Annotated in this window: 210 protein-coding genes, 1 other RNA gene and 19 pseudogenes (1 of these 230 only partly in view); 132 read left to right on the plus strand and 98 right to left on the minus strand. The window is 31.3% G+C overall.

From position 1 onward, the window contains the following. Window positions 1-185: 185 nt before the first annotated feature. The 10 genes from AC0L5U_RS02880 (at window position 186) to AC0L5U_RS02925 (ending at window position 9443) form a co-directional block, all read left to right on the plus strand. On the plus strand, window positions 186-815 hold the full coding sequence (locus AC0L5U_RS02880; RefSeq protein ID WP_473414575.1) for a carboxypeptidase-like regulatory domain-containing protein: 630 nt from the start codon (window positions 186-188) through the stop codon (window positions 813-815). 25 nt (window positions 816-840) lie between these two features. Then, window positions 841-1863: a transglutaminase domain-containing protein gene (locus AC0L5U_RS02885; RefSeq protein ID WP_473414576.1), complete on the plus strand. Its 1023-nt coding sequence runs from the start codon at window positions 841-843 to the stop codon at window positions 1861-1863. A 61-nt stretch (window positions 1864-1924) separates the two neighbouring features. After that, the gene (locus AC0L5U_RS02890; RefSeq protein ID WP_473414577.1) at window positions 1925-3460 is read left to right on the plus strand and encodes a YifB family Mg chelatase-like AAA ATPase; all 1536 of its coding nucleotides are present in this window, start codon (window positions 1925-1927) and stop codon (window positions 3458-3460) included. A gap of 19 nt (window positions 3461-3479) precedes the next feature. Then, window positions 3480-3929, plus strand: a complete 450-nt coding sequence (locus AC0L5U_RS02895) for a hypothetical protein (protein ID WP_473414578.1) — start codon at window positions 3480-3482, stop codon at window positions 3927-3929. Window positions 3930-3957: 28 nt separating this feature from the next. After that, a complete protein-coding gene (locus tag AC0L5U_RS02900) occupies window positions 3958-5055 on the plus strand; it encodes a DUF695 domain-containing protein (RefSeq protein WP_473414579.1) in 1098 nt (365 codons plus the stop codon). Between the two features lie 149 nt (window positions 5056-5204). Next, complete coding sequence (locus AC0L5U_RS02905) at window positions 5205-5717, plus strand: transposase (protein WP_473414580.1); 513 nt, start codon at window positions 5205-5207, stop codon at window positions 5715-5717. Next, on the plus strand, window positions 5701-5841 hold the full coding sequence (locus tag AC0L5U_RS02910) for a hypothetical protein (protein ID WP_473416250.1): 141 nt from the start codon (window positions 5701-5703) through the stop codon (window positions 5839-5841). The genes AC0L5U_RS02905 and AC0L5U_RS02910 overlap by 17 nt, the downstream gene beginning before the upstream one ends. A 984-nt stretch (window positions 5842-6825) precedes the next feature. Continuing rightward, window positions 6826-8235, plus strand: a complete 1410-nt coding sequence (locus AC0L5U_RS02915) for a PEGA domain-containing protein (protein ID WP_473414581.1) — start codon at window positions 6826-6828, stop codon at window positions 8233-8235. 427 nt (window positions 8236-8662) lie between these two features. Then, window positions 8663-8803, plus strand: a complete 141-nt coding sequence (locus AC0L5U_RS02920; protein ID WP_473414582.1) for a hypothetical protein — start codon at window positions 8663-8665, stop codon at window positions 8801-8803. Beyond that, a complete protein-coding gene (locus AC0L5U_RS02925) occupies window positions 8772-9443 on the plus strand; it encodes a DUF6503 family protein (RefSeq protein WP_473414583.1) in 672 nt (223 codons plus the stop codon). The genes AC0L5U_RS02920 and AC0L5U_RS02925 overlap by 32 nt, the downstream gene beginning before the upstream one ends. A gap of 4 nt (window positions 9444-9447) precedes the next feature. On the opposite strand, the gene AC0L5U_RS02930 is transcribed toward AC0L5U_RS02925, so the two are convergent. Continuing rightward, on the minus strand, window positions 9448-10638 hold the full coding sequence (locus AC0L5U_RS02930) for a hypothetical protein (protein WP_473414584.1): 1191 nt from the start codon (window positions 10636-10638) through the stop codon (window positions 9448-9450). Between the two features lie 319 nt (window positions 10639-10957). Continuing rightward, a complete protein-coding gene (locus AC0L5U_RS02935; RefSeq protein WP_473414585.1) occupies window positions 10958-12991 on the minus strand; it encodes an adenylate/guanylate cyclase domain-containing protein in 2034 nt (677 codons plus the stop codon). Between the two features lie 226 nt (window positions 12992-13217). On the opposite strand from AC0L5U_RS02935, the gene AC0L5U_RS02940 reads away from it, so the two are divergent. The 5 genes from AC0L5U_RS02940 to AC0L5U_RS02960 all read left to right on the plus strand — a co-directional run bounded on the left by AC0L5U_RS02940 (window position 13218) and on the right by AC0L5U_RS02960 (window position 19243). Next, window positions 13218-14480, plus strand: coding sequence for a sigma 54-interacting transcriptional regulator (locus AC0L5U_RS02940; RefSeq protein ID WP_473416158.1), 1263 nt, complete (start codon window positions 13218-13220; stop codon window positions 14478-14480). Then, window positions 14477-14944 carry an AAA-type ATPase lid domain-containing protein gene (locus AC0L5U_RS02945; RefSeq protein WP_473414586.1) on the plus strand — a complete coding sequence of 156 codons (468 nt, stop codon included), beginning with the start codon at window positions 14477-14479 and terminating at the stop codon, window positions 14942-14944. The genes AC0L5U_RS02940 and AC0L5U_RS02945 overlap by 4 nt, the downstream gene beginning before the upstream one ends. A gap of 178 nt (window positions 14945-15122) precedes the next feature. Then, the gene (locus AC0L5U_RS02950; RefSeq protein ID WP_109353067.1) at window positions 15123-15677 is read left to right on the plus strand and encodes an OsmC family protein; all 555 of its coding nucleotides are present in this window, start codon (window positions 15123-15125) and stop codon (window positions 15675-15677) included. Window positions 15678-15764: 87 nt separating this feature from the next. Next, window positions 15765-18995: a 4Fe-4S binding protein gene (locus AC0L5U_RS02955; protein WP_473414587.1), complete on the plus strand. Its 3231-nt coding sequence runs from the start codon at window positions 15765-15767 to the stop codon at window positions 18993-18995. A gap of 50 nt (window positions 18996-19045) precedes the next feature. Further along, a complete protein-coding gene (locus AC0L5U_RS02960; protein WP_473414588.1) occupies window positions 19046-19243 on the plus strand; it encodes a hypothetical protein in 198 nt (65 codons plus the stop codon). 376 nt (window positions 19244-19619) lie between these two features. Here the strand turns inward: AC0L5U_RS02960 and AC0L5U_RS02965 are convergent, their stop codons facing one another. From AC0L5U_RS02965 to AC0L5U_RS02980, 4 genes are all read right to left on the minus strand, one after another. Continuing rightward, window positions 19620-19952, minus strand: coding sequence for a CCC motif membrane protein (locus AC0L5U_RS02965; protein WP_473414589.1), 333 nt, complete (start codon window positions 19950-19952; stop codon window positions 19620-19622). A 7-nt stretch (window positions 19953-19959) separates the two neighbouring features. Then, entirely contained in the window at window positions 19960-20250 is a 291-nt protein-coding gene (locus AC0L5U_RS02970) for a DUF2752 domain-containing protein (RefSeq protein WP_473414590.1), read from the minus strand. Window positions 20251-20338: 88 nt separating this feature from the next. Further along, on the minus strand, window positions 20339-21082 hold the full coding sequence (locus tag AC0L5U_RS02975; protein ID WP_473414591.1) for a T9SS type A sorting domain-containing protein: 744 nt from the start codon (window positions 21080-21082) through the stop codon (window positions 20339-20341). Window positions 21083-21084: 2 nt separating this feature from the next. Further along, complete coding sequence (locus AC0L5U_RS02980) at window positions 21085-22383, minus strand: hypothetical protein (protein WP_473414592.1); 1299 nt, start codon at window positions 22381-22383, stop codon at window positions 21085-21087. A 112-nt stretch (window positions 22384-22495) separates the two neighbouring features. On the opposite strand from AC0L5U_RS02980, the gene AC0L5U_RS02985 reads away from it, so the two are divergent. After that, the gene (locus AC0L5U_RS02985) at window positions 22496-22681 is read left to right on the plus strand and encodes a hypothetical protein (protein ID WP_473414593.1); all 186 of its coding nucleotides are present in this window, start codon (window positions 22496-22498) and stop codon (window positions 22679-22681) included. Next, window positions 22681-23241 carry a Smr/MutS family protein gene (locus tag AC0L5U_RS02990; protein ID WP_473414594.1) on the plus strand — a complete coding sequence of 187 codons (561 nt, stop codon included), beginning with the start codon at window positions 22681-22683 and terminating at the stop codon, window positions 23239-23241. The genes AC0L5U_RS02985 and AC0L5U_RS02990 overlap by 1 nt, the downstream gene beginning before the upstream one ends. Here the strand turns inward: AC0L5U_RS02990 and AC0L5U_RS02995 are convergent. Continuing rightward, window positions 23238-24188 (minus strand): hypothetical protein, encoded by a 951-nt coding sequence (locus AC0L5U_RS02995; RefSeq protein WP_473414595.1) that lies wholly within the window; start codon window positions 24186-24188, stop codon window positions 23238-23240. The two genes, AC0L5U_RS02990 and AC0L5U_RS02995, sit on opposite strands and share 4 nt — an antisense overlap. A 170-nt stretch (window positions 24189-24358) precedes the next feature. On the opposite strand from AC0L5U_RS02995, the gene AC0L5U_RS03000 reads away from it, so the two are divergent. Together AC0L5U_RS03000 and AC0L5U_RS03005 are read left to right on the plus strand one after the other, a co-directional pair. Continuing rightward, window positions 24359-25504, plus strand: coding sequence for a cysteine desulfurase family protein (locus tag AC0L5U_RS03000; protein ID WP_473414596.1), 1146 nt, complete (start codon window positions 24359-24361; stop codon window positions 25502-25504). Window positions 25505-25652: 148 nt separating this feature from the next. Next, window positions 25653-26915 (plus strand): hypothetical protein, encoded by a 1263-nt coding sequence (locus tag AC0L5U_RS03005; protein ID WP_473414597.1) that lies wholly within the window; start codon window positions 25653-25655, stop codon window positions 26913-26915. Window positions 26916-27123: 208 nt separating this feature from the next. Here AC0L5U_RS03005 and AC0L5U_RS03010 read toward each other — a convergent pair whose 3' ends face one another. The 6 genes and pseudogenes from AC0L5U_RS03010 to AC0L5U_RS03035 form a co-directional block, all read right to left on the minus strand. Continuing rightward, window positions 27124-27303, minus strand: a complete 180-nt coding sequence (locus AC0L5U_RS03010) for a hypothetical protein (protein WP_473414598.1) — start codon at window positions 27301-27303, stop codon at window positions 27124-27126. A 33-nt stretch (window positions 27304-27336) separates the two neighbouring features. Continuing rightward, window positions 27337-27420, minus strand: a pseudogene (locus AC0L5U_RS03015) (hypothetical protein); the annotation flags it as partial. Between the two features lie 13 nt (window positions 27421-27433). Beyond that, window positions 27434-27658 carry a hypothetical protein gene (locus tag AC0L5U_RS03020; RefSeq protein WP_473414599.1) on the minus strand — a complete coding sequence of 75 codons (225 nt, stop codon included), beginning with the start codon at window positions 27656-27658 and terminating at the stop codon, window positions 27434-27436. A gap of 5 nt (window positions 27659-27663) precedes the next feature. After that, window positions 27664-30126 (minus strand): annotated as a pseudogene (locus AC0L5U_RS03025) (TonB-dependent receptor). A 12-nt stretch (window positions 30127-30138) separates the two neighbouring features. After that, window positions 30139-30282, minus strand: coding sequence for a hypothetical protein (locus AC0L5U_RS03030; RefSeq protein WP_473414600.1), 144 nt, complete (start codon window positions 30280-30282; stop codon window positions 30139-30141). Between the two features lie 450 nt (window positions 30283-30732). After that, on the minus strand, window positions 30733-31824 hold the full coding sequence (locus tag AC0L5U_RS03035; protein ID WP_473414601.1) for a M23 family metallopeptidase: 1092 nt from the start codon (window positions 31822-31824) through the stop codon (window positions 30733-30735). A gap of 173 nt (window positions 31825-31997) precedes the next feature. Here AC0L5U_RS03035 and AC0L5U_RS03040 point away from each other — a divergent pair, with 173 nt between their 5' ends. The 4 genes from AC0L5U_RS03040 (at window position 31998) to rny (ending at window position 34412) form a co-directional block, all read left to right on the plus strand. Further along, window positions 31998-32288, plus strand: coding sequence for a hypothetical protein (locus tag AC0L5U_RS03040; RefSeq protein ID WP_473414602.1), 291 nt, complete (start codon window positions 31998-32000; stop codon window positions 32286-32288). A gap of 15 nt (window positions 32289-32303) precedes the next feature. Then, on the plus strand, window positions 32304-32597 hold the full coding sequence (locus AC0L5U_RS03045) for a cell division protein ZapA (protein ID WP_473414603.1): 294 nt from the start codon (window positions 32304-32306) through the stop codon (window positions 32595-32597). A gap of 54 nt (window positions 32598-32651) precedes the next feature. After that, window positions 32652-32780, plus strand: a non-coding RNA gene (gene ssrS / locus AC0L5U_RS03050) — 6S RNA. Window positions 32781-32837: 57 nt separating this feature from the next. After that, window positions 32838-34412: a ribonuclease Y gene (rny, locus tag AC0L5U_RS03055; RefSeq protein ID WP_473414604.1), complete on the plus strand. Its 1575-nt coding sequence runs from the start codon at window positions 32838-32840 to the stop codon at window positions 34410-34412. Between the two features lie 91 nt (window positions 34413-34503). On the opposite strand, the gene xerD is transcribed toward rny, so the two are convergent. Further along, window positions 34504-35400, minus strand: a complete 897-nt coding sequence (xerD, locus tag AC0L5U_RS03060) for a site-specific tyrosine recombinase XerD (RefSeq protein WP_473414605.1) — start codon at window positions 35398-35400, stop codon at window positions 34504-34506. 213 nt (window positions 35401-35613) lie between these two features. On the opposite strand from xerD, the gene AC0L5U_RS03065 reads away from it, so the two are divergent. The 3 genes and pseudogenes from AC0L5U_RS03065 (at window position 35614) to AC0L5U_RS03075 (ending at window position 36855) form a co-directional block, all read left to right on the plus strand. Next, window positions 35614-36009 (plus strand): DUF3575 domain-containing protein, encoded by a 396-nt coding sequence (locus AC0L5U_RS03065; protein WP_473414606.1) that lies wholly within the window; start codon window positions 35614-35616, stop codon window positions 36007-36009. A 172-nt stretch (window positions 36010-36181) separates the two neighbouring features. Then, window positions 36182-36600: pseudogene (gene aroQ, locus AC0L5U_RS03070) on the plus strand (type II 3-dehydroquinate dehydratase). A gap of 9 nt (window positions 36601-36609) precedes the next feature. Continuing rightward, entirely contained in the window at window positions 36610-36855 is a 246-nt protein-coding gene (locus tag AC0L5U_RS03075) for a hypothetical protein (RefSeq protein WP_473414607.1), read from the plus strand. Between the two features lie 798 nt (window positions 36856-37653). On the opposite strand, the pseudogene lpdA reads toward AC0L5U_RS03075, so the two are convergent. Further along, a pseudogene (gene lpdA, locus AC0L5U_RS03080) lies at window positions 37654-39032 on the minus strand (dihydrolipoyl dehydrogenase). A 116-nt stretch (window positions 39033-39148) separates the two neighbouring features. Here lpdA and AC0L5U_RS03085 point away from each other — a divergent pair. From AC0L5U_RS03085 to AC0L5U_RS03095, 3 genes and pseudogenes are all read left to right on the plus strand, one after another. After that, window positions 39149-40424, plus strand: a pseudogene (locus tag AC0L5U_RS03085) (NAD(P)/FAD-dependent oxidoreductase). A gap of 207 nt (window positions 40425-40631) precedes the next feature. Beyond that, window positions 40632-40895 carry a hypothetical protein gene (locus tag AC0L5U_RS03090; RefSeq protein ID WP_473414608.1) on the plus strand — a complete coding sequence of 88 codons (264 nt, stop codon included), beginning with the start codon at window positions 40632-40634 and terminating at the stop codon, window positions 40893-40895. Continuing rightward, complete coding sequence (locus AC0L5U_RS03095) at window positions 40888-41448, plus strand: nuclear transport factor 2 family protein (RefSeq protein WP_473414609.1); 561 nt, start codon at window positions 40888-40890, stop codon at window positions 41446-41448. Before AC0L5U_RS03090 ends, AC0L5U_RS03095 begins: the two co-directional genes overlap by 8 nt. Window positions 41449-41500: 52 nt before the next feature. Here AC0L5U_RS03095 and AC0L5U_RS03100 read toward each other — a convergent pair whose 3' ends face one another. Both AC0L5U_RS03100 and msrB read right to left on the minus strand, forming a co-directional pair. Then, window positions 41501-42055 carry a DUF1572 family protein gene (locus AC0L5U_RS03100; RefSeq protein ID WP_473414610.1) on the minus strand — a complete coding sequence of 185 codons (555 nt, stop codon included), beginning with the start codon at window positions 42053-42055 and terminating at the stop codon, window positions 41501-41503. A 14-nt stretch (window positions 42056-42069) separates the two neighbouring features. Next, window positions 42070-42558, minus strand: coding sequence for a peptide-methionine (R)-S-oxide reductase MsrB (msrB, locus tag AC0L5U_RS03105; protein WP_473414611.1), 489 nt, complete (start codon window positions 42556-42558; stop codon window positions 42070-42072). Between the two features lie 260 nt (window positions 42559-42818). On the opposite strand from msrB, the gene AC0L5U_RS03110 reads away from it, so the two are divergent. Further along, on the plus strand, window positions 42819-43601 hold the full coding sequence (locus tag AC0L5U_RS03110; protein WP_473414612.1) for a M48 family metallopeptidase: 783 nt from the start codon (window positions 42819-42821) through the stop codon (window positions 43599-43601). Window positions 43602-43662: 61 nt separating this feature from the next. Further along, window positions 43663-44960: pseudogene (locus AC0L5U_RS03115) on the plus strand (MFS transporter). A 58-nt stretch (window positions 44961-45018) separates the two neighbouring features. On the opposite strand, the pseudogene AC0L5U_RS03120 reads toward AC0L5U_RS03115, so the two are convergent. Further along, window positions 45019-47569: pseudogene (locus AC0L5U_RS03120) on the minus strand (ATP-dependent Clp protease ATP-binding subunit). A gap of 262 nt (window positions 47570-47831) precedes the next feature. Between AC0L5U_RS03120 and gyrA the strand changes: the two are divergent. Together gyrA and AC0L5U_RS03130 are read left to right on the plus strand one after the other, a co-directional pair. Further along, a pseudogene (gene gyrA, locus AC0L5U_RS03125) lies at window positions 47832-50397 on the plus strand (DNA gyrase subunit A). A gap of 159 nt (window positions 50398-50556) precedes the next feature. Further along, window positions 50557-51654, plus strand: coding sequence for a tetratricopeptide repeat protein (locus AC0L5U_RS03130; protein WP_473414613.1), 1098 nt, complete (start codon window positions 50557-50559; stop codon window positions 51652-51654). Window positions 51655-51745: 91 nt separating this feature from the next. Here the strand turns inward: AC0L5U_RS03130 and rocD are convergent, their stop codons facing one another. The 5 genes from rocD to AC0L5U_RS03155 form a co-directional block, all read right to left on the minus strand. Then, the gene (gene rocD, locus AC0L5U_RS03135) at window positions 51746-53026 is read right to left on the minus strand and encodes an ornithine--oxo-acid transaminase (RefSeq protein ID WP_473414614.1); all 1281 of its coding nucleotides are present in this window, start codon (window positions 53024-53026) and stop codon (window positions 51746-51748) included. Window positions 53027-53188: 162 nt separating this feature from the next. Further along, window positions 53189-53575, minus strand: coding sequence for a DUF6768 family protein (locus tag AC0L5U_RS03140; RefSeq protein WP_473414615.1), 387 nt, complete (start codon window positions 53573-53575; stop codon window positions 53189-53191). Window positions 53576-53579: 4 nt separating this feature from the next. Beyond that, window positions 53580-53957, minus strand: a complete 378-nt coding sequence (locus tag AC0L5U_RS03145) for an RNA polymerase sigma factor (protein ID WP_473414616.1) — start codon at window positions 53955-53957, stop codon at window positions 53580-53582. Then, the gene (locus tag AC0L5U_RS03150; protein WP_473414617.1) at window positions 53924-54118 is read right to left on the minus strand and encodes an RNA polymerase sigma factor; all 195 of its coding nucleotides are present in this window, start codon (window positions 54116-54118) and stop codon (window positions 53924-53926) included. Before AC0L5U_RS03150 ends, AC0L5U_RS03145 begins: the two co-directional genes overlap by 34 nt. 5 nt (window positions 54119-54123) lie before the next feature. Beyond that, complete coding sequence (locus AC0L5U_RS03155; RefSeq protein WP_473414618.1) at window positions 54124-54603, minus strand: hypothetical protein; 480 nt, start codon at window positions 54601-54603, stop codon at window positions 54124-54126. Window positions 54604-54726: 123 nt separating this feature from the next. Here AC0L5U_RS03155 and rlmD point away from each other — a divergent pair, with 123 nt between their 5' ends. Genes rlmD through AC0L5U_RS03170 form a run of 3 tightly spaced genes read left to right on the plus strand, consistent with a single transcriptional unit; the run spans window position 54727 to window position 57419 of the window. Continuing rightward, on the plus strand, window positions 54727-56142 hold the full coding sequence (gene rlmD, locus AC0L5U_RS03160) for a 23S rRNA (uracil(1939)-C(5))-methyltransferase RlmD (RefSeq protein ID WP_473414619.1): 1416 nt from the start codon (window positions 54727-54729) through the stop codon (window positions 56140-56142). Between the two features lie 43 nt (window positions 56143-56185). Further along, the gene (locus AC0L5U_RS03165; protein ID WP_473414620.1) at window positions 56186-56704 is read left to right on the plus strand and encodes a DUF6452 family protein; all 519 of its coding nucleotides are present in this window, start codon (window positions 56186-56188) and stop codon (window positions 56702-56704) included. Then, window positions 56670-57419, plus strand: coding sequence for a DUF6048 family protein (locus AC0L5U_RS03170; protein ID WP_473414621.1), 750 nt, complete (start codon window positions 56670-56672; stop codon window positions 57417-57419). Before AC0L5U_RS03165 ends, AC0L5U_RS03170 begins: the two co-directional genes overlap by 35 nt. 125 nt (window positions 57420-57544) lie before the next feature. Here the strand turns inward: AC0L5U_RS03170 and AC0L5U_RS03175 are convergent, their stop codons facing one another. Next, window positions 57545-58495, minus strand: coding sequence for a glycoside hydrolase family protein (locus AC0L5U_RS03175; protein ID WP_473414622.1), 951 nt, complete (start codon window positions 58493-58495; stop codon window positions 57545-57547). Window positions 58496-59023: 528 nt separating this feature from the next. Between AC0L5U_RS03175 and AC0L5U_RS03180 the strand changes: the two genes are divergently transcribed. Further along, window positions 59024-60364, plus strand: coding sequence for a ComEC/Rec2 family competence protein (locus tag AC0L5U_RS03180; protein WP_473414623.1), 1341 nt, complete (start codon window positions 59024-59026; stop codon window positions 60362-60364). A 10-nt stretch (window positions 60365-60374) separates the two neighbouring features. Beyond that, window positions 60375-60512 (plus strand): hypothetical protein, encoded by a 138-nt coding sequence (locus AC0L5U_RS03185; protein ID WP_473414624.1) that lies wholly within the window; start codon window positions 60375-60377, stop codon window positions 60510-60512. Between the two features lie 77 nt (window positions 60513-60589). Here AC0L5U_RS03185 and AC0L5U_RS03190 read toward each other — a convergent pair whose 3' ends face one another. Together AC0L5U_RS03190 and AC0L5U_RS03195 are read right to left on the minus strand one after the other, a co-directional pair. Beyond that, a complete protein-coding gene (locus tag AC0L5U_RS03190) occupies window positions 60590-61708 on the minus strand; it encodes a GTP cyclohydrolase (RefSeq protein ID WP_473414625.1) in 1119 nt (372 codons plus the stop codon). Window positions 61709-61777: 69 nt separating this feature from the next. Beyond that, the gene (locus AC0L5U_RS03195; RefSeq protein WP_473414626.1) at window positions 61778-62752 is read right to left on the minus strand and encodes a transporter; all 975 of its coding nucleotides are present in this window, start codon (window positions 62750-62752) and stop codon (window positions 61778-61780) included. A gap of 146 nt (window positions 62753-62898) precedes the next feature. On the opposite strand from AC0L5U_RS03195, the gene AC0L5U_RS03200 reads away from it, so the two are divergent. The 5 genes and pseudogenes from AC0L5U_RS03200 to AC0L5U_RS03220 all read left to right on the plus strand — a co-directional run bounded on the left by AC0L5U_RS03200 (window position 62899) and on the right by AC0L5U_RS03220 (window position 68379). Further along, window positions 62899-63171, plus strand: coding sequence for a DUF4834 family protein (locus AC0L5U_RS03200; RefSeq protein ID WP_473414627.1), 273 nt, complete (start codon window positions 62899-62901; stop codon window positions 63169-63171). Between the two features lie 30 nt (window positions 63172-63201). After that, a complete protein-coding gene (locus tag AC0L5U_RS03205; protein WP_473414628.1) occupies window positions 63202-63636 on the plus strand; it encodes a hypothetical protein in 435 nt (144 codons plus the stop codon). Then, window positions 63554-65647: a YfhO family protein gene (locus AC0L5U_RS03210; RefSeq protein WP_473414629.1), complete on the plus strand. Its 2094-nt coding sequence runs from the start codon at window positions 63554-63556 to the stop codon at window positions 65645-65647. The genes AC0L5U_RS03205 and AC0L5U_RS03210 overlap by 83 nt, the downstream gene beginning before the upstream one ends. After that, window positions 65640-66916: pseudogene (locus tag AC0L5U_RS03215) on the plus strand (glycosyltransferase family 4 protein). Before AC0L5U_RS03210 ends, AC0L5U_RS03215 begins: the two are co-directional and overlap by 8 nt. Then, window positions 66916-68379, plus strand: coding sequence for a lipopolysaccharide biosynthesis protein (locus AC0L5U_RS03220; protein ID WP_473414630.1), 1464 nt, complete (start codon window positions 66916-66918; stop codon window positions 68377-68379). The pseudogene AC0L5U_RS03215 and the gene AC0L5U_RS03220 overlap by 1 nt, the downstream one beginning before the upstream one ends. 72 nt (window positions 68380-68451) lie before the next feature. Here the strand turns inward: AC0L5U_RS03220 and AC0L5U_RS03225 are convergent, their stop codons facing one another. After that, the gene (locus tag AC0L5U_RS03225; protein WP_473414631.1) at window positions 68452-69690 is read right to left on the minus strand and encodes a hypothetical protein; all 1239 of its coding nucleotides are present in this window, start codon (window positions 69688-69690) and stop codon (window positions 68452-68454) included. Between the two features lie 292 nt (window positions 69691-69982). Here AC0L5U_RS03225 and AC0L5U_RS03230 point away from each other — a divergent pair, with 292 nt between their 5' ends. The 3 genes from AC0L5U_RS03230 to AC0L5U_RS03240 all read left to right on the plus strand — a co-directional run bounded on the left by AC0L5U_RS03230 (window position 69983) and on the right by AC0L5U_RS03240 (window position 72888). Further along, the gene (locus AC0L5U_RS03230) at window positions 69983-70762 is read left to right on the plus strand and encodes a hypothetical protein (RefSeq protein ID WP_473414632.1); all 780 of its coding nucleotides are present in this window, start codon (window positions 69983-69985) and stop codon (window positions 70760-70762) included. A 358-nt stretch (window positions 70763-71120) separates the two neighbouring features. After that, complete coding sequence (locus tag AC0L5U_RS03235) at window positions 71121-72221, plus strand: DUF3667 domain-containing protein (protein WP_473414633.1); 1101 nt, start codon at window positions 71121-71123, stop codon at window positions 72219-72221. 91 nt (window positions 72222-72312) lie between these two features. Continuing rightward, complete coding sequence (locus AC0L5U_RS03240; RefSeq protein WP_473414634.1) at window positions 72313-72888, plus strand: outer membrane beta-barrel protein; 576 nt, start codon at window positions 72313-72315, stop codon at window positions 72886-72888. A 64-nt stretch (window positions 72889-72952) separates the two neighbouring features. On the opposite strand, the pseudogene uvrA reads toward AC0L5U_RS03240, so the two are convergent. Next, window positions 72953-75735, minus strand: a pseudogene (gene uvrA, locus AC0L5U_RS03245) (excinuclease ABC subunit UvrA). A 237-nt stretch (window positions 75736-75972) separates the two neighbouring features. Between uvrA and AC0L5U_RS03250 the strand changes: the two are divergent. Both AC0L5U_RS03250 and AC0L5U_RS03255 read left to right on the plus strand, forming a co-directional pair. Continuing rightward, window positions 75973-76557 carry an RNA polymerase sigma factor gene (locus AC0L5U_RS03250; protein WP_473414635.1) on the plus strand — a complete coding sequence of 195 codons (585 nt, stop codon included), beginning with the start codon at window positions 75973-75975 and terminating at the stop codon, window positions 76555-76557. A 57-nt stretch (window positions 76558-76614) separates the two neighbouring features. After that, on the plus strand, window positions 76615-76761 hold the full coding sequence (locus tag AC0L5U_RS03255; protein ID WP_473414636.1) for a hypothetical protein: 147 nt from the start codon (window positions 76615-76617) through the stop codon (window positions 76759-76761). A 25-nt stretch (window positions 76762-76786) separates the two neighbouring features. Here the strand turns inward: AC0L5U_RS03255 and AC0L5U_RS03260 are convergent, their stop codons facing one another. Further along, window positions 76787-77446: an endonuclease III domain-containing protein gene (locus tag AC0L5U_RS03260; protein WP_473414637.1), complete on the minus strand. Its 660-nt coding sequence runs from the start codon at window positions 77444-77446 to the stop codon at window positions 76787-76789. 56 nt (window positions 77447-77502) lie between these two features. Here AC0L5U_RS03260 and bcp point away from each other — a divergent pair, with 56 nt between their 5' ends. Then, the gene (gene bcp, locus AC0L5U_RS03265) at window positions 77503-77958 is read left to right on the plus strand and encodes a thioredoxin-dependent thiol peroxidase (protein WP_473414638.1); all 456 of its coding nucleotides are present in this window, start codon (window positions 77503-77505) and stop codon (window positions 77956-77958) included. On the opposite strand, the gene AC0L5U_RS03270 is transcribed toward bcp, so the two are convergent. After that, window positions 77940-79472: a TonB-dependent receptor gene (locus tag AC0L5U_RS03270; protein WP_473414639.1), complete on the minus strand. Its 1533-nt coding sequence runs from the start codon at window positions 79470-79472 to the stop codon at window positions 77940-77942. The genes bcp and AC0L5U_RS03270 overlap by 19 nt on opposite strands. A 93-nt stretch (window positions 79473-79565) precedes the next feature. Between AC0L5U_RS03270 and AC0L5U_RS03275 the strand changes: the two genes are divergently transcribed. Both AC0L5U_RS03275 and AC0L5U_RS03280 read left to right on the plus strand, forming a co-directional pair. Continuing rightward, window positions 79566-80327, plus strand: coding sequence for an MBL fold metallo-hydrolase (locus AC0L5U_RS03275; protein WP_473414640.1), 762 nt, complete (start codon window positions 79566-79568; stop codon window positions 80325-80327). 5 nt (window positions 80328-80332) lie between these two features. Beyond that, window positions 80333-80833, plus strand: a complete 501-nt coding sequence (locus AC0L5U_RS03280; protein ID WP_473414641.1) for a hydrolase — start codon at window positions 80333-80335, stop codon at window positions 80831-80833. 3 nt (window positions 80834-80836) lie between these two features. Here the strand turns inward: AC0L5U_RS03280 and AC0L5U_RS03285 are convergent, their stop codons facing one another. Both AC0L5U_RS03285 and AC0L5U_RS03290 read right to left on the minus strand, forming a co-directional pair. Beyond that, window positions 80837-81211, minus strand: a complete 375-nt coding sequence (locus AC0L5U_RS03285; protein WP_473414642.1) for a DNA topoisomerase IV — start codon at window positions 81209-81211, stop codon at window positions 80837-80839. A 40-nt stretch (window positions 81212-81251) separates the two neighbouring features. Beyond that, complete coding sequence (locus tag AC0L5U_RS03290) at window positions 81252-81623, minus strand: helix-turn-helix domain-containing protein (protein ID WP_473414643.1); 372 nt, start codon at window positions 81621-81623, stop codon at window positions 81252-81254. Between the two features lie 290 nt (window positions 81624-81913). Between AC0L5U_RS03290 and AC0L5U_RS03295 the strand changes: the two genes are divergently transcribed. The 5 genes and pseudogenes from AC0L5U_RS03295 (at window position 81914) to AC0L5U_RS03315 (ending at window position 86172) form a co-directional block, all read left to right on the plus strand. Then, the gene (locus AC0L5U_RS03295; RefSeq protein WP_473414644.1) at window positions 81914-82417 is read left to right on the plus strand and encodes a M14 family zinc carboxypeptidase; all 504 of its coding nucleotides are present in this window, start codon (window positions 81914-81916) and stop codon (window positions 82415-82417) included. A gap of 86 nt (window positions 82418-82503) precedes the next feature. Further along, on the plus strand, window positions 82504-83067 hold the full coding sequence (locus AC0L5U_RS03300) for a hypothetical protein (RefSeq protein ID WP_473414645.1): 564 nt from the start codon (window positions 82504-82506) through the stop codon (window positions 83065-83067). Window positions 83068-83137: 70 nt separating this feature from the next. Then, window positions 83138-83616 (plus strand): annotated as a pseudogene (locus AC0L5U_RS03305) (Lrp/AsnC family transcriptional regulator). A 196-nt stretch (window positions 83617-83812) separates the two neighbouring features. Next, window positions 83813-85245, plus strand: a pseudogene (locus AC0L5U_RS03310) (MBOAT family O-acyltransferase). A gap of 3 nt (window positions 85246-85248) precedes the next feature. Then, window positions 85249-86172, plus strand: a complete 924-nt coding sequence (locus AC0L5U_RS03315; protein WP_473414646.1) for a hypothetical protein — start codon at window positions 85249-85251, stop codon at window positions 86170-86172. Window positions 86173-86185: 13 nt separating this feature from the next. On the opposite strand, the gene AC0L5U_RS03320 is transcribed toward AC0L5U_RS03315, so the two are convergent. From AC0L5U_RS03320 to murJ, 15 genes and pseudogenes are all read right to left on the minus strand, one after another. Beyond that, on the minus strand, window positions 86186-86587 hold the full coding sequence (locus AC0L5U_RS03320; RefSeq protein WP_473414647.1) for a peptidoglycan bridge formation glycyltransferase FemA/FemB family protein: 402 nt from the start codon (window positions 86585-86587) through the stop codon (window positions 86186-86188). Beyond that, on the minus strand, window positions 86550-86930 hold the full coding sequence (locus AC0L5U_RS03325; RefSeq protein ID WP_473414648.1) for a hypothetical protein: 381 nt from the start codon (window positions 86928-86930) through the stop codon (window positions 86550-86552). Before AC0L5U_RS03325 ends, AC0L5U_RS03320 begins: the two co-directional genes overlap by 38 nt. Before the next feature lie 409 nt (window positions 86931-87339). Next, on the minus strand, window positions 87340-88371 hold the full coding sequence (locus AC0L5U_RS03330; protein WP_473414649.1) for a GNAT family N-acetyltransferase: 1032 nt from the start codon (window positions 88369-88371) through the stop codon (window positions 87340-87342). Between the two features lie 149 nt (window positions 88372-88520). Then, window positions 88521-89137 (minus strand): annotated as a pseudogene (locus AC0L5U_RS03335) (sugar transferase). A gap of 12 nt (window positions 89138-89149) precedes the next feature. Beyond that, on the minus strand, window positions 89150-90145 hold the full coding sequence (locus AC0L5U_RS03340; protein ID WP_473414650.1) for a glycosyltransferase family 4 protein: 996 nt from the start codon (window positions 90143-90145) through the stop codon (window positions 89150-89152). A gap of 324 nt (window positions 90146-90469) precedes the next feature. Then, the gene (gene asnB, locus AC0L5U_RS03345; RefSeq protein ID WP_473414651.1) at window positions 90470-92203 is read right to left on the minus strand and encodes an asparagine synthase (glutamine-hydrolyzing); all 1734 of its coding nucleotides are present in this window, start codon (window positions 92201-92203) and stop codon (window positions 90470-90472) included. Beyond that, entirely contained in the window at window positions 92190-92834 is a 645-nt protein-coding gene (locus tag AC0L5U_RS03350) for a glycosyltransferase (protein ID WP_473414652.1), read from the minus strand. The genes asnB (AC0L5U_RS03345) and AC0L5U_RS03350 overlap by 14 nt, the downstream gene beginning before the upstream one ends. After that, window positions 92818-93348, minus strand: coding sequence for a glycosyltransferase family protein (locus tag AC0L5U_RS03355; RefSeq protein WP_473414653.1), 531 nt, complete (start codon window positions 93346-93348; stop codon window positions 92818-92820). The genes AC0L5U_RS03350 and AC0L5U_RS03355 overlap by 17 nt, the downstream gene beginning before the upstream one ends. 8 nt (window positions 93349-93356) lie before the next feature. Beyond that, complete coding sequence (locus AC0L5U_RS03360) at window positions 93357-94430, minus strand: glycosyltransferase (RefSeq protein WP_473414654.1); 1074 nt, start codon at window positions 94428-94430, stop codon at window positions 93357-93359. Continuing rightward, on the minus strand, window positions 94423-96255 hold the full coding sequence (gene asnB, locus AC0L5U_RS03365) for an asparagine synthase (glutamine-hydrolyzing) (RefSeq protein ID WP_473414655.1): 1833 nt from the start codon (window positions 96253-96255) through the stop codon (window positions 94423-94425). The genes AC0L5U_RS03360 and asnB (AC0L5U_RS03365) overlap by 8 nt, the downstream gene beginning before the upstream one ends. A gap of 13 nt (window positions 96256-96268) precedes the next feature. After that, on the minus strand, window positions 96269-97375 hold the full coding sequence (locus AC0L5U_RS03370) for an O-antigen ligase family protein (RefSeq protein ID WP_473414656.1): 1107 nt from the start codon (window positions 97373-97375) through the stop codon (window positions 96269-96271). Between the two features lie 3 nt (window positions 97376-97378). Beyond that, entirely contained in the window at window positions 97379-97627 is a 249-nt protein-coding gene (locus AC0L5U_RS03375; RefSeq protein WP_473416159.1) for a glycosyltransferase, read from the minus strand. Between the two features lie 7 nt (window positions 97628-97634). Next, window positions 97635-98039 (minus strand): glycosyltransferase, encoded by a 405-nt coding sequence (locus tag AC0L5U_RS03380; RefSeq protein WP_473414657.1) that lies wholly within the window; start codon window positions 98037-98039, stop codon window positions 97635-97637. 165 nt (window positions 98040-98204) lie between these two features. Beyond that, window positions 98205-98465 (minus strand): hypothetical protein, encoded by a 261-nt coding sequence (locus AC0L5U_RS03385; protein ID WP_473414658.1) that lies wholly within the window; start codon window positions 98463-98465, stop codon window positions 98205-98207. Further along, on the minus strand, window positions 98458-99756 hold the full coding sequence (gene murJ, locus AC0L5U_RS03390; RefSeq protein WP_473414659.1) for a murein biosynthesis integral membrane protein MurJ: 1299 nt from the start codon (window positions 99754-99756) through the stop codon (window positions 98458-98460). The genes AC0L5U_RS03385 and murJ overlap by 8 nt, the downstream gene beginning before the upstream one ends. Window positions 99757-101619: 1863 nt before the next feature. On the opposite strand from murJ, the gene AC0L5U_RS03395 reads away from it, so the two are divergent. Continuing rightward, entirely contained in the window at window positions 101620-103263 is a 1644-nt protein-coding gene (locus AC0L5U_RS03395) for a hypothetical protein (RefSeq protein WP_473414660.1), read from the plus strand. A 75-nt stretch (window positions 103264-103338) separates the two neighbouring features. On the opposite strand, the gene AC0L5U_RS03400 is transcribed toward AC0L5U_RS03395, so the two are convergent. From AC0L5U_RS03400 to AC0L5U_RS03415, 4 genes are all read right to left on the minus strand, one after another. Continuing rightward, complete coding sequence (locus AC0L5U_RS03400) at window positions 103339-104382, minus strand: hypothetical protein (RefSeq protein WP_473414661.1); 1044 nt, start codon at window positions 104380-104382, stop codon at window positions 103339-103341. Window positions 104383-104455: 73 nt separating this feature from the next. Further along, entirely contained in the window at window positions 104456-105736 is a 1281-nt protein-coding gene (locus AC0L5U_RS03405) for a nucleotide sugar dehydrogenase (RefSeq protein ID WP_473414662.1), read from the minus strand. Between the two features lie 10 nt (window positions 105737-105746). Next, window positions 105747-107126, minus strand: a complete 1380-nt coding sequence (locus AC0L5U_RS03410; RefSeq protein ID WP_473414663.1) for a nucleotide sugar dehydrogenase — start codon at window positions 107124-107126, stop codon at window positions 105747-105749. A 4-nt stretch (window positions 107127-107130) separates the two neighbouring features. Then, complete coding sequence (locus AC0L5U_RS03415; protein WP_473414664.1) at window positions 107131-108114, minus strand: SDR family oxidoreductase; 984 nt, start codon at window positions 108112-108114, stop codon at window positions 107131-107133. A 454-nt stretch (window positions 108115-108568) separates the two neighbouring features. Between AC0L5U_RS03415 and AC0L5U_RS03420 the strand changes: the two genes are divergently transcribed. The 7 genes from AC0L5U_RS03420 (at window position 108569) to AC0L5U_RS03450 (ending at window position 117772) form a co-directional block, all read left to right on the plus strand. Next, window positions 108569-109969: an MBOAT family O-acyltransferase gene (locus AC0L5U_RS03420; protein WP_473414665.1), complete on the plus strand. Its 1401-nt coding sequence runs from the start codon at window positions 108569-108571 to the stop codon at window positions 109967-109969. A gap of 80 nt (window positions 109970-110049) precedes the next feature. After that, window positions 110050-110304, plus strand: coding sequence for a hypothetical protein (locus tag AC0L5U_RS03425; RefSeq protein WP_473414666.1), 255 nt, complete (start codon window positions 110050-110052; stop codon window positions 110302-110304). Beyond that, window positions 110273-110905 carry a hypothetical protein gene (locus AC0L5U_RS03430; protein ID WP_473414667.1) on the plus strand — a complete coding sequence of 211 codons (633 nt, stop codon included), beginning with the start codon at window positions 110273-110275 and terminating at the stop codon, window positions 110903-110905. Before AC0L5U_RS03425 ends, AC0L5U_RS03430 begins: the two co-directional genes overlap by 32 nt. A gap of 478 nt (window positions 110906-111383) precedes the next feature. Then, complete coding sequence (locus AC0L5U_RS03435; protein ID WP_473414668.1) at window positions 111384-112514, plus strand: DegT/DnrJ/EryC1/StrS family aminotransferase; 1131 nt, start codon at window positions 111384-111386, stop codon at window positions 112512-112514. Then, on the plus strand, window positions 112511-114469 hold the full coding sequence (locus tag AC0L5U_RS03440; protein ID WP_473414669.1) for a polysaccharide biosynthesis protein: 1959 nt from the start codon (window positions 112511-112513) through the stop codon (window positions 114467-114469). Before AC0L5U_RS03435 ends, AC0L5U_RS03440 begins: the two co-directional genes overlap by 4 nt. A gap of 317 nt (window positions 114470-114786) precedes the next feature. Continuing rightward, window positions 114787-115362, plus strand: coding sequence for a polysaccharide biosynthesis/export family protein (locus AC0L5U_RS03445; protein ID WP_473414670.1), 576 nt, complete (start codon window positions 114787-114789; stop codon window positions 115360-115362). Window positions 115363-115444: 82 nt separating this feature from the next. Beyond that, a complete protein-coding gene (locus AC0L5U_RS03450) occupies window positions 115445-117772 on the plus strand; it encodes a GumC family protein (protein WP_473414671.1) in 2328 nt (775 codons plus the stop codon). A 51-nt stretch (window positions 117773-117823) separates the two neighbouring features. Here the strand turns inward: AC0L5U_RS03450 and aroB are convergent, their stop codons facing one another. Then, window positions 117824-118894, minus strand: coding sequence for a 3-dehydroquinate synthase (gene aroB / locus AC0L5U_RS03455; protein WP_473414672.1), 1071 nt, complete (start codon window positions 118892-118894; stop codon window positions 117824-117826). 93 nt (window positions 118895-118987) lie between these two features. Here aroB and AC0L5U_RS03460 point away from each other — a divergent pair, with 93 nt between their 5' ends. Next, the gene (locus AC0L5U_RS03460) at window positions 118988-120157 is read left to right on the plus strand and encodes a proline dehydrogenase family protein (protein ID WP_473414673.1); all 1170 of its coding nucleotides are present in this window, start codon (window positions 118988-118990) and stop codon (window positions 120155-120157) included. Between the two features lies 1 nt (window position 120158). Here AC0L5U_RS03460 and AC0L5U_RS03465 read toward each other — a convergent pair whose 3' ends face one another. The 5 genes and pseudogenes from AC0L5U_RS03465 to AC0L5U_RS03485 form a co-directional block, all read right to left on the minus strand. Next, on the minus strand, window positions 120159-121223 hold the full coding sequence (locus AC0L5U_RS03465) for a polysaccharide biosynthesis protein (protein WP_473414674.1): 1065 nt from the start codon (window positions 121221-121223) through the stop codon (window positions 120159-120161). A 91-nt stretch (window positions 121224-121314) separates the two neighbouring features. Further along, window positions 121315-121683, minus strand: coding sequence for a sugar transferase (locus AC0L5U_RS03470; RefSeq protein WP_473414675.1), 369 nt, complete (start codon window positions 121681-121683; stop codon window positions 121315-121317). 17 nt (window positions 121684-121700) lie between these two features. After that, window positions 121701-121907 carry a sugar transferase gene (locus tag AC0L5U_RS03475; protein ID WP_473414676.1) on the minus strand — a complete coding sequence of 69 codons (207 nt, stop codon included), beginning with the start codon at window positions 121905-121907 and terminating at the stop codon, window positions 121701-121703. Beyond that, window positions 121904-122119: a hypothetical protein gene (locus AC0L5U_RS03480; protein ID WP_473414677.1), complete on the minus strand. Its 216-nt coding sequence runs from the start codon at window positions 122117-122119 to the stop codon at window positions 121904-121906. The genes AC0L5U_RS03475 and AC0L5U_RS03480 overlap by 4 nt, the downstream gene beginning before the upstream one ends. Before the next feature lie 197 nt (window positions 122120-122316). Further along, window positions 122317-123515 (minus strand): annotated as a pseudogene (locus AC0L5U_RS03485) (alanine dehydrogenase). Window positions 123516-123768: 253 nt separating this feature from the next. Here AC0L5U_RS03485 and AC0L5U_RS03490 point away from each other — a divergent pair. Next, window positions 123769-126126, plus strand: coding sequence for an outer membrane beta-barrel protein (locus AC0L5U_RS03490; RefSeq protein ID WP_473414678.1), 2358 nt, complete (start codon window positions 123769-123771; stop codon window positions 126124-126126). Between the two features lie 3 nt (window positions 126127-126129). On the opposite strand, the gene AC0L5U_RS03495 is transcribed toward AC0L5U_RS03490, so the two are convergent. The 4 genes from AC0L5U_RS03495 to porX all read right to left on the minus strand — a co-directional run bounded on the left by AC0L5U_RS03495 (window position 126130) and on the right by porX (window position 129039). Continuing rightward, window positions 126130-126546, minus strand: coding sequence for a hypothetical protein (locus tag AC0L5U_RS03495; RefSeq protein ID WP_473414679.1), 417 nt, complete (start codon window positions 126544-126546; stop codon window positions 126130-126132). A gap of 81 nt (window positions 126547-126627) precedes the next feature. Beyond that, window positions 126628-126786 (minus strand): hypothetical protein, encoded by a 159-nt coding sequence (locus tag AC0L5U_RS03500; protein ID WP_473414680.1) that lies wholly within the window; start codon window positions 126784-126786, stop codon window positions 126628-126630. A gap of 195 nt (window positions 126787-126981) precedes the next feature. Then, window positions 126982-127398, minus strand: coding sequence for a tRNA (adenosine(37)-N6)-threonylcarbamoyltransferase complex ATPase subunit type 1 TsaE (gene tsaE / locus AC0L5U_RS03505; protein ID WP_473414681.1), 417 nt, complete (start codon window positions 127396-127398; stop codon window positions 126982-126984). Between the two features lie 93 nt (window positions 127399-127491). Next, window positions 127492-129039 carry a T9SS response regulator signal transducer PorX gene (gene porX, locus AC0L5U_RS03510; protein ID WP_473414682.1) on the minus strand — a complete coding sequence of 516 codons (1548 nt, stop codon included), beginning with the start codon at window positions 129037-129039 and terminating at the stop codon, window positions 127492-127494. Between the two features lie 83 nt (window positions 129040-129122). Here porX and AC0L5U_RS03515 point away from each other — a divergent pair, with 83 nt between their 5' ends. The 20 genes and pseudogenes from AC0L5U_RS03515 (at window position 129123) to hisIE (ending at window position 148195) form a co-directional block, all read left to right on the plus strand. Continuing rightward, a complete protein-coding gene (locus AC0L5U_RS03515) occupies window positions 129123-130334 on the plus strand; it encodes an HD domain-containing protein (protein WP_473414683.1) in 1212 nt (403 codons plus the stop codon). 156 nt (window positions 130335-130490) lie between these two features. After that, window positions 130491-131516 (plus strand): UDP-3-O-(3-hydroxymyristoyl)glucosamine N-acyltransferase, encoded by a 1026-nt coding sequence (lpxD, locus tag AC0L5U_RS03520; protein ID WP_473414684.1) that lies wholly within the window; start codon window positions 130491-130493, stop codon window positions 131514-131516. After that, window positions 131503-132909 (plus strand): bifunctional UDP-3-O-[3-hydroxymyristoyl] N-acetylglucosamine deacetylase/3-hydroxyacyl-ACP dehydratase, encoded by a 1407-nt coding sequence (locus tag AC0L5U_RS03525; RefSeq protein WP_473414685.1) that lies wholly within the window; start codon window positions 131503-131505, stop codon window positions 132907-132909. Before lpxD ends, AC0L5U_RS03525 begins: the two co-directional genes overlap by 14 nt. A 14-nt stretch (window positions 132910-132923) precedes the next feature. Next, on the plus strand, window positions 132924-133709 hold the full coding sequence (lpxA, locus tag AC0L5U_RS03530; RefSeq protein ID WP_473414686.1) for an acyl-ACP--UDP-N-acetylglucosamine O-acyltransferase: 786 nt from the start codon (window positions 132924-132926) through the stop codon (window positions 133707-133709). Window positions 133710-133781: 72 nt separating this feature from the next. Further along, window positions 133782-134348 carry an elongation factor P gene (efp, locus tag AC0L5U_RS03535; protein WP_473414687.1) on the plus strand — a complete coding sequence of 189 codons (567 nt, stop codon included), beginning with the start codon at window positions 133782-133784 and terminating at the stop codon, window positions 134346-134348. A 3-nt stretch (window positions 134349-134351) separates the two neighbouring features. Continuing rightward, a complete protein-coding gene (locus AC0L5U_RS03540; protein WP_473414688.1) occupies window positions 134352-135296 on the plus strand; it encodes a UDP-3-O-(3-hydroxymyristoyl)glucosamine N-acyltransferase in 945 nt (314 codons plus the stop codon). Between the two features lie 66 nt (window positions 135297-135362). Next, window positions 135363-136235, plus strand: coding sequence for a succinate--CoA ligase subunit alpha (gene sucD / locus AC0L5U_RS03545; protein WP_473414689.1), 873 nt, complete (start codon window positions 135363-135365; stop codon window positions 136233-136235). A gap of 195 nt (window positions 136236-136430) precedes the next feature. Next, entirely contained in the window at window positions 136431-136943 is a 513-nt protein-coding gene (locus AC0L5U_RS03550; protein ID WP_473414690.1) for a hypothetical protein, read from the plus strand. A 176-nt stretch (window positions 136944-137119) separates the two neighbouring features. Then, complete coding sequence (fabG, locus tag AC0L5U_RS03555) at window positions 137120-137866, plus strand: 3-oxoacyl-[acyl-carrier-protein] reductase (protein WP_473414691.1); 747 nt, start codon at window positions 137120-137122, stop codon at window positions 137864-137866. Between the two features lie 51 nt (window positions 137867-137917). After that, entirely contained in the window at window positions 137918-139564 is a 1647-nt protein-coding gene (locus AC0L5U_RS03560) for a VWA domain-containing protein (protein WP_473414692.1), read from the plus strand. An 8-nt stretch (window positions 139565-139572) separates the two neighbouring features. Then, window positions 139573-139950, plus strand: coding sequence for a hypothetical protein (locus tag AC0L5U_RS03565; protein WP_473414693.1), 378 nt, complete (start codon window positions 139573-139575; stop codon window positions 139948-139950). Window positions 139951-139960: 10 nt separating this feature from the next. After that, entirely contained in the window at window positions 139961-140776 is an 816-nt protein-coding gene (locus AC0L5U_RS03570; protein ID WP_473414694.1) for a prohibitin family protein, read from the plus strand. A 315-nt stretch (window positions 140777-141091) separates the two neighbouring features. After that, the gene (gene hisG / locus AC0L5U_RS03575; protein WP_473414695.1) at window positions 141092-141949 is read left to right on the plus strand and encodes an ATP phosphoribosyltransferase; all 858 of its coding nucleotides are present in this window, start codon (window positions 141092-141094) and stop codon (window positions 141947-141949) included. A 10-nt stretch (window positions 141950-141959) separates the two neighbouring features. After that, window positions 141960-143244: pseudogene (gene hisD, locus AC0L5U_RS03580) on the plus strand (histidinol dehydrogenase). Then, a complete protein-coding gene (gene hisC, locus AC0L5U_RS03585; RefSeq protein ID WP_473414696.1) occupies window positions 143244-144278 on the plus strand; it encodes a histidinol-phosphate transaminase in 1035 nt (344 codons plus the stop codon). Before hisD ends, hisC begins: the two are co-directional and overlap by 1 nt. Then, complete coding sequence (gene hisB, locus AC0L5U_RS03590) at window positions 144278-145414, plus strand: bifunctional histidinol-phosphatase/imidazoleglycerol-phosphate dehydratase HisB (RefSeq protein WP_473414697.1); 1137 nt, start codon at window positions 144278-144280, stop codon at window positions 145412-145414. Before hisC ends, hisB begins: the two co-directional genes overlap by 1 nt. Before the next feature lie 73 nt (window positions 145415-145487). Next, entirely contained in the window at window positions 145488-146060 is a 573-nt protein-coding gene (hisH, locus tag AC0L5U_RS03595; RefSeq protein ID WP_473414698.1) for an imidazole glycerol phosphate synthase subunit HisH, read from the plus strand. 9 nt (window positions 146061-146069) lie between these two features. Continuing rightward, window positions 146070-146804 (plus strand): 1-(5-phosphoribosyl)-5-[(5-phosphoribosylamino)methylideneamino]imidazole-4-carboxamide isomerase, encoded by a 735-nt coding sequence (hisA, locus tag AC0L5U_RS03600; protein ID WP_473414699.1) that lies wholly within the window; start codon window positions 146070-146072, stop codon window positions 146802-146804. Further along, a complete protein-coding gene (gene hisF, locus AC0L5U_RS03605) occupies window positions 146804-147559 on the plus strand; it encodes an imidazole glycerol phosphate synthase subunit HisF (RefSeq protein ID WP_473414700.1) in 756 nt (251 codons plus the stop codon). Before hisA ends, hisF begins: the two co-directional genes overlap by 1 nt. Before the next feature lie 42 nt (window positions 147560-147601). Beyond that, window positions 147602-148195, plus strand: coding sequence for a bifunctional phosphoribosyl-AMP cyclohydrolase/phosphoribosyl-ATP diphosphatase HisIE (gene hisIE, locus AC0L5U_RS03610; protein ID WP_473414701.1), 594 nt, complete (start codon window positions 147602-147604; stop codon window positions 148193-148195). Between the two features lie 94 nt (window positions 148196-148289). Here the strand turns inward: hisIE and AC0L5U_RS03615 are convergent, their stop codons facing one another. Next, window positions 148290-148706, minus strand: coding sequence for a hypothetical protein (locus tag AC0L5U_RS03615; RefSeq protein ID WP_473414702.1), 417 nt, complete (start codon window positions 148704-148706; stop codon window positions 148290-148292). 96 nt (window positions 148707-148802) lie between these two features. Between AC0L5U_RS03615 and AC0L5U_RS03620 the strand changes: the two genes are divergently transcribed. From AC0L5U_RS03620 to AC0L5U_RS03660, 9 genes are all read left to right on the plus strand, one after another. Then, window positions 148803-149579 carry a tRNA pseudouridine synthase A gene (locus AC0L5U_RS03620; RefSeq protein ID WP_473414703.1) on the plus strand — a complete coding sequence of 259 codons (777 nt, stop codon included), beginning with the start codon at window positions 148803-148805 and terminating at the stop codon, window positions 149577-149579. Between the two features lie 313 nt (window positions 149580-149892). Further along, complete coding sequence (locus AC0L5U_RS03625) at window positions 149893-150399, plus strand: Dps family protein (RefSeq protein WP_473414704.1); 507 nt, start codon at window positions 149893-149895, stop codon at window positions 150397-150399. 54 nt (window positions 150400-150453) lie between these two features. Beyond that, window positions 150454-150906 (plus strand): mechanosensitive ion channel family protein, encoded by a 453-nt coding sequence (locus tag AC0L5U_RS03630; RefSeq protein ID WP_473414705.1) that lies wholly within the window; start codon window positions 150454-150456, stop codon window positions 150904-150906. Beyond that, window positions 150891-151355: a mechanosensitive ion channel family protein gene (locus tag AC0L5U_RS03635; RefSeq protein WP_473414706.1), complete on the plus strand. Its 465-nt coding sequence runs from the start codon at window positions 150891-150893 to the stop codon at window positions 151353-151355. The genes AC0L5U_RS03630 and AC0L5U_RS03635 overlap by 16 nt, the downstream gene beginning before the upstream one ends. A 55-nt stretch (window positions 151356-151410) precedes the next feature. Continuing rightward, window positions 151411-151572, plus strand: a complete 162-nt coding sequence (locus tag AC0L5U_RS03640; RefSeq protein ID WP_298342711.1) for a DUF1328 domain-containing protein — start codon at window positions 151411-151413, stop codon at window positions 151570-151572. 32 nt (window positions 151573-151604) lie between these two features. Beyond that, a complete protein-coding gene (locus tag AC0L5U_RS03645) occupies window positions 151605-151778 on the plus strand; it encodes a hypothetical protein (protein WP_473414708.1) in 174 nt (57 codons plus the stop codon). Between the two features lie 63 nt (window positions 151779-151841). Next, window positions 151842-152402: a hypothetical protein gene (locus AC0L5U_RS03650; protein ID WP_473414709.1), complete on the plus strand. Its 561-nt coding sequence runs from the start codon at window positions 151842-151844 to the stop codon at window positions 152400-152402. Between the two features lie 86 nt (window positions 152403-152488). Next, window positions 152489-153172, plus strand: a complete 684-nt coding sequence (locus AC0L5U_RS03655; RefSeq protein WP_473414710.1) for a DUF2461 domain-containing protein — start codon at window positions 152489-152491, stop codon at window positions 153170-153172. A 15-nt stretch (window positions 153173-153187) separates the two neighbouring features. Further along, window positions 153188-153571 (plus strand): SMI1/KNR4 family protein, encoded by a 384-nt coding sequence (locus tag AC0L5U_RS03660; protein WP_473414711.1) that lies wholly within the window; start codon window positions 153188-153190, stop codon window positions 153569-153571. 10 nt (window positions 153572-153581) lie between these two features. Here AC0L5U_RS03660 and AC0L5U_RS03665 read toward each other — a convergent pair whose 3' ends face one another. Further along, complete coding sequence (locus AC0L5U_RS03665; protein ID WP_473414712.1) at window positions 153582-153998, minus strand: glyoxalase; 417 nt, start codon at window positions 153996-153998, stop codon at window positions 153582-153584. Window positions 153999-154115: 117 nt separating this feature from the next. Here AC0L5U_RS03665 and AC0L5U_RS03670 point away from each other — a divergent pair, with 117 nt between their 5' ends. From AC0L5U_RS03670 to AC0L5U_RS03700, 7 genes are all read left to right on the plus strand, one after another. Next, window positions 154116-155003 (plus strand): DUF72 domain-containing protein, encoded by an 888-nt coding sequence (locus AC0L5U_RS03670; RefSeq protein ID WP_473414713.1) that lies wholly within the window; start codon window positions 154116-154118, stop codon window positions 155001-155003. A 201-nt stretch (window positions 155004-155204) separates the two neighbouring features. After that, entirely contained in the window at window positions 155205-156599 is a 1395-nt protein-coding gene (gene leuC, locus AC0L5U_RS03675; protein WP_473414714.1) for a 3-isopropylmalate dehydratase large subunit, read from the plus strand. Between the two features lie 19 nt (window positions 156600-156618). Continuing rightward, window positions 156619-157215: a 3-isopropylmalate dehydratase small subunit gene (gene leuD, locus AC0L5U_RS03680; protein WP_473414716.1), complete on the plus strand. Its 597-nt coding sequence runs from the start codon at window positions 156619-156621 to the stop codon at window positions 157213-157215. 3 nt (window positions 157216-157218) lie between these two features. Continuing rightward, a complete protein-coding gene (locus AC0L5U_RS03685; protein WP_473414717.1) occupies window positions 157219-158739 on the plus strand; it encodes an alpha-isopropylmalate synthase regulatory domain-containing protein in 1521 nt (506 codons plus the stop codon). A gap of 368 nt (window positions 158740-159107) precedes the next feature. Next, entirely contained in the window at window positions 159108-160166 is a 1059-nt protein-coding gene (gene leuB, locus AC0L5U_RS03690) for a 3-isopropylmalate dehydrogenase (protein WP_473414718.1), read from the plus strand. A 313-nt stretch (window positions 160167-160479) separates the two neighbouring features. After that, window positions 160480-162063: an alkaline phosphatase PhoX gene (locus tag AC0L5U_RS03695; RefSeq protein ID WP_473414719.1), complete on the plus strand. Its 1584-nt coding sequence runs from the start codon at window positions 160480-160482 to the stop codon at window positions 162061-162063. Between the two features lie 259 nt (window positions 162064-162322). Continuing rightward, window positions 162323-163054, plus strand: a complete 732-nt coding sequence (locus AC0L5U_RS03700) for a T9SS type A sorting domain-containing protein (RefSeq protein ID WP_473414720.1) — start codon at window positions 162323-162325, stop codon at window positions 163052-163054. Between the two features lie 66 nt (window positions 163055-163120). On the opposite strand, the gene AC0L5U_RS03705 is transcribed toward AC0L5U_RS03700, so the two are convergent. The 13 genes from AC0L5U_RS03705 to thrA all read right to left on the minus strand — a co-directional run bounded on the left by AC0L5U_RS03705 (window position 163121) and on the right by thrA (window position 174986). Then, window positions 163121-163759, minus strand: a complete 639-nt coding sequence (locus AC0L5U_RS03705) for an alpha/beta fold hydrolase (protein WP_473414721.1) — start codon at window positions 163757-163759, stop codon at window positions 163121-163123. Continuing rightward, window positions 163759-164034 carry a hypothetical protein gene (locus AC0L5U_RS03710; RefSeq protein ID WP_473414722.1) on the minus strand — a complete coding sequence of 92 codons (276 nt, stop codon included), beginning with the start codon at window positions 164032-164034 and terminating at the stop codon, window positions 163759-163761. Before AC0L5U_RS03710 ends, AC0L5U_RS03705 begins: the two co-directional genes overlap by 1 nt. Before the next feature lie 406 nt (window positions 164035-164440). Then, window positions 164441-164812: a hypothetical protein gene (locus tag AC0L5U_RS03715; protein WP_473414723.1), complete on the minus strand. Its 372-nt coding sequence runs from the start codon at window positions 164810-164812 to the stop codon at window positions 164441-164443. A 134-nt stretch (window positions 164813-164946) separates the two neighbouring features. After that, entirely contained in the window at window positions 164947-166233 is a 1287-nt protein-coding gene (locus tag AC0L5U_RS03720) for a mechanosensitive ion channel family protein (RefSeq protein WP_473414724.1), read from the minus strand. Further along, window positions 166230-166520 (minus strand): DUF3817 domain-containing protein, encoded by a 291-nt coding sequence (locus tag AC0L5U_RS03725; protein WP_473414726.1) that lies wholly within the window; start codon window positions 166518-166520, stop codon window positions 166230-166232. The genes AC0L5U_RS03720 and AC0L5U_RS03725 overlap by 4 nt, the downstream gene beginning before the upstream one ends. 61 nt (window positions 166521-166581) lie before the next feature. Further along, window positions 166582-167199, minus strand: coding sequence for a YqaA family protein (locus AC0L5U_RS03730; RefSeq protein ID WP_473414727.1), 618 nt, complete (start codon window positions 167197-167199; stop codon window positions 166582-166584). A 119-nt stretch (window positions 167200-167318) separates the two neighbouring features. After that, window positions 167319-168302, minus strand: a complete 984-nt coding sequence (locus AC0L5U_RS03735; protein WP_473414728.1) for a hypothetical protein — start codon at window positions 168300-168302, stop codon at window positions 167319-167321. A gap of 240 nt (window positions 168303-168542) precedes the next feature. Continuing rightward, a complete protein-coding gene (locus AC0L5U_RS03740; RefSeq protein ID WP_473416160.1) occupies window positions 168543-168656 on the minus strand; it encodes a glycerophosphodiester phosphodiesterase family protein in 114 nt (37 codons plus the stop codon). Then, a complete protein-coding gene (locus AC0L5U_RS03745; protein WP_473414730.1) occupies window positions 168623-169390 on the minus strand; it encodes a glycerophosphodiester phosphodiesterase in 768 nt (255 codons plus the stop codon). Before AC0L5U_RS03745 ends, AC0L5U_RS03740 begins: the two co-directional genes overlap by 34 nt. A 53-nt stretch (window positions 169391-169443) precedes the next feature. Then, entirely contained in the window at window positions 169444-170235 is a 792-nt protein-coding gene (locus tag AC0L5U_RS03750) for a hypothetical protein (protein WP_473414731.1), read from the minus strand. A gap of 16 nt (window positions 170236-170251) precedes the next feature. Next, window positions 170252-171550 (minus strand): threonine synthase, encoded by a 1299-nt coding sequence (thrC, locus tag AC0L5U_RS03755; RefSeq protein WP_473414732.1) that lies wholly within the window; start codon window positions 171548-171550, stop codon window positions 170252-170254. A gap of 6 nt (window positions 171551-171556) precedes the next feature. Continuing rightward, window positions 171557-172483: a homoserine kinase gene (locus tag AC0L5U_RS03760; protein WP_473414734.1), complete on the minus strand. Its 927-nt coding sequence runs from the start codon at window positions 172481-172483 to the stop codon at window positions 171557-171559. A gap of 58 nt (window positions 172484-172541) precedes the next feature. After that, window positions 172542-174986 carry a bifunctional aspartate kinase/homoserine dehydrogenase I gene (gene thrA / locus AC0L5U_RS03765; protein ID WP_473414736.1) on the minus strand — a complete coding sequence of 815 codons (2445 nt, stop codon included), beginning with the start codon at window positions 174984-174986 and terminating at the stop codon, window positions 172542-172544. A 339-nt stretch (window positions 174987-175325) separates the two neighbouring features. Between thrA and AC0L5U_RS03770 the strand changes: the two genes are divergently transcribed. Continuing rightward, a complete protein-coding gene (locus tag AC0L5U_RS03770) occupies window positions 175326-176885 on the plus strand; it encodes an NAD(P)H-hydrate dehydratase (RefSeq protein WP_473414738.1) in 1560 nt (519 codons plus the stop codon). A gap of 69 nt (window positions 176886-176954) precedes the next feature. On the opposite strand, the gene AC0L5U_RS03775 is transcribed toward AC0L5U_RS03770, so the two are convergent. From AC0L5U_RS03775 to AC0L5U_RS03800, 6 genes and pseudogenes are all read right to left on the minus strand, one after another. Next, complete coding sequence (locus AC0L5U_RS03775; protein WP_473414739.1) at window positions 176955-177992, minus strand: TlpA family protein disulfide reductase; 1038 nt, start codon at window positions 177990-177992, stop codon at window positions 176955-176957. A 68-nt stretch (window positions 177993-178060) separates the two neighbouring features. Further along, window positions 178061-178920 (minus strand): annotated as a pseudogene (locus AC0L5U_RS03780) (substrate-binding domain-containing protein). Beyond that, window positions 178921-179784: a nucleoside phosphorylase gene (locus AC0L5U_RS03785; RefSeq protein WP_473414741.1), complete on the minus strand. Its 864-nt coding sequence runs from the start codon at window positions 179782-179784 to the stop codon at window positions 178921-178923. Then, entirely contained in the window at window positions 179774-180715 is a 942-nt protein-coding gene (locus AC0L5U_RS03790) for a DUF1835 domain-containing protein (protein WP_473414743.1), read from the minus strand. Before AC0L5U_RS03790 ends, AC0L5U_RS03785 begins: the two co-directional genes overlap by 11 nt. A gap of 3 nt (window positions 180716-180718) precedes the next feature. Then, window positions 180719-181048: a translation initiation factor gene (locus AC0L5U_RS03795; protein WP_473414744.1), complete on the minus strand. Its 330-nt coding sequence runs from the start codon at window positions 181046-181048 to the stop codon at window positions 180719-180721. A 75-nt stretch (window positions 181049-181123) separates the two neighbouring features. Further along, complete coding sequence (locus AC0L5U_RS03800) at window positions 181124-182074, minus strand: isopenicillin N synthase family dioxygenase (RefSeq protein WP_473414745.1); 951 nt, start codon at window positions 182072-182074, stop codon at window positions 181124-181126. Between the two features lie 108 nt (window positions 182075-182182). Here AC0L5U_RS03800 and AC0L5U_RS03805 point away from each other — a divergent pair, with 108 nt between their 5' ends. Together AC0L5U_RS03805 and AC0L5U_RS03810 are read left to right on the plus strand one after the other, a co-directional pair. Continuing rightward, on the plus strand, window positions 182183-184174 hold the full coding sequence (locus tag AC0L5U_RS03805) for an alpha-ketoacid dehydrogenase subunit alpha/beta (RefSeq protein WP_473414746.1): 1992 nt from the start codon (window positions 182183-182185) through the stop codon (window positions 184172-184174). Window positions 184175-184212: 38 nt separating this feature from the next. Next, window positions 184213-184617: a 3D domain-containing protein gene (locus AC0L5U_RS03810; protein ID WP_473414747.1), complete on the plus strand. Its 405-nt coding sequence runs from the start codon at window positions 184213-184215 to the stop codon at window positions 184615-184617. A 2-nt stretch (window positions 184618-184619) separates the two neighbouring features. On the opposite strand, the gene AC0L5U_RS03815 is transcribed toward AC0L5U_RS03810, so the two are convergent. Next, window positions 184620-185177, minus strand: a complete 558-nt coding sequence (locus tag AC0L5U_RS03815; protein WP_473414748.1) for an ExbD/TolR family protein — start codon at window positions 185175-185177, stop codon at window positions 184620-184622. 734 nt (window positions 185178-185911) lie between these two features. On the opposite strand from AC0L5U_RS03815, the gene AC0L5U_RS03820 reads away from it, so the two are divergent. Further along, a complete protein-coding gene (locus tag AC0L5U_RS03820; protein WP_473414749.1) occupies window positions 185912-186586 on the plus strand; it encodes a hypothetical protein in 675 nt (224 codons plus the stop codon). 298 nt (window positions 186587-186884) lie between these two features. Here AC0L5U_RS03820 and mgrA read toward each other — a convergent pair. The 3 genes and pseudogenes from mgrA to AC0L5U_RS03835 all read right to left on the minus strand — a co-directional run bounded on the left by mgrA (window position 186885) and on the right by AC0L5U_RS03835 (window position 192069). Further along, a pseudogene (mgrA, locus tag AC0L5U_RS03825) lies at window positions 186885-187897 on the minus strand (L-glyceraldehyde 3-phosphate reductase). A 456-nt stretch (window positions 187898-188353) separates the two neighbouring features. Next, a complete protein-coding gene (locus AC0L5U_RS03830) occupies window positions 188354-190660 on the minus strand; it encodes a S9 family peptidase (protein WP_473414750.1) in 2307 nt (768 codons plus the stop codon). 104 nt (window positions 190661-190764) lie between these two features. Next, complete coding sequence (locus AC0L5U_RS03835) at window positions 190765-192069, minus strand: sulfatase-like hydrolase/transferase (protein WP_473414751.1); 1305 nt, start codon at window positions 192067-192069, stop codon at window positions 190765-190767. 170 nt (window positions 192070-192239) lie between these two features. Here AC0L5U_RS03835 and AC0L5U_RS03840 point away from each other — a divergent pair, with 170 nt between their 5' ends. The 16 genes from AC0L5U_RS03840 to AC0L5U_RS03915 all read left to right on the plus strand — a co-directional run bounded on the left by AC0L5U_RS03840 (window position 192240) and on the right by AC0L5U_RS03915 (window position 206329). Then, window positions 192240-193793: a DEAD/DEAH box helicase gene (locus tag AC0L5U_RS03840; protein ID WP_473414753.1), complete on the plus strand. Its 1554-nt coding sequence runs from the start codon at window positions 192240-192242 to the stop codon at window positions 193791-193793. Between the two features lie 205 nt (window positions 193794-193998). Continuing rightward, window positions 193999-194718 carry a DMT family transporter gene (locus AC0L5U_RS03845; protein WP_473414754.1) on the plus strand — a complete coding sequence of 240 codons (720 nt, stop codon included), beginning with the start codon at window positions 193999-194001 and terminating at the stop codon, window positions 194716-194718. Between the two features lie 216 nt (window positions 194719-194934). Then, a complete protein-coding gene (locus AC0L5U_RS03850; RefSeq protein ID WP_473414755.1) occupies window positions 194935-196035 on the plus strand; it encodes a Re/Si-specific NAD(P)(+) transhydrogenase subunit alpha in 1101 nt (366 codons plus the stop codon). 4 nt (window positions 196036-196039) lie between these two features. Then, complete coding sequence (locus tag AC0L5U_RS03855) at window positions 196040-196348, plus strand: NAD(P) transhydrogenase subunit alpha part 2 (protein ID WP_473414756.1); 309 nt, start codon at window positions 196040-196042, stop codon at window positions 196346-196348. Then, on the plus strand, window positions 196348-197736 hold the full coding sequence (locus AC0L5U_RS03860) for an NAD(P)(+) transhydrogenase (Re/Si-specific) subunit beta (RefSeq protein ID WP_473414758.1): 1389 nt from the start codon (window positions 196348-196350) through the stop codon (window positions 197734-197736). The genes AC0L5U_RS03855 and AC0L5U_RS03860 overlap by 1 nt, the downstream gene beginning before the upstream one ends. Continuing rightward, window positions 197726-197869, plus strand: coding sequence for a hypothetical protein (locus tag AC0L5U_RS03865; protein WP_473414759.1), 144 nt, complete (start codon window positions 197726-197728; stop codon window positions 197867-197869). The genes AC0L5U_RS03860 and AC0L5U_RS03865 overlap by 11 nt, the downstream gene beginning before the upstream one ends. Next, complete coding sequence (locus AC0L5U_RS03870) at window positions 197850-198524, plus strand: glycosyltransferase family 9 protein (RefSeq protein ID WP_473414760.1); 675 nt, start codon at window positions 197850-197852, stop codon at window positions 198522-198524. Before AC0L5U_RS03865 ends, AC0L5U_RS03870 begins: the two co-directional genes overlap by 20 nt. Window positions 198525-198564: 40 nt before the next feature. Then, on the plus strand, window positions 198565-198774 hold the full coding sequence (locus tag AC0L5U_RS03875) for a glycosyltransferase family 9 protein (protein WP_473414761.1): 210 nt from the start codon (window positions 198565-198567) through the stop codon (window positions 198772-198774). A 15-nt stretch (window positions 198775-198789) separates the two neighbouring features. After that, window positions 198790-199125 carry a hypothetical protein gene (locus AC0L5U_RS03880; protein WP_473414762.1) on the plus strand — a complete coding sequence of 112 codons (336 nt, stop codon included), beginning with the start codon at window positions 198790-198792 and terminating at the stop codon, window positions 199123-199125. After that, window positions 199055-199531 carry an MFS transporter gene (locus tag AC0L5U_RS03885; protein ID WP_473414763.1) on the plus strand — a complete coding sequence of 159 codons (477 nt, stop codon included), beginning with the start codon at window positions 199055-199057 and terminating at the stop codon, window positions 199529-199531. The genes AC0L5U_RS03880 and AC0L5U_RS03885 overlap by 71 nt, the downstream gene beginning before the upstream one ends. A gap of 29 nt (window positions 199532-199560) precedes the next feature. Next, on the plus strand, window positions 199561-199986 hold the full coding sequence (locus tag AC0L5U_RS03890) for a hypothetical protein (RefSeq protein ID WP_473414764.1): 426 nt from the start codon (window positions 199561-199563) through the stop codon (window positions 199984-199986). Between the two features lie 252 nt (window positions 199987-200238). Beyond that, window positions 200239-201567 carry a leucine-rich repeat domain-containing protein gene (locus AC0L5U_RS03895; RefSeq protein ID WP_473414765.1) on the plus strand — a complete coding sequence of 443 codons (1329 nt, stop codon included), beginning with the start codon at window positions 200239-200241 and terminating at the stop codon, window positions 201565-201567. Beyond that, window positions 201530-203818 carry a hypothetical protein gene (locus AC0L5U_RS03900; RefSeq protein WP_473414767.1) on the plus strand — a complete coding sequence of 763 codons (2289 nt, stop codon included), beginning with the start codon at window positions 201530-201532 and terminating at the stop codon, window positions 203816-203818. Before AC0L5U_RS03895 ends, AC0L5U_RS03900 begins: the two co-directional genes overlap by 38 nt. 40 nt (window positions 203819-203858) lie before the next feature. Beyond that, window positions 203859-204995: a T9SS type B sorting domain-containing protein gene (locus AC0L5U_RS03905; RefSeq protein ID WP_473414768.1), complete on the plus strand. Its 1137-nt coding sequence runs from the start codon at window positions 203859-203861 to the stop codon at window positions 204993-204995. Between the two features lie 81 nt (window positions 204996-205076). Continuing rightward, window positions 205077-205646: a DUF4251 domain-containing protein gene (locus AC0L5U_RS03910; protein ID WP_473414769.1), complete on the plus strand. Its 570-nt coding sequence runs from the start codon at window positions 205077-205079 to the stop codon at window positions 205644-205646. Window positions 205647-205804: 158 nt separating this feature from the next. Further along, window positions 205805-206329, plus strand: a complete 525-nt coding sequence (locus AC0L5U_RS03915) for a dioxygenase family protein (protein ID WP_473414771.1) — start codon at window positions 205805-205807, stop codon at window positions 206327-206329. A 595-nt stretch (window positions 206330-206924) separates the two neighbouring features. Here the strand turns inward: AC0L5U_RS03915 and AC0L5U_RS03920 are convergent. The 4 genes from AC0L5U_RS03920 to AC0L5U_RS03935 all read right to left on the minus strand — a co-directional run bounded on the left by AC0L5U_RS03920 (window position 206925) and on the right by AC0L5U_RS03935 (window position 213504). Further along, on the minus strand, window positions 206925-210698 hold the full coding sequence (locus tag AC0L5U_RS03920) for a T9SS type A sorting domain-containing protein (protein WP_473414772.1): 3774 nt from the start codon (window positions 210696-210698) through the stop codon (window positions 206925-206927). Beyond that, the gene (locus tag AC0L5U_RS03925) at window positions 210634-211341 is read right to left on the minus strand and encodes a hypothetical protein (RefSeq protein WP_473414773.1); all 708 of its coding nucleotides are present in this window, start codon (window positions 211339-211341) and stop codon (window positions 210634-210636) included. Before AC0L5U_RS03925 ends, AC0L5U_RS03920 begins: the two co-directional genes overlap by 65 nt. After that, window positions 211298-211921, minus strand: coding sequence for a hypothetical protein (locus AC0L5U_RS03930; protein WP_473414775.1), 624 nt, complete (start codon window positions 211919-211921; stop codon window positions 211298-211300). The genes AC0L5U_RS03925 and AC0L5U_RS03930 overlap by 44 nt, the downstream gene beginning before the upstream one ends. A gap of 137 nt (window positions 211922-212058) precedes the next feature. Next, on the minus strand, window positions 212059-213504 hold the full coding sequence (locus AC0L5U_RS03935; protein ID WP_473414776.1) for a PQQ-dependent sugar dehydrogenase: 1446 nt from the start codon (window positions 213502-213504) through the stop codon (window positions 212059-212061). A 541-nt stretch (window positions 213505-214045) separates the two neighbouring features. Between AC0L5U_RS03935 and AC0L5U_RS03940 the strand changes: the two are divergent. Next, window positions 214046-214506: pseudogene (locus AC0L5U_RS03940) on the plus strand (cold-shock protein). Window positions 214507-214600: 94 nt separating this feature from the next. Here AC0L5U_RS03940 and rlmF read toward each other — a convergent pair. The 3 genes from rlmF to AC0L5U_RS03955 all read right to left on the minus strand — a co-directional run bounded on the left by rlmF (window position 214601) and on the right by AC0L5U_RS03955 (window position 216867). Then, complete coding sequence (rlmF, locus tag AC0L5U_RS03945) at window positions 214601-215458, minus strand: 23S rRNA (adenine(1618)-N(6))-methyltransferase RlmF (RefSeq protein ID WP_473414777.1); 858 nt, start codon at window positions 215456-215458, stop codon at window positions 214601-214603. 31 nt (window positions 215459-215489) lie between these two features. Further along, the gene (locus tag AC0L5U_RS03950) at window positions 215490-216230 is read right to left on the minus strand and encodes an acyl-CoA desaturase (RefSeq protein WP_473414778.1); all 741 of its coding nucleotides are present in this window, start codon (window positions 216228-216230) and stop codon (window positions 215490-215492) included. Between the two features lie 67 nt (window positions 216231-216297). Then, the gene (locus tag AC0L5U_RS03955) at window positions 216298-216867 is read right to left on the minus strand and encodes a Crp/Fnr family transcriptional regulator (protein WP_473414779.1); all 570 of its coding nucleotides are present in this window, start codon (window positions 216865-216867) and stop codon (window positions 216298-216300) included. Between the two features lie 242 nt (window positions 216868-217109). Here AC0L5U_RS03955 and AC0L5U_RS03960 point away from each other — a divergent pair, with 242 nt between their 5' ends. The 7 genes and pseudogenes from AC0L5U_RS03960 to AC0L5U_RS03990 all read left to right on the plus strand — a co-directional run bounded on the left by AC0L5U_RS03960 (window position 217110) and on the right by AC0L5U_RS03990 (window position 222490). Beyond that, on the plus strand, window positions 217110-219386 hold the full coding sequence (locus AC0L5U_RS03960; RefSeq protein WP_473414780.1) for a leucine-rich repeat protein: 2277 nt from the start codon (window positions 217110-217112) through the stop codon (window positions 219384-219386). 190 nt (window positions 219387-219576) lie between these two features. After that, window positions 219577-220773: a tetratricopeptide repeat protein gene (locus tag AC0L5U_RS03965; protein WP_473414781.1), complete on the plus strand. Its 1197-nt coding sequence runs from the start codon at window positions 219577-219579 to the stop codon at window positions 220771-220773. 387 nt (window positions 220774-221160) lie between these two features. Continuing rightward, window positions 221161-221297: pseudogene (locus AC0L5U_RS03970) on the plus strand (histidine kinase); the annotation flags it as partial. A 114-nt stretch (window positions 221298-221411) separates the two neighbouring features. Then, entirely contained in the window at window positions 221412-221588 is a 177-nt protein-coding gene (locus AC0L5U_RS03975; protein ID WP_473416251.1) for a hypothetical protein, read from the plus strand. A 159-nt stretch (window positions 221589-221747) separates the two neighbouring features. Further along, on the plus strand, window positions 221748-222131 hold the full coding sequence (locus AC0L5U_RS03980) for a LytR/AlgR family response regulator transcription factor (RefSeq protein WP_473414782.1): 384 nt from the start codon (window positions 221748-221750) through the stop codon (window positions 222129-222131). A 37-nt stretch (window positions 222132-222168) separates the two neighbouring features. Then, the gene (locus tag AC0L5U_RS03985; protein WP_473414783.1) at window positions 222169-222363 is read left to right on the plus strand and encodes a LytTR family transcriptional regulator DNA-binding domain-containing protein; all 195 of its coding nucleotides are present in this window, start codon (window positions 222169-222171) and stop codon (window positions 222361-222363) included. Beyond that, window positions 222356-222490, plus strand: coding sequence for a hypothetical protein (locus tag AC0L5U_RS03990; protein ID WP_473414784.1), 135 nt, complete (start codon window positions 222356-222358; stop codon window positions 222488-222490). The genes AC0L5U_RS03985 and AC0L5U_RS03990 overlap by 8 nt, the downstream gene beginning before the upstream one ends. Window positions 222491-222564: 74 nt before the next feature. Here AC0L5U_RS03990 and AC0L5U_RS03995 read toward each other — a convergent pair whose 3' ends face one another. The 5 genes from AC0L5U_RS03995 to AC0L5U_RS04015 all read right to left on the minus strand — a co-directional run bounded on the left by AC0L5U_RS03995 (window position 222565) and on the right by AC0L5U_RS04015 (window position 228126). Beyond that, window positions 222565-222840: a T9SS type A sorting domain-containing protein gene (locus AC0L5U_RS03995; RefSeq protein ID WP_473414785.1), complete on the minus strand. Its 276-nt coding sequence runs from the start codon at window positions 222838-222840 to the stop codon at window positions 222565-222567. Between the two features lie 23 nt (window positions 222841-222863). Then, a complete protein-coding gene (locus AC0L5U_RS04000) occupies window positions 222864-223070 on the minus strand; it encodes a hypothetical protein (RefSeq protein ID WP_473414787.1) in 207 nt (68 codons plus the stop codon). Continuing rightward, window positions 223054-223320, minus strand: coding sequence for a proprotein convertase P-domain-containing protein (locus AC0L5U_RS04005; protein WP_473414788.1), 267 nt, complete (start codon window positions 223318-223320; stop codon window positions 223054-223056). The genes AC0L5U_RS04000 and AC0L5U_RS04005 overlap by 17 nt, the downstream gene beginning before the upstream one ends. Next, window positions 223262-225919, minus strand: coding sequence for a reprolysin-like metallopeptidase (locus AC0L5U_RS04010; RefSeq protein ID WP_473414789.1), 2658 nt, complete (start codon window positions 225917-225919; stop codon window positions 223262-223264). Before AC0L5U_RS04010 ends, AC0L5U_RS04005 begins: the two co-directional genes overlap by 59 nt. Before the next feature lie 281 nt (window positions 225920-226200). Further along, entirely contained in the window at window positions 226201-228126 is a 1926-nt protein-coding gene (locus AC0L5U_RS04015; protein ID WP_473414790.1) for a DUF3857 domain-containing transglutaminase family protein, read from the minus strand. 475 nt (window positions 228127-228601) lie between these two features. Between AC0L5U_RS04015 and AC0L5U_RS04020 the strand changes: the two genes are divergently transcribed. Both AC0L5U_RS04020 and AC0L5U_RS04025 read left to right on the plus strand, forming a co-directional pair. After that, entirely contained in the window at window positions 228602-229762 is a 1161-nt protein-coding gene (locus AC0L5U_RS04020) for a DUF7486 family protein (protein ID WP_473414791.1), read from the plus strand. Between the two features lie 464 nt (window positions 229763-230226). After that, window positions 230227-230686: the beginning of a beta-galactosidase gene (locus tag AC0L5U_RS04025; RefSeq protein WP_473414792.1), read on the plus strand. Its footprint extends 572 nt past the window's final position; the window shows 460 of its 1032 coding nt (coding positions 1-460); the start codon lies at window positions 230227-230229; its stop codon lies beyond the right edge, outside the window.

A 230686-nucleotide genomic window follows, 5' to 3' on the forward strand; every position in this document is an offset into this window, starting at 1 on the left:
TATAAAAGTGTTAATTAGTTTGATATTCCAGTTTACGAATCCCGCTTTGGCGGGATTCTTTTTTTACTTAAATTATATCACTATTGTAAAACGGTTGTTTACTCATTCAAAAGTGTAGTTAACTAAATGTAAGTAGTTTGTTCTTGATGTTCTATTTAGTTTCGAGATATCTAAAAACAAAAATCATGGAACAAAAATTCAATCTTACAATTAGTAAACCGTGCTCAGAAAAATTCAGTCAGTTTAATAAAACTAAAGCTGGCGGATTCTGTAACTCATGTCAAAAAGAAGTCGTTGACTTTAGGCAAAAGAGTGATGAACAAGTGATCAATTATTTAAATAAAAAAGAAAAAAACATTTGTGGGTATTTTAAAGCTCCTCAATTAAACAGAACTATGAAACATTCAAACTTTAAAAATCAGCATAAATTAAGATTTTTACGAATTGCAGCGGTAGCTATTTTGTCCTTAACGTATTTACATGGTATTCAAGCACAAGATAAAGCTACAAAGTCAGAAATTGTTCAAGATAATTCTTTAACAGGGTTGGTTATGGATGAAACTGGGCCACTTCCTGGAGCTAACATTACATTAAAAGGTTCTAAAATAGGAACGACTACAGATTTTAATGGTAAGTTTAAATTCCCAAAAATTCTAAAAGAAGGCGATGTAATCCTGATAAGTTTTATAGGTTACGAAACTCAAAAAATCGTTATTAAAAAAGGTCAAAAGTATTTAAAGGTTGAATTGGGGAGCGATGATATTGCACTTATGGGAGAAGTTGAAGTGAATCAAGTATATAAGTCTAAGCACTAATAAGATATTTTCAATCTTTATGAAGTTGTTATTTATAATAGTATTTCTAGTATTAAGTTTTGAAATTAATGCTCAAAAATCTGATTTTAAGCATATCGATTTTGAAAAAGCAGATAGCATTGCAAACTCCTATAGTAGTGCTTCATTAAGAAATATGCCACTCTTAGTACATCAACTTACAAACAACTTAAACACCCAAGTAGAACAGTTTAGAGCTATTCATACTTGGGTGTGCTTAAATATAGAAAGTGATCATTATTTTAGTGAAACCACACTTAAAAAGCGCAGAAAACTACATCAAGATACAATTGCGCTAAACAATTGGAATTCTAAAGTGCAAAAGCGGGTATTTCGTAGATTGGTAAATGATAAAAAAACACTTTGCTCTGGTTATGCATATGTTGTTAAAGCCTTAGCTAGTATTGCAGACATAGAATGTGAAACAGTAGATGGTTATGCACGAACTGTGAGAACTAACTCAGATAAAGTAGACTTCCCAAACCACTCTTGGAATGTTGTAAAACTAAATGGCAAATGGTATTTTGTTGACACTACACAAGCTAGTGTTTTTTATAATTTAGATGACCATGAGTTTGTCAAGAATTATAATGATGGTTATTTTTTAGCTGAACCCGAATTGTTTGCCAAAAACCATTTTCCGTTAGATAAAAAATGGTTGTTTTTAAAACATGAAACCTCTTTAGATGAATTTGTAAGTGCTCCAATTATTTATGGAAGTACTTATAAATATGGTGTTAGTCCTCAAACTCCAAATAAATTAGTAACTAGGATTATTACTGGTAATGAAGTAGTTTTTCAATTTAAGTTACTGGATGAAAAAATTTTGAATGACATAAGCCTTGTGCTAACTAGTGGTTTAAAATATAAAAAGATAAAGCCAACGTTAACCAATTTTAAAAATGGCATTCTAGAATTAAAATATTGTTTTGAGAAAAAAGGGCAGTACGATGTGCATGCTAAAGTTGAAAAAGATATTTTAGTCTCGTATACTGTAATTGTTGAAAAAGATGATAAAGATAACTTGTAGGTTATCAAAATCATTTTCAATTCCAAATACATTTCTTACATTTAAGCATTAAACAGAATATATGCTTAAAAAAGTTTTTGCAAGTGCCGTGTTTGGTGTGGAAGCTTCAACGGTTACTGTTGAAGTAAATGTTGACAAAGGTGTTGGTTACCATCTTGTAGGTTTACCAGACAATGCCATTAAGGAAAGTAATTTTAGAATCGCTGCTGCACTTCAGAATAACGGTTATAAAATCCCAGGAAAGAAGATTATTATAAATATGTCGCCCGCAGATTTGCGCAAAGAAGGTTCTGCATACGATTTAACTTTAGCTATCGGAATTTTGGCCTCCACAAGTCAAATTAAAGCCGAAGATTTAGATCAATATTTAATCATGGGAGAGCTTTCATTAGATGGAAGTTTACAACCCATAAAAGGTGCATTACCAATTGCGGTTAAGGCTAGGGAAGAAGGTTTTAAAGGATTTATCCTGCCTGCAGAAAATGCTAAAGAAGCTGCTATAGTTGATAACCTAGAGGTTTACGGTGTAGAAAATATCGAACAGGTTATCAATTATTTTGATAGAGGAGAACCTCTAGAGCAAACCATCATAAACACTAGAGAAGAATTTGAAAAGAGTTTGGATTTCCCAGAGTTTGATTTTTCTGATGTAAAAGGACAAGAAGGTATAAAACGTTGTATGGAAATTGCAGCGGCTGGCGGGCATAACATTATTTTAATAGGCCCACCAGGAGCTGGAAAAACCATGTTAGCGAAACGCTTACCAAGTATTCTACCACCAATGACACTTCATGAAGCCCTAGAAACCACTAAAATACATTCCGTTGTTGGTCGAGTTAAAGATTCGGGGTTGATGGCACAACGTCCGTTTAGGAGCCCTCACCATACAATTTCGAATGTGGCTTTAGTAGGAGGCGGTAGTTATCCGCAACCTGGAGAAATTTCTATGTCGCATAATGGCGTTTTGTTTTTAGATGAATTACCCGAATTTAAGCGAGAAGTTTTAGAAGTAATGCGTCAGCCATTAGAAGATAGAGAAGTCACGATTTCCAGAGCAAAGTTCACGGTAACCTATCCATCATCGTTTATGTTAGTGGCGAGTATGAATCCGAGTCCGAGTGGTTATTTTAATGATCCAGATGCGCCTGTAACCTCAAGTCCTGCAGAAATGCAACGCTATTTAAGTAAAGTTTCTGGGCCGCTGTTGGATCGCATTGATATTCATATTGAAGTGACGCCTGTACCTTTTGAAAAGTTATCTGATGATAGAAAAGGAGAGACCTCTGTTGAAATTAGAAAACGTGTGACTAAGGCTAGAGCAATTCAAACCAAACGTTTTGAAGGTTCTGATGCGGTGCATTATAATGCCCAAATGAATGTGAAACAAATTCGGAAACATTGTATTTTGGATGATGCTTCTAAACAACTTTTAAAAACCGCCATGGAACGTTTGAATTTATCGGCTCGTGCTTATGATCGAATTTTGAAAGTTTCAAGAACTATTGCCGATTTGGAAGGTGTTGCAGAGGTAAATGGTTCTCATATTAGTGAGGCTATTCAATACAGAAGTTTAGATCGTGAGGGGTGGTTGGGATAGGATAAAATTAAGATGAATTATGAAAATAAAGGATGAACAAAAGATTGATGTAGTAAAGTATAGACATCAAGATCAGTCTCTCTTGTCTCAAAAATTGATTGATATTGATTTGAAAATATTTTTTGGATTTATTACAATTCAGCTTTTATTAGGTGGGTTTTTAATTAAAGAAAAAGAATCTATTGAGCTAATCGAAAGTATTGGAATTGCTATTGTTGATATTGTTTTTGCTATAGTTTGCCTTATTTTTTTATTGTACAATACCAAACGAAGAGTAGAAGTTATTGAAACAATAAAAAACTGTAATGAAGTTTTGCATTTTAACGATAGTAATTATTTTAAAGAAGGAATCATTTTAAATGGTCAGTCAAAAATTAAGAAGCATAGTTATATTTATGGTTATTATATTGGGGTAATAGGAACAACAATTGGAATTTTAATTATGATTACTTCTAATTTGATAAAATAAGTATACAGTAATAAAAAAATAGACCATAATGAGCATATTAAAAAGGTTGTTTTCTAAAGAAAAGGTTAAGCCTATAAGTAGTTATAAAGATTTTTGGGAATGGTTTACTGAAAATGAAAGCAAGTTTTATAAAGTCATTAAAAACCAAGGTAATGTCCAAAAGGTGTTTTTTGAGAAGTTATCGTTCAGTTTAGATCAAATTAGAGAAGGCTATTGGTTTCTGGTAGGAATGTATGATGAAAATACAGCTGAATTGATTTTAACTGCTGATGGAAATCTAAAAAATATTGTTTTTGTTGAAGAATTGGTTGCTGCAGCTCCAAAAATTGATAGATGGAAATTTACAGCATTAAAACCAGAGTCTAGTTCTGGAGTATCATGTATAGAAATGGCTGGGTACAAGTTTGATGAAAATACCATGAGTTTTTATGAAAATACTCTTAAAGATTATCCTGATGAAGTAGATATCACTATTACTCATAAAGACTTAACAGATGAAAACAAACAAGATATTATAAATGGTGCCTTTCTTTTATTAGATAATACGATAGGAGAACTTAGGTCTGTAACCGCTATTGATAACGTAGATTTTGTAAATTCTGAAAACACTAAAAATGAACTAGTATCTCTAGATAAATTGAAAGATTTTTTAATTTGGAGAGAGAAAGAATTTATTGAAAAGTATGAAGGCGTAAGATATAATACAGAAAATGATGCTTACTCTAGCATGGAAGCAACCCTAAATAATGGATTGCCATTACTAGCCATAATAAATACTGATTTATTGGAGTGGGATAGTAAGGCTTCCCATCCATGGATAGCAGAATTAATTGTAAAGTATGATGGATCAAATTCTAATGGAATGCCCAATTCCGAGGATTATGAACTATTAAATGTTATTGAAGATGAAATAATGCTAGATTTGAAAGATTCAGAAGGCTATCTAAATATAGGAAGACAAACTGCCGATTCCGTCAGGACTATTTATTTTGCTTGCAAAGATTTTAGAAAACCAGCTAAGGTTTTCGATACTTTGAAGTCAAAGTATAAAAATAAAATTGACATACATTTTGATATTTATAAAGATAAATATTGGAGATCTCTTGAGAGGTTTAGACCACGTTAATCTTGCGATGTTTGTCCATTTAGCTAGCGCTCGTTTGTAACGAGTGCCGTCAAAGATTTTGATTATAAAAACTAGCTTAATATTCTGTTTTAAAATACTTAAGTATGTGTAGAAAGTATAAATTCCATAACAAATAAGGGTTATATTTTGTGAGTTTTGCTACTGTATATTGGATAGACGTTTTTACAAGGCAAATTTATTTTGATGTATTAGCTGAAAGTATAGCATATTGTAGAGCAGAAAAAGGATTGGAGCTATATTGTAATTGTATCATGCCAAATCATATGCATTTTATTTTTAGGTCTAGTAAAGAACAGCCAATGGAATTATTGAGAGATTTTAAAAAACATACTGCTAAAAAAGTTATTGAAGCCATAGAAAATAATCCACAAGAAAGTAGAAAAGAATGGTTGTTATGGATGTTAAAACGAGCTGGTAAAAAAACAGAAAATGTTAGTAAATATCAATTTTGGCAACATCACAACAATCCAATAGAGTTATGGAGTACAGATGTTATAAAGCAAAAAATAGAATATATTCATAATAACCCTGTTGATAGTGGTTTTGTTACAAATGCTGTAGATTGGAAATACTCAAGTGCTAGAAACTTTCAAGATGATGATAGCGTTTTAGAGATTGATGATATTGGGTTTATTGGTTGACGGCACTCGTTACAAACGAGTGCTAGCTGGGGAGGCTTTAGAGCAAACCATAATCAATACCAGAGAAGAGTTTGAAAAGAATTTAGACTTTCCAGAGTTTGATTTTTCTGATGTAAAAGGGTAGTAAGTTATATTTTTAAACCTTTGTTTTTGAGAAGCTTGTAGTTATTTGATGTTAAAACGTACAACAATTACTTTAAAACTTCTTGGATTATTACGTGATAAGAGTTAATTGTTCTGCTAATTCTATCTACGCATCTATGAAAATTTTGCATAACCATATATCCACCAACTCTAATTTCTATACTAATTCTAGTCGCTAGGTTTTCAGATACGTTAGGACTGCACATTTTTACGACATGTTCCATTACATATCATCTATATCTGTTTATATTAGTTTAAATCTGTGCATCTTCATCTATATCTGTATATATTAGTTTATATCTGTTTATATTAGTATATATTTGTATATATTTGTATATAATTTGTATTTACATTGTATGTATTTAGTATGTATATAGTCTATACAAAAATACCCCACCTAATTAATAAGTGGGGAATGATTGAAACATTTGATGTTTCGGTCTTGTATTACTTTTAATTGCTGGTATTATCTTAGCCTGTAAACTAAAGCGATAGTACTAACAACGTAAAAAATAATAGCTGCAATCCAAAAAACGGTTTGCAGTTTTTTTTGTTCTCGACTTTCATCTTATAACAAATCTATTTTAAATTAAACATTCATTTTATGTTGTAACCTAATTAGTTACAAATTAAGACCTCAAAGCCTGTTTTCAAAGTTAGGTATTAATAATACTTGTTTAAAACGTAGTTATTAACAGTTGTAAACATAAAAACTGTTAATATTTATGCATATTTGTTAGTAAATATGCATCCCTAAATTTTATGATATTGCAAAGAACGGAACTTAATTCCGTTTTAAAAATTATGTTAATTTATTTATTATGCTAAATTTAGGCTATACTTCTAATTTAGTACATCAACCGAACATTTATAGATGATTGTATAAAACGAAGTGGAACTTTGACTTATGAATTCTTGTGTGTATATTTGGATAAAGCGTTTTAATATTAGTATTCTTTCAAATATGAAATTTAGAAATATTATATTTTTTATTATTCTATTTAGTTTATGTTTTAGAATAAATAGCCAAGAGTTTATTACAAAATGGACATTACCAATTATACCAATCAGTATATCTTATGGTACTGATAGCGGATGGAGAATAGGATTTGAACCGCGGGTCGTAACACCAATAGGTACTTTTTCGGCAGGATACTCACATGGCTTAGATAATAGTCGAGAATTTCGTGAAGAATTTTATCGAAAATATAATATCAAAAGAAACGACTTAATTGTTGTAATTAGAAATTCACGTATAGAGAAAGATTATTATTATCTAGTAAAAGACGGACAAAGTATTGCCGTAAAGACATTTGGAGAAGCAGAATTCAAAATTACCAATAATAAGATAACAATCGATTTAGACAAAGCATCAAATTATGAAATAGTTTTCAATAAATTAAACAGTAATGAACGAATAAAGTTTTCCTCAATTAAAGAGGTGGAGTTCAGTTCTACTCCAATTGGAGCTTTAGTTTATGTTGACAATAAACTGGCAGGAGTGACACCAGTAAAATTAGAAGTAGCGGGAGAGCATAATATTAGGTTACAGAGTAACCCTAATTATCGTGATTATGTTACAACAATAAATTCTCTAGACAAACAAAATAAGTATGATTTTAAAATGGAATCAATATTACCAAAATTGACCATTGAATCCGACCTTTTAAATGTTAATTTACGCTTAAATTCTAAGCCAATTGGACATACTCCACAGTCATTGTTTTTAAGCCCTTCAAAATATAGAATTAAAGCTTTTAAGAAAGGTTATAGGAAAACTAAAGAGTATGTTATCCTTAGGAAAGACGAAAAGATAAATTTAGATTTAAAGAAGAAGAATATTTTCGCTGGTGGAATAAATTATAGCAATAATCAATTAATTGGTTATGAGGTTGGTCTTAAAGGGATAAAAGGTTTTGATAAAATTTATTTTAGTTTATCTGGTTCTTCTGGTAAATTTGATGTTAATAATAAACTTAAAGAAGTCTTTATAAATTCTTCGGAGCGAACTGAATACGTAGACACTCGTAAATTATTTTTAAAAGAATCAAAAAACTATATGATAAAAATTGGTATTCCAATTATTAATCAAACTCTATTTACTTCTTTTGGATTTGGTAATGGAAAAGACAGATATAGGAAGATATTTGAGGTTCAGGAAACAAATACATCAGAATTAGACATTGGAGATCAATTTATTATTGATTACCAAATTAACCTGCCAAATGAAGTGGATGACAATGATGAAGTATTGTATTCGGTTGGATTATTATATGATGCACGTATTTTAATCTTTACTGCTGATTATCAGCTTAACTCAAATTCTAGCTTAAAATATAATTTTGGGGTTTTAATAAACCTATTAGGGTTTTAATCTATTATTTGTGGTGTCAAAAGATTTCCTGAAATAACCTATAGTATTTGATGGGGACGTTCAAAAAAAACGGCTTGTAGGGGGCTTCTATTTTGAATGATGGATATAGATTCAATACCTCTCATAATTTTTAGAACTGTAGACCCATAAAAAAACCTATATTTTCATTTTATAAAAACAGGCAATTATAAATCTTATAATTTTTCGAAAACCCTTTTAATTACTGGTGCTTACGAAGCATTGAGCTGTAGTAATATCTTGTATAATTTAAATAAAAGTTATTAATCGAATTTGCCATTATTTAGCCCCCGCTACCGCTAGTTTGTAACTAGTGGAGGTAAGAGTGTCTAAACAAGAGAAATTATATATAATACATTAGCAGCGTTAAGTCCACGTCCGTTTTACGACTCACTTTCAAAACCTATTTATGATAAAGAAACTCATTTTAATATCTGTATTTGCCTCACTTTTGGTTAACTGCAAAAAGGAACTTCAAGATGCAGATATAGTTGTTCAAAAATCTATTGCGATATCTGGTGGTAATAAAACTAAAAAGTGCCACAATTAGTTTTGATTTTAGAAACAAACATTATAAAGCAACTCGTGATAACGGGCAATTTCAGCTAGCAAGAACGTTTAAAGATTCTGTAAATAGTATTAGGGATGTTTTGTTTAATGATGGATTTCAGAGGTTTATAAATAATAAACCTATTGACGTTTCTAAAGAAAAAAAAGAAAGTTATTCAGCTTCTGTTAATTCAGTACATTACTTTTCTGTATTGCCTTATGGATTAGATAGTAAAGCTGTTAAGAAAAGCTATTTAGGAAAAACGAAGATAAATGGAACCGATTATCATAAAATTAAAATCACTTTTACTGAAGATGGAGGTGGCGAAGATTTTGAAGATGTGTTTATTTACTGGATAGAAACCGAAACTTTTAAAGTTGATTATTTAGCCTATTCTTATGCTGAAGTTCATGGTGTTGGTTTACGCTTTCGCGAAGCCTATAACGAACGTTTTATAGAAGGGATCAGGTTTGTGGATTATAATAATTACAAACCCAAAGATAATAATGAAGTTTTAGAGCATTTAGATTCTAAGTTTGAAAATGATGAATTAGAATTACTTTCGAAAATTGAATTAAATAATGTATTGGTTTCTATAAATAAAGACCAATCCCTATTCCAGATAACACCAAAAAAATAATAAGCTAGGGAATTCCCTTGATAACATAAGTTCTTTTTACAGAGTTATACCCATAAACAGCTTTGTAATATATAGTTTCTTCTACAATAGTATCTGCAAAAATATTGCCTTGAGTTATTATGTTTTCTTCGGTTTGCACAAACTTTCCTATGGCACCATCAATCCAAACTTTATCGTAGATAATATTTAGTCCGTTTTTAACAATTATAACTTGTTTAATGGATTTAATACCTCCTTTTAAAGCTTTGAAGGTTGCTTTAATTTCATTGGTTAAGTTAGGGGTTTTAGTTTTTTCTTTTTGTGGTTCTGTATGTCCTATTGAACTAAGGTTAATAAACGTAGTAGTTTTTTTTCGAGATTTAGGAGGTTTTTTAGGAGCAGGAGGTTTAATATTTGGATTATTAGTGGTTAGAATATTAATTTTAAAAACTTCTGAAGCAGAATTACATAAAGAGTTTAATAAGTTGGTAACACCCTCTGCAATTAACACCCGATAATACGCTTTGCTATTTATATTTGATATGGAAAGGCTATTTTTGTTTTCACCTTCAATATTAAACCAATCTATACTGTTTTCACTTTTTTGCCATTGGTAATAGTGCTCTGAAAATACCGAAAAATCTGGAGTAGCTTTGAGTGTTGTAGTATAAGGTAGTTCATTTTTGTACAATGAAATGTTTCTTGCTTTTTTTTCTGAATCTTCTATAGTTACAGCATCCCCACAGGTTTTAAAAACAATATCGTCTATTGCTAAATCGTTACCACAACCGCCTTTACCGTTATTTCGCATTTTAAGAATTACAGATGTTTGTCGGGGTTTTGTTTGAAACACCAGACCGTATTCTTGCCAATTTGGAGTATTTGAGCCAAAAATATTACCCGTACTTCCACTTTTTAACAAGGTGGTGCCTGTATTATCCCAAATTTCGAAAGTAACGTTTATAGGAATTCCAGTTTTATTCTTAGCACAAGGTTTATTGTAAGCAGGGAATAGGTTTACTAACCAAGCCGAAAATTCATAAGTTGTGTTTTCACATAATCCTGAAACTGGCATCCTAAAAAACTCACCAGGTTTTTTACTTGCGTTTACAATTAAAGATCTTCCGTTAATGTCTCCAGGTGTATGGTCGCTCTCTGAAAACCATCCAAACCAATTTGAATTGCAGGATACTTTATAAGAGCCATCTACTGGCATACCTTTGGTAAACCTGTAGGTAGTAGTTCCTGAAGGTATAGGAACATCTTTTTTTCCAGACCCAAAATTTTCGATAAAAATTGGGTCGCCAGAATTGCCGGTACAAAAGCCTAATTGTGCCTGTGATTTTAAGCTAATTAAAAAAATAAGATTAAAAATATTATGTAGAGATTCTTTTTAACAGCCTGTATATTTAAAAAATAGGAATGTTCTATATTAATAAAAATAATTTCATTAAATGTTAATTTTACTACAATGTTTAAACAAATTTAAAGACTGTAAATAAGTTAAAATGTTACATCTTTTTATATTAGAAATATTAATTTTCGATGCCGTGAGTTTTTAGAACATTGATAAATCTAGAATCGTCTTTTAAATAATCAAAAAAGTCCATGCGTTCACGTTTTATGACACTAGTGCGTTTGTTTCGTATAGTATCTAAATGAAATATTACGCTGTCTGTATTTTTTAAACCTGCATAAACAATAGCTAATTGATGGCTTTTGTTTCTTGGATGAGCCTTTTGCCTAATGGTGTCTATAATTCTATATGCACTTAAAGTATCGCCTGTTTTGGCATAACAATACCCTAAAAAACGATAATAAACGTTTTCTTTGTTTGCTAACTTTTTAAGCGGATTTATAGCCTTCTCATATTTTTTTTGATCTGTATATAATCTAAAATAAGAACGGTTAATTACAAATTCATTGTTGCCTTGTTTATTGATTTTAATGTCATTTAATAGCCTTTCAGCTTCATCATATTTTTTATTAGAGTTTAAAGCGTTAAAATAGCTGATTCTTATAGGAAAAGATAAAGGGTCTAACCTGTAAGCAATTTTAGCTTGCTCTAATTGTTTTTCGTACTGTTGCGAATAATAAAAAAATGTGGAATATTGATGCCTTGCTGTTAAATCATTTGGAGATAATTTAATGGCTTTTTGAAAAGCAGCTTCGGCAGCTTCATGATTACCTTGTATATTATTTATGAGGCCTTTTACTGAATATATTCTTGAGACCTTATTGTTAATTTTTTCAGCTTTTTCTAGGTATTCGTTTGCAAGTTTTGATGCTTCTTTGGAGCTTCTACCAGAATAATAGGTTTCTAAATAAATAGAATTTGCAATTTCCGCATAAGCCTCTGCATAATTAGGGTCTAATAAAATGGCTTCTTTATAAAGTAAAATACTCTCTGCTAGACTTCCTGCGTTTCTTTTATCTGCCTCGTCTCTACCTTTTAAAAATAACTTATAGGCATCAATATTTTGAGTGGGGATTTTAGTTAAACTTTGCAATTCTTCAAAAGACAGATTAATTTGTAATGCGTTTACAATTTCTTTAGAAATTTCGGTTTGAATACTAAATATATTTGTTAAAGTTTTATCATATTTCTCTCCCCAAATATGTTTATCGTTTTTGGTATCTATCAATTGAGCTGTTACTCTAACTTCATCTCCATATTTCCGAATACTACCTTCTAAAATATAGGTTACACCAAGCTCTTTAGCAATTTCTTCAATTGTTTTTTTAGTGTTTTTATATTGCATAACCGATGTTCTGGAAATAACATGCAACTCTTTTAATTTTGCCAATTGTGATAAAATATCTTCGGTAATACCATCTCTAAAAATTTCTGAATCGTCGTCAGTACTTAAATTATCAAAAGGAATTACAGCTATTGATTTATCTGTAAAAGTTACCTTCATTGTAAATAAGCCTGCGTAATAAGCAACAAATAAAACGGCCAATGTTAACGCTAATCCTACCATAACATTTTTAAGACTTAATTTGGCTTTTTTGGTAGAAACACTAGTTTTTAATTTCCCTTTTACATCTTCTGGTTTTGGAACTACTAAGCCATCATTTGAGATAGCAAATATAGGCATGGCATCCTCAACATTTTTTAACTCATAAGCGTCTAAAAATGTTGTTTTTATATGTCTGTGGCTTCGAATTTGATCGTGAACTTTATCTGAAATTAAAATGCTCCCTGAGACCGCACAAGATTCTATTCTTGAAGCCACATTTACGGCGTCTCCAATAATATCATCTTTAGAATGAATAATATCGCCCACATGAATCCCAATCCGAACAGGGACTTTTGGGTCTTCAAGAAATGCTTTTTGTAATTCTATGGCGCAATCTACCGCCTCTACGGTGCTTTTAAAAGTACTTAGTGTGCCATCGCCAAAATATTGAATGATTTTACCATTGTATGCCTCGGTAGTCATTTCGAACGTATTTCTATGACGCTCGCGCATTTGTACAGCCTCTTTTTCATTGCTCTGCATTAAAGAGGTGTAGCCCTCAATATCAGTAAACATGATGGCTGCTAGTTGGCGGTTGGTTGACATTTTGATAATAGCATTAGGTGCCACTAAATTAATTAAATATCTTTAATTGATAAATTTAAAAATTATTCTACTCAAAATAATTAATATCTTTAGCTTTAAATAACCAACTTATTATTGACGTAGTGACCGAAGATCATATTCAATTTTTATCTGAAATTCCTTTTTTTCTGAAGTTTCCAGAGCGTCACTTCAACATTTATCTGAGAATATTACAGAAGAAACCTTTATTAAAAACGAAGTGATTTTTGAAAAGAATACCATTGGCAATTCTATGTATGCGGTTTTGGAAGGTTCAGTAAAAGTTCATGATAAAAAACATATTTATGACACCTTAGCTGAAGGGGATTGTTTTGGTGAATATGCGCTAATTGATAACGAAACACGCTCCGCAACGGTTACTGCCATTGAAAAAACAAAGGTTTTAAAAATTGAACGCGACCACTTTTTAGATTTACTACAAAACGATAGCGGTTTTGCCCAAGGGATTTTATCGGTGATGATAAAACGTCATCGTGATCTTGATACTATTCAGGAGCGCTTAGCATCTTCAAAAATTGAAATTGAAAATGCTAACGGGAAATTAAGCGGTCTTATTAATGGTGCTATGGACGCTATAATAATGTTTGGTAGCGATTTTAAAATTATTCTTACCAATCCTTCCGCCAATAAGTTATTAGAAAATGATGATGTGTTACAACGTAACGTTTTATTCTTTTTTGATGACGAAAGTGCTGATATTATTGAAGGTATTGTAAAATCTGAGGATGACAATAAAGCCGTTAATACATACCTTCCAGATGTTGTTAAAGTGATAGGTTCTGGAGATACTGAAACTTTAAACGAAGGTACAATTAGCAAATATGGTTCGGATACTAATCCATTTTACACCCTTATTTTAAGAAATATTGAAGAGCGATTAATTGCTGAGGATAAAATAAGTTTACTCACAAAACAAACTCAATATTTAGAAGAAGAAATTCAAGAGCTTACCAGCAGTTATGGCATTATAGCTGAAAACAAAAAGATGAAAGAGGCTCTAAATCTTATTCATCAAGTTGCTAAAACGGATGCTACCGTTTTAATACATGGCGAAACTGGTACCGGAAAAGAGTTGGTTGCTCGTGCTATTCATAAAGAAAGTAATAGAAATGATAAACCTTTAATCAGGATTAACTGCGGCGCAATTCCTTCGAATCTTATTGAAAGTGAATTGTTCGGTCATAAAAAAGGGGCATTTACAGGAGCAACTGTAGATAGAAAAGGACGTTTTTTATTGGCAGACAAAGGCACAATATTTTTAGATGAAATTGGTGAGATGCCATTAGAGTTGCAACCTAAACTATTACGAATTATACAAGAAGGCGAGTTTGACCCTGTTGGAAGTTCTGAAACTATTAAAGTGGATGTTCGTATTATTGCGGCATCGCACCGAAATCTTTTGAATTTTCTAAAGAAGGTAAATTCAGAGAAGATTTGTATTATCGATTGAATGTATTTCCTATTAACGTGCCTGCTTTACGTGAAAGAGGAAACGATATTTGTTTGATTGCTGAGGAAATGATACAGCAGTTTTCTAAAAAACTTAATAAACAAATTCTAGCTTTATCTGATAACGACAAGGCTTTGTTAAGTAACTATGAATGGCCAGGAAATGTTCGAGAACTTCAAAATTTAATTGAACGCGCGGTGATTGTATCACAAAACGGATCTATTAATTGGCAAGCTATTATACCTAATAATACAGATATTACTGAAATTCAAAAAGAAGCATCTCAAGAAAAAATACTAACCTCAAACGAGTTAGTGGCTTTGGAAAAAGAAAATATCCTGAAAGCACTAAGGCAAACCAAATGGAAAATATCTGGTGCTAATGGTGCCGCTTCTTTATTAGACTTACCTCCAACTACTTTAGCTTCTAGGATTAAGGCGCTGAAAATAGAACGTCCGATTTAAAACTTACGACATTTCATAAATTTAATCACGATATTTCGTTAATATTCGAATTATCGTAACATTTAATTATGCCTAAAAATCATGTAATTATCTGATTTTCAATTTATTAAAATGTTTGGCATGCCATTAGCATAATACCAACCAAATAATAATGTTTAACAATTTAAAAATTAGAAAAATGATTACAACAGCAAATGTAAAAAACGGAGTAAACGTAGATCAATTAGTTGAAACTATCAACCACATTCAAGAACAGCCAGAATTAGCAAAATTCGAATTCAGAGCTAAAAACAACTGGATTGATGGCGGACATTGTGTATCTAGTATCAAAAGTTTTTATGGTGCAGGACAAGAAGATTCTACTCGTGAAGAAACATTCACAATGGAATGTAGCCACCCACAAGTATTATTAGGAGCAGATGAGGCTGCTACACCTCCAGAAGTATTATTGCACGCATTAAGCTCATGCTTAACTGGAGCTATGGTTTATCATGCAGCAGCTAACGGCGTTGATATTGAAGGTGCAGAATCTAGCATCCAAGGTAATGCTGATTTACACGGGTTCTTAGGATTAGATCCTGAAGTACGTATGGGATTTGACGGTATCAAATTCAGATTAAATGTAAAATCTGATGCAACTGCAGAACAATTAGAAAACTTCGCAAAGTTCTCTCCTGTTTTTGACATGATTAGCAACCCTACTCCAATTTCAATTGAAATTGTAAAGCAGTAGTAAAAACCTTTAAAAAATGGCTACTCGAAAACTATTAGGAGTAGCCATTTTTTATTTCAAAACTTCATTTCACACACCACCACAAAAATGAAAACTTCAACTCACAGCATCTTAAACGCAAATCAAGCCGTTGCACAAATTGCTTATAAAACTAATGAGGTATTCCCCATTTACCCCATTACACCAGCCTCAGAAATGAGTGAACTGGTTGAGCAATGGCAAGCAGAAAACAAACCAAATGCTTTTGGGAATCACACTTCTGTATTTCAAATGCAAAGTGAAGCCGGTGTTGCTGGTGCAATGCATGGTGCATTACAAACAGGAAGTTTATCATCAACATTTACAGCATCTCAGGGCTTACTTTTAATGCTACCAAACATGTATAAAATTGCTGGAGAACTTACTCCAAATGTTATACATGTTGCCACAAGAAGTATTGCTACTCATGCGTTATCCATTTTTGGAGACCATAGTGATATTATGGCGGTTCGTCAATCTGGTTATGCGATGTTAGGAAGTGCGTCGGTTCAAGAAGCACATGATTTTGCTTTAATTTCTCAAGCGGCTTCATTGGAATCTTCAATTCCTTTTGCACACTTTTTTGATGGCTTTAGAACCTCACACGAAATCAATACAATTGAATTAATTCCAGATGGTGTTATTCAATCTTTAATAGACCAAAATAGAATAAAGAGCCATAAAGACAGAACTTTAAATCCAAATAATCCTGTTTTACGAGGCACATCACAAGGTGCTGATGTATTTTTCCAAAGTAGAGAAGCTATCAATCCTTTTTATGATATCTGTCCAGAAATCGTTCAAAATACCATGAACAATTTTGCTTCATTGACAGGAAGACACTATAAACTTTTTGATTATGTTGGACACCCTGAAGTAGAACACCTCATTATTTCAATGGCATCTTCAACAGAAACTATTGAAACTACCATCAATCAACTTAACGAAGAAGGTGAAAAATACGGACTTATAAAAGTTAGATTATTTAGACCTTTTAGTACAAAACATTTAGTTCAGGCTTTACCTAAATCGGTTAAATCAATAGCTGTATTAGATAGAACTAAAGAACCTGGTTCTAGCGGAGAACCTTTGTATTTAGATGTGCTTCAATCTATTTCTGAAGCTTTTCAAAATAACAAACTATCCACTTTTCCAAAAATAGTTGGTGGACGTTATGGCTTGTCTTCAAAAGAATTTACACCATCTATGGTTAATCCTATTTTCAATAATCTAAAAGAAGATCAACCTAAAAACAATTTCACTATTGGCATTAATGATGATGTAAAAAATTTAAGCTTAGATTTTTCAGAAGCCATCAAAATAAAAAATAACTTGTACGAAGCTATTTTCTATCAAGAAAAAACGGAACATGATAGTTTTTCAAATACTTTGAAACTTATTGCCAAAAAAGAAAACACCTTCGTTCAAGGCTACACACAATGTGATTATAAAAAATCAAACTCATATAATACGGCTCATTTAAGAATTGGAAGCACACCAATTAAAGCGCCATACTTAATAGAAGAAGCTGATTTTATTGGCTGTCAAAATGTAAACTTCACTTTAAACGACAACACATTACACAAATTAAAATTTAAGGGAACACTTTTAATTAACACTTCGCAAACGTCTAAAGCATTTTGGCAGTCGCTATCGGTTAAGAATCAAAAGTTAATCAATGAAAAACAAATCAACGTATTTGTTGTAAACATTGAAGAATTAAAAGCAAATCAGATTTTAAAAGACATAAAAATTTCTGAATTTCACGCTTGCTTTTTAGCTATCAAAAAGGATTTGTTTTATGATGAAAACAGCATCGATTTAAATGAGTTTATTTATAAAGTAGACACTTCTGCTGAAAGCATAAAAACAAAAGAGTCAACAACATTTGACAATACGTTTAACGACAGTTTTTTAGGTAAATTATTAGCAAATAAAGGGAATGATATACCTGTTAGCATGTTACCAGTTGATGGTACATATCCAACAAACACATCGCAATTTAACCCAATTCAAAAGAGCACATATTTACCAAATTGGAATACAGATTTATGTACACAATGTGGTGCTTGTAGTATGGCTTGCCCTCAAGCTGCACTTAGAATTAAAGTGTATGACGATGCTTATCTAAACGATGCTCCAAAAACTTTTAAACATATCATTTCTGAAGATTTTGATTTGATGAATTACACGATTCAGATTAACCCAGAACAATGTAATGGATGTAATAATTGTGTTGATGCTTGTTCTGTAAAAGCTTTAAACTTGGTTGACAAAAATGATAAAAAGGATGAAAATAAAAACTGGAACCACTTTGAAACTATTCCAGAATTTGACAGAACAAAAATTGATGTTTCAAAAGTAAGTCAGCAACAATTACAAGAACCCTTATTTAAATATTCAAGTGGTGTTGAAGGTTGTGGAGAAGCGCCTTATCTAAAATTGATGTCTCAATTATTCGGAGACAGGCTATTAATAGCTAATGCAACTGGAGCCAGTTCAATTTTCGGAGGCGCTTTACCCACAACACCTTGGGCTAAAAATGAAGACGGACAAGGTCCAGCATGGTCAAATTCATTATTTGAAGATAACGCAGAGTTTGGTTTAGGATTCAGAATGTCTATCAATCAACAAGAAAAACAATCACGTTTTCTTTTAGAAAAACTAAAGTCAGAATTAAACCCAGATTTAGTCGAAGCTATTTTGAATACCGAACAAACTACAGAATTAGAAATAGCAAAACAGCGAAAAAATATTGAATTACTAAATAAAGAATTATTAAAATTGAATTCAAACGAAGCGAAACAACTTTTAAATATCTCGGATAATTTAGTTAAAAAAAGTGTTTGGATTGTTGGTGGCGATGGTTGGGCATATGATATTGGATATGGAGGATTAGACCACGTTATCGCTTCAGGAGAAAATGTAAATATCTTGGTTTTAGACAACGAAGTTTATGATAACACGGGTGCTCAAACCTCAAAAGCAACACCTTTTGGAGCTGAAGCGAAATTTGCTTTCAACGGTAAACAAAAGCAGAAGAAAGACTTAGGATGTTTAGCCATGACTTATGGTAATACATATGTAGCTTCCGTAGCTATTGGCGCAAATCAAGAACAAACTTTACGCGCCTTTAATGAAGCTGAAAGTTTTGATGGACCTTCAATAATTATCGCCTATACTCATAGTGAATCTCACGGTATTGACATGAAGCAACCTAGAAAATATCATAAAGCTGCAGTTGATTCAGGGCAATGGTTATTGTACAGAAATGACCCCAGAAGAGCTAAAAAAACTTAAATATTTTACTATTAGATTCAAATGCGCCTTCAATAAAAATTCAAGAGTATTTGAAATTAGAAAAGCGTTTTTCAAAACTTATGAATTCTAATTCTGAAGGGTTCAATTCTGTTATGAGAGCTATTCAAAAGCAAGTTGATAATAGATTTGATAGATATCTAGCAATGAGTTCATTTAATTTTAAAATCAATAGAAACAAATTACTTCAAGAAAATAGAATCAAACAACAATTAAAATATATAAAATGAAAATAATAAGTAAAACAAGACAAATAAACCTCTTAACGATTTGTGTGATAATAAATATAATCATGCTTTTAACCATGATATTAACTTTATAATATCCAACTAGAAAATAATATAATTACTACACAGTAATTAGATATAATTCATTCTTCAAATATAATTTAGAGATAATCATTATTTTGAAATTTGCATAACCAAAAGCGGAATATCCATTTTAAAAGCAAACAATTTACTCCATTAGCTTCAAAAAAAATGACAAACATTATAAGTACCATTCAGTATTAGTTTATAAATAAAAAAACCAGAACAATAAATGCTCTGGTTTGATTAAATATATTTACGTTGTCCGTCTAATTTATGACGACTCAATTTAATTTTACTACTGTCCCATCATTTCTTGAATTTTTTCCTGCATTAATTCTTGGTCTTGTAATCCTTCTAATCCAACTACAGATATTAACCAAACAATGTATATTATTGTTAATGCGCTTAATATAATACCAATTATTGCTAAAATTTTACCAGTCTTCACATTTTGAAATCCAGAATATTCGTCAGGATTAGCAATATAAATTTGAGTAGCCTTATTTGCTAATACAATAGCAACTATACCCAAAATTAACCCTACAATACCATAACAGCAGCAGGTAACAATTGATAAAATCCCGAAAACGAGAATGAGTGTTGAATTTGGCAGTTTTTGTTGTTCCATTTTGTTTTTATTTAATTAAGAAAGTTTTAAAAATAAAGCTTGTTATAATAATTACCGCATTTAATAATGCTAGAAATAAAATTGTTTTATATCCATGTTTTATGGGCTTAAAAGCATTAATACCAACAACTAAAAACATTAAAACAAGCGTGTAAATAGCGGGATACATTTTAAAAGCTTCAATAAATTCGCCATGTATTAATAGAGAAAAACTACGTTGCATACCACAGCCCATACAGTCTACACCAAAAAGTTTTTTGTTCAAACAGGGGAGCATGTATTGTTCAAGGTCACTCATAATTACTACCTAACAGGTGCTATTAATAAGTGATAAATATAATAAAAATGAAAATACCTTTACAGACTAATTATAGAAATACAATTTTTTAATGTCCAGAAATAATTACTTTTTTGTTAAGTATTTGGCTATTTTTTAATTTAATTTCAACAATATACATGCCTGAATTGAGTCTTTTTGAATCAATTACATATTTGCGTTTATTTAAAGATTGTATTCGTTTTGTAATTAGTTTTCCTGAAACATCATACAGAGTAATTGCTGCTATGTCTAATAATTGTGAGTTATGAATTTCAAGTTGTGAAGCCCTTGTGTTTTCAAATACTTTAAAATCTTCGGTTGATATAGTTTCTATACTTAAACTACTCTGGTTATTGAAGGTAATTTCAAAACGGTCATTGTAGGTACCTTTTGGTAAGGTAATTTGAAATTCTCCATTTTTAATATCTGTGTAACTATCCTCGTTTTTGTCGAAAAGATATACATTAACATCGCTTGGTATATCATTAAATTTAAAAACCTTCACACTAAAAGCTGTTTCAATTTCATTTGCCTTAAATCCAATAGGAATTCGAGTAGTGCTATCATACTTAATCGATTTTATAACCAAATTATTGTCTTCAGAAATTAAATAAGCATCGTTAGACAGCCCTTGAGCAGGGTTTAGGGCATCAAAATTCCTATTATAAGTGTTATTGTTAGGAGTGCCTTCTCGAAAAGCGATAAGATTTTCTTTATAGAATGTATTATTTATATGTGTATGAATCTTTATTTCAGGAATTATAATGGGGTTGTTTAATATACTTTTATAGTCAATACCGTTATGAGACATAGCTAAAACTTCCTTTTTTTAGAATCATCGGTTTTTTTAGTATTATTATTCTTTGCAAAAATAGAACCTGAACCAGTAGGAGTGGAGTCTTCTGCTAAATATAAACGCATTGCATTTGTGAAAAAAGCTTTATTTCCGGCTGGTGAGGCTGCATTCCCAGGGTTTAATTTACTACTAATTATAAAACCTTGACCTACACCTGCAAAGCGCCTGCTGTTATTTGTACTGTAATCTGCTCCTGTTCCAACATTGTCTCCATTGCTATTTCCGTAATTATTATACGTTGAAAATGTAGCTGGTACATAACTACCATTATCCATATCATCTGTTAAATCCCCTGCTGTGTATGTACCGTAACCTCCTTGATATTCATGTAAAAAATGAGAACCCACAGATGATTGTTCCCAAAAATATATTTCTCCGTTGATGTAAGATATTGTTGGGTGGCCAGTTCCGTCATCAACAACACTTGTGTTTGCCTTAACAAATTCTTTTAAATCTAAAGCTGATGGATAAGGATTACCAGTTAGGGTTTCTACTTGATAATCTGTCCCAGAATTAGGATCGAGGTCTGTTCCTGTGAATTCACAATCAACTGAAATAGTACCATTGTTCGGTCGTCCTCTAAAATCTAGCACATTATTAGTGTTTGGACTGCCTTTCATTGAAAATCCGTATCCTGGTTCTATATCTCCTGTATCCAATTCTTGAACCCAGCCGTTATAGCCGCCAGCAGAAATTAAAGTAAATATCCAATAATTTGCAATTTCTGTAGCTGTGCCTTCATAAGCGGTTGTAAATCCATAAGGAGTTGTCGTTACATCAGATAAGTCTGAGGCATCATTTGGATCATGAATATTACTCCCATTAAAATCAACATTTGCATCTAGTGAAGTATCACTTACGCCAACAGGAGAACACCAAAAATTATATTCATAAACTCCAGTAGTTTGATTTTGGTAAATTGAAAGTTCACCTTCATCAGAATTTTGTGTTGTATCAGTATTTTGAATTAACTGAGCGTCTCCTCTCATATATAGCATAGAGGTAGCCGTCTCTAATCGTATATCATCATTTACAAAAAGTACTACATCTTTAGCATATAAATAGGTGTCATCATCAATATATAAATCTTGTGAATAGGATGTTAATGTACATGCTGCTAATACGGCAAATGCAATGATGTTTTTTAAAAAGTATTTTATGCTTTTAGAACAATCAATGCTAATAATTTTGAAATTTGAGATTTGGGGAATCATTTTTTCAACAATTTTACCAGCAAATATAAGTAAAAATATCATTACAGCGTATTTTTGTGTATTTAATCGATTATAGTGTGCTTTATATTTAAAAAAGATAATTTCTTTTGGTTAGTTTATTTCATGTAAATTTGCCTAATTCTATCTCTTATTTATGAAATATTTTAATTACATCTTAGTTATAATTGGGGCTATTGTAGCGTTATATGCCAAAGCAGGAGCAAACCAAGATCAGTTTGTTTTAATTAGTGGTATAGTGATATTAATGGTAGGTATTTACAGAATCTCGAAAACAATACCAAGTAGAAAAGACCATGAGAATGAAAGTGATATACAATAGTGATAGACTTTAAAATAGGACATAAGGTTTCGGTTTTAGACGAAGAATTAACAGGTGTAGTTCTACAGATAAATAATAACACAGTTACTATAGAAACTGAAGATGGTTTTATGTTAGATTTTGAAGCGAATGAGTTAGTGTTTTTAGATGTTAATAATGATTTGACTGATGCACTATTTTCAAATTCAAATGTAAATGAAGTAATTTCTGAAAAAGAGGGCTCTAAACGAAAAATAAGCAAAAGAGTAAAGCCAAAGGAACGTTCTCAACCTGCAATGGAAGTAGATTTACATATTAATCAACTGGTACGGTCTCCAAGAGGAATGACGAATTTTGACATGCTAAATTTACAATTACAAACCGCAAAACGTCAATTAGAATTTGCTGTCAAAAAACGTATACAACGTATTGTTTTTATCCACGGTGTAGGAGAAGGGGTTTTAAAAGCAGAGTTAGAATCTTTGTTTAGACGCTATGATAATTTAAAATACTATGATGCCAATTATCAGAAATATGGTTTAGGTGCTACGGAGGTTTATTTTTATCAAAACCAATCTTAGTTAAAATCAGGGGTTAATTCTCTGGTGTTTGTTAATTCACTTGATCCTTCTAAAAAACCAAAACTCAATTCTTCTTGTAGAAGAAAATCTAGGGATATGTCTTCCACAGTCATATTAACCGTGTAGGTTTGATTAATAGTATGTTTTCTGTACGCTGTTGCAGGAAATACATCATCAACATTAGCATTTAAGTAATCTGCACCTATATCAGGATTTCTAATATCATTTAATGGATTTTGATCTTGAGTATTACTTTCTTCATCTCTTGTTAAAGTACCATCATTGTCATCATCAGGATCTAAATAATCTGGCATATCCTCACCATCAGTATTTTGCGCATCGGAAGGATTTCCATCACCATCAATATCAGGGTTTTCATTTATTGTGAGTACATTGTCGCCATCATCATCTGCATCAATAAAATTTGCTAAACCATCTCCATCGGTATCAAAACCTGCTTCAATTTTACCATCATCATTCTTGATGTTTTTATCATTAGAGTTATCATCAAGGTAATTATAAACACCATCATTATCATCATCTCCTAATGGATCAATACCGTTTGGGCCTTCAAATTCACTAGGAATACCATCATTATCATCTTCAATAAGAATTCTGATAATTTTTGCGGTACAAGAACTACTTTCATCAATACCAATATTTAAATTGGCTGGTGGTACTATGGTGCAAAACAAATCATTTGGTAAATCTGGCCTGTTGTAGGTTCTATAGAAAAAAGTCGCGCTTTCTTCAAACCTTAACGTATCTACTTCTGTTTCAAAAAGCTTTGCAAGTGTTAAAGATGTGAAAAGTACAGAAAGGGTTTCAGTAGGATCTTCTTTTGTCTTGTAAAATAGTAAATCACTTTCTTCACAAGCTTGAAATGTATCTTCAAAATCGAATTCAACGGTAAAAACATCACCATCATTACATGAAAAAATGAACAAAAAACTTATGAAACTAAGTAGAAAAAATAGATTACGCATTGGGTTTTTATTTTACACAAAAATAATAGAATTGTATTTATAACGTGACATATTGATAATAATTTTATTTCAAGTATTTTTGAGCTTTAAAAGTTATTTGTTTGTCAAATATTTCACTAAAATTTATGCTTATGAGATCAGTTTACTTGGATAATGCAGCGACAACTAAAATGCGTGACGAAGTTATTACCATAATGACTGAAACGATGCGAAATAACTATGGAAATGCCTCATCTTCATATAGTATAGGTAGATTATCTAAAACATTAATTGAAACATCTAGAAAAACAATTGCTAAGATTTTAAATGTTTCTGCTGGAGAAATTGTGTTTACTTCTGGAGGAACTGAAGCAGATAATTTAGTGTTAAGAAGCGCAGTAAAAGATTTAGGTGTCACCCATGTTATTACAACCAAGATTGAACATCATGCCGTATTACATACCGTTGAACAATTAAAAAAAGAACATAATATCAATGTAAGTTATTTAAAGTTAGATGAGTTTGGTACGATAGATTTTAACGAACTTGAAAGTTTATTGAAGGCCAATCAAAATGTTTTGGTAAGCTTAATGCATGTGAATAATGAAATAGGGAATATTTTGGATTTAAAGCGTGTTGCAGATTTATGTGAAGAACATAATGCCTTGTTTCATTCAGATGCTGTACAATCTATTGGGCATTACAATTTAGATTTGCAAGATGTGCAAATTGATTTTTTGGCTGCAAGTGCCCATAAATTTCATGGCCCAAAAGGTGTCGGGTTTACTTTTATTAGAAAAAATAGAGTTTTAAAACCGATGATTAGTGGAGGTGAACAGGAACGTGGATTGAGAGCAGGTACTGAAAGTGTGCATAATATTGTAGGATTGGAAAAGGCTATTTCTCTAACATATGCTAATATTGAAAAAGAGACTAATTACGTTAAAGAACTAAAAACATATTTTGTTTCTAAACTTAAAGCTGAAATCCCCAATGTTGTATTTAATGGCTTATCTGGAGATTTAGAAAAAAGTACATACACGCTTTTAAATGTACGCTTACCTATTGAAGCAAGTAAATCTGCTATGTTTTTATTTCAATTAGATTTAAAAGGTATTGCTTGCTCTAAAGGAAGTGCATGCCAAAGTGGTAGTAATCAAAAATCTCATGTGCTTTCTGAAATTTTAACCGAAGATGAGCTGGATAAGCCATCTGTTAGGTTTTCTTTGAGTATATATAATTCCAAAGATGAAATTGATTATGTAGTTAATTGTTTAAAAGATTACATAACTGTATGATCTATGCATTTTTTTAAATAAATTCTTTCTTACACAAAACAATACAACATTTAATCCTTTAAAAATTGTTTTTTATCGATTTTTTTTAATAATTTCGTTAGGCTATTATATTAAAGAAAAGTCTCTCAACATAACCCAAATCATTATTATGATGAGAAGATTTAGAGTTTTAATAATTAGTTTTTTCTTTTTGTTTTGTTTTTTACAAAGCGTTTATTCTCAAATAGGAATTGGTAATACTGATCCAGATCCTACATCTATTTTGGACATAACATCAACTACTCAAGGCGTGTTGGCTCCAAGAATGACAACTACGCAGAGAAATGATATAGGTTTACCAGGAACACCTGCAAATGGTTTATTGGTTTATGATATCGATGAAGAAGCTTTTTATTATTATGGAAATGGTACATGGAATCAACTACAGAGTGAAACAAGAGATAATTATAAATTGATAAAAAGTGCTGCTGATTTGGCTGATGAATTAACTGCAGGCGGAGGTACTAACTATCAACTAACATCTAATACGTATTATGAAGTAAATGGGGCTATTACGTTAGCTTTTCCGATAGATTTAAATGAAGCTTATATATCTGGTTTGGATGCTAATGAAGATAGGTTAATTATTGCTGGTAGTACTATATTTTCGGGTACTACAGGAGGTAGTATCAGGAATTTAACTTTAGTTGGAGTAGGGAGTTCAATCTTTAATATTACTGGAACTGGTACAGAAACTCTCGTTTTTCAAAACTGTATTGTTGGTGGTTTTGGAGCAACTACTGATACATTTGGAACCATATCAAATTTTGATATTGTATTTATGAATATAATCAATATTGGTAATCTAGATGTTGGAGTTACTTACAATAATATAAATAGTTTGTTATTAAGTAATGTGGCTTGGTTTGGAACAAATAGTGGTACTTATGAAACGTATACTGGTACTTTTGATTTAATTGAAAAGATAAGTGGTTTTTGTAATGTTTCAGCTAGTGCTACAGGAATAGATGTAAGTTCAAATCCTACGGTTGCAAAGGGAGTAATTAATAGCACAACTTTTTCAGGTGCTGGAACTTATATTAGCCGCTATACAACAGGTTCTTATACAGGCTATAATTTTAATAACTCTTGGGATGTGAATTGTCCTGGTATTCCTGTAGAGTCTGATGCATCTGCAACTGGATATTATTATATGACTGGTAATACCACAAATACAAATTTTGTGACTAATAATGTTGCTGTTAAAGTTGGAGGTGCAACAACTTCTGATGGTTTATTCAGAATGTCAGCAATAGATAATAGATTGGTTTATGAAGGAAGAGAGGCGAGAGAGTTTCAAGTTATTTGTACTGGTGCATTAGATCATGGAACTACAGCCACTCCCAATGGAAGAATATATGAGTTTTTTTAAGTAAAATACCTAATGGTGGTTCTGCCACCCTTGTTCCAGCTATATCTTCTGAAAGACGTTTTTCTAATAATGATGTTGGTAATTTTTCAATGGTAGGTTTGATAAATCTTGAGCCAGGCGATGCTATAGAAATATGGGTGTCAATTAACAGAGCTGATAATGTTGATACTGATTTTACTAGATTAAGCGTGGTGTTAAAGTAGAAAAGCTATTTTTGATTTTTTCTAATATCTACCAAAATCTCTTTAATATCTTCTAATAGTTTAGTTGTTTTATCATCATTAGAAGATATAGTAGTTTTGGTATTTGATTTTGATTGCAACTTTTCTCGTTGTTCTAATACTTCAGTTTTAAAATCAGAAGCATCAATAATACCAGTAAGTTTCATATCACTACCTTTTGGATTACTATTACCAGCAGTTTCAATCTTTAAAACTCTTAAATCTAAATATTTTAATAGAGGGTTTTCAATAAAAGTTAAATCTTGAATATTTTCTAGTGGAATTGTTTTTTCAACTCTAAAAACACCCCTTTTTAAACTCTAAATGTTTGGTAGTTAATTTACATTCTAAACTATTATAATAACGTTTACCAATGTGTTGACCTAAACCTAAAAGCCAGATGATTAAAATTGGAATTCCTAGGATTGAAATCAATAAAAAGAACGCAACAACAATTAAAATATAAGTTTTTATACTTTGATTGAATTGAGCTTCTCTAATAGTTTTGGGTGCGTTGGTCATGTATTTTAAAACTTCATTGTAGTTCTTACATTAAATACGCGAGGTGTTAAATAATTAGGAATAGCATATTGCCTTTTACTATAAACATCTCTTACCCAAGTATTGGTAATTGAATTTTGAACATCAAAAATGTTAAAGATTTCAAACCCAAAAGCCAATTCTTTAAATGGTTTTTTCCATCCGCTTTTAAACTGTTTCTTTTCATCTACTAAAACAAATTGAAATCCAACATCAGCACGTTTATAATCTGGTAATCTTGTTTGATATTGGTAAGGGTCTGCATAACTTGGGGAGCCCCTGGTAATCCTGTATTGTAAACTAAGTTTAAATACATTTTCATACTCGGGATATTTGGAACATAATCTTGAAACAAAGCAGCAAATTTTAAGCGCTGATCTGTTGGTCTGGAAATATAACCTCTACCTTCAATATTTTCTTCAGTTTTTAAATAGCCAAAACTAAACCAGGATTCAGTCCCAGGAACAAATTCGCCATTCAATCTCATATCTAAACCATATGCATATGCCTTTGCATTGTTTTTTGCTCTGTACCTTATACGTACATTTTCCAAAGTGTATGGGTTAACATCACTTAAATTTTTATAATACACTTCTGAAGTTAGTTTAAAAGGTCTGTCCCACATTTTAAAACTATAATCGTTACCTAAAACTAAATGAAATGATTTTTGAGCTTTTACATTAGGTTGAACCGTTCCAGTAGAATCTCGCAATTCACGATAAAAAGGCGGTTGATAGTACAATCCTGCAGCTGCTCTAAATAGCATATCTTTTTCCCAATTAGGTTTTATAGCGAATTGTGCACGCGGACTAAAAACAGTTTGATTTGATGATGCAATACCATCTCCTTTTACACTCCAATTATGTACACGCATCCCAGCATTGTACCAAACATCACTATCTCCAAATGTAGAGCGTTTGCTCCATTGTAGGTAAGCTTGTAACCTATTTATTTGTGTGTTGTTTTTAGCTCTAACATTTGTAAATGGTGTTAGAGGGCCTTCATAGGGTTCATAAGGTTGTTGGTTATTGGGTAGTGTTTTTGGAGGTCTAATTGAAAATCCTGCAGAATCAATAACTTCCCATTCTACAAGTCTGTCACGAATATCTTCGTTTGTATATTTTACAGACCATTCAATTCTATTACCCTCAATTTTTAAATCGCCCTTTTGTTGAATAGTAGTTATCAAAGCATCTAAATCATTTCTACCATGATTTAATTGACTCCCAATACCTTCACTAAACTCTACTTCTCCTAAATCTTCGTCTCCAATATTCGTATTTACCTCGCCTAAATTATACTGTGCTAAAATATCAAAATATTCCTCTTCGAGTGGTATGATAGGTTGATGCAGTTAAGTTTAAAGTTAAATCATCATTTGCAAAATAAGTACCTTGAAATGCACCAAAAGCAGTTCTGTACTCATCTTTTTCTTGTCCTTGATAAAATACCAAAAGCGCAACAGGATCTGCTAGAGTTCCAAAATTAGTTTGTCGTGTTAAAGGTTCGTAATCATATTTATTTAAAGAAGCATTTCCTAAGAAACTTAAATGAAATTTATTAGTGAATTTATAAGTGAAAAAACCTTGAATATCTGCAAATATTGGTCTAAAGTTAGTTTCTGTTTCTTTAGCGTTTACTAGTAAATTGTTGTTTCTATAACGTGCTCCAACAATACTTGTAAACTTAGAATCTTTACTTACGTTTTCAACTGAAACTGCTGCTCCTAATAAACTTAAATCTGCATTTACTTCAAATTGATAAGGTGTTTTGTATGTAATATCTAAAACCGAAGATAATTTATCGCCATATTTAGCTTGAAATCCACCTGCTGAAAAATCTACATTTTGTACTAAATCGGTATTTACAAAACTTAAACCTTCTTGTTGTCCAGAGCGAACTAAAAAAGGGCGATACACTTCAATACCATTAATATATACTAAGTTTTCATCGTAATTTCCACCTCTTACAGAGTACTGCGTACTTAATTCGTTATTATTGTTAACACCAGGTAGCGATAATAATAAATTTTCAACTCCAGGGTTTGCTCCTGGAATTTTTCTAATGGTTTCTGGTTCTAGAGTTACTATGCCTTCAACATCTTTTCGTCTTGAACCTTTTACAATTACAGTTGCAATTTGCTCACTAGATTCATTTAAAACAGGATTAAATTCTTCAATTACTCCATTTTTTAAATTAAAAGTAACCACTACTTTTTTATATGAAATATGTGTGAATTCTATGGTTACATCTTGGTTTGCAGGAATTTCAATTGTGTAAAAACCATTTTCATTAGTTTCTGTTCCTAAATTTCCTGCTTTAATTGAAACTTTTGGTATGGGTTTGTTATTTTCGTTAAGTATAACACCTTTAATAGTAGCTTCTTGTGCAAAACCAATGGCAAATGAGAGCAATATTATAAGTAGGGTTAGTTGATGTGTTGTTTTCAAGAGCAATACAATTTATTTTCGGTAAAATAGTGTTTCAAAAGTAGAACTATTTCCAACATTATCGGTAACAATTACTTTTAAATTGTTTTTTGTTTCGGTAATTATACTATCATTAAAATCGTGAGTTAATGTTTTGGTTTTATAGTCGTACTCCATTAAAATCCATTTCCCATTAACTGTTGCCCTATAATTTGAAATACCAGATGCATCATCATCAATCTTAACTTTTAAAAAACGAAACTTGCTTAACCATTGTCCGTTTTTAAAGTTAACAGGCTTAATGGTTGGTTTGGTGTCATCAAAAGCAAGCGTAAACTCTCCTAAATTTTTGGTGTAGGTGGTTAACGTATCTCCATTTCTTTTAGTAAACGAATAATAAGGTGTTTTCTTGTATCCAGAGAGTTTTGCTATGTAAAGTTTTCTTTTTTCGGCATTGGCATATTTGCTAATGTTGTATGAAATACTAATGCTTTTTTAAGTGGAATAACATCTTTGTGCAACTTTAAGGTATCATTATTCACGTTATAATCTAAATAAAAATCGTTGTAAAATGTATCTGGATAAATAGTAACATTAATATCTTTTTCTTTTAATTCTGTGCTTTTATCAGCATAGATGTAGTAAGGGGTTTTCTTTAAGTTTTTTGGGGTTATATTTTTTGCCCATTGAGCCTTTGATAGAAACCGTTATCCAAGACGTATTATTTTTAAAATCACTAACTTTTATTTTATATACCGAATACGTGCTGTCTTCAACCGACAGCATACCATCGTTTTCAACTTCTTTATAAAGACTTAACGGATTGTTGTCTACATAGAGTTTTTGCACCCTTTGTCTATTTGTTCTATAATGTTCATAATCTATTAATTGATTGATGTGTTTGGTTTCATCAAATGAAAATCGTCTAAAATCTAATTCAAAATTTTTACTCCCATTTACAAAAGTTTGAATGTTTGAAACGCCATTTTTATTTGTGGCCATATCTTGTCTATCCCAAGTAGAAATACCAAAGCCAATTTTCCCGAAAGCATTTATGTTTTTGACAACATAATCTCCATTTTTTAAAGGAATTAATTTTAGTTTTTGTTTTTTGTTAGAATTATTAATGTGCGAACTTTTATTAATAGGATAAGCGTATATTGAAGTTACAGTTGGTAATGATGTGTCTTTAATATCAATGCCGAATAGCATTGGGTTTATAGGACGTTCCGCATTGTCACGAATTTCAAAATGAAGATGTGGACCGCCAGAACCTCCCGAATTACCACTATATGCTACCAAGTTTCCTTTTTTTACTGAAAGTTCATCTGGTTTTGGAAACAGTTCAATTTCATAAGATTCCTTTTCGTACTGTTTCTTTTTAATATAGCTTTCAATTTCAGGGCTAAACTTTTTTAAGTGTGCATAAACAGACGTATAGCCATTGGGATGGGTAATGTATAATGCTTTACCATAACCGTAATGCGCAATTTTTATTCTGCTTACATAGCCATTGGCAGCGGCATTCACTTTTAAACCTGTACGCTGTTGTGTTTTTATATCCATTCCAGAGTGAAAATGGTTAGAACGCAATTCGGCAAATGTTCCAGATAAAACCAAGGGAATTTCTAACGGACTAGAAAAATAGTCTTGCGGATATTGGGTTTGGGCACTAGTAAATAATGAAAAAAGTAGTAAAAGGGCAAAGATTAATCGCATAATAGTGTATTAGGCTAAAATATTAATTTGATAGTAATTACCAAAGAACAAAACAAAAATCAAGCCATTTAGTTGAATTTCAAATGTGAAAATATTTTCAAAATATATAGAAAAACTATTGTAATTTAGAGTGAGGTATGTTAACTTTGTGTATTAAGTATTGAATTTTGTAAATGAGTAACATTGAAGGAATTGTCGATTCTTTAGAGAATAAAATTAGTAAGGTGCTACATAATGTAGACAATTTAAAGCTTACTAATTCAAAGTTAAATGAAGAATTAGCTTCGGCAAGACTAGAAATTCAAACCCAAGAAAAGTTAAATTTAGATTGGGAAGAAAAATATGAAGCTCTAAAAATGGCAAACTCAATGCTAGGTAGTGACGATAATAAAAGAGAAACTAAGCTTAAAATAAACGCATTAATTAGAGATATTGACCATTGTATTGCGCAATTATCGGATTAATGTAACATAAAATCAATGTCAGAGAAGCTTAAAATAAAGCTATCTATAGCTAACAGAGTGTACCCCTTAACTATTGATGCAAAACAAGAGGAAGGGTTGCGTAAAGCCGCTAAGAACATTGATACTATGATTAAACAATTTGAGCAGAGTTATTCCGTTAGAGATAAACAAGATGTTTTAGCCATGTGTGCTTTACAGTTTGCATCTCAAGTGGAACAAAAAACAATAGATAAAGCGATAAGTAGTGAGGTGGTTGAAGAAAAACTTGATGCCATTAACAAAATGTTAGAAACTCACTTAAACGCTTAACGTTCTTTAAAATAAGTAGAAAGTTACTGCCTACATCGGTTATTTTTTTGATAAACTCAACGTTAATTCTTTAAAAAGGGTGAGTTGAAGTTGTAAAAGCATGCTGTTAGTGCCAAATTTATTTGGTATCTCGAACAGACCCTTGATCAGCTTGTTAGCCCTAAACTTGTTTTTAAGGAGTTTATACAAAACACTATACTGATGTAGGCTTTTTTATATACACAAATCAACTAAATTAAAATGGATAACCCAATTATATTAATTGTAGGAGGCGTAATTGTAGGGCTTATAATAGGATTTATTATTGCCAAAGCAATGGAGAAAAACAATGCTTCAAAACTAATTAAGAGTGCTAAAAAGAATGCTGCTTCAATATTGAAAGAAGCAAAAATAGAAGGCGAAGGCTTAAAAAAAGACAAAATACTTCAGGCAAAAGAGAAGTTTATAGAGCTTAAGGCAGAACACGAAAAAGTAATATTTTCTCGTGATAAAAAAATGGCTGAAGCTGAAAAACGTACCAGAGATAAAGAGTCTCAAATATCTAACGAACTTTCAAAAAATAAAAAGTTAAATTCTGAGATTGAAAATAAAATTAAGGACTATAACCATAGGCTAGATGTACTTGATAAAAAACAATCTGAAATAGATAGATTACACAAAAGTCAAGTGCAACAACTTGAAGTTATTTCAAGTTTATCTGCAGAAGAGGCAAAAGAACAGTTAGTGGAATCTTTAAAAGGAGAAGCTAAAAATGATGCGATGGCATACATTCAAGGTGCTTTAGAAGAAGCAAAGTTAACTGCTGAACAAGATGCCAAAAAAGTAATTATAAACACCATACAGCGTATTGGCACAGAAGAAGCGGTTGATAACTGTGTATCTGTATTCAACATAGAATCTGATGATGTAAAGGGGCGGATTATTGGCCGTGAAGGACGAAATATTAGAGCTATAGAAGCAGCAACAGGAGTTGAGATTATTGTTGATGATACCCCTGAGGCAATTATACTTTCTTGTTTTGATTCTGTACGAAGAGAAATTGCAAGACTATCTCTCCATAAGTTAGTGACTGATGGAAGAATCCATCCTGCAAGAATTGAAGAGATTGTAAAGAAAACTCAAAAACAAATTGAGCAAGAAATTATAGAAGTTGGTAAACGTACTGTAATTGATTTAGGGATACATAATTTGCATCCTGAATTGATTAAAACTGTGGGTAGAATGAAATACCGTTCGTCTTACGGACAAAACTTATTGCAACACTCTCGTGAAGTTGCTAAACTTTGTGGAGTGATGGCTGCGGAATTAGGATTGAATCCTAAGCTTGCTAAAAGAGCTGGATTATTACACGATATAGGTAAAGTACCAGATGCTGAAGCCGATATGGAAACACCACACGCTATTTTAGGGATGCAATGGGCTGAGAAATATGGAGAAAAAGATGATGTTTGTAATGCTATTGGAGCTCATCATGATGAAATAGAAATGAAATCTTTATTAGCGCCTATCATTCAAGTTTGTGATGCTATTTCTGGAGCACGTCCAGGAGCGCGTCGTCAAGTATTAGATAGTTATATTCAACGTTTAAAAGATTTAGAAGATATTGCTTTTGGATTTACAGGTGTAAAAAAAGCGTATGCAATTCAAGCAGGTAGAGAATTACGTGTTATTGTTGAAAGTGAAAAAGTAACTGATGACAAGGCAGCAGATTTATCATTTAGTATCTCTCAAAAAATACAAACTGATATGACATACCCAGGTCAAGTAAAAGTAACTGTAATTAGAGAAACTAGAGCAGTTAATATTGCGAAATAAAATTTCTGAGAATTCAGGAAATTAAATTAAATCACAATAAAAAAATTCAGCTTTTGCTGGATTTTTTTAGTTTTACTAACAACTAACATTATTATTTTCTAGGATGATATTTCTCGACAACCTCAGTTAGATGGCTCTTGTCAACATGGACATATATTTCAGTAGTTGTAATACTTTCATGCCCTAACATTAATTGAATAGCCCGTAAATCTGCATCGTTTTGTAACAGATGAGTGGCGAACGAATGTCTAAAAGTGTGTGGAGATACATTCTTTTTTAAACCAATTTTTTCAACTAATTTTTTTATAATTGTAAAAATCATGGCTCGAGTTAATTGTTTACCACGTCTATTTAAAAATAAAGTGTCTTCAAAACCAGACTGAATTTTAATATGGTTTCTAACTTGATTTTTGTATATATTTATATACTTAACAGTTGAATCTACTATAGGTACAAAACGTTGTTTATCTCCTTTACCAGTTACTTTAATAAATCCTTCATCAAAAAATAAATCTGATAATTTTAAGTTAGTCAATTCACTAACGCGTAAACCACAACCATATAAAGTTTCTAACATAGCTCTATTGCGTTCGCCTTCTGGTTTACTCAAATCAACAGCCTCAATGATTTTATCTATTTCATCTTCTGATAAAGTGTCAGGGAGCTTTCTTCCAATTTTTGGAGATTCAATTAATTCCAAAGGATTGTCTGCCCTGTAATCCTCAAAAACTAAATATCCAAAAAAACTTCTTAATCCAGAAATTAACCTCGATTGAGATCTAGCATTTAAATTTTTAGCTGAACTATAAATAAATTGCTGAATGATTTCAGATGAAATAGAAATAGGGGATTTGCTTATGTCGTTTTCTTCGATATAAGAAATTAACCTTTTAATGTCAAGACCATAGTTATCGATGGAGTTTTGAGATAAACCACGCTCTATTTTTAAATATAATTGATAGTCTTTTAGTGAGTTTTTCCACTTCATAATACTCAAAAATAATGAAATATCTATCTAAACTAACATAGTTTGTACTTAATATATTTTTAAAATTGTTTATAAGTTAATTGTTAAATATCTCTTCATCAGTTAATTAAAATTATGTGTTAATAAAAATGTTAATAAGTCGATTTAAAATGTTAATTATTACAGAAAAATTGTATTTATTTGTAGTAATCAAACTATAAATCTTATAACATTATGAAAAAAATTATTTTTATTGTCTTTTGTTTTTCTTTTAGGTTAACAACTATGAATGCTCAAGAGCAAGCCATTGCGGTTAACCCAATTGGTTTAGCATTTGGCATAGCTAATGCTGGTTACGAATTTTCTGTTAATGACACACAGACGCTTACGATTGCTGGATTGTATGTGAACATTTCAGATACTTCTGGTTTTGGAGCTGGTGCAGAGTACCGCTTTTATTTTGCAGATGAGGCTTTGAGAGGCTGGCATGCAGGACCTTCTGTAGGTTATTTTGGTCTAGAAGACGATTTTAATAATTCTGCAAGTTTTTTCTTCGGTTGGAGGAGAAGCTGGGCATCAATGGATTTCTTTTTGGAGAGCATTTTGCGCTTGATGTTTTTGCGGGTTTAGGTTTTGTTTCTGGAAGCTCGGATGACCTTGCTGTATCGGTAAGTTCTACAGCGGTTAACTTAGGTGTTTCTATAGGATACGCTTGGTAATTTAAAATACCTTATAAATATATTTAACCGAAGCTTTTAAGCTTCGGTTTTTTTGTGTCATAACTTTTACGTATTTTTACATTATGAAAAAACTAATCATCATCAACGGTCCAAACCTAAATTTATTAGGTAAGCGTGAACCAAATATTTATGGGAGTTTAACCTTTACTGAGTTTTTAGACGAAGTGAAAAGTAAATATCCAGATGTAGATTTGGACTATTTCCAATCTAATATTGAAGGAGAACTCATAGATAAATTGCAGGAAGTAGGGTTTAATTATGATGGAATTGTACTAAATGCGGCCGCATATACCATACTTCAGTTGGTATTGGAGACGCTATAAAAGCTATTGAAACACCAGTTATTGAAGTTCATATTTCAAATACTTTTGGCAGAGAAGAGTTTAGGCACCAATCTTATATATCTCCCAATGCAAAAGGCGTAATTTTAGGTTTTGGATTACAGAGTTATGAGTTAGCTATTCAAAGTTTTCTAGATTGAAAGATTAAAATGAAAAATATATTTACCCTTTTTGTTGTTCTATATTTTTCAATAGTATTTTCTTCACAAGCCCAGTCTGATTTGGAATTTGGAATAAAAGGAGGATTAAACTTAACGTTTTTTAAAGTTGTTGAAGGTAGTTTTGGAACAAGTCCTGAAACAGCTACAGGGTTTTATGGTGGTGTTTTTGTAGATTTTAAAGCAGAAGATAATTTTTCTATTCTAACCCGAATTACTTTACATTGTTTTAAATGATTTTAAATTTATCAATGCTCCAATATATTTAAAATATGAAGCAACACAGAATTTATATATTCTGGTTGGCCCTAGTATAAACTACTTTTTTGATTTTTTTTCAAATAAATTAAAAATTAGGGCTGATATTTCAACGTTATTTAATATTACTTCTAATTTGAATGCACATATAAAATACACTATTGGATTTCAAGAAATCACGCCTAATGGTTTGTTTGTTGGTTTAGGATATAAGTTTTAATTCTATTTTAATACCAGTTTTTAACATCTTCATGAAATTTCTTTGTGATATTTTTATGGCAATAATTTAGCCATAGCTATATTTTTGTAATTAATGATAATGTTAAAATTTTAAATACACCACATTCTTTTTACAATTATTTTTCTGAATACCGATTAAATAATGTTTCCTTTTAAGAACAGGTTTAAGAGAAACAAATATATATAGTGATAGTTTTTTGGAAGTACCAGTACTTGTTAAATATTTTATTACAGAAAAGTTTAGTTTTATTGCAGGACCTAAACTAGATATAGTTAAATCTAATGGAAATATTCAAGGGACAGTATTATTTTCAACTTTAGGTTTTTCAGTATGATGTAAATAAGCAATTTTCTATTGAAGGGCGTGTAAATTTCATGTTAACAAAACCATCGGCTACTACAGTAGATCTGTTTGAAATGAATACTACTATTATAAACTAGGAACAAGATTTAGGTTTTAGACAAAAAAAGTTCCAGAATTTTCTGGAACTTTTATATAAGATTACCTTAAAAGTATGAAACTTATAATTAGCTTTATTATATATGAATAACCTCGTCATATGCAGCAGCAACAGCTTCCATTACCGCTTCACTCATAGTTGGGTGTGGGTGTATAGCTTTTAATACTTCATGACCTGTAGTTTCTAGCTTTCTGCCTAAAACAGCTTCAGCAATCATATCGGTTACTCCCGCGCCAATCATATGGCAGCCTAACCATTCACCGTATTTAGCATCAAAAATTACTTTTACAAAACCTTCTTTATTTCCGCCAGCGCTAGCTTTACCAGAAGCAGAGAAAGGGAATTTTCCAACCTTTATATCAATACCTTTTTCTTTTGCTTGCTTTTCAGTTAAACCAACAGAAGCAATTTCAGGAGAACAATATGTACATCCAGGGATATTTCCATAATCAATTGGCTCTACATGTTGTCCAGCTAATTTTTCTACACACAAAATACCTTCAGCAGAAGCAACGTGGGCTAAAGCTTGACCGGGAGTAACATCACCAATTGCATAATACCCAGGGATATTTGTTTGATAAAAATCATTAACTAAAATTTTATCTCGGTCTACAACAATACTAACATCTTCTAAACCAATATTTTCTATATTCGTTTTAATGCCAACAGCAGATAAAATAATATCAGCTTCAAGTACTTCTTCTCCTTTTTTAGTTTTAACAGTAGCTTTCACGCCTTTTCCAGATGTGTCAACAGAAGTCACTTCAGCAGAAGTCATAATATTGATACCGCTCTTTTTGAAAGAACGCTCTAATTGTTTAGAAACATCTTCATCTTCAACAGGAACAATTCCAGGTAAATATTCAACAATTGTAACCTCAGTTCCAATAGAATTGTAGAAATATGCAAATTCAACACCAATAGCACCAGAACCTACAACTATCATTTTTTTAGGTTGCTTTTTTAAAGTCATCGCTTCCCTGTAGCCTATAACTTTTTTACCATCTTGCGGTAAACTAGGTAATTCACGAGAACGTGCTCCAGTAGCAATAATTATATTATCAGCGCTATATTCAGTACCGTCAACATCAACCTTTTTTCCTGGTTTTAATGTACCGTATCCTTCTATAACGTCAATTTTATTTTTTTTCATTAAAAACTGAACACCTTTGCTCATACCATCAGCAACACCTCGGCCACGTTTTACAACTGCATCAAAATCATGGTCAGCATCTTTAACTTTTAGTCCGTAATCCTCAGTGCATGTTTAAGATATTCAAACACTTGGGCAGATTTTAAAAGGGCTTTTGTTGGAATACATCCCCAATTTAAACATACTCCGCCTAGGTTTTCCTTTTCAATAACAGCAGTTTTAAAACCTAATTGAGATGCTCTAATTGCTGTAACATATCCACCAGGACCACTTCCAAGAACTATAATATCGTATTTATTCATCTGAAAAATTTTAGGGTACGAATTTACGAAATCGTATTTGAAAAAAGAATAATACCACCTTATAAATTTATATCTTTTATTTGGTATTGCTACCTTTGCGCTGCAATTTTGATGATATGAATATACCAAGGACTAGTTTTCCGAGAGTTGTAATAATAGGTGGTGGTTTTGCTGGAGTAGCCTTGGCAAAAAAATTATCAAAACAAGAGGTTCAAGTTGTTTTATTAGATAAGAATAATTACCACACGTTTCAGCCACTATTATACCAAGTTTCTACAGGAGGTTTAGAGCCCGATTCTATTGCATATCCTATTCGAAAAATATTAAAAGATTTTCCTAATTTTTATTTTAGATTAGCCTCAGTTGAAGAAATTGATACTAATAACAACAAGATTAAAACTAATATAGGAAATTTAAAATTCGATTATTTAGTGGTTGCTTCAGGATCTAAAACCAATTATTTTGGTAATTCGGAAATTGAAAAATACAGTATGGCCATGAAAACCATACCACAATCTTTAAACCTCAGAAGTTTAATTTTAGAAAATTTTGAAGATGCATTATTGACTTCTGATTTAAACGAACGAAATGCGCTAATGAATTTTGTGATAGTAGGAGGAGGGCCAACAGGAGTAGAGTTAGCTGGTGCTTTGGCTGAAATTAAAAAAGGCATACTACCGAAAGATTATCCAGATTTAGACACCCGTTTGGCACAAATACATATTGTGCAATCAGGCGATTGTATTTTGAAAGGTATGAGTGCAAAGGCATCTCAAAAAGCCGAAGATTTTCTAGAAAAATTAGGCGTTAACATTTGGAAAAATGTTCGAGTAACCAGTTATGACGGGAAAAAGGTTACCACAAATACCGATTTAACTTTTGAAACTGCAACAGTAGTTTGGGCAGCAGGTGTAAAAGGTGCTACTATAAAAGGACTAAATTCTGAAGAGTTTGTAACTCATGGTAACCGAATAATAGTCAATAAATTCAATCAAATAAAAGGTTTTCAGAACATACTTCGCCATTGGAGATATAGCGAGTATGACTTCTGAAGAACACCCACATGGTTTTCCAATGATGGCACAACCTGCCATTCAACAAGGCGATCAATTGGGTGATAATCTACTACGAATAATTGAAGAAAAACCACTTCAACCTTTTGAATATAAAGACAAAGGTACTGTGGCAACTATTGGCAGAAATAAAGCCGTTGTAGATTTAAAGAATTTTAAATTTCAAGGTGTTTTTGCTTGGTTTGTCTGGATGTTTGTACATTTATTTTTCTTAATAGGTTTTAGAAATCGTATGGTAGTTTTCGTAAACTGGGTTTACAATTATGTGAGATTTGATAGAGAGGCACGATTAATCATTAGACCGTTTAAGAATAGATAGTCATCTTTATTTTATCATCTTAACATAGTATAAGATTTACTGACAGTTTTTTAGTTAAATTGTAGGATATTAACTAATCCAAAATTTAATTAAAATGAAAAAACTAACTATCATTTCAATGATACTGTTATCTGGTATTATCTATTCTCAAAAGAAAAAAACGGAACTGTTTACAAGGAACATCCTGCAATAAATATTGTAGAAGCCATGGAACAAGCAGATGTGGCTGGAGATATTGAAAAATTAGGACCCCTATTAGCCGATGATTTTAAGTCTTATAGTGGAACTTCCACCAATAAAAACGCTAAGGGTACTAATAAAGAAGACTTCATAAAATGGTCAGAAAACAGAACAAAATGGGTTTCATACCTTTCTATAGCACCTCATGGTGAAGCATATCCAGATGCTATCGAATATAAAGATGGTAAAATTTGGGTGCAAACTTGGAATTATATGGAAAGGAGTGCATGATAAAACTGGTGTGAAAATAGAAATGCCTGTTCATAGTTTGTATCGATTAAATGATGATAATAAAATTGAATTAGCCATTAATTATAATCACCCTATTGGTCAAGATATTAGAAAAGCTTTTTCTACTAGAACAAACGGTACGATTTATAATGAACATGAAACTATAAATAAAGTAAGGAGAATGATGGCTGCTTTTGAAAATATGGATTTAGAAAAGGCGTATAGCTATTTTGATGAAAAAGCACAATTTAGTAGTTTAGAAATGGGAATAGATGAAAGTATGAATCTAGATGAACTTAAAAAGTCGCATAAGGGGTTTTTTGAAAATTTTGAAATTACTAGTATTGATGTTGTTGGTTATCCTGATGCTTTAGAATATGAAATTGGTGGTGGCGGTTTAACAGTACAGTCATGGTGGAACTTTCACCTTGTTAGAAAATCTGACAAGAAGAAATTAACTATGCCTGCAATGTATACACATGACTTTAATGATGATGGTAAAATAGCTAGATCAATTGGATATTTTAGCACTAAAGTTTTGGATTCAAAATAAGATTTTAAACATTTCCATAAAAAAACTCCTTTACAAAAATTAAAGGAGTTTTTTATTTTAAGTCATCAGTAAAATGACGTTTCCCTTTTTCTTGACTAAACTTGTCTTTATTGTATTTAGTAGAATCTCCTTTAGCAATAGAAAGTGATTGCCAATTTTTACCTTTAAGCAACTTCCCAAGAAACACAATTTGTCCAACATGATATGCATAATGTGGCAATTGCCTATTAATTGCTTCGGTAACGGTATGCCCTTGATTTCTAATGTAAATAATTTGTTCTAAATTATCTTCGGATAAAGGTTTAACTGCGCCAAATAAGCATTGCCAACCTTTATTCCAATTAGCAATCAATTCTTCTTTTGAAGTGTAAGTGTCTATAAATTCTTCATCACGATGCCGCCATTCTTTTTCGCCATCTTCAGTCAAAAAATCAGTCCATCTACTTAACATATTGCCAACGATATGTTTCACGATTATGGCAATAGAATTCGAGTCTTGCTCAAACTCTTTTTGTAACTCTTCAAAACTTAAATGCTTGAAAGTTTTATCTCCTAAAGATTTATAGTATTCAAATTGCTTAATAATACTTGTTAAGTAGCTTTCCATGTACTCAATATACACTATTTTTTTGGAATAAATTTTAAAGATACACCATTAATACAATGCCTTTTACCAGTTGTGTTTTTAGGGCCATCATTAAAAATATGCCCTAAATGTCCACCACAAGTAGCACAATGTTCCTCTGTTCGGGCGTAGCCCAAATCACGGTCTGTAGAATACGCAACATTGTTTTTTATTTCTCTATCAAAACTAGGCCATCCAGCGCCAGAATCAAATTTGTCTTCACTTTTAAATAAGGGTGTTTCACAAGCTTTGCATACATAAATACCTTTGCTATAATTTTTATTTAAAGGGCTTGAAAAAGAGCGTTCAGTTCCAGCTTTTCTTAGTACATAATATTCCATATCAGTTAACTGAGATTTCCATTCTGCTTCAGTTTTAGTAATCTTATAGGTTTTCTTAGTTTCATTTTCTTTAGTTTTTTTTTGAGCTGAAGAGTTGCAACTAAAAAGAAGTGTAGTGATGAGTATTACAAATATTTTATTCATGGTACAAAGTTTGGTTTTATTTCTATGTTAAGTCGGTCTTTAATGAAATTCTTAACATGCTATTAGTTAAATATTTCACGATATAAATTAACAAAATGAATATAATTCATTTATTTTTGATAGAGATTTTTAATAATAAGGTGTTTTTAGTGACTATTTTAATTAATTTGTGTCTCATAATTAATTATCGATTTTGTACATTGTAACTTTAATTTATAAATCATGAAAGTAAAAATATACTATTAAGCTTATCTCTTGTATTGCTGATAGTTGCTTGTGCAACTAATCCATTTACAGGAAAAAAAACAATAGCATTAGTACCAAATTCTCAATTATTTCCAACTGCCTTTGCTCAATATAGTCAGTTTTTAAATGAAAATAAAGTAATTACAGGGACTAAGGATGCACAAATGATTACAAGAGTAGGGCAGCGTATTGCTGTAGCTGCAGAACGTTATTTAAATGCTAACGGGCATCAAGGCTATTTAAAAGATTACAAATGGGAATATAATTTAGTAGATGATAAAACAGTTAATGCTTGGTGTATGCCAGGAGGAAAAATTGTGTTTTATACTGGTATTTTACCAATAGCAAAAACTGAAGCTGGAGTTGCCGCTATCATGGGGCACGAAGTAGCTCACGCTTTAGCTAACCACGGGCAACAACGTATGAGTGCTGGTATTCTACAACAAGTTGGAGCAGTAGCAGGAAATGTTGCTATTAAAGATGATCAAACTCGTGCTATATTTAACCAAGCTTATGGAATTGGTTCTCAAGTTGGAATCATGTTACCTTTTAGTAGAAGTCATGAAACGGAATCTGATTTAATAGGTACTTATCTAATGGCTATAGCTGGATATAACCCAGATGAAGCTGCAGAACTGTGGAAGCGTATGAAAGCGAATAGTGGCGGACAAGCACCACCAGAGTTTATGAGTACACATCCTTCAAACGATACAAGAATCGCGAATCTAACTAAATGGGCTCCTAAAGCTAAAGAAGAAGCAAAAAAATATGGTGTAACAACCTTTAGAAATAAATAACATCTAGAATAAAATATTTGTTTATTTTAGAAGCTGCTCAATAAAAGAGCAGCTTTTTTTTATGGATCAACTTAAAAAGGGAAGTAGTAAATTATTAAATGCTTGGGCGTTTTATGATTGGGCTAATTCTGTATATACGTTAACTATTGCTTCTTCAATATTCCCTATTTTTTATTCGGCTTTATTCCTTTCCGAAGTTAAAACAGTTCCTGCATTTGGAACTGAATTTAAAAGTACTGCACTCATAACTTTTGTAACTGCTTTTACATTTTTGGTGGTAGCTATAATATCTCCTATTCTTTCAGGAATTGCTGATTATGTTGGTAACAAAAAGAATTTTTAAAGTTTTTTTGTTACCTAGGAAGCGCAGGTTGTATAGGTTTGTATTGGTTTCGTTTAGAGCAAATCCATTTGAGTTTGCTATTCTATTTTATGGGATTAATAGGTTATTGGGGAAGTTTGGTTTATTATAATTCGTACTTGCCAGATATAGCATTTCCAGAACAACAAGATAAAATTAGTGCAAAAGGGTTTGCACTGGGATATGCAGGTAGTGTATTATTACTCATTATTAATTTAGTAATGGTTATGACTCAAGATTCTAGTGAAGCTAAAATGGATATGATGCGTTATTCGTTTATTACAGTAGGAATATGGTGGGCAGTATTTAGTCAATATTCATTTTATTGGTTGCCAAAAGGAGTGTCATCTGGACATAAAGTTACTAAATCTGTGGTTTTTAATGGCTTTAAAGAATTACGTACAGTTTGGAAAGAACTCAAGCAAAATTTAAGATTAAAACGATATCTCAATGCCTTTTTTGTATTTAGCATGGCAGTTCAAACTATTATGTTGGTTGCTGTTTATTTTGGAGAAGAAGAAATTGCATGGGGAGATGATGATGCAAAAACTCTTGGTTTAATAGGAAGTATTTTAATCATACAAGTAGTTGCTATATTTGGTGCCTATTTTACTTCAATGGCGTCTTCTAAATTTGGAAATATAAAAACGCTTATTTTTATTAATGTTCTATGGATGTTACTTTGTGTTTACGCTTACTTTATGAAAACCCCTGGGCAATTTTATTTTGCTGCTGGTTTTGTGGGCTTAGTAATGGGAGGTGTTCAAGCTTTGGCACGGTCAACCTATTCTAAATTTTTACCCGAAACCGAAGATACAACTTCTTACTTTAGTTTTTATGATGTAGCTGAGAAAATTGGAATTGTTATTGGGATGATGATTTATGGCACAATTGACCAAATAACTGGAAGTATGCGAAATGCTATATTGTTTTTAGTGGTGTTCTTTTTTGCTGGAATTTTATTGTTGTTTAGGGTTCCGAGAGTTTCACATAAATAAAAAAATCCTTCAGTTTTTAATTAACCAAAGGACTTTAATTTACGGTTTATAAATCTATCTAAGATTCAGTAGGCTTTTCAGCCTTTTCAATCTCAATATTTAATTCGTCTGTCTTCTTATCTAAATCGATAATAATTTTATCACCATCAGATATGTTTGATGATACTATCTCTTCAGCTAAAGCATCTTCAATGTACTTTTGAATAGCTCGTTTTAAAGGTCTTGCACCATATTGTTTATCAAAACCTTTGTCCGCAATATAATCTTTAGCAACTTTGGTTAATTTTAATTCGTAACCAAGGTCTTTAATTCTCTTAAATAACTTTTCTAACTCAATATCAATAATTAAGTTGATATCTTCTTTTTCAAGAGGGTTAAACACAACTACATCATCTATTCTATTTAAAAATTCTGGTGCAAATGATTTTTTAAGTGCATTCTCAATGACTTTAACAGCATTGGCATCTTCTTGTGCTTTTTGAGACGCAGTACCAAAGCCAATTCCAGTTCCAAAATCTTTCAATTTTCTTGCTCCGATATTGGATGTCATAATGATAATTGTATTTCTAAAATCAATTTTTCGACCTAAACTATCAGTTAAATGGCCATCATCTAGAACTTGCAATAGCATATTAAATACATCAGGATGTGCCTTTTCAATTTCATCTAAAAGAATAACTGCATAAGGCTTGCGGCGTACTTTTTCAGTTAATTGTCCGCCTTCTTCGTAGCCAACATATCCTGGAGGTGCACCAACTAAACGCGATATGGCGAATTTCTCCATGTACTCACTCATATCAATTCTAATTAAAGAATCTTCACTATCGAATAATTCACGTGATAAAACTTTAGCTAATTGTGTTTTTCCAACACCGGTTTGTCCTAAGAAAATAAATGAGCCAATTGGTTTATTTGGATCTTTTAATCCCGCACGATTACGTTGAATTGCTTTTACAACTTTAGCAACCGCTTGGTCTTGTCCTATAACTTTACCTTTTATAAGGTTTGGTAATTCAGCTAATTTATTAATTTCGGTTTGTGCAATTCTATTAACAGGAATCCCTGTCATCATTGAAACTACATCAGCGACATTATCTTCTGAGACAATTTCACGATGTTGTTTTGTTTCCTCTTCCCATTTTTCTTGAGCAACTGATAAATCTTTTTCAAGACGCTTTTCATCATCTCTTAATTTTGCAGCTTCCTCATATTTCTGCTTCTTAACAACAGAGTTTTTAGTTTCTCTAACTTGTTCTAATTGGTTTTCAAGTTCCAAAATTTGTTTTGGGACTTCAATATTTGTGATATGTACACGAGAGCCAGCTTCATCCAAAGCATCAATGGCTTTGTCTGGAAGAAACCTATCAGTCATATATCGATTAGTTAATTTTACACAAGCCTCAATTGCTTCGTCTGTAAAATCTACGTTATGGTGTTCTTCATATTTACCTTTTATATTGTGAAGAATTTCAATAGTTTCTTCAACAGTTGTAGGTTGTACAATTACTTTTTGAAAACGACGCTCTAATGCACCATCTTTTTCAATATATTGTCTGTATTCATCTAAAGTGGTAGCTCCTATACATTGAATTTCTCCACGCGCTAGGGCAGGCTTAAACATGTTAGAAGCATCTAAACTTCCAGTAGCTCCACCTGCACCAACAATGGTGTGAATTTCATCTATAAATAAAATAACGTCGTCATTTTTTTCAAGCTCGTTCATTACAGCTTTCATGCGTTCTTCAAACTGTCCGCGATATTTTGTACCCGCAACTAAGCTCGCTAAATCTAAAGTAACAACACGTTTATTAAATAAAATGCGAGATACTTTACGTTGCACAATTCTGAGTGCTAAACCTTCTGCAATTGCAGATTTGCCCACTCCTGGTTCTCCAATTAATAAAGGATTGTTTTTCTTTCTTCTACTTAAAATTTGAGAAACACGTTGTATTTCAGCTTCTCTACCTACAACAGGGTCTAACTTGCCTTCGTCGGCAAACGCTGTTAAATCACGTCCAAAATTATCCAAAACAGGGGTTTTAGACTTCTTGTTAGACTTTCCTGCAGGCGAATTAAAAATATTATCTTTTGAAGATTCTTCGCCTAAATTATTATCATCATCTTGAAAAGATTCAGATTTAGGTTCTATAAAATCGTTTTCGTTTGTAATCATTTGTTTAAATTGTTCTTTAACATTATCGTAGTCAACTTTGAGCTTATTCAATAGTTTGGTTGTGGGGTCATTTTCGTTTCTAAGAATGCACAACAGCAAATGCGCCGTGTTGATAGATGTGCTTTGAAATAATTTAGCCTCTAAAAAAGTAGTTTTTAGGGCGCGTTCGGCTTGTCTTGTTAAGTGTAAATTCTTTTTTTCATTTGAAGTCACACTTATATTGGGATTAGCAGGGCTTAAAATTTCAACTTTTCTACGTAGATGGTTTAAATCGATGTCTAAGGCGTTTAATATATCAATCGCCTTACCATTACCATCGCGAAGTAAGCCTAACATTAAGTGCTCAGTACCAATAAAATCGTGACCTAAGCGTAATGCTTCTTCTTTGCTATATGCTATTACATCCTTTACTCTTTGGGGAGAAGTTATCATCCATAATTAAGTTCCTTTCTGCATTAAAAATACTAAAACATTTTTACTAACGGCAAAAACTATACCTGAAAATGTAGTAATGATGCTAATTGACGAAAAAATATTCATAAAATCAAAGTTTATGGGTTTAGAGTTATTAACTAAAAAAGGGGGTAAAATTGTTAATAAAAAGTACCAAAAACGAAACTGAAATCTCTTATTCTCACTAGAGGAATTCGTATATTAGCCTGTTTTGAATTTTTGATAAAAACTAAATTAAATTTTATATGGCAGAAGGAGAAAAACTGATACCTATTAACATTGAAGATGAAATGAAATCTGCGTACATTGATTATTCAATGTCGGTCATTGTGTCACGTGCATTACCAGATGTAAGAGATGGTTTAAAACCCGTTCACAGACGTGTGCTTTATGGTATGCATGAGCTTGGTGTTAGAGCAAATTCGGCTCACAAAAAATCTGCAAGAATTGTAGGAGAAGTTTTAGGTAAGTATCATCCACATGGCGATACTTCTGTTTACGATGCAATGGTACGTATGGCTCAAGAATGGAGTTTACGTTACATGTTGGTTGACGGACAGGGTAACTTTGGTTCGATTGATGGAGATAGTCCAGCAGCAATGCGTTATACTGAAGCTAGAATGCGCAAAATATCTGAGGACATGTTGGCAGATATTGAAAAAGAAACTGTAGATCACAAATTAAATTTTGATGACACCTTACAAGAACCAACAGTTTTGCCAACTCGAATTCCAGGGCTTTTAGTTAATGGTGCATCCGGAATTGCTGTGGGTATGGCAACCAATATGCCACCACATAATTTAACCGAAGTTGTTAATGGAACAATTGCTTATATTGAAAACAATGATATAGAAATTGATGAGCTTATACAGCATGTAAAAGCGCCAGATTTTCCAACTGGAGGAACTATTTATGGGTACGATGGGGTAAAAGAAGCCTTTCATACTGGTCGCGGACGTATTGTAATGCGTGCAAAAGCAAACATTGAAGAGGTTAACGGTCGTGAGTGTATCATTGTAGATGAGATTCCATACCAAGTTAATAAAGCAGATATGATTAAGAAAACTGCTGATTTGGTAAACGATAAAAAACTTGAAGGTATTTCATTGATTCGTGATGAATCTGATAGGAACGGAATGCGTATTGTTTACGTTTTAAAACGTGATGCTATTCCTAATATTGTGTTAAATAAATTATTTAAGTACACTTGCGCTACAGTCTTCATTTAGTGTAAATAACATTGCATTAGTAAATGGCCGTCCGCAATTATTAAACTTAAAAGAATTAATTCATTATTTCGTAGAGCACAGGCATGAAGTTGTTGTAAGAAGAACGACTTATGAATTACGTAAGGCAGAAGAAAGAGCGCATATTTTAGAAGGATTAATAATAGCTTCTGATAATATAGATGAAGTAATTAAAATTATTCGTGCATCATCAAATGCAGATGAAGCTAGAGCTAATTTAATTGAACGTTTTAAACTGTCTGAAATTCAAGCAAAAGCTATTGTCGAGATGCGTTTGCGTCAGTTAACAGGCTTAGAGCAGGATAAATTACGTTCTGAGTACGAAGAAATAATGAAAACCATCATCGACCTTAAAGATATTCTAGATAAGAAAGAGCGTAGAATGGATATCATTAAAGCAGAACTAGAAGTTGTAAGAGATAAATATGGTGATGAGCGTCGTTCGCAAATAGAATATGCTGGCGGAGATTTAAGTATTGAAGATATGATTCCTAACGAGAAAGTGGTAATCACTATTTCTCACGCAGGTTACATTAAACGTACATCTCTAACAGAATATAAAACTCAAAATAGAGGAGGGGTTGGGCAAAAAGCATCAACTACTCGTAATGAAGACTTCTTAGAACATTTATTTGTTGGTACTAACCATCAATATATGTTGTTTTTTACTCAAAAAGGAAAATGTTTCTGGATGCGGGTTTATGAAATCCCAGAAGGAAGTAAAACTTCAAAAGGTAGAGCTATTCAAAACTTGATTAATATTGAACAAGATGATAAAGTGATGGCTTTCATCTGTACTCAAGATTTGAAGGATGAAGATTATATCAATAGTCATTATGTAATTATGGCTACCAAAAAAGGTCAGGTTAAGAAGACCTCTCTTGAGCAGTATTCTCGTCCAAGAACTAATGGTATTAATGCAATTACTATTAAGGATGATGATGTTTTATTAGAAGCTAAGTTAACAACAGGCGAGAGCCAAGTGATGTTAGCATTAAAATCTGGTAAGGCCATTCGTTTTGAAGAAGCTAAAACTCGACCAATGGGACGTGGTGCTTCAGGAGTAAGAGGTATTCGTTTGCAAGATGAGAAAACTGATGAAGTTATAGGAATGATTGCTGTTGATGATATGGAAAGTAATGTGCTTGTAGTATCAGAGAATGGCTATGGAAAACGTTCAAGTTTAGAAGATTACAGAATTACCAATCGTGGTGGTAAAGGTGTGAAAACCATTTCTATTACTGAAAAAACAGGTAATTTAGTATCTATTAAGAATGTAACTGATGATGATGATTTAATGATTATCAATAAATCAGGTATTGCTATAAGAATGGCGGTTAAAGATTTAAGAGTCATGGGACGTGCTACACAAGGTGTCAAATTAATTAACCTAAAAGGAAGTGATTCTATAGCTGCAGTAGCAAAAGTAATGCACGATGAAGATGAAGTTGAATTGGATGAAGATGGGAATGCAATAGTTAATGAAGGTGCTGAAAATACTGATGTTACAGAAGATGGCACAACTCTTGATAATTCTAATACTGAAAACAACGATAACGAATAACACAAATTAATTTAAAATGAAAAAACAGATTATTTTAACATTAGCTTTGGCTATCACTTTATTTTCTTTTGGACAAAAAAAGAATTTAAAACAGCAGAAAAGGCCATAAAAAATCAAAATTATGCTGAGGCATCAGCAGCACTAAAGCTCATTGAGCCAATGCTTGAATCTTTAGAGGGTAAATTGAAAGATAAGTATTATTATTTTAAAGCTGTAACTCTTTTTGCAGATGGTAAAGGGAATTTTGGTGAAATGACTCAAGCTGAAAAGATTCTCGAGAAAATTGAATCTGGTTATGCTAAAGAGGCATCGGATTTGAAATTTAGAATGATTAGCGATTATTTAAATAAGGCTAATAAAAATTATGAAAAAAAGAAATATAAGCCTGCGTCTTTGTTCTTCGAAAAAACATATAACTTAAGTCCAAAAGATACGGTTTATCTCTATTACGCAGCTGCCACTGCTGTAAATATTCCGGATTATGATCGTGCTTTAGGTTTGTATGAAAAACTTAAAGATTTAAATTATGATGGTTCTGAAAAACAACTTTTTGCTGTTAATACAAAAACAGGCCAAAAAGAATCTTTTCCAAATGCTCAACTTCGTACTGCTGCTATAAAAACTAAAACTCATAAAAGTCCAACAGTTGAAAAGTCTGCTTCCAAAAGAGGTGAAATAGTTAAAAATGTTGCGCTAATTTATATTTCCAATGGAGATAATGATAAGGCAATACAAGCCATTAAAGATGCAAGGGCTTTGGATCCAGAAGATGTTAACTTAATACTTTCTGAAGCAAATATTTATTATAAGATGGGCGATACTCAAAAGTTTAAAGAGCTTTTAGAAATTGCAACTCAAAAAGATCCTGAAAATGCAGAATTGCAATACAACTTAGGTGTTATTTCTGCAGAATCTGATCATCCAGAAGAAGCTGTAGCCTATTATAAAAAGGCTATTGAGTTAGATCCTAACTATATTAATGCCTACATTAATAGTGCTGCATTAATTTTAGGAAAGGAATCTGGAATTATTGAAGAAATGAATGGTTTAGGAAGTTCTGCAGCTGATGATAGACGTTATGATGAATTACGAGCAAAACGTCAAGATTTATATAGAGAAGCTATACCATTTTTAGAAAAAGCTTTAGCAATTGATGAGAATAACAATAGTGCAGCTACAACGCTAATGAACATTTATAGTGTTTTAGGTGAAACTGATAAGTATAAAGCTATGAAAGCTAAAGTTGAAGGACAATAAGGTTCTAGAAACTAGTTTTTAGATTGTAGATTAAAAAAATCCAGAGTAAGTTTTACTCTGGATTTTTTTTGACTAAAATTTCGAATATTTTCTATACTTCAAATTGTTTTATAGTGCTTATTATTATCGAAATACAATCCATTAGTTGTTCTTCTGTAATTACTAATGGAGGAGCAAATCGTATAATGTTTCCGTGGGTAGGTTTTGCCAATAATCCATTATCACGAAGTGCTAAACAGATATTCCAAGCGGTGTCACTATCTTCACTATCATTAATAACAATAGCATTTAGCAAGCCTTTACCACGAACTAATTTTACGATAGTACTTTTTTTGATATATATGTTTAATTCACTTCTAAATAATTTACCCAACACATAGGCGTTTTCAGCAAGCTGCTCTTCTTTAATAACCTCTAGAGCTGCAATGGCAACTGCTGCTGCAACAGGATTTCCACCAAAAGTACTGCCATGATTCCCTGGTTTAATAACATTCATAATACTATCATTTGCTAAAACTGCAGAAACAGGATAAACACCGCCGCTAATGGCTTTACCTAGAATTAAAATATCTGGCTTAACATCTGGAGTATTGGTACAACCTTTATTTTCACAAGAACAGTTTCCACAAGTTGCTAATAAACGTCCTGTTCTTGCTACACCAGTTTGTACTTCATCGGCAATAAATAATACATTAAACTGTTCACATATTGCTTTGGCTTTCATTAAGTAATTTTCACTAGGTACATAAACACCAGCTTCCCCTTGAATTGGTTCTACCAAAAACGCCGCAATATTCGAATTGTTTTTTAAAGTGTCTTCTAATTCTTCTAAATTGTCATATTCAATTTTAATAAATCCGTTTGTGTAGGGGCCAAAGTTTTCACGAGCCACAGGGTCATTAGAAAATGAAATAATAGTGGTTGTGCGTCCATGAAAATTATTTTCACAGACCACTATCTCTGCTTCATTCTCAGCGATACCTTTAACTTCGTAAGCCCATTTCCGTGCAACTTTTAAAGCAGTTTCAACAGCTTCAGTACCAGTATTCATGGGGAGTAACTTGTCAAATCCAAAAAGCTCGCAAGCAAATTTTTCATATTTACCTAAAATGTCGTTGTAAAATGCTCTAGAAGTAAGCGTTAATGTTTTTGCTTGTTCAATCATGGCATTTACAATTTTAGGATGGCAATGTCCTTGGTTTACTGCAGAATACGCAGATAAAAAATCGTAATACTTTTTTCCTTCAGCATCCCATACATACACACCTTCTCCGCGACTTAATACAACCGGAAGTGGGTGGTAATTATGAGCACCGTACTTGTTTTCTAATGCAATTGCTTGTTGAGACGTTAGTTGTTCTGAAACAGCCATTTTAAAATAATTTAAATAGTTAGTATCTGTATTTAAAACAGATAATTAAATAACTATTCCTTCTGTACCTTTTTTTCTTCGAAGAATTCGAAAAAGCAGCGTGGGAGAGAAATCATCCCCGGATAGGGCCGCAATTTAATGAATAATAATTGTTTATAAAAATTATTCAGTCACTCTGCTTGATAGAGAAGATACTTGTAGTTCTAGCCTTTTTAATTCTCGCATAATGGCATTTTTATCCATTTGCATCCAAGCAAAAATCTTTAGCATACTTACTCCAATTAAAAAGACGATACTTCCAAGTCCCCATTTTAGCATATCAAAAGTTAGTTCTGCTCTAAAAAACATCACTAAGCAATAAATAAACAATCCAAAGAAAACTAATGTCATAAGATTCATGAGGTACATGATCCATTTATTTTTTCCTTTAAATAAACCCCATACCATTTCTAGTACGTTTTGTTCTTCCAAAGTATCGTAAAATTTTGCTTCTTCTTCAGAAAGAGTTTCCTTAATTAGTTTGTCAATATCTTCAATATTATTTTTCATGACTTTATATTTTTATAAGTTGTTTTAATTTTTCTCTAGCGTGAAACAATCTGGATTTTGTAGTTCCAATTGATATATTTAGAATATCACTAATTTCTTTAAGTGAATAGTTTTCGTTATAGAAAAGTTTTAGCACTATTTGTTGATGCTGTGGCAATATTTTAAAGGTTTCTAATAGTTTCAACTTTAAATCTGAAATTTCGTTCTCATCTTTTTCATCGCTAATAGTTTCTTGTTCATGCTTCACTTGTTCAATATGTTTTTGAAGTCTCTTCTTTTTATTTATCCAGTCGAATGCGTTATTACAAACAATCCGTAATGCCCAACCTCCAAAGCTTTTAGGGTTTTTTAAAGTGTGGATTTTTTTATGATAACATTCCAAGAATCTTGTGCAATATCTTTAGCAACATCAGCATCTTTAACCAACCAATATGCCTTTTCACAAAATCGCTTGTGCCATCTCTTTACAAGCATATTGAGTGCTTTTTTATTTCCAGATTGAAACTCTAGAACCAAATCGCTATCTGATGTCTCGTTATTCACTTTTTTTATTTCAAAATATAGCGCCATATGCGCACCCAAATATTCCATTTAGTAAACACTTTTCGCTTAGAAAAGTTGTTTTCAATGGTATCAAAAGCATTTTCAATTAAAGCATTGTGTAACCATTTAATAAATAAAACCCATTTTAAAGTTGCAAAGCCTTCAGTATGCATATTGATACTGTGCTTTATTTCTGTTACTTCATTACTAACCTTTGTAATTTCAAATTTATGAATCCCTTTAAATCCCTTCGGACTTAAAAATCGAAATACAATATACTCTTCGCATTTATAATCTTTAATATCATAACGAATAATTCCATGGCCTCCTTTAGCTCCAATTAGTAACCCTTCGTTAAATCGTATTGCTGGCCAATGTGCATTTGGCCAAATTTTATCATCTTTGGTAGAGAGTGTTTTTAATAATGCCGAGACCTTATGTTTTGGTTGATTAATGTTTCGTTTATGGATGTTTATAACCTTCATGTCTTATGATAAAGACAGTAAAAAAATAAAAAGGTTCAATTTTATTTCAAATTAATATAAAAATCTCTTAAAGATAATTTAAATAACAAGTATTTTATTTCTGGCTATTGTTATTTTTGCAGCATGGGAAGAAGGAGAAATTCTAGAAAAGTTGTTTTTGAACAATTGGAAGTTATTGATGCGGGTGCAAAGGGAAAAACTATTGCTAAAGCTCCAGACGGTAAAGTGGTTTTTTTACCCAATGCAGTACCCGGCGATATTGTAGATGTACAAACTTTTAAGAAACGAAAAGCGTATTATGAAGGTAAAGCTACTAATTTTCATAAGCTTTCTGATAAGCGAGTAGCGCCTGCTTGTGAATATTTTGGGACTTGTGGTGGCTGTAAATGGCAAGATATGGGTTATGAGCATCAATTGTTTTACAAACAGAAAGAGGTGGTAAATAATTTGACGCGAATTGGACATATTGAACTACCTGAAGTTACGCCAATTCTAGGTGCTGATAATCAATATTTCTACAGAAATAAAATGGAATTTTCGTTTAGTGATAGCCGCTGGCTAACGTTAGAAGAAATCCAATCAGATAAAAATTTAGGAGATAGAAATGCATTAGGATTTCACATTCCTGGTATGTGGGATAAAATTTTAGACATTAATAAATGTCATTTGCAGACAGATCCTTCAAACACCATAAGAAATTCAGTTAAGAAATTTGCTATTGAAAATGGTTTAGAATTCTTTAATACAAGAAATCAAACAGGGTTATTGCGTACCATGATGATTAGGACATCAACTACAGGCGATATTATGGTAATGATTCAGTTTTATAAAGAAGATGTTGAAAAGCGTGAATTATTGTTAGATTTTATTGTTGAAACTTTCACAGAAATCACTTCATTGCAATATGTTATAAACGGAAAAGCAAACGATACTATTTACGATCAAGAAGTGATTTGTTATAAAGGAGAAGACCATATTTTTGAAGAAATGGAAGGTTTGAGGTTCAAAATAAATGCGAAATCGTTTTATCAAACAAATTCTGAGCAGGCTTATGAACTCTATAAAATAACTAGAGATTTTGCAAGATTGAAAGGGGATGAGTTAGTGTATGATTTATATACTGGAACAGGAACCATCGCCCAGTTTGTGGCAAAAAAGGCTAAAAAAGTTGTTGGTGTGGAATCTGTTCCTGATGCGATAATAGCTGCTAAAGAAAATGCACAATTAAACAACATTAATAACGTTGAATTTTTTGTTGGAGATATGAAGCAGGTTTTTAATGACGATTTTATTATTACTAATGGGCAACCAGATATAGTAATTACTGACCCACCACGAGATGGTATGCATAAAGATGTTGTAGCACAATTATTAAATATTGGTGCAGAAAAAATTGTATATGTAAGTTGTAATAGTGCAACACAAGCAAGAGATTTAGCTTTAATGGACACCATGTATAAAGTCACAAAAGTGCAAGCAGTAGATATGTTTCCACAAACATTTCATGTAGAAAATGTAGTGCTTTTAGAAAAGAGATAACAGTTTGTATTTCGTAGTTAATACGGAATTTATTAAAGATAAAATGAAATATATAAAACTATTAATAGTAGTATTGGTTATCGGGCTTATCTATATGAGCTGTGAACGTGACGATTTATGCCCTGATACAACGCAAACTACTGCAAAACTAGTAATGGAAACTTTTGACATTTCAATTCAAGAGGATAGTAAAAATATATTTGGTTTGCGAATTCAAGGCGTTGATAATGATAAGGTTTTGGAAGGTTACAACGTAGTTACCACTAATTCTCTAGTATTGCCTTTGAGGACAGATGTGGATGAAACACAATATAAGTTACATCAAGATTATTCTGAGGATACAGATGGGAATGTAAATGGAGGAAATGAGGATATTATTACAATAACTTATAATAGAGAAGATGTGTTTGTATCTAGAGCATGTGGATACAGAACAATTTTTAATAATGTTATAGTTCGTATTGAAGATGATGGAGATAATTGGATACAACTAATACAAGCTGAAAACGACAACCAAACTGTAGAAAATGAAACAGAAGCACATTTTAAATTATTTCATTAGTATAGGACTATTGGTTTTAGTTAGTGCTGGTTCAGTTCAAGCACAGAATGATAGTATCCCTAAAGTAGAAAACGATTCTACTGTTATCAAGCAGAAGTACGGTTTTCGTTTTGGAATCGATGCTGGAAAATTAATTCGTTCGTTTTTAGATGATGATTATACAGGCTTAGAATTGATTGCTGATTATCGTATTACTAACAAACTTTATGTTGCTGGAGAAATAGGTAATGAAGAACGTATTTTAGTTACTGATTTTTTAAATACTACCACAAAAGGTACTTACTTTAAAGCTGGGATTGATTATAACTTATACCAAAACTGGTTAGATATGGATAACATGGTTTATTTTGGTTCAAGAATAGGAGCAAGTACATTTAGCCATACCATTAATAAGTATAGTGTGTATAGTACCAATCAATATTGGGATCCCCAAAATTTAGTTTCAGAAAGCTTTGATAAAGATGGATTAACTGCTCTTTGGTTAGAACTTATTATTGGTATAAAAGCAGAATTATTTAATAACTTATACATAGGTTTAAATGCTCAGCTAAAGGTGAAATTGACAGAAACTGTGCCGGATAATTTTGAAAACATATACATTCCTGGGTTTAATAAAACTTATGATAGTACACGTATTGGTGTTGGGTATGGTTACACTATTTCTTATAGAATACCACTTTATAAGAAGAATAAGTTAGTTGCGCCAACTGAGTAATTGTTTTTATCTTTTATCTAAAATTTTCTGTCTGTTTTCTGTTTTGCCAGTTAGTAAAATGTCTTTTTCTTCTGGAATATTTAAAGTATAACTTGCATCAATAAATATTGTAGCCACAGAAGGCCCTACAATTGGAGCTTCTCTTTTAGCTCTCCATTATCAAAACCATGGTTTGTATCCTCAGGAATATAAGTAAAATTTGGAGTTTTATAAAGCGGTTTCAAAGCCTCGGGTATAAATCTACTATAATTTTTATAAGATAGTGTTGCGGTATCATCTGTAGCATTTAAGCTTAGATTACTAAATTTAGAGTTCGCTGCAAAATTACCTTTACTTCGCCTAGCTGAATCTGGACCTACAAAACCTTCTTTTAAAAACAAGGTCCATGAACTACCTTCAGATTTAGCAATATCAACCAAAACACGGCCGTTTAATACAGAGTGTGGTTGAAGTAAAACAGCAGCTTTTCCTTTAATACTGGCTACATTTTTTATCACAATATTATCTACTCCTAAATCGTATTGCCTGCCTGTATGTGCTTCTATTCTACATGTCATTCCGCCTTGGCATGACAAGTTTTTTAATAATACATTTTTTCCAACATTAGTTTGTGCTAGGCCATAACCAATAGAAGCTCCTCGCATTTCAACATTAGTAATTGTAATATTTTCAGAAATATTTGCTGTTGTATCATCAACTTTCACAGGATTTAAAGCAATAGCGCTACCTTTAGTTAACTCATCGATAATTGTAATATTTTCTACAAGCACATTTTTTATATAACCTATGGCAACAGCACGATAAAATGTGTTATTAAACTTTTCTAAAATTAATTTTGGTCTATTTTCTACTGAACCCAATCCTATAATTCTAACATTTTCTACTAGTGGCAAATTTTCTCTCATTCCTAAATTAAATAAGAAGTTTTTTCCACCTCTAGTATTGTCCATTCTTATCGTTGTTCCTTCTGCAATAGAAATATGGATGTTAGATTTTATATATACTTCTTTAAACTTATAATCACCTTTTTGAATTAGAATTTTACCGCCACCTAAATTATTTAAAGCATTAATCATTTCATTTAACGCTTCAGAGTCATTTTTCCCATTAACATGAGTAAATATTAGATTTCTATCATTTGATAAATTTACAAAATCAGCACCTTGGTAACCAGCACCATCTTCAAAATATGGATTAGAAGGATATAAGGCTAAATCTGAAACATTACCAGCTGATATTATTGTGTTGGGAGTTTCTTCTTCTTTTTCTTCTTTTTTTCATTAACAGCTGAATCAGAAGAAGAACAATTCATTAAGAGAGTCAGAATAAATATGGATAAGAAATTTTTCATGGTAAGCTATTGTGTATTGATAAAAAAATGATTTTTAAAATTAATTTAAATAAATTATTTTATGATAGCTTGAAAATTCCTTTATTGATACTTAATTACCTTTTTTGTTAAAATCTTAAATTATTAATCAGTTTATATATACGTAGAAGTACTTATATAATAGTTCAATAAAAAGTATTAATTTAAAGATTTATATAATATTATCATTTTTCAAAAGGTAAAATATAGATATATCTACTTTAAATAGTTTATCATGGCAACAACTAAATACATAAAAAAAGACACCGCAAAAGTATACACATCTAGCGATGGAAATAAAGTACTTTTAGAAGCGCTTTGGGGAGATGGAGCAGTATTAGTTTCTAACACCAAAACAAATGGGCGATACAAAGTCAACATTCGTTGGGCAAAAAATGTATATGTAAAAGCTGAAGATTTAGGAGATACACCTTTATTAGAACTTTACTTTATAGATGTTGGTCAGGGCGATGGTGTTCTAATTGTAACTCCAGAGCGAAAACATATTTTAATAGATGGTGGTTACAAACGTTCCAAACAGCCACATGGAAAAAGTGCTGCAGACTTTGTGGATTGGAAGTTTTTCAAGGAATATAAAAAGAAAAATATAGAGTTAGATGCCATGATTTGTTCCCATTGTGATGCAGATCATTACGGTGGTTTATGGGATTTATTAAGTGATGACCCTGAGGACAAAAAGGAACTGGATGCTAAAACAACTAAAGTAGATACTTTTTATCACGCAGGAGTATCTTGGTATAAAACGGATGAAAAAAGACGTTTTTTAGGGAACGAAACTGATGGAGTGCTTCATAATTTATTAACAGGGAAAACATCAATTAAAAAAGGTCTCAATAAAAATTCAGATTTACGCATACAAGGGGAGTGGGCCGATTTTTTAAAAACGGTAATTGCAAGTGATGCATCCATAAAGCGATTGGCCCATAATCCAGTTAAAGGATTTAAATATTTACAAGGCTTTGAAGAAGATAAAGAAACTACTATTAAGATTTTAGGGCCAATTGAAACTACTGTAAAAGGGAAGCCGACCTTAAAAGATTTAGGAGGGTACAGTACTAATACCAATGGTAACTCTATATTATTACGATTAGATTATGGAAGAGCTAGAATATTATTGACAGGTGATTTAAATAAGAAAAGCATGCAACATATTATAGCTTCTTTACAAGGAGATTTAATTGAGTTGGCAGCTGATGTTGCAAAATCTTGCCATCATGGAAGTGACGATTGTTCTTATGAATTTTTGCAATATGTAAATGCTGCAGCAACAGTAATTTCTTCAGGTGATGATGAAACCCATGCACATCCTCGACCAAATATTGTAGCAGCTTCTGGTGCCACAGGGTTTAAAAAGATTGAAAATGATGAAATGGTAACACCATTAATATACAGCACCGAAATTTCTAGAAGTTTACGAATGGGAGATCCGTATGAAGTGAACAGAAAGGGGTATGATACACCAAATGGAGATATTGATGTAGTACTTACCGATGAAATCAAAACTAAAAATACGCTACAAGCACACAACTTCTGGTGCTTTAAATCCAAAAGATAAAATAAAAGCTATGAGCCGACTAAAAGTGGTTGACGGTATTGTTTATGGTTTGGTAAATGTGAGAACCGATGGTAATAAAATACTTTGTGCTACGCTAAATGAGGGAAAGAGCAAATGGGAGGTTAAGACATTTACTTCACGGTTTTAATGTGAAGTAATAGAAAAAGTACGATTATTTAGTAATTATAATTTAAAAAGTAACAACAAAAAAATCATATAAAATACCTATAAATCTTTCCTGTAAGTCTTTCGGCGTCTATAAACTTCTGGATCAAAATGTTTCCAAATTTGGTGTATTGCATAATTATCTTCTAATTCAGGAGTCCGGTAACATGTTTGTATGCCTTTTTCAGTAAATGTGTTATAGTATTCATTAAAAATAACAGCATGTACACCTTTGTTTTGATAATCTGGATGAATACCAATTAGATAGAAAATAACGTCTTTACTGTTTTTCTTAGCTTTTAAAATTTGAGCAAAGCCGAATGGGAAAAGTTTTCCGTTAATTTTTTGTAAAGCCTTTGCAAAAGCGGGCATAACAATAGCAAAACCAATAAGTTTGTCGTCATTATCAACTACGAACTTTATGTATTCTGGGTTTACAAAGCTTATGAATTTTTTCTTAAAGTATTCCTTTTGAATATCGGTTATGGCGACAAAACTTGCTAAAGAGGCGTAACTCTCATTAAATAAATCAAACATTTGGTCTACATAGGGCATTACTTCTTCAGTCTTAGTAAATTTTAATGCTTTTAATTTATAACGACGTTTTATAAGTTCTTGTGCTTTAAAAAAGAATTCAGGTTTTACATTTTTAAAAGGAAACCTACTTTCAGAATACGCTTTTTCAATTTGATAACCAGCAGAGGTGTAGTGTTTTGTATAGTAGGGATGATTGTACCAAGTAATCATAGGCGCAATGGCTTCAAAACCTTCATCTATGACGCCAACTTTATCTAAGTTTGAAAAACCAACTGGGCCTTCAGTAAATGCTAAATTGTTTTCTTTTCCAATGGTTTCAACTTTATGTAATAATGCTTTAGAAACCTCTAAATCGTCAATATAATCAAACCAGCCAAAACGCATTTTTTTCTGATCTTGACTTTTTACTTCTAACCAATTGATAATTGCTGCCACTCGACCAACAACCTCATTGTTTTTGTAAGCTAAAAATAGACGGGCATCAGCATCTTTAAAAACTGGGTTTTCATTTTTATCAAACGTTTTAAGTTCCTGATTAATAATTGGGGGCGTCCAATATTTAGAATTCTTGTAGAGTTTAAAAGGAAACTTTACAAATGTTTTTAAATCTTTTTTGTTGGTTACTTCTTTTATTGAAATCATAAATTATTTCAGCAAAGTATTAGTTGTTAAAATCCTCATCTTCTCGTTTCTGTTTCTTTTCTTTTTCCTTTATAAGATCCTCATCTTTTTTTCGCTTCTTCTTTTTTTAGTTTTCTTGTTTCTTGATTGACGTTTACTTTCTTCTTTAGCAGAGTTTCCATTATCAATTTCTTTGTCTTTATGAAAATCTAATCTATAAGAAGCACCTAAAGTAATATTTAATACTGAAGGTGTGTCTTTTGTGTTAAACGTAATTGCAGTATCTAACTGGAAATTTTTATCCCATAGGTAGGCACCACCAAATCGTAGTAAATTATCTGCATAAAAATCGCTTTTAACGCCTTGGGTTTCTCCGAAAATGACCCATTGTGGGCTAAAAGAGTGGGTAAGTGTTAGTATGTATGAGAAATCAGATTGGTCGGTTCCAATTCTATCTTTTATTAAATTCATTACAAATACCCAGCCTCCATTAAAATTGTTTTGGGTGGCAATCATCACTTTTGGGCTAAAACCTTCAATGCTCGTAGCAGTATAAGGATTGTTTTTAGTATCATAATTTGCACCAACATAAACTGCAACTGCTGGAATTAATGATTTCCATCTAAAACTATGATTTGCTTTCCAGCTGTAAAGGTTTGGTTTTTCATCTGCTGCATTTTTGTAAGGATCGAAAACTAAATATTTAGCTCCTAGAGTCACATATTTAAAGTTAGAACGTTTGTCTTCAGTAGTAAAACCTGAAAAATTTGTTTTAGTATCATTTTGGTAATTACCTTCTATATTAATTTCTAGCTGCTCCCATAGTAAACCATATCTAGCTGCAAAATCTACTCCCAACCCTGACACTTCATATTGTGGTAAAGGCGTTCTCTTCTCTTTTAAGAAATAAGGGCCAACTTCAAACTGAACTACATTAGTACCTACAGAGAATGCACTTCTAGATAGTCCAGGTCTGTTAGAATTTATAACTTCAGTATATTGAGCAAAAACAGTAGTACTACTTGCTACCAGTAAAGTAATAATTATGTATTTAAAGGCTTTCATAAGAATGATTTAGGGTGAAATTTTTATGATAGTAGATGTTTTGATTCATTTCAATGCTACCAAATATAGATATTTTATCTTTTTTTTATGTTTTTTGAACGTTTTTTAAATGATTAGAATTGTATTTTTGTATAAATTTATTTTTTATGCTACAACAAGCATCTTTTGTAGGATTAATAAAAATGGTACTTATCATTTTATTAATTTATTTTGGGGTCAAGATATTGGCTCGTTTGTTTGCACCTTTTTTAGTGAAGTATGTTGCAAAAAAAGCAGAACAAAAATTTGGGCAACAATTTAATCAACAGCGTCAGGAAGCGCCAAAAAAAGAAGGAGAGATTTCAATAGATAAAGTCCCTAAACAACGACAATCAAATAAAGATGTTGGCGATTACGTGGATTACGAAGAAATTGAGTAATTTCATCCCTTGTCGATTTAACCTTTTTTCATGCAGATTTTATTAAAGAAATCACTTTCTCATTTACTTATTTTAGCAGGTTTTGTACTTGTATCATTAGCTTATTTTAATCCAGTTTTACAGGGTAAACAAATATATCAGAGCGATATTGTTCAGTATATTGGCATGTCTAAACAACAAAAGGATTTTAAAGCTGAAACTGGTAAGGAAACCTATTGGACAAATAGTGCTTTTGGTGGTATGCCAACATATCAATTAGGTGCAAGATACCCACATAATTATATAAAAAAACTAGATTTAGCCTTACGGTTTTTACCACGACCTGCCGATTATCTATTCCTTTATTTATTGAGCTTTTATGTGTTGCTTTTAGTGTTGAAAGTTGATTTTAAAACTCGCTGCACTTGGGGCTTTAGCTTTTGGGTTTTCAACATATTTAATAATAATTTTAGGTGTAGGGCATAACAGTAAAGCTCATGCTATTGCTTACATGCCTTTGGTTTTGGCTGGTATTCTTCTGGTATTTCAAAAGCGCTATATAGCGGGATTTTTATTGACAGCTATTGCGATGGGGTTGGAATTGGTGTCTAATCATTTTCAAATGACCTATTATTTGCTGCTCTTAGTGGTAGTTTTAGGAATTGTTTATTTAATTGATGCCTATAAGAAGAAAATGTTACCACATTATTTTAAATCTATTGGTATTTTAATTGGTGCAGTTATTTTAGCAATCAGTTTAAATGCTACAAACGTATTGGCAACACAAGAGTATGTTAAAGAAAGTACTCGTGGTAAAAGTGAATTAACCATAAACCCTGATGGTACTACTAAGGAAGTGACTTCGGGTTTAGATAAAGACTATATTACTCAGTTTAGTTACGGTATTACTGAAACATTTAATTTGTTTATCCCACGATTTATGGGAGGCGGAAGCTATGATAATGTTGGAAAAGATTCTGAAACGTATGAGTTTTTTAGAAAACTAGGAGCTTCTCCGGCTCAAGCTATGGAACAAGCTGAAAACGCACCAACCTATTGGGGAGATCAACCAATAGTGGAAGCGCCAGCTCATATTGGTGCCGTTGTCTTGTTTTTGTTTGTATTCGCTTTGTTTTTAGTGAAAGGTCGCTTAAAATGGTGGTTGGTGGTTGGTGTACTGTTATCTTTATTACTTTCATTTGGAAAAAACCTTAATTTTTTAACCGATTTCTTTATTGATTATGTACCGCTTTACAATAAGTTTAGGGCAGTAAGTTCCATACAGGTTATTTTAGAATTATGCGTTCCTATTTTAGCAATTTTTGGATTGGTTAAATTGTTTAATGAATTTAATAAAGACGAAGAAAAACTTAAAGCGTTAAAATATGCTACTGGAATTACTGGAGGATTAGCATTGTTGTTTTTGCTTTTTGGATCAACTTTATTTGATTTCGTAGGAATGCGAGACGGACAATATATCCAGAACTATGGCCAAGAATTTAGTCGTACCATACAAGAAGATAGAAAATCAATTTTTACTACAGATACTATTAGAACACTTGTTTTAGTATTAATATCGGCGGGATTAATTTTTGGATATCTTAAAAACAAGATTAAAGAGCAATGGGTTGTTGTTGGTTTTGTAGTGCTTATATTATTTGATTTAGTTGGAGTAAACAGGCGTTATGTGAATGAAGATGATTTTGTGTCGTCCATAAAAATGAACAAACCTTTTTCGGCAAACGAAGTCGATAAACAAATTTTGAAAGACACGACACATTTTAGAGTATTCGATTTAGTGTCAGGGCCTTCAAAACCGTCCTATTATCATAATTCATTAAATGGTTATAATGCAGCAGAGTTAAAACGTTACCGAGAAGTATTTGATTGGTATGTGTCTCGAAATAATATTAATGTGATGAATATGCTAAACACAAAGTATATCATTGCTCAAGATGAAAAAGGGAATGTATTTCCTTATGTAAATGATGAAGCTAATGGTAATGCTTGGTTTGTTGAAAAATTACAAAGAGTAGATTCTGCAAATGAAGAAATCAAGTTGTTAGATAGTTTAGATAATAAAAGAAAGGCGGTATACACTTATATTCCTCCAAAAGGCATCCTTAAAAGAATGCCTGAGCCAGTTGTGATGGATTATCAATTAGATTCTTTAGCGTCAATAAATTTAGTTGAAGTAAAACCTAATTATTTAAAATATCAGACTAATAATTCTAATGACGGCTATGCAATTTTTTCAGAAGTTTATTATGGAAATGGTTGGAAAACTTTCATAGACGGAAAAGAAACATATCATAAAAGAGTTAATTATATTTTAAGAGGTATGGCTGTTCCCAAAGGCAAACATATCATCGAATTCAAGTTCGACCCAGATGTTGTTAAAACCGGAAGTGTTATATCTCTTGCAGGCTCTGTTTTTTTAGGGATTCTAGTTATTGTTGGATTATTTTACAAGTTTAAACAAAAAAAGAGTGCGTAAAAAGGTGCTCATAGTCACATATTATTGGCCACCTGCAGGTGGGCCAGGAGTACAGCGTTGGCTAAAATTTGTAAAATATTTACCAGATTTTGATATAGAACCTATTGTTTTTGTACCCAAAAGCGCAAATTACCCTATAGTTGATAATAGCCTTGTAGATGAAGTTTCCAAAGATATTGAAGTTATTAAGTTTTCCATTAGCGAACCTTATAAACTAGCGCAACTCTTTTCGAAACGAAAAGTAAATACTATTAGTAAAGGAATTATCAATGAAAACAAAAAGCAATCATTACTAGAAAAAGTGATGCTTTATATAAGAGGTAATTTTTTTATTCCCGATGCTAGAGTAGGTTGGGTAAAGCCTTCAACTACATTTCTTTTAAATTATATTTCTGAGAATAATATTGAAACTATTATTACTACAGGGCCTCCGCACAGTTTACATTTAATTGGGTTAAACTTAAAACAAAAGCTAGGAGTGAAGTGGTTGGCTGATTTTAGAGATCCATGGACAACCATTGGTTATCATAAACAATTGAAATTAACAACTTCTTCTCAAAAAAAGCATAAATCGTTAGAAACACAAGTTTTATCAACTGCTGATCAAATAATAGTGACTAGTTTTGTTACGAAAAAAGAGTTTCAGAATATAACAACGAAGCCTATTGAAGTTATTACTAATGGCTATGATGATGAAATTTCAGAACCTTTTGAAATGGATTCAAAATTCACATTGTCACATATAGGCTCATTATTATCAAAACGAAATCCTGAAATTTTATGGAAAGTTCTTTCAGAATTAATAGAAGAAAACAAAGATTTTCAGCAAGATTTTCAACTAAATTTAGTAGGTTTTGTTAGCGAAAACATACATCAATCTATTGCCAAATATAGTTTAATTGATTATATGAATGAGGTAGGATATGTTTCACATAAAGAATCAGTTAGATATCAAAAAAATCACAAGTATTGTTATTGATAGAGATTGATTCCGTTGACACTAAATGTATTATACCAGGAAAACTTTTTGAATATATGGTATCTCACAGGCCAATACTTGCTATAGGTCCAAAAGCATCGGATGTAGAACGAATTATTAAAGAAACCAATACAGGTTTCTATTTTAACTATCAAGATTCAGAATCCTTAAAAAATAGTATCTTAGAACTCTATATGAACTATAAGAAAGGAACTTTGAAGTCACACCCCATCGGCTTGCAAAAATACCACAGAAAGTCCCTTACGAAATTATTGTCACAACTTGTATAATGGGAATAGTTGCTTCACAATCATTTAAGAATATTATTTCCACATATCTTGGGTTTGCCATAGGTGCAATAAATACCTTGTTTTTGTATACTAATTTTATGAGTGATGCTTATTACGGAATGGTAGGTTTTATGCTATCTGCAGCATTTGTGATGATGCCGATAATGGCATTTGGTGTTCATAATACACTTGTGAAATTTTATGGATCATTTAAAACTAGAATTGCTCTCAATAGTTTTTTAACATTGATGTTGTTTCTACCTTTATTAATGATTATTCCGTTGAGTATTGTAGGGTATTTTGGTTATGAAATCATTGGGGATTATCTATCTTCTGAAAACGCTATAATTAAAGACTATTTATGGCATACTATAGTAATAGCAATTGCGTTGGCTTATTTCGAGGTGTTTTATGCATGGGTTAAAGTACAATTAAAAACTGTTTTTGGCAATTTCATGAAAGAAGTGTTTCATAGGGTTGGTACAATGGTTTTGTTATTTCTGCTTTACTTAAATTATTTGAGTATAGAACAGTTTATGATTGGGCTTGTAATGGTTTATATTCTGAGAGGATTAGTGATAATGGTATATGCTTTTAGTGTAAAATTACCAGTAATTATTTTTAAGAAAATAAATGGAATTAAAAGTATCTTAAAGTATTCTACTTTAATTATTATAGCGGGCTCCATTGCTACTGTGCTTTTAGATGTAGATAAAGTGATGATTGGCAAGTATATACCAATTAAAAATATTGCATATTATAATGTGGCTATTTTTATAGCTGCAGTTGTTGCTGTACCTCAAAGAGCGATGCATCAACTATTATTGCCACTATCGGCTAAATACTTAAACGAGAAAGATTATAAAAGTTTGGGGGATTTGTATAGACGAAGTTCTTTGAATTTATTTATTGTTGGTGGGTTAATGTTTTTGTTAATTACATTGAATATCAATCAGTTGTATTATCTCATTGCAGAAGAATATAGAATAGGCTTATATGTAGTGCTATTAATTAGTCTCTCTAAACTTTTTGATGCCTTGTTGGGAAGTAATAATGCTATTTTGTTTAATAGTGATTATTATAGAATAGTATTACTTTTTGGAGTATTGTTAGTGATTTTAATGGTATTATTAAATACAGTATTCATTCCTTTATATGGTATTAACGGTGCTGCTTTTGCGACATTTATTGCTGTATTTTTATACAATACAACAAAAGTAATTTTTGTTTACAAAGCTTTCAAGATAATTCCTTTTTCTATAAGTACTATAAAAGTAGGAGTAGTGTTGGGGGTTATGGCATTATTAGGCTATTTCTGGGATTTTAAGTTTCATCCTATTCTAAACATCTTTTTAAAATCCGTTATAATTACTGGAGTTTTTAGTTTAATTGTCTACAAATTCAAATTTTCAGAAGATATTAATGGATTAATAGACAAATTTTTAAGACAGGGTAACGAATAAAAACAGAAAACCCCACAATGTTGCTTTGAGGCAAACATATTGCAGGGCTTCCTTAACTAACCAACCAAAATTTTAAATCCTTCTTCGAGAGGTGGATCTTGTATTGTTGTTTCTTGAGGTACTTCTACTTTGAGTAGCTCTAGAATTTGTGTTTCTTGTTCTTGTTGTAACACGTGAAGCAGGTTTTGATGTGCTTCTAGAAGACCTATTAACTGTTTGTCCAGAACTCCTGTTTGTGCTATTCCTGTTATATATACGAGAGTTAGTTGCTTTTGGTTTTTTTACAACTGTTGTGCTTCTGTTTCTCGTTACTTGAGTAGACGTGCTTCTTTTAGGAGCTTGTCTAACCGCAGTACTAGACTGTTTTCTTGTTGTTCTTTGACTATCAGTATTTACACGTGTTTTAGGTTGTGTGCTTCTAGTGTTTGCAGAGCTTTCTCTTCTTGTATTAGTGCTTCTGTTTTCAACTCTAGAATTAGACCTTTGCATTGTTCTATTAGTCGCAACTCTATTGTTACTATTAGAAACTCTTCTAGAATCACTTTTTCTTAATGTTCTATCATGAGTAGTATTTCTTCTGCTTTTCGCAAGATTGTTGACAGTTGTTCTATTTCTAGAACTTCTATTTACAGTTGCATAATTTCTGTTTCTAGAAATTGTGTTTCCTCTTCTACTAGCTATTGCTGTTCTTGGTCTAGTATTGTTATAAAACGGTCTTCTGTATGTGTAACGCACAGGGTTATAAAACTGTCTGTAAGGTCTGTTGTAAACTACACAGTAATCAAAAGCAGGAACGCTGTAAAAACGGTGCCAAGGTCTGTAAATATAACCTCTATTAAATGTGTTAATAAAGCCCGTGAAGTGCGTATATCTATTAAACCTGTTATAATGTACATACAATCCACCAATACGATTTATACGACCAAAATTGTTGTAAAAAATGTTTACGTTTCCAGCTTGAATAATACGCCCAAAATTATCATAAAATATAGGAATGTTTTCTATTTGAATAATTGCTCCAAACTCATCATATTGTACATATCCGTTATAGTTGTAACCAGAATTAAAACTAATATTTGTATTTCTAGAATTAAAATTTACGTTTAATCTTGAATTACCTCTTAATATATTAAAATCAAATTGTCCGTCTCTAAAAACAGAAAACTCAACACCATTTTCTACAAATATGAATGAATTACTATAGCCTCCATAAAATGTGGCTGTTGAATTTATTTTTAAATTGTTTGTGTCTGCATTAGTAGTAAATCCTACTAGGAATAAACTTGCTAATAAAAATGCTATTTTTTTCATAATTGTAAATTTTAAGGGTTACGATTATGTAATTACAAACAGCGTGCCAGAATTATTTCTTCCTTTTTAAATCATATATAGTTTGTTGATTGTTAATGTTTTAGATATTTTTTTATGGCTATCGAGATTACGGTTAAGATAAAGATTACAAAATCTTAGGTTTGTCAAGTTATAATCAAGTACATTTTAAGCTTTAGACGTGTTTGATTAGTTATTGTTCAGTTTTGATTTTGATAATATTTGCGCCGTATTTTTAATTTTATCACAAACAATTAACTAAATATTTATTATTATGAAAAAAATTACTTTTATGTCTATGTTAATGATCCTTGCATCTTTAACTTTAACAACAAATTTGAATGCTCAATTGGCGGGTGAAACATACTATTCTGTTTCTATTGATGGAGGTACTACTACTTATCTGTCTTCTTCTGCAGGGAATAGATTTGCAGATTATCCTTTTGGAGGGGCTGAAGGAAATCACGTATTTAGTAACGCGAACAAAGATATTACTATTCAAATTACCGATTATGATCAAAACAATCCAGTTGTTGGACCTGAATTGTACATCCGTTTTTCTAGAGTTGGTTTTGGAAATGCTCCTCTTGGTTGGGGTTCTGATAACACCACTTCCCTAATGACTTTAGTGCCAGGAGATTTTACAGCTGGTGCTGCAACTGTAAACGTATCCATACCAGAAGGTACTACTCCTGTAGAAAATACAACGGATTATGTTAATGGTTATAATTGGATTATGCAAATTGTTGGTGCTAATGGAGGGGCTTATAATGATTCGGAGCATGCTTACATGAATTATGTTATTGATGTAACCGAGAACATATTAAGCACAAGCGATTTGAACAAAAGCAAGCTAGGAGCTTTTTATAGTTCTAATATAGATGCTGTTGTAATTAAAGATAAAGCAATTAGCGGGAGCGATTATAAAATCTACGACTTAATGGGTAGAACAATTATGAAAGGTGAAGTTTCCAATGAAATTAGTGTTTCAAATTTAAAAACAGGACTTTATATTTTATCGACAGATAGAGGTTTATTAAAGTTTGCTAAATAATAAATATAAAACTTATATTTAAAAAGGGTTAACTCACTCGTTATCCCTTTTTTGTATTCTTAAAAATAAAAACCTCAAAGTTGTAATTGCTTTGAGGTTTTAGTTTTTAATAATTTAATTTCGAAAGTTTAGCTTATATTCTTTTTGTGTTTCTTCACTTTACCATTTTATTTATAATAATAGTAATCATCATCATAAATATCGTTAACATTATACCTGCTCTTTAGCTTTTTGGCTTTCTCTGTTGGTTACTAATTTTCAATATGCGTGCCAAAGATGTGATTATTTGTATATCAGAGTTCTAATATTCTACATTAGTAAATACTTTTTTATATTTTTATAAAACCAATCATTTTAAATGAAAAAGAAAAAAGAAACTTGTAAAAATTGCGAAAAGCAGTTTAAAGATAGTTTTAAATTCTGTCCGCATTGCGGTCAACAAGCTAAGGATGAATTAACCGTGAAAGTGTTGTTTTATAACACGATTAGCAACTATTTTTCTTTTGATGCTCGGTTTTTCAAGAGTTTTATTCCTTTATTATTTAAACCTGGATATTTAGCAGGTAAATTTATTGAGGGGAAGCGGTTGCTGTATTTGCACCCAGCGCAAATGTATTTGTTTATAGCTGTTGTATTTTTCTTTTTGTTTTCATTTATTCAACGAAATCAAGTACAGACTTTAGATGAAAAATTAGCCCAGACTTTAAAGAAGGAAAATGTAGTTGATAAGATATCAGATGTGCATGTAAGAGATTCGATTAAAGCTGTAGAATTGTTAAACCAAAGAGTAGAAGATTCTATTGCTCGTGAAAAGTTACGCAAGACTTTAGAGGATAATAAATATATCCACAGGTTTTCTGATGCGCAAATGGATTCTATAGTTAATGCAGATGATTTTAGAAAAAACGACATCGCTAATTTTGATTTTGATACCGAATCTTTAGATTCTTTAATTGATGTAAATGCATCTGAATCAATGCTTTATAAAGAAATGGGAATGAAAGACGATGCTGGGTTAGTTAAAAGGCAAATATACAAGCAAGCATTAAAGTTTTATAAATCTAGAAAAGGTGGAAGTATACTCCAAACGTTTTATGATACTATACCTATTGCAATGTTTTTTCTGTTACCGATTTTTGCACTTTTATTAAAGCTATTCTATAGAAAAAGTGGACTGTATGCACATCATTTGGTGTTTAGTTTTTATTATTTTTCGTTTCTGTTTACAGTATTTAGCTTAATTATTGGCATTAACTTTATAGTTGATATTCCAGATTGGATAGATTGGTTAGTTGCTTTTTCGACATTTGTGTATTTGTATTTGGCTTTGAAGCGATTTTATCAACAAGGTAGATTTAAAACATTTATAAAGGCTAGCCTAACCTCCTTCTTGTTTTTACTATTTGTGGCACCGTTAACAGCATTTATTCTGGGAATGTTTGCGTTTTTGTTTTATTAATTAAATTGATTGGTTTTAGATAACTCGTAACTATTTGGTTTTTAGCGTTTTATTTCATAAGTTTATAGGAGCTAATCAATAACTTTTAATCATGAAAAATTTTAACACCTTAATTTCATTTAGTATCGTCGTTTTATTATTTACTTCTTGTGCTACAAGAGCTGGGCTAATTGCAGCATCTGAACATTTTGCTTCCTCGTCAAGCGGTAGTGGAGGAAATGTAGTGGCAGAAGCTCAAAAATCATCTTTGAGTAAATCATCAACTTCAAACACATTAAATTTATCTAATAGGACATCAAAAACTGGTTTTTTTGTTGGAATTTATTTTACAGATATTGAATTGATGGATAAGCTTGAGATACAGCCAGAGATTGATTTCATTATGCTTAAAGATTTTAATCAAATTCAAGTACCAATATTGGCAAAATATGAAGTTGCTGATAAAATTAATGCTCTAGCAGGACCTAACTTCGGTTACCTTTTAGATGCCGGAGATGGTATTAAATCTCTAAACATAGGTCTAGACATTGGTGCTGCTTATGATATTGCAGAGAAATTTAATGTTAACGCTAGGTACGGTTTTGGCTTAACTAATTTATTGGAAAACCCTGGGAATAATTCAATAAAACTAAGTGGTTTTCAAATAGGCGTTGGGTATAAATTCTAAATACTCTGTTTGAAATAAATAAATTAACGGTGGCTATTTAAGCTGCCGTTTTTTTTGTGAGGTGCTAAATTTTCTCTTTTAAATACTTTCCGGTTTCTGAAGCTTTCACTTTTACGATGTCTTCTGGAGTACCTGTTGCAACTAAATTGCCACCATATTCTCCACCGATTGGTCCTAGATCAATAATGTAATCAGCGCATTTTATCAATTCTAAATTGTGTTCTACAACAATTATAGAATGGCCTTTTGCTATTAAAGCATTAAAGGATTTTAATAATTTTTGAATATCATGGAAATGTAGACCAGTAGTAGGTTCGTCGAAAATAAAAAGGGTTTTTTCTTTGGAGTTTCCTTTACCTAAAAATGTTGCTAATTTAATGCGCTGCGCCTCGCCACCAGATAGGGTGGAAGAACTTTGTCCCAAAGTCACATAGCCTAAACCTACATCTTGTAGTGGTTGTAATTTGTTTTTTATTTTGGTTTGCTCTGTAGCTTCAAAAAATGTTATGGCATCATCTATAGTAAGATTTAAAATATCATCGATGGTTTTGTCTGCAAAAGTAACCTCAAGCACTTCTTTTTTAAAGCGTTTGCCTTTACAAGTTTCACATTCTAAATGCACATCGGCCATAAACTGCATTTCAATAGTTACTTCCCCTTCGCCTTTACAGGTTTCACAACGTCCGCCATCTACGTTAAAAGAAAAGTGTTTTGCTTGATAGTTTCTAATCTTGCTTAATTTTTGTTTTGAGTATAAAGCACGAATATCATCATAAGCCTTTATGTATGTAACTGGATTGGAGCGAGAGGAGCGACCAATTGGGTTTTGATCTACAAATTCTATGTGATTGATATTACTAAAATCACCTTCTAAACCTGAAAACTGACCTGGTTTATCGCCAAAATCTGTTAACTTTTTTTGTAACGCAGGAAATAAAATCTTTTTCACCAATGTGCTTTTTCCGCTTCCTGAAACGCCTGTAATAACAGTTAAAACTCCTAAAGGGAATTTTACATCTATATTTTTTAAATTGTTTTCTCTTGCTCCTTTTATATTTACAAAATATTTTGAAGTACGCCTTGTTTTTGGAACTTCAATTTTTAAATCTTCATTTAGATATTTTGCAGTTAGGGATTCAGACCTTAAAATATCCTGATACGTTCCTGATGCTACTACGTTACCTCCAAAAGTCCCAGCTTCTGGGCCAATATCTATGATGCTGTTGGCAGCTTTCATGATGTCTTCATCATGTTCAACTACAATCACAGTATTTCCTAAATCACGCAAAGATTTTAAGACTGAAATTAAACGCTCTGTGTCTTTTGGATGTAGGCCAATACTAGGTTCGTCTAGAATATACATCGAGCCTACTAAACTGCTTCCAAGTGAGGTTGCTAAATTAATACGTTGGCTTTCTCCTCCTGATAATGTATTAGATTTTCGATTTAAAGTCAAATAATCCAATCCAACGTTAGCTAAAAACGATAATCTGTTATTGATTTCTTTCAATAAGCGATTGGCTATTTGTGTGTCATGGTCATTAAGTTCTAATTCATTAAAAAACTGAATGAGCTTTTTAATTGGCATTTCAACTAAATCTGTAATCGTAATGCCATTTATTTTAACGTAATTAGCTTCGGGCCTTAAACGTTTGCCATTACAGGTTTTACATTTAGTTTTTCCACGGTAACGCGATAACATTACTCTGTTTTGAATTTTATAGGCTTTAGATTCTAATTCTGCAAAAAAAGAATTTAATCCTTCAAAATATTGGTTTCCAGTCCAAACAAGTTGTTTTTGGATTTCAGATAATTCAAAATAAGGTTTGTGAATTGGGAAATCGAACTTATGAGAATTATTAACCAATTGGTCTTTATACCAACTCATGCTTTCTCCTCTCCAAGGAAAAACAGCACTTTCGTATATTGAAAGGCCTGTGTTTGGAATGACCAAATCTTCATCTATCCCTATAATATCGCCGTAACCTTCGCATTTTGGGCAAGCACCATATGGGTTGTTGAAACTGAATAAATGTGGACTCGGCTCTAGAAATAGTATATCATCTAACTCAAACTTATTGCTAAATTGATGTTGTTTATTGTCTTTTAAACTTTCTATTATGCATTCTCCTTTACCTTCAAAAAATGCAGTTTGAATAGCATCTGCTAACCTATTTTTAAAATCTTCTTCATTTTTTGTGATAACTCTATCAACAACTAATTGAACGGTATCTTTTTTTAAAGTTGATGTAATGTCGTCTATTCTTAAAACAGAATCGTTTACTTTAACTCTAGCATAACCTTGTTGTTGTAGGGTTTTGAGTTTATCTTCTATTGTGCGGCCTTCTTCTAAATAAATAGGAGCAAGGAGTAAGAGTTTTTCTCCTTCTGGAAATTCAAAAATATATTCTAAAACATCAGAAACTGTATTTTTTTTACTTCATCTCCAGATATAGGTGAGTAGGTTTTGCCAATTCTAGCAAATAATAATTTTAAATAATCATAAATTTCGGTTGTTGTACCAACTGTAGAACGCGGATTAGTGGAATTTACCTTTTGCTCAATAGCAATGGCTGGTGCAATGCCTTTTATATAATCTACTTTTGGTTTGTTTAAGCGTCCTAAAAATTGGCGTGCATAACTGGAAAGACTTTCTACATAGCGTCTTTGACCTTCTGCATATAGTGTGTCAAAGGCTAAACTAGATTTTCCCGAACCTGATAAGCCTGTAATAACTACTAGTTTGTTTCTGGGTATTACAACATCAATATTTTTTAGGTTGTGCAATTTAGCACCTTTTATAATAATGTTTTCTTTTGGGTTTACTTCGGAAATTGCAGTATTCATAGGCTTTAAAAGGAAATAATTTTGCAAAGATACTACAAGTAAATGAGCATAAAAAATGAAGGATTGTTCAATAAATTGTTAAAAAAAGTTATTATTTTTTGCTTTTTAGGAACGATTGTTGTTATATTTGAATTCTGTAATAACCTCAAAAACACTTGTCTATAGTATAATATTACTTTTGAAATTAAATAACCCCAAGCTACGAAGTCTCACTTCGAGCATTAAAAGTAAAATATTATGCAACGAGAACTTATTACCGATGCTACATTGGTTAGCAACTACATCAAAGGACAAGAAAGTGCATTAGAAACCCTAATAGTTAGGCACAAACAGCGTATTTACAGTTTTATTTATTCTAAAGTATATGATAAAGATATCGCAGAAGATATTTTTCAAGATACATTTATTAAAGTGATTCGTACTCTAAAACGTGGTGCTTATAACGAAGAAGGGAAATTTTTGCCTTGGGTAATGCGTATTGCGCATAACTTGGTAATTGACTTTTTTAGAAAAAGTAATAGAATGCCTAAGTTTGACAATGCAGGAGAGTTTAGCATATTTTCTGTGTTAAGCGATAATGCTTTAAATGCAGAAAAAAGCATAATTAAGGAACAGGTTGAAAATGATGTAAGACGTTTGGTTGAAGAGCTTCCTGATGATCAAAAAGAAGTATTGATGATGCGTATTTATCAAGATATGAGTTTTAAGGAAATCTCTGAAAGAACAGGCGTTAGCATCAATACGGCTCTAGGAAGAATGCGCTATGCATTAATTAACTTAAGAAAGATAATTGATAAGCATAATATTGTGTTGACCAACTAATACAATAAAGTAAATTTTGTTGCGTTATTAGTTTGAATTAACCCTTAAATTAATAAAATGGCAAAAATTTACTCTGAGAAATCATTAAAAAACACAAAAAACCTTAAGCCTAAAAAGGAAACCATTGCGTTTCTGTTGAATTACTCAAAAGCATACAAGGTTGTAGAAGGAAAGCATGAAAAGTATGATTTGCTTCTTAATTAATATTAAAAAAAATCCTGATTTTAAATCAGGATTTTTTGTTTTTATAATAATCGTTTAAAATCGATTTTCTCCCAACAGTCTTTGTGATAACATCTTTCTCTAAATCCCAACCACGGGCAGGGGAATATTCACGTCCGTACCAAATAATCTGTAAATGTAAATCGTTCCATAATTCTTTTGGGAATAATCGCTTAGCATCTTTTTCAGTTTGTACTACGTTTTTGCCATTGGTTAAATTCCAACGGTACATTAGCCTATGAATATGTGTGTCTACAGGAAAGGCGGGAATTCCAAAAGCTTGTGATAAAACTACGGCTGCAGTTTTGTGTCCTACTGCTGGTAATTCTTCCAAGGCTTCGTAAGTTTTAGGGACTTCGCCATGATATTTTTCAATTAAAATTTTTGATAAACCATGAATGCCTTTGCTTTTCATAGGAGATAAGCCAACTGGTTTTATGATTTCACGAATTTCTTCAACTGAAAGTTTAATCATATCGTATGGGTTGTTTGCTTTGGCGAAAAGTAATGGTGTGATTTTGTTTACACGAACATCAGTACTTTGAGCAGACATTAAAACAGCAATTAGTAGTGTATATGGGTCTTCATGGTCTAACGGAATTGGTATTTCAGGGTATAAGTCGTCTAATGTTTTAATAATGAAGTCAACACTTTCTTGTTTGGTCATTCAGTTGTATTTTTGCTAAACAAAGTTATGAAAGAATAAAATATAAAAGACTAATTATGATAACATTAAAAGCTGGGGATAAAGCCCCGAATTTTAAAGCTCTTGACGAGCAAGGGAATACGATTCAATTAAGTGATTATAAAGGAAGAAAATTAGTAGTTTTCTTTTACCCAAAAGCAAGCACTCCTGGTTGTACAGTAGAAGCCTGTAATTTGAATGATAATTTTGAACGTTTTCAAGCTCAAGGTTATGAAATTCTTGGTGTAAGTGCTGATAGCGCTAAAAGGCAATCTAATTTTAAAAATAAATATGGATTTAAATACCCGCTTTTAGCTGATGAAGATAAAGCTGTAATTGAAGCTTTTGGGGTTTGGGGGCCAAAAAAGTTTATGGGTAGAGAATATGATGGTATCCATAGAACTACTTTTGTTATTAATGAAAATGGGATTATTGAAGATGTTATATTAAAGGTAAAAACTAAAGCGCATGCCGCTCAGATATTAGATGTATAAAAAAAAGAGCCAAATGGCTCTTTTTTTATTTTATTTCTTCTTTTAATTGTTCTGCGTTTAAGAGTTAATGGTTTCAAAGGTCTTCTGGTGTAGCCAAATAACCTGAAGTCTTTTATTAAATCGGCTGTGCCTTCAGGTAGCATATCTTCCCATCCGTGTTCGCCATTTTCAATCATTTGTAGAGCTTCTCTTGAGAAAATATTCATAATGCTCTCATCGTAATCAGTTATATCAATTACTTTACCGTTGTATTTAAAGAATTTGTACAATTCTTTCATACGCGGATAGACTTTCAAATTTTCACTATTAATAAGTTCTCCTGTTTTAGGATCAAACATTGGATATAAATAGACTTTAAGGTCTTTAAAGAATAATTTCCCAAAGGCTTCTAGAATCCCACCGCTAATATGTCGATAATATTTTTCATCAAAAATATCTACTAAATTACTAACACCCATAGCAAGTCCCATTCTGGCTTTCGTGTAGTTAGAGAAGTACTCTACCACCTTAAAATATTCCTGAAAGTTAGATATCATAACAGATTGTCCTAGAGCACATAATAAATCTGCTCTATCTATAAAATCTTGCTCGTCAATTTTTCCCTCAGCACGCAAATTAGAGAGTGTGATTTCAAAAACTACAACGGTTTTATTTGCATCAACTTTATTTTCTTTGATAAACATTTCATATGATTTCTCATACATAGCCATGTTTACCTTGGTTACGGGTCTAAAACTTCCGCGAAGTGCTAAAATGTTTTTCTTGTAAAAAATTCTTGCTGGTAAAACATTATTTCCGTCAGGTCCAAAAACTACAGCGTCTGTCATCCCGTACTTAACAAGCTGTAAGCTCATTAATCTATTGTCAATATTCTTGAAAACAGGGCCAGAAAAATTTATAGTATCAATTTCGAGTTGATCATTATCTAAATGGTCATAAAGGTAGCGTAGTAATTTTTTTGGTTCGTTGTATTTGTAAAAGGCGCCATAAATTAAATTAGTTCCTAAAACACCCAGAGTTTCTTGTTGTAAACGGGCATCAGTTTCTTTAAATCTAATGTGAAGTATAATTTCGTTGTAATCTGCTCCAGCTTCAACTTGGTATTTTATACCTACCCAACCATGGCCTTTAAATTGTTTTGCAAAATCTATTGTTGCAACTGTATTGGCATAGGTGAAAAATATTTTATTTGGGTTATTGTCTCTTGTAATACGCTCTTCCATAAGCGCCATTTCGTGAGTTAGCATTTTTCGTAATCTAGACTCAGTAACATAGCGCCTATCATCTTCAATGCCATAAATAGCATCACTAAAATCTTTGTCATAGGCAGACATTGCTTTAGCAATTGTTCCAGAAGCCCCACCGGCTCTGAAAAAATGTCTTGCGGTTTCTTGACCTGCCCCAATTTCAGCAAATGTGCCGTAAATATTTTCGTTTAAATTTATTTTAAGTGCTTTTGATTTTAATGAAGGGATATCATCAAACTCCTTGTCGCCATGAATGCTAATTTCCATAAATTATATAGGTTAGAAACAATTTATGGTAAAGATATTAAATAAGGGAGCATACAAAAAAATAACCCTATTTTTGTTATAAAATTAAGCGTTTTGAAGGTTACTTTTCTTGGTACTGGAACATCTCAAGGTATACCCGTAATAGGTAGTGAACATCCTGTGTGTTTAAGTACTAATAGTAAAGATGAGCGTTTGAGATCTTCAGTTTTAATTGAATGGAATACGAATAGTTATGTAATTGATTGTGGTCCAGATTTTAGGCATCAAATGTTGCGCTCTGGATGTAAACGAGTTGATGGTATTTTGTTTACACATGAGCATTCAGATCATGTTTTAGGCTTGGATGATATACGTCCGTTTTATTTTAAACAAGGCGCTATTTCAATTTATGCTCATAAGCGTGTTTTGAAATCTCTAAAAAAGCGATTCGACTATATTTTTGCGACTAAGAACAAATATCCAGGGGCGCCCTCTGTAACGATTCATAGAATTAAAAACAAACCTTTTATAATTGAAGATATTGAAGTTTTGCCAGTAAAAGGTTTGCATATGGATTTGCCTGTTTTTGGATTTAAATTTAATGATTTTGCATATTTAACAGATATGAAAACCATTGAAGATGTCGAAATTGAAAAGATTAAAAATGTAAAAGTGCTTGTGATTAATGCGTTACGAATAGAACCTCATTATTCGCATTTTAATTTGGAGCAAGCTCTTGAGTTTATAGATAAAGTGAATCCAGAACGTGCTTATTTAACACACATAAGTCATATGCTTGGTTTTCACGAAGAAGTTGAGCGACAATTGCCTAAGCATGTGTTTTTGGCTTATGATAATTTAGAAATTACTATATAATAGATATGAAACAGAAAATTTTTATGTATTTATTCGTGTTTTCAATACTGCTGGTGTTGTTTCAATATGTAAATGCGAAACGTATTTTTGAAGATCAAAATATAAAACTAAAAAATGCGAGAGCTAAAGTTGAAAAATTTCAAGATTCAATTGTAAAGTTGAATGATGAAATTTCTACTAAAACACATTTTAACTTAGAAAAAAATGAAGATGCAATAACTTATTTTGAAAAAGATGGTTATGATGTTAGTCAATTAATTCCTTTTATTAAAGATGAAATTTATACGACTAATGAAGTAAAAGAGCAGCACCCAATTGTGCCTTACGCATCATCTGAAGGCAGAAAAATGTTGATAAATACAGTAAAACTATTAAATCATAAATGGATAATTGCTGATTTCTCTGATGGAGAGTACTGGGGAGAGGTTTTTGTGAAATATTACATTAATGAAGATAAAACTATTGACTTTGAGATGGTGGAATCTTTTTTATATCCTTTTGATTAGTTTTTAATTTATTTTAAAAGCTGTTCCTTTTTCTTTTTGAGTTTTGCCTACATATGAATATTCATAGGTGTATGAGGAGTCTGTTGTGGTAAGAATTTTGAAATGAATATCTTTTTGCTCTGCCATGTTTTTAGGGTTAATGGTTTTAAAAACAGCTTCGCAATCATTAATCCATCGTACTTCGGATGAATCTATATGATTATTGTAAGTTTCAATTTGAAGTGTTTTAGTTCTTTTAAATTCAGATTTAAGTATTACGCCGTTTATTTTTGTTTTACTGTAAAACTCGCCTATTTTGTAGTTGTTGCAATTGCGTTCTGCGTTATAGCAAGAAGTTATTAATACAATGTTTAATAAAGTGAATAGTGTTTTCTTCATGTGTGGTAGAAATTTATTGCAAAATTAAGAAACTGGGAGTTTATTTATTAAAACTTTCAAAACTTCCGTCAGAATAAAAAATAACAATGCGATCAATTCTCTTTTCGCTTGATGTTTTTGTGTCTTTTTGTTTTTCAATGCTGCTAAAAGTTGAAAGGTTAGAAGAAGTATTTTCGGTAGTTAGTTTTTTTGGAAAAGAACCTTTGCCATTTAAAAGCCAATACAATTCAACTTCAGGAAAAGTATTTAAAATCTTCAATACAAATTCTAAGCTAGGTTTGTTTCGCCCAGATAAAATGTGAGAAATACTAGAACGTTGCACGCCTATTTTTTCAGCGAAAGAAGATGCGGATTCTCCGTAATATTCAATGACTTTTTGGAGTCTTTTTGTAAAATCTTCGCTGTTTATCATTGTAAATTAGGCATGGGGCTATTTTGTGTTACAAATGTAATAATTTTGCTTTAATTTAAATTGAAAAACAAATTTAAATTAAAAAATAATTATATTATATGTTTAAATAATACATGTTAAATTTATGATATTATGATGATTACGCCTTTGTTTATAATTCAACTGTTTTTGATGCGATTAAACGTGGAAAACTACACCAAGAGCGTTTAGTATTGTATACAAATTAAGCAAAAAGCATGTTTACAATTGTAAAATTGTAAATGTTTACATTTGTGTTTTAATTAAAATATATGTCAGTTAAAACATTACAATCCTTATTTCAAAAACACAAAGAATCAACTTTATTTCACAGGTATATTACCAATGAAAATATAGTGCCACTTCTTCCTAATTTTGAAGAATATGCTGAGGTAAAAGTTGTTGGAAAATCTGTTTTAGAGGATTCTATCTATTCCATAAAAATTGGAAATGGCGATAAAAAGATTTTGATGTGGTCGCAAATGCATGGCAATGAATCTACTACTACAAAAGCTATTTTTGATTTTTTAAATACATGTATTTCAGGTAATGATTTTACAGATGCTATTTTAAAATCATGCACTATTTTAATTATTCCAATATTAAATCCAGATGGCGCAAAGGTGTATACACGTGTAAATGCTAATGAAGTGGACTTAAATAGAGATGCGCAAAATCGTTCTCAACCTGAAAGTAAGGTGTTGAGAAAAGTTTTGAAGCATTTAAACCAGATTTTTGCTACAATTTACATGGACAACGCACTATTTTTAGCGTAGGCAATACTAATAAATCGGCTACCGTATCATTTTTAGCTCCAGCGCAGGATAAAGCCTGTACAGTAACACCAACCAGAAAAGTAGCTATGGAAATTATTGTGGAAATGAATAAGGCATTACAAGTACAGATACCAAACCAAGTTGGGGTTTATGATGATGCGTTTAACTTAAATTGTGTTGGGGATACATTTCAGAGCGAAAATGTACCAACTATTTTATTTGAAGCCGGACATTTTACTAATGACTATGCAAGAGAGAAAACTCGTGAATTGATATATATGTCTTATTTAACCTCTTTATTTTATATAGCTAATAATGAAGTTGATGGTAGTAATTATGAAGCATACTTTGATATTCCTGAAAACGGGAAATTCTTTTTCGATGTTATTATAAGAAATGCAAAACTTAATATAGATGACAAAGAAACTACTGATATTGCTATTCAATTTGAAGAACGTTTAATTAATCATGAAGTAACATTTATGCCTATTGTAAAAAAATTAGAAGATTTATCTAATTATTTTGCTCATAATGAGATTGATGCTAGTAGGGGTGTGGTTTCAACAATTGATGATGAAATATTGAAAATAGATTACGAAAACGTTTTCGTAAAATTGAATAATGAGAAAATCGCATTATTTTCAAAATAAAATGCATCAATTATGCGTAATCTTTAGAGAAAATGTACTATTTTTGCTTTTTATTTAAGAAAAGTTAATTATGGCGAAAATAAAATTAGACGAAATAGATCACCAAATTCTTGACATGTTAATTGATAACACAAGAATTCCCTTTACAGATATAGCAAAAAGCTTTTAATTTCTGCAGGAACAGTACATGTTCGTGTTAAAAAAATGGAAGAATCTGGAATTATTAGAGGTTCTTCTCTAACTCTTGATTATAAAAAATTAGGATATTCTTTTATAGCATATGTAGGGGTGTATTTAAATAATACGTCGCAAACTCAGTTTGTTTTAGAGCGTATTAATGAAATACCTTTTGTAACTGTAGCTCATATTACTACAGGGAAATTTAATATTTTCTGTAAAATTAGAGGTAGAAACACAGAACATGCTAAAGAAGTAATTTTCAAGCTTGATGAAATAGAAGGAGTGTATCGCACAGAAACTATGATTTCTCTTGAGGAAAGTATAAATGACAAAAAACGATTGATGCATTCAATATTTAATGAAATGTAAATGTATGATATTGTTTCTATTATAAAATTAAAGCTCCTTTTTAAGGGGCTTTTTATTTAATAATTTGCCTAATTGTGTTTGTGAAGGTAATTATTATGCAATTCATAGAAAAATTTTGATTTAGTACATTTGTTAAAAGATATTTACCCAGTATTTTTTAATACACCAAATAATAACCTACTTATAATTACTTTATATGTTATTTAATTCTATAGAGTTCTTTGTATTTCTGCCAATAGTTTTTATTTTATATTGGTTTGTAACAGCAAAGTATTTAAAAGCCCAAAATCTATTAATAGGTATTGCTAGTTATGTGTTTTATGGCTGGTGGGATTGGAGATTTCTTTCACTAATTGCTTTTAGTTCTTTAGTAGATTATAGTATTGGTTTGCTTCTAAAAAAGACAGAAGCTAAAACAAAGCGTAAGACTTTACTATGGATAAGTATTTGTGTAAACCTTGGTTTTCTTGGTTTTTTCAAGTATTACAATTTCTTTATTGAAAGTTTAGTAGATTCATTTACCCTTCTAGGACAACCGTTGACTATTAATTCTTTAAATATAATTTTACCAGTTGGGATAAGCTTTTATACGTTTCAGACATTAAGTTATACTATAGATGTTTATAATAAAAAGTTAGAGCCAACGCGAGATTTTATTGCTTTTTCAGCTTTTGTAAGTTTCTTTCCTCAGTTAGTAGCTGGTCCAATAGAAAGGGCGACAAATTTACTTCCTCAATTTTATACTAAAAGGAAGTTTGATTATGCCTTAGCTATTAATGGTATGCGTCAAGTATTATGGGGCTTATTTAAAAAAGTTGTTATTGCCGATAATTGTGCAAAATATGCAAATATAATTTTTAATAATTATGATGATTATTCAGGAAGCACATTGCTTCTAGGGGCATTCTTTTTTGCATTTCAAATTTATGGAGATTTTTCAGGATATTCAGATATAGCAATCGGTGTCTCAAGATTATTTGGCTTTGATTTAAAACGAAATTTTGCGTTTCCTTATTTTTCAAGAGATATTGCAGAGTTTTGGAGAAGGTGGCATATATCATTATCAACATGGTTTAGAGATTACCTTTACATACCACTTGGCGGTAGTAGAGGTGGCACAAAAATGAAAATAAGAAACACATTTATAATTTTTATTGTTAGTGGTTTTTGGCATGGCGCAAATTGGACATTTATTATATGGGGGGCTTTAAACGCCATATATTTCTTGCCATTAATGCTTGCTAATAAAAATAGAGTGAATACTGATATAGTTGCTGAAGGAAAATATCTGCCGAATTTTAAAGAGTTTTATCAAATAGGAATCACATTTTTATTAACACTCATTGCTTGGGTGTTTTTAGGGCAGATTCAGTATCTCACGCATTGTTGTATTTAAAAGGTATGTTTACAAGCTCGTTGTTTTCATCTTTTGAAATATTTCCCACAACTATATTGTTATTAGTGTTATTTTTTATTGCTATTGAATGGCTGGGACGAACTGGAGAATATGCTATTGAAAAAGTCGATTTTATGAATAAACCACTAAGATGGGGTTTTTACATTATGCTCATCGTTTTAATGTTTAGCTTTACTGGAGAGCAGCAAGAATTTATTTATTTCCAATTCTAAGTTATGGTTAAGTTTATACGAAATATAGTTTTGTTTATCATTACAATAATGATTGTAGGTGAAGTAGTTGTTAGGCTAACTCATGCAGTATCTGATTTACCGCAGCGTACAATAGATGAAGATGGTATTCAAAAGTATTATCCCAATCAAACAGGGTCTTGGGTAGATGGGACTCACACTTGGCTAATAAATGAGTTAGGATGGCCTGGTAAATTACCAAAAAGTTATGATAACTTAATTATGGTAATTGGAGACTCTTTCATAGAGAATTTTATGAATGCCAATGAGTGCCACCAATCCACTTTTCTAGAGGAAAGAATGGATAATTTTAATTTTTTAGAAACAGCGCGTTCAGGTGTCTCTTTTATTGAGGCTTTTGAAATAGCTAAACAAATGGATTCTTTGCAGCCTGTGAAAAGTTTGATTTATGTAAATGATAGTGATTTTTATGAGAGTGTTAAGGAAATAAAGATCAAACAGGATATCACTCAATTAGATATAGAAAAGAGTACTATAGTTTACGGCGAAATGAAGGCACCTGGTTTAAAAAAGATTTTATACAATTGGAAATTGTTATATTACTTTTATAATAGATTCCCATTAAATTTTAGTTTTAAAAAATCTCAACAAAAACCTATCAAAAAACATGTTGGTATTAAAAAAGAGTTAAAACATGCTTATGAGATTGAAGCGCTTTTAAGTTATACTAAAAACAACTATAAAATAAACGACAAAGTGTTGGTGTTTCATCCAAATTCTAGTGATGAATTAATCCAAAAATGTGCTGATATAGGTTTTGATGTTATTACTTTAGATTCGAGTAAAGACAGTAATAGTTGGACTTTTGATTACGATCACCATTGGACTTGTTATGGGCACGAGCAAGTTGCAGAACAAGTTGCTAGTTATCTTAAGAACTCAAAATAACATTTTTTATGTGTTATTGATTTTCATTTAATCTGTAAAGAGGGAAATAATTAGAATTTTCATTTAAAACATTATTCTTTTCACAAATAGTATCATATACAGTTTTATTTGTAATCAATTTCCAAACAAAAAAAGGATGATACTCATTAGCAAATGAAGATTTAAACTTAAAAAGAGTGTCATTTTCATTAGCTCCTAAACCACCACCTAAATTAAAATTGGTGTAGCCTTGTTCTACTGCTTTTAAACGCATTTGATCTATAAGAAATTTGGTGCCATTGTATTCTAAAAATTCATCTATAGATCCTGACAAATGATATTGTATAGTGGTTTTTGTTTTAATAAACATTGCACCGGCAATTATTTTTCCACTTTCATTATGTATAGCAAAGTAAGGTTTCAGTTTCAAAATCACTTGAAGACCTTAAACTTTCAAAATAATTATCATTGAAATAGTAAAAGCTTTTTGCTTTTACTCTCCCCATAGTTTTAATATACATTTCTTTGAAAAACTTAAAGTCTTCTTTAGAATTAGCTTCTCTCAAACTAAGATTTCTATTTGCTTTGTTGATATAAGTTTTGAGCCTTCTATGATAATTTTGTCTTTGTTCTTTGAGTGTTAAGCTAAGGTTTATATTAACTACCCTGCCTAAATTAGATAAACTCCCTAAACTTTTGAGAATAGTGTTTTGAAATGGTAAGAAGGGGTGTAATCTAACAAAAACACTAATAATATTTTCTTTATTAAAAAAACTCATTAAACATTCTTGAAAATCGGCTGGATTAAAATTTTCCGGTAAACTGTTTGAAATAGGACCACAATAACCATATACAGATATAGCGTCAAAATATTCGGAATCCTTAATTTTCCTTATTATTAAAGGTAAACCAATAAGAATGTCATTTTTCTTATACTTTATTAGTATAGCAGTATCTGAGCTTTGTTTAGATATTTGATGGTAATCATATGTATGATAAACATCGTGTTCATTAACAGTCTCTAAAAAACTATTCCATTCAGGTTTAGTTTTTATAATTTCAATATTCTTTTGTAGTGTAATTATATTTTTATTTTTCTTAGCGAAACCTAAAATAATATAAATTCAACAAATAAATTTAAAAGTTGCTAATTATTCGTTGTAATAGGTGTTTTTAAAGAAAAATGAATTAAATATTTTCATTTAACCTATATAAAGGGAAGTATGAAGAATCGTTTTGAGTTATTCCATTTTTTTCACATACTTGATTATAGGCTACTTCGTCTATAACGAGTTTCCATATGTAGAATGGATGATGTTCATCGGAGAAAGAGGATTTAAACATAAACAAAGAATCATCACTTGCACCCAAACCTCCTCCTAAATTAAAATATTTAAAACCTTCATCAGAAGCCTGGACACGCATATGGTCTAGTAAAAACTTCATTCCATTAAGGTAAAGGTGTTTTGTAACAGAGCCAGATAAATGGTATTGTACTATATCTTTTGTTTTTACAAACATACTTGCTGCAACAGCTTCTCCTGTTTCATTATCAATTGCAATTAAAACATCTGTTTTAAAATCATCAGACATTAGAAACTCATGAAAATACTCTTCACTAAAGTAATAAAAGTTTTTAGCGTTAAGTCGCTCCATGTTTTCATAATATATATCAATAAAAGTTTTGAAATCCTCGGGAGTAGAGGCTACCTTAAGAGATAACATTCTTTTTGCTTTGTTAACTCTTGTTTTTAAACTTTTCTTATATTTTCTTCGTTGTTCATCTAACTCTAACGTTAAGTTGATATTTACAACTTTACCTAGATAAGACAAATCACCAAAGTCTTTTAACGCCATATTCTGAATCGCAGAAAAAGGATGTAATCTAGCAAAAACACTAATTATTTTGTTGGTAAGAAAGTGAGATTTTAAAGCACTTTGATAATTACCAAAGTTGAAATTTTCTGAGATATCATTACAGATTGGACCAGAGTAACCATAAACGGATGTAGCATCAAGATAATCAGTACCTTTTATCTTTCTAACAATTAAAGGTAAGCCAATTAAAGCTTCATCTTCTTCATAAGTGATTAATACACTTTCTTCATCATCTTTTTTTGATAGTTGATGGTAATCAAAAGTATGATAAAAGTCGTAGAATTCTACACATCCTAAGAATTTATCCCAATCCGACTTTTGTTTTATGACTTTAATTTTCAACTTATTAGATTTTATTATACAAAAATGTTAGTTTCTTGTTTTACTACAAAATTAAATTAAATTAATAAGAAAAGTAATCTTTTTCGTTAAACTGTTAGTTTTAATTTTGAATAACTAATATTAAGGCCTAATAATTAAAATTATGTTTTTTAGATGGTGTTTTTTCGAATTTCATCTAAAAAGGGTTCAACATTGGTTGTGTCCACAGATACTTCTTTAGGCACTAAAACCTTATGTACTGTTTTGAAAATAATCCTAACATCGTTAATAAATGATAAATTCTCAACATACTCAATGTCAAGTCTTAGTTTTTTATCCCAACCAATAAGGTTTCTTCCATTAACCTGAGCTAAACCTGTAATACCAGGTTTTACTGTATGTCTCTTTTTTCTTCTTGACTATAATATGGTAAATATCTTGGTAATAGTGGGCGAGGCCCAACTAAGGACATATCTCCTTTAAATACATTTATTAATTGCAAAAGTTCATCAAGTGAAGCTTTTCTAACAAATTTTCCTGGGCGAGTTAAACGCAAAGTATCTGGTAATAATTCCCCATTTTTATCTGTTTTATCGTTCATTGTTTTGAACTTGATGATGTTGAATAATTTTTCATTCTTACCCGGTCTTTTTTGAAAGAAAAAGGGTTTTCCATCATTTAAGAAAAATAGAGTTACAGTAATTATCAATAATAATGGCGAAAGCATTATTAATCCAAATAAAGACAATACGAAATCTAATAGCCTTTTAAATATATTTTTATACATAATTAATTAATTTTATAATTGGCGGTATTCATCTAAAATCGATTTCCAGACATACTCTTGCTCATAATTATTTACTATAATCTCCCTTGATTTTTTACCCATAGCGTTAAGTAAGTCTTGGTTTGTTATTACTAATTCCATGGCATTGTAGAGTGCTTCTTTGTCCTTTTTTGGAATAATTATACCATTCTCATTATGTTTAATAATCTCGTTACAGCCATTAATATCAGTTACAATACATGCCAATTCTAAGGCACAGGCTTGCATTACAACATTAGGAAAACCTTCGCGATAGCTAGGGAATGTTAAAGCATTAGAAATAGAAAAATAAGGTCTTACATCATCAACCCAGCCAGGAGTAACTATGTTGGTGTTTTTATCAATAATGTTTGTTGTTTCAGGTAATAGTGGATCTAATTCAGCCTCATAACCTCCCAATAGTAATAATTTTACGTTTTTAAATTTTTCGTTTAATTTTGCAAAGGCTTGAATCAGTTCATTAATCCCCTTGTCTTTAACCATTCTTCCAGCAAAAACATATACAAAATCATCTTGATGAATGTTTAAATTTTTTCTAAGGGCTAGATTATTTTCTTCAGAAAAATGATTTTTATTGAAATAAGCTGTATCAATACCGTTTGAACTTCCTTTTCCTAAGATTTTCAACTTGGATGGTTTAGTTATTTTTTCATCTAAAATAATATCCTTTAGTCCATATGAATTAGGATAAATTTTGGTAGCACAGGCATAAGTGATTTTTTCAACAAACACCAATAATTTTTTCTTAAACCCAACAGCTTCAACCAAAGGTAGACCTGCTATGGTGTGTAATCTATTTGGTACACCAGCAAGTTTTGCAGAAATCATCCCTAAAGTACCAGCTTTAGGAGTGTGTGAGTGCACTATAAATGGTTTTTCTTTTCTTAATATTTTGTATAATTTAAAAACAGCTACTAAATCTTTTAAAGGGGTAATTTGCCTAGTCATATTTACGGCAATGGATTTCATTCCCTTTTTTTACCCAAATCTTCTAACCTGTTATATTCATCACTAGAAGATATGATAACCATATCATAATCTTTTGCAACAAAATCTAATTGCCCTTTAAGTAATGTGGTTAAAGATCCGGCTACTGTAGTAATTCTAACTATTTTTTTCTATCAGAATCCATTTATTTATAGGTGTTATAGTACCATTTTTGAAAACAATAGAAGGACCAAACTTTAAATGTATTGTCCTTACTGCCACTTAAATGATTTTGTACTAAACTTATAATGTCGGTAGTTTTAAATATACCTTGTTGCTCTAAGCCTTTTTTATCAATAAAACTTTCTAATTCTTTTTTAGAATAGTTCTTAACCAGTTTCCTACTGGTACACCAAATCCACTTTTAGAAATGTCTAAAAATTTTTCTGGAAATTGATCTCTAAAAGCATCTTTTAGAATTCTTTTTTTATCCCATCTATTTAGAAGGTAATTATCAGGTAGGGTTTTGGTATAATCCCATAATTTTTTATTTAAAAATGGTGCTCTACATTCTAGAGAGTTAAGCATACTAGTTCTATCAACCTTAACAAGTAAATCTCCTTCTAAACTAATATGTCTATCAATTTTTCTGAAATCATTTAAGGTTTTTGGCTTTTCTAATCCAAATGCAGATTGATATTCCTTAAATATATTTGTAATATGCCAATTAGGTTTTATAATTTCAGAAACCTCATTACTAGTATTGGCAAGTGAAATTATATCCCAATAAAATTCACCATCATAATCTATACTATTTATGAGTCTCCTCAATTGATAGCGTCTTCCTCTATTATCATCGCGAGTTTTGAATAAGTTGTCTGAAGTTTTTAAAAGTAGTTTATGTCCAAACTTAGGAATGTAAGAGGTATAAAGCTTATTTAATTTACCAATGTAATGTTTGTTGTAACCGCCAAAAACTTCATCACCACCATCTCCAGTAAGTGCAACTTTTACATGTTCACTTGTTTTCTTTGAAACTAGATATGTAGGTAGGGCAGAGGAGTCAGCAAAAGGCTCATCAAAGTTTAAGATAATTTCAGCAATGTTGTCCTTTAAATCGTTTTCATCAATGATAAATTCATGATGATTACTATTAATAAGTTTGGCAACTACTCTAGACTTTTCGGACTCATCAAAACTTGCCTCTTTAAAACCGATTGAGAATGTATTTATTTTTGATTCTACACCTTGCGAAAGACACAAAGAAACAACTGACGAATCTACGCCACCAGATAAAAATGTACCTAAAGGTACATCAGATATAGACCTGCTCTGAACACTTTCATACACCATATCCTTAACTTTTGCAGTAGCATCTTGATAGGATACATCAATTTTATCTGAAGTTTCAAAATCATTAATACATCTTATTTCATGCGTATTTTTAGAAATATCTAATTCTATATAATGATTGGCTTCAAGCTTATGAATACCTTCATAGATGGTATGAGGTGCAGGTATATAAGTTAATCGGAAGTAAAGATTAAGGCCTTCTTTACTGATTTCAGGTTTGTTTCCTATGGTATTTATTAAAGATTTTAATTCTGAACCCCAAATTAGTTGATTGTCTGTTTTGTAATAATATAAGGGCTTTTCTCCAAAGAAATCTCTTGCTATATAAAGTTTGTTTTTGTTTTTATCGTAAATACTAAATCCAAACATGCCATCTAAATCTTTAAAAGATTCTGGGCCATATTTTTCATAGAGTTTTAAAATTACTTCGGTATCACTAGACGTATGGAATTTAACACCTTCACCAACTAATTTAGATTTTAATTCTCTATAATTATAAATTTCACCATTAAAAACTATGATGATATTTTTGTTGTCTGAATAAATAGGTTGTTTTCCAGAACTAAGATCAATAATGGATAATCGTCTCATACCCATAGCAATAGAATATGTACTGTTAGATTCAGTAAACACACCATCTTCATCAGGACCTCGATGAAAAATGAGGTCATTCATAGCGTTCATGTCAGCTTTAAGCTGAGATTCACTCTCTTTATTGAATTTTATATATCCGTTAATTCCGCACATTTGTACTAGTTTTTAGGTAAAAATTTTGCAAGTTTCTCGCATTGTTTTCAATGTCGTATCCACCGCTTTTGATTTGGTTAATTGTATTGATTCTGTTGTAATTTATTTCTTCTAAAACTGTTTCGGCCCATTTTTTTGGTGAGTCTTTAAGATCTAAAAACGTAATTAAATTAGTAATATCTACTTCTGTAGTTACAGTATTAGAAGTCACAATTTTTAAACCAGCAGCTTGGGCTTCTATTAAAGTTACTGGTAACCCTTCGTAAAGTGATGGAAATAGAAATAAATCAAAAGCTTGTAATAAATCTGGTATGTCTTTTCGTAAGCCTAAGAATAATACATTTTCTTTTATATTTAATCTTTCGGCCTCTTTCTCTATTTGTTCTTTAAGGTTACCATCTCCAATAAGTAATAAAACACAGTTCTTATCTTTTTTAACTATTTCATTAAAAACTTTTATTAGAAAGAAATGGTTTTTCTGTTCGTTAAATCTACCTACATGGCCAATTATTTTTTTATCTACTAGATTTAGTTTTTCTTTAATAGATTTTGCTTTTTCTGGACTGTAAATAAAGCTATGCGAATTTATAGCATTGTTAATTACCGTAACATTTTTAGATTTTTTTGCCAAAAAGCCATTCTCCTGCTTTTACTCCACAGGCAAAGTAATGTGACGCTACTTTAGGTACTTTAGATTTTACCAAAGATTGGATGGAATCTTTAATAGTGGCCTTAATATCTGTATTCTTTTTGAATATTTTAGTTAAAACCAAGGCCTCTACAGCCAAATGACTATGAGCAATTCTTACAGGTATACCTTTGTTTTTTGCAACACTTAAAATAATACTGCTAAGTGCATTTAAATGAGAATGTACAATTTTATATTCTGTGTGCTCATCAAAAAACACCTCTAATTTTTCTTTATATGAAAAATAATTTTTAGGGTTTATTGCTGGCATAATATGTATTTTTCCTCCTAAAGCTTTTATTTCTTCATCAAAAGCACCTTTGAATGGACGATGTAGCATAAAGTCAAACTGAACTTTGGTTCTATCAACATTTCTATAATAATTCATAATCATGGTTTCTGCACCGCCAAGATCCATTATTGTTAAAACCTGTAAAATTCTAATAGGTTGTTCCATATCGATTATTAGTTGAATAATGCTTCGAACTGTTTTAAAATAGTTTCTTTATTGAATTTTTTTTCAACAGATTCTCGTATCAATTCCGGGGCTAAATTAAGCCTATTATTTAAATAATGTAAATACTCTTTCTCTGTGTCTACTAGGTAACCGTTTTTCTCATGATTAATTATCTCTTTGGTTCCACCAGGAACATTAAATGCAAGAACTGGTGTGCCAACTAAACAGCTTTCTAAAACGGTGTTTGGAAACCCCTCTACGTAAGATCCTTGTAAAAACATATCGTGTTTTGATATATGTTTAAGAACTTCTTTGGTATAAGGAATGTATTCTATTTGGTTGGTGAGTTTTAAGCGTTCAATTTCTGAGAATATTTCTTCTTTGTAAGGACCACTTCCTATAATTGTGTACTTAAAATTAAATTCTAGTTGAGATAATAACTTTAGAATTCTACGATGCCCTTTCTCTTTACTCAAACGGCCAACAGTAATAAATTTAATAGCTTTATCAGAATTATCACAACTATTTTTTAAAGGAAAAGTATTGGTAATAGGGTTGTTGATAATGACCATTTTTTCATCTGGTAAATTGAAAATATTTTTAAAGTCGGTTGCCATATCTCTAGATTGACAAATAACTTTATCAATCATTTTATAACTTAGATGGACTAATTTTCCGCCCAATTTATGAATTAAGCTCACATTGTTATCATCAGCACCATGTGCCTCACTCATAGCAGAAATTACACTTGCTTCTCTTATGATGAATTTTGTTTTGAAGAAGAAAGGAGACATCAAACCCATTAAAGTATTTAAGTGCCCAATAGAGCTCACTACTACATGAGGTCTGTGCCTCAATAGAAAGCCAAAAATACTTGGAGCAGCATTTAAAACCCTAGATTTTTCTAGAAATTTAATCTTTATGCCATTAATTATGTAAGCAGCATCGTTTTTATGACCAGTAATTAATAACGTGCTCTCAAATCTGTTTTTATCTATGTTTTGAGCAACAAAAGATATAACACGTTCGGCACCACCAGCGGTTAATGTTGGTAATATGAATAGTACTTTAGTTTTACTCATTTTTATGCTTTGGATAAAAACCAAATTCTTCGTACCATTTACGTAGTACGTATAATTTCCAAATGTTGGTTTTATAGTCCATATGCTTTTGCATATGGCTATCTAATATTTTTTTAAATTTTTTAGTATTTAAATTAGGTACAAAATTTAAAAAGTCATCATCGAGATTATTTAAAATTTCATCTTTAAGTTCGTTTCTCATCCAATTTCCTAGAGGGATACTAAACCCTTTTTTGGGTTGATCAAATACATCTTCAGGAATATATTCACTCAATATATCTCTAAGAATTTTCTTTCTTGTATTGTTTCTGAACCTATAATCAACTGGAAGAGTTCTGGCTTTTTCTACAACCCTATAATCTAAGAAAGGGCTTCTTACTTCAACAGAATATGCCATGCTTGCTCTGTCAACCTTTACGTTGCTATCATTTTCTAACCAAAGTTTAATATTCAAATCTGCTGCTCTTTGAAGGTAATGTTTGGCATGTAATTTAAAACTAGAATAATGCTTAAGCCAACTTGTAAATCTTTTTTCTTGAAAACTATCGTAACCTGTAAAATGACCAATGATATATTGATTAATACCTTTGGTTGCAAATAGCTTTTTAGGTATATTTTTTTTTGTTAATAGTCTTATTAAATCTAGTCCTTTGATTCCAATAATTAGTTTTCTTATACTTAAAGGGAGTGTGAAAATTGCTTTATTCTTTTTAAGAAATGAAAAATAATTGTAGCCTAAAAAGCTTTCGTCACCACCATCACCTGAAAGCGCTACTGTTACATGTTGCTTAGTAACAGAATTTAATAATAATGATGGTAAACCAGAGCTATCAGCAAATGGCTCGTCATAAACATCAATATAATTTGGTATTAAATTTAGAACGTCTTCAATTTTACAAACAATGGATTTATGATTTGTATTTAAAATTTCTGCATATTGTTCGGCAATCTTACTTTCATCATATCTAGGATCTTCAAAACCAATTGAAAATGTATTAATAGGATCTTCTGAAATTTTTGACGCTATTGCCGAAACTAGAGCAGAGTCTATTCCGCCAGATAAAAATGAACCAATAGGAACATCTGATCTTAAACGAATTTTTACGGCATCTTTTAGAAGCTCATGAACCTCTTCCTTGGCATCTTCATAACTTGCTGTCGTTAAATCAACTTTCTTTAAATCCCAATATGGTGTTATTGAAAATTGATTTTTATTTAAATCAATTTCCATATAATTACCTGGAGGTAATTTAAAAATATTTTCTATAGCTGAATATGGACTAGGGATGTATCCGCAATCAAGAAAAATACTTATAGCTTGCTTATTAACTGTGCTTTTTTCGTTTATTAAGGGTCTTAGCTGGCTACAAATTTCAAAAACGCCTTCATTCCAGTAGTAATAAAAAGGCTTAACTCCTAATCTGTCTCTGGCAGAAAAAATAGTGTTTTTCTTAGTGTCGTAAATAGAAAAAGCAAACATTCCGTTTAACTTTTCAAGAAAGTTTTTACCCCACTCATGGTAAGCTTTAAGTAATACTTCAGTATCACTTTCAGTATCAAAACTATAGCCCAATGTAATTAATTCTTCTTTTATGGTTTCATAGTTATATATCTCACCATTAAACGTAATGGAAAGGTTGTTAAAAACCATTGGTTGATGAGATCTGTTATTAAGATCTAAAATTGATAACCTTAGATGACCAAGGGAAATGTTATTTATTTTTTCAACACCAGTATTGTCTGGACCTCTAAACTTGATTTTATCAAGCTTATTAACAATTGTTTCTTTTTTATAATCTATGTTGGTTATGTATATGCCACACATAAAGCTTTTCTTTTTACGTTAATAGTTTTTGTTTCTTTTCTAGTACTATTTGATGATGTATCCATAGGGTTACTAACGGAAATATGTGTATGTAAAAGTAACCATGATCTGCCATTAGTGTTGCTATTAAAGCCAGAGTCATCATAAATAAGTAAGGTGCTTCTTTAAAAAATTTGTAAGACTTTATCAACAAGTAAATAAAATAGAATACAAATATTGAAAACGGTAAAACTCCAGCCTCGCCAAGGATTAATAAAAAAGAATTATGAACTCCTATTTGTACTGATCCGATATGACCGCCTTGGAAATAATGAAAACCATTACCAATGATTGGTTTTTTGTATATATAATCATAGTAGTGGCTCCAAGTATCTGACCGTGAATCTTTAGTTAAACCTTCGGCTCCCTTCTTATCGTTTGAAACCAACGCCGAAAATTCATCAATACGTTTTACATTTAGATCTAATACTTCTTTAAGAGAAAAAACTACTATTACTACTATTACTCCATATCCAAGTATTTTAATATTTTTAATATTATGCTTTATTGAAAGTAAATTCATTAAAACCCACATGGCTACAAATGTTCTCGAAAAGGTCATTAATCCTCCTAAGCTGGATGCTAAAGTTTTTCCTGTTTTTAGTAAGCCTTTTTTATAAGAAAATGTTAAGGCAAATGAAGTCATAGCTATATATCCTGCAACATTAGGGTTAAAGTAAAAACCACTATACCTACCATAAAAATTATCTTCAAATAGCCAAGGATGTAAAATAACACTAATACTACCTATTGTAAAAAAATAGGACATTTCTTTAACGGTTGTATGCTTAACTAATTCATTCAAACCAATTAAAGCTATAAAAAACTTAACAGCATGAATTGTAATCTCTAAAAGTTCATATTGACTTTGAAAACTTGAGATGAGATAATATAAAGTACCAACAATAAATAAAGGTTTGTTTAAACTGCCTCGATCTTTAACGAATAAATAGTAAATTATGATAAATAGAAAAACGGAATAACTAGTTACGGTTCCTAAAGCAGTCCCTAGGTTTCTAACAACAATCTCTGGGATATTAAGAATGATAAGAGCTAGTATTATGTATTTTAATATTTTCATTACTTAAATTAAACTTGCTATAAGTTTTTCCCAAGATTCTGAAACCGAATCAATATGGAACTTTTGTGCTGTTAAATTCGCTTTTTTAGACATTTTAAGCCTAACATCGTTGTTTTTAATTAAATAGTTTAATTTTTTAGTTAATAATTTATAATCATCAACTGGTATTAAAAAACCGTTTTCTCCATCACTTATTAGTTCTGAAGGTCCGGAGGGACAATTTGTTGAAATGCAAGGTAATCCAAAAATAATGCTTCAATCAATGCATTAGGAAATCCTTCTGATTTTGATGTAAATGCAAAAATTTTAGCTTGATTGTAATATTCTTCTGGTTATTAATTCTTCCTGTAAAAATCACTTTGTCTTCAAGACTAAGGGTTTTGGTTAAATTTTCATAATATTCTCTTTTGAATCCATCACCTACTAAAACAAGTTTCCAGTCATTATTGTTTAAATTTGCAAAGGCTTTCAAAAGAATATCTTGGGACTTATTAGCATCTAGTCGAGCAACATATAAAATAATATTTTCTTTTTTAACTAAATTATTTTTCTTTTCTACTAATTTTTTGGATAGAGGATTAGGAAGAATTTTTAATTTATTATCTTTTAAATGAGAATAAAACTCTTTACTTAATTGAGATTGAACAACCAAATAATTGCTCATTGGATAAACTATATATCTAACGGTTCTCCAAAACTTACTTAGTTTAGTCACATACGGATTTGAACGATCACTAATGATAGATGGTAATTTATTTTTTGGAACAAATAACGCTTAAAATGTTACATGTAGTAGTAAAACCAATAAGGATATCTATATTTTCGTTTTTTACAAACTTAGATATAGTCTTGATGTTTTCATTGTGATTTTTAAAGCTTGTATAAAACTATTGCTTTGTTGTAAATATTCTGCACAATAATGAATTGTGATTCTTCTATCAATATCGTAAAGTATATTTTGCTCTTTATATAATAAAATTAAAACAATATTATATTTATTGCATAACATGTTTGCTAGTGAAACCACAACACGTTCAGCCCCACCAGGGCCTAAACTTGGAATTACAAAAGCAATGGTTTTATTATTCATTTGTAATAGAGGTTTGCTTGGTTAATTTATAATTATGATAAGTATATCCAAAATAGATTAATCCACTAATTATCAAAACAAATGTTGTACTTAACGCAATACCATATACTCCATGGGTTTTGATCAAAATATAATTTAATACTAGATTAACAATTAAATTAATCAATGATATTAAAGCCATAAAATTATTTTTATTGATACTAGTTAAAAATTTAACTAAAATTAATGTACAGATAAAGAATGGTACTTGTATAAAAAATATTTGTTGAAGTTTACCGACTATAGCTGTATCTCCACTATCAAATTCACCTCGTTCAAAAGTATAATAAATTATGTCTTGAGAAAAATAGGTAAGCACTAAAATAACCACAGAGGAGGCTAAAAAGACACCTGTTAAAATTTTAAACAGCTCTTTATATGCCTTTTTTATATCGTCAGTTATTGATTTTGAAAAATGAGGAAGTAATACATTGCCAATTGCTATCATTGCAATTGATACTCCAAATTGAGGAATTTTATTACCATAATTAAGAGCCGTAATTGAGCCAATAGCCAATTGAACTGCAAAAATTTGATCAACAAAAGGGTTTATACCTGTTAAAAGCCCTGAAACAGTTTTTGCAGGAATTTGTTTCAGCATCATTCTCATGTTATCATTAATTGAAAATATAATAATTTTTTTAACCTTAATTAGCTTGTAATAGTAGGCACCAATCCATAAGTACAAAAAACTTGAAAAACATCCAATTAAAATACTTACAGCTAGAACTTTATCACCTAAGGCATCTTTAAAAAAAACAACATTAATAATGGTAATAACCGAAACGAAAATTGGAGAAATAGATGTAAATAAAAATTTGTTAGATATTTCTAATAGTGCACTTAAAAAACCGCTATACCCCCAAAAGAAAAGACATGGGAGTAATATATATAACTGAACCTTTATAAGGTCGTAATACGATTCTGTATGATTATCAAATAAAGCCTGTAATAAGAAGTTGTTAAAAATTAAAACAATAATAAGAAAGAAAACAATTATTACAGTAATTATTCCCAAAACTAATAATTGAAATTCTTTAATTTGTTTGGTTGTTTTTTGTTCTGCTATGTAATTTGGAATAAAAATATTTTTTACTGCGCCAACAAAAACATTTTGAATGAATGCAGGAATTAAAATAGCTAAGGCAAAAGTATCTAAAAACTCAGAAAGGCCATAAGTACTTCCTATAAGTAATTCTTTAAAAAAACCTACTAAAGAAGAAATTAATGAGACAGATGCAACAATCATCATATTAATGATCATTGGATTGTTGTAGGCTATTTTTTTAGGTTTAGGTTCAAGATTTTGGGTATTAGTTTACTTAAGTTACAAAACCATCAGAAGTAATTTGTTTGACAAATTAACGTTCATAGATGGCGAGGCTAACCTTAGCAATAAATATTTAATGATTTATAAATTCAACATTCAAAATATTTTTCATGTGCAAATATGATTAAAAGATGGGAGATAGTCTTTGTTTTTATTTCAAAACCACATTGTTTTGATAAATCTTATATTTATTCATAAGATAAATCCTATTTTTATTCATTAAGTTTTACTTTCTAGAGCTTTACCTGACAATATTTTTTGGCTTATTTCTTTTAACTTTTTCTTTATACTTAATGCAAAAGGTTTTTCCAACTTGGTACTTATAAAATATGAACCATATAACATAATTGATATGGTTATAAGTAATAAAACGTATTTATTGATAGTTCCATTAAAGTGATTTAAAATAATATAACCGATAAATTGGTGTAAAAGATATAAAGGATATGTAAGAACACCTAGTTTAAGAAACATTGATTTGTTCAAGAAATTTAATTTTCTACAACTTAAAAGAAAAAAGAATGTATAAAATAAAACAATGAACCATATTATAACATATAATGAAAAACTATCATCGTAAGCCTTGTTTAAATAAACATATTTTTTCTCAGCATACATTATAGACAAAGTTAAACAAAATATTAAGGGAATAATTTTATCTTTTATTTTATGATCTTTCCAAGATAGAAAAAAGCATACCTGCTACAAAATAAGAATTCCACGAAGGAATAAAAAAACGATTGGTAATTGATAGAAATATATTCCAATCATTACTAGAAGCGAAGTAATAATAATAAGAAAGAGTTAACCAAGCAAACATAAAAATTTTTAAATACTTTATTTTTTAAATAAAAGCAGTATTCCAATTAAAATGTAAAACTTTAATTCAACCAGCAAAGACCAGTAAACACCATCTACATAAGGTATTTCAAAAAAACCATTAAACATAGTAAGATTAGTAAAAAACAAATGGAGTGAATTGAAATATTTCACTTCCAAAAAAATAAATAACAATAGCTGTTAAAGCTAAGCATATCCAATATGCTGGATATAATCTACTAATTCTTGAAATTATGAAAGCTAAAATATTCGAGTTCATTGCAGACATGAGTATCACAAAGCCACTTATTATAAAAAATAGGTCGACACCTAAATACCCATATTTTGAAAAAATTCCATATCCTGATATTGGATATCAGAAAAATTGTTTTTGTAATAACCTCTAAAACAGTAATGGTAAAAAACAACATAAAGTGCTGCTAAGAACCTGATTAAATCTAGTTGGTAAAGTCTTTCTCGTTTCATTGGGACATTATTTTCTCAAATATTATTTTTAAATTTTCAATAAAAAAATATTTAGATGAAATATGATATTATTCTGTCTAATGATAGAATAGCTTATAATTTCCAAAATGAATGGTCATTATTATCGATAAAACATATGTATTAATACAAGCTACTGAATTACTAATAATCAGCTTAAAATACTAAGCTTTTAGCTTTAAAATTAATTATTTATACTGCTTATTGTCACAGATTGTCTTTAAGCTTTTAATCATATACTCTTTAATTGTAAAAAAAATATCTTCTAAGAAATCCAAACATATAAACTACTCGTATAAGGAGTAAGTAAAAATTCTTCAAAATTACACTTTAACGATATATTTTGCTTTTAATCGATTAATAATGTTTTGCATGTAGCTTTTTACCGAAAAAAATGTATTTGGGCGATAATAATTCTATTATTGCCCTGTAAAAAAATTGTTTACCCCAAAATCTAAAATCATGATTACTATTTTTGCCCTAAGAATTAATTACAAATTAACCATGCTAGCTGTTTTATTAATTAGTATAACGTTTGCTTTTTCATGTACTAATGATATAATTTATTTAGAACCAGATCAAGTTCAAGTAGAAGAAACTGATAATACTGAGGATGAAGCTACACCAGAAGATGAAGATGAAGTTGAAGATGAAGATGATGAAAGTAATATTGTAAAAGATGAAATTGTTTCAACTGAATTAAGGGCTTTTCCTAGAGCAGAAGGAGCAGGAGCTTATACTACTGGTGGTAGAGGTGGTAAAGTATTACACGTAACTACTTTAGATGGTGGAGAGCAAGAAGGTACGCTTAGATGGGCATTGAAACAAACATATCCTAGAATAATAGTATTTGATGTTTCAGGAACTATTGAATTAGACAACTACCTAACACTTGGTGTTGAAAACAGTAACTTTACATTAGCAGGTCAAACTGCACCAGAGGGAGGTATTACAATAGAGTCTCCAACAGTAGGTTTTTTAAATGTAGAAAACTATATAATGAGGTATATAAGAATTGTTAATACCAACTGGTTTAAGATTTTACGGCAGTACAATGGTGAAACTATTGGTACAGTAGGTGCCGCTTTTACTGGATCTGGAAGTAATAATGCAATTATAGACCATTGCTCGTTTAGATATGTTGTTGGTACTTCTTGTGTTGCCTTTCAAGATAATAACGATCAAGCTAATGGTCAAGGAAATATAACATTTTCACGTTCAATTGTAGGGGATGCAACTACTGGTATGTTAGTTGGAGCAGTTGCAGTAAAGGATGACAGGTCTGTTCTAGCTGGAGATAATAGTGTATTAGATAACCTTTTTATAAATATATCACATCGTTTTCCTAATGTTTCAGGTAATGCTAATGCTGAAGTAATCAATAATGTTGTTTATAATTATTTACATAGGTTGTCTAGTTTATTTAATGATAGTAAAACTAATGTAATTGGTAATTACTATAAGGGAGGAGCTATGTCTTACGCTCCTTATGGTGGAAATATTCAATTAGGAACTTATTTAGGTGCTGTATCAAGTTTTAATTCTCCAAAGGTTCACATGGCAAATAATATTATTACTGATGAATGGCATGATGTTAAAGCTGGTGATGATAACTGGAATAACGTTGTTTTGTGGTATGAAGCTAGGCAAACAACAAGTGATTTTAATAAAAGTTTATATAGGTTAACTGGAAAACTTCCAGATTTAGGACCATTAACTATAACATCACCTGAAGATGGATTTAGATCTGTACTTAGTGACTCAGGAGCCAACAATTATTTAAATGCAGATGGTTCTAAAGGTTTTTATTTAGATGAAGTAGATGCTATGTATATTAGAGATGCTGAAAATGGAGGAAGTGAATCTTTAACACCAGATCAACGTTATAAAAAAACTACTGATAAATCTCAGTTAATATATCCTGAATTACCAACCTCTGTAAGAGATGAAAATTATGATACCGATAGAGATGGTATGCCTGATGTTTGGGAAATTGGTATGAAGCTTGATCCAAATGTAGATGATAGTTCTTTAGATTTGGATGGTGACGGATATACTAATATTGAAGAATATTTAAATTTGGTTGATTTACAACAACAAGCATAAAAACAAATTTAAACTAAAAAAACTCCTGTAATTTTAAAATTACAGGAGTTTTTTTATTAATTAAAAGGCAATTTATTAAAACACCTTTTTTAAAGTATTATGAATAAGCATATCTGGTCTTAAATTAAGATTATAATATTTATAATTAGAAAACATCATAGTGCTTAATTCATTTTTATTTTCTAATAAATAACTAACATTGCTAATTAAATCATCAACAGAATTAAAAACCTTAAAGTTTTGGTTTTGTTTAAAATCTCCAGGAACTTCAAAGTGCAGAGGTTCAGTAATAATTGCTCTAGATGCAGCTACATACTCTGAAAGTTTCCATCCTGTAGAATCATGTAATCCAGTTGTAGCAATACAAATTGCACAATTTTTCATGATGTTTAAATAGTTTTCTCTATTTGTAAATTGAAAAGGCAAGAGGTACTCGTCTTCTAAAATGGAAGATGAGTATTCGTCTTTAGCTATTCCTCCAATAAAACTATTTCCAAAAGTGTTTCTTAACCTTTTAACCGTTTCTATCCTGATTTCATTTATCTGTTCTCGATGAATTCTACTAGCTTCATTTTTAGCAGAACCTGGATTCCATAGTCTTGCAGAGAATAGTATATTAACATTATTTAAATCTATATCTGGATAATGAGATAAAGAGTTGGCTGTTATGTTATAGGAGTTAATCTTGAATAAGTTAATAATAAATTTTCTCTTCTTTAATGAAGTTATAAGTCTTTCTTTTAAGCTTCTACCAAAAGGGCGGATAAAGTTAACGCCAAAGTTTAATCCTAAAGGAAATACTGGGAATTTTGATTTTTCATCTAAAATCCCAGTATAACTTCTCTTAAAGTAATAATCACATTCAAATGTATCCGAAAAAAAAGTTAAATTTTCAGTCAAGCTGCCATTTATCCAGTTTAATCCATCCAAGGTGTCATAATAAATAATTATTTCGTCATTTATAATGACTTTAATCACAGGAATGTTTTTAATTTCTGAAGTAGATAATTCAGTCGTAAATGTTAAATCTATAATATTTGCTTGTTGAAGTTCACTAAATCCAGCATATAGCTGATTTAGATGTGGAATATTTTTATATTCAACTAAACAGGATACCATAATTAATAACTTAAAAAACAATTCAATTCACCAAAAATTCAGAAACTATCTTTGTAATACTGATTATTTTTTGCTAGAGTCTACCATCAACGTCTTTGGTTAAAACGCCTTTTACATCATAGATAATACCTTTAGCGTTTAACAATTCACTTAAATTTAAACCTAAAAACTCATTATGAGAAACAGTTAATACTATCGCATCAAATTTTTCATTAGGAAGCTTTTGAGTAGTGTTTAAGTTGTATTCGTGTTTCACTTCATCAGGGTTCGCCCACGGGTCATATACCGTAACATTGGTTCCATAACCTTTTAGTTGGTCAATAACATCTACAGCCTTAGTATTTCTAACATCTGGACAGTTTTCCTTAAATGTTATACCTAGAGCTAAAATTTTCGCATCTTTAATTCTAATATCTTTTTGTACCATCAGCTTAATGATTTCTGAAGCAACATATTGCCCCATACCATCATTAACACGTCTCCCTGCTAAAATAATCTCAGGGTGGTATCCAACCTCTTGAGCTTTTTGAGCTAAATAATATGGATCAACACCTATACAATGTCCACCAACTAAACCAGGTTTAAATGGAAGAAAGTTCCATTTTGTACCCGCAGCCTCTAAAACAGAATGTGTATCAATATCCATCAGGTTAAAGATTTTGGCTAATTCATTTACAAAGGCAATATTTATATCTCTTTGAGAGTTTTCAATAACTTTTGCTGCCTCAGCAACTTTAATAGTAGGCGCTAGGTGAGTTCCAGCTGTAATTACGCTTGCATATAATGCATCTACTTTTTTACCAACTTCAGGAGTTGACCCTGCAGTAACTTTAAGAATTTTTTCAACAGTATGTAATTTATCTCCTGGATTAATTCTTTCTGGAGAATAGCCTGCAAAAAAGTCTTCATTGAATTTTAAACCACTTACTTTTTCTAATACAGGAATGCATTCATCTTCTGTTACACCGGGATAAACAGTAGATTCGTAAATAACAATATCTCCTTTTTTTAAAACATTACCTACAGTTTCACTTGACTTGTAAAGCGGTGTTAAATCTGGTCTGTTGTTTTTATCAATAGGTGTAGGTACTGTTACAACGTAGTAATTGCAATCTTTAATGTCATCTAAATTTGATGAACAGATCAATCCATTTTCATCATTTTGTTCTTCTTTTAAAACAGATTTTAAAACTTCAGGTTCAACTTCTAAAGTTGCATCATTTCCTTTAGAGAGTTCAGCAACTCTACCTTGATTAATGTCGAAACCAACAACGTTAAATTTTGTTGCAAAAAGTCTAGCCAAAGGCAGACCAACATATCCTAGCCCAATAACGGCAATTTTGTCTTTATTCATTTTTATTAATTTATTGTCCGATTGAATAATATTCAAATCCAATCTTATTCATTTTATGTTTATCTAATATATTTCTGCCATCAAAAATAAAAGCAGGTTTTTTCATTTCCTTGTAAATTCTTTTCCAGTCATAGTCCATAAATTCATCCCATTCTGTTAAAATTGCAACGGCGTGGGCATCTTTGGTGCAATCATAGGGTGAATTACTATAAGTAATTTCTAAGGCGTTTTCTTCTTTAGTTCGAGTACTTAGATTATCAATATCTGCAAGAACTTTTTCTTTTGAAACTCTAGGATCAAAGACAGAAATACTTGCCTGTTCATTCAACAAATAGTCTGTTACATAAATAGAAGGAGATTCTCTAGTATCATTCGTGTCCTTTTTAAAGGCCCAACCCAAAACTGCTATTTTTTTTCCAGAAACAGTATTATATAATGTTTTAATCAATCTGTCTGAAAAACGTCTTTTTTGGTAATTGTTCATTAATACTACTTGTTCCCAATAGTCTGCAACTTCATGCAAATTATAACTTCGAGCAATATACACTAAATTTAAAATATCTTTTTGAAAACAGGACCCTCCAAAACCAACTGAAGCTTTTAAAAATTTAGAACCTATTCTTGAATCCATACCAATTGCTTTTGCAACTTCAGTTACATTAGCTCCTGTTTTTTCACATAATTCTGAAATAGCATTAATAGATGAAACTCTTTGAGCTAAAAAAGCATTTGCTGTTAGTTTCGAAAGTTCAGACGACCAGACATTTGTTCGTAAAATTTTATCTTGTGAAACCCAACTTTCATAAACCTTAGCTAAACTTTCAATTGCTTTATCTGATTCTCCTCCAATTAATACACGGTCAGGATTTAACAAATCGTCTATAGCAGTTCCTTCGGCTAAAAACTCTGGATTTGAAAGAACGTGGAAATTAATATCACTTCCTGTATTATGCAATATATTTTTTATAGCTTCTGCTGTTCTAACAGGTAGTGTAGACTTTTCAACTACTATTTTGTCTTTGGTCGCAACTTTAGCAATATTTCTAGCACAAAGCTCTACATATTTTAAATCAGCTGCCATACCTTTTCCTTTACCATAAGTTTTGGTAGGTGTATTTACTGAAATAAATATCATTTCAGAATTTTCAATAGCATCATCAATATCAGTAGAGAAAAATAAATTTTTATTTCTAGTCTCTTTTACTATATCTGCCAAACCAGGTTCATATATAGGAAGTTTAGATAAATCATCATTATTCCAAGCTTCTATACGCTTAGAATTTATGTCAACTATAGTGACTTTAATATTTGGGTTTTTCTTTGCAATTACGGCCATAGTTGGACCACCAACATATCCTGCTCCAATGCAACAAATATTTTTGACCAACATATATTTATAGGTTTTCCCAATACCATGATACAGCATCTTTCAATCCGCTACTAATATCAAATTTAGGGTCATAATTTAGTAATTGTTTTGCTTTATCAATAGAAGCTAAAGAATGAGGTATATCACCAGCTCGGTTATCTCTATGTTTAATTTCAACATCTTTGATTTTTACATCAAACTCTGTGAGATATTTTTTTAATAAACTGGTTAATTCAAGTAGTGTTGTTCTTTCACCATATGCACAGTTATAAACATTGTTTAAAGCATCTTTGTTTTCAGTTGTAATCGCTCTAAGATTCATTTGCACTACATTATCAATGTAAGTAAAATCACGTGAATACATACCATCACCATTAATCATAGGTGATTCATGATTAATGAACTGTTTTACAAATAAAGGAATTACTGCAGCGTAAGCACCATTAGGATCTTGTCTTTTTCCAAAAACATTGAAATATCTTAAACCTATGGTATCTAAATCATAAGTAGTATGAAAAATATCAGCGTATAGCTCATTAACATATTTAGTTATAGCATATGGGGATAATGGTTTACCAATAACATCTTCTACTTTAGGAAGAGCCTCATGGTCACCATAAGTAGATGAACTTGCTGCATATACAAAACGTTTTACTTTAGCATCTCTTGCTGCTACAAGCATATTTAAGAACCCCGACACATTAACATCGTTAGTAGTAACAGGATCATTTATTGATCTAGGTACTGAACCTAAAGCTGCTTCGTGTAGAATAAAATCTACTCCTTGGCATGCTTTATGGCAATCTTCTAGATTTCTAATATCACCTTCTATTAACGTAAACTCGGTATTTTTTAAGAAAGGTTCAATATTTTTTCTTTTTCCTGTAGAGAAATTATCAAGGCAAACCACTTTAACATAGTTTGCTAATAAAGTTTCACAAAGGTTAGAACCTATAAATCCAGCGCCACCAGTAACAAGTACGGTTTTGTTTTGTAGTTTGTCAATCATTTGATTTGGGTTTATTTTTTTAATCTGGTGCAAATATGTGAAAAAATATTGTAAGAATTAGGATAATTATATAAAGGAGTTGTTTTTAACGATGAAAATCATAATATTATGAATACTTGAGGTTTAAATCGATGAAAAGTGGTTATTATCTATACAACACAAAAATTATAATAAGATATTGATGCTTTAATAGCAACGCACCATTAAAAAGAAAGTTTAATACTACATAAACACAGAAATAGTTAAAAATAATCGATAAAAAGTATAAAAACACAGTTAAATGTATATATTTGCTTTCAAAGCATAAATCATTTAATGATAAATTATAAAAGTAAAATGAAAACCAATTTTTTTATATCATTATTTTAGTTTGAATAAATATGGGTTTTATGTTTTTTAGTTATCAATAATATGTAGTTAATTTGCATCGCAAAAAAATTCTCGTTTCAGATCTATGATTTTTAACTCTCTTGCTTTCTTAATTTTTTTTCCAACGGTTTTTACATTGTATTGGATTATTCCTAAAAAACATTTTAATTTACAAAATGTTTTATTGTTAATAGCAAGTTATGTATTTTATGGGTGGTGGGATTGGAGATTTCTGTCACTCATTGCGTTTTCAACTATTGTAGACTATTGTCTCGGAATTCAAATTTCTAAATCTGAAACAAGAAAAAAGTTTTTCCTTATTTTTAGCTTAATTACTAATTTAGGGTTATTAGCTACTTTCAAATATTTTAATTTCTTTATAGATTCATGGCTGTCTCTATGGTCTGCATTTGGGTATGAAATGTCAATATCTACCTTAAACATTATTCTGCCAGTTGGTATTTCTTTTTACACCTTTCAAACAATGTCTTACTCAATAGATATATATAGAGGAGAAATAAAGCCTACAAGAAATTTTATTGATTTTGCTACGTTTGTTAGTCTGTTTCCGCAGCTAGTGGCAGGACCTATAGAAAGAGCATCAAATTTAATACCTCAGATAGAGAGAAGTAGAGAATGGGATCATAGACGATTTAAAGATGGTTTTTTTCAAATATTGATAGGTTTTTTTAGAAAAGTAGTTGTAGCAGATGCTATAGGTGTTGTTATAGATAATATATATAATGAACCAGATATACATAATGCATCAAGTATATTAATGGCTGTTATCTTGTATTCTTTCCAAATATATTTTGACTTTAGTGGTTATTCTGACATTGCTATTGGTACGGCAAAACTATTAGGGTTTGATTTTAAAAGAAATTTTAATTTGCCTTATTTTTCTGTATCGATAACAGAGTTTTGGAGACGTTGGCATATTTCACTATCAGGTTGGCTAAGAGACTATTTATATATACCTCTAGGAGGTAATAGGAATGGTGTTAAAATGCAATATCGAAATTTGTTTATTACCATGTTATTGGGTGGATTATGGCACGGTAGTTCTTGGAATTTTGTAATATGGGGCGCTATTCATGGTATATTGCTAGGTATTGAAAAAAGATTCAGCTTAATACCAAAAAAGTATAATGTGATTAACAATATAATTATATTTTTTATAGTTAGTTTTATTTGGATATTCTTCAGGGCGCTAAGTTTTGACGATTCTGCCATAATATTTACTAAATTATTTACAGGATCGTATTTAATGCCATATGTTGGCGATTTAAATAGTCTTGTAATTTTGCTTTATGGACTCACATTTGCACTTATTTTTGACATTATATTGTTTAAAAAGGATGTACCCTTAGAAAATCTTGGGTCTTCATTAAAGCCCATAACATATGTTATTCTATCAAATTTTATTTTGATAAACATAATATTGTTCTTTTCTAGTTCTAACAACTTTATTTATTTTCAATTTTAGATGAAAAAATCTTTAAAATTTTTATTACTCATAGGTTTACTTTTTTTGTTGCAGATAGATTAGTTTGTAGTGGGCTTAAGTTGCTAGATCAAAAGGTTTTTACAGGGCAAAGTGTAGGTAAAGTAAATCATTTTTTATTATTAAAAGATTCTGTGAATTTATTAACCTTTGGCAGTTCAAGAGCTAATCATCATGTTGATGTTAAAGTGATGGATTCGCTTTCTTTTAACACAGGGGCAGATGGTACTAAAATTGCTTATAGTGCAGCACTTATTTCAAGTTTAAAAGAAAAACCAAATTATATTGGTGCATATAGATCAAAGCACCTTGTTTAACGAAGATTATGATGGTGGAGATGTTATGGGACTTAAAAATTTAATAGGAAGAAATAAAGATATTGAAAGTTTTATTAAAGATGTGTTTCCAAAAGAAGTTTGGTTATCAAAAATTTTTAATTGTTATAAATATAATGGAAAAGTTTTAGGGGCAGTAAAGAATTATATATCTCCAAATCATGATTATAAAGAGTACTATGGTTATGACCCAATAACCCCAAGTATTGAGCAAGAACAAATTTTTAATAAATTAATTGCAAAGACCGATTTTGCAGAGTTTGTAAATGAATCTTCCTCAGAAACTCCTAATTCCCTTGTAGATAAATGTATTACTTTAATTAGAGACAAATGCAAAAGCAATAACTCTAACCTTGTTTTCTTTACTTCTCCAACACTAAAAAAGAATGATGATAAATTACGTCTAAACACTAATAATTACTTCAAATCTAAAGGTTTAATATATTATGATTATTCTGATTTTATAAATATATATGATACTAGTAATTGGAAGGATTTTACCCATTTATCTAGTAAGGGTGCTACGCATTTTTCTGAAGAGTTGTATCGCAAAATTACACTTCATCTTAGCGGTATTAATTAATTAGTAGTTTTTTTAAGATTATACCTCTTTGATTCTCTAGTTATTTATAATTTACACTATGAAAACACTAATTTAAGCATATTTTAAAGAAACAATTATCGATAATATGTCAAGATTATCCATCAAATTTTTTCGCTATGTAGTTAGCCGATTTTAATTATGCTTTTAGCGAAATATGTAAATTCTACATGTGTTCAATTAAAACAATTACTAAATTTACACCGTAAAACACAAAGTTAAATTGATTAGTAGCAAAATATTGATTTTAACTGTAATGGTGAATTATGTATAGTTATTCTATTCCCTCATTAGTAATAGACTATACAAAGTAACTTTTACAAATAAAGTTTTGAAAGTTTTGAATATTAATTATTGATTTTGACTTCTTTTCTTAATGGGGGAATCATAGCAATACAAATATTAAGCTGGATGAAATTTTTTTAACCAAATTTTGGTTTTTAATATAGTTTAAAAATTTATGCTAACAAAAACAAAAATATATTTATCGTCTCCTCACATGGGAGGAACAGAACGCAGTTTTGTTGAAGAGGCGTTTAATACCAATTGGATTGCACCACTTGGTCCTAACGTTGATGGATTCGAGGATGATATAAACAATTATCTTGGAGGAGATAAATATGTTGCAGCCCTTAGCTCTGGAACGGCTTCAATACATTTGGCATTAGAATTGCTTAATGTTACAAGAGGAGATGAGGTTTTATGCCAAAGCTTTACTTTTTCAGCATCTGCAAATCCAATTATGTATTTAGGAGCAACACCTATATTTATCGATAGTGAAAGAGAAACTTGGAACATGTCTCCAGAACTTCTTGAAATAGCTATTAAAGATAGGATTGAAAAGTATAAAAAGCCAAAAGCAATTATAGCAGTTCACTTATATGGAATGCCTTATAAAGCTAATGAAATTAATAGGATAGCAAAAAAGTATGATATTCCAGTAGTTGAGGATAGTGCCGAAGCATTTGGCAGTCACTACTTTAAGCAACCTTGTAGTACTTTAGGTACTCTAGGAATTTTATCTTTTAATGGAAATAAAATAATTACAACTTCAGGTGGTGGAGCGCTTATTGCAGCTAACGAAGATTATAAAAAGAAAGCCATATTTTTATCTACTCAAGCCAGAGATAATGCACCTCATTACGAGCACTCTTCAATTGGTTACAATTATAGAATGAGTAATGTATTGGCAGGTATAGGAAGGGGGCAAGTTCAAGTTTTAGATGAAAGAGTTGATGCACGACGTAAGAATTTTGAATTTTATAAAGAAAATTTAGGAAAATTAGAACATATAGAATTCCTAGAAGAGCCACATGGCTTTTATAGCAACAGATGGATTACATGTATTTTAACCCCATCTTTTGAAATGCGAGAAAGTATTCGTCTTGAACTATTAAAAGACGATATAGAATCCAGGCCTCTATGGAAACCTATGCATGTTCAACCAGTATTTAAAAATAATTTACATTTTAGTAATGGAACTTCTGAAGATTTGTTTGAAAGAGGGCTGTGTTTACCTAGTGGCTCAAATTTAACATTGAATGAATTAGAAAGAATTTCAAATATAATATCAAAAATCCCAAACTCATGATAAAAAATTACTTTACACACTACTCGCAAAAATATGCCTCAAAATGGCTTGTTTTTGGTATAGATTTATCCCTCATTTTAAGCACTTTTGTTTTAGCTTATTGTGTGAGATTTAATTTTACTTTTAATTTTGATTCAAGTCAACTGGCAATTCAAATTCCTTTAGTTCTTCTTATAGCATCCATTAGCTTCTTAGCTGTTGGTTCTTTTAAAAGTGTCATTCGTCATACAGGATTTACTGATGTTATGAATGTATTTAAGGCAGTTGTATCTATGGCTGTATTGTCTATTTTATTTATTTTAATAAATAGAGTTACAAATTTAATTCCTGAATTTACAATTCCAAAATCAATTATAGTTACACATGCTTTGTTTAGTTTTGTAGCTTTAGCAGGGTCTAGATTGTTATTCAAAATTTTATATAAACAGTTGAAATTCCAGTTGTTATCTACAAAGAATATTGTTATTTATGGCGCTGGAGATTCTGGTTTAATCACTTATAACGCTTTATTGAACAATACTAAAATAAGTTATAATGTTGTTTGTTTTATGGATGACAACAAGAAGAAAGAAGGGAAGTTGATTAATGGAACACCAATTTTTACACTTGATAAGTTAAATCATGAGTTTGTTTCTGCAAATGGTATTGACGAAATTATTATTGCTTCGCAAAGCATAGATTCAAGTAGGTTAATTTCTCTTGTTGATAGCTTAATTAATTATGATATAGCAATTAAAAAAGTACCTCCATTTGAAACATGGATTGATGGAGAATTAAATACAAATCAAATTAAGCAGTTTGAGGTAGAAGACTTACTAGGTCGTGCTCCAATCAGTATTGATAATCCAAACTTGTTAAACGAGTTTAATGGAGAGACTATTGTTATTACTGGTGCTGCTGGTTCTATAGGAAGTGAGTTAGTTAAACAATTGGCAAATTTTGATGCTAAAAAATTGGTTCTTATAGATCAAGCTGAGTCTGCACTTTATGATTTACAACAAGAATTAATAAGAAATAATAAAAGAAATTTTGTAGCTATTGTAGCTGACATTAGAGACGGTTTAAGAATTGATAGTGTTTTTCAAGAACACAGGCCAACAATGGTGTTTCATGCAGCGGCCTACAAACATGTTCCTTTAATGGAAAAATCGCCTTATGAGGCAATTAAAATTAATGTTAATGGAACAAAATTATTAGCTGATACTGCATCACGTTACAATATTAAAAAGTTTGTTTTTGTATCAACTGATAAAGCTGTTAACCCAACAAGTGTAATGGGAGCTACTAAGAGAATGGCTGAAATGTATATTTCTTGCTTGCAGAAAGAGAGTAGAACCAAATTTATTACAACGCGTTTTGGAAATGTTTTAGGCTCTAATGGTTCTGTAATTCCTTTGTTTAAGAAGCAAATAGAAAAGGGCGGTCCATTAACATTAACTGATAGAGAAATTACTAGATATTTTATGACTATTCCTGAAGCTTCACGTCTTGTTTTAGAAGCTGGAACTATGGGTAAAGGAGGAGAGATTTTTATATTCGATATGGGAGAGTCTGTTAAGATTTTTGATCTTGCCAAGAACATGATAAAATTATCAGGACTAAGTTATCCTAAAGATATTGATATTGAAATTACTGGACTTAGACCAGGCGAAAAACTTTATGAAGAGCTTTTAGCTAACGGAGAAAACACGTTATCTACATATCATAAGAAAATAATGATAAGTAAAACTCGTGAGTTAGACCATGATAAGATTAAAGCTGAGATTGAAGAGTTGTGTATTACAAATCGTTTTCAAAACAATAATATTGTAATGAAGATGAAGAGCTTGATTCCTGAGTATAAATCAAATAACTCTGAATATGAGAAGTTTGATTCAAGAGTGAAAATTTATCAAAAAGCTAAAGGAATTAGAGAGAATAATACATCAAATAAAGTAGAATATAAGTCATTATAGTAGAGTCAATATAATGTTAATTGTATGATATTAACATTATATTGATTAAATTTGAAGCTTTGTAGTTACTATAACAGTAATTCTTGGCTTACATTACAGCCCCAAATACATTATTAAATGAATACATTTTTTATTAAGAAAAGATTCGCAGTACTATATCTTATAGTTTTTTCGTTCCTATTTTCTTCATGTGGATCTAGAAAAACGTAGTTTACTTTCAAAATGCTAAAGATTTTGAAACGATAGTAAATACTGATACATTCACACCAAGATTTAAAGTAAATGATATTGTCAGTATTTATGTTTCTACTTTTGACTTGGATGCAGTAAGACCATTTAACTTACTAAAAGGTCAGTCCCAAAATGGTGGTTTGGAGTATATAGACTATTTGGTTGATATAGAAGGTAATATAGATTACCCTGTTTTAGGTAAAGTTAAAATTCTAGGCCTTACAGTTGAAGAATCAAAAAATCTTTTTAAAGAAAAGCTTGCTGACTATTTAAAAGATCCTATTGTCAACATTAGAATCTTAAATTTTCGAGTATCTGTTCATGGAGAAGTACGAAACCCTGGAATATATGAAGTTTCAGGAGAGCGTGTAACCTTACTGCAGGCATTAGCATTAGCAGGTGATTTAAAACCTAAAGCCAAAAGAACTAATGTTATGGTCGTTAGAGATTTTAATGGAAATAAAACGTTCACAAGAATTGATTTGACTAATAAAGAAATCTTTAATTCACCAGTATATTACTTAACTCAAAATGATATCGTATATGTTGAACCTAATAAATCTGGGGTAAGTGAATCATTTTTTGACGGTAGGATTAATGCTGCGATTTCGATAGCTTCTGTTCTTATTACCTCAGCTGTAATTATATTAACAAGGAATTAAGCAAATATTTTATGGCGGCAATACCAAAACTAAAAAAAAGCGAAGCTACTACTAATTCAAGTGAGGATTTTGATATAAAAAAATGATTCGCACCTACACAAAACAATGGAAATGGTTTGTGTTAAGTTGTATTCTAACCCTTACATTAGCTTTTTTTCATTTGAGATACGCAACTCCTGTATATAATGCGTATTCAAAAATTATGTTGATGCAAAATGATGAAATATCAAATCCAGCAGAAACTATTCTCAAAGATTTAGGACAAATATCTGGTACAGGTGAAACGCAAATTGAAGACGAAATTGAAATTTTACAATCAAGAACATTAATGACGGGTGTTGTTGAAAAATTAAATCTTAATATTCAACATTTTGCTAAAGGAAGATTTCATGACACCCAGTTTTTTCCTAATGAAAAATCTCCAATAAAATTAAATTTCATATCGTCTGATTCGTTAATTAATAAAGTTAACTTTCTTTTTAGTATACGTATAACTTCTGACACCACATTTAAATACTTATTTGGTGAAGACGAAGAGGGTATTGATAAATCTTTTGGAGAGAATATATCTACTTCCTTTGGAGATATGGTAATTACACCTAACACAAAAAATCTGTTAAGCCTAATAGATCAAATTATTTATGTTAAAATAATTCCTGTAGACCTTGTTGCTGAAAGTTACAAGAGCTCAATTGTTATAACACCCGCAGATGAATTTTCTAAAGTAATCAACTTATCATTAGATGATGCTTCAGCAAATAGAGCTAAAACTATAATAAATACGTTGGTAGATGAATATATACAAACTTCTTTAGATGAGAAAAATTTAAAATCAACCTATGCGACAGAATTTATTAATAAAAGAATTGATTTTATCAATTCTGAACTGGCTGAGGTAGATAGTCAAATTGAAATATTTAAAAAAGGTAATAAATTAACGGATATAACTTCAGAAGCAGATATATACTTGACAACTAACGCTCAAACAGAACAAGAGCTTGCTGAAAGTAGGACTCAGTCTAACATGATTAATTTTATGAAAAATCAAGTTAGTGATGATTCTTTTGATAGAATACCTTCTAATGTTGGTTTAACAGATGGTGGTATTAACTCATTGGCTTTAAAGTACAATGAATTGTTGGATGAAAGAGATAGGTTACTTAAAAGTTCAAATGAAAAGAACCCGATTATTGTTAATTTAAATCAACAAATTAAAAATGTAAAAGGAAGTTTACGTCAAAGTATAAATAGTTCGGCTAAAACAATTGGTCTTAAAATTAGTAGTCTTGAAAATCAATCTGCAAAAATCAGTTCAAAAATTTATGCTGTTCCTGGTCAGGTTAGACAATCTAGAGATATTCAAAGAGAACAAGGCATTAAAGAATCATTGTATCTATATCTTTTGCAAAAACGTGAGGAAGCAACTATTTCAACAATATCTACACAACCCAATGCAAAAATTATAGATAAAGCTCATTCTAGTTATATTGCTGTAGCACCCAAAATACCCTTAGTTTATTTTGCGTCAATTATAGCAGGTTTATTAATTCCATTTGGTTTCTTTTATGTCAAAGACTTTATGGATAATAAAATTCATAATAAGGAAGATTTAGAAAAGATAATTAAGAACATTACTGTTCTTGGAGAAATTCCACGGATTTCTGGAAGTGATAGAAAACTGGTTGAACGTAACGATAGATCTATATTATCAGAATCCTTTAGGATAGTAAGGACAAATTTGGATTATGTAAGAAGGCGAGAGGTTAATAAACCCAATGGTAATGTGATTTTCACAACTTCAACGATTAACGGAGAAGGGAAGTCTTTTGTTAGTTTAAATATGGCGCTTACTTTTGGGAATACTGGTAAAAAAGTACTCTTAATTGGTGCTGATGTAAGGAACCCTCAAACACATACTATTTTAGATGCACAAAAAGAAGAAATAGCCAAAATAGGTTTGACAGAATATTTGTCAGATAATTCAATTTCTTTGAATCAAGTTATAAAATCTCATGAGGTAAATAATATAAACTTAGATCTATTAATTTCTGGTAAAGTTCCACCAAATCCAGCTGAATTATTGATGAGTGATAGATTGAAAGATTTATTTGATAAAGTATCAAAAGAGTATGACTACGTAATAGTAGATACTGCACCATCAATGTTAGTTACTGATACATTATTATTTAGTCAGTATGCTGGGTATACTATATATGTTACTAGAGCAGATTATACTGAGAAGAAAGTGCTTAATTTTGCTAAGGAGTTATATCATGAGGATAAGTTGAATGGTATGATGCTTGTAGTAAACGATGTTAACCAATCAAATTTTGGTTATGGTGCTAAATATGGTTACTATGGTGCTCCAGAAAAGAAAGGTTTTTTAGAAGAAAAAGAGCTTAAGTTTTAGCTATAAAAGTTAGCTTATGAAATTAGTAAAATATTACATAATCATTCTAATTTACGTTTGCTCATAATATTCAAAAGCTTCTAGAATTAATTTTTCTTCAACTAAGCAATCTATTTTTGTAATTCCAATATCTTCAAGTAAAACAAAATTAATATTACCGTGAGAATTCTTTTTGTCGTATTTCAATAATTCTATTATTGGTTTATAATCACTTTTTTCAAATGTAACTTTACCGTAGTACTTGGTAAATAATTTTTTGATGTGATTTGTTTTCTCTTCCGGAAAGCCTAATAATTTAGTAGATATATAGTTCGCCAAAATCATACCAATTGCAATGGCTTCACCATGTAATAAGTCAGTTTTGTTTGTGCTACTTAAAAAGTAAGATTCAATGGCATGTCCTAGAGTATGACCATAATTGAGTGTTTTTCTTAAACCACTTTCAAAAGGGTCTTCATCAACAACAGCTTTTTTTATTAGTACTGATTCATAAATTAAATCATCTAAATCACTTAATGTTAATTCTGATAAATTTTCAAATTTATTCCAGTAAGATTCCCCAGTAATTAAACCATGCTTCAGCATTTCAGCCAGTCCAGAGCGCATTTGTTCTTTAGGAAGCGTATCTAAATATTGTGTATCTATTAATACGATATCAGGAGTACTAATTACACCAATTTGGTTTTTTAATGTGCCCAAATCTACTCCGGTTTTTCCGCCAACAGAAGCGTCTACCATTGCCAACAATGAGGTTGGGATATTTATGTAAGCAATACCTCGTTTAAAAGTAGAAGCTACAAAACCACCTAAATCTGTTACAACACCACCACCAATGCTAATCAACAAACTTTTTCTATCTCCATCTAATTCAGACATTGTATTCCAAACACCTACACAAGTGTCAATTGTTTTGTAGATTTCTCCTGCTTCAATCTCAATAATTTCAATGACCAGATTACTTTCTAAATTAGCCAAAAGTCGAGGTAAGCAATATTTATGTGTGTTTGCATCTACTAAAATAAAAATTTTAGAAAAATTATTTTCTTTAATATGCCTATTTAGATAAGGGTAACATAATTCGTTAAAATGAATTATTCCGTTATTTGCAGTTATGGAATCCATAAATTGAGATCGGTTAAATTGACTGCGAAATTAAGGAGATTTTAACAAAAATGATAATTCAGCAATAATTATCTTTGTTTAAAACATAATGAAATGGTTAATAGAGATATCTTCAACAATACTGAAATTGCTTTTAGTTTAAAAAGTGATTCAGAATTGGAGCGTGCTTACTTTTTATTTAAAATGATTTCAATTGAACCACTTGTTAAAATTGGAACTGCTGCGACAAATTTTGCATTAAAAGCCAATTTGCCTATTGAAGGTTTGATTCGCTCATCAGTTTTTGATCATTTTTGCGGTGGAGTTAATGAAGAAGATTGTTTGCCTGTAATTGATAAAATGTATGGAAAAGGTGTTAGTTCTGTGTTGGATTATTCTGTTGAAGGAAAGGAAAGTGAAGAAGAGTTTGATAATGCTCTTTCGATTGTTTTAAATATCATTGACTTTGCAAAAGCTCTAGATGCTATTCCTATAGCAGTTTTTAAGCCTTCAGGGTTTGGACGGTTTAAATTATTTGAAAAGAAAAATAAGGGCGAAGAATTTGATGAAATTGAAAAGGTTGAATGGAACAAAGTAGTTGAACGTTTTGATATAGTTTGTAAAAAAGCAAAAGCTCATGACGTTGCGATTTTAATAGATGCAGAAGAGAGTTGGTACCAAAATGCGGCCGATGAAATTGTGAATGATATGATGCAAAAGTACAATACAGATAAGCCAATTGTTTACAATACATTACAGATGTATCGGCATGATAGAATGGATTTTTTAAAGCAGCAGCATGAGCTTGCAAAATCTAAGGGCTATTACTTGGGATTTAAATTGGTAAGAGGTGCATACATGGAAAAAGAAAATGATAGAGCTGAGGAAAAAAAGTATAAATCTCCTATTTGCACAAATAAAGCAGCAACAGATGAAAATTTTAACACAGCACTTAATTACATGATTGATAATTTAGACTGCATGTCCATATTTGCAGGTACCCACAATGAAAAAAGTTCATATCTTTTAATGGATTTAATGGCAAAAAAAGGGATTATTAATAATGATTCAAGAGTTTGGTTTGGGCAATTGTATGGCATGAGTGATCATATTAGTTTCAACTTAGCCCATATGGGATACAATGTTGCAAAATATATGCCTTTTGGTCCAGTAAAAGATGTTATGCCATATTTAATTAGACGAGCTGAAGAGAATACGTCGGTAGCAGGACAAACAGGGAGAGAACTATCACTTTTAAAAAGAGAAAAAAACGAAGAAAATTAGATTAAGAATAGCATATGTTCTTCAAAATTAATTTAACATCTTCATTTTTAATTGAAGTATTGATGTCTTTAAGGGCTTTCAGGTTTAACATTATATCACCTTTATTTTCTACATAATAAATATCTTTGTCAACGCTAGGAATTAGTTTTTCATTTTTAGCGAGCAGAGATTCATTAATTTTTTCTTCAGAGGAAAGTTTAGTTAATTCAACTGGGCTTTTTAATCCATTATTGACTGATGATACAATAACTTTTGCAAGATCCATAATTTTAATAGGTTCCTCCATATTAAAAGAAATTAAATCATAATGTTTATTATTCATAATTGCAACTTTCAAAATTAAATCACATACTTTTCTTTTGTCAATAAAAAAATAGGTTGCCTTTTTATCTTTAATCGTTAAATTTTGTCCATTTTCTAATTGCCTTAAGAAAAGTGGTACTATCGAACCATTAGAACCAAATATATTTCCAAATCTAGTGGTCAAAAATATTGTAGTGCTATTATTATTTAAAGTTTTTAAATAATTTTCTGCTATAAATTTAGTCATACCAATAACGTTAATTGGGGTAATAGCTTTGTCCGTTGAAATGAATATGAATTTTTTCACACTATATTTGACGGATAATTTGGCGAGACATTTTGTGGCATTAATGTTTAACTTTACAGCCTCGTATGGGTTTTGCTCCATCAATGTAACTTGTTTATAGGCCGCTGTATGAAAAATTAATGTCGGATTATAGGTTTCAAAAATCCATTCCATATATTCTTCATCTCTTATGTCCATTAAGATAAATTCTACATTATTTAATTTCTTAGTTTCAATTTCGCGTTTTAGATAAAATAGAGGTGTTTCTGCATTATCAATTAATATTAATGTTTTAAAATTAGAAACTAGTAAATGATTGGTTAATCCACTACCAACTGAGCCTGCTGCACCTGTTATTAAAATAGTTTCATCTGGAAAATTATAAGAATTATATTGAAATTTAGATGCGGAATCTGATCTTAATAAACCAGAGTAATCTAATAATTGCTTTATACGATTTTCTGAAGAGTAGCGCATTTGAGAAGGATTTGGATGAAGTACAGATTTATTGGTTAATTAATCTGAAAAGTAGGAATAAAGAACTGTTATTCCTAGAACTTGTTGATAACTACTTAAAAATCACTCTAATAATTGTTGTTCCAATAAGTTTTAAATCGAAAAAGAAGTTTTGTTTTTTTAAATAAAGCTTGTTATATCTAAGTTTATCTGGAATAATAGTGTTAATAAAATAAGCTTCTGGGTCTTTAGCTTTTTTTAACAATTCAACCTCATTTCTATATTTTAACGAAGCTAAACCGGTAATACCTGGTCTAACTCTAAATATAATTAGATCTTCTTCTTTATAAAAGTTGACATAATATCTAAGCTCAGGTCTAGGTCCCACAAAACTCATATTACCTTTTATTATGTTTAATAGTTGTGGAAACTCATCAATTTTATAACGCCTTAAGAAATATCCAACTTTTGTAACTCTCAAGTCATTGTTTCCAATAGTTAAAAGCCCCTTTTTTGAGATTGGACGCGCATTGTACGGAATTTATATATATTAAATTCTTTATTGTTTTTGCCCACACGTCTTTGAATAAACAATACTGAACCACGAGAATCAATTTTTATAACGATTGCAATAATAATTAAAACAGGAAATAGTAGAATTAATCCAGTTACGGCAAAAGTGAAGTCAAAAATTCGCTTCATCATTCTTCAAAAACTAAATTGATGATTGTAGCAATACTATCACAGTTTTCAACTAAAACTAAAGCTTCTTTATCATTTAAATAGCCTTCTATGGCATAAATAGAACAGGGTTCACGTCTTGTTTTGCTTTTCGAGAAGTTTATATCTCCCTTTTTTAATAATAAATTAATTGCTGTTGTGTCAATTTCATTTTCAGAAATATTTTCTAAAAGCATATTACTATACACTATGTGTTTAGAACTTATATTCTTTAAGACTCTTGCATCTGGCCCATAAGCACAAGAAGTTTTTTTCCACCTAAAAAAAATGCTAGAATAACTAATCCAATAGAAAAACCACCAAAGTAATAACCAATACGTTGTATTAATTTCATTTAAAAAATTTAGAAGAAATCTAGAGTGAAAAACTATTTTTAAAATACAAGTAGATTAATATCACTATATTTTAAATCGAACCATTCGCCAACAGATTTACTAGTTAAAATACCGTGGTAAAAGTACAATCCATTTTTTAAACCTTTATCAAATCTTAAAGAATTTTCTATCCCACCATCTTCAGCAATTTTCATTAAGTATGGTGTGAAAATATTACTAATAGAAATCGAAGCTGTTCTAGAATATCGTGCAGGAATATTGGGTACACAATAATGAATAACACCATGCTTAACAAACGTTGGTTGTTTGTGTGATGTAACTTCACTAGTTTCAAAACACCCTCCCATGTCTATACTTACATCAATAATAACAGCACCTCTTTTCATGTGTTGTACCATACTTTCAGATACTACAATTGGTGCGCGATTAACACCCCTTACCGCACCAATTATTACATCACAGCGTTTTAACGCTTTAATAAGGTTTTTAGGCTGAATTGTAGATGTAAATAAAGGACGTCCTAAGTTGGTTTGTAATCGTCTTAATTTGGTAATTGAATTATCGAACACTTTAATACCAGCTCCCAAACCAATAGCACTTCGTGCTGCATACTCTCCAACAGTTCCAGCTCCTAATATTACTACTTCAATTGGAGGCACTCCACTAATGTTACCAAGCATTAAACCAGAACTATCTTTACTATTTGATAATAGTTCAGAAGCAATTAATACAGAAGCGGTTCCAGCTATTTCACTTAAGGAACGAACTGCAGGGTAAGTACCATCTTCATCTTTAATAAATTCGAATGCTAGTGCAGTAATTCTTTTAGAAGCCAAGGCTTCAAAATATTTTTTTCCTGAGTTTTTAATTGTAATGCTGATATTAATATAGTTTGAGGGTTTAGCAACTTTATTTGCTCTAAACTTGGTGGTTCAACTTTTAAAACCATTGGGCAAGAAAAAACTTTTGCCGTGTCTTTTGATATTTCAGCTCCTGCTTCACTATAATCCTTATCGCTAAATCTTGAGCCTTTGCCAGCTCCAGATTCAATCAAAACACGATGCCCATTATTTACAAGAGCTGAAACAGCATCAGGAGTTAAACAAATGCGGTTCTCTTGATACGATGTTTCCTTTGGAATACCAATAAACAATTGTCTTTTGTGCTTAAATATTTCTAATGTTTCTTCTTGAGGAAGTAATTGTTGCTTAGTAAATGGCGACAAAGGTGTAGACATAATTGTTTATTTATCAAGTTTGAAATTACAAATATTTTTGGGTTTTATAATTAGTTGTATATAAATTTATTTCTTTTCCCTTATTAAAAAATCATTTTAGTAAGAAAAACCTTTGGAATTAATGAGGCCTTTGTGTACTAGGGTTTAAATTAATTAGCCTAATTTTGTCTTGAAAAAACTATTTATGCAGTCTAAATATTTAGTCTATTTATTTTTCTTTAATTCTTTATTAATCTTCTCTCAAAGCCATATATTGAAAGGAAGAGTGGTAGATGAAAAAAATACACCTATAGCATATGCAAATGTCGTTATAGAAATTCCAGAAACTGCTGAAATTATTGATGGTACTACAACGAATAAAGAAGGTTTTTTTGAATTTACCGCTCTAAAAAACAATAAATATTTATTAAAGATTAGTTTTTTAGGTTTCGAAAATTTTGAAAGTAATGTAGAACTTAACAAAAATTTAGTTCTTCAAACAGTAATCTTAAAAGAGAAAACCGAAACTCTAGATGGAGTTATAGTTTCAGTAAAGAGACCAACAATAAAACGTATGGTTGATAGACTGGTATTTAACGTTGAAAATTCTACCTTATCAAATAATAATATTTTAGATGTTTTAAAACATACTCCAGGAGTTATAGTCAGTAATGGCTCAATTTCTGTAAAAAATACTACTCCAGTAGTTTATATAAATGATAGGAGAGTACATTTATCTGCAGAAGAAGTGCAACAGTTGTTAGAGGCAACTCCAGCTAACAATATTAAGTCTATAGAGGTAATTACAAATCCTCCAGCAAAATATGAAGCTGAGGGTGGAGCAGTACTAAATATTAAAACTAGTAAAAATATAATTTCGGGGTATCATGGAAGTTTTTTTGGTAATTATAAACAAGGATCTGAGTTTCCAAAATATTCGTTTGGTACAAGCCATTTTTTTAAAACAAAAAAACTAAGTACTTACATCAATTATAATATAAATCCTCAAAAATATTATAGAAACAACCTTGAAGACATAAATTTTATTAATAATAACACAGTTATTTCTAGTTGGAAAACTGATTTAGGAAGAACGATTAAGTCTGCAAATCAAAACATTTCAGCAACAATCAATTATGATTTTAATGATTTTAATAATTTGAATTTTTCTGCAAATACATTGTTTGCACCTAGAAAGGTTTCAAAAACTGCATCAAATAGTTTGACTAAAGTTTTTGGAGTTAATAAAGTCTTAGATTCTACTTTTAGAACATTTAATAATTCAGTATTAGAAAAATTTAATTTAGCGTTTTCTCTTGGATTTATTCACAAATTTAAAAATGAAGGAGAAAAAATATCTATAGATTTACACCATACCAATTATGATTATTCAGATTTTCAAGATGTAAGTACAGGGTATTTTCTTCCCAATATTAATAATTCATTTAGAGACAATAAATTTCAAACATTTTCAGAACAAGATATTGAATTAATCACAGGACAAATAGATTATACGTTACCTACAAATGATAAGTCGTTGTTTGAAGCAGGATCAAAGATTTCAAAAATTAATTCAAATAATATACTCAATCAGTTTGTTTTTGAGAACGGTATTAAAACAGATGATATAGAAAATTCTGACACTTTTTCATATAATGAAATGAATTATGCAGGTTATTTAAGTTTTGAATCAAAATGGGAAAATTGGAACTTAAAGGCGGGGTTAAGAATAGAAGTTACTGAAACTGAGGGAAAATCTGTAAAAACAAATACCTTAAGTACTAATAATTACACAAGCCTATTTCCATCTTTTTATATTTTGAATAGTTTAAATAATGATGACGACCTCTATTTTAGTTATAACAAGCGTATTTACCGACCAAGATATCGGCAATTAAATCCATTTAAATATTTTTTAAATGATAATGCATTTGTTACTGGTGACCCTACTTTATTGCCTGAAATAGATGATAATTTTATTTTGGGATATACAATTAATGATACATATACTTTTGAACTCTATTACCGTTATGAAAGAAATCCCACTCTAGAATTCCCATTTCTAGATAATAATAATAGAATTTTAAAACACACATTTACTAATATAGATAATAACGTCTCTTATGGTTTAGATTTTACGACCTATACTGCAATTGTAAAGGATTGGAATCTTTATATCTTGTCTTCATTTTTTTATTATGAGAATAATTTTTTCGCTATAGAAGGCAATAATGAATTATTGAAAAATGAAAAGTGGTCTGTGTATACCAATATTATAAATTACTTTAGTTTGTTAGAAGACAAAAGTTTAACTGCTGATGTTTCTTTAGATTTCATTGGGCCTGTTGTTATAGGGCCAAGTGATATAAGTAGTAGGCTGGGTGTAGATTTTAATATTAATAAAACACTTTGGAAAAACAGAGCTTCTGTTAGTATTGGTGTACAAGATATTTTCAACACACTTAATTATACTAAGAAAACCAAATATGCCAACCAAGATCTATTTATAGATTCTAATTTTGAAAATAGATTATTAACCTTTGGTTTTAATTACAAGTTCGGTAATTACAGGTTAAAAGAGAAAAGAGAAACTATTGATTTAATTGAGCGAGATAGACTTGAAAAAGATTAAATGTTAAAAATACTGTTTGATTTTTTCCCAGAAATTTTTTGGAGAAATTTTTAATTCATCTTCTAACTCTTGTAAACTTTTTGTTGCCTCGTTTATCTTATTAAATAGCCTTGCTCTTATTAGATAAATAGAAGGTACTACAAATGCCATAACTGGTAATAAATATAAAATTTGATTGGTTTCTGTAAAAAGAATTTCGTCATTGAGAATCTCAATGATTTGATAAATATACATCGCTATTGGAACTAATATAACATGATACCACCAATGTCTATTTGTAAAAACCCAAACAAAAAGAAGTATTAAAGGCACTATTCTACTTGATAATGTCCATGTGAATACTTGTACATCTTCATAATAGTTGCTTGTGAATACACCAAAAAAGTATCCCAAGTCTTTTGACTTGGGACACTTTGCCATAAATTTATGATAAACGGTGTTAATGCTATAATAGTAGCTAAAATTGCGCCTACAGCTAGGTCTTTTTTGCTACTAAAACTTCTATTTGTACTTACCGTTTGCTTCTCCTGAGATTTTAACTTTTCTCTTGTCAATTTTTGCTGTTTGTTCTGCATCTAGGTTATATTGGTTAGCGGCACTAGCCATAAACAACATACCTCCGAAAATTGCTATTGCAATTACATACTTTTTAGTTTTCATTTTTTAAGGGATTTAATTAATTAATTATCTACCTCAAAAATAGATAAAGACTAAGGTGAAGACTTTGTTGAAATGTTAAAATTATGTTAAAAACAATGATTTTTAAATTTTCTGCTGTGGCTTTCCCGTAGTTTTTAAGTAAAAGTGGAGTTATGCGAGTTTAATCATATATTTTGCTAGGGTTTTGGTTAAGTTTTAAATCTTATTTACAAACGAAATACTTCTCTTTTCGTTAGATTTTTCTTTTAAAAAAATCTCTGTATAATTGTCAGCTAAAATGGGTTTAATGATTTCAGGCCATTCAATGATAATCCAGTTCTCTGAAAAAATATAATCTTCTACTCCAAAGTTATAAGCTTCTTCAATATCATTTAATCTATATAAATCAAAATGATATAATAGACCATTGTCAACTTCATATTCATTTACAATAGAATATGTAGGGCTGCTTACTTCGAGTTCATTTCCACCTAAAGCTTTTGTTATACAACGTACCAGAGTTGTTTTACCAACCCCCATAACGCCATACAATAAAATTATCTTAGAATTTACTTGGTTAACAAGCTGTTCTGCAACATCATCAACTTCATTTAGAGCATAAGTAATTTCCAAATCTTACCGTTATTTTTATGCAATAATAAGTATATAATTTGAGAAATGCTAATAAAAAGTGTATTTCATCGATGTTTTTAGTATTACAAAGATTTATTTGGGATTGAAAACTACAAAAGGAATAATCATTTCTTCTAAAGATACACCACCGTGTTGATAAGTATTTCTGTAATAACTAACATAATGATTGTAGTTATTTGGGTAAGCAAAAAACAAATCTCCTTTAGCAAAAATAAATGAACTACTCATGTTTATAGAAGGTAAATGTATACGTTTTGGATCATCTGCTAAATGCACATCCTTTTTGTCATAAGTTAAGCTTCTACCAGTTTTATATCGTAAATTTAAACTAGTATCTCTATCACCTATTACTTTAGATGGATTTTTAACGTTAATAGTACCGTGGTCTGTGGTTAAAATAAGTTTAAATCCAAGATTGTGAGCTTGTTGTATCATCTCTAAAAGTGGAGAGTTTTTAAACCAACTTAAAGCTAAAGACCTGTATGCTTTGTCATTTGATGCTAACTCTTTAACCACTTCCATTTCTGTTTTAGAATGAGAAAGCATATCCACAAAATTATATACCACAACTGTTAAATCATTATCTTTTAAAGATTTGAAGTTGTCAACTAAACGCTTGCCATTTTTTAGATTCGTTATTTTATGATAATCATAGTTTAGATGAGTTAAGCCCAAGCGTTTCATTTGAGTTTCAAGAAAATCTGCTTCATGTAAATTTTTGCCACCTTCGTCAGTATCATTTTTCCAATACTGAGGAAATAGTTTTTCCATATCACTTGGCATCAAACCTGAAAATATTGCATTTCTAGCATATTGTGTTGCTGTAGGTAAAATGCTAAAGAATGCTTCTTCTTGTTCCTTTTTATAATAGTTATTAATTATGGGTTCAAAAACTTTCCATTGGTCATATCTTAAGTTGTCGACAACTACGAGTAGTGTTGGTTGCTCTTTACTCAATTCTGGAGCTATTTTTTCTTTAAATAGAGTATGGGACATTATTGGTGCATCAGCATCATTATCAAACCAATCAGGATAATTTTTATCAATAAATTTGCCGAATTGAATATTAGCTTCAATCTTTTGAGATTCTAATATTTCAAACATACCGGCATCTTCTATATCTTCTAACTGTATTTCCCAATAAATTAACTTCTGATATAAATTAACCCATTCTTCATAAGAATTTACCATTGCCATATCCATCGCAATTTTTCTAAATTCCTGTTGGTAGTTGGAAGTCGTTTTTTCAGAAACTAACCTAGAATGGTCTAAATTCTTTTTTAAACTCAGTAAAATTTGATTTGGGTTAACTGGTTTTATAAGGTAATCAGCAATCTTATTACCAATAGCTTCTTCCATTATATACTCTTCTTCACTTTTAGTAATCATTACAACAGGAAGATTAGCTTTCTTTTCTTTTATTTCATTTAAGGTTTCTAATCCAGTAAGCCCTGGCATGTTTTCATCTAAAAATACAATATCAAAATTGGTGTCATCAATTATATCAATAGCTTCGGTACCACTATTACAGGTTGTAACCTTGTAGTTTTTCTTTTCAAGAAATAAAATGTGTGGTTTTAATAAATCAATTTCATCATCAACCCAGAGTATATGTATCATAATTAATTCAATTTTGTTGCTAAATGTCTTTTGATGGACATCATATATTTATATTTGTAAAAATTTAATGTAAAAACTTAAGCTTGAACAAACTTAAAATCTTAAACGACCCAATTTACGGATTTATTACAATTCCAAATTCGTTAATTTTCGATTTAATTCAACATAAATATTTTCAAAGGTTAAGACGCATCACTCAAATGGGGATGTCTTATTTGGTTTATCCTGGCGCACATCACACACGTTTTCACCACGCTATTGGTTGTGTGCATTTAATGCAAAAAGCGGTTAATGTACTTCGTTATAAGGAGGTTACGATTTCTAAAGAAGAGGAAGAAGCACTTTATATTGCTATTTTATTGCATGATATTGGTCATGGTCCATTCTCACATGCTATGGAGCATAGTATTGTAAATGGTGTTTCTCATGAGCAAATTTCACTACTTTTTATGGAACGTTTAAATGAAGAATTTAACGGAAGTTTAACGCTTGCTATCAATATTTTTAAAGGTGAGTATGAACGTTCATTTCTTTGTCAGCTTATTTCCAGTCAGTTAGATATTGATAGGGCTGATTATCTAAAACGTGATAGTTTTTATACAGGAGTTGCTGAAGGAAATGTAAATAGTGAACGCTTAATAACTATGCTTAATGTGGTTGATGATAATTTAGTAGTTGAAGAAAAAGGCATTTATAGCGTAGAGAAGTTCATTATTGCACGTCGTTTTATGTATTGGCAAGTGTATTTACATAAAACAGGTTTGGTAGCAGAACAATTGTTGATGCGTGTTTTGATGAGAGCAAAAGAGCTAACTAAATTAGGAGTGAAATTGCATGCAAGTAAAGCATTACTCTATTTCTTAAATACTAATATTTCAATTGAAGATTTTACAGAAGATACCTTAAATATTTTTCAAGAGTTAGATGATTATGATATTATTTCGGCAATGAAATTATGGAAAAATCATAATGATTATGTATTGAGTAATTTATGCGAAATGATTATAAATAGAGAGCTTTTAAAAATAAAGATTAAGAAAAAAGTTGTTAAGAGTAAGCAATTAAATAAACATATTGAATCATTAATGGTTTCAAAAAACATCAGTAAACAAGAAGCATCATACTTTGTGTTTACTGGCAGCATTCATAATCAAGCATACGAAGTAAGTCATCAAAATATCAATATTTTATACAAAACAGGCAAAATACAAGATATTGTGAAAGCATCCGATCATCTTAATTTAAAAGCATTGTCAAAACGAGTTACAAAGTATTATATATGTTACCCTAAGTAGTAAGGTCTATATCTTATTTGTTAATCTAATTGAAAAATGAATCTGAAATTGTTTACAACCTTAGAATATCTAAAAAAATAGAACGTTAAAACTTTAGTACATTTTTCCTATTTTTGCTCAATCAAATTAATCAAAAAACAAACTAACTCAACTCGTGTGAAGTTCACAGCACAACAAATAGCAGATATTCTAGAAGGTGATATTGTTGGTGATGCAGATATACAAGTTTCTAAACTTTCTAAAATAGAAGAAGGTGTAGAAGGTTCACTAACATTTCTTGCCAATCCCAAATACACACCTTATATATACTCTACAAAAGCATCTATAGCTATAGTAAATAAAACTTTTGAGCCTGAAGAGGAAGTGACTACAACTTTAATTAAAGTTGATGATGCTTATAAATCTTTCTCAAAACTTTTAGAATATTATAATCAAGTTAAGCTTAATAAATTTGGAATTGAACAACCTTCTTTTATTGCTGAATCATCAACTTATGGTGAAAACATATATATTGGAGCGTTTTCTTACATAGGTGAAAATGTTATAATCGGAGACAATGTAAAAATATTTCCAAATGCATATATAGGAGATAATGTCAAAATAGGAGATAACACCCTTGTTTTTGCAGGCTCTAAAATTTATTCAGAATGTGTAATTGGAAATAATTGTGTTATTAATTCTGGAGCAATAATAGGAGCAGACGGATTTGGTTTTACACCAAATGAAAAGGGAGAGTATAATAAAGTACCTCAAACAGGAAATGTTATTTTAGAAGATTTTGTGGATATAGGTGCAGCAACAACTATTGATAGAGCAACCCTAGGATCAACAGTAATAAGGAGTGGTGTAAAATTAGATAATCAAATTCAAATAGCACACAACGTAGAAATTGGAAAAAACACAGTAATTGCAGCTCAAACTGGAATTGCTGGATCTACTAAAATTGGAGAGAACTGTCAAATTGGTGGTCAGGTTGGTATTGTTGGACATATTACTATTGGAAATAATGTACGCATTCAAGCGCAATCAGGTATTGGCAGAAATGTGAAAGATAATGAAGTACTTCAAGGTTCGCCTGCACTAGGATATGCTGATTATAACAAATCCTACGTACATTTTAAAAACTTACCTAAACTAGTCAAAAAATTTAACGATATAGAAAAAAGCTATGGCAATAGTTAATACAGAAATTAAACAAAAAACAATAAAAAGCGAGGTGTCACTTACAGGAGTGGGTTTGCATACTGGTAAAAATGTAACATTAACTTTTAAACCTACAACTGCTAATTCTGGCTTAGCATTTAAGCGAGTAGATTTAGAAGGAGAGCCAGTTATTGAAGCTGATGCTAATTATGTAACTAATACCCAACGTGGCACTTGTTTAGAAAAAAATGGTGTTATTATTCAAACTTCTGAGCATGTTTTGGCAGCTTTGGTAGGTTTAGATATTGATAATGCGATTATTGAGTTAAACGCCTCTGAACCTCCAATTATGGATGGATCTTCTAAGTTTTTTATTGAAGCTATAGAAAAGGCAGGTATTATAGAATTAGATGCTTTTAGAGAAGAATTTGTTATTTCTGATGTCATTTCGTATACAGATGAAGAAAGTGGAAGTGAAATTTTAGTAATGCCTGCTAAAGAGTACCAAGTAACTACTATGGTAGATTTTGGCACTAAGGTTTTAGGTACACAAAATGCTACATTAAACCAAATTTCAGATTTTAAAGATGAAATTGCTAATTCTAGAACTTTTAGCTTTTTGCATGAAATTGAAATGTTATTAGAACATGGTTTGATAAAAGGAGGAGATTTAAATAATGCTATTGTTTATGTTGATAAACCACTTTCTCCTGAGACTATGGAGAAGTTGAGAGTAGCTTTTAAAAAAGAGCATATTGCAGTAAAGCCTAATGGTATTTTAGATAACCTTACGTTGCACCACCCAAATGAAGCTGCACGTCACAAGTTGCTTGATGTAATTGGAGATTTAGCTTTGGTTGGTACTAGAATTAGAGGTAAGGTAATTGCAAATAAACCTGGACATTTTGTGAACACACAATTTGCAAAAAAACTATCTAAAATTATAAAAAACGAAAGACGTAATAATGTTCCAAATATTGATTTGAGTCAAGACCCATTAATGGATGTCACTCAAATTATGGACATGTTACCACACAGGCAGCCGTTTTTATTGTTAGATAAAGTTTTTGAATTGTCTGATAGTCATGTTGTGGGTATGAAGAATGTGACAATGAATGAAGAGTATTTCAGAGGTCATTTCCCAGGAGCTCCAGTTATGCCTGGTGTTCTTATTGTTGAAGCTATGGCTCAAACAGGAGGGATTTTAGTATTGAGTACCGTGCCAGATCCTGAAAATTATTTGACATTTTTCATGAAAATGGATAAAGTGAAATTCAAACGAAAAGTAAGTCCAGGAGATACTTTAATTTTTAAATGTTCTTTGATAACACCTATCAGAAGAGGGATATGTCATATGCAAGGATACGCTTATGCTAATGGGAAATTATGTGCCGAGGCAGAATTAATGGCTCAAATTTCCAAAGTAAAATAAATAAAATCTAGAAAATGAATCAACCTTTAGCATATGTTCACCCTGGTGCAAAAATTGCAAAGAATGTCGTAATTGAACCTTTTACAACTATAAATAATAATGTTACTATTGGAGAAGGTACTTGGATTGGGAGTAATGTAACTATTATGGAAGGTGCTAGAATAGGCAAGAACTGTAATATTTTCCCAGGTTCGGTAATATCAGCAGTTCCTCAAGATTTAAAATATAATGATGAAGACACTACTGTTGAAATTGGTAATAATGTTACCATTAGAGAGTGTGTTACCATCAATCGTGGAACAACTGATAGAATGAAAACTGTTATTGGTGATAATTGTTTAATAATGGCATATTGCCATGTTGCGCATGATTGCATAGTTGGTAATAACTGTATTTTTTCAAATAATAGCACGCTTGCTGGACATATCACAGTTGGTGATTATGTGGTTTTAGCCGGTATGACAGCTGTTCATCAATTTGTATCAGTCGGAAATCATGCGTTTGTTACCGGAGGTTCTTTAGTTAGAAAAGATGTACCACCGTTTGTGAAAGCTGCACGAGAACCACTATCTTATGTTGGGATTAATTCTGTAGGATTAAGACGAAGAGGTTTTTCTACTGAAAAAATTAGAGAAATTCAAGATATCTATAGAATTTTATATCAAAAGGCTTACAACAATTCTCAAGCATCTGATATTATTGAAGCTGAAATGCAAGCTACCCCAGAACGTGATGAAATTCTTCAATTTATTAAGAATTCACATAGAGGTATTATGAAAGGGTATTTCAAATCAAATTAAAACATCTCAAATATTTTTAGAGTAAGCGTTGACAACTCAACGACAAACGAATAAACAACTTAACAATAAAGTATGGCAACGACGAGTGATATTAGAAACGGATTATGTATAAAGTATAACAACGATATTTATAAAGTTATTGAGTTTTTACATGTCAAGCCAGGAAAAGGTCCGGCTTTTGTAAGAACAAAATTAAAAAGTGTAACTAATGGAAAAGTGATTGATAATACCTTTTCTGCGGGACATAAATTAGAAGATGTTCGTGTTGAAACTCATAAATTTCAATATTTATATAATGATGGAGAGTTTTATCATTTTATGAATGAAGCAGATTATACTCAAATTCGTTTACTTGAAGCAGCTTTGGATAACCCAGGTTTGATGAAAGAAGGAGAGGTGGTTACAGTAATTATAAATACTGAAGATAATATGCCATTATCTGTTGATTTACCTGCTAGTGTTATTTTAGAAGTCACGCATACTGAACCCGGAGTTAAAGGCAATACAGCAACAAATGCCACCAAGCCTGCAACTGTAGAAACTGGTGCAGAGGTGAATGTTCCTTTATTTATTAATGAAGGTGATAAAATTAAAATTGAAACAGCAAAAGGTACTTATAAAGAACGTGTTAAAGAATAGCTTTTGAAGTTTCCAAAACCACAAACCCTAAAAAACATAGCACAGTTAATTAATTGTGAATCTGTTGGTAATGACAATTTTCCTGTTTTAGGTATGAATGAAATTCATGTTGTAGAACCAGGAGATATTGTTTTTGTAGATCATCCAAAGTATTACGATAAAGCTTTACAATCTGCAGCAACTATTGTTTTAATTAATAAAAAAGTAGAATGTCCTGATGGAAAAGCGCTTTTAATTAGTGATGATCCGTTTAGAGATTTTAATAAGCTTTCAAATTATTTTAAACCTTTTCGTGCTTCAAGCGCGTCAATTTCTGATTCTGCTAAAATTGGAAAAGGTACAATAGTCCAACCAAATACATTCATTGGGAACAATGTTGTAATTGGAAAAAATTGTGTCATTCATTCTAATGTAAGTATATATGATGATGCAGTTTTAGGGGATAATGTTACCATTCATGCGGGTACAGTTTTAGGAGCAAATGCTTTCTATTATAAAAACCGACCAGAAGGTTTTGATAGATTATTATCTTGCGGACGTGTTGTAATTGAAGATAATGTAGATATAGGTGCATCTTGTACTATTGATAAAGGAGTTACTGGAGATACAACTATCAAGGCAGGTACCAAAATTGATAATTTAGTCCAAATAGGTCACGATACCATAATTGGTAAAAAATGTTTAATTGCATCTCAAGTAGGTATTGCTGGTTGTGTAGTTATTGAGAATGAGGTAACCATTTGGGGACAAGTAGGGATTACTAGCGGCATTACAATTGGAGCTAAAGCAGTTATTTCTGCAAAAGCAGGAGTGAGTAAATCTCTTGAAGGTGGTAAAAGTTATTTTGGAATTCCAGCAGATGATTTTCGTTCTAAATATAAAGAAATTGCAGCTATCAAAAAAATTCCAGAAATACTAGAAACTTTAAAAAAACAAAATAGTAAGTAGCTAAATATTTATTCAAAATAAATTACATTTGTTTAGTTCAAATTAATAATCGAAAAATAATCACTTATGAGTGTTTTAGTAAATAAAAATTCAAATATAATAGTACAAGGTTTTACTGGTAGTGAAGGCACATTTCACGCTGAACAAATGATTGAATATGGTACTAATGTTGTTGGTGGTGTAACGCCAGGAAAAGGAGGTCAAACACATTTAGGTAAACCTGTTTTCAATACAGTTGAAGAAGCAGTAGAAAAAGTTGGAGCAGATACTACTATTATTTTTGTACCACCAGCTTTTGCTGCAGATGCTATTATGGAGGCTGCTGACGCTGGTATTAAAGTGATTATTACCATTACGGAAGGTATTCCTGTTGCAGATATGATTACTGCAGCAACTTATATAAAAGGAAAAGAGTGTCGTTTAATTGGCCCTAACTGTCCAGGAGTTATTACCCCAGGCGAAGCAAAAGTTGGTATCATGCCAGGATTTGTTTTTAAACAGGGAAAGGTAGGGATTGTTTCAAAATCTGGAACATTAACCTATGAAGCAGCAGACCAAGTTGTAAAACAAGGTTTAGGTATCACAACTGCAATAGGAATTGGAGGAGATCCAATAATTGGAACAACTACTAAAGAAGCTGTGGAATTATTAATCAATGATCCAGAAACCGAAGCAGTAGTTATGATTGGAGAAATTGGTGGTCAACTAGAAGCAGATGCTGCGCATTGGTACAAATCAAGTGGTAGTAAAAAACCCGTAGTTGGATTTATTGCTGGAGAAACTGCTCCTGCAGGTCGTACTATGGGGCATGCTGGTGCAATTGTTGGTGGTAGCGATGATACTGCTCAAGCAAAAAAAGCAATCATGAGAGAATGCGGCATCCACGTTGTAGATTCTCCTGCAGAAATTGGAAAAAAGATAGCTGAAGTTTTAGGGTAATATAATTGCTTTAAAAAACATATAAAATTCTTTAGCTAGTCTAGTTAAAGAATTTTTGCGTTTTTAAAAGTTAATAAAAATAATAAATACACATAAGTTTACTTTAATTATCTTAATAAGAGATTAGAAATACCCTTTACTAGGGATTGTAGACATATTAAAATTAAGATATTTTTGATTTTAAATTTAATAGTTATGAAACCTAGATTTATTATGCTTTTATTGATTTTATCCGTATTTTCAATAAAATGCTCACTTATAGAAATTGAACATGATGATGATTTAATTGTCCAATTAGAAGGTAAATGGAAATTAATTTCAATAACATTTGATGGTAAGCAAGAAATAACTTCATGTGATAAAACTACAGTTTCTGAATTTAGATTAGATGAAGATGAAAACCCTAAAGACACTAATTTTAATCGTACAGGGGGATACATTGGTACAGTATATTTTTGGACTGAAGCATTAGATTCATGTAATCCTGAAACATTTTCTGGTAAATGGAAATGGGATGATGATGAAGTTAAATTAATATTAACTATTAGCGGCAATATTAATAATATTAGTTATTCTAATGATTTTGATATAAGTTATTATTACAGTAATGGGACTGATAATGGTGAGTTAGCAGATAAAATAGATTTTACATTTAAGAATGATGACGAAGATTTCGAAAGAATATATCTATATGAAAGAATTAATTAGTTGAGTTTAAGAATAAAATTTTGATCTTAAAAAAATTAGCCAATTTTATTTAAAAGAAACAGACTGTATTTATAAATTAAAAACCTTGCAAAACTTGTGAGGTTTTTTTATATGAAAACAGTTCTATTTGTTATATTTGAATATAGCAAGAATAAAAACAAACTAACTTATTATAAATGAAATTATTAGAAGGAAAAACAGCGATAGTTACTGGAGCTAGCCGTGGTATAGGAAAAGGAATAGCGCAAGTTTTTGCAGAACAAGGTGCAAAAGTAGCGTTTACTTATAGCTCATCGGTTGATGCAGCAAATGCTTTAGAAAAAGAATTAAATGCTTTAGGTGTAAAAGCTAAAGGATACAAAAGTAACGCAGCAAGTTTTGAAGAAGCTCAAAAATTAGCATCAGATGTAGTTGCAGAATTTGGAAGTATTGATGTATTAGTCAACAATGCAGGTATTACAAAAGATAATTTGTTAATGCGTATTTCTGAAGAAGATTTCGATACAGTTATTGAAGTAAACCTGAAGTCAGTCTTCAACATGACAAAAGCTGTTCAAAGAACTATGCTTAAACAGCGTAAAGGTTCAATTATCAATATGAGTTCTGTAGTTGGTGTTAAAGGTAACGCGGGACAAACCAATTATGCGGCTTCAAAAGCTGGTATTATTGGTTTTTCTAAATCAGTAGCTTTGGAGTTAGGCTCGAGAAATATTAGAAGTAACGTGATTGCTCCAGGTTTTATAGAAACTGAAATGACTGCCAAATTAGACGAAGAAGTAGTAAAAGGCTGGCGCGCTGGAATCCCATTAAAACGTGGCGGAACTCCAGAAGATGTAGCAAATGCATGTGTATTTTTAGCAAGCGATTTAAGTGCCTATGTAACAGGACAAACATTAAATGTTGATGGAGGAATGTTGACATAATTGTCATTCCTACTAAGGCAGGAACCTCATCAAAACATATAGAATTTATTAATGAGTTCAGAAACTCTATTATACATAATATTATCTGGAATAATAGCGCTACTTGTAGCGCTTTTTCAGTATAGTTATAAATCTAAGCAAAAAACTAAGTTATCTTTCATCTTTGCTTTTTTAAGATTTCTGACTATTTTTTCGATACTCTTACTTTTAATAAATCCAAAATTCGATCAAGTAAAAGTTTATACTGAAAAACCAAATCTTATTCTTGCTCTAGATAACTCAAATTCTATTAAGCATTTAAAACAAGAATCAAATACATTAGAGTTTTTAAAATCTATTCAAGGTAATTCTGAATTATCTAATAAGTTTGATATTGAGTTTTTTAAGTTCGATGCCGAAATTCATAAATTAGATTCACTTCAATTTAATGCAAAAGAAACTGATATCAATAATGCATTACACCAGTTATCAGATATTTATAAAAATGATGTTGCACCAATAGTTTTAGTTTCAGATGGAAATCAATCTTTCGGAAATGATTATTCAGTTTCAAATAAAAATTACAATCAACCAGTATATCCAATTATATTAGGGGATACTGTAACTTATTCAGATTTAAAGATTCAACAGCTAAATGTTAATAAGTACGCATTTTTAAAAAATAAATTTCCTGTTGAAGCAATTTTAGTTTACCAAGGCAATACTACAATAAGCACAAACTTCACGATAAAGCAAGGCAATAGAACAGTATTTTCAAAAAATATTCAATTTTCAAAAGCTAAAAATTCTACAATTGTAAATCTAACGTTACCAACAAATAGAGTTGGTGTAAGTAGTTATTCGGCAAAACTAGAACCGCTGCAAAGTGAAAAAAATAAAATCAACAATTCAAAGAATTTTGCGGTTGAAGTTATAGACGAAAAGACGAAAATCGCTTTAGTAAGTAGCTTTCCGCATCCAGATTTAGGAGCCATAAAAAAGAGTATTGAAAGTAACGAACAGCGTTCTGTAGAAATTTTAGACTCATATAATGTTTTGAGTAAAGTAAATGATTTTCAGTTAATTATGCTGTATCAGCCAAACAAAAAATTTAAACGTTTGTACGAAATTTTAAAAGTAGAAAACAAAAATAGATGTACCGTGATAGGTGCTAAAACTGACTTAAGTTTTTTAAATAGTACGGTTTCAGAATTCCAATATGATATCACAAATCAAACTGAAGATTTTCAACCAAAACTCAACCTTAATTTTTCGCCATTTATCATAAATGATATTAATTTTGAAACATTTCCACCATTAAAATCAAATTTTGGAGATGTGAATTTTAATGTACCCTTCGAAACTATTCTAGAAAAAACAGTTTTAGGAGTTTCAAAAGAGCAACCTTTGTTAGCAACTTTTGAATTGAATAATAGGAGAGAAGGATTACTTTTAGGAGAAAATATTTGGCAATGGCGAGCTCAAAGTTTCTTAAATGAAAAATCATTTAATGCCTTTGATAATTTCATGGGGAAATTGATTCAATATTTAGCATCGAGTAAACGGAAAAGTAGATTAAATATAGACTATGAATCATTTTACACAGGAAATACTAATATTGTAATCAAAGCCCAGTTCTTTGATAAGAATTATGAATTTGATGCACGTCAATCATTGGAATTAGTACTCGTAAATTCAGATTCAAAAGAAAAAACATAATTCCATTCGTGCTTAAAAACAATAATTACCAAGTTAACTTAAATGGAATAGAAGCTTCAAAATACAATTTTACTGTTCGCTCCAAAGACGAGAATATCTCAAAATCTGGAAGTTTTGAGGTATTAGAATTTAATATAGAACAACAATTTTTAAATGCAGATGTAACAAAATTGAAGCAATTGGCAACTAATACAAGTGGTAAGAGCTATTTTATCAACAACGCTTCAGGTTTTGTATCGGATTTAATAAATGATGAACGCTATAAGCCCATACAAAAAAGCCATAAAAATACCATACCTTTGATAGATTGGAAATATCTGTTGGGGTTAATCATTTTAACGCTTTCAACAGAATGGTTTTTAAGAAAATATAACGGATTAATTTAAATAAACAACAATGGAAAAATTACCAAAAATTGCATTACCTTTTATAATTCTAGCAATTGTTTTATTTGTACTAGTAGCAAAATCGGCTGTAACAATAGACTCTGGAGAAGCTGGAGTACTTTTTAAAACCTTTGGAGAAGGTGTAGTTACAGATGAACCTCCAATGGCAGAAGGGTTTCACATAGTAGCCCCATGGAATAAAGTCTATGTTTATGAAGTACGTCAACAAGAACTTTTTGAGAAAATGAAAGTACTATCATCAAACGGATTAGAAATTCAAATTGATGCTTCTGCTTGGTATGAACCAGTATATAATGATTTAGGGAATTTGCACCAGTCTCTTGGTCAAGGTTATTTACAACGTGTAATTCAACCAGCTATTCGATCTGCAGCAAGAAGTGTTGTTGGCCGTTATACACCAGAACAATTATATTCTAGTAAGAGAGATGCTATTCAAGATGAAATTTTTGCTGAAACTAAAAAGATTTTAGACAAGCAATATGTTCAGTTGAATGAAGTGTTAGTTCGTGATGTAACATTACCAAACACTATTAAAGAAGCTATTGAACGTAAATTGCGTCAAGAGCAAGAGTCTTTAGAATATGAGTTTAGATTGGTTACAGCTGAAAAAGAAGCTGAAAAACAAATTATTGAAGCTGAAGGTAAAGCAAAGTCTAACAAAATTTTAAGTGCATCGCTAACTGATAAAATTTTACAAGATAAAGGTATAGAAGCTACCATGAAATTATCAGAATCTCCTAATAGTAAAGTAATTGTAATAGGTTCTGGAGATAGCGGATTACCTATTATTTTGGGAAATCAATAAAATAATAAATTCAGGAAATATGACGTTCTTTTAAAAATTATTAATTTTTAATTACCTAAATATTAATAATATTGAATTGTTATAAGAATTGTATTTATAATTTGGATTTAATCATATAAATTATAGATATTTGCAGAAATAAACAAAGAACATGACTTTTATTCAATTACATCATCATTTTCATATTTGCTCTCAAGCGAAGTGAAAATGTATTGAGTAAAATCAACATATATTTTTAAACCCGTTTGAGACAATCAAGCGGGTTTTTTAATTTTATTGCCAACTAGATTGTTTCAAACTCATAAAAACAACATAATGAGTAAATTAAGAATTGCAGTACAGAAATCGGGTCGATTAAACGAAGACTCGATGAGATTATTAAAAGATATTGGTATTTCTATAGATAATGGAAAAGATCAATTAAAAGCTTCAGCAAAAGGGTTTCCTGTAGAGGTTTTCTATTTGCGTAATGGGGATATTCCACAATATTTAAAAGATGGTGTGGTTGATGCAGCCATAATTGGCGAAAATGTTTTAATAGAAAAAGGAGAAGGTATCAACATCGTTGAAAAGTTAGGCTTTTCTTTTTGTCGTGTTTGTATTGCTGTGCCAAAAGCTGACAATTACTCTAGTATTAAAGACTTAGAAGGGAAACGTATTGCAACTTCTTACCCTAATACAGTTAAACAATTTTTGAATAAAAACGGTGTAAATGCAAATTTACATATTATCAATGGCTCAGTTGAAATTGCACCAAATATAGGTCTAGCTGATGCTATATGTGATATTGTTTCTAGTGGAAGTACATTGTTTAAAAACAATTTAAAAGAGGTTGATACGATTTTAAAATCTGAAGCTGTTTTAGCGATTTCTCCAAAATTAAATGCAGAACGTCAAGCTATTTTAGAAACTATTCAATTTAGAATTCAATCTGTTTTAAAAGGAAGGAATTCTAAATATGTATTGCTTAATGCACCTAACGATAAAGTACAAGATATCATTAATGTATTACCAGGAATGAAAAGCCCAACAGTATTGCCTCTAGCAGAAGAAGGTTGGAGCTCAATTCATTCTGTAATTAGCAAAAACCAGTTTTGGGATGTTATAGATGAATTAAAGGCTAAAGGCGCCCAAGGTATTTTAGTGTGCCCAATTGAAAAAATGGTGCTTTAATAGTTTTGATATGCAAATTATAAATAATCCAAATAAAGAAAACTGGTCTCAGATATTAAAACGTCCTACACAGACCGTTGGCGATATAGAGGGTAAGGTAACTCAAATATTTAATGAAGTCTCTGAAAATGGAGATGTAGCTATAAGTGAGTATACTAGTAAGTTTGATGGTGTTTCATTACAATCAAATATTGTAACTCTTGATGAAATAAGTGAGGCAATTAAGCAAGTTCCAGAAAAACTTCAAAATGCTATTAAGTTAGCAAAAGAAAATATTGAAGTATTTCATAAAGCACAAAAAACATCAAAAATTGCTATTGAAACGGCTAATGGTGTACAATGTTGGCAAGAAAAAAGACCAATTCAAAAAGTAGGTTTATATATTCCCGGTGGTACAGCACCTTTATTTTCAACAGTATTAATGTTGGCTGTTCCAGCACAAATAGCAGGATGTAAGGAGATTGTGCTATGTTCACCTCCCAATAAAGAAGGTAATCTAGCACCAGAAATACTATTTACTGCCAATCTTTGTGGTGTTACTAAAATTATAAAAGTAGGAGGGATTCAAGCTATTGCGGGTTTAACATTTGGTACAGAAAGTATTCCAAAAGTGTATAAAATTTTCGGACCAGGAAATCAGTTTGTAACAGTAGCAAAACAATTGGCAACTAAATATGGTGTAGCAATCGATATGCCAGCTGGACCAAGTGAATTGTTGGTTGTTGCAGATGAAACTGCTAATGCGTCCTATATTGCATCTGACTTATTAAGTCAAGCAGAACACGGTATTGATAGTCAAGTGATTTTAGTTTCAACATCTGAATCTTTGATTAATGATGTTTCAGTAGAAGTCTCTAAGCAATTAGATGTACTTCCTCGTAAAGCTATAGCTGAAAAAGCTATTGAAAATTCAAAATTAATTTATGTTAAAAATGATGATTTAGCTTTAGAATTAATTGATGAATATGGTCCTGAGCATTTTATTATTTGTAGCAAAAATGAAGACTTATATGTAGATGGTATTAGTAATGCTGGTTCTGTTTTTATAGGTGATTACACACCTGAAAGTGCTGGAGACTATGCTTCAGGAACTAATCATACATTGCCAACTAATGGGTTTTCTAAAGCGTATTCTGGTGTAAATCTAGATAGTTTTACAAAAGAGCATGACATTTCAAAAAATATCAAAAGAAGGACTTTTAAATATTGGAGAAACTATAGAGTTAATGGCCGAAGCGGAAGGCTTACAAGCACACAAAAATGCAGTATCAATTCGATTAAAGGATTTGAAATAATGAATATTAATGATTTAATAAGACCAACTATAAAGGCACTAAAACCTTATTCATCCGCAAGAGATGAATTTCAAGGTAATAGCGATGCTATGGTGTTTTTAGATGCTAATGAAAATCCGTTTGAAAATGGAGTAAATCGTTATCCAGATCCGCAACAACGTACTGTAAAGTCTTTACTTTCAAAAATAAAAGGAATAGCTCAAAAAAATATTCTTTTAGGCAATGGTAGTGATGAAGTTTTAGATTTAATATATCGTGCAGTTTGTGAACCTAATCAAGATAATATCATCACATTACCACCAACTTATGGAATGTATAGCGTATTGGCTAATATCAATGCTGTTGAGATCAAAAGCGTTCAATTAGATGAAAATTTTCAACCTAAGGTTGATAAAATATTAAGTATAGCCGATTCAAATTCAAAGCTATTGTTTTTGTGTTCGCCTAACAATCCTACAGGAAACAGTTTTGAAGCTGCTTCGATTGAGAAGTTGATAATTGAATTCACAGGTATTGTAGTTATAGATGAGGCTTATATCGATTTTTCAAATGAGGAAAGTTGGGCTAGTCGGTTAGAAGAATTTCCTAATTTAGTCATAACACAGACACTTTCCAAAGCCTATGGAATGGCTGGAATTCGTTTAGGGATTTGTTATGCTTCTGAGGAAATTATTTCGGTATTAAATCGAATTAAGCCTCCGTATAATGTCAATGAATTAACACAGCAAAAAGCAATTATTCAATTAGAGCAAAACGAATTAACTAAACAACAAGTTTCTGATATTTTAAAAGAACGTGATGTTTTAGTAAGCAAGCTGAAGGCTATAAAGTATGTTTCGAAAATATACCCTTCAGATGCTAATTTTGTTTTAGCAAAAGTTGATGATGCAACTAAACGTTATAATCAATTAATTGAAAAGGGGATTGTAATTAGAAATAGAACAACACAACCAGGTTGTGAAGATTGTTTACGATTTACAATTGGCACCCCTGAAGAAAATAAAATATTAATAGATACTTTAAATTCAATCTAATGAAAAAAGTACTTTTTATAGACAGAGACGGAACTTTAGTGCTAGAACCACCAGTAGATTATCAATTAGATAGTTTAGAAAAGTTGGAATATTATCCAAAAGTGTTTCAATACATGGCTAAAATAGCTAGCGAATTGGATTATGAATTGGTAATGGTAACTAATCAAGATGGTTTGGGTACGGATAGTTTTCCTGAAGATACGTTTTGGCCAGCTCAAAATAAAATTATAGATGCTTTTGCTAAAGAAGGTGTCGTGTTTTCTGAAATTCACATAGATAAAACATTCCCACATGAAAATGCTGAAACACGTAAACCACGAACAGGCTTGTTAACCAAATATTTTTCTGAAGATTATGATTTGGTAAATTCTTTTGTTTTAGGAGATAGAATTACTGATATGGAGCTTGCTAAAAATTTAGGGGCTAAAGGTATTTATCTATCTGAAGATCCAGAATTAGGTGCTGATGAAATTGAAAGTTCTAAGAAAGATATCATAGACTGTATCGCTTTAACAAGTACAGATTGGGCTGAGATTTATGCATTTTTAAAAGCCGATGAACGTTCTGGTGGTTTAATTAGAAATACAAATGAAACCAAAATTGCTATTCAGTTAAATCTTGATGGTACAGGGAAAAGCAAAATAGATACAGGATTAGCTTTTTTTGATCATATGTTAGATCAAATTGCACGTCATGGACAATTAGATTTAAATATTAAGGTTGATGGAGATTTAGAAGTTGACGAACATCACACTATTGAAGATACAGCTATTGCCTTAGGCGAATTGTTTAATAAAGTTTTAGGAAATAAGCTAGGAATAGAACGCTATGGGTTCTGTTTGCCAATGGATGATTGTTATGCACAAGCAGCAATAGATTTTGGAGGTAGAAATTGGCTAGTTTGGGAAGCAGAGTTTAAACGAGAAATGATTGGTAAAATGCCAACAGAAATGTTTTATCACTTCTTTAAGTCTTTTACTGATGGGGCAAAATGTAATTTGAATATAAAAGCAGAAGGCACCAACGAACATCATAAAATTGAAGCTATTTTTAAAGTGTTTGCAAAAGCAATTAAAATGGCTGTTAAGCGTGATATTGAAAAAATGATTTTACCATCAACAAAAGGAATGTTGTAAAATAGTTATTAGTTGATTGTTACTAGATATTGATTTTCTAATAACGAGTAACAAATAACCAACAACCAAAAAAATGAAATTAGTCATAATAAATTACGGCGCAGGAAATATAAAAAGTATTCAGTTTGCATTTAAACGCTTGGGCGTTGATGCTATTTTATCAAACGATCCAGAAGAAATCAAATCTGCTGATAAAATAATATTTCCAGGAGTTGGAGAAGCAAGTAGTGCTATGAATATGTTGCGAGAAAGTGGGTTAGATAAATTAATTCCAACACTTAAACAACCTGTTTTAGGAATCTGCTTAGGTATGCAATTGCTTTGTAAGTCAACTGAAGAGGGTGATACTGAGGGGATTGGAATTTTTCAAACCCATGTAAAACGTTTTTCTGATGATGTAAAAGTACCGCAAATGGGATGGAATGTTATTAAAGATTTAAAATCTGATTTGTTTAGAGGTATCAAAGAAAACGAATACATGTATTTGGTTCATAGTTATTATGCTGAACATTGTGATGAAACCATTGCTAAAACAGATTATGGCATTAATTATGCTTCAGCTTTACAGCATGAAAATTTTTATGGGACTCAGTTTCATCCTGAGAAAAGTAGTACAGCAGGAGCAAGAATATTACAAAATTTTTAGAATTATAATATGAGAATAATACCAGCAATAGATATCATAGACGGAAAATGTGTTCGCTTAACAAAAGGGGATTATGATACTAAAAAAGTGTATAACGAAAACCCGCTTGAAGTAGCAAAAATGTTTGAAGCTTCGGGGATTGAGTATTTGCATTTAGTAGATTTAGATGGTGCTAAGGCGAAGCATATTGTAAATTATAAAGTACTTGAGCAAATTGCTTCTAAAACAAAATTAAAAATTGATTTTGGAGGTGGTTTAAAAGCAGATGAAGACTTACACATTGCCTTTAATTCTGGAGCACGACAAATTACAGGTGGTAGTATTGCTGTAAAAGATCCTAAAACTTTTGAGGGCTGGATTTCTAAATATGGTAGTGAAAAAATCATTCTTGGTGCAGACAGTAATGCGGGGAAAATAGCCATTAGTGGTTGGCAAGAAGATAGTAACGAGGATGTTATTCCGTTTATAAAAGACTATCAAAAGAAGGGGATTCAGTATGTTATTTGTACTGATATTTCAAAAGATGGTATGCTTGAAGGTCCTTCCTTTGATTTATATAAAAGCATAATTGGTGAGTGTAGTAATAGTAGTAATGATCAATCTATAAAATTAATTGCTTCTGGTGGAATTTCTAATATTGATGAATTACCAAAGTTAATTGAATTAGGTTGTGAAGGTGTTATCATTGGTAAAGCAATTTATGAAGATAGAATCAGTCTTTACGAACTAGAAAAATTTGTATAATGCTAACAAAGAGAATTATACCTTGTTTAGATATAAAAAACGGACGTACAGTTAAAGGTGTCAATTTTGTTGATTTGCGTGATGCTGGAGACCCTGTTGAATTAGCAAAACAATATGCTGACCAAGGTGCTGATGAATTAGTGTTCTTGGATATCGCAGCAACATTAGAGAATAGAGGAACTACTTTAGATATGGTTTTGCACGTTGCAGAACAGGTAAATATTCCGTTTACTGTTGGTGGTGGAATTTCAAGCGTGGAGCATGTTGATGCTTTGTTGCAATGTGGAGCAGATAAAGTATCTATCAATTCTTCAGCAGTTAAACGTCCTGGATTGGTTAATGAATTGGCTGATAAATTTGGAAGCCAATGTGTTGTAGTTGCAATTGATGCTAAACAAATCGATGGCGAATGGTTTGTGCACCTTGCTGGAGGAACTATTCCAACAGATATTAAATTATTTGAATGGGCTAAAGAAGTTGAAGAACGTGGTGCTGGAGAAATTTTATTCACATCTATGAATCATGATGGTACTAAAAATGGTTTTGCAAACGAAGCTTTAGCTAAATTATCAGAATCCTTGAATATTCCAATTATAGCTTCAGGAGGAGCGGGGAATGTTCAGCATTTTATAGATACTTTTGAAAAAGGTAAATCTGATGCGGCTCTAGCTGCAAGTGTATTTCACTTTGGGGAAATCCCCATTCCAGAATTGAAAAAAGAATTAAAAGCAAATAATATAGAAGTACGACTTTAGTCGTCATGCTGAACTTGTTTCAGCATCTCATAAAATAAAATTATGACAATTAAATACGATACAAACGGACTAGTGCCAGCAATCATTCAAGATGCTACAACAAAAAAAGTTTTGATGCTAGGCTATATGAATGAAGAAGCTTATCAAAAAACTTTAGATATTAAAAAAGTAACTTTCTTTAGCAGAAGCAAGCAACGCTTATGGACTAAAGGGGAAGAAAGTGGTAACTTCTTAAATCTTGTTGATATTAAAAACGATTGTGATAACGATTCATTGTTAATTCAAGTAAATCCTGTTGGACCTACTTGTCATACAGGAACGGATACCTGCTGGAAGGAAAACAATAATGCGTCTTATGGGTTCTTTTCAACTTTAGAGGATGTGATTGCAGAACGTGTTGCTAATAAAAACACCAATAAATCTTATGTGGCAAGTTTATTTTCAAAAGGCATTAATAAAGTTGCCCAAAAAGTAGGAGAGGAGGCTGTGGAAACGGTTATTGAAGCTATGGATAATAATGATGAATTGTTCTTATATGAATCGGCAGATTTATTATTTCATTACCTTATGTTATTACAAGCTAAAGGCTTTACTTTAAAAGATATTGAAGAAGAACTGAAAGGAAGACATAAATAAAACACATTTGTCATTCTGAACTTGATTCAGAATCTAACTCTCTCAAAAAAAACCCTGAAACGAGTTCAGGGTGACAATACTTGCTTTTACCTTTTTAAGATAACCACCCATTAGCTTCTGATTTTCTGGCAAACCATACAAATAGTAGTGCGAAGACTATTATCATAATGGTCATAACCATACTAGAGACATATCCGTTAATTAAAATGTATCCCATTTGTACTATTACAGCAAGTAGTGATAGTAACCAAAGTTTAACTGCCCATGATTTTCTAAGTAATAAACCAATGGCACCTAAAGCACCTGCGAAAACGGCAATTGCAAAAGCAGCAGTTACCCATGCAGGCATATTTGCAGCAATTTCAAGTTGTTCTTCGCTATACATTGCTCTGTGACTTTCTGTATTATATGCCTGTTGCAAATAGGCATTAACTCCCATAGCGTTCCAAATTAGTGCAATTACGCTTACTATCCAGAACCAAATTGGTGGCTTGTTTGATGAATTTGTCATAATTAGTGGTTTTTAGTTAGTATTAAACTAATACAATGTATAAAATTTTTGTAACAAATTATAAATACACTAATTTTCGAGCGGTTAAAATTCAAGATGAAAAAATTTTTCTACGTTATTAATATTCAATATTTAGGGTATCGTTTTCATGGTTGGCAAAAACAGCCTGATGTAAAAACATTGCATTTAATGGTAGACCGAACCTTGAATTTTATTTTAAAGGGTAAGTATTTTAAAAGTTTAAGTTCTGGCAGAACTGATGCCATGGTTTCAGCTGAAAGTGCTGCTTTTGAATTGTTTTTATCTGAACCTATAGAAGATGAAACGACGTTTCTTGAGCTCTTTAATTATAATCTTCCGCAAGATATTAGGGCTTTATCTATTCGAGAAGTAGATTCGAAATTCAATATCATCAATAACCCAAAAATTAAAGAGTATTTATATCTTTTTACTTATGGCGAAAAATGCCATCCGTTTTGTGCACCTATAATGACAACTATTTTAGATGATTTGGATATTGAACTCATGAAACAGGGTGCGAAGCTTTTTGAGGGTAAAAATTATTTATGGTCGTATTGTTATAAACCTACTGATAATGGTATTTATACTCGAGAGATTTTACAATGCGAATTAGTTGAAAACACTATTTATACTGCAAATTACTTTCCGAAGCAATCTTACACTTTAAAAGTGAGAGGTAAAGGGTTTATGAGAAACCAGATTAGATTGATGATGGGCACCCTTATTGATTTAGGAAAAGGTAAATTGACACTTGCTGATATTGAGCGAAGTATGATTCCTGATAGTAAGGTAAAGATGGAATATATTGCTCCGGCATCGGGTTTAATTCTTAATACTATTGAGTTTGAGTAATTTTTTTTTTGCTTTAGCAAGTAAGAACTGAGTTGATTTGTTGTGTATTCTATTGCGGATTTACCCACGCTAAGGATTGCAGAGGAAAGCCCACAGCCCGACGTAGGAGGTGCGAGGACTTGTAACGTAAAGCCTGACCCCTTGTGGGTAGCGCCCAAATAATTCTTTTTATTTTCTTAATACGTTTTAACATTTTAGATTTTTTTAACATAATTTAAGTTAAATGAAAATAAAATCCGTTAAACCCTGTTAAAGGGCTTGACAAAATTGATATAGCCCATATATTGAAAGTGAACATTTAAAAAACAAAATAATGAGCTATTTAAATATGAATGACGAAGAATTATTACCTGTGGTGGTGGAATTGAATATTTTATTAGCTGACTACCACGTGTATTATCAAAAATTAAGAAGTAAACATTGGAACATTATTGGTGAGCATTTTTTTGACTTGCATGAGAAGTTTGAGGAATTATACAATGATGCTAGAGTGAAAATTGACGAAATTGCGGAACGTATCTTGACTTTAAGATATCACCCGATGAGTAAATTGGAGGATTATTTAAACACATCTTCTATCTTAGAGGAAACGCCTTTAAAATCTGATAAAAATATGGTTGAAGAAACCTTGGATGATCACAGATTGCTGTTGGCGCAGATGGGAAAAGTAATGAAAAAAGCAGAATCTGTATCTGATGAAGGTACTATGGATTTGATTGGTGCTTATATACGAGAGCTTGAAAAAGCTAGTTGGATGCTGAATGCTTGGACTAAAAAATCTTCTGAAACTTTAAAAAACGATGTTGTAGAAGTTAGTTAGTTGCTGTTAATTTTTTTAGAAAAATAAATTATTAATCTTAAAAAAATTAACATCATGGAAACAACATTAAATGAAGCATTTGCTAGCTTAATTTCTAAATTAGAAAGTTGGTTAATGACTTTGATAGAATATTTGCCCAATTTTGGTTTGGCACTTTTAGTACTGTTAGCGTCTTATATAACTGCTAAGTATGTAAACAAATTCACTTATAAATTAATTTCAAAAAAAGTAGAGCAGGAATCTGTATCTCAAATGATTTCTAGAGTATCAGCTGTTGTTTTGGTACTAATTGGGCTTTACATTTCGCTAGGTATTTTAAATTTAAGTAAAACGCTAACCTCTTTATTAGCAACTGCCGGTGTAGCTGGTTTAGCTATTGGTTTAGCGCTACAGAATACACTTTCAAATACTGTTGCTGGTATTGCGCTTTCGTTTAGAAAAAAGTACAGATTGGTAACTGGGTTGAAACTAATGGGTATTCAGGAGAAATTATGGATATCAATTTAAGAGAGTTTGTAATTAAGGAAGCTGATAATAATATTGTGATACTTCCGAATAAAATGATTCTTGAAAACCCAATTAAAAACTATTCGCTTACTACTAGAATGCGTGTATTTTTAGAATGTGGCGTTGGCTATGAGTCTGATTTAGAAGAAGTAGAGCGCCTTACTAAAGCGGTTATTGCAAATACTTTTGAGCAAGTAAAAGGCACAGAAGAAGTAGAGTTTTATTTTACAGAATTTGGAGACAGCTCTATTAACTATTTGTGTAGATTTTGGATTGATGCCGAAAGCATGCTTGAAAAACTACGTGCAAAAACTAAAGCCATTATAGAAATTAAGAAGGCTTATGATAAAGCAGGAATTAATATTCCGTTCCCAATCAGAACATTAGAGTTTAACAACAAGTTGTCTTTTGATGACGCTGTTTTGGAAAACCAATTCTCTAATAACTAGAGTAGATTTATCGGATCTGATAAATTATTATTTCAAATTTTTAAAACTATAAATTATGTTACGTTGGACAATAACGTTCGTTATTATCGCTTTAATAGCAGGAGTTTTAGGATTTGGTGGAATAGCAGGAGCATCAGCAGGAATTGCTAAAATATGTTTCTTCATATTCATCATACTATTTGTACTCTCTTTATTAAAGGGATTATTAAAAAAATAGAAAATTATATTAACCTTAAAAATCAAAATAAAATGAAAAAAATCATATTAACCTTGGCCTTATTATTTACAATTTCAACCGTATTTACAAGTTGTAGAGAAAAGAAACCAGCAGATAAAATTGAAGAAGCAGTAGAGGAAGTTGGAGATGAGTTAGGAGATGCTGCTGAAGAAGTGGAAGATGAAATTGATGATGCAACACACTAAGAATAGTTAGTTTTTGTAATCATTAAAATAAGAAGTTTAATTAATCTTAAAAATTTAAAAGCAATGAAAAATTTAATATATACGATGGCATTACTGATTTGTGGTACTGCTTTCGCACAAGAAAAACCGACAGAAATAAAAAAAGAAACTAAAGTTAAAACTGTAAAATTTAAAGACGGTGATACAACTAAGGAAGGAAAAATTAAAGTAATTTCTAAGGAAACAGCACAAGTGAAATTAGATGCAGACGATGTAAATAAAGTAAATCAAGATAGGGTAGCGGCTACTAAAAAAGTACAAACTACTGTTTTGATTGATAATGACAAAGATGCTGCTTATGATTTATTGACTAAAGAAACTTATTATATTAATGAAAATAAAGACTATAAGTTTAGTCCGAGTCAGTCAGGATTTATGATGGCGCTTAGTGATGATAAAAATGAATTTGTAGAAATAGGAAAAGCTTGGAACACACATAGTCCTGGAAGTTATATTGTTAAAGGTGAAACTTATAATGGTATTGGATACTTTGATAAAGATGGAAGTTTTGTTGTAGAATATTATGATGAAGATACTGAAAGTATAAAAACCATCAGATACGATGAGAAAAAAGACCTTATGTAATAGCAGTTTCTTGTTAAGATAATAATAAAAGTCCCGATTGATTCGGGACTTTTTGTATTTTAGAACATTGTAAATTAATAGAACTTATGAGTGTCACTTTACCAAAATCTGTCTTTACATTTTTTAAGAAACTTGAAAAGAATAATAACCGCGATTGGTTTAATGAAAACAAACCAGAATTTAAAGCTATTGAAGGCGAAGTGAAGTTGTTTTATAATGCTATTCTTGAAAATTTGAATAAACATGACGAGATTGATAAACTCAAGATTTTCAGAATTTATAGAGATGTGCGTTTTTCAAAAAACAAACTACCTTATAAAACCCATTTTGGGGGTTCGTTTCATCGTCCAAAACCAAGATTAAGAGGCGGGTATTATTTACATATTCAGCCCAATAATGAAAGTTTTATAGCTACAGGATTTTGGGAACCAGCCAAAGAAGATTTGATGCGTATTAGAAAAGAATTTGAAATGGATGATTCTGAAATTCGTGAGATTTTAGCAAATAAAAAATTCAATTCAGTTTGGGGAGATTCGTTTGTAGGGGATGAAGTGAAATCTGCTCCAAGGGGATTTGCTAAAGATCATAAAGCAATTGATTTAATTAAGAAAAAGCAATACATCTTCACTAAAAAATATACAGATAAAGAAGTGCTTGATGCTGATTTTTTAAATGAAATTGATACGTCCTTTAAAGCCATTCGCCCATTTTTTGATTATATGAGTGATGTGTTGACTACGGATTTGAATGGGGTGTCTTTGATTGAATAATTATATTTTTTAGATATGTTTGAAAAATTAAAAGAGCACTCTTTAGATAATATAGGAGATGGTACTGATGAAGATTTGATATTGAAACTTGAGAAAATGTGGAATATTGAATTCCCTAGCTCGTATAGACAATATCTATTAGAAATTGGTTATGCCGAATTATTTGGAGAGGAAATATATTCGATTTATGATGTTCCAGATTTAAATCCATGCAATGGTTTACATTGGATGAACCGAGATAACACTTATCTGTCCCAAGGTTTTATTCAATTCTTTTCAAATGATATTGATGGAGAGTTTTATATTAATAATATTACTGGCAAAGTTTATCTAAATTCAATAGATCAAGAATATTCTAAGGATTTTATTGAATTCTATGAAAATTTTTTAAATTCTTAGTATTAAACATCTAAACCGCCACCAAAACCTCAGGCTTCTCAAACAACTGGATATGACTCAATAAACGTTCTTTAACAATATTCATCATACGTTTATTTAAAGCCGAAGAGTTTTCAATATAAATACTGTATTCTTCAACAGTAAAATGACCTATAATCATCCCTTTCATGGAGTTACGGAGTTTCATATCTTTTTGAATCGCGTTTTCAATATAAATCATGCGCTTTTCTAATGATAGGTCATAAAAAACAGATTTATGCTTAGTAATGTAATTTCTAAAAACAGCAATTAATAAATCATTTTGAAATTTAATAATAGGGCGCAAAACCAAATTCTGGAAACGTTCATCAGCACTCATATTATCATTAATAGTTGCACTTAAAATTTCAGGTCTTATACTTTTAAGATTGAATTGTCTGGAGTCCATGTTGTAGATTTTCACTAAAAATATCGATTAATAATACTGTATTTGTTTTGTCAACTTCATAATTGTTAACGAGTTTATTAACATTGAAGTTTTCTATCTTTATAAAAAATTAAATAAATGAAATTTGGAAGCGTTGATAATCCAGAATTAATAGACTTTACATTCCCAAAAGATCATCCTGATACAAAAAAAGTACTTGGAAAAGTTAAGGATGATAATATCCCAGAAATCTATGTGGGTTGTGCGAAATGGAATAGGGCAGATCTAAAAGGTTTTTATCCAAGAGGCACAAAAGACGAGTTGGTTTATTATTCGTCTCAATTTAATGCTATTGAGATGAATGCCACGTTTTACAGAATATTTCCTGCGGAACAATTCTCTAAATGGTATGATAAAACACCTGAAGGATTTAAATTTTTTCCGAAGCTAAATCAAGAAATCAGTCATTGGAAACGCTTAAATGAAACTCAAGAAATTGTTGATAATTATTTGTATAATGCTTCAAATTTAAAAGAGAAATTAGGCACAATATTTTTGCAAATGCATTCTAATTTTGCGCCTAAAGATTTTGATAGAGTTGTTACTTACGTGGAAAATTGGCCAAAAGATATTCCGTTAGCTATTGAATTCAGACATACAAACTGGTACAATGATAAAACCATTGCAGAAGATTTATATCAACTTTTAGAAGCTCATAATATATCTAACGTCATTGTTGATACAGCTGGAAGACGTGACTTAATGCACATGCGTTTGACCAATGCTACTGCTTTTGTACGTTATGTTGGTGCCAATCATCCCACAGACTATACGCGTTTGGATGATTGGATTGAACGCTTAAAATTATGGAAAGATCAAGGTATTAAAGAAATCGATTTTTTCATTCATCAAAACATTGAAAAGGAATCGCCATTGCTGTCAGCTTACTTTATTAAAAAACTGAATAAAGAATTAGGTTATTCACTAACCATTCCTAATGATGATGAGCAACAAAGTCTTTTTTAATTCTCAAAAAAGTGAGTTTAAAAATTATAACCAATATTCTACTTTCATTGAATAAAATTCAAATAACACGTCATTCATTGGCAATTTTATAAAAATTCAATAACAATAGTGCCTAATGCTTTGAATAACTGTAATAAAATTTAAATTTGTGCTACTTACAATGTCCTTAGAGACGTTTAATCACAATAATTAAAGATATTTATGAGCAAATCATTGTTTGACAAAGTATGGGATTCGCATGTGGTGCGAAACATTGAAGATGGACCAGACGTCCTGTATATTGATCGTCATTTAATTCACGAAGTTACAAGCCCTGTAGCTTTTGTTGGATTAGAAAGTAGAGGTTTAAGTGTTTTATATCCACAACGCACATTTGCTGTGGCAGATCATAATACTCCAACTATCAATCAACATTTACCGGTTCAAGATCCTTTATCTGCTAATCAGTTAAAAACATTAGAAGATAATGCAAACAAATACGGTATTAGCCATTGGGGATTGGGTCATGAAAACAATGGTATTGTTCATGTTGTAGGGCCAGAAAACGGTATTACACTTCCGGGGGCAACAATAGTTTGTGGAGATTCTCATACATCAACACACGGTGCATTTGGAGCTATTGCTTTTGGTATTGGTACTTCTGAGGTTGAAATGGTGTTAACTACACAATGTATTATGCAGCCTAAGCCAAAGAAAATGCGCATAAGTGTTAATGGTACTTTAAATAAAGGTGTTACACCTAAAGATGTTGGTTTATATATCATTTCTAAATTAACAACTTCTGGTGCAACAGGATATTTTGTAGAGTATGCGGGAGATGTTTTTGAAAATATGACTATGGAAGGTCGTATGACGGTTTGTAACTTATCTATTGAGATGGGTGCACGTGGTGGTATGGTTGCTCCAGATGAGAAAACATTCGATTATATTAAAGGTCGTCCAAAAACACCTAAAGGTGCAGATTGGGATAAGGCTATGGAGTATTGGAAAACATTAAAAACAGACGAAGGCGTTGTTTTTGATAAAGAATTAACTTTTGATGCTAGTGATATTGAACCTATGATTACATACGGTACAAATCCTGGTATGGGAATGGGAATTTCTAATAACATTCCAACTGCTGAATCTGTTGAAGGCGGAAAAGCAACTTACGATAAGTCTTTAGCTTATATGGGTTATGCTGAAAATGATCAAATGATTGGTAAGAAAATCGATTACGTATTTATTGGTAGTTGTACTAACGGACGTATTGAAGATTTTAGAGCATTTGCTTCCATTGTTAAAGGTAGAAAAAAGGCTGATAACGTAACAGCTTGGTTAGTTCCAGGATCACATGTTGTTGAAGCCAAAATTAAAGAAGAAGGATTACTTGATATTTTTGAAGAAGCTGGATTTGTGTTAAGAGAACCTGGTTGTTCTGCTTGTTTAGCGATGAATGATGATAAAGTACCTGCTGGAAAATATGCAGTAAGTACATCAAACAGAAACTTTGAAGGTCGTCAAGGACCGGGATCTAGAACATTATTAGCAAGTCCACTAGTTGCTGCAGCTGCTGCAGTTACTGGAGTTGTAACGGATCCAAGAGAATTACTTTAATAATTTAGAATACAAGAAAATGGCTTACGATAAATTTACAAAATTAACGAGTACTGCAGTGCCTTTGCCAATTGAGAATGTAGATACTGATCAAATTATACCAGCACGTTTTTTAAAAGCTACGAAACGTGAAGGTTTTGGAGATAACTTATTTCGTGATTGGAGATATAACGGTGATGATACACCAAAACAAGATTTTGTTTTAAATAACCCTATTTACAAAGGAAAAATATTAGTAGGAGGAAAGAACTTTGGTTCTGGTTCTTCTAGAGAGCATGCTGTTTGGGCGGTTTACGATTATGGATTCCGTTGTGTAGTATCTAGTTTTTTCGCAGATATTTTCAAGAATAACTGTTTAAATATAGGTGTTTTACCTGTACAAATTAGCCCAGAATTTTCAAATGAAATTTTTGAATCTATTTATGCTGATCCAAATACAGAATTAGAAGTTGACTTAGAAGCTCAAACAATCACATTATTATCAACAGGTTCAAAAGAATCTTTTGATATTAATGGTTATAAAAAAGGAAACATGCTGAATGGTTTTGATGATATAGACTATTTACAAAGTATGAAAAGTGAGATTGAAACATTTACTGAATCTCGTCCTTTTTAAATAATGGGTGTAAAGCACATAGAAATAATGGATACGACATTGCGCGATGGTGAACAAACCTCGACGGTGTCGTTTTCTGCTTCAGAGAAATTAACTATTGCCAAACTTTTACTTGAAGAATTAAAGGTTGATAGAATTGAAGTGGCTTCTGCTAGAGTCTCAGAAGGGGAGTTTCAAGCTGTAAAAGATATTACAGATTGGGCAGCTGAAAATGATTATTTAGATAAAGTTGAAGTATTGACTTTTGTTGATAAAGGCGTATCTATTAATTGGATGATTGAAGCAGGAGCTAAGGTTCAAAACCTGCTTACTAAAGGTTCTTTAAATCATTTAACTCATCAACTCAAAAAGACTTCTAGTCAGCATTTTAAGGGAATATCAGAAGTGATTTCGCTGGCTTCTAAAAAAGGCATTGCAACTAATGTGTATTTGGAAGATTGGAGTAATGGAATGCGAAACTCTAAAGACTATGTTTATGAGTTTTTAGACTTTTTGAAAACCCAAGATGTTGCTCGAATTATGCTTCCTGATACTTTGGGTGTTTTAACACCTAAAGAATCTTACGATTTTATAAAAGAAATAAAGGATACTTATTCAGATTTGCATTTTGATTTCCATGCGCATAATGATTACGACTTAGGCGTATCGAACGCTATGGAAGGTTTAAAAGCTGGTGCTGATGGTTTGCATTTAACTGTAAATGGTATGGGCGAGCGTGCTGGAAATGCACCTATGTCTAGTACTATTGCTGTGATTAATGATTTTATGCCTGATGTAAAAGTTAGTGTAAATGAAAAAATGCTTTATACTGTTAGTAAATTAGTAGAGAATTTTTCTGGAGTTATGATTCCTGCGAATAAGCCAATTATAGGTTCTAATGTATTTACGCAAACTGCAGGAATACATGCTGATGGCGATAATAAAAACAATTTATATTTCAGCGATTTGATGCCTGAGCGTTTTGGTAGAACACGCCAATATGCTTTAGGAAAATCGTCTGGGAAAGCCAATATTCAAAAAAACTTGCAACAATTAGGGCTTCAGCTTGATGATGAAGACTTAAAAAAAGTAACGCAACGTATTATTGAGTTAGGCGATAAAAAACAAGTGGTTACTAAAGAGGATTTACCATATATTATTTCGGATGTTTTAGATAGAACGTATGAAGAAAAGGTAAAAGTAAACTCTTATGTATTAACACACTCTAAGGGTTTAAAACCTTCTACAACGGTTTCCATTACTATTGAAGATGAAACTTTTGAGCAGAATTCTCAAGGTGATGGTCAGTTTGATGCTTTTATGAATGCCGTAAAGAGTGTTTTTAAGAAAAAGAAAGTGATATTGCCAAGTTTGATTGATTATGCGGTAAGAATACCACCTGGAAGTAACTCTGATGCGTTGTGTGAAACCATTATTACTTGGAAGGCTGTTGATAAAGAGTTTAAAACTAGAGGTTTGGATAGTGACCAAACGGTTTCGGCTATTAAGGCTACAGAGAAGATGTTGAATATAATAGTAAGTTAGAAGTTTGAAGTATGAAGATTGGAGTTAGCTTATATGTAGGTGTAATTATGATGTTGAATCGTTTATTTGTTGATTTGTGTAATCTGAAATTACGACTAAACAGTTAAACTAATAAACGCATAAACAAAAGGTTAGTGACGATTGCAAAAAAACTGATACTTATTAATTAAGAATAAAAACAGTAAACAGTTCCCGCGTTAGGGATTGAGGCATTTGTTGAAGCTCCCCGATCCCGATAGCTATCGGGAGAGGGAGCGACTGCCGAAAGCCCGACTTTTTGCGATCCTGCAAGGTTTTAAAAACCTTGTAGGTATGAGTAAAAAGTAACGCCCAAAGAATTAAAATATTTAAAAATTAAATTATATAAAATGAAATTTAATATAGCACTATTGGCCGGAGACGGAATAGGACCAGAAGTTATTGACCAAGCAGTAAAAGTGAGTGATGCGGTTGCTAAAAAATTTGGACATGAAATTACATGGAAACCAGCTTTAACAGGTGCTGCAGCAATTGATGCTGTAGGAGAGCCTTACCCTGATGAAACGCATGATGTTTGTGTGGCTTCGGATGCGGTATTGTTTGGCGCTATTGGTCATCCGCGTTTTGATAATGACCCTTCTGCAAAGGTACGCCCAGAGCAAGGTTTATTAAAAATGCGTAAAAAATTAGGGTTGTTTGCTAATGTAAGGCCAACGTTTACGTTTCCTTCTTTATTAGATAAATCGCCTTTAAAGCAAGAGCGTATTGAAGGTACAGATTTAGTGTTTTTACGTGAATTAACTGGAGGTATTTACTTTGGTGAAAAGGGTAGAAGAGATGGAGGAGAAACGGCTTTTGATAACTGTGTTTACACAAGAGAAGAAGTGCAACGTTTAGCAAAAAAAGGTTTTGAATTGGCTATGACACGCGGTAAAAAGCTATGTTGTGTTGATAAAGCTAATGTTTTGGAAACTTCAAGACTATGGAGAGAAACTGTTCAAGCTATGGAAAAGGATTATCCAGAGGTTGAAGTGAGTTATGAGTTTGTTGATGCTGTGGCGATGCGTTTGGTACAATGGCCAAATAGCTACGATGTGTTAATTACTGAAAACCTATTCGGAGATATTTTAACTGATGAAGCGTCTGTAATTTCGGGCTCTATGGGATTAATGCCATCTGCATCTATGGGAGCTGATATTGCTTTGTTTGAGCCTATCCATGGGTCTTACCCACAGGCAACTGGACTTAATATTGCTAACCCAATGGCTACTATTTTATCAGCAGCTATGATGTTTGAAACCGCTTTTAACTTACCTGAAGAAGGTAAAGCTATTAGAGATGCTGTAAATAAAGCATTGGCTGAAGGTATTGTAACTGAAGATTTAGCCGACGGAGGAAAATCTTATGGTACCTCAGAAGTTGGAGATTGGTTGGCTAGTAACATCTAGTCTTCTATAAATTATATTAAAAAGCCCTGTAGAGTTTATACTTTACAGGGTTTTTTGTTGTTTAGAATGCATTTGGGCGTTACCCGGAAAAGGGGTCGGGATTTTCGCTGCAATCTTTAAAACGGGTAAATCTGCCAAATTAGTATTAGGAATAATTTCTGTAAAATTCTGCTAGATTTTATGGCTTCTTAATAGTTATTTATTTTGATTTATAAAATATTAACGACGTGGATATCCAGAAACGAAAATAAATCCGTAAATTTCTGGTAACCTTTAACTTAGAGATTATGAAAACAACTTTGCACTTTTTTTAGTGTCTTCCTTTTTTGGATTTTATTTTATTGATGCACAAAATATTGGTGATTTTACATCGGTTACACCAACAGCTCAAAGTTCACAATTTGTAATTCCCTCAAGTCATACATTTCAAGTTATAGCAGAAGCAGGTGATCCTATTACTGGAGGTACATTACCAAATACTCCAGATTTTTCGGGTTATGTTCCTATTTCTGATAGTAGTACTAATGGGTATTTAAGTTTAAATCATGAAATATTTCCTGGAGCTGTTACTATTTTTGATATAAATTTTGATACTCCAAGCAAGTTATGGCAAAAAACAAGTATTCAACCCATTGATTTTACAGCTACGGGGGTTTCAATAGCTAATTGCTCTGGAACAATAACGCCATGGGGAACTATTGTAACATGTGAGGAAGTAGCAACTCAAGTTGATTTTTTTCCACCTAATAATGGATATGGCGATACAGGGTGGAATATAGAAATAGACCCTATATCTAAAACGGTAGTCAATAATAAAAAATTATGGGCTATGGGAAATTTTCGGCATGAAAACATCTCAATTCATTCAAACAATCGAACTGTATATCAAGGAGCAGACGATTTAGACGGATTTGGATATTTGTATAAGTTTGTAGCAACTAATGCAATGGATTTGAGTAAAGGAGATTTATATGTTTTTTCAGGGTCAAAAAATGGTACTGGTTCTTGGGTATTAATAAACGATAGTACTTTACCTAGTGGGGCTCATGAGTTACCAAATCACAGAAACAATACCATGGCGCTAGCTCAAAGTGCTTTAGCTACTGATTTTAGGGGTATAGAAGATGTTGAAATAGGTCCAGATGGGTGGGTGTATTTTGCAGTTAAGGGTTTTCCAGATCAACGTGTATATCGATTTCAAGATAGTGACCCTCTGGAGGTGTTGACATCAACTGTGACCATGGAAACTTTTGTTGGTGGACCTAATGTGAGTTATACTATAGATGATGGTGCAAATGTTACAAGTGTTGATTGGGGTACTGGAAATGATAATTTAGCATTTGATGGTGATGGTAATTTATGGGTTATGCAAGATGATAGTAGTTCTGCTATGCAAACATACATTTGGGTGGTGAAAAATGGGCATACACAAGCGAATCCAAAAGTTGAATTGTTTGGTATTACGCCCATAGGTTCTGAACCTACAGGTATTACTTTTACTCCAGATTATAAATATTTGTTTATGTCTGTTCAACATCCAAATTCAGGTAATACTGCTAATCAGATTGATGCAGCAGGTCAAACAGTTAATTTTGATAAAGGCACAACATTAGTGATAGCATTAAACGAAAATTTAGGCACATCATTATCTATTGATGTTGAAGGGTTTAATAGTGAATTTAATTTTTATCCTAACCCTATTAATCTTTCACAAAAATTAAAGATAAAGGGGAGTAGCATTGATAGTGTAAAACTATACAATATGCAAGGCAAAAAACTTCTTGAAAACAATTATGGTGAATTAGACGAGGTTGAATTGGATCTAAGAAAAATAAGTCCAGGCTTGTATCTACTTAAAATTAATAACCAAGAAACCGCGAAGTTACTTGTTAAATAAAACATATGTTTGATTATATTTTAACATTTAAGTGTATTAGTAATTTAGATGAAGAATGGTGAAATTGACTTTGATTTCGATGTTAACTATCAGTAAAACAACAATCTAATTAAAAAGTGTAAGTGTTGTTTTTTAAGTATTGAGTTTTTTGGATAAGGTAATTTAGTGTCATCTAAAGATAAATTTGATTAACTATTAATGTTAGTAAATCTTTAATTTTGAGTCAAATAAAACTAATTACTAATTAAAAATTCAAAACATGATGAAAAAATTACTTAAAAATTATTTATTTGCAGTTGCTTTATTAGCTGCTTCTTTTGGATTCTCACAAGGGATATCTAGTGTTACTTTAACATCAAACGGTTCTACTGGAACTGTGGTTACCACGGATCCAGCTGGGGGAGCTGTTATTCAGGTAGAAACAGGAGGTTCTCTAAATATCGAATTTACGCTCACTGCACCTGTAGCAAATGGAGATGTTCAAAGAACATTTTCTGTCTTAAAAGTTGGAACTCCTTTTAATGGTGGTTCATCAAATTTTTTCAATGCTCTAAATGAACAATATAACCCTGGTACTGGAACATCTCAAGTACAGACGAGAACGTTTAACATACCAACCGATGGTGGAATGACTGGAGCTACTAGTCAACCTGTTAATATAGGTGATAGTCATAGTCTTAGAATGTCTGGGAAGTATTACGATGCGGGGACTACTGGGTCTAGCACATGGTGGGGTACACCTCTTGATGTTACAATTGAACTGGTAGCTCCAGCTACACTTTCTACAAATAATGTTGAAAATATAAAACCAGTACTTTTCGTTTCTAATGGACAATTAAACGTTTCTAAAGCTGCTGATTATAAAATCTACAGCATTACTGGAGCAACTGTTGCACAAGGAAAAGCATCTAGAACTATTGATATTAATGCATTATCTTCAGGATTATACATTTATAAAACTTTAGAAGGAACTGCTAAGTTTGTAAAATAATATTATAAATTTATTAAGTTTAATTTGAAAGACCTGCTTTTAGCAGGTCTTTTTTTGTGGTATATATTATTTATTTTGATTTATAAATTGAATGACTTCTTCCACAAATAAGTCAGGTTCTGTAAACATTGGGGAATGCCCAGATTTTTCAAAAAACACTAGTTTTTTCTCACTTGAGCCCAAATTATCAAAGGCTTCTTGAGCAAACTTTGGAGGTACAACCATATCGTATCTACCCCAAAGTACCAAAGAAGGAATAGTAATTTCAGAAAGTCTATCTGTGTAATTTACTTTTTCAAAAAGATTACTATCTAAAATAGATTGCGTTTTTAGCATGTTCCATATTAACGTTAATACGTTATATTTAAAAATAGTTTTGTCATTTTCAATATCTATTTTATTAATAACTTTGGTTTTCTCTAACGTAAATTCAGCCTCAAAAGCTTCATTATTTAACTTGTACATATCATCAATATTATATTCTGAATCAACTTTGTTGTTTACCAAATCAATAACAGAATTCCAATAATCAACTTTATTTTCAAGAGCAATTTGTTCTGCAGCTACGCTTTTAAAATTTGCAATGTATTCCGAATACAAACTACTGGTATTATGAGAACCATCTACATTAATCCATCCTAAAAAATCACTTTGATTCTTTAACAGTGCAGCAGGGCCTAGTGTACCACCCCAACTATGTCCCATTAAAAAAACTTAGCATTATCTCCATATTTATGTTTGAGTACTTTTACGAGTGCTAAAACATCTTCTGCCATAATATCAATACTAATTCCATTTTCTGAGTAGCTTCCTTGAGCCATTCCAGATCCTCTTTGGTCAAAATAAACAACGGCACATTCTTTTTCAATTTTGCTCTTAATAGTTGAATTTCTATAGGATAATCCTAAGCCTCCAGGACCACCGTGAAGTATAATAAGGAATGTGTTTTCAGAAGCATTGCCATGAATATATGCTGGCATATCAGCATCTTTGTGGCGTACAAATATAGTGTCGTCTAGATTGTTTAAGTTCTCATCTTTAGTACATGAAAAGAAGTATATAAAATAACGATTAATACTAATATTTGCGAGTACTTATTAATTGATTTTTTCATCTCTATTTTTCTTTTTAAAATTAAACCGGTAACCATATTGGAAATTGAAAGCAGGTAAAGTACCTGCGTTATAAGGTGTTCGTAACATGAAGTTAATATTAAAATAGCGTCCTGTTATTTTTTTACCTAGTCTTTGTTTGCCAATGCCAACAGAAATGGATGGTGCATAATAGCCTCTACCTGGGAGAAATACTTTATCAACATTATCACCATTAACTTCATAAGTTTCGGGTAAAAATGAACGGTAGTAACCTAAAGGGTTAAACTCTATGCTAAATTGTTTGCCTTTTGTTTGTTCGTCTCCAAGTTACCCCGTAATTGGTAAATACACCTGTATCAGTCTTTGATGAGAAATTAGTAGTGAATCCGATATTCCCATTTAATAGAAACTGATGTGTATTTGTTCGCTGTCCACGGTTTCTGTTTTTAACTTTTATATTCTCTATCAAAAGATATTCAGCTCCAAAATCCAACCCATTGTTCCAGAATATATTACCAAAATAGCTGGCTTTAAATTCTGTTCTTTCTAAAAATGGTCTAGAGGATAGGCTAGTAGAGGTATCATTGTCCTCTAGATTTTGTGTGAATCCTACTTTTGAAAATAGTATTAAACACAGAATGAGCAAGTGTAGTTTTAATGTCATAAATTATAGATTGATTGTTAAATAGGCAACAAATCTATCTTTATAACTTATGTATTCCTGTTAAAGTATGTGTAATTAAAACTTAATGAATTAATAAAAAAAGTAGAATTATGTTAAAATTAACATAGCACTATTTAATTATAAGAAAACTTAGTAGGCAACTCAAATATTTCCAAATCAAAATAAGGAACAGCAGAAAGTACATGATCAAAGATATCTGCCATAACATACTCATAATTTACCCAGCGTTTATCTGAACTAAACGCATATATTTCAATTGGTAAACCTTGAGAGGTTGGTGCTAATTGGCGCACCATAATTGTCATGTCTTTATTGATAGCAGAATGATTTTCAATATACGTTTGAATGTATTTTCTAAATACGCCTATGTTAGTTAGGTTTCTACCATTTAAAAGTAATTCTTTATTGATTGTATTTGTCGTGTTATATTCTAAAATATCTTTCTGCCTTGTTTTTAAATAAGATTGAATCAACTCGATTTTTTTAAGTGCTGCTATATCTTCTTCTGAAAGGCATTTTATACTATCTTGTTTGATGTTTAAAGCACGTTTAATTCGTCTACCATCAGCATTAGTCATACCCCTCCAGTTTTTAAAGGAATCTGAAATTAGTGCATAGGTTGGAATAGTAGTAATGGTTTTATCAAAATTCTGAACTTTAACTGTTGCCAGATTAATTTCGATTACGTCACCATCAGCTCCATATTTTTCAAAAGTAATCCAGTCACCAATGCGAACCATATCATTTATAGATACCTGGATACTGGCTACAAAACCTAGTATAGTATCTTTAAATACAAGAATAACCACCGCAGAAATAGCTCCCATACCTGTAACAAACTTTAGAAATGGGATATTTGTAATGATTGCAATGGCAGACATAATACCCGCTAACCAAGCAAATATCATGAAGACTTGAATGTAGCTATCTATAGGTTTATCTTTTAACCTTGGAAGTGTTTTTAAGTAATCTTTTAATGCATTTAGTAAGCTTCTTACCACCCACAATGTTAGAAGTATGGCGAATACTTTAAGCCCTTTTTCTATAATAATTTCAGAATTCCCAAAATCTGAAAATACATCTGGTGCAAACTCCAATGCTATTAAAAATGGGACAATATGCGCTATGTTTCGTGGTACTTTATTGGAGATTAAAAAATCGTCAAAGTTTGTTTTAGATTTTGATGCGAATTTTGTGAATGCACCAATTAATAATCTTTTAATGATAATATCAACAATAACGATTATTAAAAGCAAACCTAATAATAAGATGAGCATATTAAGGTATTGGGCAACTTCTTCAGATATACCAATTTTCACTAAATAGTCAAAAACTATATGTTTTAAGCCATTAGTTTGTTCAGTAATGTTTTCTATAGTGCTTGTATTGTCCTGAATCATTTTGCAGGTCTTAAATATTTTTTATCAATATAAAATGTTCCAAAAGGAACGAGCGATGCTAATAATACTATTCCGAATTCTTTATTAGTCCACTTGAAATCATTTTTTATTATGAAAGCTAAGGCTATATAAGCAACAAATAGTAATCCATGTGGCATTCCTAATAATTTTACATATTGAGGGTCATTTGCTAAGTATTTAATTGGAGTAGCTATGAATAATAATAAAATATAGGAAAGACCTTCTAAAACTGCTACAATTCGAAAGATATTTAAAAATGAAAACATACTATTTTTTTGTGCAAAAGTAGAACACATAAGACTAAAAACCGTATGATTTAAGATTTATTTAAAGGGCATTAAATATGATAAGTCCATAAATAGCAAACCTAACCAATCTAAGTGAACCATAAATAATTACGTTTTTAAATGGAAACTTAATTATTCCCGCCGCAATGCAAGATATAGAAAAGGGTAATGGTAATAGTGCACCAACAATTATTAGAAAACCACCCCATTTTTTAGAGTTTTTTAATTGCTTCTCCATCTTAACTTCCAAATAATTATGTACTGAAGGAATTTTGGTGATTGTACGTCCCATCCAATACGATAGCAATCCGCCACCGTAAGATAGAAAAGCCAATATACCTAGGTAAAACCAAGGATTATACATTTTTCCAGCCCACGCAATAAATATTTCAGGAGGAATAAGACCCAACAATGTTTCTGATACAAAAAAGAAACTTAAAACACCATAGGATGGTAATATTTCGGTAAGTCTTGTTAAAGCTGCATTGATGTCAAAAAAATAATTAATTGCATAAATTGTTATTACAATACCAATAATATACGGTAATGCTTTTTTTACGGCTTGCCAAACAAACGTGTAAAACCCAGTATAACTATAATACTGATGTAGTAATTGCAAGCGTGATTTTTCTGTTTTTGGTTTTTGCTTCGGTTTCATGTGTAAATTTCAGAGAGAGGGGAAGCAAATATAAGTTTGAATTTTAATATCTAAAAATAAAGAGTGTTAATTAAATATTATTTAACTGAAATAGATAGTTGTTTTTTTATCTAAAAGGTCTACTTTTTATAAGTCCCATTAGCAAATTGAGTTACCAATCTTCTATCTGCTGATCTGCACGTAGTAGGGAAATCAAAAAAGTATAAACATTCTGGTAATCCTTCAGTAAAAGTAATTCTAACTGAGCCTGTTTTTTCTCCGCTCCAGCCAATAAAACGGTATCTTGCTGTCATTTCTACAGGTCTATTTTGATTGTCTTTTTTTGTTACAATTGCATTCGAAATACTACCACGTTTATATCGGTTCATTGCCCATTTTTTTGAATGCTCAAAAACCAAATCTTCAGCTAATCTTGTAAAGTTTTGATTGCTGATAGAAATATCAGTTTTCTTAATAGTTTTTCCAGAAATAGGAATTGGCTGTTTATTGATAGCAAAGCGTCTCAAATTTTCTTCAAATCGCATTAAACCAGCACTTTTGCAACCATTTATTTTAATTAATGCTGCCAAATCTGCTTTTATGGCTTTTGATGTTTCAACCAAATTTAAAGCTTCTCCAATAGGATTTTGTTGTTGCATCATTTTAAACATATTCCGAAATGCATCTACACTTTGAGATTTTTCAAGTGATTTTTGTGCATTACGCATTTCTGGTTTTGCAAAAAGCCCCCTCGGTACATCAACCCATTCTATACATGTTCTACTAACTTCCCATCCGTACCCATCTTTAGTTACTCTTTCAGTAACACATTCTGGTCGCATTAATTCTATTTTATTAGTTGGTAGACTACTCGCACAATTTACAGCGTAAGCATCTATATATTCATTTAAAAGTAATACGAATGTGGTTTCATCCTTATCAAAAGGAATGTTGATAAAGTCGCCACGAAAAATGTTTATAATAAGTTTTTCATTTTGAAGTCCTTTTGTGGATAAGGTAGGAGATGTTGTTTGTGCAGATAAATTTGCAAATGAAGTACTGAAGAAAGTTAAAGCAATTAAAAGTGCAAAATATAATCTTTTTAGGTGACGAAGGGTTTTCATGTGTATTCTAAGTTATGATTGTAATAAAAATCTAGCAATTAAATATACAATAAACTTGTATAAAACGTTAATCTAAAACACTAATAATATGAGGTTTGTTAACTTGAGTATTGATGAAATGAAAATGCTTTTTATTGAAAGCACCTTGCGAATAAAATGAAAGGTTATAGGAAATCGTTAAGCCCTTAAAAGGTTTCAACTGAGCTTAACCTGGTATTCGATTTTTTAATTATAAACTATTCATTTTAATAGTTTGGGATTATTAGTAATAATACCGTCAATACCTAGAGCGATTAACTCCTTTGCTGTTTCAGAATTATCTACTGTCCAAACATTAACTTTTTTCCATTGGATTTTAAAATATCAATAACCCCTCTATTTGCAAACACATAATTAATACTATACTCATTAATATAGCTGTACTTCGTTAAATCCAATCTATCAAATCTATTGGAATATATAAAAGAGGAAAACTTAAAATTCCCAACAAATAATTTATGTAACGGAATTTTAGGATTTAATGCATGAATAGTTTCTAAAACCATATCATCAAACGAATGGATAATTACCCAATCTTCGGCATTATATTTTTGAATGCTAAGGAGTATGTTTTGTTCAATATTTGGATAGAACGAATTACCCTTTTTAATTTCAATGATAAGTTGACATTTGCCATTAATTAATTGAATGGCTTCTTCTAAATTTGGAATTCTTTCGTCTTTAAATACATTTGAAAACCAACTCCCAGCGTCTAGTATTGAAAGTTCTTCATATGTTTTTTCTTTTACGAATCCTGAACCATTTGTAGTTCTATCGATTGAAGTATCATGCATCAATACGACAACTTCATCTGAGGTTTGTTGTACATCTATTTCAATTCGATCTGGGTTTAGTTTTAAGGCTGCTTGTATGGATGCTAATGTGTTTTCAGGAGCAATGTTTGAAGCACCACGATGGGCAATGATTTTAGTTTTATGAGAGGGAGCGTTATTAGAAAAATCTTTAAAAAAAATAGGTGAAAGTGATAAGCAGATATAGATAAAGCATATTAAAATTAGGGCTAGTAGTTTGTAGAATGCTTTTTTCACTTATGGTTATTAAATTGAGTTAGTATTCAAGTTATTTGTTGAAATATAAAAATCTATTCTTTATCAAACTTCATGTATATTGGTTTCAAACCAGATTTATCTGAGACTAAATTTATTATTTTTTCGTTTTCATGATAATTTTTAAAACCACTATTTCTTGTATTCCATTTAAGACCATCTTCAAAGACCAATATAAAGTGTGCTTCATTAATAATATTTCCATTAGGAGCTTTAAATTTTTCAATATTCCTGATTTCCAATACTTCATCATAATCATAAGCTTTGGTACCAAAACTAAAAAACCCGTTAATTTTAATTTCATTATTTTCAAATGATGTATACCAATCAAATACCATAGTAAGTAAAAAAGTAATTAAGACTATTATTATCTTGAAGGCATATTTAGTTGCTTTGATGTAATTGAACTTAAATTTTTGGTTGTAAAATAAGTTATTGAAAGCTAAAAATTCATGCCAGTTTTCACCAAGTTTATTCATGCTAATAATAAAGATACTTAATGAAGCGCAAACCATTCCAGTAAATATTGCGCATGTTAACCAAGCAGCGTTTTCTGGTAGAACCAGGATTATTATGCCTAAACTATTTGAATGTATAGTTTTTGAAAACTCAATAAACCCAAAATAGAAACATATTGAAAATCCTACTGAAAGTAAAACATAACCAAGAACCATGAGGTTTTTTGTTTTGTTATACTTCACATCTAGTTCATAAAAGCTTTTATTGGTTTTGTATTCTGAATGATTGGATGGTAATACTTTAGTCAATAATTTAAATATCAAGAAAATGATAATTGCGCTTACTAATGAAGTATATACACTCCCCATTTACTTTTTACTTTATTTAAGAATGAATAAGTAAAAACCCCTTCAAATCCTCATAAGTAGTAATAACTTTAGACACTTTTTCTCTTCCCATAACAGCTTGTATTTGTTCAGGTAACGGCTGTTTTTCTTTAATCACTTCTTCAACTACATCTAAAAATTTGGTAGGATGCGCAGTTTCTAAAAATACACAATGCGTTTTTGGGTTTTCTTTTAAATAGGCTTTGCAACCTAAATAACCAACCGCACCATGTGGATCTGCAACATAGTTGTATTTATTATAGATTTCTAACATTGCTACTTTAGTTTCTTCATCTGTAAAACTATAAGAAGACACGTTTTCTTTTAAAGATTCAAATTTGTTTTTATAGATTTCTTGAATACGAATAAAGTTACTTGGTGCTCCAACATCCATAGCATTACTAATGGTTTGAATGGATGGCTTTGGTTCATATAATTGGGACTGTAAATATCTTGTCACAACATTATTTACATTATTTGAAGCCACAAAATGGTGGATTGGCAATCCTAATTGTTGCGCCATCATACCAGCACATACATTTCCGAAATTTCCACTAGGTACAGAAAACACAATATCATCATAAGTGTTATGTAATTGCTTATAAGCAAACATAAAATAGAACAACTGTGGTAACCACCGCGCCACATTTATAGAGTTTGCTGATGTTAACTGCATTTTGCTTGTTAGCTCTTCATCTAAAAAAGCGGTTTTTACCATGGCTTGACAATCGTCAAACGTGCCATTAACTTCTAAGGCTTTAATGTTTTGACCTAGCGTAGTTAATTGCATTTCTTGAATATCGCTCACTTTTCCGCTTGGATAGAGAATTACAACATTAACACCTTTAACGCCTAAAAAACCGTTTGCTACAGCACCACCAGTATCGCCTGATGTTGCCACTAAAACAGTAACTTCATTGGTGTTATCTTTATTAAAATAGCCTAAGCAACGTGCCATAAAACGTGCGCCAACATCTTTAAATGCCATTGTAGGTCCATGAAATAACTCTAAGGTAGAGATATTATCATCAAGTTTTACAACAGGAAAATTAAAAGACAAGGTTTCCTCTACAATCGTTTTTAAAACATCCTCAGGAATTTCTGGAGACACAAACTGTTTAATGGCTTCAAATGCAATTTCAGAATATGATAAATTATCGATGTTATCAAAGAACGACTTTGGTAATGGTGTTATGCTTTCTGGGAAATACAAACCTTTATCAGGTGCTAATCCTTTAATTACAGCATTTTTAAAAGTTGTATTTGGTGCTTGTTTGTTTAAGCTATAGTAGTCCATTGTTTCTTAAGTTATAATTTTAACTCCTTCAGTATTAATCTTCGACACATGCATGTCAAAATCAATCACTAAATCGGAATACACATTTTCAATAATTGTTTTCACTTTTAATGCAGTTTCTTCTCCTTTACATAAAGAAAAAATGGATGGCCCAGAACCTGATATTCCACAACCTAAAGCGCCAAAATCTAAAGCAGCATCTTTAACTTCTGCAAAAAGTGGAATAAGTTTGCTTCTATGAGGTTCTACAACTACATCGTGCAATGCAGATTTCATTAATTCGTAATCGCTTGTATGTAAAGCGTGCACCAAACTTCCAAGGTTAGCCCATTGGGTTATGGCTTTACTTAATTTAACTTCTTTTGGAAGTAAACCTCTAGACTCCGAAGTTTTTATTTCAATTTGTGGATGAATGATGGTTGCATACAAATCATGAGGGGTTGGAATTTCCAAAATCTGCAAAGGCGTTACACTTTTTACTAAAGTAAATCCACCAAAAAGAGCAGGGGCTAAGTTATCGGCATGTTCACATTTACTGGCTAATGCTTCTCCTTTTATGGCAAATTCTGTTAATTGTGTTTTATTGAATGGTTGTCCTAAAAGTTCATTCATTCCAAACACACTTCCAACGGCACTTGCTGCACTACTACCAATACCACTACCAGGTTTTATGTTTTTATAGATTTCAATTTCAAAACCAAAATCCACATCAATAGCCTCATACATTGCTAAAGCTGAGACACCAGCTACGTTTAATTCAGCTTCAAAAGGCAAATCAAAACCTTCTATTTTAGTAATAAAAACACCTCGTTTGTCGGTTTTTCTAATAATCATTTCATCGCCAACGCTATCTAGGCAAAAGCCCATAACATCAAACCCGCAGGATACATTTGCTACGGTTGCTGGTGAAAATATTTTTATTTCGTTTTTCATTTTAATCTAATTATGTGATTTCTCACATGCATTCGAAATAACTATAAACAGGTTGTTTTTAGTTATTTCCAAGTCTAATAATATCTGCAAATAAACCAGAAGCAGTAACATCTGCACCAGCACCAGCACCTTTTATAATCATAGGTTGTTGTGCATAGCGTTCAGTATAAAACATCACAATATTATCACTACCCTCTAAATTATAAAATGGATGTCCTACTGGGATTTCTTGTAAACTCACACTTGCTTTTCCATCATCAAATTTTGCTACATATTTTAACTGGCAGTTATTCGCTTTCGCAGAAGCATATAAACTTTGGTAATGTGCTTCGTCATCAATCAATGTTTGGTAAAAATCATCAACCGTATCACTTTTTAAACCTGAAGGCGATAAGAATGTCTTGTTTTCAATATCTTCCAAATTCATTTTAACACCACTTTCTCTGGCCAAAATTAAAATTTTACGTGCCACATCTACGCCACTTAAATCAATTCTTGGATCTGGTTCTGTATAACCTTCAGCTCCAGCTTGTTTTACAACATCGTAAAACTTAGTTGAATCATTAAAATTATTAAATACAAAATTCAAACTTCCAGATAATACTGCTTGAATTGATGTTACTTTATCTCCAGAAGCGATTAAGTTATTTAGAGTGTCAATTACTGGTAAACCTGCACCAACATTAGTTTCAAATAAAAATGGTGCATTATACTTAAGCGATAGTCGTTTTAACTCTTTATAGTTATCATATTCACTTGAACATGCAATTTTATTACAAGCTACAATAGCAATACTTTCTCTTAAATACTTAGCATATAATTCCGAAATATCTTTATTTGCCGTAACATCTACAAAAATACTATTGCGTAAGTTTAATGATCTAGTTTTTTCAAAAAAGCCTTCTAAAGAAGCTTTTTCTCCGTTTGCTAATTGTTCTTTCCAGTTTTTTAAAGAAATACCACTTTCATCAAAAACCATAGTTCTAGAATTTGACAAACCAGCAACACGTAAGTTGATTTTAAGATGTTCTTTTAAATATTTCTTTTGTTGTTTAACCTGTTCTACTAAACGTTCTCCAACATTACCAACACCAGTAATAAATACGTTAAGTTGTTTTGTAATCGTTTCAAAAAACACTTCATGTAAAGTATTTAAAGCCTTTTTTACATCAGTTTCATCTATAACAATTGAAATATTTTTTTCTGAAGCACCTTGGGCTATAGCTCTAATATTGATATTGTTCTTTCCTAAAGTGCTAAACATTTTTCCACTAATACCCTGGTGGTTTTTCATATTATCGCCTACTAATGCAACAATAGATAAATTAGTTTCAACTATAATAGGGTCTATTTTATGAAGTTCTATTTCATTTTCAAAAGTAATATCAATAGCAGTTTTTGCGATTTCAACATCTTTTTCCTCAATACCTAAACAAATAGAATGTTCTGATGATGCTTGAGTAATTAGAATAACATTTATTTTTTCATTGGATAATGTTTCAAACAACCGTCTAGAAAAACCAGGAATTCCAACCATTCCGCTACCTTGTAGTGTCAACAAGGCAATGTTAGAAATGTTACTAATACCTTTTACAGGATTAGAAGACACATCTGCATTGTTAGAAATGATTGTACCCACAGCATCAGGCGCCATAGTGTTTTTAATATGAATAGGAATCTCTAAATTTAAGACAGGTTGCACCGTTGGAGGATACAACACTTTTGCGCCAAAATGAGATAATTCCATAGCCTCTTGATACGAAATCGAAGAGATAGGGTAGGCTTGTTTTACCAATTTAGGATTTGTGGTAAACATACCGCTAACATCTGTCCAAATTTCTAATTGTTCAACTTTTAACGCAGCAGCGATAATTGCAGCTGTAAAATCGGAGCCGCCACGACCTAATGTTGTTTGTTCTCCATGTGCTGAATTTGCTATAAAACCTGGCATTATAGTTACTTTTTCTTCTGCAGAATCAAAATAATTTTTGATGTTTGCATTGGTAACTTTATAATCAACTTCAGCTTTTGTAAAGTTTGAATTTGTAATTACTATCTCTTGAGAATTCCTTCTATCAGCCGATAAACCTCTGTTTTTCATTGTTTCAGCAATTATAAAAGAAGATAGCAACTCGCCAAAGCTTACTAGTTTATCGGATGTTTTTGGAGATAATTCATTTATTAAATAAATACCTTCCAATAAACTTTTAAGTGCTTCTAATTTTTCTTCAACATAATTTAAAATAGAAGTGTTTTCGTCAGGATTTAATTCTTTGATAATATTGAAATGGCTGTTTTTTATGATATCAAAAGTATCTTTAAAGGTATCATCTTTACTTTGTGCTTGTCGCCCAGCGAGCAATAATTTATCTGTAATACCGCCAACTGCCGAGACTATACATACAACATTACTGCCTTTTGAATACGCATCTAAAATGCTAATAACTTTATTTATATTTTTTGAAGAACCTACAGAAGTTCCTCCGAATTTTAAAACCTTCATTTTTTAATGAATTGAGAATTGAATGTAATAATTAAATGGTTGTAATTATAGAAATTACAAAAATAGTCCGAAGAATATATAACTAGTAACCCCAAAGGGTTGTAATATTTGTAATTGTTGCTAAAATAGAAGTTTCTCTTTCTGTAACGAAAGTTTGAAGTGTACCCATATTTTGGCTTAAATAATTCATTGTTGTTATATAAAACACCTCAAAAGTATTACATTTAGCCTTATAAAAAAACTAAAACTATTTTTTTATAATATTCTTATATTCGGTTAATATTCGTTTAAAAAAACGACTATTCTTAAAAAGAACTGAAAAATCAATAATATATTTAAATGAAGGTATTTTCTAAAGAACAAATATACGCAGGCGATAAACTGACTGCTGAACGCCAAAATATAACATCAACAGACTTAATGGAGCGTGCAGGTACTCAAATTTTTAATTGGATACATATGCGTATGCAAGGTGCACAAGTACCTATTCATGTGTTTTGTGGCATTGGTAATAACGGTGGCGATGGTTTGGTTTTAGCGCGACATTTAATTTTAGATGGTTATAATGTGAATACTTACGTGGTAAATTGTAGTGATAAGCGTTCTAAAGATTTTTTGATTAACTATGATAGAATTAAGAATGTTACCAAAAAATGGCCAACACTTTTAAGTTGTAAAGAAGATTTTCCTGAAATGCATCCAGATGATATTATTGTTGATGCGGTTTTTGGAATTGGGTTAAATAGACCAGTTGATGATTGGGTTAAAGGCTTATTTATGCACTTTAGAGCGAGTAAAGCATTTACACTATCAATTGATATTCCTTCAGGATTGCATACAGATAAGGCAGTTAAGGATGAGGATGCAGTAGTTTGGGCAGGTTTTACATTAAGTTTTGCATCGCCAAAATTAGTGTTTTTTTTACCCGAAACTGCTAAATATACTGTGCAATGGGAAATTTTAAATATAGGATTAGATCCAGAATATTTATACACTACTGTAACCGAAGTAGAATTAATTGGAAAACATGAAGTGTTGCCAAACTACATACCAAGAGAAAAGTTTTCGCATAAAGGCCAGTTTGGTCATGCCTTAATTATCGGAGGGAGTTATGGTAAAATAGGAGCTGTTACTTTAACAAGTAGAGCTGCTTTATCTGCTGGTGCTGGTTTAGTTTCTGCTTATGTTCCTAAATGTGGTTATGTGCCTTTACAAACTTCTTTTCCTGAAGCCATGGTAATCACAGATACAGATGAAGAAAAAATAACTTCAATTAAATTTGATATTGAACCTACCGTTGTAACTTTTGGAATAGGAGCGGGGACTGATACAAAAACGGTAAGTGCTTTTGAAAATTTTTTGAAAACAAATAAAACACCATTAGTTATTGATGCTGATGGCTTAAATATGCTTGCCAAAAAGAAAGCTTTATTAAAATTATTGCCGGAATTATCAATTTTAACTCCGCATCCAAAAGAGCTTGAAAGATTGGTAGGCAAATGGAAAGATGATTTTGATAAGTTGAAAAAAGCGAAAGCCTTTACTAAAAAATATAAAGTGATACTCATCGTAAAAGGTGCAAATACTATTACTATTTTTAATGATATCTTTTATATCAATACCACCGGAAATCCTGGGTTATCAACAGCAGGAAGTGGGGATGTGTTAACTGGAATTGTTACTGGATTAATATCTCAAGGCTATCATCCTTCAGTAGCTGCAATTTTTGGAGTGTATTTACATGGTAAATCTGCAGATATTGCAGTTGAAGATTTTGGGTATCAAAGTTTGATTGCAAGCCATGTGATTGATTATTTGGGAGAAGCCTATTTGGATTTATTTAAACAGCCAGAACAACCGCAGCAAGCTACTCAAGAAGAAGAGGAGCCCTCAAAATAAGAGTAAAATTGATAGCATAAAAAAAGCCGCATATTGCAGCTTTTTGTAGTTATGTTAATATTTCTCAAATTAAATATTCAATTGGGAAAATAATTCTGTTAGTCCTGGACTTGAAGGTCTAGGAGCATCTGGGTTTACAATGTTTCCTGCAGGGTCTATTAAAATAAATCGAGGAATACCTTGAATTTTATAATCTTGTACAAATTGAGACATGCCTCCGTTAGGCGCAAATAATTGGATACCTCCAAGTTGTTTGTCTTTTATCATAGCTTTCCAATCTTCACGAGCTTTATCCCAAGAGCCGCCATGAGTTCTATCATCATCGATAGATAAGCTTACAAACTGAATATTTTTACCGTGATATGCTTTTTCTAATCGTTTTAATGCAGGGATTTCTGCTTTACAGGGCCCGCACCAAGTTGCCCAAACATCAATGTAAGTATACTTTCCTTTTAAATCTGATAAGGAAGTAGTTGTACCATCATAATTTTCATAATCTTCAAAAACAGGAGAAGGGCTTCCTTTGGCAAAAGTCTCTAAAAGACCAACTCTTTGTTCAAGAAACTTTTCATACATAGTTTTTAGCTTCTCATAATCATTATCTGGCTTTTTGAAAAACTCTACTCCTAAATCTTTGTTTTTTTCTTTTAAATCTTCATATGCAAGAGTTAGGTCTTTAAAAACATTCTTTAGCTCATCAGGAGATTTAGACATTAAATCTGCACTTAAATGTTTTTCTTGAAGTAATACATTTTGAGCGTAAAAATTACTTTTATTCGCATTGTCTCCAGAAAATTTTAAAGTCTCATCAAATTTATTAATATCAATTTCAAATGACATATCATTATCATTTTTTAAATAGATATTTCCAAATTCTTCTCCTAATTTAAACGTATATTTTCCTTCTTCAACTTTAAGTGTGTCTCTAAAAGTCCCATCTTCATTAATTTTGATGTCTTTTTCAAAACCACGTGCTCTATTAAAAACTGTGAAATTAGAAATGTCGCCTTTATTATCAATTTTACCAGAAAGCGTTGCGTAATCTTTCGGTTCACTTTTACAGCCTAAAATTGTAAGTATGGTTAATAGGCTTAATAATTTTTTCATAACAGATTATATTTTTAAAATTCAAAATTAAATAATTGGAAATTAATTAGTTGAATTTTAACACTAGTTTATAGATTTAGGTTGTAGGTTAACGATTCGTAATCAACTATTTCTGGAATAATATCCAAAGCTTTTAATTGCTTTTGAACATTCATAATAGTTGGTTTATCAATTAATTCTTGCGACCATTCTGTGATTTGCAACCAATCTTGAACATCTTCAATTTGTTGCTTGTAACGATTCGCAATAGTTCTATCAATACTTGGTATGTCTTTAAACTCTGAAGTGGTACTATTTATAATCTTCAAAATAGTTTTAAGTGTTGCTTTATCTTTTTTAATAAAATCTTCATGAACAGCAATTACGAAACATGGCCATGGAGATGGACATTCATCAATTCTTCTAAACACACCATCATCAACTATTGGTTTTGTAGTGTATTTTTCCCAAAGAAAATAGTCAGCTTTATCATTTGTAAGTCCTTCAATAGCACCATCTAAATTATTGATAATTTCAAAATTTAAATCTTTTTCTAAATCCCAGTTGTTATTTTGCGCGTTTATGTATGCCATTAAATGCGATCCAGATCCATAGCGACTGATGGCCGCTTTTGTACCTTTTAAATCATCATTTTTTTATATGAGGCATGATCTGCTACATGTACACCCCAAATAAGTGGTGTTTCCACAAAAGTCTGTACTATTCTACTAGGGTTGCCAGCAATGATATCTTTAATAACACCTTCAGTTAAAATAACAGCAATATCTATATCGCCATTTCTTAAACCTTTGCACATAGCACCAGTACCTCCATGGTAATCTTGCCATCTTAAATTAATACCTTCTTCTTTGTATTCGCCATTCTTTAGGGTTAAGTACCAAGCTAAATTAAAATGCTCTGGCACACCACCAATATTTATTGTCTTCATTTAAATTCTATCTAAAGTATATGTAATTAAACGTTCTGTAGTTTGAGTTGGATTTATACTAAAACTACCATTTGCTCGATTAGCTATTATTGCATTTAATGATATGGCATGATGCCCTAATAATTTTGATAAGCCATAGATACCAGAAGTTTCCATTTCTAAATTTGTAACTCTTTTACTATCAAAATTAAAACTATCAATAAGGCTATTCAATTCTGGGTTATTTATTTGAAGCCTTAATATACGACCTTGAGGGCCATAAAACCCATTAGCAGTTGCCGTTAATCCTTTAAAGGTTTGGTTACTTTCAAATTTAGAAAGCAGTTCTTTAGACCCTTCAACTATGATTGGATTTGCTTTATTTTTATTCCAATTTGTTTGTTTTATAAATGCTGCTTCAATTTTTGGATTAGAAATAGTATTGGTGTAATAGGAGTGTAGCATCCCATTTAAATCTATGGCATGTGTGTTAATTAAAAAAGAATCTACAGGGATATCTTCTTGTAAAGCTCCTGAAGTACCAATTCTGATGATAGTTAATTTTGTTAGCTTGTCCTTAATTGTTCTTGTTTCAAAATCAATATTAACTAGAGCATCAAGTTCGTTTAAAACAATGTCAATATTATCTGTCCCAATACCTGTGGAAATAACACTTATGCGTTTACCTTTGTAAGTTCCAGTTTGTGTTTTGAATTCTCTTTTTTGAGTTTCAAAATCAATACTATCGAAATGTTTTGTGACCAATGGAACTCTATCTTGATCTCCAACAAAAATTATGGTGTTACCAATATCTTCAGGTTTTAAATTCAAATGATAAATACTACCATCTGAATTCAAAATAAGTTCTGAGGCTTTAATTGACATTAAGTGGCGATTTAATAAGTTTATTTTCAGATTTACTAAATTGAAAATCTAATTTTTTAACGCCACCAAAAACCATATTATTTTCAATGTCATTTGAAAAATTATGTTGTCCAATTAATGCTTCGTGCCCTTTTCTATTCAAGGAAATACTTTCATCAGCAATAGTAAAAAAGACACTTAAATTATTGATAATGCGTTCCAGTTGCAAATCGCCATAACCGTAATATCCTTGGTAGTTTAAAGCGTAACCTAATAAGTGATGTTTAGATTTGATATCCTCATTTTTAACCAAATTTAGAATGTTGGTTTCTAAAATATTTAACCCTGTTTTAGAGTCTGGAAAACGTTCCAAATGAGCTTTTAAACAGTTGCTTAAATACTTAAAAGATGAACTTTTTACAATATAAGGCTTAAATAAATTATGATCCTGACCATTATAAATACCCCAAAGTGTTTCTGCTAAATCAATATCATCAGGAGTTAACTCAACTTTGTTTTTATAATGATTCATTAACTGGTTGGGTTTTAATTCTGATAATCCTTTTAACGTATTACTTCCGGAAACTCTTCCGCTACACACTAAGTAAAGTGGTAAATCTATATGTTTTTGTTGTAATAGATTTATAACGGCAATCATGTTAATATGGCAAAATAAATCATATTCAAACCAAAGTACTATTTCGGAATAGCGTTCTGGGTTACTTAATTGACCTAATGCAAATTCAACTTTATTTAAATCTAGTTGTATGCTATAGAATTCGTTTAAAAAAAGTCGTCGAGATTCAATGAATTCATCTGCATGAACTATTTCTTGAGTAGGACCTTCGCATAATATTTCTTGCCAAGTGAGTTTTTCTCCTTTAATTTCTAACTCATTCAAATACCCTGTTAGAATACCTCCATTTGTGATGTGCAATGTTTGTTTTTTCATAAATTATCCACCAACACGTTTTACCGCAAAGCCTTTATCTTTTAATATTTGCATTATTTTATCTCTGTAATCTCCCTGAATGATAATTTTATCGTCTTTAAAACTTCCTCCAACACTTAACTTGGTTTTAATTTCTTTTGCTAGAACTCTAAAATCTTCTGTAGCACCGGTATAACCCTCAAGTATTGTAGTTGGTTTGCCTTTTCGCTTTTCGTATTTACAAATTATAGGGTCGTCTTGCATCCATATATCAGAAGTTTCATTTGCAGTATCATCTGTTTCTTCAGGAGTATGATCTGGGAAAAGATTTTTTAATTGGTCTTGTAAATCCATGTGTTCAGTTTACAGTCTAAGTCACAGTCTCAGTAATCACGTTATGCAACTGCTTACTGAGACTGTGACTGTAAACTATTTTTTTATCAATCCTAATTCAATTAAACGTTCGGTTAAAAATTCGCCAGCAGTAATATCGTCAAATTGTTTTGGATTATTTTCGTCAATACATTCATCTAGAACATCCAGTTTCATAGCACTAATTGGGTGCATAAAAAACGGAATAGAGTACCTTGAAGTTCCCCAAAGTTCTTTTGGTGGATTAACCACGCGATGTATGGTAGATTTTAATTTGTTATTAGTATGTCTAGACAACATATCGCCAACATTTATCATTAATTCATCAGGTTGTGCAATAGCATCAATCCATTCGCCTTTGTGGTTTTGTACTTGCAAGCCTTTACCTTGTGCCCCCATCAATAATGTAATTAAATTTATATCGCCATGTGCTGCTGCTCTCTCTGCAGCTTCAGGTTCTTTTGTAATTGGAGGGTAATGAATTGGCCTTAAAATTGAATTTCCATTATGAATATAACTATCAAAATAAGTTTCTTCTAGTCCTAAATGTAAGGCTAAAGCTCTGAGCACATATTTTGCTGTTTTTTCGAGCATTTCATAAGCTTGCCTACCTATTTTATTAAATTCAGGTAATTCTTCAACTATTATGTTATCAGGATATTCTTTTTTTAATTCGTTATCATCTTCAACATATTGCCCAAAATGCCAAAACTCTTTTAAATCTCCTTCTTTTTTACCTTTTGCACTTTCTTTTCCAAAGGAAACATAGCCTCTTTGACCAGCAATTTCAGGAATTTCATAGTTCTGCTTAACTTCTAATGGTAATTCAAAAAAGTTTTTAATTTCTTCGTATAGATTATCAACAAGATTGTTGTCTAAAAAATGACCTTTAAGCGCTACAAAACCAATCTCTTCATAAGCTTTCCCTATAGCATCAACAAAGCCTTGTTTTTTGCTTGTGTCATCAGATGTAAAATCGCGTAAATCTACACTTGGAATGGAATTCATATAGAATTTATTAAAAGATTGAATCACAAATGTACAAAAGATTGTAAAGAATTTAAGTAGATTAAAAACGCTCTTTTTATTCTATATTTGAAATACTAAACGTTACTAATGCATAAAGTAAACTTCAATTATAATATCGAAAAACTTTCTGAAGACACATTAATTGGTCTTTATAAAAACATGCTAAAACCTAGATTAGTTGAAGAAAAAATGCTTGTGCTTTTACGTCAAGGTAAAATTAGTAAATGGTTTTCTGGTATTGGTCAAGAAGCTATTTCAGTTGGCGTTACAATGGCTTTAAATAAAGATGAATATATTTTACCAATGCACAGAAATTTAGGTGTTTTTACTACTCGAGACATTCCGCTTTACAGATTGTTTGCGCAATGGCAAGGCAAAGCTTCTGGCTTTACTAAAGGTAGAGATCGTTCTTTTCACTTTGGTACACAGCAATATAATATTGTTGGTATGATTTCTCATTTAGGTCCGCAATTAGGTGTGGCTGACGGTATTGCTTTAGCTTCAAAGTTGAAAAATAAGAATCAAGTAACTGCAGTATTTACGGGAGAAGGTGGTACTAGTGAAGGCGATTTTCATGAAGCTTTAAACGTAGCTTCTGTATGGCAATTACCGGTTTTGTTTTGTATTGAAAATAATGGTTATGGTTTATCTACACCCATAAAAGAACAATACAATTGTGAAAATTTAGCTGATAGAGCCTTAGGCTATGGTATGGAATCCCACATTATAGATGGCAACAATATAGTTGAAGTATATACTAAAGTTTCTGAAATAGTTGAGAGTATTCGTGTAAAACCGCAACCAGTTTTAATTGAATTTAAAACATTCAGAATGCGAGGACATGAAGAGGCGAGTGGTACTAAATATGTACCTCAAACACTTTTAGATACTTGGGCAACTAAAGATCCTATCTCAAATTTTGAATCTTTTTTAATAAATGAAGGTATTTTAAGCATAATAGATAAAAGTAAAAATACAGATGAAATTACATCTGAAATACAAGAACATTTAGAGATAGCATCTAATGAAGACGATATAATTCCAAATGAAACAATAGAGCTAAATGATATCTTTAAAAGTTTTGAATATGAAGCAATTACACCAAATAACAGTTTAAAAGAAATTAGATTTATTGATGCAATTTCTGAAGGTTTAAAACAAAGTATGGAACACCATAATGATTTGGTAATTATGGGTCAAGATGTAGCGGAATATGGGGGTGTTTTTAAAATAACCGAAGGTTTTTTAAAACAGTTTGGAAAGGAAAGAGTTAGAAATACACCCATTTGTGAATCTGCAATTGTTGAAACTGCTATGGGATTATCTATTGCAGGCATTAAAAGTGTTATGGAAATGCAATTTGCTGATTTTGCGTCTTCGGGTTTTAATCCTATTGTAAATTATTTAGCAAAATCTCATTATAGATGGAACCAGAAAGCCGATGTTGTCATTAGAATGCCTTGTGGTGGAAGTGTTGCAGCAGGTCCGTTTCATTCACAAACAAACGAAGCTTGGTTTACAAAAACTCCAGGATTAAAAGTTATTTATCCAGCATTTCCTTATGATGCTAAAGGTTTATTAGCAACTGCAATTAACGACCCAAATCCAGTATTGTTTTTTGAGCATAAAGGTTTGTACAGAACAATACGACAAGAAGTCCCTGATGATTATTACACGTTGCCTTTTGGAAAAGCCTCAGTTATTGAAACAGGAAAAGCTATTACTATTATCAGCTACGGCGCAGCAGTTCATTGGGCATTGGAAACTTTAAGTAATAATCCTGAAATTTCTGCTGATGTTATTGATTTAAGAACTTTGCAACCTTTAGATACTGAAACTATTTACACCTCAGTAAAGAAAACAGGAAAAGCTATTATCCTGCAAGAAGACTCGTTATTTGGAGGTATTGCAAGTGATATTTCAGCTTTAATTATGGAACATTGTTTTAAATATCTGGATGCACCAGTAAAACGTGTTGCAAGTCTAGAAACTCCAATACCTTTTGCGAGTCAGTTAGAACAACAATATCTTTCTAAAAATAAATTTGAAGAGGAGTTGAAAACGTTATTAGCGTACTAGTTTTTATTCATTATCTTTAAAATAACTAAAACCCTGTTTTGAGACTAATTACTTTAATTATTGTATTTCTGCTATTTAGTTGTAAAAAGAATACATCTACCATTGAAGATTCATTCAATTGGAAATCAAGAATTGTAACAGCAACAGCATACAATTCATTGGTATATCAAACTGATGCGGATCCTCATATTACTGCCTTTGGAGATAGTTTAAAACCCGGATTAAAATATATTGCTGTTTCTAGAGATTTACAACGTTTAGGTTTAAAACACAATACCCCAGTAATCATTGAAGGATTAGAAGGGGTATATATTGTGAAAGATCGCATGCATTCTCGTTGGAAAAACCGAATAGATGTTTACATGGGCGAAGATGTAAAAGCTGCTAAACAATGGGGCAAACGAAAAGTCTGCATCGACTATGGGATTCCAAAGGATGACTAAAACTATCTCGTTTCTGCTTCTGAAAGAATAAAAGGGTAGGCTTCTTTAACCTCTTTTAATTCTTCTTTTGTTAAATTATCTATTGCTTTATTTAATACTTTCTCACAATAAGTTTTTCGTAATTCAAAATAGGCTTTTGTCAGTTCATCTTGAACTTCAATAAATTTATTATAGCTTGAATTTCTATCAGTTTGTAATGAGATTACAGCCTCAGATGGATTGTCAGAAGATGTTTCATCACTATTGCCATTACAGTATGTGCAACTCCCGTCTGCATTATTATCGATAAAAGTTTTAGCTAAATTTTTAATGTCATCAACAGTAGCAATTTCACTATCTACCATAATTTCATTTTTAACATTTATGGCAATTTTTAAAATGTTTCGTTCTGGAATATCTACATTGCAATTGATTCCTGGAGGACATTCTCTTGGAAGTTTTCGATTGATGCCTTTGTCTTTTGGAATTGCAGAAGTCACTAAAAAAAACATTAATAATAGAAATGCGATGTCTGCCATAGACCCCGCATTTACTTCTGGACTTGATGTTGTTCGTCTCATGATTTTTGTTTTATTGTTAATGGAGTGTTAAATCACAAAAACAATACCACAATAATTTGAGACTTTATTTAGCGCATTTGATGATGCATAGGTTTCCAATTGGTCTGATTGGAAGAGAAATTTAAAATACGTTTATTAGAAAATAAATTCTCTCCCGTAATGCCTTTAATACGTTTTGATATTTTCATAACTGTTCTGGTTTTTGATTGATTGATCGATTAAATTTTTAGAAAGAAAACGTTACGATCTGTAACGTCTTCTGCTATTCCATGCATTAGACTTAGTACTATTTAATGTTTCTGTTAATTGGTTACTGTTTAAAGTTCTCATGATTTTTTGTTTTTGATTGATGAATTTGATTGATGAAATGTTTGGAAAATAAATGTTACGATCTGTAACGTCTTCTGCTATTCCATGTGTTAGACTTTGTTGAGCTTAATGTTTCTGTTACTTGATTTGTGTTTAATGTTCTCATGATTTTTGTTTTTTAATTGATTATACTAGATAGACGACGCAACTATTATTTTGTTACAGTACTATGCATAACAAAATAGCAATTTAACATATTTTAACAATTAAATGGGTTTTTGAATAGGTTAGGAGGGTTTATAAATACTATTTAGGTATAGTTATTGTTAAATAGTTATAAAATTTAAGTGTTAGAGTAATAAGTTTTAGGATAATCAAATATCTTTGAAACATCTTTAGGTGCTTTTAAGAAAAGTAAAGGATACATGAAATTTGTAATAACCTGTTTTATAATTATTGTTTTTGCATTAGCTGGAAATGCCCAGATAGACTCTAAGAAAAAATCTGGAGCTATTATTCCTGCAGTTGAATCTCCAAAAGATACTTTGGATAGCAAAAAAATATTACCTGTTAAACCAAAAGAAAACAATCAATTTGATGGTGTTTCTACTCCAAAAGTTACTGGTAAACTAAATCTACCCAAAAAAGAATTTTCTATGTTTCCTGATGAAGAGTTCAAGAATCCTGGAGAATTATACACTAAAAAACTAGATAAATTAGAGAAAGAATTACTTCCTGAAGGTCATGGTTTAAATGCTGGTTTAAAAGAAGATGCGTATTGGGGAGATTATAGAACTAAATCTAAATACATAGATATTATGTATAGAGACCATGGGAAAATTGATGGGGATGTAATTCACATCATTATTGATGATGATATAGTTAAAGCTAATATTGGTTTGAATCATGGATTTGGTGTTTATAGATACATTCTTAAAGAAGGACTTAATAAGATTGAAATCTTTTCTGTAAGTGAAGGTTCTTTAATTCCAAATACCGCTCAATATGTTATAGCTGATCAATGGAGTAAAACCATAACAAATAAAGTATGGAGGTTATCAAAAGGGGTTAAAACTACATTGATTATTATTAAGGAATGATTTTGATATTTATAATATTTCTCTCAATTATTCAATCATTGAGTTATTTCATCATTAATAAGTATAGATTTAAATTCCCGAAAACAATAATTTTTCTTATAGTACTATCTGGTTACTATTTTGTGTTTCCTCAATATTTTAGAGATTTATTAATTACTGAAGATATTAAATGTGGATTACCAGTAATGAGTATATGTTTTTTATTTTGGATATTTGGAACTATTGCAGCATTGATAGTACACATTCTTTGGTTGATAAAACTTCAAAAGAAATATAAGAATACACTTTTTTATAATAATTAACCAACAATTTTATCAATTAACTTTAACTCTTCATCAGTAAAATTCAAATTATCTAAAGCTTTAACGTTCTCTTTTAATTGATTTGAAGAACTCGCTCCAACCAATACAGAAGCCACTTGTTGATGCCTTAAAATCCAAGCAATTGCCATTTGTGATAATTTTTGACCACGCTTTTGTGCAATTTCGTTTAAACTTTGAATTTTTTTAATATTACTATTAACAGTATCTGTATCTAAATATGTTAAGTTTTTAGCTGCCCTAGAATCTTTTGGAATACCATTTAAATATTTATCGGTAAGCATACCTTGTGCTAAAGGCGAAAATGTAATACAACCCACACCATTATTTTCTAAGGTTTCTAAAAGGGCATCTTCAATCCAACGGTCAAACATAGAATAACGCGCTTGGTGGAGTATAAATGGTACATTAAGCTCTTTTAAGATTTCTGCAGCTTGTTGTGTTTCTTTTGGTTGATAGTTTGAAATAGCAACGTAAAGCGCTTTTCCTTGACGTACAATATCTGCCAAAGCTCCCATAGTTTCTTCTAATGGTGTATCAGGGTCTGGTCTATGATGATAGAATACATCAACATAGTCTAAACCCATGCGTTTTAAACTTTGGTCTAAACTCGACATCAAGTATTTACGCGAACCCAAATTACCATAAGGTCCAGGCCACATATCGTAACCTGCTTTTGAGGCGATAAACAATTCATCTCTATGAGATTTGAAATCTTTTTGAAAATAGTACCGAAGTTTTCTTCTGCAGAACCATATGGTGGTCCGTAATTATTTGCTAAATCGAAATGCGTAATACCTAAATCGAATGCAGTTCTTAGAATGTCTCTACCGTTTTGGATGCTATCTACAAATCCGAAATTATGCCAAAGCCCCAATGAAATAGCAGGTAATAACACACCGCTTTTTCCAGATCTTTTGTAGGTCATTGTATTATAGCGCTCGGATGAAGGTATGTATGCTGTGGTTTGGGATTTATCGTTGATTTGCATGCTTTTTGGTTTTCTTCAAAAGTAAAAATTAATTTTTGAGTAGAGTAGGATGTTTGTTAAATTAACTCGCAGCTTGACTTTGTCAGAAAAAATAGCTAATTTCGTTTAACTCATGATAAAAAACATTGAAACGATTTTTTATCAGAGAATCATTAAACGAACCTCTACAAAAACATACCAACTCTAAATTAAAAACCAAATCTTAGCAAATAAGTGCGCTAGGGATTGCAGCGGCATCCTTTTTTTGTGAATCTTTAGAATATCAAAACCGCTATTTGAAACAAAATGTTAATTAATTAACGAGATCCCGAAACAAGTTCGGGACTGCTTCGCAGAAAGATATAGTGGAAAGCCCGACCCCTTTTGGGTAGCGCCCAAATAAAACTAAATATTTCTGAAACAAAAAAAAGCCATCTGAATATTCAAATGGCTTTTCGTAATCTATATATTAAACTATTAACCTTTTATAGGTTGTTTAATTTCTTTTTTAAGATGTTTTGCGTAGAAGCCCATCATGGCCTCATATAAAGCGATACGGTTTTCTTCTTTCCCAAAACCGTGACCTTCATCATATTTTACCATATAAGGCACATCAACACCTTTTGCTCTTAAACCAGATACAATTTGATCAGACTCATTGATGTTTACTCTAGGGTCGTTAGCACCTTGTACAACAAACAAAGGTTTTTTTATTTTATCAATATGAAATACGGGAGAGACCTCTTTCATAATTTCCTTTTCTTCAGGAATATCTTGGTCGTACCAAATTTCTTTTACAATTTCTTTGTAAGGTTTCCAATACTCTGGGAACGAATCAAAAAATGTAAAAATGTTTGAAACACCTACATAATCAACGCCACAAGCATATAAATCTGGTGTTTTTGTTAGACCACGCAATACTGCATAACCACCGTGGCTTCCACCATAGATTGCTGCATTGTCTTTATCTACCCAACCTTTATCTATAACGTATTGTAAACCATCTTCAACATCATCCATGGCTTTTCTACCAATTTGTTTGAAACCAGATTCTAAGAAATCTTTACCATAACCTCCAGAAATTCTGAAATTAACTTGAAGTGTTGCATAACCACGACTTGCAAATAATTGTGCTTCTGGATTGAAACCCCATGAATCTCTTACACCTTGTGGACCTCCATGTGGATTAACTATTACTGGTACTTTTTCGCCATTTAAAGCGGCTTTTGGAAGGGTAATGTAACCATGAATTGTTTTGCCGTCGCGACTTTTAAATGTGATAGGGCGCATTTCTGCCATATCTTTTTCAACTAGATTTGGCATTAAATTGTAGAGCAATTTGAATTTTTTGGATTTAGCATCATAAGAGTAATATTTACCGTATAATTTATCACTTTGAAGGTAAATTAAATACTTGCTTTCATCATCTGTTTTATCTGCGATTGAGTAGTTGTAATCTGGAAACTTACTTGTTATTTTTTTATGAAGTTTTTTAAAATACTTACTAACAGGAACTCTCTCTCTTTTTTCGCCTTCAAAAGAAAAATAATCTAATTCATAATTTCTGTGTCTTGATAGCGCTAATCCAGAAACATCATAATTTTCGTTTGAAAATAACTTTTTAATAACCTTATCTTCTTTAAGATCATATAAATATATTTGAGTTTTATCGCTATCTAAATTTGAAACCACATAAGCATCATGCTCATAATCTGTAGCGTAATTAAAAGAAGAAATACTAAAGCTATCTTTCCAGTTTAATTGTTTTTTAACTTCAAAGTTTTTTCCATCTAGCGTGTAATAAAGATCTACGTTTACACCTTCTCGCATTTTAGAAAAACCTCTTAGGTTTCCATCTTTATCAAACTCGTAACCATTTATTGGGTTTGCTACATCTTCGTTTTTATAAAGTTGCTTTAATTCTCCAGTAACAATATTGATTTTGTATGGCTCAAATATTTGTGGATTGTTTTTATTCATAGAAATAATAATGTGGTCTTTATCCTCTTTTAAACCAGCTAATATATTTACTTTAACACCCTCAAATGGTGTTAATTCTTTTTCGTTTGTACCATCAATATCTACGGCAAATAGATGATAATCTTCATTACCACCTTTATCCATTACATAAACTAATCTGTTATCGTTAGCCCATCCAAACCCTCTGATGAGTTCTTCTTTTTCTTCAATAACTCGCTTAACTTCATCAGTTTCTATGTTTTTAACATATACATGATTTTTAGCGTTTTCATCTTTCTCTTTGTATGATAAATAAGTGCCATCTGGAGAAAAATTAAATGAACTGGCTTGAGGTCTTGCAAAATAATCTGAAACCGCATATTTGTAATTTGAAGGATTCCAATTTGCCAACTTTGCTAAATCTTCATCTGATGTTGGCAAATCTGTATTTCCAGGGAGTGTTTTTTCTGTTTTCAACATTGTTAAAGGTAACTCCATAGGGCCTTGAGAAAAAGTACCTGTTAAAGTATTATCTGCAAGGGTAGCAGTATAAGTTAAACCAGCTTGTTTAAATTTAATGGTTAATGTGTTATCCACAAAAGTGGTTTCATCCATTGGGATATCTGTTGCACCTTGTGATGGACTATCCATTGTAGATGTGTAACTGTCGCCATCACTTTTAATATTGAAAATTAATGGCATTTTTGTGCCTTGTACTGAAAGTTCACCTTTCCAAGAACCGTTGATGTCTTGAGCGTTTACTTGTGAAATCATACCCAAAAATAAGAATAGTGCACCGCTTAGCTTTAAAATAGTAGTTTTCATTTTAACAATAATATTTAAAATTAGTTTCCAAATGTAATTTACAGTTAGAAGCAAACTAAACCTATTTGTTACATTAAAATTGAATTTTATTATTTTCTTAACGTTTAGTTTCTAATTTCTTGAACTTTAGAAGTTAATTCGTCTTTAATTTGAGAATCAGAAGCGCTTAATGGCAACTGATTTGCATTCAATAAATTAGGGTTTTCTAAAGGATTAGTCCCTAAATTATATAAAGCTTCAGAGCCATCACCGAAGTAAATATATTTATGAGTACTATTTCTAATGGTATAATCATCATTTTCTGTGTATACATATTCACGATTTGTTGTGCTAGAGGAACTCAATAAGCTTTTGAAACTTTTACTATCATTAATTTCTGTGGTTCCTGTTCCTGCTATGTCTGCAATGGTTGCAAATAAATCTGTAGTATTGATAAGTGCATCTTCAGAAGTATTAACTCTAGATACATCTTTACCAGAAATAACCATTGGTACGTTTACACCGCCTTGATAAATACTTCCTTTTACGCGTCTTGAGTTATATCCTTGTGCTACTTGCCCTGGAGTGCCATTATCACCTATAAAAATAATGATGGTATTTTCTTTTTCTTCATCAGAAAGCGAATTTATTAATCGTCCCATTTCTGTATCTAAAGCTTCTAGAGCTGCTAAATAATAGGGGAGTGGGTTACCATCTATACTTGCTGTATCTGTGGGTAAGCTGCCTTGTGAGTGCAAATTGTTTGGAGGTAAATGAAACGGTGTATGTGGTGCATTATAGGCTAACCATAAAAACCATGGTTTAGTTTGTTGGTCTACCCAATCTATTGCTAAATCTGTAAATTTTGTAGTTGTATATTCGGTAGAATTACTTGTAGTTCCATTAGTGTTTAAAGTCCAATCGTAATAAGAACTAAGTCCACCACCACGAAAACCAGCAAAATAATTTATTCCCATATCATTAGGATGATTTAAATCTCTAGATAAATGCCATTTACCAATTACTGCATGAGTATATTCATTATTAGTGTTATTATCTAAATATTTCTGTAATGAAGTTTCAGAAGTAGATAACACATCATCTACCTCCATAACATTTGTTCTAAACCCATATTTCCCAGTAATAATAGTTCCTCTAGAAGGCGTGCATGTTGGATTAGCCCATAAATTATTGAACTTAACACCATTATTCATTAAATTAACTAGATTAGGCATATTAGGTTTTATATTACCAATATTATATCCTGGAGTTGCATCAAGTCCCATATCATCAGCAATCACTAATAAAATATTTGGAGAGGTACTTTCTGGGTTTTCCATTTTATCGTCATCTTCTTCCATAACTTCGTTATTAGAACTGCAAGACACTAAGTTTAATGCTAAAAAAAAGATATAAAAGAACTGTTTCATGGATTTAGATTTTAAGGTCATGTTAATTTAGATGTATTTTTTAAAATAAACTTGTGCTTCATTATTTTTTAGTTAACATAAATAGTTAATATTCCTTAATAACTTTCAATACAAACCGCTTTATAATACCCGATAAAGGTGTTATTTTTGCAACTTACCAAATTCTAAGTATGGCGATTTCAAATATAGAACTGCAAGAACGAAAAACAGGAAAGGACTTATACAGTTATCAAAAAGGCGCAATAGATAAAATATTTAAAAGTTTTGAAGAATCGCCTTCAGATTATCACTTATTATATCAATTACCAACTGGTGGTGGTAAAACTGTTATTTTCTCTGAGATAGTAAGACAGTTCTTGAAAACCCATAAAAAGAAAGTGTTGGTAATGACACACCGTATTGAATTATGTAAGCAAACTTCAAACATGCTTACAGAATTTGGTGTTGTTAATAAAGTGGTGGATAGTAAAGCCGATTTAAGCGATCAAGCAGAATATAGTTGTTTTGTAGCCATGGTTGAAACTCTAAACAACAGACTTAATGATGATAAACTTGATATTTCGGATATTGGTTTAGTTATTATTGATGAAGCACATTACAATTCATTTACAAAATTATTTAAGTTTTTTAGTCAGTCTTTCATTTTAGGAGTTACAGCAACACCTTTAAGTTCTAGTATGGAATTACCAATGACTGATAATTATGACGAACTTATCGTTGGGGAATCCATAGAATCTTTGATAGAACGTGGTTTTTTAGCACGGGCTGAAATGTTTAGCTATAACGTAGGGTTAACATCGCTTGTTGTTGGTGCGAATGGAGATTATACGGTAAAATCCTCTGAAGATTTATATACTGATAACGATATGTTGAGTAAGCTTTTACGAGCTTATGAAGAACGTTCTAAAGGTAAAAAAACATTAATCTTTAACAATGGTATCACAACTTCTTTACACGTTTATGACACCTTTAGAAGAGCTGGATATGCTGTTGCACATTTAGATAATACTAATACTAAGAAAGAACGCGCCATGATATTAAAATGGTTCAAGGAAACACCAGATGCTATTTTAACTTCGGTTAGTATTTTAACTACTGGATTTGATGAACCTACCGTTGAAAGTATAATTTTAAATCGTGCAACTAAATCATTAACACTTTATTACCAAATGATTGGTCGTGGGTCTCGTGTTCTAGAAAATAAAGACAAATTTGCCGTTATAGATTTGGGAAATAATTTCCACAGATTCGGCCCTTGGGGCGATAATTTAGATTGGCAACGCATCTTTAAATCGCCTAATTATTATTTAGATTCTTTATTAAGTGATGACGAATTAGAGAGTAATTTTAGATATGAAATGCCAGATGATTTACGTAAAGAGTTTGGTAATTCTGATGATGTTTATTTCGATATTCAAAAAACATATGTTGATTCTATTAGAGCAGGAGAATCCTCTAAAGTTGTTTTAGAGCGTTCCATAGCGCAACATGGTAAAATTTGTATTGAAAATAGCGAAGATGTATATGACGCTCTGGCGTTAGCTAAGAAATTGGGTGATGATATTGACTTTAGAATAAAACGTTATACAAAGTGTATTAGTAAAAGTACATTTAACTTTGTGGAATGGCTAAGAGGGGAATATCGTAAAAAATTGAATTCTTATATCCGTGTTAACTTTGATGAAGTTTTCGAGGAAATTCATGGATATGCTCCTGAAGAATAATTAGAGTTTCCACACATATTTTAAATGGATGTGAATTTTAAATTATGTTCATAGTTTTCATACAAATTAAACAATAAGCATTTGGAGATTAAAAGTGCCATAAAATTTATGCTTTTTAGCACTTTAGCTTTTGCTTGCATGAATGGTATTGTTAAGCATTTGATGCATATGAGTGCATTTCAAATTGTATTTTTAGATCTTTTAGTTGCTTATTTTTACTTTCGGATTTCTCTTAAAAAATAACATTCCATTATTAGGAAACAAAAAAGGGCTACTTGTAGTTAGAGGTTTAGTTGGTGTGACTTCAATGGCATTATTTTTTATGTCTACTAAATATCTACCAATTGGTACAGCTGTTTCTCTACGCTATTTGGCGCCTATTTTTGCTGCATTTTTCGCGATTATTTTTCTAAAGGAAAACATGAAATTGTTACAATGGTTATTTTTTGCTATGGCATTTTCTGGTGTTATAGTGCTAAAAGGTTTTGATGCAACTTTAAGTGGTTATGGGCTAACTTTAGTTTTTATTTCAGCTATTTTTAGTGGGTTGGTTTATATCGTGATTAGTAAAATAGGTAAAGATGATCACCCTGTAGTTGTTGTGAATTATTTTATGGTTATTTCAACACTAGTTGGAGGTATATTGTCTATAAATAATTGGATTCAGCCCGTTGGTAAAGAATGGCTTATGCTTTTTGGACTGGGTGTTTTTGGATATTTCGGACAGGTTTACATGACCAAAGCTTTTCAATCTGCTGCCACAAATATTGTAGCACCCTTAAAATATTTAGAGGTTATTTTTACGCTCCTTTTGGGAGTAACACTCTTTAGCGAAGTGTATTCTTTTTGGAGTTTATCAGGTATTGCATTAATTATTTTAGGGCTTGTTTTAAATGTTTTATATAAATCAAAACAAGCAAGTTGAACCATTTTTTAATTATTTAAAATCTAGTTTACAACAAATATTGTTAATGTTTTTTCAACGATTTGATACGAACTATAAACTATCTTTAAAAAACGGATTTATGCACTCTTTAAATTGACTTAACAGACACTATTTGTATGTGTTTTAACTATATTTGACACTTGTTTTTTTATATTAAGAAACAATTTTAATTACACTAACTAACCAATAACTAAAATGAAGATTGGTATTTTAAAAGAAACTCAAAAAGGGGAAAAACGAGTTTCATTATCTCCAAATATTGCAAAGCAATTAATAACAAAAGGATTTCAAGTCATTATTGAAGAAGAAGCTGGAAAAGGGTCTTCGTATAAAGATTCGGATTTCATCGATGTTGATGCCAGTATAGAAAAGCGTGGTGTTGTTTTTAAAGAAGCTGATGTTTTAATAAAAATTAACCCTTTTGATGAAGAAGACTTAAAACTGGTTGATAAAGGTCAAATCTTAATAAGCCAGCTCTATCATAAATCAAATCCTAAATTAATTGAAGCTATTGCTGCAAAAGGTGCTACAGCATTTTCTATGGATGCAATCCCTCGAATTTCAAGAGCTCAAGATATGGATGTATTAAGTTCGCAAAGTAATTTAGCGGGCTATAAAGCTGTAATTCTTGGTGCTTATGAAATGACAAAAATATTTCCTTTAATGATGACAGCTGCTGGAACTATAACACCATCAAAAGTTTTGATTTATGGTGTTGGTGTTGCAGGTTTACAGGCTATTGCAACTGCAAAACGTTTAGGAGCAGTAGTAGAAGCTACTGATATTAGAAGTGAAACTAAGGAACAAGCTGAATCTTTAGGGGCAAAATTTATTTCTGTAGATAATGAAGGGGAAGAGTCTGAGGGTGGTTATGCTAAAGAAGCCTCAGAAGATTTTGCTAAACGACAAAAAGAAGCTGTAAATAAATCATTATTTCAAGCCGATTTAGTGATTACAACTGCAAATATTCCAGGAAGAAAAGCACCAACTTTAATTACTAAAGAACAAGTAGAACAAATGAAAAACGGTGCAGTTATTATTGATTTGGCTGCGGCACAAGGCGGTAATTGTGAATTGAGTAAGCTTAATGAAACAGTTATTATAAATGGTGTTAAGGTTATTGGTACTAACATAGCACCAGAAAGTGTATCGACAAATGCAAGTGAATTGTTTGCAAAAAATATTTATAACTTTCTAATACATTTAACAGAAGAAGCGAATTTTAAATGGGATTTAGAAGAAGAAATTACTGATGAAACTTTAATTGTAAAAGAAGGTACCATCCGAAAAAACTAAAATTATGGAAGAAATTATTCAGTTTATTAGTGATAATCTACAAATTGTATATATCCTCATTCTTGCAATTTTTGTTGGTGTAGAGGTTATTAAAAGCATCCCTGCGGTTTTGCATACACCATTAATGTCTGGTGCTAATGCCTTGAGTGGTGTGGTAATTGTTGGGGCTATTTTAGTAATGTTACATGCCAGCCCAGATGATTATGTGTCATTAAGCTTAGGGTTTATAGCTGTTGTATTAGGAATAATAAATGTTGTGGGAGGTTTTGCTGTAACCAACAGAATGTTGCAAATGTTTAAAAAGAAAAAATAATGAGTGTTTTATTAAGTGTTATATATTTAATTGCAACGGTTACGTTTATAGTTGGTTTAAAACGATTAGGTCATCCAGATACTGCCAAAAGTGGAAACACAATTGCGGCTGTGGGTATGACAATAGCGATTGTTGGTACTATATTTATTCACGATTTACAAGTTGCGCCTATCATCTATATTTTAATCGGAGCTGCCATAATTGTTGGGTCTGTTATTGGTTATTTAATAGCCATTAAGGTAGAAATGACTAAAATGCCAGAACTGGTATCATTGTTTAATGGTTTTGGTGGGGCTAGTGCTGCCTTAATTGGTCTTGTAGAGTTTAGTAAAAATATTGAAGACTCATTACAAGCTATTACCGTAATTTCAGCTATCATCATTGGAGCAATTACGTTTTCTGGAAGTTTAATTGTTTGGGGTAAACTTAATGGTTCTTTAAAAAGTGTTGTAAAAATACCTCAATACAATCTTATTAATAATCTATTTTTTATTGGAATTATAGCTCTAGCAATTTTCATGATTGCAACTGGGAATCATAGTCCTTTATTTACTTACGGCGTCTTAATTGGTGGTTTAGTATATGGTATTTTATTTGTATTACCTATTGGAGGAGCCGATATGCCCGTAGTTATTTCATTATTGAACTCTTTAACAGGTATCGCAGCAGCTATTACAGGTATTCTTTATGATAATATGGTCATGCTAGTTGGTGGTATTTTGGTAGGTTCTGCTGGAATTATCTTAACTGTAGCCATGTGTAAAGCGATGAATAGAACATTAGGGTCTGTAATTTTTGGAGCTTTTGGAGCAACGGCTGCCGTTGAAGGTAGTAATAAAGAATTAGGTACTATTAAATCTACTACTGCGAGTGATGCAGCAATCATGATGAATTATGCCACTAATGTTATTATTGTTCCTGGTTATGGATTAGCAGTAGCTCAAGCACAACACGTTATTCATGAATTAGAAGAAATTTTAACAGATAAAGGCGTCAACGTAAAATACGCGGTACATCCTGTTGCTGGTAGAATGCCTGGACATATGAATGTGTTATTAGCAGAATCTAATGTAGATTATGGACTTTTAGTTGAAATGGATGATATTAATCCTCAATTCACAAATGCTGATGTAGTATTAGTAGTAGGTGCAAACGATGTTGTAAATCCTGCGGCACATAACGATCCTTCAAGCCCTATTTATGGGATGCCTATATTAGATGTTGAAAACGCAAAACATATAGTTGTGAATAAACGTAGTATGAATGCTGGATACGCAGGTATTCAAAATGAATTGTTCTATAACTCAAAAACATCTATGTTATTTGGAGATGCTAAAGCTGCATTAACTGATTTAGTGAGCGAACTAAAAATATGTAATGAGTTTTAACAGTTGGATAAATGCTAAGCGTCGTGTAATAATGCACGCTATTACCAAAAGTGTAGGGAGTTCATATAAAGAGCCAACTGCTGAAATTGGTAAAAGTATCTCAATTAAAAAAAGTGTTGATTATCAGGCCTAATCATCGATTAGGCAATCAATTATTAACTACACCATTAGTTCAAGAAGTAGAAAACACATTTCCAGATTGTAAAATAGATTTGTTTGCCAAAGGCGGCGTAGCGTTTCCTGTTTTTGAAACTTACGATGCTATTGATAAAATTTACAAATTACCTAGAAAACCATTTAGCAATCTATTTACATATATAATGTGCTGGGTTTCCATTAAGCGTAAAAGCTATGACATGGTAATTAATGGTGACAAGGATTCTTCATCTGGAAGATTATTAACTAATCTTGCAAAAGCTCCTTTAAAAGTTTTTGGAGATGTTCATGAAGAGATTCAAGAAAAGCACGATGATTATCTACATATTTCTAAATACCCTATTTATAACTTAAGACGTTATTTAAGCAAATTAGGATATCCTGAAAACAACAAACCGCTTCCTGTTTTAAATATAAAATTGAAAGCAAATGAAATTTCTAAAGGACAACAGATTTTAAAAGATTTGGTAAAAAATGATAAACCTACCATTTGTATTTACACAAACGCTACTGCAGATAAATGCTATTCAGAAGAATGGTGGGAAGCTTTCTATTCTAAATTAAAGGAAAACTTTGAGGATACTTATAATATCATTGAAATGCTTCCAATAGAAAAACATCTCAAAAATTAACTTTAAAGCGCCTAATTTTTATAGTAAAGACATCAGAGAAATGGGTGGAATTATTGCAAATACATCAATTTTTATTGCTGCAGATAATGGTGTTATGCATTTGGCAAGCGCTACGTTAACGCCTACGATTGGATTGTTTTCAAGAGACAATCAAGCTATTTATGGTCCTTATGGTAATAGCAATATCGCTTTAAACACCAATTTAAATTCTAAAGATGATTGTATTAAGTCAGGCGTAAAACTATTTTAAACAATATTATTTCGGATGTCCAATCCAAATAAGTTTTCCTTAGTTAAACCCAATAAGTCGCCTATATTTTATGGGTATATAGTTTTAGCTTTTGGTAGTTTAGGTATACTAGCAAGTATTCCGGGGCAAACTGTAGGTGTATCAGTATTTACAGATCCAGTAAAAGACGCACTTGGATTAACTCGAAATCAATTTAGTAATGCTTATATGATTGGGACACTTTTAAGTGCCTTTTTTGTTACTAGGGCAGGAGTGCTTTTTGATAAATTTGGCGCACGTTATGTTGCTTTTTTTGCTGCTTTTTTCTTTGGGAGTATCATTATTGCTATTTTCAATATCCTCTTCTATTAGTGAAAGTGTGAAATTGTTTTTTGAAGTGAAGTCGAGGATAGTTGCATTTGTTTTAATAACCTTGTTATTTTTTGCTATTCGATTCTTTGGACAAGGCGTTTTGACCATGTCTTCACGAAATATGGTCATGATGTGGTTTGATAAAAATAGAGGTAAAATAAATGCAATAAGTAGCATTACTATTTCTTTAGGGTTTTCTAGTGCACCAATTTTTATAAATTATTTAGTAGATAATAATGGTTGGGAACTAAGTTGGCAAATCTTGGCATTATGCTTATTTATTTTTAGTTTTTTAATAATTCAGTTTTACAGAAATAAACCTGAAGATTTTGGGTTGATTCCTGATGGATTCTCTAAAAAAAGAGAAAAAACAAAACTATTAATGTTGATAAAAACTACACTTTAAAAGAGGCTAAAAAGGCACGTGCTTTCTGGATGATAAGCTTAATACTTGCATTTAATAGTTTTTTTATAACTGGGTTTACGTTTCATGTAGTTTCTATTTTTGGTAATCAAGATTATACAAAAACAGAAGCCATTGCTGTATTTTTACCTATATCAATAATTGCAATTATAGTATCTACATCATGCAATATTTTAAGTGATTATATAAATCATAAAATTTATTTGTATTGCATGCTTTTTGGCGGAATTTTAGCATCATTAGGGCTTTTGTTTTTATCACATTCGTTTGGCATTTATATTCTTATTTTTGGATTAGGGTTGTTAGGAGGACTCTTTGCAGTTGTAAACGCAGTAACTTGGCCTTATTATTTCGGACGAAAATATTTAGGATCTATTACTGGAAAAGCTATGAGCTTTTTTAGTGTTTGCAAGTGCTATTGCTCCAAGTTTATTTAGCTATTGTTATACTCAAATGGGCTCGTATTCTTATATTGGTTATTTAACATTGGTTTTTTTGTTTTTTTTAATTATTGGCACTTTAAAAGTTAAAAAAAATCAATAATATTCTGTTTTTTCGTTAAGCTTTAATTATCAAATTGGTTTATATAAGTTTCTTAATCTTATTTGAACGCTTTACTATATTTTTGTAATATTAAGTTTCAAATTAAAAGCCCCGAATGAAATTCTTATTTCTCCCAATTAATTGTATTGTTAATTACCTCATTTGGTTTTTCGCAAACTACTGCAATTCCAGATGTTAATTTTGAGCAAGATTTGATAAATCAAGGTATAGATACCAATGGTTTAAATGGCAATATTTTAGATTTAGATGCTCAAGCAGTAACCACATTAACCCTAACGGGAACTAATATTGTTGATATTACAGGAATTAATGCTTTTACAAACCTTACTAATTTAGATTTGGGCAACAATCCTGTAACAGATGTTTCTCCTACTGCATTAACATTATTGACAGATTTTCGTTCAAATGATAATCCTGGCTTGGCAAATTTAGATTTTAGTCAAAATTTAGTATTACAAAATGTATTTATTCATGGTCCTTTTCCAGGAACATCTCCACCAATAACTACTATTGATTTTTCTCAAAATCTAAATTTGGTATCGTTTAATGGCGATTTTTTAGATAATGTAAATAATATTATTTTCCCAGTAACTCCAGCATTAACAACTATTAATGTGAGATACCTTAATGATCCCACTTTTGATTTATCATTATTAAGCGGATTAGAAGATTTAAATATTGGTGGTTGGAGAGGTAATACAGATATAACTTTGCCAAATGTTTTTACTAATCTTAGGCGCTTAAGAATTAGTAGTATTGATATACCTACAATTGATATATCTGATTATATAAATTTGGAGAACCTTTATTTATGGGGTACTTATGTAGAAAACTTGATTTTACCCAATTCTACAACACTTACTGATATTTTCATCATTTTGCATGATATTCAAAATCCTCTTGATTTTTCAATTTTACCAAACCTTACTGATTTAGATATTACATCCAATAGAACCACGCCTTTGGTTGTTGACGTTACCCAAAACCCTCTATTAGAAGATATAGATTTGGGAAGAAATGATATGAATTCTATTGATCTCACTCAAAATCCATTGTTGAAAGAATTAAGTATAGATAATAATAATTTAACAAATTTAGATGTTACACAAAACCCTATTTTAAATAGGATAAACGCCAGTTATAATCAATTACCATCCATTGATTTAACACAAAATATTATTTTGCAATATTTAAATTTGAGTTATAACCAACTTCCTAATTTAGATGTTACTCAAAACATCATTTTAAGATCTATAAATATTAGTCATAATTTATTTACTGGAAATGGTCTTGATTTAACTCAAAATATAGAACTTTCATCTATATATGCATCAAACAATCAAATTGAAGCTTTAGATATTACTCAAAATATAGACTTATATACGCTTGATATTTCGTTTAATATATTTCCAGGTAATGCTTATTTTAAATCAATTTTACACCATTATTTCTAATAGAGGTAGGCTAGGAGGAAGTTTAATTGCAAACAACAATTTATTAACTGGATTAGTGCCAGATTTTCTTGGTTTGTATAATCCATCTGTTCAAACACGGAGATTTCAATTGTTTATCAATGAAAACAGATTTCATTTTGGCGATTTTGAAAATCAGCATATAGGTTTAGTAGATTTAACTACAACAATTTCGATTGGTCCTTCTCCAGATGTTGTTATTAGAGACTATTTGTATGCGCCACAAGCTAAAGTAAATGCAATTGAGGTTTTAAACCAAAACGCTGGAGACGCTGTAACCTTAATAACTACTGTTAGAGGTACACAAAATCATTACATATGGTTTAAAGATGGTATTGCTATTCCTGGAGCACCAGATTCGCCAAACTATACTATCCCTTCTGTTGATAGCTGTGATGAAGGCGTGTATCATTGTGAAATCACTAGTGATTTAGTACCTTTTGAAAACACAAATCCACCCGGTACAAGTGGAAAAAATTTATTATTAATTAGAAATGATATTACCTTAAATGTAAATTTGCCAACTGAAGTTTGTACAACACTTACAAATCCAGTAAATGGTGCTACAAACGTGCCTTTAAACGAGTTACTAACTTGGACAGAAAGTCTAGGGGCTTGTGGCTATTTTTTAAATGTTGGCACAACAGCTGGTGGTACAGATATTATAGATAATGTTGATGTTGGCGATGTTGAGCAGTATAACATAGGTTCGAACTTTCCTGCTAATACCCAAATTTTTGTTACTATTACTCCTTATTTTAGTAGTGGGATTATTTTAAATTGTACAGAAGAAAACTTTACAACAAATACGATAGTAAGCCCTACAACTTGCACAACTTTAAGTTCGCCACTAAACGGTGTTACTGATGTTTTAGTGGATACAGATATTTCTTGGGATATAGTAGATTATGCAGATGGATATTTTTTAAGTATTGGAACAACTTCTGGAGGGACAGATATCGAAAACAATCTTGATGTTACTAATGTAACTACTTTTAATCCAACATCAGATTTTCCTGAAGGAACTGAAATTTTCGTAACCATAACACCTTATAATTCACTTGGTAATGCAATAGGATGCTTAGAAGAAAGTTTTACAACAGAATCATCTTTACCAATTTGTACTGCGCTAAGTATGCCAATTAATGGAGCTACTGATGTTTCGGTTAGCTCAGATATTTCATGGAATGCAATAACAAGTGCAACAGGCTATTTAATTTCTATTGGAACTAGTTCAGGAGGAACAGATTTAGTAAATAACGAAAACGTAGGCAATGCTACTATATTTAATCCACCAACAGATTTTCCTGAAGCATCTACTGTTTTTGTAACTATAACACCTTATAATTCTTCAGGAAATGCAACAGGATGTGCTGAAGAAAGTTTTACCACAGAAACATTAGTTCCAAGTTGTACAATGCTTAATTTACCAACTAACAACGCAACAAATATTCCAGTAAGCTCAAATATTTCATGGAATGCAATAACAAGTGCAACAGGCTATTTTATTTCAATAGGTACTACTTCTGGAGGTACAGATTTAGTAAATAACGAAGATGTTGGAAATTCAACGACATATAATCCTTCTTCTGATTTCCCATCAGATTCTGAAATTTTTGCAACAATAACACCTTACAATCTTGTGGGAAGCGCCATTGGCTGTTTAGAAGAAAGTTTCACTACAGAAGTGCTTCCAGCTGAATGTATCAACATGACTTTTCCTATGTATGATGATACCGATGTTCCTCTTGACACCAATATATCTTGGCCTATAAGTACAAATGCTACTTATTATACGATTGGAATAGGTACAGCAACTGGAAGTGATGATATAATAGCTACTACTAATGTTGGAAATGTAACAACTTTTAACCCACCTATTGATTTGCCTAGCAATACTATAATTTATGTTACAATTACCGCATATAATAGTTTAAATCAAGCAACAGTATGTGGAGGTGATAGATTTACAACCGAAGAAGTACTACCACTTTGTACTGATTTAATAGCACCTTTGAATGGTGCAACTAATGTAAATGTTTCAAGTTCTATTTCATGGAATCCAGTAAGTAATGCTACAGGGTATTATATTTCTGTTGGAACCTTTCCAGCAGGAACTGAATATGCAAATAAGCTAGACGTAGGTAATAATACAACTTTTACACCGAATAGAGATTTCCCAGGGAACCAAATGATACATGTGCTTGTAATTCCTTATAATTCTAATAGGTGAGGCCATACAAAATTGCGATGAAGAAACGTTTACCACAGAAATGGTAGTGCCTAATTGTACAACACTTTCTTTTCCATCTAATGCTGCAACAGATGTGCCTTTAAGTGCTAATATTTCATGGAATGCTGTTATGAATGCTACTGGGTATTTTATTTCCTTGGGTACAACTTCTGGAGGCGCCGATTTTGTTAGTAATGATGATGTTGGTAATACAACTACCTATAACCCTTTTATAGATTTTCCAGATGATACTGAAATATTTGTAACTATCACACCTTATAACTCCATAGGAAATGCAATTGGATGTTCAGAAGAAAGTTTCAGAACAACTGTCATTCGTCCCGTTTGTACCAGATTAACTACGCCTATAAATGGAGCTACCAATGTTTTGGTAAGTACAGCTATTTCTTGGAACTCAATTAGCAATGCTACAGGATATTTTCTAAGTATTGGTACTAATCCTGCAGGTAATAATATAGTCGATTTTATAGATGTTGATAACACAACAATTTATAATCCAACAGATGATTTTCCAGATGAAACTGAAGTTTTTGTTAGAGTAATACCATATAATAGTTCAGGAAATGCTTCAGGATGCCTCGAAGAAAGTTTTACAACACAAGTTGTAATTCCTAATTGCACTACGCTTATATTTCCAAGCAATGCTGCTACCGATGTTAGGGTAGATGCTATTATATCTTGGAATTTAGTTGATAATGCTACAGGCTATTTTATTTCCATTGGAACATCTTCTGGTGCTACAGATATAGCAAATGCAATTGATGTTGGAAACGCGACATCATACAGCCCACCATCAAACTTTCCAGATGGTTCGGATGTTTTTGTTACTATAACTCCTTATAATTCAGTAGGTAATGGATTTTCATGTGTAGAAGAAAGTTTTTCAATTGAAAATAGATTGCTAATAATTCCCAGGTTTTTCACTCCTAATAATGATGGATTTAATGATGTATGGAAAATTACTGATCCAAAAAATGAAGTAAAACGTATCACTATTTTTGATAGATATGGAAAACTTTTAAAAACGATTGTTAGTACCAATTCGGGTTGGGATGGAAGCTCAAACGGACAACTATTACCTACTAACGATTATTGGTGTGTTATTCAACTAAATAATGGTGCAAGACTACAAAAACATTTTACTTTAAAACTTTAAAATAATTTATTAGAAACTTAGTTTTAAGTATTTTAACTAATTTTTATATTAAATTAAATGCTTGTTTTGTATCTTAACTTTATGAATATTTATAAGTACATACAGGCTTTGAGCCTTTACTTAGTTGCTATATTACTACTATTTTTTTCTTGTAAATCGTCAAAAAATATAGCAACTCCTCAACAAATTGAAGCATTACATAAACTCGTGAATTCCCAACAATTCTATATAGAATCCAACTGGGCATATCCACAAGTAACCAATGCAATGCAGCAAGTATTAAATTCGGGCTTATTAATTCCAGGAAGTAATGCTAGTGCCATTAGTCTTATTGGAAACTCTAATTTTTTGAAAATATCTGGCGATAGTATTTATTCATATTTACCCTATTTTGGAGAACGCCAAATGCAAGTGGCTTATGGAGGTAGTGATAGCGCTATTGAGTTTAAAGATGTGATGAAAAACTATACTGTAACAGAAAACAAAGATAAGAGTCTAACTATTTCTTTTGTAGCTAAGAGTAATTCAGAAAATTTTAATGTAATGATAAGACTTTTTCCTAACCTTAAAAGTCAAATGTCATTGAATGGCGCATCACGATTTATAATTCAATATTCAGGAGACGTTGATGTTATTCCAAAAATAGAATAAAGCTTTTCGAAATATAAAATTTCAGGAATTTTACCGATGATTTTTGCGGTTCATAATAACACTCGTTCATTGAACGCGAAATTTTAGCTTTTATACGATTTTTTGTTGTGCACTAATGTAGTTGTTTAGTTTTGAGGTAATTAAATAAACATTGCCCCATGAAAAATTTAATAACACTTATTAGTTTGGCTAGTTTTCTAGCCGTTTGTTTTAATACTAATGCACAAGAATTAGCAGATAATACTTCACAAAATCTTCAAAATAATAAAAAGCGTCACGCTATTTTTGACTACTCTGAAACACAATTAAACAATACAGATACCATTCCGGGTTTTGAAACATTTTCTGAAAAGCTTATGATTTCTGGAACTATATATAAAAGCGATGGTGTTACTCCAGCAAGTGATGTGATTCTTTATATTTGTCAAGCAGATGATGAAGGTAATTATCATTCAACCAAGATAAATGGTAAAAGAGTTGTAAAACATAGAGGTTGGATTAAAACTGATGCTCATGGACGTTACACATTTTACACATTTGTACCAGGAAATTATTGGGGTAGTAAAGCTATAAAACAAATTCATGGTGTTGTAAAGGAACCTAATAATACCGAAGAATATGCAATAAACCATTTTGTATTTGATAATGACCCATTCTTAAAAAATCGTGCAGAAAAAAGATAGCAAAACGTGGCTTAAATAACATTTTGAAGTTAGAAAAAAGAACGGAATATTAGTAGGTAACAGAGATATTGTTTTAGCACCACAAGTTTCTATATAAGATATAATCTAATTAAAAAAGCGTCTAAACTAGGTTAGTTTCAGACGCTTTTTTACTTTCTATTTGTTGTTTTTATTTAATCAAAATTATTCCAAAATAGCCTTCAGCAAAAATAACTCCAGGTTTATTATCTCGCCTTCTGTAGTTTTTTATTAATAGGATTAGGAAATTAACATTAAAAAAAGAACTGTTGTTGTCTATAAAAATTTACCCCAATGCATTACCAATATTTTCAATTCTAAATATATCATAATTATCACCATGAAGTCTTTATGCATAGGGCTTTTGATATAAAAACTACAACATCGATGAAGTAATCTTAATTCTAAATTAATCTTCTAAGCAAGAGAGTAAATTCTGTTTAAAATTAAAAAGAATGTTTTATTAATTTAAAAATAGAAATTTGGTTGATTGAATTAAAACAGACTATTTATAAATTTTTAATATCTGATTACTCATAATAGGTAATCAGATATTAAAAATTATTAGACTTAAATTCTAATGAGTTATAATGATTCGCTTCTGAAATAAAATTCCACCATCATCTAGAGCTTGAATAAAATATATACCACTATTAAAATCATTTACAGCAATTGAATATCCTTCATTGTTTTTAACTGTATTAGCTTCAAATGATTTAATTAATCGTCCTGTCAAATCAAACAATCTTAGTTCAGATAATTCTAATGAATTTTTAAAACGAATATTAACTACTGAATTTACAGGGTTAGGATACAATATAAGTTCATTTTCTTCTTTAACTAGTTTTATATTTGATTTAGGTTTCCCAACTACTATATCAGAATCTATATATTGAATAAGCGTAGCTTTAGGGTTTGTATCGGCATCATATCTTCTATTTGCCACACCACCTCTAGCTCTTAAATGTATACTAACTAAATCATTGATTCCATCGCTATAGATTTGTACCCTAATAGCTTCAGCTACAATAGGAGCTTGTGATGAACCTCCCCATTCAAAGATACCGCTATCAATCCAGCCTCCTTGGCCTTGTTCTATAGTGACCCAGTTACCATCTGTTAGATAGCTAATACGCCACATGGTATTAGGTTGTGGCTGATTAGGGTATGTACCCCCAAAGGTAATATAGTTTACAAATTTTGGTGAGGGCCAATCTACCTGCCAATTAAATCCATCATCTGCAATTGGCTTGCCAAGGTTTTGATTGTAATTTACACCATATTCATTGTAACTTGTCTTTATAAAATAATCTTCTTTTACTGGGTCATATAAAATAGCATCGGGATTACCTCTGCCATTTTCAACGGAACCATTTGTAGTAGCAGAAGGAAGAAGAGCTAAATTCACAAGTGAGTTTGGTGAGTTATCTGCTACTGGAGCTATATAGCAATCTTCAGGAGCAGTAAATAGTGCGTTTTCAGTTAGTGTACAATTGGTATCATCAGAGAAAGCCGCTGTTACATCTACTGGTTGACCATCTGATATTAAACCTGTTAGTTCAATAGTTTGTGGACTTGCTGTAATAGTAAAGGACTGTCCATTGACATTTAAAGTTCCTGTAACTGGTGCATTTTCATAAGTTACCGTTACCTGTTGTGTATAGGTGTTATCTACAGGGTTACAGGCTGTTTGGTTTCCAGCTACCAAGGTTGTTAGTTCACATGGAGGCAAACAGTTTTCTGGTGCTGTAAACAATGTACTTTCTGTTAGTGTACAACTTGGAATATCAGAGAATAGGGCAGTAACATTTACTGGTTGACCGTCTGATATTAAATCTGTTAATACAACAGTTTGTGGACTTGCTGTGATTGCAAAGGATTGTCCATTGACATCTAATGTACCTGTAGCTGGTGCGTTATCATAGGTTATCGTTACTTCTTGGGTATAGGTATTACTTACCACATCACAAGCTGTTTGAACACCTGAGGCTATGGCTGTAAGACTATTACAAACAACATCTAATGGTACATATTGGATAAGGGTTGCCTTGGTTGTGGTAGCAGCATCATTTTCTCCATAAGAGGTGCCACCTCTGGCTCTTAAATGTATACTAACTAAATCATTGATTCCATCGCTATAGATTTGTACCCTAATAGCTTCAGCTACAATAGGAGCTTGTGATGAACCTCCCCATTCAAAGATACCGCTATCAATCCAGCCTCCTTGGCCTTCTTCTATAGTTACCCAATTACCATCTGTTAGATAGCTAATACGCCACATGGCATTGGGTTGTGGCTGATTAGGGTATGTACCACCAAAGGTAATGTAGTTTACAAATTTTGGTGATGGCCAATTTACCTGCCAATTAAATCCATTGCCTGCAGTTGGCTTGCCAAGGTTTTGGTTGTAGCTTACACCATATTCATTGTAACTTGTTTTTATAAAATAATCTTCTTTTACGGGATCATAAAGTATAACATCTGGAGTGCCTCTACCGTTTTCAACGGAACCACTATGCTCGGCTAATGGAAGGAGAGCTAAATTAACAAGTGAGTTGGGTGAGTTATCTGCTATTGGAGCTATATAGCAATCTTCAGGAGCAGTAAACAATATATTTTCGGTAAGTGTACAACTTAAATCATCAGAGAAAGCTGCTGTGACATCTACTGGTTGCCCATTAGAAATAAGGTCTGTTAATGTAACAGTTTGTGGGCTTGCTGTAATCACAAAAGATTGCCCGTTGATATCTAATGTTCCTGAAGGTGGTGCATTTTCATAAGTTACCGTCACCTGTTGTGTATAGGTGTTATCTACAGGGTTACATACTGTTTGGTTTCCAGCTACCAAGGTTGTTAGTTCACATGAAGGTAAACAGTTCTCTGGTGCTGTAAACAATGTACTTTCTGTTAGTGTACAACTTGGAATATCAGAGAATAGGGCAGTAACATTTACTGGTTGACCGTCTGATATTAAATCTGTTAATACAACAGTTTGTGGACTTGCTGTGATTGCAAAGGATTGTCCATTGACATCTAATGTACCTGTAGCTGGTGCGTTATCATAGGTTATCGTTACTTCTTGGGTATAGGTATTACTTACCACATCACAAGCTGTTTGAACACCTGAGGCTATGGCTGTAAGACTATTACAAACAACATCTAATGGTACATATTGGATAAGGGTTGCCTTGGTTGTGGTAGCAGCATCATTTTCTCCATAAGAGGTGCCACCTCTGGCTCTTAAATGTATACTAACTAAATCATTGATTCCATCGCTATAGATTTGTACCCTAATAGCTTCAGCTACAATAGGAGCTTGTGATGAACCTCCCCATTCAAAGATACCGCTATCAATCCAGCCTCCTTGGCCTTCTTCTATAGTTACCCAATTACCATCTGTTAGATAGCTAATACGCCACATGGCATTGGGTTGTGGCTGATTAGGGTATGTACCACCAAAGGTAATGTAGTTTACAAATTTTGGTGATGGCCAATTTACCTGCCAATTAAATCCATTGCCTGCAGTTGGCTTGCCAAGGTTTTGGTTGTAGCTTACACCATATTCATTGTAACTTGTTTTTATAAAATAATCTTCTTTTACGGGATCATAAAGTATAACATCTGGAGTGCCTCTACCGTTTTCAACGGAACCACTATGCTCGGCTAATGGAAGGAGAGCTAAATTAACAAGTGAGTTGGGTGAGTTATCTGCTATTGGAGCTATATAGCAATCTTCAGGAGCAGTAAACAATATATTTTCGGTAAGTGTACAACTTAAATCATCAGAGAAAGCTGCTGTGACATCTACTGGTTGCCCATTAGAAATAAGGTCTGTTAATGTAACAGTTTGTGGGCTTGCTGTAATCACAAAAGATTGCCCGTTGATATCTAATGTTCCTGAAGGTGGTGCATTTTCATAAGTTACCGTCACCTGTTGTGTATAGGTGTTATCTACAGGGTTACATACTGTTTGGTTTCCAGCAACTAAGGTTGTTAGTTCACATGGAGGTAAACAGTTCTCTGGTGCTGTAAACAATGTACTTTCTGTTAGTGTACAACTTGGAATATCAGAGAATAGGGCAGTAACATTTACTGGTTGACCGTCTGATATTAAATCTGTTAATACAACAGTTTGTGGACTTGCTGTGATTGCAAAGGATTGTCCATTGACATCTAATGTACCTGTAGCTGGTGCGTTATCATAGGTTATCGTTACTTCTTGGGTATAGGTATTACTTACCACATCACAAGCTGTTTGAACACCTGAGGCTATGGCTGTAAGACTATTACAAACAACATCTAATGGTACATATTGGATAAGGGGTTGCCTTGGTTGTGGTAGCAGCATCATTTTCTCCATAAGAGGTGCCACCTCTGGCTCTTAAATGTATACTAACTAAATCATTGATTCCATCGCTATAGATTTGTACCCTAATAGCTTCAGCTACAATAGGAGCTTGTGATGAACCTCCCCATTCAAAGATACCGCTATCAATCCAGCCTCCTTGGCCTTCTTCTATAGTTACCCAATTACCATCTGTTAGATAGCTAATACGCCACATGGCATTGGGTTGTGGCTGATTAGGGTATGTACCACCAAAGGTAATGTAGTTTACAAATTTTGGTGATGGCCAATTTACCTGCCAATTAAATCCATTGCCTGCAGTTGGCTTGCCAAGGTTTTGGTTGTAGCTTACACCATATTCATTGTAACTTGTTTTTATAAAATAATCTTCTTTTACGGGATCATAAAGTATAACATCTGGAGTGCCTCTACCGTTTTCAACGGAACCACTTCTAGTAGCAGATGGCAGAAGTGCTAGGTTAACAAGGTTACTAGGTGAGTTTAAAAGGTCATCAGTAGATAATTGATTAATCCATTCTTCAATCATTATTAGAGCGTCTTCATCAACAATAGATTTGGCCAACGGAGGCATCATTATACTGGGATCAGTACTTACCAATTCTATGATATAATATAGATTTTGATGCATCTCCAGGAGTTATGATTTTTTCGCCTTCTACGCCTATTGGATGTATAGTGTTTGCTGTCAATAAGTTTGTTGATTCTAAGTTGTTAAACAAACGTAAATCAAAATCGGAACGATTACCTGGGTTTGTTGATCTATGGCAGTATGCACAGTTTAAATCGAGATATGATCTTGCTTTTTCATCAATGGTTGCATTAGGGTCATAAATTGATTTGCTCGTTAATAAGTTAGGTGTATCCTGATCAGTTATCTGTTCATCTAATATGCCTAGATGACTTAAAGTTACTAATTGATTTGCTGTAATATTTGTTTTATCATAAGTATAATCTTTATTAAGGTAGCGTGTTCGTAATCCTACAGCGCCTTTATTTGCTGGGTTATGACAAGTTATACACTCAGAATTTGATGGAAAATGCCAAGTTTGATTAAAGGTTTGTCCATCCGATTTTGTAATCTGAACAGTCTCATCTAAGGCAACAGTTTGTAAAGTAGCATCTGTTTGATTTTCATTCCAATTGTATGTTGCGAAATAAAACTCTCCATCATTGCCCATAATTGAAAAACGTGTTTCAACTTTTTTCAATGCAGATGGATCATTTTCATTGGTATTTAAATCAAAATGTTTAATTAAAGCACTACCTATAGGGAAATCCCAAACACCATTTTCAGAATATTTAATTTGCTCTGCTGAAGTATCATGAGTACCATTATTAGGTATTGCTAACCACCTTCTTTTAATGCACCATCAGACCAAAACGACTCTACTATGTCGTATGGAACAATACCATCTTTAACTTTAAGGTCTGAAAATTCATTTTCAAACAATCCATTTTCAGAGACTTGAAATACTCCAGTTTCTGATAATTTTTGAGGTAAACTTTGATATTGGGCATTTTGTCCTAAAAACTTGTATAAAGTAGTATTAACTCCAGCATTTAAAATATAAATTTCATTTTCATCATCTTGACCAAACGAAATAATGTCAGTAGGGGTAAAAGCACCTAATTCTGTATACTCACCAGTATTTATATCTATTGACCAAATTTCATCACCAGCACCATAATCTGCACAAATATACTTACCATATAATTCTGGAATGTTATCTCCTCTATATACAAATCCTCCTATGATTGCATTAGCTTCACTACGTGGAAAAACGGTTAATGCCTGTTCATGAGGCATGTTGTTATAGAGTTCAGTTAAGCAACCTGATGGCCCAGGCGCATTACCTTCGTATACAGGCCAACCATAATTTTTATTTGGTTGTAATACATTAATTTCTTCATGTGTATGCATACCTATTTCACCTATGTAAAAAAGACCTGTTTCAGCGTCTTTAAACATTCTGTGTGGGTTTCGAAATCCAATACTATAATACTCTTCATATACATTCCCGTAAAAAGGATTTTCATTAGGAATTAGATACCCTATACCGGATTTTTCATTTGGAAACCCTCCTGAATTTTGTAAGGTTTTGACAGGAGTATGGCTTTTTGAATAATCAAAATCTACATCTAGACGTAATACGCCACCATCAAGATTATTTACGACATCTTGTGCCTTTTTATGAGCCGTTTGGTCACCTGTAGTAAGATATAAAAAACCGTCATCTCCAAAATCCATACCACCACCTCTATGTGTAGTTCCATACATTCTACGCTGAATCATTGTGGTTCGAGTATTTTCGTCTGCTATTAAAGTAATAGGGTCTACTTCAAATCGCTCTAATATTAAGTAGTTCCCCCAATACTCCTCAGAATCACAAGTATATCTTGTGAACATGTTCGGAAAATCATTTCCATTAGCATCTTTTGTTGTATAATAAACATAAAAGTAATTTTTAGGGTTTAGTGGTTTTCCAAAATCTGGATGAATAGCCAAACCTAAAAAACCTCCATCCCAAACAACACCAACCTCATCTGATAGGTCAATTACTGAATGGGAAACAGTTGTACTTTCATTATTGTCAAACCAAACAATCTTTCCATTTAATTGTCCTAATATAATTTTATCTTGATTAGGTACCATATTAAAGGTTATGGGGTAGAAAAAATTAAGGTTAGGAAATGCAGGTCTATATAGTGGTTGTGTACCAAAAAGTGAACCTGGAAAGTTACCATTCACATAAGCACCAATAGGCTCAGGATTTGTAAGACCTGGTCCCATAAATATGGGAACTGCACTACAAAGCAAGAATGAGGTTAAAACAATAAAATATACTTTAATTTTTTTAAAGAAAAAAGTGTAACAATAGAGTTAACGATAGATGAGGGTGAGTTTTTCATCTTAGTTAGGGTTTGGTTAATAGCTATTTAAAGTTAAGTATTTATTTTTCTTACAGAATAATAAATCGTTAAAACAACTAATAATTAGATGAATAGTAAAAAATGATTAAAATTTAGATTCAATAAATTAAATTAAATTTCTTACATTATTTACAGCAAACAAGAATCTGTTGCAATGTAATGATTATCAATTGTTTATACTTATTTTTTTCAAATAAAGCATAGTTGAATTCTAAATCTTTTCTATTTAGTAAAGGTTTTTAAACTAATAGTAAAGTGAAGGAGCAAAATATGAAGTGATTTTCTTTAATTAAGAGATATTAATTTGTAATTTAGACGCCTCTTACTAGAGAATAATATAAAATATCTTTGATGTTGTTTACAAAAATACCTCTCTAAAAGAATTAATTTAAAATTAGTACATGGCAAAGTCGCAACAGACATACAGTAAAAGTGAAAAAGAAAAAAACGTTTAAAAAAGCGAGAGGATAAGCGTAAAAAAATGGAAGCTCGCAAACTTGCAAAAGAAGAGGGTGGAAGTAAAGGAATTGAGTTTGCTTATGTAGATCATAATGGACATTTGACGGACACACCTCCAGATCCTACTAAAAAAATTAAGGTAAAAGCAAAACACATAGAAATTAGTATTCCTAAAACACTTGAAGGTGATAAGGAAGAAGTTGATTATGTTAGAAAAGGAACTGTTTCATTTTTTGATACATCAAAAGGCTTTGGTTTTATAATTGACTCTGAAAACAACGAAAAATATTTTACCCATGTGAGTGGTTTAGTTGATGAAATTGCTGAAAACGATAAGGTAACCTTTGAACTTGAAAAAGGACAACGTGGTATGAATGCTGTTAAAGTTACTTTAGTTAAGTAAGTTTCTAACTTTATAATATTAATAAACCTATTGCTTTTTAAAAGTGATAGGTTTTTTTAATACTGAAAAACAATATTTGGTTAAAACCACCACATCACAAAACGGCTTTTTTTTGCCCTTGAGACATTTGAACAATTTTATAATCCGCTTTCGATTTTTTGAGTTGTTTTTCAATTTTTTGAAGGTTTCCTGCTTTGGCAACCAAACTGGTAAATACTTTAACTTGGTTTTTAAAAAAGACACTTTCCTTAATTAATCGTTTTATAAAAAGTGATTCTCCACCATTGCACCATAGTTCGTTAGCTTGTCCTTCAAAATTTAGTAAGCTATGATTTGTGTTGTTTGATTTACCTAGATTTTTAAGTTTCCTGAATGAACCTTTTAAAGCTTCATCTTTAGAGCTATGAAAAGGCGGATTACAAACTGTAAAATCGAACTTCTCATTGGGTTTTATAATATCTTTGAATAAAAAACTTTTGTTCTTTTGATGTCGTATTTCAATATTTTCCTGTAATGCTTTCGTTTGATTTATATTGACTTTAGATATCTCTACTGCTTTTACATCACATTCAGAGCCTACCATTGTCCAATTGAAATGTTGTGCTCCCAAAATGCAATAAATGCCGTTAGCTCCAGAACCAATATCTAAGCCTCTTAATTTAGAAGTATGTTCTATTTTAAATTCTTCGTAAAGTTTATCTTGTAAATGCAACAAATAATCTAATCTTCCCGGAATGGGAGGGATAAGATAGCCTTTTGGTAAGTTATATACTTTTAAATTAAAATCGGCAATTAGTATTGCTTTATTTAATGCATATACAGCGTCTGAACTATTAAAATCTATCGTTTCTTTTCCTAAAGGATTTAAAATTACATGTTTTTGAAGTTCAAAATTGTAGTTAACCAATTCTTTTAAATTATAACCATCTTGATATGGATTCTTTGGATGCATATCAGCAAAGGTATAAGAAATAAGATATATCTTAATCCTTAATTTTAATAGGTTTTAATTTAATAATACCAAAAGCATTCAATACTCTTATAATCAAATAAGTCATATCAATTTCATACCATTTCACACCAAAATTAGGGCTGCTTGCGTACTTATGATGATTATTATGATAACCTTCTCCCATCATTAAGAAATCAAAACGGAATAGGTTTTTACTTGTGTTTTTCATCTTGAAATTTACATAGCCATAAATATGGCCAAACCAATTAATAATTACGCCATGTATTGGTGCCATTAAAAAAGTAATTGGTAATAAAAGCCATTGCCACCAAGCATCAGCAAAAAGCGCAAAGAAAAAAATATAAAGCGCTCCCCAAAGTAATCTGGAAAAACGAGAACTAGCAAAACTATCAAATGCCTTCCATTGAGGAACATTCTTTGTGAATTTTTCGTCTACTGCTATACGTTGCTTATTAATGTCTTGATAAATTGTTTTTGTTTTCCACATCATCGCAAACATATTATCATCATATGATGGAGAATGCGGGTCTTTTTCAGTATCAGTATATGCATGGTGCATACGGTGCATAATGCCGTAACCATAAGCACTTAAATAACTAGAACCTTGAAAAATCCATGTTAATACAAAAGTAATACGCTCCATTGTTTTAGACATAGTAAATACTTGATGCGCTGCATAACGATGCAAAAAGAACGATTGAAAAAACAAACCGCCATACCAAAGCACCAAAACGAAAAGAATAATTGTCATGATATTTTTTTACAAATATAAGTACACGTTATGTGCAAAACAATGAACCTAGATTCATTAAATGATGCTATAAACGTTTTCTAATTCTGCTTAAAGCTTGAGCCGTTATACCTATATACGAACTAATATATTTTAAAGGAATTTCTTTAAGGAGTTCCGGCCGCTCCTTAAATAATTTCATGTAGCGTTCCTCAGCAGTAAGATTCAATAAATTTAGTTCTCGCTTAGATTTCAGTATAAAAAGACGTTCAGCGGTTAACCTGCCTATTAAGTTTCCTATTTGTGTGTGTTTATAAACCAATTGCAAATCATCATAAGTAATACTAAAAAGCGAGGTTTTAGTAAGAGCTTGCAATTGGTAGATTGAAGGTTTTTGTGTTAAAAAAGAATCATAAGCGCTCACGAATTCATCTTCAAAACTGAAACCAAAAGTAATTTCCTTTTCAGGGTTTTCTTTAGGAATAAATAAGCGTACAACACCAGATTCAATAAAAGAAATATAATTTTCTATGTTGTTTACTTTTAAAAAAACAGCTTTCTTAGGAATCTCACGACGTTGTAATTTTGACATAAAAAACTCCCAATCAGCATCTGATATGGTGGCTATTTGGTCTAAGTAAGCTTTTATTTTTTGCAAGTTTTAAGTTCTAAAAATATTGAAGGGATAAATATACACATTAGTATAACCATATTAAATGATTAATAACATTGAATATACAATACTTTACTTTTCTAGCCTTTAGATTGATATGAGTTGAAAACGGATATTTAATAAATCTCAACACTTATTTCTTGAAACACATCAAAAAAATATTAACTATATCATGGCGTGTCTTATACAATTACTTTGGCACTTTATTAACCCAAAATCAAATCAAAATGAAAAAATTACTACTTATTTTATTTACGTTACTCATGTCTATAACAGGTTATTCGCAATCGGTTGGAGATATCTTTATTGACAATTTTATAACCTACGAAATTACTTCTGTATCACCAAACACAGTTAGAACAGTAGGTTATAATACTGGCGGTGGTACTAGTGTTGCTATACCAGCTACAGTTTCTGATAATTCTTTAACCTATAGTGTTACAAGTATTGGCCCTAACTCTTTTTCTAATAAACAATTAACTAGTGCTTCAATACCTAGTAGTGTTACAATAATTAGAAGTGGTGCTTTTCAAACAAATAACCTAACAACAGTAACCATTCCTGAAAATGTTGGAAATATTCAAGCATGGTCTTTCAAGGGAAACCCACTATCAACTGTTACATGTGAGGGTACAACACCTCCGTTTCTTTCTCCTGCTGGTGGTAATGGTGCTTTTGATGATAGAAGTTTAATTGATTTAACAGTACCTTTTAATACTGCTACAGATTATACTTCGGGTTGGTGGTCTGGTTTTAACTCAGTTACTGCAGCTACAATATTTGTTGTAGATTATATAACATTTGAGGTAACAGCTCTTTCACCTAATACAGTCAGAACCATAGGTTATAATACTGCAGGTGGAGCTAGTGTAACTATACCTGCCACAGTTACAAATAATACTTTAACATATGATGTTACAAGTATTGGTCCTAACTCATTTTCTAATAAACAATTAACTAATATTTCTATTCCTAGTAGCGTTACAATAATTAGAAGTGGCTCTTTTCAAACAAATAATTTAACTAGTATTATCATACCTGAAAATGTTGCAAATATTCAAGCATGGTCTTTTATGAATAACCCATTAACTAGTGTTACCTGCGGTAGTATTACACCTCCATTTCTTTCTCCAGCTGGAGGTAATGGTGCTTTTGATGACCGGAGTTTAATTGATTTAACGGTACCTTTTAATACTGCTACAGATTATACTTCAGGTTGGTGGTCTGGTTTTAATTCAGTTACTGAATCACCAATGTATATTGTAGATAATGCAGTTTACTTATTGCTGTCAACAACCCCTGTCACAGTAAGTGTTTCAGATTACAATGCTTCTGGCGGAAATAATGCTATAATTCCTGAAACAGTTACTATCAATTCAACTACATATGATGTTACTAAAATAGAGCCTAATGCATTTTCTAATAAACAATTAATTAGTGCTACCATTCCTAATACAATTATAGAAATTGGTAGTGGAGCTTTTCAAGGAAACGCTATTACTAGTATATTTTTAAAGAGCTCAATACCTCCAACTATTCCTATGGCAGGCGTTAATGATGCTTTTGATAATCGTAGTAATATCGATTTAATTATTCCTGATACAACTACGGATGAATATGTAACTGATAGTGGTGCACTTTGGACTGGATTTAAAATGATACATGAAGTAACATCTACATTTCCAAATGAATTAAAAATCACACATTATAATGCTGCTAGTGGTAGTAGTGTTACTATACCAGCTACAGTTACAAATGGTGTTGAAGTTTACAATATTAAAGAAATAGGGATAGCAGCATTTTTTGATAAAAGCTTAACTGGTGTAACCTTACCAAACAGTATTACTACTATTGGAACTTCTGCTTTTAATACAAACAACTTATCAAGTGTAATCATTCCGGATAGTGTTACTATTATTGGAGCTCAAGCATTTGTTACTAACGATTTAACTAATCTTACAATTGGCAATAGCGTTACAAATATTGGATTTGGTGCTTTTACAGATAACGATTTGACAAGCATTACAATTCCAAATAGTGTAACTAATATTGGATTAATAGCCTTTGCAGCTAATCCATTAACTAGTGTTACTTCATTAGCGACAACACCACCTATTATTACTACTGGTACTAATGATACGTTTCATATTAGCGGAAACAGAAGTACTATAGATTTACATATACCAGCTGGTTCTATGGGAGCTTATGTTACCAATCCTGGTGCTTTATGGACAGGTTTTAATCAAGTTGTTGAAGATGCATTATTAAGCACTTCTAATTTTGAATTACAAAATGATGTGAAAATTATAACGCATAGAGACGAGTTAAAAATAATCTCAACAGGAAGTGCAAAACTTAAAAACTATACTATTTACAATATTTCAGGTTCTAAAATAAAAAACGGTTCAGAAAATAGTATTGCTATTGATAATTTGTCATCTGGCATCTATATTTTAGAACTAACTTTTGATACAGGTAGGCTAGTTAAAAAGTTTGCAAAATAGTATATTGTTTTAATAAATACTAGATCAAGAAATAAATCCCCATTTCTTTAATTAACCGTAAGCGTTTTCATGAGAAAGCACTTGCGGTTAGTTGTTAATTATATGATTATACTTGTAAACTTTTTGCTAGTAAATTCTAATAGAACTTTTAAAATTTGTTTTTTAGTATTTAAATACAGTAATTCTTGATATGAAAACATTCAAAACTACTCTAGTTTTTACATTTTTATTTTCTTACACGATTTATTCTATATCACAAAATGTAGAAATTGATAGCCTTAGAATAGAATTACAGAATCATAAAGAAAAGGATTCGATGAGAGTGAATCTGTTAAATGCACTAGCTTTTTCTTATTTCAGTAAAGATATGCCTAAAACCCTTGAATATTTAAAAGAAGCAGATTCAATAGCTGAAATTATCGATTTTAAAAAGGGCAAAGCCAGAAGCATCTACATAAAAGGTATAACTGAGGCAATACAATCAAATTATGACCAAGCACTTGGTTACTATAATGAGGCCTTGCATTTGTATGAAAAGATAAATTTCAAAAAGGGAATAGCCAACTGTTACAATGCCACGGGCATAACATATAAAAATAAAGGAGAGCTGAAAAAATCAGTATCATATCTTAAAAAAGCAATCAGAATAGAAGAGGAAATAGGAAGTAATAACCTATCTGCCACTCTAATAAATCTTGGAAATTCGTATCATGAATTGGGGAAATTTGATGAAGCCATTTCACCTTTAAATAAAGCACTTTCTATTGCTAAATTTGATAAAAATGAACAGCGGGTTGCATATAGTTTAAATAATTTAGGCATGGTTTACATGAGCCAAGGTAATTACCCACTTGCCCTCAAACAATTTAAAGAATCTTTATACATTAATGAAAAGCTTGGAGATAGTTTAGGTATTTCCAAACATCTAGCCAATATAGGTAGGCTATATAAGACTCAGAAGGACTATGACAAGGCAATGAAGTACTATGAAAAGGCTTTAGAAATGGACTTGAGGATTGATAGCAAAAGAGGAATTTCTTCATCATTGAATGATATCGGAATCATATATGAGAAAAAAGGAGATTACAAAAGTGCTCTCGACCATTATCTTGAGGCATTGCGTTTAAGTAAACAAATTGGAACAAAAAGTGATATTCCATATATTCTAAATAATATTGGTACGGTATATTTGGCATTAAAAGATTATACAATTGCAAATCAATACTTCATGGAGGCGAAGAAGAATGGTTTAGAAATTGAAAGCAAAGAAGCATTATGTGAGACTTACATAGGACTGGCGAAAACGTACATGAATCAAAAAGAGTATAATAAAGCTAAGAGTATGCATCGAAAGCAAAGGAAATCTCCAAAAAATCAGGTTTTTTAAATGATCGGAAAGAAGTTTTGGAAATTCTTTCTAAAATATATAAAGCTACTGGTAATTATAAGGATGCACTCAAAAGCCACCAACAATTCAAAATGCTAAATGACAGCTTGTTTAATAAAAAATATTGAAAAGATAACCCAATTAGAATATGAATATAAATACAAGAAAGCACTTGATTCTGCAAATATTAGAGAATTACAATTAACTAAAACAGTAAGGGATAAATCTGAGGACTTAGAAAAAACGCAACGTAATTATTTATGGGCTATTATAGGTGTTCTTGTTATTTCTATGCTATTAGGATCTGTTATTTTTTATCAAAAGTTAAAAAACGCCAAAACCAAAACTCAAAATGCGGTTATAGAGCAAAAGTTATTGCGCTCGCAAATGACACCTCATTTTATCTTTAACTCATTATCAGTCTTACAAGGGATGATATTAAATAAAGAAGACAAAAGTCTGTTTCATACCTATCAAAATTTTCAAAATTATTAAGAATTACTTTAGAAAACTCAAGAGATAAAACAGTATTACTTTCACAAGAATTAAGAGCTGTTCAAAATTATTTAACCCTTCAGAATTTAGAAAACGATGTATATCAATCTACACTTTTAGTAGAAGAAACTATAGACATCCCCATGTTTGAAGTACCACCAATGCTAATTCAACCGTTTGTAGAAAATGCCATCGAACATGCTTTTACTGATACTAACGATGATAAAAAAATTGATATTCGCTTAAAATACATAGATAAAAAACTAATATGTACCATTGCTGATAATGGTATTGGTTATATGCCTCAAAAAGAAAAATAATGGGTATAAAAAATCACTATCTACAGCTATAACTTCAGAACGCTTGAAAATACTATCTAAAGATTTTAAAATGGATGGTTCAGTTACTATTGAAGATAGAGAAAAATATAACGCACAAGGTACTATTGTAACTTTAGTTATTCCTCATAAATTTGTTGCATGATGAAGACATTAATAGTAGAAGACAAAGCATATATTAGAAAAGGGTTAATTAATCTATTACAAACCATAGACGTCAAAGTTGAAGTAATAGGTGAGTGTGCCTCTGTAAAAGACGCAGTTGTTGTTGCCAATGCTTGCAAACCAAGTTTAGTTTTTTTGGATATTAACCTAACAGATGGTAATGCTTTTGAGTTTTTATCACAAGTGGACCATCTAAACTTTAAAGTCATATTTATTACAGCTTATGAAGAATATGCACTAAAAGCTTTAAAAATTGGTGCAGTAGATTATATTTTAAAACCTGTTGATATCGAGGAGCTAGAAGCTGCCCTAGAAAAAGTGAAGCATTTACCAGTAACCAGCCCAAAAACAGCAAATTAAAACTGCAAAAGAAGCTTGGACTAACGAAGATTCTAAATTGATACTATCGCTTCATGATAGTTTTCAAGTTATTGATTTAAATGAATTATTGTATTGCGAAACAGACAAAGGTTACACGACTTTTTACTGTAGTGATAACAAAAAATATATGGTTTCTAAAACCTTAAAGGAATTTGAAAAACGCCTTGAAGCATCTAATTTTGATTCATCCGCACCAATCCTTTATGGTTAATCTAAAGTTTATAGATAAATATGAGAAATCAGGAATTATATATTTAAAAAATGGTAGAAAAATACCCGTGTCTTCTCGTAAAAAAGAACACTTTGTAACTTCTTTTTTGAATTGGAATAATAGCTAACAAATTAATAGATTCATATATTAAAAACTCCTCATTAAATTCATATTTCAATAAGGAGTTTTTAAGTGGTAAACTTATTCTACAATTAATTTTTTTATAACCTTTCTTGATCCATCGTTAATTTCCAAAAGGTAAATTCCAGATTCTAGATTGTGGGTGGTAATTTTTTCATTTAATAATGAATTTTTATTTTTGAGATGCAGACTAAACACGTTTTTACCTGTAATATCATAAATATTAATTTTTGGATTGAGTAATTGCACATTGGATGTAATTGAAAAGTTGCCATGATTTGGGTTAGGATATACAATAATATCAGTAGATTCACTTTCAAAATTAGTAGTAGACAACGTACTTTTTCACAAAATAGAGTTCAAATTTTCTTTAACGTACCGCCGTTATAAAATTTATTATCTTCAATAGTTAAAGTCCAAGTACCCAAGCTAGAAATATCGTAAAAACTGCGAAACATTTCTTCAGGTATAAATGTACCAGTATAAGGCGGATAGCTATCTGTAATATTAACGGTAGCTTCTTGGTCAAAAATGGTGTTTACATAACCATCACCGTACGCCACCATTGTTTTCACTTAAAATAATTGTTGTCCCAGCCGGATTGGTTAAAGAAATTGTTAATTCACCAGTAGCCGAATGTGCCATGTCTATTTTTACATCAATATCTTCAATTAATAAATCTTCGGTAACATGCATTAGCGATTGATAGGTGCCACTATTTTCCATACTAGGAATACTAACAGGAATATCTAAAGCATCATCTCTTAAAACAACTCTCAGTTTTAAAACTAAACACTTCAGAGAAAGTACTAACATGGCAACTATTACTGGGACGCACTCGCCAAAAGTATTGTGTGTTTCTTTCAAGAAGATCATTTATAGGCTGAGAACTATAATTTTCTGCTTCTCCTGAAAAAATGGTATTGGTAAACGTTTCATCTGTGGCAATTTCAAGCAAGTAAGTTTCAGCGTTATAATCGGCATTCCAAGATATGGTTAAATCTCGATCAGTATCAATAGCATTGTTTTCTGGTGATACTGTTGTTGGCAGCATAAAATTAGCATCAAATATAATAGTTTCAAAAACGTTTAGATTGGTACGTCCTTCATGAGTTCCTATGATATAAAAACCATAGTATGGGTAATTTATGCCATTATCTATATTGTCAGTATTTGTTAAAGTAAGAGTAACTTCTGTGTTATTTGCGGTTGCAGTAGAAGGGGTAAAGGTTGCTGTTACACCATCTGGTAAATATTGTGTAGAAAATGTTGTTTCTCCCGTAAAGCCTGAGTATGTATTATATATAAAATTAAAAACACCTTCTTCTGGCGCACATATAGTTTGCAACCCTGTATTTGGTGTTAACGAAAATTCTTTTTCCCTGAAATATATAGCTCTTGAATTCATAGCGAAAAAGATATTGTTATGACCTTCTACTATAACTCTTGCACTATAATCATTATCTGGGTCTCCAACACTTGGTACAGTAATAGTTGCGCTGCCGTTATTTGGAATTTCCGAAGCTAAAACAAAAGGAAAACTTTGTCCATTATCTATTGACAATAGGATGTTTACAGTTGGTGTATTTATAGCACCATCATCGGTACCAGCTACATCCCAAGTAATGGTCTCTTCTGTTCCTACATACCACTCTTCAAAACTGCTTTGTGAGGTTACAGTAAACGGACCAGAAGTTTCATCAACAGTAATTTCCATGGTATCAAAACTAGTTAATCCACTAAGTCCAACAGCATCAGGGGCTCTGTCTCTAACTGTTAGTGCATAATTTAATGTTCTTCCAACAGTAGAAACTGTTTCCCAAGCTGAGTCTGTAGTTGGGTCTGTTTCAGTCAATGTGTTGGCTGCCACTCTTGTTAAGTTTGGTATGTATCTATTAGCGCTTAAACTTGGAGGTAATGAGCGTACCATGGTAGTTCCTGTATTGGTAGGTCCAAAGCTCCAATACCTAACATAGCCACTATCTGTTCCTTCCCAACAATAGGTTAAAATATCGTTAGTATCATCATCTGTAGCGTTTCCTCTTAAAACATAAGCTGTCCCTTGAGGAATTGTATAATCGTTTCCTGCATTAGCAATAGGCGGGTTATTCGTTAGTGCTATTGGGTTATTATTTAACCAACAATCACTTACTGAGAAATTTTCTTTAATTTGTCTAATACTATGATAATGAAAATAGGGGTCTTTTTGGAATTGTACATTATCGTTTCCAGTAGATCCAGCATAACTCATAATTGTAGAACCACTTCCAGGTTCAGAATTGGTATTTGTACCTTCTTCTGTTCTATATGAAAAAGTGTGATTAGCTCCCATTTGGTGACCAAATTCATGTGCAACAAGCAAATTAAAACCTTCTCCTACTGGATTTGTAGAGGAGCTATAACCAGAGCCTTTATTTTTATCTAAATCATCAGTAGTATCATCATCTACACAAACACAACCAATACAACCTGCATTACCTTTTCCACCAGAAGTTTGTAATGCAAATAGGTGCCCAATATCATAAGCAGTATTACCAATAGTAGTTGTTAAGTTATTTTGTAATTGGATATTCCAACCATCTAGTGTACTAGAATTATCAGAATCACTACCAATATCAGCATCAGTATATGGGTCGGTTGTAGCATCTGTATATATTAACTGATCAAAATCCTGAATTTCGAAAGTAGCAGATACATCGGTTTCAAAAATCATATTTACACGAGTCATGGTAGCATTTATCGCTGCAAGTGCATCTGCTACCGTTCCACCAAAATGTGTTGTAAACTCGCCAGTTGCAGAAACAACTAAACGGTATTTTCGTAATAACTGATCGCTAGCACTATTAGTTTTTTGAAATTTTGTTTGGTTTTCACTTTGTTTTGATACCATATCACATGCATAATCCTCCAACTTATTTTCATAGGCTTCTGATGTGTACACCACATAATCTGTTGCTGAGTTTTCTAAAAACAGAATGTACGTTGTGGGTTTGTTGGGATTACTAATTGTGGCTTGTATACCTCGAGCATCTTTACTAAATCGTATAGTTGCACCAGATTTTGAATAGCCTACAAACGATTTAATATTTGGATATTTAGCAGATAATGCTTCCGAAAATGTTGGTGCTTCAAACACCGAAAACAGGTCGAAACTACCATCTGCATTCGGAAAATAAAATTCCTGAGCCCTATTCCGAAAACCTGAACCTCTTAAAGGCGCATCTTTCAAATTTGCATACAATTGATTTGAATCCAAAGAAAACATACTGATGTGTTCTGTCTCTGATGTTTTGAATTTGATGTGTTTTAGTTTAGTTTTTGAAGTTGTTGCTGTCCATGGATTTATTTGTCCAAATACATGTAAACCACTTGTAATACAACAGAATACAATGAGGGTTTGTAATGCGCTTTTCATAATGATGTGGTATTAATTGATTGGTGTTATATAAATAACATCGGAGGTTATGGAAAGTGTCATCAAAAATGTACAATAATTTGGTTTCGTGTAGCCTTTTTGAACTTGATTATGTATTATTTGAATTTTGGGTAAAAGCGAAGACTGTATCTATAGTTTATTGTGCAATACTGATGGAATACCCATTTTAAGAAATAATAGAGTATATAAGCAAGGCGCTATAAAATGATAGTTTTATAAAAACTTTTATTGAATGAAGTTTCAGATGAATTATTAAATACCTAATCTCTATTTTTATTACTCTGAATAACAAAAATTATCAGTCCAATAACTATGGCACCTATAATACCAATAACCCAAAATAATATTGTGGTTAAATTAGAGCCCATATTATCAGTATTAAAAGAGATATTAAAGTTTCCATTTTTTGCTTCACTTTTAGGAATGTAAATATGGTAAGCCATTATTTGTTCTACTTCTTTAATTTTTGAATAGTAGTCCTCAAAATCTTCAGGTTTTACAAAGCTATTTTTATTTTGGTACTCATAATTAAGGTACAAAATATCTCTGCCTGGATTCATTTTAGCTTTCATTGAAAAATCAAAACTTTTAGAATTCACAGTTATATTATCATTAGCAACGCTCCATCGTTTAGGTAATTTAACTGTAATTTGATGTTTTTTATGCGTTGGATAAAAAAGTGCAAATGGTGTTTCCCGTTTATTTTCATCAGGCGAAATAAAAATATCTGAAATACTATAAGGCAAAAACTCTACTACAATATTTTCAGCGTTTGCAAGCATGGGTGTCCATATGTTGTTGATTTTATAGGACTCTTCAACTAGCATTTTATTGGCTAAACTATCATCATCAAAAACTGGGTCTTTTAAAACTTCAACACCATCATAAAGGTTTTCATAATAACTTTTAAAATTTTTACTTAATGATGACAGGCTACTAGATTTATAGAGTGTTCGCATGGCATCAGCTTCGGCATCTCTATATACCGTCATAATGTTTAATGTTCCAGGCCCTCCAACATTAGACAAATCAAAAGTGTCAAATACTTCTACTAAGTCTTCACTTTTAGATATAATTTTTTCCAAAGAAGTCACCCCTTTTTTAATCACTAACCCTTTGCTATAATTTGGAAATGAAACCGACTTATGATTTCCAAATTGATTGCTAATAGTTGGATCATAAAATAAATTAGCTTTAGTACTATCTACAACTTTTACCACAACATGATCAAACACTTTTGGAGATGGTAAAAATTCATGAAGTGATTCACCAAAAGTTGAGTTAGTAAGTACAGGGTAAGCCTCAATACCCATATTCCTCAGCATGGTAACCATAAGCCAACTTTTGTCTTTACAATCCCCAAAGCGTTGCTCTAGAACTTTATTTGGTGAAAATGGTTTATAAGCACCAATACCAGATTCCAAGCCAAGATACCTAACTTCATCTTGCACAAATTTAAGTGTAGCAGTAATGCGTTCCCCTTCATACTCAGAGCTATTTTTTATAGCATCAATTTTTGCTCTAAGTGCTTTTGATGGATTTACATCATCCAGATAAATGCTTAAAGCCCAATCTACAACGGCATTCCAACCATTATAATCACTAATAAAAACGTTTTTATATGGTAAATACCAAGCAGGCATATTGTCCTCAATAATAGGTCTTTTGGTTAAACTCGCTTGCCAATTATAAGTTGTATAGCCGTTGTAGTTTCCTATTTTAGGGATTATGTCTGTATTTTGTGTTTTGTATTGTAATTTATTTTTAGAAATAAGGTAAAAATTAATTTTACCAACAGGCTGAAAATCGTTAAGCGCAGTACCACTAGAAAATTTATTTCCATGGATAGGATTAAACCCTTTAATGGTATAGCTTACATCCAGAATATCGCCATTTCTGATATCGGCTAGATTAGCAATTGCATTAAGGCTACCATCATAAATATAACTTTCAGCATTAGATTCTTGTCTTATGGACTGAAAGTCGTTCACATTAAGCTTATTAATAGTTTTTCCTTGTCGTAAAACAGTAATGTTATGCAAGAAAAGTTGCTGATATGTAGGGTCATAATTAATAGAAATTGTAGAGCCATCTTGCACACCAACATTATCTGTTATTTTCCGAATAGTACGGATATAACGCTCTTTTTTAGGAATATGAATTTGCTCATCGTTTAATAATGTCAATAAACCGTATGAGATTTCATTTAAATCAATATCTGGATTTGTTTCATAAGATTGATAAACAACCCATTGTGGTGTTTTACTAATTTTAATTTGAGCGTAGATGAAGCTGAAACTAAAAAGAAAAAGAATAGTAAAAAAGTATTGGCTGATAGTTTTTATGCGTCATGCACATTATATAATAAACAAATTAACTAAAAAATATGATGTATGTATGAAATTTTTGGATGTAATGTAGGATAAAGGGCTTATGATGTTCTGGTGTAATGTAGCGTGCATTTTCTAAAACACTATTTACCTTGGGAATAAGTGCGCTTTTAACGAAATCGTAGAACAAAAATTCACGACTACCTTTTTAGTAAAATAAGAATGATGTGAGTAAATAGTGGCATCAATATACATCCCTTTTTATGACTAATATCATGAAAAATTGTAGCACCTTTTTTTAATTTTAAACCATTCTAAAGTTAATTTAATTATGAAAAATTCAAACCAATTATTCACTAGAAGTAGCTGTTACAATTTATTTGTTATAGGGGTTCTATTTTTGTTAACTGCTTGTAACAACAATGCTTCAAAAGAGAAAACGAATAAAACAGAAACTGAGAACATTCCAAAAGTAAACAATATCTATTGGAATGTAAAAGCCATTCAGCCAGATGGAAAAAGTTTAGACATTAAAATTTTTGATGAATCCGGAAAATCATTCGATGTTAAGGCAATTCAAAACTCCGATCAAGATAACTTTTTAGATGTAAAAGCTATTGTAAATGATAAAAAATTACCCGTAAAGATGTTGGTGAGTACTGACCAATACGCTCCAGTTACTGCACTAAGTAGAGAAGGAATTACATACGACCTTAAAGCAATAACTGAAGAGGGGGAGCAACTAGATGTTAAGGGCGTAGCTAGATTTGGATATATTGTCTTGATGAAAGCCATTAGCAAAGATGGTAAGTTTTATGGTGTGAAAGCTATTTCACCTACAGGGCAACTTAATGATATTAAAGGCATAAAAATTAATCATCAGGATAGAGAAATGAATTCAAGAGGTAAAGATATCCATGCACATGTTAAAGCAATGCACCCAGCTGCCTATGAAGATAACTTTAAGATACCCAAACTAAGGGAAAAGAAAAAGAATACGAAATTAGTATTTAAAAATAATTTTAAAAGAGTTATCTGGAATATTAAGGCGGTAACTGCAGATGGTAAAAATCTAGATGTAAAAGCTTTTGACGCCGAAGGCAATAAATTTGATGTAAAAGCAACACAAGATTCTAAACAACATAGTTTTATGAATATTAAAGCATTTGTAGATGGGACTGAGCTACCTGTAAAAATAATGCAAAGTGAAGACGAGTATGCACCAATTAAAGCTATAGGAACAGACGGTACTATATTCGATATTAAAGCATTAACTAAAGATAAAGTAAAGCTAGATGTAAAAGGTATTAGTCGATCTGGTAATATTATTAATGTAAAAGCCATAAATGAAAACGGGGAACTCTTAGCTGTTAAAGCTTTTTCTCCAGACGGAAAACTTAATGCAGTAAAAGGTGTTAAGATTTTTGAAAGAGAAGTAGAAATGAACGTACGCGGAAATCCTGTTTATGCACATTTAAAAGCTATTAAATAGTAACCGAAAGTCTTGTGTTAGTAACTATTCTATCTATTTATAACTATCAGTTAAATTTCAAAGTTTAGCTGATAGTTTTTTTGAACTAATTCTTGAAGATAAATACTTAATATGAACGTAAGTGGAAAGATTAATATGCATAGGATGTTAAAAATAAAACTTGAATTTTTATATATTAGACCTAATTAAAAAATGGAGAGATTACTTTTCCATCCGTTAAATTACCTTTTTCGACTATGACAACAACCTATATCATGGTTATATAATAGATTATAAAATGAGAAAATTTCACACTTTAGTATTACTGATAGCACTACTTATTCAAAATTTTTCTGCTAACTCACAAAATTTAAGTAAAGAGGCTAAGAAAAAATAACTCAGTTAGAGAAATTGATGTCGAAAGCCGAAAAAAAGGATTTGATGTAACTAGAGAAGAAACCATATTATGGTTTTCAAATGAGTTTTTGAAAATTGCAAAATGGGATGAAAAAAATGTTCCTTTTATTCAAAATTCTTTTGAAAAATTCACCCCATTAAAGGGCGACAAAGCTGAAATGGCAAAGAGTTTACCTGATTTTGAAAGACAAAAAGTTATTGAGATTTTAGATAAAGGAATTAGTACACTTAATAAGGTTATTGATGGAGCTATTGTAAGGCGGCCAGTAGCAAAAGTAGATTGGGAAAATATAAAAGTTGAAAAAGACCAATTTACAAGTAATGGAAAGCCAGTATTTCTGTATGATTATTTCTCAAAATCAATGGGAAATCCTACTTCAGATAAAAGAATCTATAATGATCATTTGGGAAATATTGATCATATAGGTGGTTTTACGCCGCAATTATTAAATGAAGACCGCACGTTTGTCCCATGGACATTAGATAAGATGGCTAATCATCCAGACAAAAAGGTAGGTTATGCTTTGC

Source organism: Jejuia sp. G7-7 (assembly GCF_055808955.1).

Coding starts and splice junctions, on each gene's coding strand:
- AC0L5U_RS02880 (WP_473414575.1), top strand. CDS start 186: ATGGAACAAAAATTCAATCTTACAATTAGTAAACCGTGCTCAGAAAAA.
- AC0L5U_RS02890 (WP_473414577.1), top strand. CDS start 1,925: ATGCTTAAAAAAGTTTTTGCAAGTGCCGTGTTTGGTGTGGAAGCTTCA.
- AC0L5U_RS02895 (WP_473414578.1), top strand. CDS start 3,480: ATGAAAATAAAGGATGAACAAAAGATTGATGTAGTAAAGTATAGACAT.
- AC0L5U_RS02900 (WP_473414579.1), top strand. CDS start 3,958: ATGAGCATATTAAAAAGGTTGTTTTCTAAAGAAAAGGTTAAGCCTATA.
- AC0L5U_RS02915 (WP_473414581.1), top strand. CDS start 6,826: ATGAAATTTAGAAATATTATATTTTTTATTATTCTATTTAGTTTATGT.
- AC0L5U_RS02920 (WP_473414582.1), top strand. CDS start 8,663: ATGATAAAGAAACTCATTTTAATATCTGTATTTGCCTCACTTTTGGTT.
- AC0L5U_RS02930 (WP_473414584.1), bottom strand. CDS start 10,638: ATGCCAGTAGATGGCTCTTATAAAGTATCCTGCAATTCAAATTGGTTT.
- AC0L5U_RS02935 (WP_473414585.1), bottom strand. CDS start 12,991: ATGTCAACCAACCGCCAACTAGCAGCCATCATGTTTACTGATATTGAG.
- AC0L5U_RS02950 (WP_109353067.1), top strand. CDS start 15,123: ATGATTACAACAGCAAATGTAAAAAACGGAGTAAACGTAGATCAATTA.
- AC0L5U_RS02955 (WP_473414587.1), top strand. CDS start 15,765: ATGAAAACTTCAACTCACAGCATCTTAAACGCAAATCAAGCCGTTGCA.
- AC0L5U_RS02965 (WP_473414589.1), bottom strand. CDS start 19,952: ATGGAACAACAAAAACTGCCAAATTCAACACTCATTCTCGTTTTCGGG.
- AC0L5U_RS02970 (WP_473414590.1), bottom strand. CDS start 20,250: ATGAGTGACCTTGAACAATACATGCTCCCCTGTTTGAACAAAAAACTT.
- AC0L5U_RS02975 (WP_473414591.1), bottom strand. CDS start 21,082: ATGTCTCATAACGGTATTGACTATAAAAGTATATTAAACAACCCCATT.
- AC0L5U_RS02980 (WP_473414592.1), bottom strand. CDS start 22,383: ATGATATTTTTACTTATATTTGCTGGTAAAATTGTTGAAAAAATGATT.
- AC0L5U_RS02985 (WP_473414593.1), top strand. CDS start 22,496: ATGAAATATTTTAATTACATCTTAGTTATAATTGGGGCTATTGTAGCG.
- AC0L5U_RS03000 (WP_473414596.1), top strand. CDS start 24,359: ATGAGATCAGTTTACTTGGATAATGCAGCGACAACTAAAATGCGTGAC.
- AC0L5U_RS03005 (WP_473414597.1), top strand. CDS start 25,653: ATGATGAGAAGATTTAGAGTTTTAATAATTAGTTTTTTCTTTTTGTTT.
- AC0L5U_RS03010 (WP_473414598.1), bottom strand. CDS start 27,303: ATGAAACTTACTGGTATTATTGATGCTTCTGATTTTAAAACTGAAGTA.
- AC0L5U_RS03020 (WP_473414599.1), bottom strand. CDS start 27,658: ATGACCAACGCACCCAAAACTATTAGAGAAGCTCAATTCAATCAAAGT.
- AC0L5U_RS03030 (WP_473414600.1), bottom strand. CDS start 30,282: ATGGAGTACGACTATAAAACCAAAACATTAACTCACGATTTTAATGAT.
- AC0L5U_RS03035 (WP_473414601.1), bottom strand. CDS start 31,824: ATGCGATTAATCTTTGCCCTTTTACTACTTTTTTCATTATTTACTAGT.
- AC0L5U_RS03040 (WP_473414602.1), top strand. CDS start 31,998: ATGAGTAACATTGAAGGAATTGTCGATTCTTTAGAGAATAAAATTAGT.
- AC0L5U_RS03045 (WP_473414603.1), top strand. CDS start 32,304: ATGTCAGAGAAGCTTAAAATAAAGCTATCTATAGCTAACAGAGTGTAC.
- rny (WP_473414604.1), top strand. CDS start 32,838: ATGGATAACCCAATTATATTAATTGTAGGAGGCGTAATTGTAGGGCTT.
- xerD (WP_473414605.1), bottom strand. CDS start 35,400: ATGAAGTGGAAAAACTCACTAAAAGACTATCAATTATATTTAAAAATA.
- AC0L5U_RS03065 (WP_473414606.1), top strand. CDS start 35,614: ATGAAAAAAATTATTTTTATTGTCTTTTGTTTTTCTTTTAGGTTAACA.
- AC0L5U_RS03075 (WP_473414607.1), top strand. CDS start 36,610: ATGAAAAATATATTTACCCTTTTTGTTGTTCTATATTTTTCAATAGTA.
- AC0L5U_RS03090 (WP_473414608.1), top strand. CDS start 40,632: ATGGAACAAGCAGATGTGGCTGGAGATATTGAAAAATTAGGACCCCTA.
- AC0L5U_RS03100 (WP_473414610.1), bottom strand. CDS start 42,055: ATGGAAAGCTACTTAACAAGTATTATTAAGCAATTTGAATACTATAAA.
- msrB (WP_473414611.1), bottom strand. CDS start 42,558: ATGAATAAAATATTTGTAATACTCATCACTACACTTCTTTTTAGTTGC.
- AC0L5U_RS03130 (WP_473414613.1), top strand. CDS start 50,557: ATGCTTGAATCTTTAGAGGGTAAATTGAAAGATAAGTATTATTATTTT.
- rocD (WP_473414614.1), bottom strand. CDS start 53,026: ATGGCTGTTTCAGAACAACTAACGTCTCAACAAGCAATTGCATTAGAA.
- AC0L5U_RS03140 (WP_473414615.1), bottom strand. CDS start 53,575: ATGAAAAATAATATTGAAGATATTGACAAACTAATTAAGGAAACTCTT.
- AC0L5U_RS03155 (WP_473414618.1), bottom strand. CDS start 54,603: ATGAAGGTTATAAACATCCATAAACGAAACATTAATCAACCAAAACAT.
- rlmD (WP_473414619.1), top strand. CDS start 54,727: ATGGGAAGAAGGAGAAATTCTAGAAAAGTTGTTTTTGAACAATTGGAA.
- AC0L5U_RS03165 (WP_473414620.1), top strand. CDS start 56,186: ATGAAATATATAAAACTATTAATAGTAGTATTGGTTATCGGGCTTATC.
- AC0L5U_RS03170 (WP_473414621.1), top strand. CDS start 56,670: ATGAAACAGAAGCACATTTTAAATTATTTCATTAGTATAGGACTATTG.
- AC0L5U_RS03175 (WP_473414622.1), bottom strand. CDS start 58,495: ATGATTAATGCTTTAAATAATTTAGGTGGCGGTAAAATTCTAATTCAA.
- AC0L5U_RS03180 (WP_473414623.1), top strand. CDS start 59,024: ATGGCAACAACTAAATACATAAAAAAAGACACCGCAAAAGTATACACA.
- AC0L5U_RS03185 (WP_473414624.1), top strand. CDS start 60,375: ATGAGCCGACTAAAAGTGGTTGACGGTATTGTTTATGGTTTGGTAAAT.
- AC0L5U_RS03190 (WP_473414625.1), bottom strand. CDS start 61,708: ATGATTTCAATAAAAGAAGTAACCAACAAAAAAGATTTAAAAACATTT.
- AC0L5U_RS03195 (WP_473414626.1), bottom strand. CDS start 62,752: ATGAAAGCCTTTAAATACATAATTATTACTTTACTGGTAGCAAGTAGT.
- AC0L5U_RS03200 (WP_473414627.1), top strand. CDS start 62,899: ATGCTACAACAAGCATCTTTTGTAGGATTAATAAAAATGGTACTTATC.
- AC0L5U_RS03205 (WP_473414628.1), top strand. CDS start 63,202: ATGCAGATTTTATTAAAGAAATCACTTTCTCATTTACTTATTTTAGCA.
- AC0L5U_RS03220 (WP_473414630.1), top strand. CDS start 66,916: ATGGGAATAGTTGCTTCACAATCATTTAAGAATATTATTTCCACATAT.
- AC0L5U_RS03225 (WP_473414631.1), bottom strand. CDS start 69,690: ATGAAAAAAATAGCATTTTTATTAGCAAGTTTATTCCTAGTAGGATTT.
- AC0L5U_RS03230 (WP_473414632.1), top strand. CDS start 69,983: ATGAAAAAAATTACTTTTATGTCTATGTTAATGATCCTTGCATCTTTA.
- AC0L5U_RS03235 (WP_473414633.1), top strand. CDS start 71,121: ATGAAAAAGAAAAAAGAAACTTGTAAAAATTGCGAAAAGCAGTTTAAA.
- AC0L5U_RS03240 (WP_473414634.1), top strand. CDS start 72,313: ATGAAAAATTTTAACACCTTAATTTCATTTAGTATCGTCGTTTTATTA.
- AC0L5U_RS03250 (WP_473414635.1), top strand. CDS start 75,973: ATGCAACGAGAACTTATTACCGATGCTACATTGGTTAGCAACTACATC.
- AC0L5U_RS03255 (WP_473414636.1), top strand. CDS start 76,615: ATGGCAAAAATTTACTCTGAGAAATCATTAAAAAACACAAAAAACCTT.
- AC0L5U_RS03260 (WP_473414637.1), bottom strand. CDS start 77,446: ATGACCAAACAAGAAAGTGTTGACTTCATTATTAAAACATTAGACGAC.
- bcp (WP_473414638.1), top strand. CDS start 77,503: ATGATAACATTAAAAGCTGGGGATAAAGCCCCGAATTTTAAAGCTCTT.
- AC0L5U_RS03270 (WP_473414639.1), bottom strand. CDS start 79,472: ATGGAAATTAGCATTCATGGCGACAAGGAGTTTGATGATATCCCTTCA.
- AC0L5U_RS03280 (WP_473414641.1), top strand. CDS start 80,333: ATGAAACAGAAAATTTTTATGTATTTATTCGTGTTTTCAATACTGCTG.
- AC0L5U_RS03285 (WP_473414642.1), bottom strand. CDS start 81,211: ATGAAGAAAACACTATTCACTTTATTAAACATTGTATTAATAACTTCT.
- AC0L5U_RS03290 (WP_473414643.1), bottom strand. CDS start 81,623: ATGATAAACAGCGAAGATTTTACAAAAAGACTCCAAAAAGTCATTGAA.
- AC0L5U_RS03295 (WP_473414644.1), top strand. CDS start 81,914: ATGTCAGTTAAAACATTACAATCCTTATTTCAAAAACACAAAGAATCA.
- AC0L5U_RS03300 (WP_473414645.1), top strand. CDS start 82,504: ATGGAAATTATTGTGGAAATGAATAAGGCATTACAAGTACAGATACCA.
- AC0L5U_RS03315 (WP_473414646.1), top strand. CDS start 85,249: ATGGTTAAGTTTATACGAAATATAGTTTTGTTTATCATTACAATAATG.
- AC0L5U_RS03325 (WP_473414648.1), bottom strand. CDS start 86,930: ATGAGTTTTTTTAATAAAGAAAATATTATTAGTGTTTTTGTTAGATTA.
- AC0L5U_RS03340 (WP_473414650.1), bottom strand. CDS start 90,145: ATGAAATCCATTGCCGTAAATATGACTAGGCAAATTACCCCTTTAAAA.
- asnB (WP_473414651.1), bottom strand. CDS start 92,203: ATGTGCGGAATTAACGGATATATAAAATTCAATAAAGAGAGTGAATCT.
- AC0L5U_RS03355 (WP_473414653.1), bottom strand. CDS start 93,348: ATGGAACAACCTATTAGAATTTTACAGGTTTTAACAATAATGGATCTT.
- AC0L5U_RS03360 (WP_473414654.1), bottom strand. CDS start 94,430: ATGAGTAAAACTAAAGTACTATTCATATTACCAACATTAACCGCTGGT.
- asnB (WP_473414655.1), bottom strand. CDS start 96,255: ATGTGTGGCATATACATAACCAACATAGATTATAAAAAAGAAACAATT.
- AC0L5U_RS03370 (WP_473414656.1), bottom strand. CDS start 97,375: ATGAAAATATTAAAATACATAATACTAGCTCTTATCATTCTTAATATC.
- AC0L5U_RS03380 (WP_473414657.1), bottom strand. CDS start 98,039: ATGAGCAATTATTTGGTTGTTCAATCTCAATTAAGTAAAGAGTTTTAT.
- AC0L5U_RS03385 (WP_473414658.1), bottom strand. CDS start 98,465: ATGAATAATAAAACCATTGCTTTTGTAATTCCAAGTTTAGGCCCTGGT.
- murJ (WP_473414659.1), bottom strand. CDS start 99,756: ATGATGATTGTTGCATCTGTCTCATTAATTTCTTCTTTAGTAGGTTTT.
- AC0L5U_RS03395 (WP_473414660.1), top strand. CDS start 101,620: ATGATTACTATTTTTGCCCTAAGAATTAATTACAAATTAACCATGCTA.
- AC0L5U_RS03400 (WP_473414661.1), bottom strand. CDS start 104,382: ATGGTATCCTGTTTAGTTGAATATAAAAATATTCCACATCTAAATCAG.
- AC0L5U_RS03405 (WP_473414662.1), bottom strand. CDS start 105,736: ATGAATAAAGACAAAATTGCCGTTATTGGGCTAGGATATGTTGGTCTG.
- AC0L5U_RS03410 (WP_473414663.1), bottom strand. CDS start 107,126: ATGTTGGTCAAAAATATTTGTTGCATTGGAGCAGGATATGTTGGTGGT.
- AC0L5U_RS03415 (WP_473414664.1), bottom strand. CDS start 108,114: ATGATTGACAAACTACAAAACAAAACCGTACTTGTTACTGGTGGCGCT.
- AC0L5U_RS03420 (WP_473414665.1), top strand. CDS start 108,569: ATGATTTTTAACTCTCTTGCTTTCTTAATTTTTTTTCCAACGGTTTTT.
- AC0L5U_RS03435 (WP_473414668.1), top strand. CDS start 111,384: ATGCTAACAAAAACAAAAATATATTTATCGTCTCCTCACATGGGAGGA.
- AC0L5U_RS03440 (WP_473414669.1), top strand. CDS start 112,511: ATGATAAAAAATTACTTTACACACTACTCGCAAAAATATGCCTCAAAA.
- AC0L5U_RS03450 (WP_473414671.1), top strand. CDS start 115,445: ATGATTCGCACCTACACAAAACAATGGAAATGGTTTGTGTTAAGTTGT.
- aroB (WP_473414672.1), bottom strand. CDS start 118,894: ATGGATTCCATAACTGCAAATAACGGAATAATTCATTTTAACGAATTA.
- AC0L5U_RS03460 (WP_473414673.1), top strand. CDS start 118,988: ATGGTTAATAGAGATATCTTCAACAATACTGAAATTGCTTTTAGTTTA.
- AC0L5U_RS03465 (WP_473414674.1), bottom strand. CDS start 121,223: ATGCGCTACTCTTCAGAAAATCGTATAAAGCAATTATTAGATTACTCT.
- AC0L5U_RS03475 (WP_473414676.1), bottom strand. CDS start 121,907: ATGATGAAGCGAATTTTTGACTTCACTTTTGCCGTAACTGGATTAATT.
- AC0L5U_RS03480 (WP_473414677.1), bottom strand. CDS start 122,119: ATGCTTTTAGAAAATATTTCTGAAAATGAAATTGACACAACAGCAATT.
- AC0L5U_RS03495 (WP_473414679.1), bottom strand. CDS start 126,546: ATGGCAAAGTGTCCCAAGTCAAAAGACTTGGGATACTTTTTTGGTGTA.
- AC0L5U_RS03500 (WP_473414680.1), bottom strand. CDS start 126,786: ATGAAAACTAAAAAGTATGTAATTGCAATAGCAATTTTCGGAGGTATG.
- porX (WP_473414682.1), bottom strand. CDS start 129,039: ATGATACATATACTCTGGGTTGATGATGAAATTGATTTATTAAAACCA.
- AC0L5U_RS03525 (WP_473414685.1), top strand. CDS start 131,503: ATGGCAATAGTTAATACAGAAATTAAACAAAAAACAATAAAAAGCGAG.
- lpxA (WP_473414686.1), top strand. CDS start 132,924: ATGAATCAACCTTTAGCATATGTTCACCCTGGTGCAAAAATTGCAAAG.
- efp (WP_473414687.1), top strand. CDS start 133,782: ATGGCAACGACGAGTGATATTAGAAACGGATTATGTATAAAGTATAAC.
- sucD (WP_473414689.1), top strand. CDS start 135,363: ATGAGTGTTTTAGTAAATAAAAATTCAAATATAATAGTACAAGGTTTT.
- AC0L5U_RS03550 (WP_473414690.1), top strand. CDS start 136,431: ATGAAACCTAGATTTATTATGCTTTTATTGATTTTATCCGTATTTTCA.
- fabG (WP_473414691.1), top strand. CDS start 137,120: ATGAAATTATTAGAAGGAAAAACAGCGATAGTTACTGGAGCTAGCCGT.
- AC0L5U_RS03560 (WP_473414692.1), top strand. CDS start 137,918: ATGAGTTCAGAAACTCTATTATACATAATATTATCTGGAATAATAGCG.
- AC0L5U_RS03570 (WP_473414694.1), top strand. CDS start 139,961: ATGGAAAAATTACCAAAAATTGCATTACCTTTTATAATTCTAGCAATT.
- hisG (WP_473414695.1), top strand. CDS start 141,092: ATGAGTAAATTAAGAATTGCAGTACAGAAATCGGGTCGATTAAACGAA.
- hisC (WP_473414696.1), top strand. CDS start 143,244: ATGAATATTAATGATTTAATAAGACCAACTATAAAGGCACTAAAACCT.
- hisB (WP_473414697.1), top strand. CDS start 144,278: ATGAAAAAAGTACTTTTTATAGACAGAGACGGAACTTTAGTGCTAGAA.
- hisH (WP_473414698.1), top strand. CDS start 145,488: ATGAAATTAGTCATAATAAATTACGGCGCAGGAAATATAAAAAGTATT.
- hisA (WP_473414699.1), top strand. CDS start 146,070: ATGAGAATAATACCAGCAATAGATATCATAGACGGAAAATGTGTTCGC.
- hisF (WP_473414700.1), top strand. CDS start 146,804: ATGCTAACAAAGAGAATTATACCTTGTTTAGATATAAAAAACGGACGT.
- hisIE (WP_473414701.1), top strand. CDS start 147,602: ATGACAATTAAATACGATACAAACGGACTAGTGCCAGCAATCATTCAA.
- AC0L5U_RS03615 (WP_473414702.1), bottom strand. CDS start 148,706: ATGACAAATTCATCAAACAAGCCACCAATTTGGTTCTGGATAGTAAGC.
- AC0L5U_RS03620 (WP_473414703.1), top strand. CDS start 148,803: ATGAAAAAATTTTTCTACGTTATTAATATTCAATATTTAGGGTATCGT.
- AC0L5U_RS03625 (WP_473414704.1), top strand. CDS start 149,893: ATGAGCTATTTAAATATGAATGACGAAGAATTATTACCTGTGGTGGTG.
- AC0L5U_RS03630 (WP_473414705.1), top strand. CDS start 150,454: ATGGAAACAACATTAAATGAAGCATTTGCTAGCTTAATTTCTAAATTA.
- AC0L5U_RS03635 (WP_473414706.1), top strand. CDS start 150,891: ATGGATATCAATTTAAGAGAGTTTGTAATTAAGGAAGCTGATAATAAT.
- AC0L5U_RS03640 (WP_298342711.1), top strand. CDS start 151,411: ATGTTACGTTGGACAATAACGTTCGTTATTATCGCTTTAATAGCAGGA.
- AC0L5U_RS03645 (WP_473414708.1), top strand. CDS start 151,605: ATGAAAAAAATCATATTAACCTTGGCCTTATTATTTACAATTTCAACC.
- AC0L5U_RS03650 (WP_473414709.1), top strand. CDS start 151,842: ATGAAAAATTTAATATATACGATGGCATTACTGATTTGTGGTACTGCT.
- AC0L5U_RS03655 (WP_473414710.1), top strand. CDS start 152,489: ATGAGTGTCACTTTACCAAAATCTGTCTTTACATTTTTTAAGAAACTT.
- AC0L5U_RS03660 (WP_473414711.1), top strand. CDS start 153,188: ATGTTTGAAAAATTAAAAGAGCACTCTTTAGATAATATAGGAGATGGT.
- AC0L5U_RS03665 (WP_473414712.1), bottom strand. CDS start 153,998: ATGGACTCCAGACAATTCAATCTTAAAAGTATAAGACCTGAAATTTTA.
- AC0L5U_RS03670 (WP_473414713.1), top strand. CDS start 154,116: ATGAAATTTGGAAGCGTTGATAATCCAGAATTAATAGACTTTACATTC.
- leuC (WP_473414714.1), top strand. CDS start 155,205: ATGAGCAAATCATTGTTTGACAAAGTATGGGATTCGCATGTGGTGCGA.
- leuD (WP_473414716.1), top strand. CDS start 156,619: ATGGCTTACGATAAATTTACAAAATTAACGAGTACTGCAGTGCCTTTG.
- AC0L5U_RS03685 (WP_473414717.1), top strand. CDS start 157,219: ATGGGTGTAAAGCACATAGAAATAATGGATACGACATTGCGCGATGGT.
- leuB (WP_473414718.1), top strand. CDS start 159,108: ATGAAATTTAATATAGCACTATTGGCCGGAGACGGAATAGGACCAGAA.
- AC0L5U_RS03700 (WP_473414720.1), top strand. CDS start 162,323: ATGATGAAAAAATTACTTAAAAATTATTTATTTGCAGTTGCTTTATTA.
- AC0L5U_RS03705 (WP_473414721.1), bottom strand. CDS start 163,759: ATGGGACATAGTTGGGGTGGTACACTAGGCCCTGCTGCACTGTTAAAG.
- AC0L5U_RS03710 (WP_473414722.1), bottom strand. CDS start 164,034: ATGCCAGCATATATTCATGGCAATGCTTCTGAAAACACATTCCTTATT.
- AC0L5U_RS03715 (WP_473414723.1), bottom strand. CDS start 164,812: ATGACATTAAAACTACACTTGCTCATTCTGTGTTTAATACTATTTTCA.
- AC0L5U_RS03720 (WP_473414724.1), bottom strand. CDS start 166,233: ATGATTCAGGACAATACAAGCACTATAGAAAACATTACTGAACAAACT.
- AC0L5U_RS03725 (WP_473414726.1), bottom strand. CDS start 166,520: ATGTTTTCATTTTTAAATATCTTTCGAATTGTAGCAGTTTTAGAAGGT.
- AC0L5U_RS03730 (WP_473414727.1), bottom strand. CDS start 167,199: ATGAAACCGAAGCAAAAACCAAAAACAGAAAAATCACGCTTGCAATTA.
- AC0L5U_RS03735 (WP_473414728.1), bottom strand. CDS start 168,302: ATGAAAACCCTTCGTCACCTAAAAAGATTATATTTTGCACTTTTAATT.
- AC0L5U_RS03750 (WP_473414731.1), bottom strand. CDS start 170,235: ATGGGGAGTGTATATACTTCATTAGTAAGCGCAATTATCATTTTCTTG.
- thrC (WP_473414732.1), bottom strand. CDS start 171,550: ATGGACTACTATAGCTTAAACAAACAAGCACCAAATACAACTTTTAAA.
- AC0L5U_RS03760 (WP_473414734.1), bottom strand. CDS start 172,483: ATGAAAAACGAAATAAAAATATTTTCACCAGCAACCGTAGCAAATGTA.
- thrA (WP_473414736.1), bottom strand. CDS start 174,986: ATGAAGGTTTTAAAATTCGGAGGAACTTCTGTAGGTTCTTCAAAAAAT.
- AC0L5U_RS03770 (WP_473414738.1), top strand. CDS start 175,326: ATGAAGGTATTTTCTAAAGAACAAATATACGCAGGCGATAAACTGACT.
- AC0L5U_RS03775 (WP_473414739.1), bottom strand. CDS start 177,992: ATGAAAAAATTATTAAGCCTATTAACCATACTTACAATTTTAGGCTGT.
- AC0L5U_RS03785 (WP_473414741.1), bottom strand. CDS start 179,784: ATGTCAATTAAAGCCTCAGAACTTATTTTGAATTCAGATGGTAGTATT.
- AC0L5U_RS03790 (WP_473414743.1), bottom strand. CDS start 180,715: ATGAAAAAACAAACATTGCACATCACAAATGGAGGTATTCTAACAGGG.
- AC0L5U_RS03795 (WP_473414744.1), bottom strand. CDS start 181,048: ATGGATTTACAAGACCAATTAAAAAATCTTTTCCCAGATCATACTCCT.
- AC0L5U_RS03800 (WP_473414745.1), bottom strand. CDS start 182,074: ATGAATTCCATTCCAAGTGTAGATTTACGCGATTTTACATCTGATGAC.
- AC0L5U_RS03805 (WP_473414746.1), top strand. CDS start 182,183: ATGCATAAAGTAAACTTCAATTATAATATCGAAAAACTTTCTGAAGAC.
- AC0L5U_RS03815 (WP_473414748.1), bottom strand. CDS start 185,177: ATGAGACGAACAACATCAAGTCCAGAAGTAAATGCGGGGTCTATGGCA.
- AC0L5U_RS03820 (WP_473414749.1), top strand. CDS start 185,912: ATGAAATTTGTAATAACCTGTTTTATAATTATTGTTTTTGCATTAGCT.
- AC0L5U_RS03830 (WP_473414750.1), bottom strand. CDS start 190,660: ATGAAAACTACTATTTTAAAGCTAAGCGGTGCACTATTCTTATTTTTG.
- AC0L5U_RS03835 (WP_473414751.1), bottom strand. CDS start 192,069: ATGAAACAGTTCTTTTATATCTTTTTTTTAGCATTAAACTTAGTGTCT.
- AC0L5U_RS03840 (WP_473414753.1), top strand. CDS start 192,240: ATGGCGATTTCAAATATAGAACTGCAAGAACGAAAAACAGGAAAGGAC.
- AC0L5U_RS03850 (WP_473414755.1), top strand. CDS start 194,935: ATGAAGATTGGTATTTTAAAAGAAACTCAAAAAGGGGAAAAACGAGTT.
- AC0L5U_RS03855 (WP_473414756.1), top strand. CDS start 196,040: ATGGAAGAAATTATTCAGTTTATTAGTGATAATCTACAAATTGTATAT.
- AC0L5U_RS03860 (WP_473414758.1), top strand. CDS start 196,348: ATGAGTGTTTTATTAAGTGTTATATATTTAATTGCAACGGTTACGTTT.
- AC0L5U_RS03865 (WP_473414759.1), top strand. CDS start 197,726: ATGAGTTTTAACAGTTGGATAAATGCTAAGCGTCGTGTAATAATGCAC.
- AC0L5U_RS03875 (WP_473414761.1), top strand. CDS start 198,565: ATGGGTGGAATTATTGCAAATACATCAATTTTTATTGCTGCAGATAAT.
- AC0L5U_RS03880 (WP_473414762.1), top strand. CDS start 198,790: ATGTCCAATCCAAATAAGTTTTCCTTAGTTAAACCCAATAAGTCGCCT.
- AC0L5U_RS03885 (WP_473414763.1), top strand. CDS start 199,055: ATGTTGCTTTTTTTGCTGCTTTTTTCTTTGGGAGTATCATTATTGCTA.
- AC0L5U_RS03890 (WP_473414764.1), top strand. CDS start 199,561: ATGATAAGCTTAATACTTGCATTTAATAGTTTTTTTATAACTGGGTTT.
- AC0L5U_RS03900 (WP_473414767.1), top strand. CDS start 201,530: ATGCTTATTTTAAATCAATTTTACACCATTATTTCTAATAGAGGTAGG.
- AC0L5U_RS03905 (WP_473414768.1), top strand. CDS start 203,859: ATGGTAGTGCCTAATTGTACAACACTTTCTTTTCCATCTAATGCTGCA.
- AC0L5U_RS03910 (WP_473414769.1), top strand. CDS start 205,077: ATGAATATTTATAAGTACATACAGGCTTTGAGCCTTTACTTAGTTGCT.
- AC0L5U_RS03915 (WP_473414771.1), top strand. CDS start 205,805: ATGAAAAATTTAATAACACTTATTAGTTTGGCTAGTTTTCTAGCCGTT.
- AC0L5U_RS03920 (WP_473414772.1), bottom strand. CDS start 210,698: ATGATGCTGCTACCACAACCAAGGCAACCCCTTATCCAATATGTACCA.
- AC0L5U_RS03925 (WP_473414773.1), bottom strand. CDS start 211,341: ATGCATCAAAATCTATATTATATCATAGAATTGGTAAGTACTGATCCC.
- AC0L5U_RS03935 (WP_473414776.1), bottom strand. CDS start 213,504: ATGGGACCAGGTCTTACAAATCCTGAGCCTATTGGTGCTTATGTGAAT.
- rlmF (WP_473414777.1), bottom strand. CDS start 215,458: ATGCATCCAAAGAATCCATATCAAGATGGTTATAATTTAAAAGAATTG.
- AC0L5U_RS03950 (WP_473414778.1), bottom strand. CDS start 216,230: ATGACAATTATTCTTTTCGTTTTGGTGCTTTGGTATGGCGGTTTGTTT.
- AC0L5U_RS03960 (WP_473414780.1), top strand. CDS start 217,110: ATGAAAAAATTACTACTTATTTTATTTACGTTACTCATGTCTATAACA.
- AC0L5U_RS03965 (WP_473414781.1), top strand. CDS start 219,577: ATGAAAACATTCAAAACTACTCTAGTTTTTACATTTTTATTTTCTTAC.
- AC0L5U_RS03975 (WP_473416251.1), top strand. CDS start 221,412: ATGTTTGAAGTACCACCAATGCTAATTCAACCGTTTGTAGAAAATGCC.
- AC0L5U_RS03980 (WP_473414782.1), top strand. CDS start 221,748: ATGATGAAGACATTAATAGTAGAAGACAAAGCATATATTAGAAAAGGG.
- AC0L5U_RS03990 (WP_473414784.1), top strand. CDS start 222,356: ATGGTTAATCTAAAGTTTATAGATAAATATGAGAAATCAGGAATTATA.
- AC0L5U_RS04000 (WP_473414787.1), bottom strand. CDS start 223,070: ATGGTGGCGTACGGTGATGGTTATGTAAACACCATTTTTGACCAAGAA.
- AC0L5U_RS04005 (WP_473414788.1), bottom strand. CDS start 223,320: ATGTTAGTACTTTCTCTGAAGTGTTTAGTTTTAAAACTGAGAGTTGTT.
- AC0L5U_RS04010 (WP_473414789.1), bottom strand. CDS start 225,919: ATGAAAAGCGCATTACAAACCCTCATTGTATTCTGTTGTATTACAAGT.
- AC0L5U_RS04020 (WP_473414791.1), top strand. CDS start 228,602: ATGAAAAATTCAAACCAATTATTCACTAGAAGTAGCTGTTACAATTTA.